Below are 228,754 nucleotides of genomic sequence, written 5' to 3' on the forward strand. Positions count from 1 at the left end.
TTATGACCGATGCGTTTGAGTGAGCGCTGAATCGCCGCTTCGGTTTCGTTGTCCACCGCACTGGTGGCCTCATCAAGAACCAGAATGGGCGGATTCTTCAGCAGTGCCCGGGCCAGAGACAAGCGCTGACGCTGGCCGCCGGAGAGGCGGATGCCGCGCTCGCCCACGGCGGTATCCAGCCCCTCGGGCAGCGCCTCGATGAAGGACCAGGCCTCGGCGGTTTTTGCCGCCTCAATAATGTCGGCGTCGGAGGCGTCCGGCTTTCCGTAGGCCAGATTCTCGCGGATGCTGCCCTCAAACAGGTACACGTCCTGACTGACCAGGCCGATGGCGTTGCGCAGGGATTTGAGGCTGATGCCCTGAATGGGCTGACCATCAATGCGAATGTCGCCGTGGCTGGGATCGTAAAACCGCAGCAGCAGCTTGATCAGCGTTGATTTACCGGAGCCGGTCGCGCCTACCAGGGCCAGCGTATTGCCAGCTGGCACATGCAGGTTGATGTTGTCGATGCCGGCGCCACTGGTGGGGTAGTGGAAACTGACGTTGGTCAGCGCCACCTCGCCTTTCACCGGTTCCTGCAATGCCGTACCGGCCTGATCGCGGACGTACACCGGCTCCGACAGCAGGTCGAGGATGCGCCGGGTGCTGGCCATGGCGCGCTCAAACAGGTCGATGACTTCCGCCAGACCGGTCAGTGGCCACAGCAGGCGCTGGGTCAGGAACACCAGTACGCCATAGGCACCCACGTTCAGGGTGCCGTTCAGCGCCATCATTCCGCCCACCGTGAAGGTGGCGAGAAAGCCGGCCAGGATGGCCATGCGGATGATGGGAATGAACGCAGAACTGATGCGAATGGCCCGGCGATTCGCTTCCACATAGGCTTCGCTGCTTTCTTTCAGGCGCTGGGCCTCGCGGGTTTCGGCGGTAAAGCTCTTGATGGTGGCAATGCCGCCAAGGTTGTTGGCAAGACGGCTGGACAGGTCGCCCACTTTCTCTCGCACATCCGCGTACAGCGGTCCGGCCTTGCGCTGGAAATAGAAGGCACCCCAGATAATCAGGGGGATCGGCGTGAACGCCAGCAACGCAATTAACGGGGAAAGCACGAAGAAGACAGCGCCGACGGCAACGACGGTAACCAGAACCTGGATCATGGCGTTGGCACCGCCGTCGAGGAAACGTTCGAGCTGGTTCACATCATCGTTCATCGTGGCCACCAACTGGCCCGAACTGCGAGCTTCGAAAAAGCTCATGTCCAGACGCTGGGCGTGTTCGTAAGCGTCCTGCCGCAAATCCGATTGCAGTCGCTGGGCCAGATTGCGCCAGAGAATCTGGAAAAGGTACTCAAACAGGGATTCGCCAGCCCAGATGAAAAAGGTAAGAACGGCCAGGATCGTGATCTGCTCCTGGGCGGTCTCAAATCCCAGGCCGGCCACAAAGCTTTCTTCTTTGTTGACCACCACATCAATGGCCACGCCGATGAGAATCTCCGGCGCTATGTCAAACAGCTTGTTGATGACGGAGCAGGTGGCGGCTGCAATGATCTGCCGGCGATAGCCCCGGGCGTACCTCAGCAAGCGGGCAAGGGCGGCAAAGCTGCTGGTGGTGTTGTGGCTGTGTGAGGACATACTCCGCGTTACTCCCTAAAAACATGCAGGTACGGCGGGCAGGGACAAACAGTGACCTGCGACCATAAAGCCGGCAAGGGTAGCGGATTCGTCGACAATTTAAAACAGAATCATTATCACTTGCGTGTATGGCGTTGCAGCCAGCGATCCAGTTTGTCTGCAAATTCCTTGCGGTCGGTCTGGGAGAATGGCGCCGGCCCCCCGGTCACCTGGCCAGCGTTGCGCATTTCTTCCATGAAGTTGCGCATTGCCAGGCGCTGGCGGATGTTCTCCCGGGTGAAGGCCTGCCCGCGGGGGTTGAACACATCCGCACCCTTGTCGATGGCTTCGGCGGCCAGGGGAATGTCCTGGGTAATCACCAGATCCCCTTCGCTGAGCTGGTCCATGATTTCGTTGTCGGCCACGTCGAAACCCTGCATGACCTGCCGCGCCTTGATGAAGGGACTCGGCGGCAGCTTGATAACGTGATTGGCAATGAACGTGGTCGGTATCTGCCAGCGAGTGGCGGCACGGCAGAGTATCTCCCGGATGGGCACGGGGCAGGCGTCGGCGTCGACCCAGATCGGCATGATGTCAGATCCTCGCAAATAAAAGGGTGTATCGTAGCGCCAGGTCGTCAGCCATCCTGGCGCTGTCGCCGGTAGCGCATGAAAGCCGCAATGGCCGCGAGAATCAGCCACAGGTAAAGATTCGCCACCAGATCATCGAGCACGATTCCAACGCCACCGGCGACTCCCTCCAGCTGGGCTGCGGGGGGCGGTTTCAATCCATCCAGCACCCGGCTCGCGGCAAACGCACCGATCAGGATCGCCGGGTGCTTCGCAATGCCTTGGGCGACCACTGCGGCCGGAAACACCAGGAACTCATCTGCCACGATGCGGCTGTCGTCCTTGCCCCCCAGTGTGTCGGAGGCGATGTCGCAGATGGGCACGGCAACGATGATCAGGGCCAGCACCAGAATGCACTGAATCCCTCGCCTTTGCTGCACCACCAGCCAGGCAAGGGCGATTCCTGGTAGCGCACCCGCCGTACCCGGTAACCAGGTTGCATTGCCAAGACCGAAACCGGTGGCAAATGCTGTGATGTAGTGCTCCATAGGCTCCTGCATCCGTATAGGATAAAAGGGCGATAAATCTCTGGTGCTGAGGGCCGATTCCATGAGCGATCGCAAAGCACAACTTTACGATATTATCCGGGTCTGTGCGATCTGGCTGTTGATGTTGCTACCGGCCATGACCGCTTACGCCGATGACGACGCAAGGGCATGGAGTGCCCTTCGGGACGGCAGCGCGGTGCTGATGCTTCGCCATGCCCTGGCGCCGGGCACCGGGGATCCGGCGAATTTCACGCTGGGCGACTGCAGCACCCAGCGCAATCTGAACGAGCAGGGCCGTGAGCAGGCCCGGGCGTGGCGGTCCTATCTGGCAGGTCACGGCATTACCCGGGCCCGGGTCTACAGCAGCCAGTGGTGCCGGTGTATGGAGACGGCGAAGGGCATGGACGTGGGACCGGTGACGCCGTGGCCGGCGCTGAATTCGTTCTTCCGCAACCGCAGCGAAGGCGGTATGGCCACCAGAACGACCATCTCGCTGGTGAACGAACTGGATGCCGGAGCGCCGGTCATTCTGGTGTCCCATCAGGTCAATATCACCGCGCTGACCGGCGTGTATCCGGCGTCAAATGAGGGCGTCATCATTGCGCTGCCGTTGTCCGATAATCCCACGGTGCTGGCGCGGGTGACGCCGGGGAGCTGACCGGGCTGGCGCGCGAGGTGGCGTAACTCTGCTAAAATGCGGCAATCTTCAGCACCATCACAGGAACGTCGCCATGTCTCAGCTCCCACCTTGCCCCCAGTGCCAGTCCGGATACGCCTATGAAGACGGCGCTCAACTGGTGTGCCCGGAATGTGGTCACGAATGGAGCGAGGCTGAGGCGGCCGCTGCGGACGCCGGGAAAGTCATCCGCGACGCCAATGGGAATGAGCTGCAGGACGGTGACACCGTCTCCGTCATCAAGGACCTGAAGATCAAGGGCTCCAGTGCGGTGGTCAAGGTGGGCACCAAGGTGAAGAACATCCGTCTGGTGGACGGCGATCACGACATCGACTGTAAGATCGATGGTATTGGTGCCATGAAGCTGAAGTCGGAGTTTGTAAAAAAGGTGTGATGGGCGCCGTTATCAAGCGGCGCCCTGAACCTGCTGATCAAGCTGTCGGGTCATTGCTGGCTCCAGTTTCAGAGCGTTTGCCAATTGGTCGAGCCACGCTCGCTCCATCGGATTCTGGTCGTCAATCATGATGGCGCTGACCAGATAAATTTCACGGCTAGCCTGGGGTGAATCCGCGCTTTGCGCCAATACAGAGGCGTCCAGCGGGGCATCAAATTGCTGTTGTATCCACGCGTGCAGTTCGTCATCCGGACCCAGCTTCTCGATTTCCTGCGTCAAGACAGCCCGTTCCTGGGCATCAACATGGCCATCCGCACGGGCTGCCATGATCATGGCTTGCAGGATCTCCAGTCCGCGCCGTTCCTGGGCCTGTCCCTGCAGCTGTTCAATCGGTTGACCCTGGCCTGCGTTCGCAGGTTGCTCACCGGTACCGCTCTGATAATTCTGATAGGCTTTCCATGCCAGCACGCCCACACCGGCGAGCGCACCGTATTTGAGCGCTTTGCCGCCCATCTTGCGGCCGCGTTTGGATCCCAGCATCATCCCCAGCGCGCCACCGCCAAGCAGGCTTTTCACATCCACACCACTGCCGCCGCTCTGGCCTCCGCCGAGTTGGGAGCTGACGCCCTGGACCATCTTGTTAAGATCCATCCCGCCGGTTGAACCCGAGCCCTGCTGGCCGCTGCCAGAGGCCTGTTGCATGATCTGATTCAGTACGTTCATCACGTTCATGGTGGTGCTCCTTTAAAAGAGGTGACCAACCCATTCTAGACGTCTCGATCCGTGAGTTTCATTAAGCCGCTGTTAGCCGGGACCAGGCGTTGTGTTTCCGGCCCGGGACCATCATCATAACCAACCAGATGCCGAATGAAGCGAGAACCCATGACACTGGCCAGAACCCTTGCCGCAAGCCTGTTGATGGCCTGCAGCGCCCTGAACATTGCCCCAGCCATCGCCCACGACCATGCCGGGGGCAGCGTTACGATCGATCACCCCTGGAGCCGACCCACGCCGCCGGGCTCACCCATGGGCGTGGGCTATCTGACGATCAGCAACAGCGGAGACAGTGACATCACCCTGACCAGCGCCGAGACGCCGAGAGCGGCCCAGGTGTCGATCCACCAGAGCACCATGAACAACGGCGTGATGAGCATGCGTCCCTTGAAGAATGGGTTGCTGATTCCGGCTGGCAACACCGTGGAGCTCAAGCCCCATGGCTATCATCTTATGCTGGAGAAGCTCGAAGAGCCGCTGAAAGAGGGGGAACGCATTCCGTTGACATTGCGCTTCGATGGCGCGAAATCAATAAAAGTGGAGTTACAGGTTGAATCCCTTGATGGCGCCTCCCCGACGGAGCACTCGGACACGAAGATGCAGAAGCATGGTCATCACTGACCAGCTCAACGCTCCTTGTCTTCGGCGCTTTCCTCGGCTTCCAGCTCCGCTTTGCGTTCCTGGATTTTCTTCATCTTCTCGTCAGAGATGCGGAACTTGCCGGCACTGTCTCGCAGCATGAACAGGCTGCCGAGCACCAGGCCGATGGCCAGTAAAATGAATACCCATCCGATTAACGGCATGTGTGTCTCCCTGATCCATCGGGTTTCTTTCATATTGGACCACGACCGTAAGACATCACAACCAGATTCCGGTAAATCACGTTATGTCCTTCTCCCGTATTTATGATCAGGCCAGTGCCCGAAAGGGCGGTGAGGCGACCCTGCGAGCCATGCTGCCCCGGGTAGCTGAACCCGGTGAACTGGCATCACTGGGGGACGATCGTTATCTGTCCGAGCTAACCCGCTGCATCTTCAAGGCGGGGTTCGTGTGGCGGGTGATTGAGCGGAAATGGCCGGATTTCGAAGCGGCGTTCAAGGGTTTTGTGCCGCTCTACTGGCAGCAGGTGCCGCCGGAAGTGCTTGAGGAACTGGCGCGGGACGAGCGGATTGTTCGCAACATGCAGAAGATCCGCACCGTGCCGGAGAATGCCAGGATGATAGTCGATACAGCCCGGGAGCACGGCGGCTTTGGCACCTTTCTGGCGAGCTGGCCCTCAGAGGATCAGGTGGGCCTGCTGCTCTGGCTCAAGCGCAACGGCGCCCGTCTGGGTGGCAATTCCGCGCAGTATTTCCTGCGTCGGGTGGGCTGGGACGGATTTATTCTCTCCGGGGATGTGGTTGCCGCGTTGCGGCGGGAGGAGTTGCTGGATGCCTCGCCCGGCAGCAAGAAAGCGCTGCTCCAGGCGCAACAGGCCTTTACCCGCTGGCACCAGGAAACCGGGCTGCCCTACAGCCACCTGTCCCGCATACTGTCTTATACCGTTGGGGACTGACGTCACCGCGATTCCACACGGGTAACCTTGCCGTTTCGGAGGGTTACCACCTGTCGGAACTGGTTACTGGAGAAATCGTAAAGCCACTCCTGCACAAGCACCGGCTGCGCGGTTTGCCAATGGTTGGAATACTGGCGCTGCGGCGGGAAGCGCCATTCCACATTTTTCGACACCGGGCTGCCGCAGCGGGCAATCAGTTCGTACTCGTTGGTGGTCTGCCTGAGCGTCCGCGGGTTGCACTGGCCGTCTTGTGGCGGGTGGAAACCGTAGCCCAGACTTTCAACGCCCGCCAACTTTCCGTTGCGAAATACCAGTCGCTGAATGAACCGATGGGGGCCGCGGTTGTAGTACCAGTGCTCTTCGGTTTGTACCACGCCCAGCCCCGGAATGGTCGCGGTTGGGTATTCCGCGACATAGTCCGGCGTGCCGCAACGCTCTTCTACCTCAATCGGCCAGTCGCCCTCGCTCACCAGCGAGGACCCGCAGCGCAGGGCTCCCTGTGTGCTCTGGGCAGCAACGCCGAGGGTCAGCAGTACTATGAAAAGCCGGTATCTGATCATAGGGTTGGGCCAATGTTTGTTTCCCGATACTGATACTTTACTCCCGGAGGCGATCGACGGCTTCCGTTTACACGATTTTTACCGTGCCCGGCCCGGGTGGGTATCGGGCTGCAGCGGATCAAATTGGTAAAAGGCGAACAGTGCCCGGTAGACCTCGGGTTGCGCCTCCTGCAGATGCTGCGGCTGCTGAAAGTAGGCTTCGGTGAGCACGGCAAAGAACTCGGCCGGTGCGCTGGCACCGTAGGGATCGAGCCAGGCCGGCTGGTGGTGTTGCAGTGTTTCCTGCAGTTGCTGATAGGCTTCGCTCATGGTGCGTTGCCAATGCCGGGCCTGATCACCGCTCAGGGGTGGCGCGCCATCGGCGCTGCCGTCCAGGTAATCCAGCTGATGGGCAAACTCGTGGAGGATAACGTTGTGCTCACCCTGCGGGTTGACTGCCCCGGACTCACATTCGGACCATGCAAGTACGACCTGGCCGTGGCCTGAAGCCTCACCGGCACGGATCTCATGATTCACGCTGACCACCGTACCGTCGTCTTCCTCCTGTTCCACCCGGTAGCTGCTCGGGTACACCAGGATGCTGCGCACATCGTCAAAGTCGGAGTAGGGGCGGGCGAGAACCAGCAGGCACGCATGGCCGGCGATGGTCACCCGAACGGTGTCGTCCACCTCAAACCCGTCACAGCCATAAAAGGGCTTCTCGGAGAGAAACAGCTGGACCCGTTGTTCCAGCTGTTTCCGCCCTCGCTCGGGCAATCTGGAATAGAGGGGAACCTGCCGGGAAAGCAGAGAGCGCCAGGCATCCGGGAAGGCTTTATTCAGCTCGCGGTCACGGCGCCACTGGCGGTAAAAGAACAGCCGGAAGACCGCCAGTGCGATGAGGGCCAGGGCAAAAACAGCGTAAATGACGGCGGACGACATGGCTCAAACCGCTTGCCGGAGCGTGTCGAACAACTCTCTGGCACTCCAGCTGCGCGGCTCTTGCTCACAGTGGTGGACAAGCTCCACCAGTTTCCGGTTGACCGGTGCTTGCTGCCCCAGCTTTTCAGCCAGTTTCATCACTTCTCCGTTGATCCAGTCGATTTCCGTGGGCCGTCCGGCCTGCAGGTCTTCCCACATCGAGGAACGGGCGACCGGGTCTATGGTGAGCATCTTCCGGGCGAGCCGCGAGAACAACCAGTCCGGCGAGGCCATCAACGGCGGAATCAGGGCCATCGGCAAGCCGGTCAGTTTCACCGTCGGGATGCCGGCCGTTTTCAGCAGTCGCAGGGTTTCGCGTTGGGCCATCGCCAGGCAGCGGCGGTAATCGCGTTGTGACAGCTCTTCCAGCAACGGTACGCAGGAAAGGGCGTTAATGGGGTTGTTCAGATTCAGTAGCAGCTTGGACCACATGACCGATTCGATATCGTCCCGTGGCTCCAGGGGGATGCCGGCTTTTTCGAACCAGGGCAGGGCGGCTTCAAGGGCCGGGTGCCGTTGGGCCATCAGGTGGCCCTCGGTGCCCTGGTGAAAATGTCCGGGCTGCTGTTGCAGCACATTGAACGGCACCATGCCGGCGAGCACAGTGGCGCCGGGCATCGCTGACTGAAGCTGTGCCGCATTGGAAATGCCATTTTGCAGGCTCACCACCGGCGTGCCTTTGGCCACCCAGGGAGCCAGCTGTTCTCCCGCCTCGCGGGTGGCGGCAGATTTGACGGTAACGAGGATCAGGTCGGCGCCAGCGGCGACGTCCGCCGAGGTGACGTAGCGATGCTCAGCAAGTTGGCAGCCTGCGCGAAACCCCAGGTAATCGGTCACCACTAACGGAGTGTGCTGGAGTACCGCCTGCAGTCTCGGCCGGCCGACCATCACCACATCCGCGCCGGCAGACAGCAGCCGGCCACCGAGGTAACAGCCGACGCTGCCGGCTCCAAATATAACGATTCGTAATGGATCTGTGGTCACAGGTTGGGCCTTATTCCGGTGTCATTTGTTATTCTGTATGTCGCCGTTGGCAGCAGTGCAAGGCCATTCTGGCCCGGCTGCCTCGGGGATGCCATACTTCCGACCCTTTTTTGACGAACAGGATGACAACTCCTATGGCCCGTTTTGAACTGCTGGGTACGGCGACCATTCCGGGCAAAGGCACGCAGCTGCGGTTGCTTCAGCGCAATGATGAGTTCGCCATCAAGATTGCCGGCACCACCGGTGAGCTGATGAATAGTCGCCTCCACGGTTCCGAGGATGCGCTGGCCACACTGGCCTGCGAGCGCATTGCGGATCATCCTGCACCGAGGGTGCTGATTGGTGGCCTGGGTATGGGGTTTACGCTCGCCGCGGCGCTTCAGGCACTGGGGGACACCGCCGAGGTGACGGTTGCCGAGCTGGTTCCGGAGGTGGAAAGCTGGAATCGCGGGCCGCTGGGGGCTGCCGCCGGCTATCCCTTGCTGGATCCACGGGCGCGGGTGCATCTGGGGGATGTAGTGCAGCTGATCAGAGACTCCGCCAACACCTACGATGCCATTCTCCTGGACATTGATAATGGCCCCGAGGGGCTGACCCGCAAGGAGAATGACTGGCTCTACACCACTGCGGGCGTGGAAGCGGCACAGGCCGCACTCAGGCCGGATGGCATTCTGGCGTACTGGTCCGCCGGTCAGGATCCGTCGTTCACCGAGCGGCTCAAGCGGGCGGGGTTGTCAGTGGATCCGGTCACGGTACGGGCGCATCGTCCCGGCAAGGGCGCACGCCATGTGATCTGGCTGGCGTGGTGAGCAGGAACGCCCTCGGTGTCAGCCAGCCGAGACGAAAGCCGAGAGTTCCGACTACTATTTATGGAAGAGGTACAGAAAAGGCTAAAGCTCAGAGTTCTTGATCGTGTACCCAGGGCAAAGGGACAACTCCATGGAAAACCAGGATAGCGAAGCGCCATCACGGAAAAAGGTCTGGCAAGGTCACGTCAATGTCAGGGACGCTGCGTTGGTCGTGCTGGCCACTGTGGCCACCATCTATTTTATCGACTGGGCCGCCGCTATTTTATTGCCATTGGTCGTGGCGGTGCTGGTGTCGTACGCGCTTGATCCTCTGGTGTCGGCGCTTGAAAAGCTGCACATTCCCCGCGCAATCGGTGCCGGGCTGGTGCTGCTCTCGCTTCTGGCGATGATGGCTGCCGCCAGCATTCCGTTGCAGCGCGAAGCCATGGCAATGCTCGACAAGATTCCGTTGGCGGCGCAAAAAATCGAACAGATCCGTTCCCGCTCTCCGGTCGCCGATGAAGAGGACATGCTTGAAAAGGCGGAAAAGGCGGTCAAGGAAATCGAGTCAACCACCAAAAGCGAAGAAGATGAGGATGAATCCAGGCCTGGCGTAACCCCGGTGCGCGTCGTGGAGGATTCGTTCAGCCTGAGGGATTATTTGATGCAGGGGGCCTCGGCCTTACTGCTGCTGGTCTCGCAACTGTTTTCGGTGCTGTTCCTGGTGTACTTTCTGCTCGCCATTGGCAAGCTCTACCGTCGCAAGGTCATACGACTTTCCGGCCCCTCGTTTCAGCGGATGCGCAATGCGGCAAGGCTGATGAATGATTTCCACTACCAGGTTCGCCAGTTTCTGTTTGTCATGCTGGTCGGTGCCTTGTTCGTCGGTCTGGTGACCTGGCTGGCGTTCCTCGCCCTGGGGGTAGAGGAGGCCGGTTTGTGGGGGGTTGCGGCGGGAGTGGCCAGCGGCATTCCCTACCTGGGTCCCTTCCTGGTCTTTATCGGCGTTGGCCTTGCGGCCTTTCTGCAATTTGGAACGGTGGACATGGCACTCATTGTTGCACTGATTTCGCTGGTCATTACCAGTATTCAGGGCTATCTGATGACCCCGTGGATGACCAGCCATGTGTCCAGTCTGAACACGGTCTCCATTTTCATCGGGCTGCTGTTCTGGGGCTGGATCTGGGGACCGGTTGGTCTGATTATCGCCACGCCGATTTTGATGATCATCAAATCGCTGTGTGATCACGTTGGCGACCTGAGGCCGGTGGGGGAGCTTCTGGGCAAGTAAAAACGAAAAAAGGCAGCCGAAGCTGCCTTTTTCTATGCATTGCCTGTTATTTACAGAGCAACAACATTTTCCGCCTGAGGACCTTTCTGGCCCTGAGTCACGGTGAAATCAACCTGCTGGCCTTCTGCCAGAGTCTTGAAGCCGCCGCCCTGAATGGCGCTGTAGTGAACAAAAACGTCCGGGCCGCCTTCACGAGTGATAAAGCCAAAACCTTTCGATTCGTTGAAGAACTTAACAGTACCGGTAACAGTAGACATAGTTTAACTATCCTGAATTCAAATATTTTATGTGCCGTCTGGTCATCAGCGTGATGACAGATCAGCGGTTTGCGGGAAACAAAAAACTTGCGTGGTCAAAAACAGGACGTTGCACTACGAATAAACTACAGAGAAGCGTCTTATTGATGAAATGCTTTGCTAAATCTTTCCAACGACCGCCACTGTACTCCTGCCCGACGGGAATGCAAAGCTATTTCTTATAGGCAATAACCAGCACGTCCGGGTAGGGGGGGGCAAAGGAGGCTCGATGAAGTTCATTTTCGAAGTGCGCATCCGCGAGGGCCATACCGCCGAGGAGTACGCCGACGCCTGGGTGCGCGCCAGTGAGTTGATACAGCAGGCTCCCGGCGCCCGGGGAACGGAGCTGCACCGCAAGATAGGGGATCCGCAGGCACTGATCGCTATCGCCACCTGGGACAGCAAGGCCGCCCGGGACGCGATGGAGAAAGATAAAGACCCACGGATCGGCGAGATTATCCGCAGTGCGGCGCCCTTTGTGGACATCCGCCCGCTGGGTGAGTTTGAGGAGCCGGAGTGGGTGGTGCTTCCGCCTGGCACCACCCAAAACCCGAGCTAGGATTCGTGGAACTGCTTCTCGATCCGTGAGCCAATCTCGGGGTCGATGTTTTTCCAGTACTCGAACGCACGCTGCAGAACCGGCTTTGATACGCCGTCCTTCAGGTGGCCCACCACGTTGGATACCAGTCGCTCCCGCGCCTGATCGTCCATGACGTCGTTGATCAGTGCCCTGGGCTGGCTGAAATCGTCGTCATCCCGGCGCAGGGTGTAGGCGGAACGCACCATGTCACCGCTGGTGTGCCAGGTGGAATCGGTGGGGTAGCGATCACCGTCGGCACTGGGGCCGCCCTTGGAGTTGGGCGCATACACCGGGTCAGCCACCTTCTGCACCCGCATGGCGCCGTCCTTGGTGTAGCTGTGAACCGGGGCGACGGGGGAGTTGACCGGAATCTGCTTGTAGTTCACCCCCAGGCGGGCGCGGTGAGCGTCCGCATAGGAGAACACGCGGGCCAGCAGCATCTTGTCGGGGCTGATGCCGATACCCGGCACCAGGTTGTTCGGTTCAAAGGCCGCCTGCTCGATCTCGGTGTGGTGATCGGTCGGGTTGCGATTCAGCGTGAGCCTGCCGACCTTGATCAGCGGATAATCCCCGTGGGGCCACACCTTGGTCAGGTCGAAGGGGTTGTAGCGGTAGGTCTCCGCGTCGTCGAACGGCATGATCTGCATGTACAGCGTCCAGCTCGGGCAATCGCCCTTGCTGATGGCGTCGAACAGGTCGCGGGTGTGGTAGTCCGCATCGGCACCGGCCAGGTGATCGGCTTCGTCCTGGGTCAGAAAGTCGATGCCCTGGTCGGTCTTGAAATGGTACTTCACCCAGAATTTCTCGCCCTGGGCGTTCACCCACATGTACGTGTGGCTGGAATAGCCGTTCATATGGCGCCAGGTTTTCGGAATGCCCCGGTCGCCCATCAGCCAGGTGACCTGGTGGGCGGATTCCGGCGACAGCGTCCAGAAATCCCACTGCATGTCGTGGTCGCGCAGGTTCGAATCGGCCCGGCGCTTCTGTGAGCGGATGAAGTGCTGGAATTTCATCGGGTCTCGCACGAAGAACACCGGGGTGTTGTTCCCCACCATGTCGTAGTTGCCTTCGGGGGTGTAGAACTTGATGGAAAAGCCGCGGGGATCCCGCCAGGTATCGGGGCTGCCGCGCTCGCCGGCGACGGTGGAAAATCGCATGACCACATCGGTTTTGGTGCCGGGCTGGAATACCGCGGCCCTGGTGTATTTTCTGACGTCATCGGTCACTTCGAAGTAACCGAAGGCACCGCTGCCCTTGGCGTGGGGCTGACGCTCGGGAATACGTTCGCGGTTGAAATTGGCCATCTGCTCAATGAGGTAGTGGTCGTGCAGCAGCAATGGGCCGTCGGGGCCAACGGAAAGGGAATGTTCGTCGCTGGCAACCGGAATACCCGCATCGTTGGTGGTCGGCTTTTGGTCCTTGTTCGCCATTTTGCATCTCCTCGTTCGTGATCAGGTACGATCGGGATACTGCGTGTCGGTCACTTCCCACCTGTGTTGGGTCAAACCACTTAATGCTCGCCCCCAACGCCTGGTTCGTCAAGGTGGGCGACGGCAGCGTGAACATGGTTTAATCTGCCCCCTGAGCTGAACCCGAATCGCAGAAAATAAAGGAGCGCCGCGTGGCAGATCTTGCGACTTACCAGAGCTTTTCCGTTGAAGTCTCCAATCACATCGCCCATGTGCAATTCAGCCGCCCGGAAGCGCTGAACACCATGAACAAGGCGTTCTGGCTGGAGCTGCCCCGCTGCATGCAGGATATTGAGGCCAACACCGACGCGCGGGTGATCGTGATTTCCTCCACCGGAAAGCATTTTTCCGCCGGGATGGACCTGGGCGTGTTCAGCGATTCCAAGGCGGTTCCCATGAGCGGGGATCCCGGACGTATGGCGGAGAACCTGCGCCGGGTTGTTTTGCAGTTACAGGACACCCTGACATCGCTGGAAAAGATTCGCCTGCCGGTTCTGGCCGCCATCCATGGTGGCTGCATCGGCGGTGCCCTGGATCTGGTTTGCGCGGCGGATAGCCGTTACTGCACCGAAGACGCCTATTTCACCATCAAGGAAACCGAGCTGGGCATGACCGCGGACGTCGGCACCCTTCAGCGTCTGCCCAAACTGATGCCGGAAGGCGTGGTTCGCGAGTTGGCCTACACCGGGCGTAAATTCTCTGCCGAAGAGGCCCGTAGCCTCGGCTTCGTGAATTCCGTCTACGCCGATCAGGACGCCATGCTGGCTGCGGTCATGGAGATAGCGGGCCAGATTGCCGCCAATTCACCCCTGGCGGTCACCGGCTGCAAGGAAATGCTCAACTACAGCCGTGATCACAGCGTAGAGGACAGCCTGAGGTACATGGCAACCTGGCAAGCCGGTATGTTCCGCCCCACCGATATGATGAAAACCTTCCAGGCCAAGGCCCAGAAGCAGGCGCCGCAGTACGATGCGCTGTTTCCGGTGAAGCCACTGTTTGATCAGTAAATGGCACTGAGGAATCGGCGAGGATCGGGTATTTCCCCAACGGCCGCCCTGATGTTCCAGGGCGGCATTGGCGTGCTCGGCCTGGTTGCCATTCTGGTTTTAGGGATTCCCGTATTACTCCACGGACCGGGCCTTTGGCCGAGCATTCTCTACGGGGTGTTCGGCGCGGCTGCCACCTACGCCGTATTGCTGGTGCTGACGCGGGTGCCGGGCCTGTTTCCGGAAAACCTCGAGCGTCAGATGCAGGGCTTGTATGAATTTGCCGCCGGCTATTCGCCGGCGGTGCTGATCCTGTTGTCCCTGTTGGCGGGTATTGGCGAGGAACTGTTGTTCCGCGGCGCATTGCAGGGCTGGCTGATGGCGCACACCGATGCGGTGACAGCGGTGATGGTGGCATCGGTGCTGTTCGGACTGGTGCACTATGTGTCCTTCACCTATTTTCTGGTCGCCACCGGCCTTGGTGTCATACTCGGGACGGCTTATGTGTTGTCCGAAAGCCTGGCGATGGTGATGATCTGGCACGCCGTCTACGACATGATCGCCCTTTACTGCCTGCTCCGGTTTCCGCGGTGGTTTGGTGTCAGGGGCTGAACGTGGCAGCCGAGCGTATGGCGTTGGTCAGGCGGTCCATGACGCCGCCGCCGTGACGCCAGAAATGCCAATATAGCTGCACTTCCAGGGTTTGGGAGGGCGCGATGCTCACCAACCTCTCGGCCTCAAGTTCCGGGCCTGCCTGAATCGCCGGAATCATGCCGTACCCCATGCCGGCCAGTGCCAGTTTTACGAACCCTTCCGAGGAAGGGCAGAGGTGGTGGGGAAAAGTACCATGGTACCCGCACTGGGCCAGAAATCTGTGTTGCAGCTGGTCATTCGGCCCAAAGACAATTGCGGGGGCGTGTTGCAGGCGGGTTTCGGACAGGCCGTCTGCAAAAAAACGCTGAACGTACTCCGGAGTTGCCAGTGGCATATAGGTCATGGTGCCGATCGGAACACAGCGGGCACCCGCAACCGGTTGGGAACTGCTGCAGAGGCAGGCGGCCACGTCTCCTTCACGCATCCGGCGCAGACCGATGTCCTGATCCTCTATAACCAGATCCAGCAACAGGCCCTCAGCCGTACAGAAGTCGCCAACGGCTGCTGCCCACCAGGTCGCAAGGCTATCCGCGTTCAGGGCAATGCGCAGCCGCGCGGCGGGTTCTGAGAGCGCCGGAATGGATCTGGCCAGGTCCCGCTCCAGCAGCTGTACCTGTTGAACGTGATTGAGCAGGCGTTGCCCGGCCGGCGTCGCTCGCGGTACCGGATTACGAACCAGCACTGGCTGGCCCAGCCGGATCTCCAGCGTGCGGATCCGTTGGGAAATGGCGGACTGGCTCAGGCCCAGCAACGCGCCGGCACGCTCGAACCCGCCAGTCTCAATGACAGTCGCCAGCGCCTCCAGAAGTTTATAGTCAATCATAAGCAAAAGTGATGCAGCATTAACAAGATGAATTTTAAGTATAGCGTTTGCCGGATATGCTTGCGCTATTGAATAAGGAGTTTGCAACGTGCTGGAGAGTTACCTGACCGGTCTGATCGTGTGTGGCGGCATCATCATCGCCATCGGCGCCCAGAATGCCTACGTGCTGAGCCAGGCAATCCGCCGCGAACACCATTGGTGGTCGGCGGGGTTGTGCATGGTGGCGGATGTCACCCTGTTCACCCTGGGCATGTTTGGTGTCAGCGCCGCCCTGATGGCCATGCCCGAGGCTCTGGAGATCCTGCGCTGGCTGGGCGTTGTTTTCCTCGGCTGGCTGGCCCTTCAGGCCTTCGTTCGCGCCGGCCGTGGCAGGGCGGCACTGGAAGCCGGTGAAGTCACGAAGCGGAGCCTGAAAGGGGTGCTGTTTACCACCCTCGCGGTTACTTTGCTGAACCCCCAGGTGTATCTCGACACCCTGCTGCTGATACCGGCGGTGGGGGCTCAGCAGGAAGACGCCACCACCTTTGTCGCTGGCGCCAGCAGCGCTTCCGTCCTCTGGTTCGGGATGCTGGCGTGGGGCGGCTCTGCGCTAGCGCCGGTGCTGTCACGCCCGGTGGCCTGGCGGCTCATTGATGGCGTGATCGGTCTGATGATGGCCGCCATCGCCATTCACCTTGCCGTCGGGGGCGGGATCTAGAATTCAAACGATCGTATGAATTCTCTTGCAAAAAGGGCACTCCGGCTGGAACATAGCTTGCTATCCGGGGATTGACCCATCGTTCTGTGATCCGAGGAGCACCCATGAATTCCACCATCCGCCGCTGGTTTGCCAGTGCCGGCGCCATGCGCCGCTTCCTGTCCACCTTTGCTCCTTACCTCGGTGCCGGGGTCAAAGTGACCCACATCGCCGAGGATTTCAGTTCCGCCACCGTCGAACTGAGACAGCATTGGTATAACACCAACTACGTGGGCACCCACTTCGGCGGCTCGCTGTACAGCATGGCGGACCCCATGTACATGTTGCTGCTGATGCGGCAGCTGGGTAATGACTACATCGTGTGGGACAAGTCGGCGAGTATCGATTTCATCCGCCCCGGTAAAGGCACGGTATCGGCTCACTTCGAGCTGCCTCCGGAGCGTGTTGAGGAAATCCGCGCGGCCACCGCGGATGGCGACAAGATGCTGCCGGAATGGAACGTGGATGTTGTTGACGAAACCGGGGAACTGGTCGCGCGGGTGCACAAGGTGTTGTACGTACGCCGCAAGCGGAGTTGATTAACGCCGCTGCAGAGGCTTGTCAGAAACGCACGGCCAGCCCGGCGGCGGCCTCCACCTGAAAATACCCGTTGCTCTCGAAGCGAATGTCACAGCCGCCGGAGCAGAACACCGAACCGCCGCTGTCCAGTACCGTGTAGATGCCTCGCAGGTCCAGTCGCAGGCGGAGGTGCTCGTTAACCGCAAACTTGTATCCGCCGCCAATGGACAGGGAAGCCCGGTGGTCGGCATCCAGGCCAGATGGTTTCGGGTCGAGCCGGGTAACCCCGGCGACACCTGATACAAACCCGCCGGTCATCTGGCCTCCCGGGAAATACAGCCCGCCGAACTGCAGCTGGGTAATGGTGACATCCACACGGTCTCTGGCGGGGGTCAGCAGGCCATCGGAAAGTTCCGCCGTTGTGTCCTGCCGGCCCAGGTAAAGCTCAAGCTGCTTGCCGGGCTCCGCCAGATCCACGTTCAGAACGATGCCATAACTCTCCGTGTCTTTCAGATCCACCTGACCCTCGGAATCGTCAGAGCGGTCGCTGGTGTCAAACTCGCCGCCCATGCGAAAGCCGGCAAAAGGCATGAGTTCCGTATCCGCGGCTGCGGGCAGGCTCAGGGGCAGGGCGATGATCACACCGCAGAGAAACCGCAGATATCCCATGGTGGCAGTGCTCCGCAATCAGTCAAAGCGTCGGGCCTGAGTGAAGCGGCCTTTCCAGTAGTAACCGGTCATGGATGACTGGGTCACGCCCACAGACGTGGAGGCGTGGATGAACCGGTCACCGCCCATGTAAATACCGGCGTGCTGTTCTTTGCCGCCGATACGGAAGAAAACCACATCTCCGGGCTGGATGTTGCCCGGATGCACCTTGTCGCCGTAAGCGAGCATTTGCGAGGTGGTGCGGGGCAGTTGCCGCCCCAGTCCTTCCCGGTAGGCGGTGAGAATAAAACCGGAGCAGTCGAAACCGTTGGCCGTGGTTCCACCGTACTGATAAGGCGCGCCCTGGTAGCGCTCGAACACTTGCCAGAGCTTTTGGGCCTTGACGGATTCCTGAGTCTCCTGGGCGGGCAGATACACCGGCTCGCTGGCCTGGCCACTTTTCAGGCGCTGGTTACTGGCACAGCCGGCCAGCGTCAGAGCTGAAAGGCACAGAATGAGGATGTATCGGAACGGCGTACGCATGTTAAGACCCTGACGGTTTGTTCTTGCTTATCACTGTATTATTCATTCGGTGGCATGTCAGGTTACGGTTTATACGCGGCGAATCAGCTCGGCGGAGTCGTGCCTGGGGTTATTCACCTGATCAGACACCACATAGGCCTGCAGGTGGGTGGCGTCGAGGCGGTGGGTGGCCGCCCGTATACCGGGGCGCTCCGTGAGCGCTGGGTTCAGCCAGTCCCGCAGGCAATCAGGTTCAAGGACCACCGGCTGACGATCGTGGATGTGCTTCAGGGGCTCGCTTGCCGGTTCGGTAATGATGGCGCAGGCGGTGGTGTCATCGCCTTCCCGCGGGGTCCACAGACCGGCAAAGAACAAGGTTGAGTGCCGGGTGCTGTTGGCGGATGTGATGTAGTAAGGCGTCTTGGCGCCTTCGCTTTGTTTCCACTCATACCAGCCGTTGGCGGGAATCAGGCAGCGGTGCTCAGCAAAAGCGTCGCGGAAGTAAGCGGAGGTGGCTACGGTTTCTGCCCGGGCATTGATCGGCGTCGGGGCTTTTTTGCCCTCGGCCCACACCGGGCGAAACCCCCAGTGGGAGTGGGCCATGACCAGGGTGCCGTTCATCGTGCTGCGGATCATCGGAATACCAACGCCCGGGGGAATGTTGTAGCTGGGCCCGAACTTGCCATCCACCTCCATGCCTTCCGGAAAAAACTCAAGAATCAGGGTGTCTGGCGGGGTGTAGAAGGTGAAGCGTCCGCACATGGTCGTTGTCGCCTGTTGTGTTGGCTGTCGTGGTGTGAGGAGGGCAGTATTTTTCGACTATGCTTCAGATAATAGCCTTTCGGTGTGGCGAATTCCTCGGCGAACACGTACATAAGGAGCAGGGTGGTGCAAATAGCCTATCGGGCCCGGGATATCACCGAGGCTCACATCGTGGCCGGCCTGCTGGAGGCCAATGGCATAGAAACCTACGTGGGTGGTCACTATCTGCAAGGGGCCATGGGCGAAATCGGCACTGCAGGGTTCAGTAATGTTCACGTCGCGGACGAGGATCTGTACCGTGCGCGGCAACTGGTCTCGGAATACGAATCGTCCGGCTACGGCCGGGTGGTGACCGGTGATGGGGAAGACCGGCCGGATGACTACGCCCGCTGGTTTTTGCTGGTGCTGGCAGTCATCGGGCTGATTCTTCTTAATTTTTAGTGATTGAACCGCAAGGAGAACACTGCAATGGCAAGCCAACCCGTTCTGCTGATCACCGGCGCCTCGTCAGGCATTGGCGCTGCAACTGCCCGAGCCGCGTCTGAGCAAGGTTACCGGCTGGTACTGGCGGCCCGCTCGGAAGACCGTCTGCGGGGGCTGCAACAGGAACTCGGCGGTGACACCCAGGTACTCACCGTTCACTGCGACGTTCAGAGTGGTGAAGACCAGCAACACATGGTGGAGCAGGCCCTGGAGCGCTTCGGCCGTATCGATGCGGTGTTTGCCAATGCTGGCCGGGGTGGCGAGCCCGGGGGCTTCAGCAAGGCCGACCCGGAGGTCTGGAAAGATATGATCCTGACCAATATTTACGGTGTTGGCCTGACCGTTCAACACTGTCTCCCGGCGCTTCGCGAGAGCAAGGGTCATTTGCTACTGACCGGCTCGGCGGCGGGGCGTGTCACCATTCCCGGCTCCATGTACAGCGCGACCAAATGGGCGGTATCCGCCATCGGCTACGGTGTGCGGGAAGAGCTTCGCGGTTCCGGTATCCGGGTAACGCTTATCGAGCCCGGTATGGTGGATACGCCATTTTTCGACGAACCGCCGGCCCATGCCCTGAAACCGGAGGATATCGCCAATGCGGTGATGTACGCCGTGGCGCAACCGGCCCATGTCGATGTCAACGAAATCCTGGTCAGGCCCACGCCCTCAGCGGAGTAGGAGCGACTGTGTCCCGGCTATTCTTCGGGCTGGAAGTGCCAGACGAGATCAAACAGAAATTGCTGCAGTTACAAGCTCCGGTGTCCGGCGCCCGCTGGCAGACCGGTGCGCAGCTGCACATTACGCTGTTGTTCCTGGGAAGCGTGGAGCAAAGCAACGCGGCTGAGGTGTGTGCGGCGGCAAGGGACCTGCCGATGTGCGGGTTCGAACTGGAGATTGCCGGCCTTGGCTGTTTCGGCCAGCCACACCAGCCGCGACACCTTTGGGCCGGCGTACAGCCACTGGCAGCCATTTCGGAACTGAGGGAAGCGCTGACGGTTCGCATGGCTGCTCTGGGCTTTACCCCCGATGCCAGGCCATTCTGCCCCCATGTTACCGTGTCCCGGTTCGGTAAACGGCCCGGCTCCGTGGAAGCGTTGCTGGCCAATCACCATGACGCCGTGTTCGGTCACTATACGGTCACCGAGTTTGTGCTTTTCGAGAGTAGCCCCGGAGAACACGGTTCTGCCTATGGCGTGGTCGAACGCTTCCGCTTGACGAATCCGTCTCCGGCTACCAAAGATTAGAAACTCTCAACGCCTTTTTCGAGGTGTCTATGTGCCCGCCGTTTTCCGACCCCGATCAACGTCTGTATGTTCGCAACGCCACTCTGCCGACATTCCCGGTATTATTCTGCTCAGCCGGCGGGTGTACGAAGGCACCGGTATGTATGGCTACACCAAGGGGCCGCTGACCGGTCAGAGTAACACGTTCCCGGAGGGGCAGTTTGTCGCCATGCTGGGGGATGAGGTGGTGGGTTATTGCGCAACCTTTCGGATTGCCGAGGATGTGGCGCTGGTGCCCCACGACTGGACTTCCATTACCGGCAACGGCTATGCCTCACGGCACGATGCAGATGGTGACTGGCTTTACGGCATGGAAGTCTGTGTTGACCCCGAGTGCCGCGGTTATCGCATTGGAGAGCGGCTGTATAACGAACGCAAGCAGCTGTGCCAGGCGCTGGATCTGCAGGGGGTGGTGTTCGTTGGGCGCCTGCCGAGCCTGCGGCAGCGGCTGAAAAAGTTCGGCGGTGTTGACGAGTATGTGGAGGCCATCAAACGTAAGGAACAGAAAGATCCGGTGCTGTCGTTCCAGCTTAATCAGGGCTTCGAGATTCATGGCGTTATCCCCCATTACCTCGATGCCGACCACGACTCCATGGGCTATGGCATTCATCTTGTCTGGCGTAATCCGAAAGTGCCCCGCATCGAGAAGAACGAGCGGCGCAAACGCTATGGTCAGCGGATGCGGGATACGGTTCGCATCGGCACGGTACAGTATCAGCAACGGCCGGTGGGGTCATTCGACGAGTTCAGCGAAATCGTCCGCTACTTCGTGGATGTTGTCTCCACCTACAAGGGTGATTTCGTCGTATTTCCGGAGCTCTTCACGCTCCAGTTGCTATCCATCGAGGCGCGCAAGGGCAGCCCGGCAGAAACCTTTGCCGCGGTCACCCACTATGCCGAACGATACCGGCAACTGATGCGCGACCTGGCGCTACGCTACAACATCAATATCGTTGCCGGCTCGACCCCGATCCGCGAAGACGACGGCACTATCCGCAACATGGCGTTTGTGTTCCTCCGCGATGGTCAGGTTTTCACTCAGCCCAAGATTCATCCGACGCCGAATGAGGCGTTCTGGTGGGGGGTGCAGGGAGGTAACCGCGTCAGTGCCATTGAGACCGACTGCGGAACGATCGGGGTGCTGATCTGCTACGATGCGGAATTTCCGGAACTGACCCGCCACCTGGTGGATCAGGGCGCGCATATTATCTTCGTGCCGTTCTGTACCGATGAGCGCCAGAGTTATCTGCGGGTGCGTTATTGCTGTCAGGCCAGAGCGGTGGAGAACCAGGTGTATGTGGTGATGTCCGGCAACGTGGGCAACCTGCCAAAGGTGCCAAACATGGAAATCCAGTACGGCCAGAGCTGTATACTCACGCCCTGTGATTTCCCGTTTGCCCGGGATGGTATAGCTGCTGATACCGAACCCAACGTGGAAACGGTGGCCTTTGCGGATCTGCGACCGGAAGTGCTGATCACCGCTCGCAACAGTGGTACCGTGAAAAACCTTCAGGATCGTCGTCACGATCTTTACAGCGTGACCTGGCGTGGGGAATAGCCCCGGATCCGGACTCAATCCCAAGCATCACCGATAGGAGCGTCGTCTTGCCATTAAATGGGCCCCTGCGATGGAAGCGATGGAGCCTTCTTGCTGTTCTGGTGATGATCGCTCTGTACGCGCAGCCCGCCCTTGCCGCCAATTGGTCATTCCTCCTCCAGCAGGGCAAGATCGAGCTGGCGTTGCCAGATATCAATGCCGAGGGCTGGTCGTTAAGCGGTCTGCGGGCGGATGTGAGAACTGCGGTTGAAGCGGACAATCGGGTTGCCACGGTTTACTTTCGGCCAGGGTCCCGACTGTACGCAAAGCAGATTGTCCAGACCGCATCGGAATCCCCTCTGCACCTGAGCGGTGTTCAGGTCGATCTCAGCGGCGTCAAACTGAGCGTGAAGCTAAAAGGCGCTGGCCCTCTTTCTGAGCGAGTTACCGTTTCCGGTGACGTGGTAATCACTCTTGATACTCTGGGTCACCCCCTCCTCCAGCCCCAAGGCTGGCAGTTCGCGGGCGCTTTGAATGGCTCACCGTCGGATTTGCGCGTTTGGGGGCAGGCGCAGTCGGAAGCCGGGCTGGTGGCCGATCTGGAGGTCCGGCGCGTTGCCAGTGAATTTATCGCCGCCCGGATCGACGCGACAGCGAAGGGGCAAAAAGGCGGTGACGCCCTCGCGGGTACGCTTTCCGGCTGGCCGAAGTCAGTGATACTGAGTTCGGGCCGGATAATTGCCGGACTGACCCTCAGGAAGCAGGGCGATCGGCCCGTAGAGATGGACGGTCAGCTCCACTTTGAGCGGGTCGCCGGGGTCGTCGACCGTACCGCGGTCTCGGGCCTGAACGGCTTTCTGAAGGTCAGTCTCGAGGAGCAGATGCTGGTTGCCCGCGCCCGTGACGTGACCATCGACCAGATCAATCCCGGCATTGCCATCGGCCCTGCGCAAGTGCTGGCGGAATACAGGGCGCCCCGGGCCAACCCTCTCGCTGGCAAGCTCGACATCCAACAGGCTACGGCCGGGTTTCTCGGCGGCCGAATGAGGGTGGCGCCCGGCACCCTGGATTTCGCCGCAAACGACTTGCTGATTCCCATCGGGCTTTATGACATCTCATTGTCGGAACTGTTGCAGGTCTATCCCACCGAGGGCCTTGAGGGAATCGGTCAGCTCACCGGGCGTATTCCGGTCAGGATCAGCGACCAGGGGATAGAAGTCAGGGGCGGGGAACTCTCCGCTCGCGCACCCGGCGGACTGCTCAAGCTTCCCGCCGATCGGCTGCAGGGAATGCTTGGTGGCAACCAGGCCATGGATCTGGTGGTGCGGGCTTTGCAGAATTTTCACTATTCGGTGCTGGATAGCACGATAGACTACGATAACAGGGGCACGCTGACGCTTGATCTCCGGCTGGAGGGTGAGAATCCCGATGTCCGGGGAGGGCAGCCGGTGGTGCTCAATGTCAATCTGGAAGAGGATATTCCCGCCCTGTTAACCAGCCTTCAGTTGAGTGGCAGGGTCAATGAGGCCGTGACCGAACGTGTTCGGGAACGACTGCAACAATCCGGGCAGGAGGCAGTGCCATGATGAATGTAGTGCGGTCGCAGCGTTCGCGTGCGGCTCGAGTGCTGATGTTGCTCACGGTGCCGCTGGCGTTCTACGCCTGCACGCCGACGGTGCAGATGGCGGCACCGAAGGAGCCGATTACGGTCAACCTGAACGTCAAGATCGAGCATGAGATCTACGTCAAGGTGGATAAGGAAGTGGATGAACTGTTCAGTGAACAGGGCCTGTTCTGAGTTAGGCCGGACATATTAAGGAGTTGATGATGAAACGACTGCTACAACTGGGCGCCTTCATTCTTGCATTGGGCATGACAACGTCTGCATTGGCCATGGGGCTGGATGAAGCCAAGCAGAAGCTGGACGCAGTGAAACAGCAGGGGCTGGTCGGCGAGACGCCAACGGGTTATCTCGACGTGGTGCGGCCTGAAGCGGAAGCTCGGGAGGTGGTGGAAGCCATCAACACGGCGCGCCGGGACGAATATACCCGCATTGCCGAAAAGCATGGCATCCCGGTCACCCAGGTGGAGACCGTCGCGGGACAAAAAGCCGTTGAGAAGACGCCCTCCGGTCAGTTTGTGCTGGTCGACGGGCAGTGGGTGAAAAAATAACGGGTGGCGCTGGGGACACCATTATTTCCTGTTAATGAATCTGGAAAAAACCCGGGCGCGGTACCATGGTAGTGGATAGCACGTTGAGGAATGTGTTGGAGACCTGACCTTACTCTCTGCAAGGGAGGTGTACCATGAAACCAGCGGTTGCGGTAACCGGAGAATCCGCCGATCACAAGGTGGCAGCGGTGTTCTCCAACGAAACAGAGGCTCACCGGGCGGTCAAGGCCCTGTCGGGCACGGCCGGCCTTGAAGGCGCCCAGATAAAGCTGCTGTCACCTGAGGATGCCCATCAGGAGCGACAGATCGAACCGGAGGCCGGCGGTATCTGGCGTACTCTGGTTCGTGCCCACATTGGCCTCGGCCTGCTGGGCGCGGTTGCCGGTGCGCTGCTTTTCTTTGTGCTGTTTGCCTCGGGCATCGAGTTCATCCGCCAGAGTGCGGTGATGGCCGCTATTGTATTGACGGCGATCGGTGGTGCTATCGGCCTGATGGCAGGCGGACTGGTAACGCTGCGGCCTGACCATGCCCGTTACGCCCAGGCGGCACAGTCCGCCTTGAAAAAAGGCGAGTATGTACTGACCGTCCATGCCCGTAGCGGTGACCAGCTGAAAGCCGCGGTTGCGGAGCTAGAGCATCATCACGCGAAGATTGTCCGTACGCTCTGATCACCGAGCCGGGGCCGGCTAGCGCTTGGTGCTTCGCTGCCGGGGTTTGCCAAGTTTGCCAGGTTTGCGGCGCTTCGCCGTCGGCTTCGCACCCGCTCCGGCCGGTTTGTGCCGGGAGGGGTGTCCGTTGCGGCCAGCAGGCTTGCCCGAGGTAATCCCGGCGGTGCCAGACTTTGCCTTGCGCGGTGGCTTTTTTCCCGGTTGTTTCTTGCCGGTTTCGGGCGCTTCCGACGAAGAGTCCCGTATGGCGTCGAACAGTTTGGTCAATTCCTGTTGTGTCAGGTCGCGCCACTGTCCGACGGGCAGGTCTTTCAGGCTGACATTCATGATGCGGACCCGTTCCAGTCGGGTGACCTCGTAGCCGAAATGCTCACACATGCGGCGGATCTGCCGGTTCAGGCCCTGCACCAGCGTAATGCGGAAGACAAAGCGGGATTCCTGGCTGACCTTGCATCGTTTGGTGACCGTGCCCAGAATCGGCACGCCACTGGCCATGCCCTTGATAAACGCCGCGGTGACAGGCTTGTCGACGGTGACCAGATATTCCTTTTCGTGATTGTTGCCGGCCCGAAGAATCTTGTTGACCAGATCACCATTGCTGGTCATGAAGATCAGCCCCTGGGAATCCTTGTCGAGCCGGCCAATCGGGAAAATCCTCTCACTGTGGCCCACAAATCGCTGAATGTTGTGCTTCTCCGCGCTGTCGGTGGTGCTGACAATGCCTACCGGTTTGTTGAGCGCGATGAACACCAGTTCGTCCTCGGAGCGAGGCTCGATCACCTGGCCATTCACCTTGACGGTATCGCCGGGCAGCACCTGATCGCCAACGCTGGCGCGCTTGCCATTGATATGGACGTTGCCCTGCTCGATATAACGATCCGCTTCCCGCCGCGAGCACATGCCGCTCTCGCTGATGTATTTATTGAGACGGGTGGAGTTTCCGGAGGTCATAGAGGCCCTGTGATGAGTAAACGTTGTGCTGTGGAGTGTGCGGTGGCGTGTGTATTGGTGAATGCATGATAACAGGGTCGCGGGAAAGCGTCAGTGAACGCTCAAGCCCTACCTGAGCGCAATTGTGTTATGGCCCGTGATTCTTTAACTTACGTTCTATGCTAAAAATCTCCAATGCAGTAGAGCTTGCCGACTGGGAAATCGACATCACCCAGATTCGTGCCCAGGGTGCCGGTGGCCAGAATGTGAACAAGGTGGCGTCGGCGGTGCATCTCCGTTTTGACATTCTTCACTCCAGCCTGCCGCCATTCTACAAAGAGCGGCTGATGGCAATGTCGGACCAGCGCATCAGCAAAGATGGCATCGTGATCATCAAGGCCCAGTCGTTCCGGACTCTGGAGCTCAATAAGGAAGATGCGCTGGAGCGCCTGCGGGAGCTGATTCAGCAGGCGGTCAAACTGCAGAAAGCGCGCCGTCCCACGCGACCGACGAAATCTTCCCAGCGTAAACGCGTTGACCGTAAAACCCAGAAGGGCAAAACCAAGGCGCTGCGGGGCAAGGTAAAAATCTGACCGCGATCTCTCCCAGGTCAAAAGGGCATGATGCTATGGCGGAGCTGCGGCTCGAGCATTTGTCAGTTGGCGCAGTGAAAAGCGCGAGCATAACCATTGCCAGCGCAGAGATCCTGTGTCTGTCCGGCCGCTCTGGCAGTGGTAAGAGCCGGTTGTTGAGGGCGGTTGCCGATCTGGAGCCCCACGGCGGCCGCATCTGGCTTGGCGGTACCGAACAGACCACGGTGCCAGGTCATATCTGGCGGCGGCAGGTGATGATGGTGCCTGCCGACAGCCAGTGGTGGGCGGATCGGGTTGGGGAGCATTTCACCGTAACGGACCTGTCAGCCGCCACGCTGAACGCTGGCCTGGATCAGTTGGGGCTTGATCGTGATGTTATGCACTGGCCGGTCAGCCGGCTTTCCTCCGGAGAAAAACAGCGGCTGGCTCTGCTACGGGCTGTGGCGAGGAAACCCTCCGCCTTGCTGCTGGATGAACCGACCGCCAATCTGGATAGCGAAGCGGTAGCGCGCGTTGAAGCCTGGCTTCAAAGGGAAATCGTGGCGCGCCAGCTGCCGGTGATCTGGGTGGCCCATGATCGACAACAGATCACCCGTGTGGGCGATCGCCACCTTGCCATCCGCGGCAGCGCAGTGGAGGTGGTCGATGGAAGTCATTGACCTGCAGTGGTGGAAGTTGGCGCTGGCTGCCGTGATGATTCTGCTGCTGGCGGTTTTTTCGCATCTCGCCCGGTTGGGTATAACCCGGAGCCTTCTCGTCAGCGCCCTGCGCACGGTGGTCCAGCTTTCCCTGATTGGTCTGGTGCTGGAGGCATTGTTTGCCTCCGCAGGTTTGTTCTGGGTGGGGCTGATGGCCCTGATCATGTTGCTGGTGGCGGGCCGGGAAGTGATGGCGCGGCAACAGCGTCGCCTGACCGGGGGCTGGACGTGGGGGATCGGAACCGGCGCCATGTTCCTGTCGTCGTTCACGGTGACGGTGCTGACGCTGACCGTGGTGATTGGTCCTGCCCCCTGGTATGCGCCGCAATACGCCATTCCCCTGCTGGGGATGATGCTGGGCAACACCATGACCGGTGTTGCTCTCAGTCTGGATCGGTTGACCGAATCGTTCTGGCGCCAGCGTGCGGTTATCGAGAATCGTCTGATGCTGGGGGAGACCTGGCACCAGGCGGTGGCGGATATCCGCAAGGACGCCATGCGCGGTGGTATGATGCCGTCCATCAACGCAATGGCGGCCGCGGGTATCGTCAGTCTGCCGGGAATGATGACCGGTCAGATTCTGGCCGGGAGCCCGCCCTCGGTTGCCGTCAAGTACCAGATCCTGATTATGTTGACGATCACCGTAGGGACCGGCTTTGGCGCTTTGATGGCGGTGGCCTGGGGCAGCCGTCGCCTGTTCGATGATCGCGAGCGCCTGCGTCTTGACCGGCTTTCCGGTTCCTGAAGCCATTCCGGTTGCTAATGCCAGATGTTATAGTATAACAAGTTAAATCTGCCCACCTGTGTGAGTCCACCCATGATCAAACCCATCAAGACCAACCTTATTCTTGGCTTTCTAGGCGTGGGCAAAACCACGGCAATACTGGATTTGCTCAAACAGCGTCCTGAGGGGGAAGTCTGGGCGGTGCTGGTTAACGAATTTGGCGAGGTGGGCATTGATGGCGCCCTGCTGGAAACCGAGGGCGCCTTCGTGCGGGAGATTCCCGGAGGCTGCATGTGCTGCGTGGCTGGCCTGCCGATGCAGATTGGCCTCAATCAGCTGATTCACAAAGCGAAGCCGGATCGCCTGCTGATTGAGCCGACCGGGCTGGGGCACCCTTCGCAGATTATCGAGACCCTGACCGGTGAGCACTATCAGGACGTTCTGGATCTTGGCCCGGTAATCTGCCTGGTGGATCCGCGCCGGCTGGCGGATGCGCGGGTGCGCGACAATGTGCAGTTTCGCGATCAGGTTGCTGCCAGTGACATTCTGGTGGCGAACAAGACCGATGCCTGCACGGCGGAGCAGATCGACGCTTTTGATGGGTGGGCGGCAGCACTGAATCCTGGCAAGCGTGCCGTTGCTCATACCAGTTTCGGACAGATGTCGCTGCAGTGGCTGGACGGCAACGCTAGTCTGCCGCCGGTAACGGCGCCCCATGCCCACCATGACCATGCCCGGCGTGCACCGGCGGACACCGGCGCAGACATCCAGGAGGAGCCCTGGCAACTGGTGACGAATCAGGGGCAGGGACATTTCAGTGTGGGCTGGAAAATTCATCCGGAACTGAAACTGGACGAGAACGCACTGCTTGCGCTGGCGATGGACGAAACACTGGCACGTTTCAAGGCGGTGGTGCATTGCCTGGATGGCTGGCGGGCGGTGAACGTTGCCGACGGAGCCATGTCGGTGGTCGCGACAGAAGCAAGGGAACTCTCCCGTATCGAGGTTATCGCACCCCAGGCACTGGATGCGCATGCGCTGGATCGGCAGGTGCGGGCAGCCGCCGGTCTTGTCGATTAATCCTGAAGCTCTTCGGAAATTTCCTGAAGCACAGGGTCCATCAGCCGGTAGACCCAGACGGTTTCGCCCTCCCGCAACTCGAGCTTCACGCGTTCGTAGCGTACGCCGAGCCTTTCATAGCGATCCAGCGACCGCAGTTCACCCGCACTGACCCGGATAATCTCTCCTTCGGTGACCGCTCCGTCGGCGGGCCGGATATCCAGATGCTCTCTGCGGAAGCCGGGCAGCCACGCAGGTTCACCTTCACCGGCCCGTCCCATCACCAGCCAGCGCACCCAGGGGTGGGTGAGGGTGCCATAGACAAACACAGAGTGGGTGGTGCCATCCTCAATAATGGGCAGATCCTCTGGAGGGTTGTAGCCGTAGGGGCTGGCAAAGGTCAGCCACAAGTAGCCGATGCCCAGGGCGAACAGCGCTGTGATGGCGGCCAGGGTGCGCTGCAGGATTCGCCGGCGCGGGCGAACGGGGATTTGCTGATCGGGCATGAGGTGCCAGCTGCTCCGGTTGTCATGGCTGAGAGAAGGTAGGGTACCATCCGGAGCATTTCTGGCAAGGAGGGAGCTGTCTCCGGAGCTGAGTCCGGAGACAGCGGGGTCAGTGGCCGTAAACCCGCAGCGCGGTGTCCTGAACAGAGAGGTTGTCCAGAGCAATCGAACCGATGGACGTACCGCCCACCAGCACCTGGCCAATCTGCATGTCTGCCTCAAAGGTATTGAGATCAATGGCCAGCGATGAGTCCCCGGCGGCGTTGGTGCCGTTGTAGACGTCCATATCGACCTTGGCGCCAAGCTGGGTGATCAGTGGGTTAGCCGGGTCGTAATTGGCGCCTGTCAGGCGCAGGTCGCGGATACCGAGGGCCAGAAACGGCATGTCCATGTCCATATCATCAATGGCAAACAGGGTTTGCAGATTGAGCACGTCGGTTTCGGTATCGATATTGATTTTCAGTTCGGTGAAAACGCCATCAATCGACAGATTGTCCGCGATCAGCGTACTGTCGGTATGGCCCTCGAGGGTCCAGCTTCCCGTGCGAATGCCAAAATCAATGGGAGCGGCCACCAGCGGAAACACGTTGATCTGTGCATCGCCGTCATCGAGGACATCGATGTCAATCTTGATGTTATCGATCAGATCGCTGGTCTCACCGAACAGGAAGGGGCGAATGGCCGGGTCGTCAAATTCGGCGAACAGGTCGGTGCGGTTGGCGCCGCCGATCTCGATGTCCTTTACGGACAATGAGCCCTCGTCGGTATAACGGAATTCATCCATCGTGACTCGGGTTTCCAGCTCAATCGTTACGCCGGCCTGACCGGTGATGTTGCCCATGTGAGCATCTTCAAGGGGTTTGAGGTCAGCGTAGCCGGCCAGCGGTAGTGTCGCGATGGCCAATGCCAGTGTCGTCTTCTTCAGGCTTTTCATTGTTATCGTCCTTTACTGTTTTTGTAAGGTGGCCAGCCGGCTGGTACCGCGTCCGGCTGGCCTGGAGAACGTCATTGTCTCCGTTGCTTCCTTACTGCTCCGGGGTCAGTGACAGGTCAATGGTGTTGCCGGAGCCGGTGAGGAACTGGTTGAGTACATCGGTCAGCAGGCCGCACTTCTCAAGCGGAGGCAGGTCATACACGCCGCTGACGGTACCGCCGGTTGCCGGCGAGAAGTTGGTGCCATCGGGAGAGGTCAGCTGGATGTTGACCGGTTCAATCGTGCGGCAGTCGGCGCCGCCACCCACGCGAATCGGCAGGCCAAACAGTTTCAGTTCCACTTTCGGCACTTTCACGTACAGGCGGGAGTTGGCGGTCAAGCGGCCGTTGATCAGTGTGCCGGTGGTGGGCTCCGCCTGCTCGAACTCAACATCGGCGTTGGCCTTGAGACGGCTGAACAACAGTTTGATCTCGAATTGCCCGCTAGTGGGCTCCACCTGCAAATCTGCCTCGAAGGTGCCGCTGGACAGCTCCAGCAGGGTGGCAATGCTGCCATTCAACGGCAGGGTGCTGTCAGAGGACTTGATGTACGTGGACCCCTTTAAGCCAAGCAGCAGTTCCAGTACGTCGCTGGCGCCACTGTCTCCGCTGGCACTGAGTGCAACGGTGATCTCCGGACGCTCCGGATCGTCTGACCGGATCGTCAGCTCGGCGGTGCGGCTGCCTTCTGCGGCTGCGGTGAAGCTCAGCTCGACGGTGCAGCTCTGCTCGGGGGCAACCGTGGTGCAATCGTTGGTCTGCTGGAACTCACTCAATTCATCGCCGGCCAGGGTGATGCCGCTGATCAGCAGCGACTGGTTGCCAGCATTGCTGATGACCACCTGCTCGGTGGCGGATTCGCCAATCAAGACGGTGCCAAGGTCGACGTTCTCGGCACTGACGGCGATTTCCGGTACCGGTGCCAGTACACTGCGGCCGCTCAGGGCCACGTCAACCTGCGGGTTGTCGGCGTCACTGGATTCAATGGTCAGTGTCGCACTCTGCTCACCTTCACCGCTGGGTACGTAGGTGACGGTCACGTCGCAACTTTGTTCCGGCGCCAGCGTGGTACAGCTACTGGTTTGCAGGAAGGCACTACTGTCTGGGCCGCTCAGGGAAATGTTGTTGATGCCGAGTGCGGCGTTACCGGTATTGGCAATCGTCACGGTCTGCTCTTCGGTGAGACCGGCTTGCACATTACCGAAGGCAATCTCTTCCCGGTTCACGCTGATGCGTGGGGTTTCGACCTCGTCTTCAATCACCTGAATGGCTTGCAGCACGTTGTTCTGACCCGGGTTCTGGGTACAGTCCGAGGTGAACTGGCCGATCGGTGCGGGGGCGATGTCGCCATTGGCGGTGCGCGCAATCATGTCGAGTGTCAGTCCACCGACGGTGATCAGGGCTTCCCCCACATCGTCGTTGTTGAAGGTGATGGCCGGCGAAACCCCTTCGGCGGGCACAGTGAATTCGCCTGCGACCGAGGGAATGGGGGAGGGTGGAATGGTCAGTGGCACCGTCAGGTCGATCTCGCGGTTGGGCGTGATCACTATGGTCTGGTTGGTTGCCGTGCCCTCAATGGTTTCCGAACCCACCAGCTTGAGGCCGGTGCGGGAATCCTCGTTGACCACGGTCAGGGCCTCGATGGTGAATTCTGGCGTCGGGTCACCGACGGTTTGCTGGGTTGGAATGTCTGCACTGATCTCGGCACGAATGGGCTGGTCGCCGATCAGGGGAAACGGGCAGGTGAATTCCAGTTCGAGGGATACGGGTGCCGCCATGGCCTGGCTGCCGCCCGCCATCAACGCGGCAGCGGCGATCGCCGGGCCGAGCCTGCGGACTGTTGTATCAAGCTTCCTGAGTTTCATGAGTTCGTCCTCTGTATGACTTAAGGCATTGTTGTTGTGGGTTGCAGAAAACACCGATGAGGACTGCTGTATCGGTCTTGCAAAAAAGTCCCTGGCCCACACGGGTTAAGAGAGTGCGGGTGGACTCTATTTGGCAGGGGATGGAGCAAGTGGGTCATTGCCGTCAGCGGCAAGGTTTTTGTTCAAAGCGGAAATCCGCTGTAAAGAATTCTGATTTCGTGACGTTCTTCAAACCAGGTGTGTCACCGCAGGCGGTGTATTATTCGGAGGTGCGGCTTTGTCGGCGAACATCGCCAGGGGTCTGGCCGGTCCAGGCCCGGTAGGCCCGGGTAAACGCCGCCTGATCACTGAAGCCGAGTTTTTCGGCGATGGATTCCAGTGGCACGCTGGTGTCGGTCAGGTACAGCGTTGCAAAGTGTTCGCGAATGCGGTTTCGCAGTTGCCGGAACGAGGTGCCGGCAGACGACAGGTGCTGGCGCAATGAACGTGGGCTGATGTCGAGGCGTCGGGCGATGTTTTCGGTAGTGCAGGGTCGCCCGGGCTGGCTCATGATCATCTCCCGGACCTGCATCACCGTTTCATCCTGATGCTCCTTGTCTGGTCGGTGCTGGATACGGCTGCGGGCAAGCAGAAATTCGAGGCCAGAGTCATCGCTGCGAATGGGAGAACCGGACAGGGGCATAATGATTTCACAGCAGGGGGCATCGAACTGGAAGTCGCAATGCTCGGCCAGCAGATCCCACTGCTCCGCCCCGAGCTGTGACGAAAAGTCGAAATGAATGCTGAAGTGGCTGCATACCTGTGCGGATATGCGCTGGATGCTACCCATGTAAATTTTGGTCAGGCAGGGGCGCAGCTGTCCCAGTCCCCAGGTGTCTATCAGGCGGATACGGAAGGTGGATCCGGTGGAGCTGAGTTCCATATCCATCAACGGCAATCCCACCCGCAGGTACTGTACAATCATGCCGATCAGGCGCCGCGGGTTCTCCTGGCCAAGTACCGCGAAGCCCAGCAGGCCGTGGGCGGGCAGATCCAGTTGCTGGCCAAACTGGAACGCAGCGCGTTCGTCTCCCATCAGCCACTCGGCCTTTCCCAACAGGTCCATGACCTGTTTCATGGATAAACTGGTATCAGGGTGGCCAAGCTGCTCCTCGGAGATGTCGGTGTCCTGTAGAACAGCCTGACGCTTGACGCCCTTGGCTTCCATGAAACGGACGAAGCGGCGTGCGTAGCGCGCCGACATGATGGGAACTTCAAGCGCAATCGGACTGGAGGTTTCCATGGATCTGTCCCTGAAAAAGGGGCCAGTATAGACAGCTGCCCGAGCGTTGGATTTTTGACTCGGTCACGGTTCATGGGCGTTGGCCGGATATGACAATGAAACTTTGTTCAGGTGTTGGGAGTGTTCGTGACGGCATCGTCAGATCCTGCTGAGGGTCAATCACTGCTATGCCCGGTCTGTCAGTCCGGCCTGCTGCAGTTTTTTCAGGAAGTGCGGGGTACGGTGTACCACCGGTGTTCTCTGTGTGAGGCCACGGTTATGGATTCCCGGCACTGGCTGACGGAGGCGCAGGAGCGTGACGTCTACGCCCTGCATGACAATCATCCGGATGATCCGGGCTACCGTCGCTTTCTGTCGAAAGTGACCGCGCCCCTGTTGCGTCGTCTTGAGGCGGGTTCGTACGGGCTGGATTTCGGTTGTGGCCCGGGGCCGGCGCTGGCCGCTATGTTGGAAGATTCCGGGATGCACGTCAGTCTCTACGATCCGTTTTTCCATCCCGACCAGGCAACCCTGGCGCGCCGTTACGACTTTGTGACCTGCACCGAAGTAGTGGAGCACCTGCATCGCCCGGCAGACGTTTTCCGACAGTTGGACAGGCTGCTGAAACCCGGTGGCTGGCTGGCGGTGATGACGTGTTTCCAGACCGACGACAGCCGGTTTGCCAACTGGCATTACCGTCGGGATCCGACCCACGTGGTGTTCTACCGGGAAACCACGTTGGCCTGGCTGGCGTCAGCGTATGGCTGGGATCTGGAAGTGCCGGCGAAAGATGTCGCGTTGTTTCGCAAGCTCTGAGCGGGTATCACTGAGGCGATTGCGGGCACTGGACGGGCGGGCACTGGTTGTTTGTCTGCGCAGATCCGACGGGCGTTTTCTCGGCAACTGGCTCGAAACGCTCCGGAGCGAGCTCGGCAGCACAGGAGGCGGCCTCGCTGGCTGCAACGGGGCAGCCCGCCTTGACGAGAGCCTGGGACAGATTGTGCCAACCCGGTGCCAGCGCTGGGAAGCGTTCCGTCAGTCTCCGGTAATGGGTCACGGCCTCGTCCCAGTCAGAGCGACCATAGGCAATATTGCCCTGGCCCAGGATGGCGGCTGGTTGCCCGGGCCAGGCGGCTTCCGCGGTCTGATAGGCCGTCATGGCGGTGAGGGTGCGCCCGGTGCTTTCCAGGTCGTTCGCCGCCATCAGGTAGTTGATGGCTTCCGCCGTTGCGGGTAGCTGGTCGGGTTTGACCATGATCGCAGCCCAGTTGTCGGCGCGGTTCCAGGTGGCCATGAACACTTCCAGACTTTCTTCGTGGCGTTCACGGGTGTCCGTATGAAGAATGATGTTTCGCTGTGCCTGATCAAAGCCGATCACCACCGCAAAATGCCATTGTGGCCACCAGCTTAAACCCAGGTTCTGCATCACCAGCACGGGGTTGCCGGCGGCCACTTCCGACAACAGCGCGGTCAGCGTGCCATCGAGCTCATAAACCAGAACGCCGTGGCTGCGGGCGCCGGCCACCAGTTCCACTCGCAGGCTGCCTTCGCGACCGGGCAAGTAGACCAGTTCCCTGAGCACGTCAGGGTCGGTATTGAATCCCCGGGTGTTAAGCATCATGGCCAGCGACGCCGGGCCGCACTGGTATTCTTCCTGAGGGTAGAAAGGTACGGAATCCAGCACGAGGCGCCGATGGATATCAGCCTGACTGCCGTTCACCGACTCTTCCGGCCACTGGGGCCGGCTTGCGCAGCCGGCCAGAACCGCCATCAGCACAAGGCTGATAACGGCTCTGGACAGGTTGGAGCGTTGCTGAGTATTCACAGGTTTTCGGCGTTAAAGCTAGCCGTGGGCTCAGCGAATACAGTTGATGAAGGGGAAGATGTTGGTCGCACAGAGCATGTCCGTGATGATGAAGACCAGCAGGAACAGCACGATGATGCCAACGACACCTTCGCCGACTTCGGCCTGTGCCAGCTGCTGTTCGAATTCTGCCAGCTCCGCCGGCGTCAGGTTCTGGATGCGTTCCTCAACCACGTCCTGACTTACGCCCATGTCCGCCAGTTTGTCTTTGACCTCTTGCTGCTCAAGCATATTGAGAAGCGATTCGCGGTCAATGTCGGCGCGTTGTTCCGTCAGCAGTTCTCCGGTGCCAATCACGTCCGCAGTCGCAGCGGAGGACCAAACGGTGGTCATGGCCATGAGGATGGCGAGAAAGAACGACACATGTCTCAGGTTTTTGCGAATTGTCTGCATCCCTAACTCCTGTTCTTTTTTGGTTATTGACCGCTTTCTAAGATAGAGCAGTTCGCTCTTTGAAGGCAACTTATTGAGTATACAGGCACTTAGCTGATCTGGCCTGGACGCAGTGGCGTCGGGGACTGCCGCCTGCGTTACCATTTGTTCAGCAAGCTGCCTCCCCCATTCAGGTATGGGATCAGAACGTGGACATTCCGCTGGCCTCCATCAGGCGGTATTGCCAGTACTTGAGTCGGGATTCGTCTGCCCAGGCCTCATAGGGAAGACTCATGACCGGAACGGAGCCGGGGCCCTGTTGCCAGTGTGTCTCGAAAAAATCGATCGCCTGGCGCGCCACGACCGAAACCGCCGACGTCCGCAAGTGCACGTTGGTTTCCAGGTTCAGGTTGTCCAGATTGCGGCGGGTGAAATTGGCCGAGCCCAGCAGGACGTCTGCAGCGCCCGCGCTGCTTTGCCTGATCAGTAGTTTGCTGTGACATTGTTCGCCACGGGTGTTACACCAGCGCACCGGAATGCCGGCGCCGTTGAGTTCCATGGCAACCTGACGGTTGGGGATGCCGTTCTTGTCCCGGCCAAAGGCATCGTTGTTGGCATCCAGCAGCATGCGGATGAGCGCGCCGCGGTTGTGGGCGTCGACCAGCGCCCGGACAATCCGGCGGTGAGACAGATAGAAGACAGCCAGATCAATGCGGTCGCCGCTGCTGGCGGACTCGATAATGCCCAGTGCGCTTGCCAGAATGGCCGCTTCCGTGACCACCTGAATGGTTCCCGCCGGCGCTGGCATGGCACCGTTAGCAGCCTCGCGGCGGATCTCGGCAATGATGCCGTCGAGGTAGGGCAGGCCAGCTCCGGACAGCGCGAGCACCGCCTGCTCACTTTCGAGCAGGTCCGCCACCGCCAGGCCGCTGAAACTCAGGCCGATGTTGCTGTGGCGGCTGCTGCCGTCGTGGGGGTTGGCAGAGGTGACCAGTCCGCGAATGTCATCGCCGGCATCGCTCACCAGCAGTTTGCGGTGATTGGCTTTGAAGTTGGGAAGCGCAAGGTAGCTTCGGAGGGTTACCGGGTTGCCTTGCAGGGCGTTCGGCAGCCAGCCGGAATCCGCTGAATTGCCGAGCCAACGGCAGCAAACCCGCCATAGTGCGGACCAGGTAGGGTTGCTGTCCCGCAGCTTGCTCAGATTGGTTTCCACCACCGTTATACCGGCCTCTTTCAAAGCCTCGAACCAGGGTGAGCGGGTACCTCCGTAGAAAGTGTTGATGGGGTCGGAGATGACGACGATGCGTATGTCCGGAACCGTCTGCCGGCGCTGAATCAATGCCTCGGTGAGCTGCCGGGCCAGGGGGCGGTAACCGGTGGCGCCTTCGGGCTTGCTGTCGTTGAACAGGAACATGTCCACCAGAATAAAGCGCTCGGCGTTGGCGATCTGGCGAAGAACTTCATCGAAAATAGCGTGATCAAGCCGGGTGCTGCCATCACCGTTGTGCACTGTGACGTCCGTCAGCAGCCTTGCATCCCTGAGCGGTACTTCAGAGCCTCGATAGCCGATGCCCTCGGGCAACGGTTTCCATACGTGATAAAGGCCGGTTCCGGCCACAAGCAGGATCAAGGCGGCAATCACAAACTTCACTGTCATGGGCAGGCTTCCTGGCTGCTGAGTCAAATCCCCGCCGACTATACTGCACCGGGCGGCTGTTCGTCTTTCTCCCGTCGCAGGCGCGGGCTCCGTGGCGCGTGATGCCGGTCCCAGGTAAACAAACACTTACAAAAAACTGCCCTTTGGCCTCTATCGCGGGCCGTGCGGTGTTTCTACACTTGGTGGATCAATCAGTTACGAAAATAATGCCCGTGAACGCAATTGCTTACCTAGGTTCCCGCTGTTTCAGTCTCCGTGTGTTGTTGGTGTTGCTGGCCCTGACATTCGCCGTGGCGGGCGATCATCTGCCGTTGCTTGGCTGGGCCGATCGGGTGCTGTTTGGCTTGCTTGGCAACTCACCCGCCACGGATTTGGGCCTGATGCAGGATCTGCGACCCGAAGCTTTCGATCTTGCCCTGGCGCAGCGGGGTCTGGTGGAGCCTCACTGGACAGCGCTGGCGGTGCGCGCGGGCTTAATGGCTGCGGCGCTGTATCTGGTGCTGGCCGTTCCGGCCATGGGTGCTGCCGTGGCGCTTCCGGTAACGCTGCTGATTGCCGGCACCCTGGTGGTGATGCAGGCCGCGTTCATGTTTTACCGCAGTGCCTGGCTGCCGCTGGGCGAAGTGGTTCTGCTCCTGCTGGGCGGATTTGTGATCATGCTTTTCTGGCTGCAGCCTCACCGGGAACTGCGGGCACTGACGGACAATGTCCGGGCGGCCCGCGTCCGGCTGGGCACTGTCCTGCTTCAGCAGGGCAATACCGATGAGGCGCTGACGGCGCTGGAGGGCTGTCCGCTCTCGGCGGAACGGCTGGAACTGCAGTACGAGATTGCGCTGCAGCAGGAACGCAAACGGCATTACGACAAGGCCGCAGAGTCGTACAGGGGCATACTGCAGCACCGCAAGGCGTTCCGGGATGCAAGGGAGCGTCTGGCAGCGCTGGATAGCCTGCAGGTTGGAGGCGGTGGCAGCGGCGCGGGCCAATTCGACAGTACCCGCACCCTGGTCATGCCCGAGAGCGCGGTCAGCCGTCCGACCCTCGGCCGATACGAAGTGGAGCGGGAGATCGGCCGTGGTGCCATGGGCGTGGTGTATCTCGGGCAGGATCCCCGCATTGCCCGCACGGTCGCCATCAAGACCCTCAGTTATCAGGCGTTCGAAGACACGGAACTGGAGGATCTCAAAGCGCGGTTTTTCCGGGAGGCGGAAGCCGCGGGGCGACTGAATCATCCCGCTATTGTGACCGTGTATGACGTGGGCGAGGAAGCCGACCTGGCTTACATTGCCATGGATTATGCGCGGGGCCGTCCATTGAGCGAATTTGGCCGCGCCGGGCGGTTGCTGCCGCTGCCCACGGTGTTGGATATCGTGGCTCAGGTGGCCGAGGCGCTGGAGTATGCCCATAGACAGAAGATCGTCCACCGGGATATCAAGCCCGGCAACATTATCTTTAATCCCGACAGCGGTGAGGTGAAGATTACCGATTTCGGTATCGCCAAGATCGCTGACGATTCACGCACCCGAACCGGCAGCGTGATGGGCAGCCCCCTGTATATGTCGCCCGAGCAGTTGAAAGGGCAGAAGGTGACGGGTGCCTCGGATATCTACAGTCTCGGTGTGACGCTGTATCGTCTGGTCAGCGGCGAAACACCCTATCAGGGCGACACCCTCGCCAATCTGACCTACCAGATTCTCAACAAGCGTCCGCGCAGTGTGCGGGAATTCAGCCCTGATCTGCCCAACGGTGTTGTGCGGTTGATCAACAAGGCAATTCAGCGCGAGCCGGACAAGCGTTTCACCAGCGCCGGCACTATGGCCGAAGCCGTGCGCAGGCTGGCGCTGCGGGAAGTTGGGGAGGGCGTGTCGTGACCCGCTACGATATTTCCGGCCTCACCGACGTCGGGGCCGTACGCCGCTCTAACCAGGATGTGGTGGCCTGGCGCGTGAGCGATGATGGCCGCCAGGCGTTACTGCTGGTTGCCGATGGCATGGGGGGGTATCAGGGGGGCGAGGTCGCCAGCAGCCTGGCGGTGGAGTCGGTGCTGGAGGCGATGGTTCCGCGCCTTGACGAACCCGCGTGGGGGCAGTCGGACGAAGAGGTCGTTCAGGCCGTGTTGCAGAACGCCATCTCTCAGGCCAATGCCCGCATTGTTGCCGGACGCGGCGATAATGCCGCCCTCGACAAGATGGGCACCACCCTGGTGATGGCCTGGGTGATCGACGGCTATGCCTACATTGCGCACGTCGGAGATTCCCGGTGCTACCTGCTCCGTGATGACGATGCGGTGTGTCTGACCCGTGATGACACGGTGGTTCAGAACATGCTGGAAGATGGCAGCATCACCGCCGCGGATGTTCTCAACGTACCTTTCCGGAATGTACTGACCAAGGCGCTCGGAGCGACGGAAAGGGTGGAAACCAGCCACTGCTCGGTGGCACTGGGCAAGGGCGACCGCTTGTTGCTGTGCAGCGATGGGCTGACCAACGCTGTGCCGGACGATCAATGGCAGGCGGTTCTGGCAAGCACCCCGTGCATGGAGAGCGCAGCCGAGGCACTGATAGACGCGAGCCTGGACCGACAGGCCGCGGACAACGTGTCGGTGGTGATCATGGCTTTGTTTTAAAAACCTGTTTTAGTCGAGGAGCCGGATATGGCATCGCTTTCGCAGCTGGTTGATAACGTGGTGGTGAATACGTTTGAACTCACCCAGCCTGAAATACGCATTGGTCGCAAGGCCGACAACGACCTCCGCATTGATGAAATCTCGGTCAGCGGCTATCACGCTGTTATCGAGGCTGTCCCCAATGCTTACCTGGACGGTACCGTGGATTACTTCATCACCGACCGTGACAGCACCAACGGTACTTTCGTCAATGAGATCCGCATTGACGGTCGCCAGCGTCTCAACAGCCAGGACATGGTGCGGGTGGGCTGGAACGAGTTTCGTTTTATCGACGAGGATGAAAACGCGCTGGAAAAGACCGCCTACATCCTCGACTAGCCGTCAGCTCTGGCGGACCAGTTCCGCGAAACGCCTGAGCAGGCTACCCGCCTCCGGCGCGGCGGTCACGCCAGCCTGCAGGGCATTAACGTCCAGTTGCTCTTTTTCCAGGTCGGGCGCCTGTACGTCGAGGTAGGCAGCCATAACGTCATCGGTGAATTCCGGGTGGAATTGCACGCCCCAGGCGCACTGGCCAACCCGGAACGCCTGATGCGGCTCGAAATCGTTGCGTGCCAGCAGAGTGGCCGACGAGGGAAGTCGCAGCACGGATTGCCGGTGAGTTAGCTGGGCCTTGAAGCTCTGGGGCAGATGACCCAGCAACGGGTCGCCTTCCGCAGTTTCGAGGCGCTCCACGGTAAAAGTGCCACTTTCGCGACCGTTGGGGTGATATCCCACTTCCCCACCCAGGGCATGGGCCAACAGCTGGTGGCCGTAGCAGACGCCAAGCACTGGAATCTGCTGCTCCACCGCCTGGGCTAACCAGGTGCCGGTGCGCTCACTCCACTCAGCCCGGTCGGTCACCATGGCGGGCGACCCGGTTACCACAATGCCATCCCACTGTTCCGGATGCCCCGGGGATTCCCCGGCGGCAACGTTCACCACGGTGATGTTCAGCTCGTCACCGAGGCCGCGGACAAACCAGCGATCAAAGTCTCCGAAGCGGGCTTTGATGGACGGATAGGTGGAACCTGTCTTGAGAATGATCAGCTTCGGTATCCGGGGTGTTTCAGGGGTACTGCTCATACTCGCGGCTCCTCGCTTGGCGCAGAAATGCACAATCATACTGGACAACACCGGAGCGCAACACCGGTTCGCGCGCGGGCACTTGTCCGAAAGTGCCATGTGTAAGCGCCGTGAGAGCGAGTATGTCGCTGCGGTAAGTCTTTGTAATGTCTTGTAGTTTCAGTGCATTTGTCACACATGGCCGGCATTTTTCACCGTACAATAGTCGCTAAATTGGCGCCTAATTCGGTGAATTATGAACAGATATTTGACGTTATCAGCTCTTGCCATCTCTGCCCTGTTGCTGGCCGGTTGCGGCGGGGGAGGGGGTGGCAGCAGTAGCTCTGCCAGTGGCACTGATAGTGGTCGCTCCTCGGCTGTGGCTGACAGTTCCGAATCCGCGTCGACGGCCAAACCTGCCGATAATGACACTGTGGTTATTGGCGGATGTGAGGTGGACCGGTATCAGGCAGCCATGCTTGAGCGCGTTAACGCGGCCAGGGCAACCGCGCGTAGCTGTGGCGCGGAGGCATTCGCCGCGGCGCAACCGCTGAGCTATAACTGCCCCATTGAAGGTGCTGCGGTTTCGCACAGCAACGATATGGCCACCCACAACTTCTTTAGCCACATCGGTTCCGATGGCCTGAGAGTCGGCGCCCGCGTCACCGCAACGGCATACAACTGGTCGGTCGTGGGCGAGAACATCGCGGGGGGATACGATGACGTTGAGACAGTGATGGCGGCATGGCTCGAAAGCCCGGGCCACTGTCGGAACATCATGGATCCGCGGTTTACTGAGTTTGCGGTTTACCGGGTCGATGCCACCAACGCCGACTATGCCAATTACTGGACTCAGGTGTTTGCCACGCCCCAGTAAAACTGGCGGCCACAAAAAAGCCCCGACGTTCTCGCGAGCGCCGGGGCTTTTTTGTTGAAGCGATTGCCTTATTCGGGCAGTTCGGCGTTGTGGAACACGTTCTGAACGTCGTCCAGTTCGTTGAGCATGTCGAGAAACTTCTCGAACATCGGGATATCATCCCCTTCCACCGGCGTCGACGTCTTGGGCAGGAACTGGATCTCGTCCACCTCGAAATCAATGCCTTCAAACGTATCGACCAGCGCCTGCCTGGTCTTCGCGTATTCGGTATTGGGCGTGAACACGGTGATCAGCCCGTTTTCATTCTCGATGTCCGTGACGTCCACATCGGCGTCCATCAGAGCTTCGAGCACGGATTCCTCGTCGTCGCCCTTGAACGCGAATATGGCGCAGTGGTCGAACATGTGGGCAACGGCGCCGGGCGTACCGATTTTGCATTTGGTTTTGGTGAAGGCCAGACGGACATCTCCGAAGGTGCGGTTCGGGTTGTCGGTCAGGCAGTCCACGATCACCATGCAGTTGCCTGGCCCGTAGCCCTCATAGCGGGCCGGGGAGTAATCTTCGCCGGCGCCACCCTTCGCCTTGTCGATGGCCTTCTCGATGACGTGAGAGGGCACCTGGTCTTTCTTGGCGCGCTCGATCAGGCCACGGAGGGAGAGGTTGCCGTCCGGGTCGGTACCACCGGATTTGGCAGCCATGTAAATCTCGCGGCCGTACTTGCTGTATACCTTGGTCTTTGCCGCAGCCGTTTTGGCCATGGATTCTTTACGGTTCTGATAGGCTCTGCCCATTGCGATGCCTCTTCAATCGTTCTCAAAGGGCCGGATTTTACTGAACAAAGCGTCCGGGTTACAGGCTTTATTGGCGGTTATTTGTTGATGAAAATTGATCCATGAGCGTTTTGTCGGCATTGTCCGGGCGTATGCTTTAACGAACTGCCGACAAAATCAGGGAGCTTTCAATATGAAAACGGGATCGTTACTTGCTTTATCCCTCGCTGTTTCGCTTGCCACGACTGCTGGAGCGGCGCTCGCCCAGCAAGGCCAGCCGAATCCGAAATCCGGGCAGATGCAGTCTCAGATGGGTGAGCATGATCAGTCCCGGATGCATGATCAGGACGGACGCCCCATGGTGGGCTACCATCTGATGACGCCGGAGGAGCGTCAACAGTATCGTCATCGGATGAATGCGCTGGACTCAGCGGAGGATCGCCAGGCCTTTCGCGACCAGCACCACCAGCGCATGGTTGATCGCGCCCGGGCTCAGGGTCTTGATCCGGACACCGTGAGCGATCTGTCGGGCGCTGATGAGCAGCGGGGAGACATGTCGGGCCGCAAGGGTATGGGCTCTGAGGGGCAGTCGGTGCTGAATGGAAGCCTTGGCAGTGACGAGGACGTCGGCCCTGACATCAACAGCCAGAGAACGGGCGATGGTATGCCCCGTGCCAACCCTCCCGGCGGCGTTCATCAGTAAACGGCAGAGAACAGCGGCGGGCTGCCGCTGTTCTTCCTGTTCTTTCTGTTAGCCCGGTTCAGGCCATCGCCCTGGCATCTGAGCCGATGCTGGTAACGCCCCGGGTAGTCAGCTCGGCCTCGATGGCCCCCGCAAGCGCCTCGCTGTCCACCAGAAACCGGGGGTCGTCGGTCAGGCCCAGCACCCGGCGAATCCAGGGTGTTTCGGTGACGTTGACCCGGAATTCAAGCCGCGGGACAAACTGATAGGCGACGCCCTTGCGGGTCCAGGTGACCACCGGTGCCCGGTGAGTGTGCCCTGACGGGTCCTTCTGTTGCTGCTGCTCGTATTCCCGCTGCCAGCCAATGTGCAGGTCAGCGACGCCGGTTTTTTCTTCCATTGCCCGTTCCTGGGTCAGACCAATCAAGCGATTCGCATTGATGCTCATATCAGAGCCTCCTTTAGAGAGAAAGAAACAAAAACAAAACCCTGCGGCTGCTTTTTGTTACGGGTCATCCTGACCGCGCTCTATTGTGTGTACAACTGTACACATAGTCGGTGCACAAAGAACAGCGCAGGGCTAATCGCAGGCCTGATATGACAATGGGGAATCTACCTACGGCCGCCGGTTCAGGCCAGTTTCGGTACCCGCTGGATGCCCTTGCGGATGCCCTGCTCCAGCGCCGCTTTGACCACCTTGCCGGTTAACGGCACGACGTCGTCGAAGGTGATTGTGTAATTCAAGCGGGTTTTGCCTTCGCCAACCTCGTCGAAACGGATGCGCCCCAGGTGGTTACGAATCGGACTCATGCTGGTGATGGTGTACTCGATCAGGCTGTCCGGTTCGAAGGCGACGATGGTCTCCTCCAGGCCGATGGGGCCGATGCCGATTCTGCGGATGGACCCCAGGCCATTGGGGGCTGCCTGATCGCTGTCACGGATACGCTTCACCGGCGCGCCGAGCAGCTTGCCGAAGCGTCCGTGGTCGGCGAACAGGGCGAAGACCCGGCTCCGTGGTACGTTGAAGGTCTGGTCAATTTCTATGGTGTACGTGGCCATGTTGTTGCTCTTGTGGTGTTGGTGAATCCGGTATCCGGAATGCGGTCCGCACTGACCAGAGTAACGTCACGGCCAGTGCAACGAAAGCCGGGGAGGGCGGCGGCCCGAACCTTGGCCCGAACCGCACGGCTCGCCGACGGCGCCTGTCAATGACGGCTGGTGTGCCGGTAGTCGGTCGGGGACTGCCCCATTACTTTCTTGAACAGTCGTGAAAAATAATAGGCATCGTCGTACCCCAGGCGCCGACTGATGTCGGCGAAGCTCAGGCCCGAGGTGTCCAGCATCTGACAGGCCCTTTCCACTTTCAGATGGAGAAAATGCTGGATGGGCGAGGTGCCGGTCTGCGCCCGGTAGCGGGTGGCAAAGTGCGCCGGCGACAGGCCCGCAAGATCCGCCAGTTGTTCCAGCGATACCCGCTCATCCAGGTGTTCACGCATGTAGTTGTGAATGGTGTCCAGTTCGGCCTGGCGCTCATGGCTCGTTTCATCGGCATTCAGTGGTACCGCTGCCAGCAGTTGCCGCAGGCGGTTGGCAGCGTGGATCAGGCCGCGGGTTCGAAAGCCGGTCTGCCGCACCGAGAGCAGGCCATTGAAGTCCACCAGTAACCTTGGCTGGCGCCCGAGATGGCGAATCCAGGTATTGTCGAAGCCCATGTAGTGGCGGAAATCGTCCGCCAGTGGTCCGGTGTAGTGCACCCAGTGAATGGTCCATGGGTTGTCCGGATCTGCGGTATAACGATGCGCGGCGCCGGCAGGCAGCAGTAACAGGTCCCCCGCTTCCACGGTAAGGGGGTCGCCCTCGACATTGAGAAAGGCTTTGCCCTCTGTGCAATAAATCAAAAGATAATCGTGGTGGTGCTCCCGGTGCATGTGATGACCGGTAGCGCGACGGTAGTGGCCGAACGCCAGTGGGTACAGTTCCCGGGTGAGGGGGTAGGTCGACATTAGTCGTATGATTGGCGCGGGCACCACATAGCGGATACTGTCAGGCGGCACCGGCCACTGGGAAGTCTGGGTCATGGGAGCGTCGGTTATTTGCTTGGTGATCGAAAGATAGTCCATCACGAACGAAATTTAGTCAATCGGTGCGTGGTGATTTCCTGTGCTAGCATCAATTCAATCACGGTTGCCCGGGCGTTTATCGGGCGGCTCCCCGCACAACAACAAACAGGGAACACACGATGAAGAACGTACCACTGTATCTAGCAGGCGAATTTGTTCAGAGCCAGGCCAGCGAATGGATTGATGTGACGGATCCCGCCACCAACGAGGTGATTGCCAAAGCGCCCTGCACCACAGACGCGGAGATGCGCAAGGCCATCGATAGCGCCGGTGAAATGTTCAAGACCTGGAAAGAAGTGCCGGTGTCTGAGCGCGCCCGGGTGATGCTGCGTTATCAGGCACTGTTGAAAGAGCACCACGATGAGATCGCGGAAATCCTGTCACAGGAAACCGGTAAGACCTTTGACGATGCCAAGGGCGATGTCTGGCGAGGCATTGAAGTTGTAGAGCACGCCGCCAACGTCGCCTCCATGATGATGGGCGAGACCGTCGAGAACGTGGCAAGAGAAGTGGACACTCACTCCTGGATCCAGCCGCTGGGCGTGTGCGCCGGTATTACCCCGTTCAACTTCCCGGCGATGATTCCGTTGTGGATGTTCCCCATGGCCATCGCCTGCGGTAACACCTTTATTCTGAAACCGTCCGAACAGGACCCGCTGACGCCGATGCGTCTGGCTGAACTGTTTGAAGAAGCCGGCGCACCCAAGGGCGTTCTGCAGGTGGTCCACGGTGGCAAGGAGCAGGTGGATGTGCTGCTGACCGATCCGGCCATCCGGGCCGTGTCGTTCGTCGGCTCGGTGCCGGTGGGCCGTTACATCTACGAGACCGGTACCCGTAACATGAAGCGGGTGCAAAGCTTTGCCGGCGCCAAGAACCACATGGTGATCCTGCCGGACGCCGACAAGCAGCAGGTCATCAATGCCCTGGTGGGTGCGTCCGTTGGCGCGGCCGGCCAGCGGTGCATGGCGATTTCCGTTGCGGTGTTCGTGGGCGAGGCGCAGAACTGGATTCCGGAACTGAAGGAAGCCATGGCGAAGGTCCGCCCGGGCGCCTGGAACGATTCTGGCGCCAGTTACGGCCCGGTGATCAGCGCCAAGGCGAAGGATCGGATCGAATCGCTGATCGCCACCGGCGAAGCCCAGGGCGCGAAGCTGCAGTTGGATGGCCGTGGTTGCTCCGTTGACGGCCTGCCCGATGGTAACTGGGTTGGTCCGACGCTGTTCTCCGGCGTGACGCCGGACATGGATATCTACAACGAGGAGATCTTTGGCCCGGTATTGTCCTGCGTGGAACTGGACAGCCTGGGTGAAGCAATCGAACTGATCAACAACAGCCCGTACGGCAACGGTGTTTCCCTCTTTACCAGCTCAGGCGGTTGTGCACGTCGCTTCCAGCATGAGATTGATGTGGGTCAGGTGGGTATCAATATTCCTATCCCGGTGCCCCTGCCGTTCTTCTCCTTCACCGGCTGGAAAGGTTCTTTTTACGGTGACCAGCATGCCTACGGCAAGCAGGCGGTGCGTTTCTATACCGAAACCAAGACGGTGACCTCGCGCTGGTTCTCCAGTGAGGCGACCACGTCTGAAGCGAACTTCTCAATCCAGCTGCGCTAATCGCGGTGACGTTGAGCAAGTACGCTTCCCGGACTGGAGCCTGACGATGGATTTTAACCTGACAGAAGACCAGCTGGCGTTTCGTGAGGCAGCCCGGGCGTTCGCGGAGAAATCCATGGCGCCCCACGCTGCCCGGTGGGACGACGAGCACATCTTCCCGAAAGATGTATTGAAAGAAGCCGGCGACATGGGCTTTATGGGGATGTACACCCCGGAAGCCCTGGGTGGCATGGGCCTTTCACGACTCGATACCTCGGTCATTGTGGAGGAGCTGGCCGCGGCCTGCCCCTCCACGGCCGCCTTTATCACCATTCACAATATGGCGACCTGGATGGTCGCCAGCTTCGCCTCCGACGACCTCAAGCAGGAAATCGTGCCGAAACTCGCCAGCGGCGAATGGCTGGCCTCCTATTGCCTGACCGAACCCGGCGCCGGCTCCGATGCCGCGAGCCTGCGGACCAGGGCAGTGAGGGAGGGTGACAGTTATGTGATCAATGGCAGCAAGGTGTTTATCTCCGGCGCCGGCGACACCGACATCCTTGTGCTGATGGCGCGCACCGGCGGGCCGGATTCCGGCTCGAAAGGCATATCCACCTTCGTGATTCCGGCCGACGCCGACGGTGTCTCCTATGGCAAGAACGAAGAGAAAATGGGCTGGCACAGTCAGCCAACCCGCATGATCAACCTGGAGAACGTTCGTATTCCCGCCAGTAACCGGGTCGGGAACGAGGGGGATGGTTTCGCCATCGCCATGAAAGGCCTCGACGGCGGTCGCCTGAATATCGCCACCTGCTCGCTGGGCGGCGCCCAGGCGGCTTTGCTGCGGGCCCGCAACTACATGCATGAGCGTGAGCAGTTCGGTAAACCGCTGGCGGCTTTCCAGGCCCTGCAGTTCAAACTGGCCGACATGGCCACCAATCTGGTGGCGGCCCGGCAGATGGTTCGGCTCGGGGCTTTCAAACTCGACAGTGGCGATCCGGAGGCCACCCTGCACTGTGCCATGGCCAAGCGATTTGCCACCGATGCCTGCTTTGAGGTGGTAAACGACGCCCTGCAGTTGCACGGCGGCTACGGTTATATCCGGGAATACCCGTTGGAGCGGTATCTGCGCGACCTGCGTGTCCATCAGATTCTGGAAGGCACTAACGAAATCATGCGACTGATCGTCGCCCGCCGATTGCTGGATGACAGGGTTGCCGAGGCGATCCAGTAAACCTCGCGGAGGCCATCCAACACGGCGCGGAGCCCGTCTAACAAGGAGAATTCAATGAGCGATATGATTCAGCTCGAGAAACGCGACCACATTGCGGTACTGACCATCAACAACCCGCCGGCCAACACCTGGACCAAAGAGTCGCTGGCAGCATTGACGGCGACGGTCCGTGAACTGAACGAAGACCGTGACATATTTGCCCTGGTGGTGACCGGGCAGGGGGAGAAGTTCTTCTCCGCAGGCGCCGATCTGAAAACCTTTGCCGACGGTGACAAGGCCCGCGCTAATGAGATGGGGCAGGCTTTCGGCGAAGCCTTTGCAGCCTTGACCGGCTTCCGCGGGGTGTCCATTGCCGCCGTGAATGGTTACGCCATGGGTGGCGGCCTGGAATGCGCCATGGCCTGTGACATCCGCATCGCCGAAGAACATGCGCAGATGGCATTGCCGGAAGCCGGTGTTGGCCTTCTGCCTTGTGCCGGCGGCACCCAGAACCTGCCCTGGCTGGTGGGCGAGGGTTGGGCCAAGCGGATGATCCTGTGTGGCGAACGGGTCAAGGCCGACAAGGCCCTGCAGATCGGTCTGGTGGAAGAGGTGGTTCCCAGCGGACAGGGGCTGGACAAGGCTCTGGAACTGGCGGAAATGGCCTGCAAGCAGAGCCCGTCGGCTGTTGCCCGTTGCAAGACCCTGGTTATGAGTGCCCGGGATGGACGCAGTCATGACGATGGCTGGCGCATGGAGCGGGAACTGTTCATTGAGCTGTTCTCCACCGAAGACCAGAAAGAAGGCGTGAACGCTTTTCTGGACAAGCGCAAACCACAATGGAAGAACCGTTGATATGACTGATCAACCGATGGTTTTCGAAGAGTGGCCCACCGCCGATGGCAGTCACATTGCGGTGGCCCGACTGAGCATGCCGAAGGCGCTCAACTCGCTGTCGCTGGAAATGATCCGGTTGCTGACCCCGCAACTCAAGCGTTGGGCCGACGACAGCAGCATCTGCGCGGTATGGCTGGAAGCTGAAGGTGACAAGGCCTTCTGTGCCGGCGGTGATATCGTGGCGCTGTATCGGAGCATGACCGAGCCACACGCCGCGGGCGAGGGCGCTACGTTCTTCGAAGAAGAATACGAGATGGACTACCTCATCCATACCTTTCCCAAGCCCATCGTGTGCTGGGGCCATGGCATCGTGATGGGCGGCGGCATGGGCATCATGTCGGGTGCCTCTCATCGGGTCGTCACCGAGGGCTCGAAACTGGCGATGCCCGAAAGCAGCATTGGCCTGTATCCGGATGTGGCGGCCGGTTGGTTCCTTAACCGCACGCCGGGACGCACCGGGTTGTTCCTGGGCCTTACCGGCGCCCGGATGAATGGGGCGGATGCCCTGTTCGTGGGTCTGGCGGACCGGTTTATCAGACACGACCTGAAAGCCGATGTGACCGCGGCGCTGAAGCAGCGCAACTGGCAGGGACAGGACTGTTACGCCGTCGTCAGCAGTGTGCTGCGGCAGTTCGAGCAACAGAGCACCGAGGCACGGCCGGAATCGCCGGTGCGAAACCACTTTGATGACATCAACCGGGTGATGGATGCCGATTCGCTCGAAGAGGTGGTCGCGCAACTGAACGAACTGGCGGGTGGCGATGGCTGGCTGGCCAAAGCCGTCAAACCGCTGGCAGCGGCCTCGCCCACGTCTCTGGCCCTGTGCTGGCACCACCTGAATAACGTGCGCCACGACAGTCTGGAACAGGTGCTGGATAAAGAGCTGACACTGTCCCGCAACTGCCTGAGCAAAGGCGAGTTCGCCGAGGGCATTCGTGCCCTGCTGATCGACAAGGATCAGCAGCCTCGCTGGCGCTATGCCTCACTGGCGGAAATGGACAGTGCCTGGATTGATGACTTTTTCACGCAATTACAACAATAAGGGGAAAGGATATGGCAACGATTACATTTATCGGGCTGGGTAACATGGGTGGCCCCATGGCCAGCAATCTGGTCAAGGCCGGGCACGACGTTACTGTGTTCGACCTGTCGAAAGAGGCCGTCGAGGCCCTGGTCGCCGAAGGTGCGAAATCCGCGAATACAGCCCATGACGCGGCCAAGGGCGCAGAGTGTGTGATCACCATGCTTCCTGCCGGGCAGCATGTAGAGGCGGTATACCTGGGTGAGGATGGATTGCTGGCCAATCTGCCGGCTGGCACCCTGGTCATTGATTCATCCACCATTGCGCCGGAAACGGCCCGTGGTGTGGCCAATGCCGCCAGAAAAATGGACATTCCGTTTCTGGATGCCCCGGTATCTGGCGGGGTGGGCGGTGCCAAAGCAGGTACCCTGACCTTCATCTGCGGTGGCTCGGAAGAGACCTTCAACAAGGCAAAGCCGATTCTGGAGGGCATGGGCAAAAACATCTTCCACGCTGGCGATCATGGCTCCGGGCAGGTGGCGAAAATCTGCAACAACATGATGCTGGCGATCCTGATGGCGGGCACCAGTGAAGCGCTGGCGCTGGGCGTCAAGAACGGCCTTGATCCGGCGGTGCTGTCTGAAATCATGAAGCAAAGTTCCGGCGGTAACTGGGCACTGAACGTGTACAACCCCTGGCCGGGTGTCATGGAAGGCGTTCCTGCTTCCCGTGGTTACGAAGGCGGTTTCCTGGTAAATCTGATGAACAAGGACCTGGGGCTGGCCTTCGACAACGCTGTCAAGAACCACGCTGCCATTCCCATGGGGTCGCTGGCCCGTAACCTGTTCGAGCTGCACGCGGGGCAGGGCAATGGCGGGCTGGATTTTTCCAGCATCCAGCGTTTGTACAAACCGGAATAAGCATTGGTACGGCGAGGGCACTGTCCTCAAATCCGGCACTGGTCACTGGATTTTCCGGGTCAGTGCTGGTAATTTCCGCCCATCGAAATCGGGCAGGTTAACCACGGAACGGGTTAGCTGAGCACTGTCCGGATCAGCATCTCAACATACCTTCAAGGATTGAAGATATGCCTCAGGCAAGCGGACTGCAGTTTACCGCCGTTGTTGGCGGATTCCCCTCGGATGTATTCGTCGTCGTTGGCTTTGAACTGACGGAAGGTCTCTCAGAACAGTTTACCGGCAACCTTGAGCTGGCCAGCACCGATCCTTCGGTGTCTGCCGCGGATGTGCTGGAGCAACCCGTGGATCTGGTGGTGTGGCAGGACGGCGCACCGCTGCGCCGCTTCACCGGCGTAGCCAGCGAATTCGCCCGCGGCGACAGCGGTCACCGCCGCACCCGCTACAAGATCGTCTTCCAGCCCGCCCTGTGGCGACTGGGCCTTATGCACAACAGCCGCATTTTCCAGACCCAGACCACCGACGCCATCGTGCGCACCCTGCTGGAAGAGCGCGGCATCGTCGATACCGTGTTTGATCTGAAACGTAGCCCAGAAGAGCGGGAATACTGCGTCCAGCACCGGGAAAGCGACCTGGCCTTTGTCGAGCGCATGGCCGCCGAGGAAGGCTGGCACTATCGCTACCAGCACGGCTCGGTGGACGGCAGCGAACAACCCGCCCTGGTCATCGCCGATCACCACGGTGACGCCCCGAAACTTGACGCCGTGGAATACAATGCCAAAGCCGGCGGCAGCGCCAAAACTCCCTGTGTGTTCCGCTTCGCCTACCAGGAACGGGTGCGCACCAGCTCCGTCGCCATGAAGGACTACACCTTCAAGAACCCCGCCTACGCGCTGATGCATGAAAGCGCCGGTGCCGACCTCAACCACCGCGACGATTACCAGAACTACCAGTACCCCGGCCGCTTCAAGGCCGACGCCAGCGGCCAGCCCTTCGCCGACGCCCGGCTGGAGGCTCTGCGTAACGACGCCAGCACCGCCAGCGGAGAAAGCAACCGCGCCGACTTCACCCCCGGCGCCAAAGTGGCCCTCATCGACCACGACAGCGAGCCCCTGAACCGGGAATGGCTGCTCACCGGCATCGTCCACACCGGCAAACAGCCTCAAGCCCTGGAAGAAGAGGGCGGTTCCGACCCCACCAGTTACAGCAACCGGTTCAACGCCGTGCCTGCCGACCGCCCCTGGCGCCCGCAGATCGAGCATCGCCCGCTCATGGACGGCCCACAGATGGCCATCGTCACCGGCCCCGAAGGCGAGGAGATCCACTGCGACAAACACGGCCGGGTGAAAGTACGGTTCCCGTGGGATCGCTACTCAAAGAACGACGAACACTCCAGCGCCTGGCTCAGAGTCAGCCAGGACTGGGCCGGTGGTCAATACGGCTTTATGGCGCTGCCGAGAATCGGCCACGAAGTCATCGTGTCCTTCCTCGACGGTGACCCTGACCAGCCCATCATCACCGGCCGTACCTATCACGCCACCAACACGCCGCCGTACGCGCTGCCGGAACACAAGACAAGAACCACATTAAAAACCCAGACCCACAAGGGCGAGGGCAGCAACGAACTGCGGTTTGAAGATGAAGCCGACAAAGAACAGATCTACCTCCACGCCCAGAAAGACCTGGACCTGCTGACCGAACACAACCGCACGGAAGTCATCAGGAACGATAGCCACCGCACCGTCGACAACAACCGCTTTGCTCAGGTCAAAGGAAATGACCATGCCACCGTCGACGGCGAACGCCGGGACCACATCGGTGGTGATTACAGCCTCACGGCAAATGGCAGCCACCACAGTAAGCAGGGTAAAAACCAGCTCGTTGAAGCCGGTAGCGAAATCCACCACAAAGCCGGGATGAAGATCGTCATTGAAGCGGGTGCGGAAGTGACGCTGAAGGCTGGTGGAAGTTTTGTGAAGGTGGACCCGAGTGGGGTGACGGTTTCAGGGCCGCTGGTGCGGATGAATTCTGGTGGTGGGCCGGGGAGTGGTACCGCCGCGTCCGCTCAGGTACCGGAGGTGCCGACGATATTAGATGAGGGACAAATGCCGGAGAGTTCGTCCACACACCTTGAGGGAACGGAGGCCCGGAAGGATGGGGCGCCAGATCAGGTTACCCCATCCGCTCTACAGGCAGTCGGCGTGAGCGCGATAACCCGAGCCGCCAAAGGTGGGCAAACGTTCGTTTCGGGATGTGAATTTGATAGCAGCGGTAGGTGCGTCATACATGACCACGGCTGAAACGGATATTAAACAGATAACAACAGAGCCCGGAGGGAACTTCGCCCTCCTTGATTTAGCCCAGAGGGACGACAAGAGCCTGCTGTCCTGGCTCTACAGCTACTTTGGCAACACACAAATCGAGTGGGAGCCGCTCTACAATGGCTCGGAACTGCAGGAAATCTGGAACGCGGGGCCAATTCTGATCGCACTCGAACAGCAAAATGAATTCCGGAGTGCCTTCATCGAGCGTTGCGAAAAGGAACCCCTGGGTATTCTACTTAATGCTCCAGGTACGGAACTGGCTGTTTTGGCAAAGCATCTGAAGAGCCATGTGACGGCGGAGCTCGACGGGAAGTCATCGCTTTTCCGCTTTTACGATCCACGTAGCCTCGGCCCCCTGCTAAAGGTTCTGCAACCAAACCAGAGTTATCAACTAATGGGCGCTTCCCAGTGGTGCTGGTGCCACGATGGCCAATGGTGGGCGACCACGGAATCACAATCCGCCGACTGGCCGGAACCGGAACAGCCGCTTGTGATCGGCAAGGCGCAGTTGGATGCATTGGGTGAGGCCCGACTTGCCCAGTTCGCCGCTTCGCTGACGGACTATTACCGGCCCCATATTCCCGCCCCGGACCCGGAACAATTTGTTCTGGCGGAAATTAGATCTGCGGATGAATCAGGGGTGACCCTGCTTGCCGACCAGGAGCGCTGGGTAAGGCTGGCGATCCAGGCAGGCGTGTCACTAACGGAATCCACAAACTGGAAACATCTGGCGAATGATCAGGGACTATCACCAAGCCAGATTCTGACTCATCTGGAAAGCGAACAAAGGACTGTAGCTCATGTCGACTGATGCCCCGGTGCAACTTCCTCCTTCCAAGGTCTCCGAATCAGACCAGACTTCAAGCCAATCCGAGGCGAAAGACTGCCAGCAATGCAAAAACGCCACGGTCGTTTATGTGACTGGGCATCGCAGTTTCTGGGTGCTCCCGCAGAATGTTCTCGACAAGATGGAAACCAGCGCCGCCCGCCTCAAGGCGGCTGCTTCAAGGGAGACCCTGGACGAGCGGCTAACCGAAATGGAAAAGGCAGGTTTGACCGATCTGTTCCTGCCCGCCACGGCCAAAAGTTTCCTGCCACCAGCCGAGCAAAACGAGTGGGATGACTTGTACAGTCAGAATGAGGATGCCGACCGGGAGTTACATAGGCTGGACGGAGAGCTGAATAATAAAGAAGAGGCTTACCGTCAGCAGGTGCAGGCGCTCGCCACGAACGAAGCGTATTACCGCAATCGCACGGAAGCCAAGGTGCAATGGCATCAATCCCGGCAGGAGTTGGAAAATCGCAAGAAGGATATCCGGGCGGCGAAAGAGAATCGAACCGACCGATTGTTAGACCTCCAGGATCAAGGGCTGGGCGCAGCCCGGGAAGCTGGGTTCCATGTGGTGGAGCAGGAGCTGTTCTCTCCTGAGCAGCGGAACATCAAAGAGCTGCTATCGGCCTACCTGGAAGCTCGAAAAGACTTTGAAGAGGACGAATTGTCCAACGAAACAGTGGCTGCCGTCTTCGTTCACACCTGCCGCCTAAACCGGGAGTTGATGGCGTATGAATGGCAAAATGAGGCACCTGATATCCAGAAGGTTGAACAGTACCTGACGGAGCTGAACAAGTTGGAAGGCAAGATGAGGGACTATGCCGATGCGGTGCTGGATCTTGCCAATATCGGTATCGCCTCACCTGAATATGCGCTGGCGAATGGGCATCGCCAGGTGAAGGATGGCATTCTGGATATGACCGACCTTCGGTTGCTGGATTGGGAAATCGAGCAGCTTACCAAGGATATGAAAGAGCATGGCTGGGCCTGGCTTAGCGTGATTGGCCTGAATGGCCCCGCGCCGGCCCCGGAAATTCTGCAATACCAGCACAAAATTGAGACCTGTCAGAAAAAGCAGAAGGCATTGCAGTGCCGGGCCGAAGAGCAGGCCAATGAAATGTCGCCCCCAAAGCTGTTCATTTGGAATCCGGCCGACTACAGCACGCCTCCCTATAAAGCCTTGGTACGTCCCGGGGTTCCGCTGCGGGAATTCTCCCGGCCAGGAGGCGACTCCGAACTGCAGCATTTCTCGCTCTTGGACTTGCCTGGTGGCCAGGAAAGATTGGGCACCCCGGAGACCCCTAAGTCACCCTTCGATATCGCCCTATCTCTCAAAGCGGCTCAGAAACCGGGTCAGGATGAAGCCCTTGAGAAACTGTTAACGGATCAAGGAGCGAAAAAATATCCTCTACAGGAACACTGGTTCGACGATCAGGGGCTATTTCAGCCGGACCGGTTCTTCGGGGTCATCGCAGATGAAGGCGTTTTGGAGCAGTACAATGCCGAGGAGCTTGCTGCCTGGGGCGCCCACCTCCGGGTGTTTCTGTTTGAGTCCGAGGCAAAGCGTCATCTTATGAGCTTCGATGACAGCTACACCGGACAGTTCGTCAGGCTGCTATCCAGTGGTATTGCTGGCGAACTGGGCCGTGAACTGCAAAACCAGATAAAAGTGGAAGTGCTGTCGGGCGTTAGTGGCCCTGCCAATGAGCCCTCCATCAGTATGAAGAACGGGGAGTCCAAGATAGGGTATACCCTGGGTGAGGCCAAAATTGGCGCGAACCTGACATACAGGCAGGGGCAACTGGATCTGTTCTCTCTGAAACTGCCGGAACCGGAAGAGGCGGAACCAATCCGCATACCCTACCGGAGCGAAGGGGGGAGCGGAGAACTGGATCTGGGTCGGTTCTACTGTGAGGTTGACGCCAAGTGCTGGGGATTCGTGGGCGCCCGCATTCTGATGAGTCGCTCGATAGGCGTTGAAGCGGTGAAGGGAAAGGGCATTCAGCTCACAGGTGTGGACCGGGAGAAACGGGAGGTTAGCGGAGCTGAATTCGATGCCTTTGCTGGGGCCCAAGCGGGTAAGATGACGCGCACCGAAATGAAATGGTCCATTCCTCAACACCTCCGGCAATCAGAGAAATGGCGCCGACTGGGGGAGGATGTCCCCGAGTGGATCACCCTGGGGGTGCTCCGTAATGAGTTGGTTGGCGCGGTTGGCCTTGGCGCGACGGGAGAAATCAAGGTTGGGTTGAACAACGGCCGGCTGGTCTTCTATGCCAAAGGCCGCGCAGTGGCTGGCCTGGGTGGCGGCATGGCCATTGGCTTCGAGTTGGATTTTGATACTCTCCCCATCTTAATGCGCGTCTTGCAGCAGGAACTGCACGACAACGGATACCGCCGCATCTACTGGATTGAAGACGGTGCGTTTGAGTATCTGAGCATGCTGATGAACCTGCGGCTCTCGGCGGCACTGAACATCTCGTTTCTTGCGGCGCAGTCCTATGACTTCGTTCAACGGGTCTACCGGGACTTCCACAGTAGTGAAAATGCTGGGATTGTGGCAGTGAGGATTACCGAAGCCATTGATATCGCGGAAGGTAGAACCGTGCCGACTGATGATGTACCCCGAGTAACACTGGATGAATACCGGTCGTGGTTCCTGGGGTTGCAGCCCGAAGCCATCGGCCCAATGCTGCACCATCTTGTTGCAGAGCCCGTTGAGTTTGAGGGCCAAGATGGAGAGCGGAGGTCTCCAGAGGAAATGCTGAAACTCCAACAGACCTCGATCTTGCAATGCTGTGAATGGATAGGAGAATCTGAACGGGTTAAACCAGAATCGTATCGGGGAGAGACACCCAACCGTATCCAGCGGCAGTTTGAGGAATCTGTGACCCGTATGAATGCCCAGGGCACCAAGCCAACAGAGGATTCCCTGCAAGTGGCCAGGGATAATTTGGCCAGACTTGATGAGTTTATGGGGCGCGGCTTGTTTCAGCCAGGTGATAGCGAACGTTTCCATGATTATAAAAAACTTCGTAGAAAATTTAGCTTACATCTGTTGGGGCAGGCTTGAATTATGTTGAAAATCTTGTTGGCTCGGACTTTCGGGCTGTTGTTATTACTTTTATCGGCGTCTATGGCTCAGGCCAAACCCGATCAAGAGCGGGCGGAAGCCTTGTTTCAGGAAGGATATACCCTCTACCAGCAACGCTACAGCCCGAATGCCTTCACCAAGTTCAAGGAAGCGGCCCGGCTGGGCCATGCTGAGGCGGCCTACTACGCAGCAAATATTCTTCGTCGGAATTCGACTTACATTACACCTGAGGCCGAAGAGTTTTACCGGCAAGCAGCTGAAGGGGGCGATGTCTACGCCATGCTGCGGTTTGCCCAGAAGGGGAAAATGTGCGGTACGCTCAGGAACTGCGATTATGACCGTGAAGAGTGGCTGGACCGGGCAAAGGAGATTGCGCTTCCGAAGGCAGAAGCTGGCGACACTCAGGCCATGATGGCTTTATCCTCAGCTTACGCCATTGGCGGAGACTCGGATAAGGACTTTGAGTGGGTAGAGCGCGCAGCTGAAAACGGTCATGCCTTTGCCCAGTATTGGATGGCAGTCATGCTGGATGAGCAGGGCAGAGGCTTTTACTGGACCGAGGAGGGGCGCAGGGAAGATGTCCTCAAGTGGCTCAGGGCGTCAGCAGAGCAGGGGTTTCCCAAGGCGATCCTCAAATTGGCAGGGGAGTACAAGGAAGACGGTCGGTTCGAGGAGTCCCACGAGTGGGTCGAGCGCATGGCAAAGACAGATTATTTTGATGCCCTCTATAACTACGGCCTGATTCTTCTGGACGGACCAGAAGGGATGTATCGCTATCCCGAGACTAAACCAATTGAAGGTATGGCTGTACTGTTGGCGATCTACAGACAGCGCGGTAGCTCGGCAGTAAAACGAAGTATCGATAGGAGAGCGCCTAGCCTGTCTTCCGAAGTCATTGCAGAAGCAGAGAAACGATCCGAAGAAATTTTGGTCGATACGCCGATTATTTACTACCTGCCGAAATTCGGTATGTAAGGATGTTTTTGAGACGGTCTCTTAGGAGGATTGCTATAGATATGATCCCTATGATGACCCGCGCGGGGTGGTCGATCCGTGGATTCTGCAGGTATCGATTTCCGCTGCTCCGCTGCGTCGTTAATAACTCCAAACCCATCAATTAATCGCTAGGCACAGTGTTTTCAAGGAGGAAACCATGAACACTATAAATGTGAACTCACCGAACCAGAAAAATCGACTGATCGCGATGATTCTGGCCATGTTTCTGGGAATTTTCGGAATCGATCGCTTTTATCTGGGCAAATGGAAGTCCGGTGTCGCCAAGGGCCTTACGCTCGGCGGACTTGGTCTCTGGTGGTTCATTGACGGAGCGTTATTACTGCTTGACGCCTTTCTGCATTCTTTAGGGAAAGACTCCGGTATCGTGAAAGACGCTCGAGGACAGGATCTTCGGTTGGGACTGTCAATGTACCGATTGAAGGACGGTCGTTTTCATCGTGACTGGTTTTCAAACTGAGGCGTGCACGTCTCACTCGCTAACCCGGAGTTCAGGCTGAGCAGTCTCAACCTCTTTCGTGACCGCAAAAACTAAAGCCCCCCTTGTGAATTCCACGTAACTCGCCCCATTATGCAGCCCGGGCCGGAGCAGGGTAGACTGTTTGTTTGCGATACCGGCCTGGAGTTTCCCCGGCCGGACTTCTGATAACAAACACAGGGCTCATAATGGACGGCGACTCCAAGCAGAACGAACTGGCAGAAGAAAGCAAACGTCCCCTGGTTTCCTCCGACCTTTCCACTCCCATTCACGGTCTGTTTGCGCTTGGGGTGCTCTACACCCTTTACCTGGCCCATCAGATCGTACTACCGATCATTCTTGCAGTGTTGACCAGCCTGTTACTGGCGCCACTGGTAAAGAAGGCATACATCAAATGGCGCGTACCGCGGATGGTCAGTTCACTGCTGCTGGTGCTGATGGTGCTCGCGGGTATTGTTGGTGTGGGGGTTGCCGTCGCCATGCCGGCTCTGGAGTGGGCTGAGAAGGCGCCGCAGGGTATCTCGCGTTTATTGGTGGGCCAGAGCAGCTTCCAGCAGCAGATCGAACGGGTCACCGAATCGGCTGAAAAAGTCGAGAAGTCGGTAGAAGGGCTGTCAAAAGAAGACGAAGCTGAGAAGCCAACAACCGTGGTGCTGCAAACGGAATCCTGGCGCAGCCAGTTGATGAGTAAAGCGCGTAATGGCGTGGCAGGCCTCGCATTGGCGCTAGCACTGACGTACTTCCTGCTGGTCGGCGGTGATCGCCTGATCCGCAATCTGGTCAAGCAGTTACCGCGGCACCAGCGCAAGACGGCGCTGCGGATCACCCATGACTCCCAGAGCGAAATTGCACAGTACCTGGGGGTTCTCGGGCTGAGTAACACGGCGGTGGGCGTGACCACCGGCTTGATGTGCTGGGCCGTGGGGCTTCCGGATCCGGCGGTGTGGGGCATTGTCGCCGCGCTTGCCCGTTTCATTCCCTATCTGGGGGTTATTCTCACCATCGCGTTGCTGGCCGTGGTATCCGCCATCAGCCTGGATGCCGTCTGGATGATGGCCATCGCGCCACTGGGTTACCTGGCACTGACCACGTTGGTCGGCTTTTTCATCGAACCCTGGATTCACGGCTTTCGCATGGCGATCAATCCGGTCGTGATCTTCGTCTCCATCTTCTTCTGGGGCTGGCTCTGGGGGCCGGTGGGTGTGCTGCTTGCGGTGCCGCTGATGACAGTGATTCAGGTGGTGCTGAAACAGATTCCCCGCCTACGGCCGGTCTATCGGGTGATTGCCCGCTGACGCATTGTGGATACCCGCAACCGGCGCTGACAGTGGCGGTATTCTCTCCTATGCTGATCTGATACTGCCCATTCAGCGTTCACGGAGAGTCACCGCCCATGATCCCTGCCACCATGAAAGCCATGGTTCTCACCGGCTATGGCGATATCGACAAACTGGACTACCGCGATGTAACCACGCCATCACCCGGCCCCGGGGAGGTTCTGGTGCAGGTGACGGCCACTGCCAAGAACAACACCGATCGCAAGGCCCGGGAAGGGCTTTACCCCACCAAAAAAGGCGAAATGCAGTCCTTCCAGATGGGGGGAGAGCCCACCTTGCAGTTCCCCAGAATCCAGGGCGCGGATATCGCCGGCCGGATTGTAGCCGTGGGCGAGGGGGTCAGCGACAGCCGGGTCGGTGAACGGGGGCTGCTCGATTTCAACATCTACGCCAATGACCGCCGCGATATCAATCTAACCCCGGATTACTTCGGTCACGGCGCCGACGGTGGCTACGCCGAATACGTGTCGCTGCCGTCCGACCAGTTCCATCACATCCCCAACCCGGAACTGACGGATGCCGAAGTGGCGTCGATGGGGATGTGCTCTTACCAGACCGCCATGCACATGATGACTTCCGCCAACATCCGCGCCGGTGAACGTGTGCTGGTTTCCGGTGCCAGCGGGGGTGTCGGTACCGCGCTGATCCAGCTCTGCCGCATCATGGGCGCCGTTCCCTATGCCCTCAGTCAGCAGGACAAGGCCGACGCCCTGCTCAGGCTGGGCGCCGAAGCGGTGCTGGACCGCTCAGACATGGCGTCGTTCGTCGACAGGGTCAAGGCTGAAACCGGCGGCAGGCCCATCGACGCGGTGATGGATCTGGTGGGCGGCGAGATGACCGATATCTTTATCGACACCATGATTTTCGACATGAATGCCCGCGATACCTATCCCAGGTTGAGCATTGCCGGAGCCAGCGGCGGCAACATCAGCGAGATTCTCTGGACGCGAATCTACCTGTATCAGGTGCAGATCTTCGGGGTCTCCCACGGCACCCGCGAGGAGGCCGAGCAATTGATGGCGTGGATTCGCGGTGGGCAGTTGAAGCCGGTACTGCATGGGGCGTTTCCGTTGTCGGAGCTGCATCGGGCGGAACGGTATTTTGTCAGCCGGGGCAGCAATTATCTCGGCAAGATCGTGATCGTTCCCGACAGCCAGTGGAACGAGCACGGCAAACCCTATGCCCTGGAAACAGCCTGAGGAGACTGCCCGATGAAGCCTGAACTGACCATCCAGTTGATGGATACCCATGCCGGTGGCGACGTCAGTCGCATCGTCACCGGAGGCATCGATGCCTTACCGGGCGACACGGTGCGCGCCCAGATGGAGTATCTGCGGGACGACGCCGACGGGTTGCGCCAACTGTTGCTGGAAGAGCCCTACGGCATTCCGGAAATGTCCGTGGATCTGCTGGTTCCCCCCACGGATCCGCAGGCGGCAGCCGGTTACATCATCATGGAGGTCATGGGTTATCCGATCTATTCTGGGTCCAACACCATCTGTACCGCAACCGCGGTATTGGAGGCGGGCATTGTGCCCAAACAGGAGGGCCATCAGCGTTTTATGCTGGAGTCGCCGGCCGGGCTGGTGCAGATCGAGGCAACCGTGCACAACGGCGTGGTGGAGGCGGTGACCTGTGAAGGACTGCCCAGCTATATCCATACCCACAATGCCACCATCGACGTACCTTCGTGGGGCCGCGTCACCTACAGTGTGGCCTACAGTGGTGGTTTCTACGCGCTGGTGGATGCGACCAGTCTTGGTTTCGATCTCACCCTGGATGAAGAGCGCAGGCTGGGGGGCGCCGCCAAGGCTATTGTAGAAGCTATTCAGGCGGAACGGGGCTTTTCACACTACACGCTCGGAGACGTCGGGCCACTGCCCTTCCTGCATTTCATGGGGCCAGTCCGGCATGTGGCAGAGGGCTACTACCGTTCCCGTTCTGCCACCTATGTGCATCCCGGCGTGATCTGCCGCAGTACAACCGGTACCGGGACCTCGGCGCGGCTGGCGCTGATGAGCTATGAAGGCAAAATCAAGCCGGGCGACAAGCTGGAAACGGTGTCGCTGCGGGAAACCGGTTTCATCGGCGAACTGACCTCGATGGCGAAGGAGGGCGAGTACCAGGTGGTGAATAACAATATCACCGGGAAAGCCTATGTCCTCGCGCGTTCGGAGATCGTCGTCAATTGCGATGACCCGTTGGTCGATTGCGGCTCTCTTCACCACGTCCTTTCCGACAGTCACGACTGAACCCTTCCCGGGGCCCGGGTAGGGCGGGCCCTCATAAGCCTTCTTTCAAACCTGCTTTATTGGTCTAAAGTTTACCTTTACGTAAACAAGACCCTGTGCTAAACCTAAAAGCCAGTCTTGAACGATAAAAACAACAGGAGTGGATAATGAGCCTCCCGGAATACGCAACGGTCTATAACAATTTCGACGCCGCCGCTCTGGAAGCGGAAATCCTGGATGGAAGCCTGGAGTCCGGGATCAATGTCTGCCATGAAATTTGCGACAAGTGGGCCGAAGATCCCCAGCGCGTCGCGCTTTACTATGAGAAGGACGACGGGGGCGACGGCGTTCTTACCTTCGCCGAGCTTAAAGAGCAGTCCGCACGATTCGCCAACTACCTCAAGTCGCGGGGAATCGGCAAAGGCGATCGCGTGGCCGGCCTGTTACCGCGAAGCCCTGAGTTGCTGGTGGTCATTGCCGGCGCATTGCGGGCGGGAGCGGTGTACCAGCCGCTGTTTACCGCTTTTGGCTCCGGCGCCATCGAGTACCGGCTCGAGCGCGCGGCCACCAAGCTGGTGGTCACCGACCCGGTGAATTATCCGAAAATGACCGAAGTGAACAGCTGCCCACCGGTGGTCTGCGTGAACGCGGCAGAGGCGGGCGACGGAATCCCCGATTTTGAAAGCACGCTGGCTGCACAGGAGCCGACATTCGAACCGGTCATGATCAAGGGGACCGACCCCTTCTTCCAGATGTTCACCTCAGGCACCGTGGGTAAGGCCAAAGGGGTCGCCGTGCCCGCACGGGCGCTGATGGCGTTCTACGTTTACATGAAGTACGCCATCGACCTGCGGGACGACGATCGGTACTGGAACGTCGCGGATCCGGGATGGGCCTATGGCCTGTATTACGCCGTGGTCGGACCGCTGATGATGGGGCACGCCACCCATTTCAACCCGGGCGCGTTCACCCCGGAATCCACCTACGACATGATCCGCAAATACAAGATCACCAACCTGGCGGCGGCGCCGACCGCGTATCGGTTGCTCAAGGCCAATGACCATGTGCTGCCCGAGGGAGAGAACCTGGGCCTCAGGGTGGCCAGCAGTGCCGGCGAGCCGCTGAATCCGGAGGTGGTCAACTGGATCAAGAACCGTCACTTCTGCCCGGTCAAGGACCATTACGGGCAGACCGAAACGGGCATGACCTGCTGCAATTTCCACGGGCTTGAGCACCCGGTGCGTCAGGGTTCCATGGGGTATTCGTCACCGGGTCACAAGGTGGTGGCGCTGAATGAGAAAAACGATGAGGTCGGCGAAGGCGAAATCGGTCAGCTGGCGGTCGACGTCAAGGCGTCGCCGCTGTTCCACTTTGATGGTTATACCTGGGGTGAGAAGGACCCGTTTGTGAAGGGCTATTACCTCACCGGCGACATGGTGATCTGCCATGGTGACGGCAGCTTCTCGTTCAGTGGTCGCGACGATGACATCATTACCACCGCGGGTTATCGCGTGGGCCCGGCGGACGTGGAAAGCACACTGCTGGAGCACGCGGCAGTGGCGGAATCCGGTGTGGTGGCCAAGCCCGATGAAAAGCGCGGGTCCATCATCAAGGCTTACGTGGTGATCAAAGGCGGCCAGGAACCGGCAGACGATCAATCGCTGAAAGACGAACTGCAGGATCTGGTGCGGCGCCGGCTGTCCACCCACGCTTACCCCCGTGAAATCGAGTTTGTGGATGAGCTGCCCAAGACTCCCAGTGGCAAGATCCAGCGTTTCGTTCTGCGCAACCGCGCCAAGGATGAAACCGACGCATGAGGATTACGTTTGACGAACTGAAGGGCTTTCTGGACGAGCAGTTCCCCCAGGGGGCCGCCTACGGCACCCTGCAGAAGCTCGGGGATGGCTGGGCCGAAATGAAGCTGGAGGTGGATGAGGCACATCTTCGCCCTGGAGGTACGGTCGCCGGGCCGGCGATGATGGGGCTGGCGGACGTCACGCTTTATGCCGCGCTGTTAAGCCGGATCGGCCTGGTGCCGCTGGCGGTAACCACCAACCTCAACATCAATTTCCTGCGCAAGCCGGTGGCCCACAGCCCGATCTGGGCGCGGGCCACCATGCTGAAAGTGGGGCGCACCATGGGCGTGGGTGAGGTGTTCGTCTATTCCGAAGGCATCGAGGAGCCGGTGGCCCACTCCACCATGACGTACTCCATTCCCCCGGAGCGCTAGCCCGATGCACATCCGTGATCACTCTGTCCCCGTGGGTGACGGCGTCGTGCTGCAGGCACGCCGTATCCAGCATGATGAAAGCCGTGGCCCTACGGTGGTCTTTCTCCACGACTCGGTAGGCAACATTGCCCTGTGGCGGAAGTTTCCGGAGCGGGTCGCCAAGGCCTCCGGCCTGGATGTGCTGGTTTATGAGCGCCGCGGGTACGGGCAGTCCAGTGACGAGGTGCTGCCGCGCCCCTATGACTATCAAGAGCAGGAGGGGGCGGTGTGGCTGCCTCGTCTGCTGGATGCGCTTGGCATTGGCGACGTTGTGCTGCTGGGCCACAGTGACGGCGCGTCCATCGCCCTGATTGGTGCTGGCACCATGGGCAGGCGCATCCGGGGATTGATCACCATGGCGGCGCACGTCTGGGCCGATCACCTGACCATTGCCGGCATTGAAGAGGCCGTGAGGCAGTTTCGGGAAGAGGATCTGCGTGACAAGCTGCTCCGGCATCACGGCCACCGAACCGATGATCTGTTCTGGGCCTGGCCCACCGTCTGGCTGGACAAGGGGTTTCAGGAGTCCATGGATTTCTCACGCTGGCTGGACGCCATCGAATGCCCGTCTATGATCATTCAGGGGGAGAACGACGAATACGGCGTCCCGGAACAGGTCACGGTGATTGTCGAAGGTATCGGCGATAACGCGACTCCCGTGTTTCTGCCCGAAACCGGCCACTCGCCACACCTTGAACGTCCGGACGAAACACTGTCACTGGTCTGTGGTTTCCTGGCGAAAATGGATGACTGGAAAAACCGAAGATTATTATTGACGTTTACGTATACGTTAACTTAGTCTGAAAGTGCTTCAATTTAGTTTCGATGTACAACAATAACAAAGGTGGGATGGCACGATGAGTGACCAGTTCGTTCTCGAAACCCGCGGCCTTGTCAAAGAATTCAAAGGCTTTGTCGCCGTGGACGACGTTAACCTCAAGGTTCAGCGCGGCCACATTCATGCCCTCATCGGGCCGAACGGCGCAGGCAAGACCACCGTCTTCAATCTGCTGACCAAGTTTCTCCAGCCGACCCACGGCAAGATTCTCTTCAACGGCAAAGACATCACTGCGCTCAAGTCTGCCGCCATTGCCCGCAAAGGGGTGGTGCGTTCTTTCCAGATTTCCGCCGTGTTCCCCCACATGACCGCATTGGAAAATATCCGCGTTGCGCTGCAGAGCTTTCAGGGCAACAGCTTCCAGTTCTGGAAATCCGGTGCCAGCCTCAACAAGCTGAACGAGCGCTGCATGGAATTGCTGGATGCGGTTGGGCTGACCGAGTTTGCCAACACCACCACCGTGGAACTGGCCTATGGCCGCAAACGCGCGCTGGAACTGGCGACCACGCTGGCCATGGAGCCGGAGCTGCTGTTGCTTGACGAGCCCACGCAAGGTATGGGCCGGGAAGACGTGGACCGGGTCGTTCACTTGGTTCGCAAGGCAGCTGAAGGCCGCACCGTGCTGATGGTGGAGCACAACCTCAGCGTTGTCAGCACGTTGTGTGATCGCATTACCGTGCTGGCGCAAGGGGCGGTGCTAACCGAGGGGGGCTACCAGGAGGTATCGGAAGATCCCCGGGTGCGGGAGGTCTACATGGGCAGCGCCAAGACCACTCAGGAGGCAGTCGAATGAGTCAGGGGCCGGAGAAGGACTATGAACAGCTTCGGGTTGCCGGGCTGCACGCGTTTTACGGTGAATCCCACATTCTTCACGGTATTGATCTGGTGGTGCACCGGGGCGAGCTGGTCACGCTCCTGGGTCGCAACGGCGCCGGGCGCAGTACCACCCTGAAAGCCATCATGAATATGGTGGGGCGACGCACCGGTTCCATCATGATCAACGGCAACGAAACCATGTCTTGCCAGCCACACCATATTGCCAGGTTGGGTGTTGGGTATTGCCCCGAACACAGGGGCATTTTTTCCGCACTCAATGTTCATGAAAACCTGACCCTGCCGCCGGTGGTGCGCAGTGGCGGCATGAGCCTGGAAGAAATCTACAACATGTTCCCCAATCTGTACGAGCGCCGCTTCAGCCAGGGCACCAAGCTGTCCGGTGGCGAACAGCAGATGCTGGCCATGGCACGCATACTCAGAACCGGGGCCAACATGCTCCTGCTGGACGAGATTACCGAGGGCCTGGCGCCGGTGATCGTCGAGAAGCTGGCCGAGGTCCTGGTCAAGCTCAAGAACAAGGGCCTGACCATCGTACTGGTCGAGCAGAATTTTCATTTCGCCGCACCACTGGCGGACCGTCATTACGTGATGGAACACGGCCAGATTGTGGAGGAAATCAGCGCCGCGGAGCTTGAGTCCAAGCAGGCGGTGCTGGACAACTACCTGGGCGTGTAACGCCCGCCAACCCGATAGCATTAACCCAACAACAGTAGCGGAGATACAACAATGACAATTATGAAGAAGCTCCTTACAACCGCGGTTGCCTCAGCCATGATGGTGGGCAGCGCGCAGGCCGAGATCTCGAACGATACCGTCAAGATCGGCTACCTGGCAGACATGTCGGGAACCTATCGTGATCTGGCGGGCCCCAACGGTCTCAAAGCCCTGGAGATGGCGATTGCCGACTTTGGCGGCACGGTAAACGGCGCCAAAATCGAAGTCGTCAGCGCCGACGATCGCAACAACCCGGACTCATCCTCCAGCACCGTGCGCCGTTGGCTCGAGAACGAGGACGTCGACATGGTCGCCGGCCTGGTGGCGTCGTCGGTCACCATCGCAGTGACCAAACTGCTGCAGGAAAATGACAGCCTGGGCATTGTCTCCGGCTCGGCGGCTTCCAGCATTACCAACGAGCACTGCACACCGAACCACATCCACTACGTGTACGACACCTATCCGCTGGCGAACGGCACAGCGAAAGCCGTGGTTCAGGAAGGCGGCAAGGAGTGGTTTATCCTGACCGCGGACTATGCGTTTGGCCACGCGCTGGAAGGTGACGTGACCAAGGTGGTCGAAGAGAATGGCGGCAAGGTCATCAAGACCGCGCGTCATCCGTTCCCGACCTCGGATTTCTCGTCCTATATTCTTCAGGCTCAGTCCTCGGGCGCCGATGTGGTTGCGCTGGCGAACGCCGGTTCGGACACCACCAACGCCATCACCACGGCGGGCGAATTCGGCCTGACCCAGTCCGGGCAGACACTTGCGGCCCTGTTGCTGTTCCTCACCGATGTCCACGCACTGGGCGTGAACTCTGCCCAGGGTATCCAGCTCACCACAGGTTGGTACTGGGATCTGAACGAGGAAACCCGCGCGTGGTCTGACCGTTTCATGGAAGCCACTGGTGTACGCCCGACCATGGTTCACGCGGGCATCTACTCCAGCACCATGCAGTACCTCAATGCCGTCAAGGCAACCGGATCGGATGATGCCCAGACGGTTCGCAAGCAGATGATGGATACACCGATCAACGACATGTTTGCCACCAACGGCAAGATCCGCGAAGACGGCCGCATGGTACACGACATGTATCTGGCGGAAGTGAAAACTCCTGAAGAGTCAGAGAACGAGTGGGATCTGTACAAGATCGTGCGCACTATCCCGGCGGACGAGGCCTATCGCCCGCTGTCCGAGAGCAAGTGTTCGCTCGTTTCCAGTAACTGATCCTGAGCCATTAAACCGGTGCCGGCCCTGCCAGTGGCAGGGCGGCCACCGGAACCTGCAGATGGACAAACCGGATACCGGGTTTGCACTGCTTTTGGAGTTTGCTACATGACCATGATTCTGGGAGTTCCCGTTGCCGTGCTGTTCGGTCAGCTCTTGCTCGGGATAATCAACGGCGCTTTCTACGCTCTGTTGAGCCTTGGGCTGGCGGTAATCTTCGGCCTGCTCAAAATCATCAATTTTGCCCACGGTGCCATGTATATGATGGGCGCCATGGCGACCGTGATCATGTTCGACGCCCTGGGTATCAATTACTGGGTGGCGTTGTTTGTGGCTCCGGTCATCGTCGGCTGCTTCGGTATGCTGATCGAGTATTTTCTGCTGCGCCGGATCGCCGGTCAGGATCACATCTACAGCCTGTTGCTGACATTCGGCGTGGCGCTGATGATTCAGGGAATCCTCACCAATATTTATGGGGTGTCCGGTATGCGGTACTCCATGCCGGATCTGTTCCAGGGCGGGTTCAAGCTCGATTTCATGTACCTGCCTTACTACCGTGCCTGGGTTATTTTCATGGCGCTGGTGGTCTGTTTCGGCACCTGGTTCATGATCGAGAAAACCAAACTGGGCGCGTACCTGCGGGCCGGTACTGAAGACGCCCAGCTGATGCAGGGCTTCGGCATCAACGTGCCGTTGCTGATCAGCCTCACGTATGGCTTTGGCGTTATGCTGGCCGCATTTGCCGGTGTGCTGGCGGCTCCCATCTATTCCGTCAATCCGGTGATGGGGTCGAATATTCTGATTGTGGTGTTCGCGGTTGTGGTTATCGGCGGTATGGGCTCCATTGCCGGCGCCATTATCACCGGTTTGCTGATGGGCGTGATTGAGGGGCTCACCAAGACGTTCTACCCGGAATTCTCGTCGGCGGTTATCTTCCTGGTGATGGTGATCGTGTTGTTGATTCGCCCGTCGGGCCTGTTTGGTAAGGAGGCGTAATCATGGGCAATCCTGTCGATCCTGGCGATATCCAGAAGAGCATGATCAAAGACGAAAAAGCCGACAAGCGTCGCAAGAATATCCTGAACCTGGTGCTGCTGGCGCTGTTGCTGGTTGCTCCGGCGGTGATCTACCCGGTCTTCCTGATGAAGATCCTGTGTTTCGCGCTGTTTGCGGTGGCCTTCAACCTGCTGCTGGGCTTCACCGGCCTGCTGTCTTTCGGGCATGCTGCCTTCCTGGCGGCTGGTGGTTACACCACCGGCTATCTGCTCTCGACCTATTCCGGGTTAACCACGGAAATGGGCATCATTGCCGGCACGCTGGCGGCCACGGTACTGGGCGCCTTATTTGCGGTGGTTGCCATCCGGCGTCAGGGCATCTACTTCGCGATGATCACGCTGGCCTTGGCCCAACTGGTTTACTTCGGCTTCGTGCAGGCGCCGTTCACCGGCGGTGAAGACGGCATGCACGGCGTTCCCCGTGGACACCTGTTCGGCATCATCGATCTGGAGAATAACCTGGCGATGTACTATTTCGTGCTCGCTGTGTTCCTTGGCGGTTACCTGCTGGTGCAGCGCGTGGTGGGCTCTCCGTACGGCCAAGTGCTCAAGGCGATCAAGCAGAACGAACCGAGAGCAGTCTCTCTGGGTTACAACGTCAACCAGTACAAGGTGCTGGCATTCGTGATGTCCGCCGGTCTGGCGGGGCTGGCCGGCTCGGTGAAGACCGTGGTGTTCCAGCTGGCGTCCCTCAACGATGCCCACTGGCACATGTCCGGTGAGGTAATTCTGATGACACTGCTGGGCGGAACCGGCACCTTGCTCGGGCCGGTCTTCGGTGCCACCTTTGTGGTCAACCTGGAGTACCAGCTGTCCCAGGGCCCGCTGGGAGATTGGGTGGATCCGATCCTCGGTGGCATTTTTGTGCTCACGGTTATCGCGTTTCAGTCTGGTATTGTTGGCGAGGTTCAGAAGTTCGTTAAGAAGAATCTTGGCTGAGAATCCCATTAGCGCATTGATCCAGAAAGAAGGGCTGCCCAAGGGCAGCCTTCTTTCGGCTCGGCAATTGGCCGGCTGAACACCAGTCTAGTTATTGGAGAAACGGCAGCGCTGTGTAAGGGGTGGAAGTAACTCGTTCTCCGGGGTCTCTGAAAATACCAAATAGGTCTGACCAGCCATTTCTACTTCGAACTGTAGGTTTTTTCGCCCGCCGCCGATATGCTTTCCTGCCCAACTCGGCCAGAATTTGTACACATTGCCTGTGAAATTTAGAACGCCATCATCGGCCAGCGGCAGGGCATCCGCCACAATGTCGTATTCGACGACGAAGCCCATTACACCACTATCCACCAACTCAGCCGCCTGGGTATTCGAGCGACGGAGCGGCCAAATGTGTGGTGAAGGAGCATCGAAATACTCAGTGGCTTCGATCGAAAACGGGTCGAAACAGTTAGTTTCAATCGCGTATTTTTTATAGCAGCCGGTCAGGAACAGCAGGCCCGTAACCAGAAGTGTGGCCGTGAAAAATCTCAAACCAGATCCTCGCATCCGTGCGTTGGTGGTCAGTGATAACGGGTCTTGATCAGGCGGCCTTGTGGCCTTTTACCAACAATCCCTCCGAGGTGCGCTCGGATATTATCTTGGCCGGCATTCCCCCTATGGTTGCATTCCCCTGGGGGAAGCTTTTGTTTACAACGGAATTCGCGCCAATTGCCATGTTCGGGCCGAGGGTTATTTTGCCAAACATCTTTACGCCGGGTCCGATATAACAGTTGTCACCAATGACAGGAGCGTCGGCACGCTTGCCCGCTTCAGTTCCTATGTTTACGCACACATGCAACCGACAGTTGGCCCCAACTTTCGCGCCACCATTCACCACGATCGTTCCATGGTGAGCGATGGATAGGCCGGGCCCGAAAACGTTGATGGGAATTGAGAAGCCGAGTTTCGATCCCAGCCTCTGATACCGATAGGAGACGATCCCTCGTAGGATGCGGTTCCTCTTGCAGTTTGTGAGGTACTCAAGCCGCCTCATGAGCCGTTGAAACCGCCAGACATCATTGAACAGAAGGGCTTTCTTGGTTCGTTTCCGACCTAAAGCAATCCGGTCTGCTTCAAGATAACTCCGATAATCTTCGTACGATGCAATCACACTCCTGTCTCCCTGGAAGGTGGGGCCGTCATCCTTACTTGGCCTGCATATTAAATTTGGTTTCTAAACTAGGCAAAAAGCAGGATGAGGTCAAAAGCTTCTTCGTGCATGTTATCCCAGCCCAATGGTATCTGTGCGCCGGAGTGCTATGATCAGCGCCTGCATTTATCTGGCTGAACGGGTTTTATGAAAGTACCTAAGCGATTACAGCCCCTTGTCGATGACGGCATGGTGGACGAAGTGCTTTACCAGTTGATGAGCGGCAAGGAAGCGCAGGTTTATGTGGTGCGCTGCGGCGATCAGATACGGTGTGCCAAGGTGTTCAAGGAAGCTCAGAAGCGAAGTTTCAAGCAGGCCGTGGAGTATCAGGAAGGCCGTAAAGTCCGGAACAGCCGGCGAGCGCGGGCCATGGGCAAGAAAACCCGTTACGGCCAGAAGGAGCAGGAGAGTGCCTGGCTGAATGCCGAAGTGGACGCGCTGTATCGCCTTGCTGGCGCGGGCGTTCGGGTGCCGGAGCCGCTGGGGTTTGTGGACGGGGTTCTGCTGATGGAACTGGTGGCGGATGAAGACGGTAAGGCGGCGCCCCGGCTGGATGACGTGACCCTGTCGCCGGAACAGGCTCTGGAGTACCACGCCCACGTGATAGCCGAGGTGGTGCGCATGCTCTGCGCCGGCCTGATTCACGGCGATCTGTCCGAATTCAATGTGCTGGTGGACGGCAACGGACCGGTCATTATCGACCTGCCGCAGGCGGTGGACGCATCCGGCAACAATAACGCCGAGCGTATGCTGGAGCGCGATGTGGACAACATGCGTCGCTACTTTGGTCGTTTCGCGCCGGAGCTTCTTAAAACTGACTATGGCAAGGAAATCTGGGCTCTGTATGAGAGCGGTAAGCTGCACCCGGGCAGCAAACTCACGGGGTGCTTCGAGCACAACGAAACGGCCGCCAACGTGGATGAGCTGATGGAAGTGATCGACGCTGCCAAAGAGGAAGAATGGGAGCGCCAGGAGCGACTGCGGGACGCCGAAGAGGACTGACGGCCGGTGCTGCGTTTAGGTGGCTTGGACGCTCGCCTTTCGGTGGACTAATCTTTAAAGCGACACCGCAAACCATCGCGGCCCCACAATGGTGCAACACCATGGAAGGAAGCCGATGTCCAGTTCCTGCATTCTGCACAGGCAAATCCGGCGCGTTGTTCTGTTCGCTCTTGCGGTAGGTCTTACTGCGGGTTGCTCCGATTCAGCAGAACCGGAGCAAGCAGCCCCGGTGGCCGTCTCGGTGGTGGTTGTGGAGGATACCGAAGTGCGGCCGTCGCGCGAGTTCGTTGCCAGAACCGCGGCGTCCGCCAAGGCCGATATCACAGCGCGTATAGAAGCGGAAATTCGCGAAATCCTGTTTGAGGAGGGCGCCCGGGTCAGCCAGGGGCAGGTTCTGTTCAGGCTCGAAGACACCACCGCCAGGGCCAGTCTTAGACAGGCGGAAGCGGACCTGGCGGCGGCCAGGGCAGAAGTAGACTCGGCATCCAGAAACCTTCGTCGCGGCGAGGAAGTTGCCAGCAAAGGCTTTCTCTCAGACACGGATCTGGACAAGCTGAAAGACCGCTTCAACGCGGCGGAAAGCCAGCTGCAATCGGCAGAGGCGGCCCTCGACAAGGCCAGGACCAACCTCGACTATGCGGAAATCCGGGCGCCTTTCGATGGCTGGGTCGGCAAGCTGAACTTTGATGTCGGGTCAGTGGTGAATCCTTCCAGCGGGCCGATCACCGAAGTGCTGGTGGTTGATCCCATCTACGTGCAGTTTGAGGTTAACGAAGCGGACTACATCTCGTTCCGCCGTGCTAATTCCGGCTCCACCCGGGACTTCACCAATCAGCTATCGTTGTCGCTGACCCTCCCAGATGGCGAGAGCTATCCGCAAAGCGGGGTTCTGGATTTTGCAGACGTGCGAACGGAATCCAGCACTGGCACCGTGCCCATTAGAGCCGTCTTCCCCAACCCCGACTCCATCCTTCTGCCGGGGCTTTACGTAACCCTGATGATCGAGGGGCAGTCCGGAGAACAGCAGCCTCTGGTTCCCCAGATGGCCATTCAGGAAACCATCGAAGGCAAGTTCGTACTGCTGGTGAATGACCAGCAGGAAGTTGCGCAACGTTTCGTGCAGACCGGCGCCCGCCGTGGCGCGATGATGGTCGTGCAGAGCGGCCTGGAACCCGGTGACCGGGTGATCGTTGAAGGGCTTCAGAAGGTGCGGTCGGGAACAGTGGTGAACCCGGTCGAGAAGCGAATCGATCCGCAGACCGGCGCACTTTCGGCGACGGAAGAGGCGGTGCAATGATCAGCCGCGTTTTCATCCAGCGCCCGAAATTTGCCTTTGTCATTTCCATTCTGATTACCCTGGCCGGCCTGCTGGCGTTGCGGCTTCTGCCCGTCAATATGTATCCGGACATGGCACCGCCGCAGGTGCAGGTGACCGCCACGCTGCCGGGGGCCAGTGCCCAGGTGGTGGAGGAGGCGGTAACCCGCCCCATCGAGCAACAGCTCAATGGGGTGGAAGACATGATCTATATCGAATCCACGGCCTCCAGCGAGGGCACCGCAACCATCACGCTCACGTTTGAGAGTGGCACCGACACCGATATTGCTCAGGTGAACGTGCAGAACCGGGTGGCGCTGGCCGAGCCCTTCCTGCCTGACGAGGTCCGACGCCAGGGGGTGGTGGTCAGCAAGCAGTCCGGCAACATGCTGTTGGGCATCAACCTGACATCTGAGCGGCCGGATCTGGATGGCATCTTTCTGAGCAACTACGCCTCCAACAACCTGGTGGAAGCTCTGGGGCGGGTTCCGGGCGTGGCCTCGGCAGAGGTCATGGGGGCCAAAGACTACAGCATGCGGATCTGGCTCGATCCACGGCGAATGGCCTCGGTAGACGTCACCGTCACCGAGGTTGCCGCCGCCATACAGGAGCAGAACCAGATCGTGGCGGCGGGCAAGCTGGGGCAGGCGCCGGTGCCTGAGGGGCAGCAGTTCGTCTACACCATCCAGAGCAAAGAGCGGCTGTCCGACCCGGAAGAATTCGGTCAGATGATCATCCGGGCACGCCCTGGAGGTGGGTTCCTGCGCCTTGCCGATATCGGGCGTATCGAGCTGGGGTCCCGCTCGTATACCTCGACCGCGAAGCTAAACAATCAGGACACGGCGTTTGTGGTGATCTACCAGCTACCGGATGCCAATGCCCTGGATGTTGCAGAGCGCGTGAAACAGGTGGTGAACGAAGCCGCCACTTCCTTTCCGGACGGTGTCTCCCATTCCATCCTTTACGACACAACCGAGTTCATCACCCGGTCCATCGACGAGGTGATCGTCACGCTCTATCAGGCGATCGGTCTGGTCATCCTGGTGGTGTTTCTGTTCCTGCAGAACTGGCGGGCCACGCTCATTCCGTCCGTGGCGATTCCGGTTTCACTGATTGGTACCTTCGCGGTGATGGCGGCGCTGGGATATTCCATCAACACCATCACCCTGTTCGGCCTGGTGCTGGCGATCGGCATTGTGGTCGACGACGCCATCGTGGTCATCGAGAACGTTGAGCGGATTTTGCAGGAAGAGAAGCTGCCGATCGGCGAGGCGGTCACCAAGGCCATGGAAGAGGTCACCGGGCCAGTGATTGCCACCACGTTGGTGCTACTGGCGGTGTTCGTGCCGGTGGGCTTTATGCCGGGGATAACCGGCGAACTGTACAAGCAGTTTTCCGTGACCATTTCGGTGGCCGTGATCATCTCCTCCATCAATGCCCTGACCCTGAGCCCCGCGCTCTGTGTCTCGCTACTCGGCAGTGGCAGTCAGTCGATCCGATGGCTCAGTTTCTTTGAGCGGGCCATCACTGCAGGAACCCGGGGCTACTCCGGCCTGGTGCGGAGGCTGCTTCGCAAGAGCGCCCTGGTGGCCATTGCGCTGGTGGTTCTCCTGCTGGGGACGGCCGGGCTGTTCAGATCCGTGCCAACGGCATTTGTGCCCCCGGAGGATCAGGGCTACTTGTTCGTGGACGTGCAGCTTCCGGATGCGGCGGCGCTGGAGCGTACCGATGCGGTGCTGGCCAAGGTCACTGGCATGGTGCTGGAGGACCCCGCGGTGACCGATTTTATTTCTGTGTCCGGGTTCTCCCTGCTCGGAGGCAGCGGGTCCAATAACGGCCTGGGCATCGTGATGCTGAAAGACTGGGAAGAGCGGGAAGAACCTGGCCTGGGGTTGAGGGAGGTCGTGCCGCGGCTGTACTCCGGCCTCTGGGCGGTCTCCGAAGCCCAGATCATGGTGTTCAATCCACCTCCGATTCCGGGCCTGGGTACTTCGTCGGGTTTTGATTACCGATTGCAGGACAACCTTGGGCGGGACGTTGCCGAACTGGCGCAGGTGATGAATGGCCTGATCTTCGAGGCCAATCAGCAGGCCTCGCTCTCCAGGGTATACAGTACCTATCGCGCCAATATTCCCCAGTATCTCCTTGAGGTGGACCGCAACAAGGCCAAGGCGCTGGGCATCCAGTTGTCCGATATCTTCTCCACACTGCAGACCCAGCTGGGGTCGCTGTACGTGAACGACTTTACCCGCTTTGGCAAAAACTACCGGGTGTTGCTGCAGGCGGAGGGTGAGTTCCGGCAACGGCCGGAAGATCTGTCGTTTTATTACGTTCGCAACCAAGACGGCGCCATGGTGCCGCTGACCACACTGGCTTCGCTGCGGCCGGTGCTTGGACCTTCCAGCATCCAGCATTTCAACCTCAAACGGTCGGTGACGATATCCGGCGAAGCCGCCACCGGCTTTGCCAGTGGCGATGCCATAAGCACCATGGAAGCGCTGTCGGAGAATCTGCCGCAGGGGTATGAATTCAGTTGGGCCGGGCAGAGCCTGCAGGAAATTCAGGCGGGGAACCTCGCCATCGTCATCTTCCTGCTGGCAATCGTCTTCGTGTACCTGTTTCTGGTGGCCCAGTACGAAAGCTGGAGCCTTCCGTTCGCGGTTATCGGCGCCGTGCCCCTGGCCATCTTCGGCGCGCTGGCGGGCCTCTGGCTGGTAGGGCTTGCCAACAATATCTACGCGCAGGTCGGGCTGGTGCTATTGGTGGGGCTGTCCACCAAAACGGCCATCCTGATTGTGGAATTTGCCATGCAGCTGAGGCAGTCAGGGCTCAGTGCGGAAGAGGCCGCCAACAAGGCGGCCGTGCTGCGTTTCCGCGCGGTGCTGATGACCGCACTGTCGTTCGTACTTGGCGTGCTGCCGCTGGTGCTCGCCAGCGGAGCAGGAGCGGCCAGCCGCATCAGCCTGGGTATCACGGTGCTGAGCGGGATGCTGGCGGCGACCATTTTTGGCACCCTGCTGGTGCCGATTTTCTACAAATGGATTCAGTCACTGAGAGACCGGCGGGCGCGCCGGCCACACGCGTCCTAACCCACAAACATCTTCTTCGCCAATGGCAGCCCCTTAAGGCCACTGACCGCAACGGTGGCCAGCAGACCGCCGATCATGGCCCCGGCCACGCCGCAGGTCATCACATCCTGACCGGTCAGGTACAGGCCGGGAATGCGGGTTTTCGGTTTCAGCCAGTCCTGCTCGAAACGGCTGGGCGTGTGGTTCAGGCCATAGATCTCGCCCTTGCTGTAGCGGCAGAAATAGTCGGTGGACAGCGGCGTGGACAACTCGTAGTAATCCACCTTGCCCTCAAGATGCGGGAATTTTTCGTACAGCTTGGCCAGCAATCGCTGGGCATAGGCTTCCTTTTTCGCCTCGTACTCGTCGCCGCGCTTGCCCCAGGTTTCATCGGCCCAGTCTGCGTACCAGTCGTAAGGCCCCGGTGCGACAATCTCGATGGTGGCCCGCCCGGGGTAACGCTCTGCGAAACTCGGGTCCTTGGCGGAGGGGAACGAGATGTACGTCAGGGGTATGTCGTTCTGCTCCGGTGAGGCGATGAAGTCGCTGACCTGTTTCTCGTAGTGGGTGCCGGGGTAGATCCAGTAGTTGGTTTTCGGCAGTTCGAGATTCTCGGCGGTATCCTGAAGGCCGATGTACAGGCAGTTGCTGGCCATGGAGCGTTCCACGGTTTTCAGTTTCTGTTGATAATACTCCCGGTGTGGCGCGGACTCCGGAAGCAGCCTGTCGAAGGTGTTGAACACGCCCGCGTTGCTGATCACCAGCGGGGCACGTACCTCGGCGCCGTCCGCCATGCGCACACCGACCGCCTTGCCGTTTTCAATCAGGATTTCCTTTACGTCGGCGTAGGTGAATACCTCGCCGCCGCTTTGCTGGATAACCGGAATGATGGTCTTGGCCATTTCCGATGCGCCACCCACGGGGTAATAGCCACCGTAAAGATAATGGCGGGCAATCAGCGCGTGGATGATGAAGCTGGATTCTGCCGGCGGCAGGCCGTTATCCCCCCATTGGCCGGTCAGCACCGCAATCAGCTCCTGGTTGCTGGTCAGGCTTTCCAGCACCTCGCGGGTGGGACGATTCAGGAATGAAGGCGCGGCACGGTTGACCAGCTTGCGCAGGGGGCCGGCAGCCAGGTCAGGCAGCACCTTGCCAATCACCAGTCCCGGCATGGCCTTGGCCACTTTGCGGAGGTAATCGAGGTAGGTGTCGATGGCCTGCGCTTCAGCGGGGAAGGCTTTCAGCAGTTCGGCTTTGAAATTGGCTGGCCCGGCCACCAGGTCCACATGGCGGTCGCCGATGAAGATGCGGTCAAAATGGGCATCCATGGGGGCCCACTTGAGCTGGCCGTCGGTGATGTGATCGAACAGCCGCTTGGTCAGGGTGTGGTCCGCGCCCACGTCACCAATATAGTGCACGCCCACGTCCCACTCGTAGCCGTTACGGTCATAGCTGTGGGTGAATCCGCCGGCGGTGTAGTGCTGCTCGAAGACGACCACTTTCCTGCCAAGCTTGCTCATGCAGGCGGAGGTGGTCAGTCCGCCGATACCGGACCCGATGACAATGGCGTCGTAGGGCCCTTCCAGCCGGTTGGCCCGATAGCGACGGCCGACACGAATAGTACTGGGTTTTGGGGTGCTCATGCTGTGGTGTCCTTGTGAGGTTGTTCTTGTTCAGAGAGGGAGCCGTCCAGCAGCAGGGTGAGAACGCCCTGGGCCAGTTGTGGTTCCGCATCCGCGCCGGGTAGGTGGCCATCAATGGTCAGTTGCGAAAGCCCATGCACCAGCGACCAGGCGGCAGCGGTCATCAGCGCCAGCGGCATGGGTTTGAGGTAACCCGCCTGCCGGGCCCGGGCAATGGTGTCTTCCAGTACCTGGAATGCGCCCTTGCCGGCGGCATCCAGGCGCGGGTGAATACCCCGGGGGAGCACCCGCCCGCCAAACATCAGTCGGTACAGGTTGGGATCGTCCTGGGCAAAGGCGACGTACACCAGCCCGATGTCAATCAGTGCCCGTCGCGGTTCGGACTGGTCAACCGCCAGAAGGCGTTCCCGCAGGGCTTTGAATCCGGATACGGCCAGGTCCGCAAGCAGGCTTTCGCGATCGGAAAAATGGCGGTAAAGGGCCGGCGCGCTGACGCCAATCTGTTTCGCCAGTGCCCTGAGGCTGATCGCGGTGTCGCCGTGTTCCCGCAAGGTGTCGAGGGCGAGCTGGTGTGCCTGTTGAGGCAGGTCGCCGTGGTGGTAGTTGAGGCGTGCTTTTGTGGTCATGAGTTATCACCGATAACATTGTTAATGGTGATAACATCACAGGCGTGCTCAGGCTGTCAAATGAATTTTTGGGGTCAGGGAATACGCGGCTTAGTGAGGGGTATAAAAGCAGGAAGGACGGTTTGAAAGGGAGGGCAGGCCGACCGGCCTGCCCCGGGCCCAACAAATCTCTACTGTGCGGTAATGACCTTCATAACCAGATTGCCGTCCTGGCGGATCGGACCGTCTTCCTTGGCGCCGAGGGTGTACTCGAAGATACCGGTTTTCATGCCGCCGTCCTCGCTATGAACCATCAGCATCAACATCTCGCCGGATTCCACTTCCTCGGTCAGAATGGCAGCGACGTCCATATTCTTGCCCTTCTTGATGGGAGCGTGGCCAACCACCGGTCCGGGTTTCATGGCTTCGTCGGTGCGGTGAACCACCAGCCAACCGTTCTTCTCGGCCATGATTTTTTTGGCGGTTACAGTGCCATCGGAGACGGACTGGTCATCCCCCCAAACGCCCACTTTGGCATCACTCATGGCCATGGCCGCGCCAGAGGTCAGGGCAGTGGAAACCAGGGCCGCTGTCAGAAATGCGTTCTTCTTGAAATGCTTGTTCATTACGCTCTCCTTGTTTTCGGTTGGCCCATCCTTTCGGTGTTTTTCAGATGGGTGTGCCGGGAGTTACGCATGTGCAGCCAAAAAGTTGCAGGTGAACGCATTTTTTCAGAGTTGATGGCCTGATTTACCTTCTCCGGTGGGATAGAGATAGCCATGAATTGCCGGCCCTGTTGGCTGTCCCGTCGGTGAGCCACCTTCGGGTTCAACGCTGATGCCAAACGTCGCTGCTTTCAGAAGCTCCGGATCGTATTGGCGAAGTGCCGATTCGTCGATGGTCATGTTGTTGGTAAGAACGCCCACAGAACGGGGGTTAGGGCCAAGTTCGTCGGCCTTGATCCACAGCTGGTAGGACCTTCCCTGAACCGGTTCAGCGGTCACCGGGCGAATGTTCAGTTGCCGGTTTTCAAGGTCCACGGAAAGCAGAAAGGCCGGCTGCTGGTCGTCATGCTGGAACACCGCGACAAACGATTGCGGCTCTTCGGCCGGTTGGAAGGCCAGAATGGCCACCAGCATCAGGGCCGCGGCGGACGCCACGGCGGTGCTCCATTGCCAGCGTCGCAGGCGGCGCGTCAGTTCGGTTACGGTTGCACCTTGCGTCACCGGGTTGGAGCTAACGGCCGAGGACTCCAGCTCATCCAGCCGCTTCTCGATACGGGCAAGGAGGTCGGGCCCGGGCTGGATGGGTTCCACTTCGTCCAGCAGCGGCGCCAATCGCGCCTCCCAGGCCAGAATCAATGCCTCGAGTTCGGGATCTTCATTGCGGCGTGTGGCAACAACACTGCGCTCCTCAGCTGGCAGCGTTCCCAGAACGAACTCCGCCGCCAGCGTGTCGAGATCGTTGTGGTCGGTCATGGTGCCAGACACCTTTTCAGTTGTTTCAGTGCGCGGTACAGCCAGGTCTTTACGGTATTCACCGGCTGATCGAAGTGGGCGGCCAGCTGGTCGCGGGACCAGCCATTCAGATACGCCAGGCGAACCATGTCCTGCCGGTCCTTTTCCAGTTCATCGAGGCACCGGTTCAGGCTCGCTACCGCCTGCTGGCCCTCGAGCTGTGCCTGTGCAGTCGGTTGCACGCTGGCAATCTGCTCAATGTCATCATCGCTCACGGTACGTCGTGCAGGATGCTTGCGCAGCTCGTCGATGGCGCTGTTGCGGGCGATGGACGCCATCCAGGCAATGGCAGACGCTCTGCCGGCATCGAACTGCGTCGCTTTCTGCCAGATCTTGATGTAAACGTCCTGAATAACATCATCTGCCCAGGCCCTGTCTCTCAGAATACGCAACACCGTGCCCAGAAGTTTCGGGGCGGTGGCTTCGTATAGACGGGCGAAGGCGGCGCGGTCGCGCTGAGCGACTTTGGCAATCAGCTTGCCAATGTCCTTTGACGTGAGGAGAAGCGCACCCTCCGGGTGGTCCGAAGGAGTGCGCTGTGCCTCGAAAGGCTTGGGTGATTCAGATTCCATACTTCGCCTGGGTTGTCGCTGGCGCTTCGGCCTGGAATCTGAAGATTGCCGGTTAAGAGTTGCTCAGGTCAAGGCGCTTTTCCGGAGCGCGGCGGCCAACCGCCAGCGCGGCATCCACGAGCAGGAACGCCAGAAGGCTCACACCCATCACCGGTGCAAACAGGCCCAGGCCAATCGCGGTGCCCGCCATGACCACCAGCGCCAGAGGCGGTGCTTTGGTCAGTTGGGTCCACACTCTGCGGGCAGTTGGCCTGTTTTGACCTGCCTGGGTGGGCCGTCGCAGCCACCACATGCGGTATCCCAGTACGATGATCACGCACAACGCCAGGGCGCAGGCGGCCACGAACAGCTGATTGGGCAGGCCGAACAGAATGCCCATGTGGGCGTCAATGCCCCAGCGGGTCAGTTTGGCGGCCATGGGAAAGGTCTCGAAATCCACCCGGTCGGTGACCGTCATGGAGTGGGGGGCGATCGCCACCATATCCACCTGGGTCGGCCAGCTGCCGTCAATTTCACGCACAACCCAGGCGCGGGTGGCATCCGCCGCGGGTTTGATCTCCAGCAGCCCGGCGTCAATGCCTGCCGCCCGGGCACGTTCCAGTACGTCGTCATAGGTGGTGGCGTTCTCACCGATGTGATCTCGCGCCGCCACAATCTGATTGGCTAGGGGTTGTGCCGTCGTGTTGTCACATTCCACCTGTTCGCCCGGGCGCTAGGACGTTCATTCTAGCCACTTTTTCACCTGATCGATAACAGTGTTCACCCGGTTTGGTACCGGCTGGTTACTTCGCACGCCCAGATACAGTGTCTCACTGACCGGGGTTGGCAACTCGTGAATCCGGATCCGGTGAGGTTTCTGGAATGCCGCTACCGCATGGGCCGGCAATACCGTAAAGCCCAGCCCCATGCTGACCGGCTCGAGTATCAGGCTGATCTGGTTGGAGAACCCTTTCAGCGTGAACTGCCCGATATGCTGAAATTCCTGGAAATTGGCACCGAGCAGCAGGGCTGCATGGTGAGCCCCGTCGGGGTGATCGATAAAACCGAGCGTCATCAGTTGGTCCCACCCGGGGGCAGAGACGCCGGCCGGAGTTACCAGCCGCAGCGGTTCGCTGGCGATGGCGCTGCAGCTTACCGCTGGGCGCGCAGCATGGCTGGTCATAAAGCCGACATCCACGCGGTGTTCTGCAATGGCGAGCGCAATGTCTGCGTTTGGCGCGAAGCGGTAGTCAATGACCAGGGCGGGATGTTGCCTCTGCAACTCAAGAAGATGAGGGTACAGCTTAAGCCCCACGCTGCCAGGCGACATGACCCGCACCAGACCTTCGTGTGGCGGGTCTTCGGTCACCCGTTGTTCGAGGCCGGAAAGCGCCAGCAGGATGGGTTGCGCCTCGTGGTACAGCCGCTGGCCTGCGTCGGTGAGAGAGAAACGTTTGCCCTCACGCACCAGCAAGGATTGCCCCAGCTGCGCTTCCAGCTTGCGAACATGCTGGCTGACGCCGGACTGTGTCATATGCAAGCGCTCTGCGGTGCGGGTGAAGTGACCCACGTCCACCAGCGTGCAGAAGCTGCGGAGCCAGGTGGTATTAATCATTACAAAGAATACTCGAAACCATGATAAATGATAATTTTACGTAATCTAATGTCGGTTGTAACCTGATTTCATCATCACTCAGGAGGACAGGTTATGAGTAACAACGTTTACCCCCGAAACTTTTCCCACATTGGCATTTCGGTGCCGGATCTTGAGAAGGCAGTGGAATTCTACACAGGCGTTATGGGTTGGTACCTGATCATGGAACCCACCGAGATCGTTGAAGACGACAGCGCTATTGGCGAGATGTGCACCGACGTGTTCGGGGCCGGGTGGGGCAGTTTCCGTATCGCACACCTTTCCACGGGCGACCGGATCGGGGTTGAGCTGTTCCAGTTCAGCAACCAGACCAACCCGGACAACAATTTCGAATACTGGAAAACCGGCGTTTTTCACTTTTGCGTCCAGGACCCGGACGTTGAAGGGCTGGCGGACCGGATTGTGGCGGCCGGTGGCAAGAAGCGAATGGCAAAACCCCGCTATTACTATCCGGGCCAGAAGCCGTATCGCATGATCTATATGGAAGACCCGTTCGGCAACATCGTGGAAATCTACAGCCACAGTTACGAGCTGATCTACAGTGAGGGCGCCTATTAGGGTGAGATCCTCAAAGGCAGTTGCTATTGTAGTGGGCGGTTTCCGGAAAATAAGGAGGTTTGTATGCCTGATCGCAAACCCGCGGTCATCACCGGTGCCTTGCCGATAACGATTCCGGCGGTCGATACGGTTATCGTGCGTCCAAGGCGGCATTGAATGCATTTGGCAAATCCCTGGCGATGGACCTACAGTCTAAAGGCATAGCCGTAGCACAGCTTCACCCCGGCTATGTGCAGACCCGCATGGTGAATTTTGGCGGTCTGATAACGCCGGAGGAGTCGGCAAAAGGTCTGGCAGAGCGTATAAGCGCCCTGAACCTGGAGAACACCGGCTCGTTCTGGCACAGCAATGGGGAAGAGCTGCCCTGGTAGTCGACACCGCCCGAAAGGGCGTCTGGGCAGTCCCTATACCTTCAAGCGGAGGCTTTCATGGAGCCGAAAGACATCGTGGCGCAGTTCATCGCTGATATTAACGACCAGCGCTTTGATGAGGCAAAGGCCTCACTGGAGACGGAAGGCTTTGAATACGTAGGTCCGAATATGCGCTTTCTGCGCCCGGATGACATGCTCGCCTACCAGTTCGGCATGGCGGCCATTCAGAAGGACCTGATTGTTCGGCAGCTCAGCGCCGACGGAGAGCACGTGTTCGCCATTCTGGACTACCGCACCCACTTTGAACCCATCGGAGACGTGCGGCTTGCGGTCTGGTTCCGTGTCCGGAACGATAAGATCCAGACGGTGGAAACCTTCTACAACGCCGCCGTGGTGGAGAACATGCTGGGTGGGAACCTGCCTTCCGCCGGCTGATGCCCGGGTTTTTCCGCTATTCCTCCACAATGACCGAGAAGCCGCCGTAGATCAGACGTTTGCCATCAAACGGCATGGGGTTCACGTCCGGCTTCAGGCGCGGGTCCTCCATAAGCCGGGGCATGGCCTCGTTACGTACCTCGCGGGAAGGCCACACCAGCCAGGAGAACACCACGGTTTCCTCCGGTTGGCACTGCACGGCCAAGGGAAAAGACGTCACCTTGCCTTCTGGTACATCGTCACCCCAGCATTCGACCATATTGATTACGCCGTACTCCTTGAACACCGCGGCGGCATCGGTGGCGTGCTTGATGTACTGGTCCTTGTTGGCAGTGGGTACAGCGGCTACAAATCCATCGACATAGCTCATGATTGTGCTCCTTGTTCAGTCTATCGGGGGCAGTTCCCGCACCGGCCGTACCTCGATGCTGCCGAAGCGCGCCGGCGGAATCCGGCTGGCCAGGTGCAGGGCTTCGTTCAGCTGGCGGGCTTCCAGCAGGTAGAAACCCGCCAGCTGTTCCTTGGTCTCCGCGAAGGGCCCATCTGAGATCAGCACTTCCTCGTCCCGTACCCGCACCGTGGTGGCAGTCTCCACCGGCTGCAACGGCTGTCCGGTCACGTAGTGTCCCTGGCTGGTCAGCCGTTCCACCCCTGCGACGCACTCCTGGTTGAGGTCGTGCCACTCCTGCTCGGTCATGGCGTTGATGATGCTTTCCTGGTAATAGACCAAGGCGACGTATTTCACGGGTTTTCCTCCCTGGGTTGTTTGTTGTGTTCACTGGTAAGTCGCGCAGCAAGGGTTCATATCGACACGCTGAATAAATTTCAGTTGGAATGTGCCAGCTCCGCAAGGCGGCGCTCCAGAAAACGCTGCTCCGGACCCTGAGACACCAGGGGCAGGGCCCGCTGGTAACACTGCCGGGCCTCATCAACATTGCCGGCCCTGCGGTGCAGGTCGGCGCGGGCCGCGTGGAACAGGTGGTAACCCACGACTACTTTTTCGCTGGCCAGTTCGTCCAGCAACTGCAGCCCCTGGGCCGGGCTGCCGTGCATGGCGACCGCAACGGCTCGATTCAGCGCGATTATCGGAGAGGGCTGTTGCCGGTAGAGGGCGTCGTACAGGCGAACGACGCGGCCCCAGTCCGTTGCCTGGGCGCTGTCGGCTTGCGCATGCGCCGCAGCGATGCTCGCCTGTAATGTGTAAGGCCCCATGGGTGTGCGAGCCAGCGCTGCTTCCAGCCATTGAAGGCCAGAGTGGATGTCCTCCCGCTTCCATAGCGTACGGTCCTGATCTTCCAGGATAATCAGCTCGCCAGCGGAATCCTGCCGGGCGTGCCGCCGCGAATGGTGCAGCAGCATCAGTGCCAGCAGGCCGAACACTTCACCCTCCGGCAGCAGCCGGGCCATCTCCTGCGCCAAACGGATGGCCTCGGCGGCCAGGCTGATATCCACCACCTGCTCGCCGTCACTGCGGGAGTAGCCTTCATTGAAGACCAGATAGATCACCCGCAGCACGCCAGGAAGCCGTTCGGGCAGTTCCTTCGGTTCAGGAACTTCATAGGGGATACCGGCCAGAAGGATCTTTTTCTTCGCCCTTACGATGCGTTGTGCGAGGGTTGCCGGTTTTTGCAGAAGGGCCCTGGCCACCTGTTCAGTGGTGAGCCCGCACATTTCACGGAGTGTCAGGGCGACCCGCGCCTCCAGTGGCAACGCAGGGTGGCAACAGGTAAACAGCAATCTTAGCTGATCATCCTGAAAGGTCTGCTCGCCGGGCTCGGGCAGGGCATCTTCGTCATCAGCGAGTAGATGGGCGTGTTGACGCGCGGTCTGCTTGCGGCGAATCTGGTCGATGCCACGGCGGTGCCCGGTGCGGATAAGCCAGGCAGTCGGGTTCTCCGGCGTGCCCTCGTCAGGCCACTGTCGCACCGCTGCGGTAAACGCCTCCTGCATGGCTTCCTCAGCCAGCGCAAAGTCCCCCAGCAGGCGAATCAGTGTCGCCAGCACCCGGCGCGATTGCTGGCGATAAAGCTGGCCTATCCATGCGTCATCCCTGATCATGCGGGCTGTCCCTGTTCTGGCTTACTGACACTGCTCAAGCTGGGCGCTGATAAAAACCCCGGCCCGGGTCATTCGGTCATTGTAGTCTGCCATCGGCTGAGGTTTTCAGCTGCCGACCTGACCCCGAATGTGGTCGATCACCAGACCGTGCTCGTGCTCGGGGCTGAACATCACAATGTCGGTGTCTTTCTCGGCGCGAACACTGTGCCCGGGCGGCCAGTAGAACAGATCACCGCTGCGGGAGGTTTCCTCGCTGCCATCCAGGTAAAGAGCCGTGATTTCGCCGTCCACCACGTAACCCCAATGAGGGCTCTGGCAGCGGTCGCCCTCCAGCCCGTGCAAAAGCTCGGTGATATCGGTGCCGGCACCAAAGGAGAAGTATTCCGCACCCATCGTGTTGTAACCGGATATATCACCAAAACCGGTTTGCTGCCGCGCCTTTGCTCCGGGTACGTCTATCCGAACGGGAATGTCGTCTTTTGCGATGTGCATGGTGACTACCTCCGTGTCGATTCGGGTGTGAATGAACCCAATGGGTGTGACTGTTCTGTGGGTTGAAAGTTCGTAAGGGGTTTGCCCCGGTCCTGACTGTGATCAGGTGGCGCGGGAAGACGAAGTTCGCGAAGGTGCAGGCGTTGCCTACGAAGTGTCACAGCAAACGGATGTAAGCGCTCAAGAGGGCACGACCGTGGTCCAGAAGAAGGTCTAGACTATGCAGTGAGGATGGGGGTTGAAAGAACCCTGCACTGACCTAAAGTGGTATTCGTAGGGAAACGAAAACTCATCATGCGCAGTCAGGCATATATCAGCTGGAGACAAACCATGGTAAATGCGCGCGAATGGAAAACAGAGCGAGAACAATACGAAGCGGCCTGGGCCAGGTATCAGGACGTGGCGGAGCGGATCGATGCCGCCTATGAAGATCTAGACAGCGGTACCCAGGATCAGGCACCGGCAGAAGAAGACCTGGCCGAACTGCAGGAAGCCTGGAAGGAGCTCGAGTCTGCTCGCCAGCGTGTTGGTGAGTACATGAATCAGTTCCACGAGCACCAGATGACGCAGGGTAAGACGGTGCGAGGTTAGCTTTGTGCCATGATCCCGGCCTGCAGTTTCTGGCCGGGAGCTTGGCGAATTCTCTCTGCACACCACCACTGGTCCACATGACCTGAGTCGACCGTGGGTCATGGCTAACGTTAACGCGAGCATCGCGGTGGCTTGTGACCATTAACGTGTCCCGCACTCTCCCCTTGGCCCAAAAATTCTCCCCGACCCTCGTTTAGGACAACGGACGTACGCTTCAAACACTTTATTCTGTGCGCAGCACCTGATGACAAGAATTCGAGGGATGTGCGCATGAAGAAGTGGGCTTTATTGCTGTCAGCGATGGCGTTGGCCGGTTGTGGTGGTTCGGACTCGTCCACGGCGGAGGAGCCGAGCCCCTCGCAAGCAGTGTTGGGAGATGATGCGGTTGCGCCGGACGAACCCTCCACATCTCAGCGCCTGGTGCCGACCCAGCCTGAGAATCTCGACACCCGTTGTGATGACGCGCAGGCTGTTAGCCCAGTGTGGGCCAATTGTGAAGCAACGAACTACGCGAGAACCCTGGATGCGTTAACGGAGCAGGTGTCCATACCGTTCCAGCGCCGTTATCTTGAGCAAACGCTGGCCAATGTTGAGGAACTGGTGCTGCGCTCCATTCTCGACCCGTCGTGGTTGCTGTCTCTATCACTGAATACTCCGCTTACACCACTGTGTGCGACTTATGGTCTCCCCTGTACCGGTGATCCTTATCGTTACCCAGAGGCAAACGGGCCGGATGGGAAAGGCTTTTACGAGAATGAAGCGGATGTCACCGAGGTCGTGTTCTATGACCAGGGTTGCGCCCGGCTGTCGGGAACCCTTTGGGTGCCAAAACACGCCGCTGCGGAAAACCCTGTGCCGACCATAGTGATCACCAACGGGTCGGTGCAGGCGCCGCAAACCGCATACAGCTGGGCCACGCAGGCGCTGGTACGGGCCGGGTATGCCGTGTTCACCTATGACCCAAGGGGACAGGGACGCTCAGACTTTCAGACACCGCTGTTGGAGCAAGGCAGCAATCTGAACCCCAGAGTATTTTGGGAAGGGCAGGTGGACGCTATCGATTTCTTCAGGTCCACGCCACGTCGTCGTTACCCCCATTCGCTAACTTGCGGTGGTTCATCACCTACCGAGGTCTATCACCATAATCCGGAATGGTCTCGCCTGGATCACTCGCGCCTTGGTATTGCCGGGCATTCCCTTGGGGCCATTGGCGTGTCGGTGGTTCAGGGCTACGGTGCGCCTGGCGCGGAGCGCTGGCCTGGGCTGATGGATGATAACAACCCGGTGGAGGCGGTAGTCGCCTGGGATAGTTTGATAACGCCTACGGGTGAGGGCCTCACAACGGCTTCGAACCTGCAGCTACCTGCCCCGTTATACGACGTGATATTGCTGGCTATCACTCAGGGCGTTCTTCCGGGATTCAAGCCCAGAGTGCCTGCCATGTCGTTCTTTGCCGATTATGGATTTGCGCCGGTTCCCTACCTGGCGCCACCGGATCCTGGTGGCGGCAAGGTCGCATTCGAGGCGTGGAAAAGCGCCGGCGTTCCCGTCTATACGCTTGGTTTCCAGGGCACGACACATTTTGATTTCTCCCTGTTGCCGCAATTTCCCGCCACGTCCTGGTGCCCGGATGTATCCGGGAATGCCTGCTCAGGCGGGTGGGGAAGACCCTCTATTACGTACTATACCGTGGCATGGTTTGATCGCTGGCTAAAGGAGCCGGGTGAGCCGGGTTACGACGATGCGGATGAGCGGTTGATTGACGACGCGCGAACAGGCGGGGCTGACAGGATGAGCTTTCATTACCACTCGGCGCGCGCCTACACCGATCGCAACGGCGGTCGCCAGCATTGCGAAAGTATCCGCAGCGGGTGTGGTGATTAGCCCGAAAACTCGAATACCATTGCTAACGGCTTTCCGGCTCCAGGATTCACTGCATAGGCCCTACGCCGTAATTCCACTACCGGTATCCGTGATTCCCCATTATGCTGGGGGAAAGACATCCGCCGAAGATGTAAGTGGCCTTGCCGATGCCTGTTGACCTGAAAACGATATTCCCCAAATTGATCAACCTGCTGCTCGATACCGTGTTCGTGGTGGATGAGCACGGTACGATCGTCTACGTCAGTGATGCCTGTGAAGAACTTTTGGGCTACGCCGCGCGGGAGATGATCGGGACAACCATCTTCGATTACGTTTTGCCCGAGGACCTTGACGCTACTCTGGAGGAAGCGGCCAGGGTGACCAGTGGTAAACGTCAATTGAACTTCGAAAACCGTTACCGGCACCGCGATGGCAGAGCCGTCCATATTCTGTGGTCTACCAGCTGGTATGAACAGGATCGGCTTAGAATTGGGTTGGCTCGGGATGTCACCGCGCTGAAACAGGCCGAGCTGCACCTGCGTTTCTTGGCCCACCACGACCCGCTTACCGGCCTGACCAACCGATCCCTGTTTTCCGACCGCCTGGAAACCGCTCTTCACACCGCCGACCGACACAACACCGGTCTGGCCCTATTGTTTCTCGATCTGGATGACTTCAAGCCGATTAACGACCAGTTCGGACATGAGATGGGCGACCAGTTGCTGGTTCAGATGGCTCGGCGGCTGGAGCAATGCACGCGCGATACCGATACGGTAGCGCGCATGGGTGGCGATGAGTTCACGGTGCTGCTGACGGGCATCGACAACCACGTCAGCCTGGCCACAGCAGTCGACAAGATCCGCGCTACGCTCGCCGAGCCATTCAGACTGGGCGACCGGTCGGTGTCCGTTTCCTGCAGCATCGGGACCGCCCTCTACCCTGAGGACGGCCGAACAGCCAGCGCGCTGCTCAGTTGCGCGGACGGGCGTATGTACGATCACAAGCGAAGGCAGAGTACCGCGACCACACTCTGAGCAAAGCTCTCAGAGGGTCTGCAGCTATGCTACGGTAATCAGGAAAATAGATCTTTGGCTACCAGCTGCCCTACTTGTTCAGTTGCATCGAGCCGTGCCTATCCGGCGGGGGCAGGTTGGGTAACATGGACTCCACGTCAATAATGTGGTTAGCGAAAAAAGCTTCCGCTGCCTCAATCAGAGCCGTCTCGGTTTTGAGGATGCCAAGATAGACCGGCCATTCGGCGTCGATCAGTTCCGTGCTGTAACGGTCCGGATCGACGTCCACCAGCAGTGCCAGAAACCGGAACTCCATGTCGTTCATGACGATGTAATCGCACCGTTTGTGCAGAAACATGTCCAGCATCTGCTCGGCATTGTACCCGTTATAGCGGACCAGTTCGGTACCGATCCTCCGCTCGAGTCGATCACTGTAAACAAACCATTTGCGCAGGCAGATGCTGCCCTGAAGGTCATCGAAGGAGTCCGGTTGTCGGCCAGGTTGCGCGAACACACGGTCGCGCCAGGTTAATACCGGCCCGACGGTGTGAATCCGGTCCGGCAGCGGCATCCATCGCGGGCTGGCGAAAACCGCGTTGGCCAGTTCTGCTTCCAGGGCCCAAGCCTGTCGTTTGCGTGGCGTTGGATGGAAGTCGGCTGCGATACCGGTCTGCAGGGTGAACTCATCCATCACCTCGACCAGAATGCCCTTGTTAAGGCTGTTACCGTAATAAAACGGTAGAAAGCCTTCATCTGACCCCATAATCTTGAGCGATTGCGACGAAACTGGAAGACACCAGAATGCTGCGATGAGCAGCAGGGCTAATCTCATTGGGTGCTGCTCCCATTAATTAATCCGGGTAGACAGGCGCTTGTACGACGTTGTCGTGGCGCGTTAGCACGCCCGCCTGACTTGTTTGGGATAGCATGCTTGGATCGCCACTCGCGGAGGCACCATGACTACCAAAACATTAAACCACCTATGCTCCCAGATTTCGACTCGCTCCAAGTCGGAACGTGCAGCGCTGGCTCGGGAGCTCAAATCTTCTCCGATCGTTATGGCCCAGCCACCTCGTACTTGCATGAGTTTGCTATAGTGTATTTTTTTACCGCTTCAAGGAAGAACGACTGGTGAAAACAGCGATACCGCAAGATCAACGTTATTCAGGTAAATCCTCCCGCCTACCTGAGCCCGCAGAGCCCGAAGAGATTGTTGTGTATCATTGGGGGCGCATCTTTGCTGCGCTTTTCGTATTGATTCTGGTAGTGGGAGGCATAATCTGGGGCGCTTTAGAGATCTTTGGCACCGGCGAGCAAAAGGAAGCGCTGGCAGAGAATCAGGAAGTGGAGTCGCCTTCTCTCCCGTCGGTATTTGTCGACCAGCCCGCGTCCGCCCAGCCTGCATCTATCGAGTTACCAAAGACCGCATCAAGTGATTCCAGTGTAGAACCTGCCTCCCCTCAGTTGGCCAGTGAAGTGAGCGAACCGGTGTCATCAGTAGGCCCCGCCTCCCTTCCGGCGCCGGCTGCAGGAGTATCCGAACCGTCCCGGGAAGATGCTGCCTCCATCAAACTACTTTCTGATCACCTGCTCCGGGCGCAACTGAGTACCGGCCTGGAGGGAAAAGAGCCAATTGACGACATCCCGAACGTTTTGACGATGGACAGTGACGGACTGATTCGAATTTACCTTTTTACCGAAATCCAGGGCATGGAAGGTCAGTTGCACTTCCACGACTGGTACCTGGAGGATGAACGGGTTGCGCGGGTGGAAATTAGCCCGTCGGTTGACCTCATGCGCGCATCCTCAGCCAAGTATATCGACCGACACATGGTGGGAGACTGGCGAGTTGAGGTGGTCACTGAGGAAGGCGAGCTTTTGGCCAAAGGGGAGTTCTCTGTTCTGCCTCTCTAACCGTCGTTGGAAGCAGAACGGGCGCAAGGTAGAAGGTGAAGCACTATGGGGCCGGAATGGGATTCACCCCAAAGTAAAGCCGGTTGCTAACCCAATACTATTCCGGGATTGTTTCTTCGGACGGAGGAGGCAACGAGCTTTAACGCCATGCCCAGCGGCCGGTTTTTGGAGGGCAGCGTAACAAACCGGTCCGACTGACGCTACTTGTTAGTTTCTATATGATGTTGCACATACTTTTCTGTCACCTCTAAAAACTCTTTTACATGGGGAGAGAAAGAGATAAGAGCCCGTATTTCATCATGGCTAACAGGCGTATAAGCTTCATGACATATACGGTGCCTTAGCTCAAACAGGGTGCTCAGGTTATTAAAAAGCCATGAATCTTTTTCATTGTCACTAAGTGGGAACAGCTCCACCCTTATATCCAAATCTTTTCGCCATTTCTTAAAGCTCTTAAAGAAGTCCTCCCCCAATATTTGGGTCATATTAGAGCCGATATCTTCAATATTATTTACTTTTAGAAGATGAGATATGAACTCACCTATCGTTAACCGGTTTGCTTCGAGATCAACAGCGGTTCTAAGGCTGTATTTTATATCAAACTTAGCCGCATTATCTTTATATATGGTATCCACATCTATAAGCTTTGCAAACAAAATCCTGAAGAAACTCTCAATGCAAGCAACAAGACCAACTGGCACATATTTTATGCCTTCGAGAAAGGCTGGGGCAAACACCTCCAACTCTGACTCTATCTCTTCGTTATCAGAAAATCCGCCAACCAAAGCTTCTTCGTAAAAATTCTCTAGCAAGCTAATATTATATATTCTGTCATAGATTCTATTAAAGCCATCCAATGGTGACTTTAAATGCCTTTTCTTTTCGAGAATTTCAAGAACGTAGTCTCTTTTTTTCATCGTCTTATAGTCAACTTATAAAAACTAACGCTGGGCGCAGCGGCCGATTTGTTGCGCGCAGTGCGACAAATCGGTCCGACTGGCGCCACTTATTAGGGCTTGTAGATAGACTCGTTATGGTAGTCAATGAATTGATCTGATATCTGATGTTCCTGCTTCGTGCGAATATCATCGGCACGAAGCTTAATCGCCCCATAATCTAATTGAGCATGGTGGTTTGGGCAGACACAAATCATATTTTCAATCACATCCGGCCCATCATGGGGCTGCCCCAATGGTTTAATGTGGTGAACCTCGGCGTACTTTTTCCCAGCAGGCATGCTCAATGCAATACCACAAAGCTGACACTCATACCCATGGATTAGCTTCACTCTGTAGGATAAAGCGGTATCTCTTATTATTCTCGATATAGAAATGTCTTCCCTATCGGGAGCTTCCAAATCGGATGGAACCAAATCAAACTTTTCTGCGAGATAAGGGGACCAGTCAAAGCTCTTAGCGCTTCTTATCTGTTCCGCCCACCAATCGTAATCTCCCTCTTCTTTACCAAACAAATGAAAATATCCTTTGCCTGGTTCAAGGGTAGAGAGACTGATAATCAATCCAGTTATGCCAGGAAATCCGTTGGCCTCTGTCCAATCTGCTAAAGCTGATAGTCCTTGCGGCTTTAGACTTTCTCCCCACTTTTCCCTTTGCTGATCAAGCCCCAGCAGATCATGACATTTCTTATAGCCAATGTATGTCTCAGGTCTTCCGGGTACAGCCTTATCAAGTCTTGCTACTAGCAATGAAAGTAAGTTTCTTCCTTGGACATCCAGCTCCATGAAGCTGTCTCCTTATTGTTTGCCCTAACAGCAGTTAGATAGCGGTCACATCGGCGACAAAACTTTGACCGCTTCATTATCCCGCTTTAGTTCGTAAGCTAACCACTAAAATGGCCATTAAATCATGTCTCTGCAAAGGTAGGGGGCAGCAATTCTGTACTATCGTACCGCAATAACGAAGCGCGCTTCATGTTCCCTTTTCTCTAGAAGCGTATACGCCGAGTACACAAAGCACAAACCCCGACGTATAGCCGGGGTCTGAAGGTAGAGTTAATGAAGGGGAAGGGGCTTACTTCCTCAACCCCATCTCCTCAATAGAAATCTCCCGCATCTTGAACTTCTGAATCTTCCCGGTGACCGTCATCGGGAAGGCATCCACAAACTTGTAGTTTCTGGGGATCTTGAAGTGGGCGATTTTGCCTTTGCAGAATTCCCGCAGTTCGTCGCCGGTGACCGGGTCAGCGTCCGGGGCCAGTTTTACCCAGGCGATCAGTTCTTCACCGTACTTGTCATCGGGGATGCCGGTTACCTGCACTTCCTCGATGGCGGGGTGGGTGTAGAGGAACTCTTCGATTTCTTTCGGGTAGATGTTCTCGCCGCCGCGGATGACCATGTCTTTGATGCGGCCGACGATCTGGATGTAGCCGTCTTCGTCCATGGTGGCCAGGTCGCCGGTGTGCATCCAGCCGGCGTCGTCGATGGCTTCGCGGGTTTTCTCGTCGTTATTCCAGTACTTCAGCATCACGCTGTAGCCACGGGTGCAGAGCTCGCCGATTTCGCCGCGGGGCACCACATTGCCGGTGCCGGGGTCGACGATCTTGGTTTCCAGGTGGGGCTGGGTGCGGCCCACGGTGGTGACCTGTTTCTCGAACGGGTCGAGGGAGCTGGTCTGGGTGGACACCGGGCTGGTTTCGGTCATGCCGTAGGCGATCTGAACTTCTTTCATGTTCATTTTGCCGTTGACCTTTTTCATCACTTCCGCCGGGCAGATGGAGCCGGCCATGATGCCGGTGCGCAGGCTGGAGAGGTCGTAGGTCTCGAAATCCGGCTCCGCCAGTTCGGCGATGAACATGGTGGGCACGCCGTACAGGGCGGTGGCTTTTTCCTGGTGCACGGCCTGCAGCACGGACTTGGGCTCGAAGCCTTCACCCGGGTAGATCATGGTGGAGCCGTGGGTAATGCAGCCCAGGTTGGCCATGACCATGCCGAAGCAGTGGTACAGGGGCACGGGAATCACTAGCCGGTCTTTTTCGGTGAAGCGCTGGCTCTCGGCCACAAAGTATCCGTTGTTGAGGATGTTGTGGTGGGTGAGGGTGGCGCCCTTGGGGTTGCCGGTGGTGCCGGAGGTGAACTGGATGTTGATGGGGTCATCGAACTGCAGCTGGCTCTGTACCTTGTCCAGGTCCGCCTGGGTGACGTCGCCGGCGAAGCCGAGGAATTCGGCCCAGGTCCACATGCCGTCGTGTTTGTCTTTGTCCAGGTTAATCACGGCGCGCAGCTCGGGTACTTTCTGGGCCTTGAGCTTACCGGGGGTGGCGGCTTTCAGCTCCGGTGCCAGCTCATAGACCATCTTGCGATAGTCGGAGGCCTTGAAGCTGTCTGCGGTAACCAGCACCGATACACCGGACAGGTTCAGGGCGTAATCCAGTTCGTGCACGCCGTAGGCCGGGTTGATGTTGACCAGGATGGCGCCCACTTTGGCAGTGGCGAACTGGGTAACGGTCCACTCATAGCGGTTGGGGGACCAGATGCCCACGCGGTCGCCCCGTTTCACGCCGATAGCGAGGAAGGCGCGGGCGGCTTCGTTGACCTTGTCCACGAACTCTTTATAGGTCCAGCGGATGTCCTGGTGCAGGGCGACCAGGGCTTCGGTGTTTGGATATTTCTCGGCGGTGCGGTCGAGCATTTCGCCGATGGTCATGCCCAGCAGCGGGGTTTCTGAGGTGCCGCTCGTATAACTTGGATAGTAGCTCGGTAGAGTGTTGCTCATGTTCTCTGCCTCCGTTGTTTTTGTAATTTGAAACGTTGTCGTCGAGGGCGAGCAGTGTGTGCCTGCTAGCGGCTCTGGCTGTGATACTCCGGGTTCGGTTGCATATCGCTGGCGATGGCCACGCGATTGGTCATGTTGTAGAAGCCGATCAGATTGCTGAGGTCCCAGATGGCGGTATCGCTGAGACCGGCGTCCCGGAGGGCCTGAATGTGTTCTTCGCTGGTGGTGGCCGGCGAGCGGGTCAGGTGCGAGGCGAAATCCAGCATCGCCCGCTGGCGCTGGTCGAGTTTCGCGGTGCGATAGTTCATCACCATGTGTTCGCCCAGCTGCGGGTCGCCGCTCAGCACCCGAACGGCGGCACCGTGGGCCACCAGGCAGTAGAAGCATTTGTTCTCGGAGGAAACCACCACGGCCACCATTTCCCGCTCCAGCTTGGTCAGTTCGCCTTCGCCGAGCATCAGCTCGTTGTAAAGCCGGGTGAAGCCTTCCAGTTGTTTCAGGTTTTGGCTGTAGGCGGTGAGTACGTTCGGGATCATGCCGAGTTTTTCCTGGCAGATCTGGAAGTACTTCTGGGTGTCTTCCGGCAAGTCGGTGATTTCGGGGATCGGCAGATCCAGGGCCACTACGTTCTTGTTCTTGTTCATTAACACTGTCCTTCGAGCGCCTGCCCGACTTTTGAGCCGTTGTGCCGCTTCAGTTGGCTGCTGATCCAGTCGCCGGTGGCAACCAGCTTGTTCAGGTCCACGCCGGTTTCAATGCCCAGTCCGTTCAGAAGGTATAGCACGTCTTCGGTGGCTACGTTGCCGGAGGCGCCTTTGGCGTAGGGGCAGCCGCCGAGGCCGGCGACGGAAGCATCGATGACGAAAACGCCTTCTTCCAGCACGGCGTAAAGGTTGGCCAGGGCCTGTCCGTAGGTGTCGTGGAAGTGCGCGGCCAGTTTCTCAATGGGCACCTCGGCCGCGACGGCTGCCAGCATGCGTTTGGCTTTTAGCGGGGTGCCTACACCGATGGTGTCGCCCAGGGAGATCTCGTAGCAGCCCATGTCCGCCAGGGCTTTGGCCACTTTGGCCACCTGTTCCGGGGCGATGTCACCCTCGTAGGGGCAGCCCAGCACGGTGGATACATAACCCCGCACCGGAATGCCGGCTTTGCCCGCGGCTTCCATCACCGGCGCGAAGCGGTCGAGGCTTTCGGCAATGGAGCAGTTGATGTTCTTCTGGCTGAACGATTCCGAGGCCGCCCCGAACACGGCGACTTCGTCCACGCCGGCCGCCAGGGCGTTTTCGAAGCCCTTGAGGTTGGGGGTGAGCACGGAGTAGCGCACACCGGATTTACGGTTGATGCCGGCCATTACCTCGGCAGCGTCGCCCATTTGCGGCACCCATTTCGGGGAGACAAAGCTGGCAGATTCGATGTGGGTGAGGCCGCAGTCGGCCAGGCGGTCGATCAGCCCGGTTTTGATCGCGGTGGCGATAACGTCACCGGGCTCATTCTGCAGGCCGTCCCGGGGGCTCATTTCCACCAGCCGTACCTGTTTGGGAAAGGCCATGTTACGCCGCCTCCTCGTCGCTGGTTTCGATGGCGATCAGCTCCGCACCTTCGGACACCTGGTCGCCCTCGGCGTAGAAGATGTCGGTCACCACGCCGTCGGCCGGGGCCTTGATGGCGTGCTCCATTTTCATGGCTTCCATGATCACCAGGGTCTGGCCGGCGGTGACCTTGTCGCCCACCTTTGCCTGGATGGCGACCACCGCGCCGTTCATCGGTGCGGCCAGGCTGCCGTCGCTGCCCATTTCCTCGGCGCCAAAGGTTTCCCGGAACACGTCACACTGGAAGGTGTCGCCCTCGTAGAACAGCACCAGCCGGTGATTGTGCAGGTTGCCGTGCACGCTGATGCGGTGGCCGTTGATGACGGCCTGCAGGTAGTCGTCGTCCAGCCGGCAATTGAGGTGGTAGATGCTGCCGCCCACCATCACCTGATAACGGTCGTCCCGTTCCAGAATCTTGAGTTCGTGCACCTCTTCGCCCACCAGCAGGTGCATGGGTTGGGCGTACTCGGAATTCATGCGCCAGCCGTTCTGGCGGCCGAACGGCGACCAGGGATCGGTGCTGACCACTTCACGGGATTTACGCTGTTCCAGCAGGAAACCAGCCGCCAGTACCAGCCCTTTGTGCAGGTCGAGGCGGGATTTGGGGAACAGCAGGTCCCGGTGGTCTTCAATGAAGCCGGTGGTCAGGTCCGCTTCCCGGAACGGCTGGGCGTCGGCCAGCGCGTGCAGGAAGCGGATGTTGGTTTTCACCCCAGCGATGCGGTAATGCTCCAGCGCCTGCACCATGCGGTTGATGGCCTGGTCGCGGGTTTCGTCCCACACGATGAGCTTGGCGATCATCGGGTCGTAGTGGATGCTGATGTCGTCGCCTTCGGTGACGCCAGTATCCACCCGTACATGGGCGCTCTCATCCGGCGTGCTCAGGTAACGCAGGTTGCCGGTGGCGGGCAGGAAGTCCTGATCCGGGTCTTCGGCGTAGATGCGGGCTTCCAAGGCGTGGCCGCGGGTTTTCACCTGAGACTGTTCCAGCGGCAGCGGGTCGCCCCAGGCCACTTTCAGCTGCCATTCCACCAGGTCCTGGCCGGTGACCATCTCGGTGACCGGGTGCTCTACCTGCAGGCGGGTGTTCATTTCCATAAAGAAGAAGGAGCCGTCCACGTCATAGAGGAATTCCACGGTGCCGGCGCCCACGTAGTTGATGGCCTGGGCGGCTTTGACGGCGGCTTCGCCCATGGCCTTGCGGGTGTCGTCACTCAGACCCGGGGCGGGAGCTTCTTCCAGAACTTTCTGGTGGCGGCGCTGCACGGAGCAGTCGCGTTCGGCCAGGTACACACCTTTGCCGCTCTTGTCGCAGAACACCTGGATTTCCACGTGGCGTGGCTGGGTCAGGTAGCGTTCGATGAGCATGTCGGGGTTGCCGAAGGCGTTCTTCGATTCCCGCTTGGCGGCGGCCAGGGCGTCGTCGAAGTCTTCCATGCGATCAACCACGCGCATGCCTTTGCCACCACCACCGGCGACGGCTTTGAGCAGCAGCGGGAAGCCGCACTTTTCGGCTTCCTTGCGCAGGGTGTCCGGAGACTGGTCGTCGCCGTGGTAACCCGGCACCAGCGGCACGCCAGCCTTTTCCATAATCGCCTTGGCGGCGGATTTGGAGCCCATGGCCGCGATGGCGGAAGAGGGCGGGCCGATGAACACAATGTTGTTGGCTTCACAGGCTTCGGCGAACTGGGTGTTCTCGGACAGGAAGCCGTAACCCGGGTGAATGGCCTGGGCGCCGCTTTCTTTGGCCACCTCGATGATCTTATCGGCTTTCAGGTAGCTCTCGGAGCTGGCGGCGGGGCCGATGTGAAAGGCTTCATCGGCCATGGCGACATGGCGTGCGTTGGCGTCGGCGTCGGAATAGACAGCCACCACACGTATCCCCATGCGATGGGCAGTCTGGATGATCCGGCAGGCGATTTCGCCGCGGTTGGCGATCAGGATTTTGCTAAACATTGTTGTTATTCCTCCGGAACCCAGTTGGCTTTGCGTTTGTTCAGGAAGGCGCTGAGCCCTTCCTGCCCCTCGGCACCCACCCGGATGTCCGCGATGCGTTGTGCGGTGTCGTCGATGACATCGTCACCGATCACCTTCTGGCTGACGGCGAACACCAGGTCCTTGGCGGCTTTCATGGCTTCGGGGCCGTTCAGGGCAAGCTGCAGCAGCAGTTCGTCGCAGCGGCGCTCCATGGCGGCCACGTCGTCACACACTTCGTGCACCAGTCCGAAGTGTTCGGCCTGGTGGGCGGTGAACACCTCGGCAGAGATGAAATAGCGGCGGGCCTGGCGCTCACCGATGGCGCGCACCACGTAGGGGCTGATCACCGCTGGTATCAGGCCGAGTTTCACTTCGCTCAGGCAGAAGCTGGCTTTCTCGGTGGCCAGCACGATGTCGCAGCAGGCGGCCAGGCCCACGGCGCCACCGAAGGCCGCGCCCTGGATCAGGCCGATCACCGGCTTGGACAGGTGGTTGAGCACGTTCATCAGCCGCGCCAGTTCCCGCGAGTCGTCCAGGTTTTCCTGGCGGGTGTTGTCCGCCATGCGGCGCATCCAGCCCAGGTCCGCCCCGGCGGAGAAGTGTTTGCCCTCGGAGCGCAGGATGACAACGCTGGTGTTGTCATCGGCGTTCACGGTTTCCAGCGCCTGAATCAGTTGCTGGATGATCACGTCGTCGAAGGCGTTGCGTTTGTCCGGGCGGTTGAGTACCACCTCGGCAACCCCGTCGCTGCGGCGTCTGAGCAGAACTGCGGATTCCTGTTCGGTCATGGCGTTTCCTCCGTCACATGCGGAACACGCCGAAGCGTGTTGGCTTGGCCGGGCGGTTCAGGGTGGCGGACAGGCTTAGGGCGACCACTTCCCGGGTCTGGGCCGGGTCGATCACGCCGTCGTCCCACAAGCGGGCGCTAGCGTAGTAGGGGTGGCCCTGGTGCTCGTAGGAGTCGATGATCGGCTTTTTGAACTCCGCCTCTTCCTCGCTGCTCCACTCCTGGCCCTTGCGCTCCATGCCTTCGCGCTTGACGGTGGCGAGCACGCCGGCGGCTTGCTCACCGCCCATCACCGAGATGCGGGCGTTGGGCCACATCCACAGGAAGTCCGGGCTGTAGGCGCGGCCGCACATGCCGTAGTTGCCGGCCCCGAAGCTGCCGCCGATCAGCACGGTGATCTTGGGCACATTGGCGCAGGCCACGGCCATAACCATTTTGGCGCCGTGTTTGGCGATGCCTTCGGCCTCGTGCTTCTGGCCCACCATGAAGCCGGTGATGTTCTGCAGGAACAGCAGCGGAATGTTGCGCTGGCAGCACAGTTCAATAAAGTGCGCGCCTTTCTGGGCGGACTCGCTGAACAGAATGCCGTTGTTGGCAATGATGCCCACGGGGTAGCCGTGGATGTGGGCGAAGCCGGTGACGAGGGTCTGGCCGTAGTAGCGTTTGAATTCATCGAACTCGGAGCCGTCCACGGTGCGCGCGATTACGTCCCGCACGTCGAACTGCTTGCGCAGATCGGTGCCGACGATGCCGTAGATCTCCTCGGCGTCATACAGCGGCGCACGGGGTTTCTGGATCTGCACGTCGGCCGGCTTGCGGCGGTTGAGGTTGGACACGCAGCGCCGGGCAATGTCCAGGGCGTGGGCATCGTTTTCGGCGTAGTGGTCGGCCACCCCGGAAATCTTGCAGTGTACGTCCGCGCCGCCGAGATCCTCGGCGCTGACCACTTCCCCGGTGGCGGCTTTCACCAGCGGCGGGCCGGCCAGGAAGATGGTTCCCTGTTCCTTTACGATGATGGATTCGTCGGCCATTGCAGGCACGTAGGCGCCACCGGCGGTGCACAGGCCCATGACGACGGCGATCTGCGGAATGTCGTCGGCAGACATGCGCGCCTGGTTGTAGAAGATGCGGCCGAAGTGATCGCGGTCCGGGAAGACGTCGTCCTGCCGGGGCAGGTTGGCGCCGCCGGAGTCGACCAGATAAATGCACGGCAGGCGGTTCTGCAGGGCGATTTCCTGGGCGCGCAGGTGTTTTTTCACGGTCAGCGGGTAGTAGCTGCCGCCTTTGACGGTGGCGTCGTTGGCGATGATCATGCATTCGGTGCCGGAGACGCGGCCCACACCGGCGATGACGCCGGCGGCGGGGACTTCTTCGTCGTAGACGTTGTAGGCGGCGAACTGGCCGATTTCGAGGAAGGGGGAGCCTTCATCGAGGAGGCGGTTGATGCGCTCTCTGGGCAGCAGTTTGCCGCGTGCCAGATGGCGTTCCTGGTAGGTGGGGCCGCCGCCTTGCTGGATGGTGGCGACTTTGTCCCGCAGGTCGGCCACGGCTTTGGCCATGGATTCCTGGTTGGCCTGGAACTCTTCGGACCTTGGGTTGATTTTGCTTTGTAGCACGGTCATGTTTTTTATTCCCTCAAGATTGGGGGCGTCCGGTGCTGACGGGCTGTCTTTCCGGGAACCGCTACGAGCACCCCTTGCGGGGTCCGGCCAGCAATCGCAGATTGCTGTCGTTCGGCTGCGCATGAAGCTCCGCTTCATAAACGCTTGCCTCACCCATGTGCGCTTCTCTCCGGCCATCCATGGCCTCCGAAATTCCCGAATCACTCTGCCCGCAGCCCCTCGTCAAACTTGGGTGCGAGCATTCGCACCGAATAAACGAAAGAACTCGTCGTTTATTTATTCAGATACAGCTCTCGGCCGATCAGCATGCGGCGGATCTCGGACGTGCCGGCACCGATTTCGTAGAGCTTGGCGTCGCGCAGCAGGCGGCCGGTCGGGTATTCGTTGATGTAGCCGTTGCCGCCCAGCAGCTGGATGGCGTCCAGGGCCAGTTTGGTGGCCATTTCGGCGGAGTAGAGGATGGCGCCGGCGGCGTCTTTGCGGGTGGTTTCACCGCGGTCGGCAGACATGGCGACCATGTAGACGTAGGACTTGGCGGTGTTCATCCAGGTGTACATGTCGGCGACTTTGCCCTGGACCAGTTCGAACTCGCCGATGGCCTGGCCGAACTGTTTGCGCTCGCGGATGTAGGGAACCACCACGTCCAGTGCGGCCTGCATGATGCCCAGCGGGCCGCCGGAGAGTACCAGGCGCTCGTAATCGAGACCGCTCATCAGTACTTTGGCGCCGTTGCCTTCACCACCCAGGATGTTTTCACGGGGCACTTTGCAGTCTCCAAACACCAGTTCACAGGTGTTGGAGCCGCGCATGCCGAGTTTGTCGAGTTTCTGGTGGCGGCTGAAGCCGGGGGCGTCGCGTTCTACGATGAAGGCGGTGACGCCGCGGGAGCCGGCCTGGGTGTCGGTTTTGGCGTAGATGACGTAGGTGTGCGCGTCGGGGCCGTTGGTGATCCACATTTTGCTGCCGTTGAGCACGAAGTGGTCGCCTTCGTCCCGGGCGGACAGTTTCATGGAGATAACGTCGGAGCCGGCGTTGGGTTCAGACATGGCCAGTGCGCCGATGTGTTCGCCGCTGACCAGTTTCGGCAGGTATTTCTGTTTCTGTTCTTCGGTGCCGTTGCGGTGAATCTGGTTCACGCACAGGTTGGAGTGGGCACCGTAGGACAGGCCAACGGAGGCGGAAGCGCGGCTGATTTCTTCCATGGCGATCACGTGCGCCAGGTAGCCCATGTCGGAGCCGCCGTATTCTTCGCTCACAGTAATACCCAGCAGGCCCATGTCACCCATTTTACGCCACAGATCCATGGGGAACTCGTTGTTGCGGTCGATCTCTTCCGCACGGGGGGCAATTTCCGCAGCGGCGAAGCCGTTGATCTGCTCGCGCAGCATGTCCAGGGTTTCGCCGAGGCCGAAGTTAAGCTCTGAGTATTGTGATTTCATTGTTGGCTACCTTGGTCTTCCGAATTGGTTGATGCCGGGGCTCAGGCCCCCGCCTGTTCTGATGTCTGTTGTTTTTCTTTCCGCTCTTGCAGATCGGCCAGAGCTTCGCGACAGCGGGCTTCTGCCGTGTCCATTTCCATCTCCGCCTGGGCGATGTCGTTTTTCTGCTGTTCCAGCTGGGCGCGTTTGTTGTCCAGAATGGTCAGCATCTTCAGCAACTGCTTTTCGTTACCGGTGAGGGTTTCGTCCCACAGGTCGAACAGTTCCTTGGTTTCCGCCAGGGAAAAACCCATGCGCTTGCCCCGCAGGATCAGCTTCAGACGCACGCGATCCTTGGAGCTGAAAATTCGTGTCTGCCCTCTGCGGGCGGGCTTCAGCAGGCCCTGGTCCTCGTAGAAGCGGACGCTCCGGGTGGTAACGTCAAACTCCTTGGCGAGTTCACTAATGCTGTATGTGGTTTTTTCTGCCATGACGATTTCCTTTTTAGACTAAGGTTAGATAAAGTTTACGTAAACGTAAAGTAAATTTTGGGCGTAAAAACCCACTTCCTGATTGGAAACACAAGGAGCAGGTTATGGAATTTCAGAATGTAGCGGCCATTGTAACCGGTGGCGCGTCCGGTTTGGGGGAAGGGGCTGCCCGTGCACTGGCGGCGGCTGGCTGCAAGGTGGCCATCCTTGATCTTCAGAAAGAGCAGGGCGAGGCGGTTGCAAAGGAGATCGGCGGGGTGTTTGTGCACTGCGATGTCAGCTCCGCCGACAGCGCCGAGGCGGCGCTGGCCAAAGCGCGGGAAGCCCATGGCCCTTGTGGTATTGCGGTCAACTGCGCCGGTATCGCGCCGGCGGCCAAGATTTTGGGCAGGGAAGGGGTGATGCCGCTGGAGAACTTCAGCAAGGTGGTTCAGGTCAACCTGGTAGGCACCTTCAATATTCTGCGTCTTGCGGCAGCGGATATGGCTCAGCGTGAGCCCAACGCCGACGGGGAGCGGGGCGTGATCATCAATACCGCGTCGGTGGCCGCCTACGAAGGCCAGATTGGCCAGGCGGCCTACAGTGCCTCCAAGGGCGGCGTGGTATCGCTGACTCTGCAATCGGCCCGTGAGCTGGCTCGGGAAGGCATCCGTGTAAATACGATTGCACCGGGCCTGTTCATGACGCCCATGATGGCGGGTATGCCCGAAGAAGTTCAGGACAGCCTGGCGGCCACGCTGCCGTTCCCGAAGCGCCTCGGCAAGCCGGAGGAGTTCGGCATGATGGTGGACCAGATGGTGCGCAACCCAATTCTCAATGGCGAAGTGATTCGTCTGGACTGCGCGCTTCGCATGGCGCCCAGGTAACGCATTCATTAGCAGGAGACAGTCATGACCGTGTCTGTTGATAAAGAAGAACTGGCAATGTTCCGGGAGTCCGTTATCAAGGTCCTGGAAAAAGAAGTCACGCCGCATTACGAGGCCTGGGAGAAGTCTGGGCTGGTGCCCCGCGAGCTCTGGAACACCCTGGGCAACGCCGGGATGCTGTGTGTGGATGTGCCCGAAGAGTGGGGCGGCATCGGTGCGCCCTTCCAGTTCTCCGTAGTGGTGGGCGAAGAGCTCGCGCGGTTAGGCTTCGGGGCGCTCTCTACCAACGTGATGGTGCACTCGGACATTGTCGCTCCCTATCTGAGCCACATGGGCAATGAAGAGCAGCGGCAGCAGTGGCTTCCCAAGCTGGTTTCCGGCGAAGCTGTTGGCGCAATTGCCATGACGGAGCCCGGCGCCGGTAGTGACCTGCAGGCGATCCGCACCAGTGCGGTGAAGGATGGTGATGAGTACACCCTGAACGGTTCCAAAACCTTCATCACCAACGGCCAGCATGCGGACATGGTCATCGTCGCCGCCAAAACCGACCCGAAAGCCGGCGCCCGCGGCATCAGCCTGTTCCTGGTGGACACCTCGCTGCCGGGCTACAGCAAGGGACGCAACCTGGACAAGATCGGCCAGCACTCCGGGGATACCTCCGAGATGTTTTTCTCCGACATGCGTATACCGGCTTCCGCGCTTCTTGGCGAAGAAGGCCAGGGCTTTGTGTATCTGATGCGCGAGCTGCCCCGGGAACGTCTGGTGATCGGTGCCCTGGGTGTGGCCGCCGCCCGTGGCTCCCTGGACCTGACCATCGCCTACGCCCAGGAACGGGAACTGTTCGGCCAGAAACTGGCCCAACTGCAGAACACCCGCTTTGAAATCGCCCGCATGGAAACCGACTACCGGGTGAACAAGGCATTCGTGGACCAGTGCATCGACCAGTACGACCGCGGCGAGCTGGATGCGCCAACTGCTTCTATGGCCAAGTACAGCGCCACCGAAATGCAGTGCCGCGTGGCCGATGGCTGCCTGCAGCTGTTTGGCGGTTACGGCTACACCACCGAATACCCGATTTCCCGGAACTTCATCGACGCAAGGGTGCAGCGAATTTATGGCGGCACCTCGGAGGTGATGAAAGAAATTATCGCCCGGTCTGTGCTGGGCAAAGCCTGATTAAGGCAGACGAACTCACAAGCTGAAGGGCCGAGTGCCAGACGCCTTTCCGGGACTGTCTGCAGCATGGATGCTGCAGTCAAGCGTACAGGGACGTATTCACAGCGTGTCCCGGAAAGGCGTCTGGCACTTGGCCCAGCACCAAATTAGAGGGCATTGAACATGAATGGTAACGACGTAGTAATAGCAGGCTCAGCAAGAACCCCCATGGGCGGCATGATGGGCTCCCTCAGCTCGGTGCGCTCCCCGGATCTGGGCGCGATCTCCATCAAGGCCGCCATTGAACGCTCCGGCCTGCAACCGGCGGATGTCCAGGAAGTGATCATGGGCTGCGTACTGCCCGCCGGCCTGGGCCAGGCCCCGGCGCGCCAGGCGTCCCGTGCTTCCGGCATTCCCGACAGCTCCGGCTGCACCACCATCAACAAGATGTGTGGCTCCGGCATGCAGGCGGTGATCATGGCCCACGACCAGATCAAGGCCGGCACCAACAACATCATGATCGCCGGCGGCATGGAAAACATGAGCCAGGCGCCGTACCTGCTGCCCAAGGCCCGCGGTGGCATGCGCATGGGCCACGGCCAGGTAATGGACAGCATGTTTCTGGACGGCCTGGAAGACGCCTACGAAGGCGGCCTGATGGGCGTCTTCGCCCAGCGCACCGCTGATAAATACGACATCAGCCGTCAGGCGATGGATGAGTTCGCCATCGGTTCCCTGCAGAAATCCTTGGCCGCCATCGAGAATGGCTGGTTCCGTGACGAGATTGTGCCGGTGACCGTATCCGGTCGTGGCGGCGACACCGAAGTCGACACCGACGAGCAGCCGGGAAACGCCAAGCCGGAGAAAATCCCGCACCTGAAGCCGGCATTCGCCAAAGACGGTTCTGTAACTGCGGCCAACTCCAGCTCCATCAGCGACGGCGCCTCCGCCCTGGTACTGGCCTCTGCCGCAGAAGCTGACGCCCGCGGCCTGACACCCCAGGCCCGCATTGTCGCCCACGCCACCCACGCCCGCTTGCCGGCCGAATTCACCCTGGCGCCCATCGGTGCGATTGAGAAGGTGCTGAAGAAAGCGGGCTGGTCCGTGGACGACGTGGACCTTTTCGAGATCAACGAAGCCTTCGCCGTGGTTACCCTGGCGGCCATCAACGAACTCAAGCTTCCGGCGGAGAAGGTCAACGTTCACGGCGGCGCCTGCGCGCTGGGCCACCCGATCGGCTCTTCAGGTTCGCGGATCATCGTTACCCTGATGAATGCCCTGAAGCAGCGTGGCCTCAGGCGTGGGGTTGCTTCGCTGTGTATTGGTGGTGGCGAGGGGACGGCTGTGGCTCTTGAGTTGATCTGACTTGACTTGGGAGATTGCGGTCCTTTGTAGCCTGCCGGTTGAGGGGCGGGCTTGCGGGGTGGCAGGTGGAGTTTTTCTTGGAAAAAGAACTCGCTTCGCTCAGACACCTTTTTCCGGCGAAAAATCCACCTGCCACCCCGCGCCGATGTGCAACACGGGTTCACCAAGTTAAAGACTTTTTGGTGTCTTGTTCTTTGGACCTATCGTTGTTGCCCGTCGGTAGGGGGTGGGGGTATCTTTTCTGACAGGGAAAAGATGTCTGAGCGAAGCGAGTTGTTTTCCCCGAAGAAAAGATACCCCCACCCCCGTACCTGCCCGCCAAACCTCAGGCTACGAAAGACCATGCCCGCCAAACCTCAGGCCGAACGAGACCGGGCCACAGAGTTTGAACCAAGAGCAACTTCGGCAACCGTGTGAAGCTTCTCCAGTTGCGACTGCAACATGGCAATCGGCCGCGTGCCTTCCAGGGTGAGGGCGATGTTCAGATGCTCGCCGGCGGTTTCAACCGCCATGGTGGCAATCCGGAACCCGCGGATGCGGACCACCTGGCACAAGCGCTCCAGGGCTGCGGCTTCCTGGATCATTCGGCAGTTGATGGTATAGCTGGGTGTTGATGACTGGCTCTGCGGGTTCATGCAACTTGCTCCTTGTTGGCTTTGGAAGTGCGTCGGGTTTCGTCAATCATGTCGGTGTTGCTGGCGCCGGGTTTTACGATGGGCCATACGTTGTCCTCGCGGCTGATGGCCACGTGCAGAAGCATCGGGCCGTCGTAGGCGAGGATGGTTTCGATGCCGCGGCGGATCTGGTCGGTGCGTTCGATGTGCAGGGCCGGGATGTCGAAGGCGCGGGCCATGGCGACGAAATCCGGATTGTCGTCCAGGTTGATCTGGCTTTCCCGGTTGGCGTAGAACAGCTCCTGCTGCTGGCGCACCATGCCCAGACACTGGTTGTCCATGATGATCAGTTTCACCGGAAGCCTGTAGCGGCGGATGGTGGCCAGCTCCTGGGCGTTCATCATGAACGAGCCATCGCCGGTGACGTTGATGACGGTGCTGTCGCGATCCGCAAACTGGGCGCCGATGGCCGCAGGCAGGCCGAAGCCCATGGTGCCAAGGCCGCCACTGGTGAGGTGGTGGCGCGGATGATCGAACTCGTAGTGCTGGGCCACCCACATCTGGTGCTGGCCCACGTCGCAGGCAACGATGGTGTCGTCCGGAGCGATGCGGGAAAGCTGGCGGATGAACGCCGGGCCGGTAATGGGGGCCAGGGGTTCTTCGTTGTCTGCAGCACTGAAGCCGCCGGTGGTGTGCCAGGTGCGGCATTGTCTCTGCCAGTCAGCGATGGTCAGCGGTTTGCTCGTCAACGCGCCGGTCAGGTTCTCGAGAATGGCGTTCAGCTCACCTCTTATCGCCAGGTCCGCCGGGCGCAGTTTGTTGATCTCCGCGGCGTCGGCGTCGATGTGGATCATCTTTGCGTTGGGGGCGAAGCCGTCCAGTTTGCCGGTGGCGCGGTCGTCCAGGCGGGCACCGATTACCAGCAACAGGTCGCATTCATCCACCGCCTTGTTGGCAGCCCGGGACCCGTGCATGCCCAGCATACCCAGGTTGTAAGGGTTGTGTTTGCCCGGGTTGCCGATGCCTTTCAGGGTGACGACCGCCGGCAGGGCAGATGACTCGGCAAAGGCGCGAAAGCGGTCCTCGGCATGGGCCAGGCTGATTCCGCCGCCGCTGTAGAGCAGAGGTTTGCGGGCGGCACGCAGCAGGGCGATGGCGTCGGTCAGGTCCGGGCAGCTCGCCGTTGGTTGTGCCGGAGTTGGGGCGGGTGCCGCGGCAACCTCGGTCAACAATATGTCCTTGGGAATATCAATCCAAACCGGCCCCGGCCGGCCGCTCTGGGCCAGTGTCATGGCCTCTTCCATGACGGCGGGCAGGCTGTCGGCGTCGTCGACAAGGTAGCTGTGTTTGACGATGCCCAGGGTCATGCCCAGCACGTCGGTTTCCTGGAAGGCGTCGGTGCCGATCAGCCCGGAAGGCACCTGGCCGGTGATGACCAGCATGGGGATGGAGTCCCGGTGGGCGTTGGCGACGCCGGTGATCAGGTTGGTGGCACCGGGGCCGGAGGTGGCAATGCACACGCCCAGCTTGCCGCTGGCGCGGGCGTAACCATCGGCGGCCAGGGCGCAGGCCTGTTCGTGGCGGCACAGCACGTGTTCCACACCCACATCGTCCACCAAGGCATCGTATAGCGGCATGATGCAGCCACCCGGATAGCCGAAAACCGTGCTGATGTTGTGGCGATGGAACGCGTCAAGAATGTGCTGTGCGCCGTTCATGGTCGTTTTTCCCTTTTTCTTGCTGCAAAAAAAAGCCCCCGGGACCTTTTGGTGCCGGGGGCTTTTGGTGTCTTGTCAGGTTTGTCGCTATCTCACCCGCTTGTCCACGCAAAAGCCCCCGGTCGGTACCATGACCACCAGGACAAGCTTCACAAGGATAATGACGGCGTTCAGATTCATGAGATAAGTGCGTCTGTTCAAACTCTGTTAACGATGATCAAAAGTTAACCCAGCGGCTGTCGCCAGCGCAACCCCTCACCTTACTTTTTTGTGATAACGTTTCATTCCTTTTTCATACAACGCATGCGCAATAGAACGAGAACAACATGAGTAAAAGCAGGTGGGGCTCCCTGGGTTTGGCATTCCTGATCGTCGTTGGGCTGATTCTGTGGATGGTCAGTGGCGAGGTCAAAGTGGCGCAGCAGGACGCGCCTGAAATGCAGGAGCCACCGGCACCGGAGCGCCCGCGGGTAGAGGTGGAAACCCTTCAGGCCCGTTTGTACGAGCCGGGCCTGATGCTTCAGGGGCAATTGGAACCCTGGCGTTCCGTGACCATCAGCGCCGGAGTCAGCGGCACGGTAGAAGAACTGATGGTGCGGCAGGGCGAACGGGTGGAGCAAGGGCAACCGCTGCTTCGGCTGTCCGACGATGGACGCCGGTCGGATGTGGAGCGCTGGCAGGCGCGAATTCGTAAACTGGAAGCGGATCTGACTGCCGCCCAGCGTCTGGGCTCCAGCAATCTGGTGAGTCAATCGGAGATTCTGGGACTGGAAAGCGAGTTGGCCGGCGCGCGGGCGGAACTGGCCCAGGCACGCACTGCCATCAGGGATCTGAGTCCCGAAGCGCCCTTTGATGGGGTGGTGAACCATCGCCATGTGGATCTGGGCAATCTGGTGCAGCCCGGTACCGGCATGCTGGACCTGGTCCAGGTCGACCGGCTCAAGGCCACCGGGCAAATTCCCCAGCAGTCGGTCAGTCAGGTTGGGGTGGGGCAGGCTGTCTCGATCCGCCTGCTGGACGGCGCATCGCTGGAAGGTGAGGTCAGTTTTGTGGCCAGTGCTGCCGATCCCGAGACCCGCAGTTTCGCCGTCGAAGTCACGGTGGAGAATCCCGACCTCAAGCGCCTAGCCGGGGGCAGCGCCACGCTGCGCATTGCCCTGCCGGAAACCCGTGCCACCTTCGTTTCGCCGGCGTACCTGTCTCTCGGTGACGATGGCCGCCCCGGCGTACGCTACGTCAACGATAACGACGAAGTGGTGTTTCGCAGCGTGCGGCTGTTCAACGTCACCACCGATGGCGCCTGGGTCGGTGGGTTGCCGGATGAGATCCGTCTGATCACCCGCGGCGGCGGATTTGTGGCGATCGGCCAGCGGGTCGAGCCGGTTGACCGCGACAGTAACCGGGGCTGATCAGCATGCGCGCTTTGATTCATGCGGCGCTTGACCGCAGCCGGACCACCCTGCTGACCCTGAGCTTCCTGATTCTGGGCGGGATTGCCGCCTTCTATACCATCCCCAAAGAAGCCAATCCCGATATCACCATCCCGATGATCTACGTCTCGATGACGCTGGAGGGCGTCAGCCCGGAGGATGGCGAGCGCTTGCTGGTGCGACCGATGGAGCAGGAGCTGCGGTCGCTGGAGGGGGTCAAGGAGATGCGAGGCACCGCATCTGAGGGGCACGCCTCGGTGATGCTGGAGTTCGATGCCGGGTTCGATCCCGACAAGGCGCTGCAGGATGTGCGTGAGAAAGTTGACACTGCACGCGCCAAAATTCCCCAGGAGGCCGACGAGCCGCGGGTGAACGAGATCAACGTCTCGCTGTTCCCGGTGCTGTCTGTCGGGCTTTCCGGTCCGTTGTCCGAGCGTGAACTGATCACGGTGGCTCGGCGCCTGCAGGATGCCATTGAGGGCATACCCGAGGTATTGGAAGTGGAGATCGGCGGAGACCGTGAGGACTTGCTGGAAGTGGTGGTTGATCCTCAGGTGCTGGAAAGCTATGGCGTCGATTTCGACCAGCTCGCGTCCCTGGTGACCCGCAACAATCAGCTGGTGGCAGCCGGCAGTCTCGACACAGGCGCAGGACGGATGGCCATCAAGGTGCCGGGCATTATCGAGAATATCGAAGATGTGATGACCATGCCGATCAAGGTTAGCGACGATACGGTGGTCACCTTCGGCGATGTCGCCATGCTGCAGCGCACGTTCAAGGATCCTACCGGCTTTGCCCGCATCAATGGCGAACCGGCGCTGGTGCTGGAGGTGTCCAAGCGGGCCGGCGCCAACATCATAGAGACCATTGCCAAGGTTCGTGGGCTGATTGAAGGTGCGCACTCGGAGTTACCGGAAGAGCTGGAAGTCCGCTACATCATGGATCAGTCAACGGAAGTGCGGGACATACTCAGCGACCTGCTGAACAACGTGCTGACCGCGATCGTTCTGGTGATTATCGTGGTCATCGCGGCCATGGGGCCGCGGTCGGCGGTACTGGTCGGACTGACCATTCCCGGTGCGTTCCTCACGGGTATTCTGGTGATCTGGGGCATGGGTCTGACCCTGAACATTGTGGTGCTGTTCAGTCTCATTCTGGTGGCGGGAATGCTGGTGGACGGCGCCATTGTGGTCTCCGAGCTGGCGGACCGGAACCTGTCCGAAGGCCAGACGGTACGCTCCGCCTGGGCCGATGCCGCCAGCCGCATGGCGTGGCCGATCATCGCCTCCACCGCCACCACGCTGGCGGTGTTCGCCCCGCTGCTGTTCTGGCCGGGGGTGGTTGGCGAATTCATGAAGTTCCTGCCGATTACGGTGATCATCTGCCTGGCCGCCTCGTTGCTGATGGCGTTGGTGTTCCTGCCGGTGCTGGGTGGTGTCAGCGGTGGGCGCCGGGTTCGCCACAGCACGGGTGGCGGAGCGATGACGGCCGGCTACCGCAAGGTGCTGGGCAAGCTGCTGGGCTATCCCGGCTTTACACTGCTCGGGGTGCTGGCCGTTATTGTTGTGATCTACGCCGGCTATGCGCGTTTCAACCACGGTGTGGAGTTCTTTCCGAGCGTCGAGCCGGATTCCGCCCAGGTTCAGGTGAGGGCGCGGGGGGATCTGTCGGTCTGGGAGAGGGACACCATCGTGCGGGAGGTCGAGCAGCGGCTGCAGGATATGCCCGAGGTCAAGGCGCTGTACGCCCGCTCCATGGTCGCGCCGGACAGCCAGCTTGCGCCGGATGTGATCGGGGTACTGCAGTTCCAGTTCAATGACTGGTTTACCCGGCGACCGGCAAACGAGATTCTTGAGGATTTCCGTCAGCGCACTGCGGACATTCCCGGCATTGAGCTGGAATTCCGCAAGCAGGAGGGCGGCCCGGCGGATGGCAAACCGGTTGAACTGAAAGTCAGCAGTGTGGAAGCCGGCAGGCTCGATGCCTACGTCGACCGGTTGAGAGCCCGTATGGAGGCGATGGGTGGCTTTGTGGATATTGAAGACGACCGCAGCCTGCCCGGGATTGAATGGCAATTGAAGGTGGACCGGGAGTCGGCGGCCCGGTTCGGTACTGACGTGCTGAGCGTGGGCAGTGCCGTGCGGCTGATCACCAATGGCCTGGTGCTGGCAACGTACCGTCCGGAAGATGTGCGGGATGAAGTGGACATTGCGGTGCGGGTGCCCAATGACTGGCGGGAACTGGATCAGTTCCAGCGCCAGACCATCAACACCAATCGCGGGCAGGCACCGTTGTCGGAATTTGTGTCCCTTGAGCCGGGCCAGAAAACCGGCAGCATCGTGCGTGTGGATGGGCAACGCACCATCACCATCAAATCCGATCTGGAGCCGGGACGACGGGTAGACGAATTGCTGCGCAGTCTTCAGGCGGATATGCCGGAACCGCCGCCCGGTATCATTGTGCAGGTGGCGGGTGAAAACGAAGACCAGCAGCAGGCTGCGAATTTTCTGGCCACCGCTTTCGTGGTAGCCATCGCGATGATGCTGCTGATTCTGGTGACCCAGTTCAACTCCCTGTACCAGACCTTCCTGATCCTGTCGGCCATTGTGTTGTCCACCGCCGGCGTGCTGCTTGGCCTGCTGCTCAATGGTCAGTCGTTCGGCATCGTCATGGTGGGGATGGGGATCATCGCCCTGGCGGGGATCGTGGTGAACAACAACATCATTCTGATCGACACCTACAACCAGATGCGCCGGAGCGGCATGGCCGCCTACGAAGCAGCGCTGGAAACCGGTTGCCTGCGTTTGCGGCCAGTGCTGCTGACGGCAGTAACCACGGTCCTCGGTCTGATGCCGATGGTGCTCGGTATCAACGTGGATCTGCTGACGCCCTCATTGGGAATCGGCGCGCCATCCACCCAGTGGTGGACCCAGCTCTCCAGTGCCATCGCCGGTGGCCTGACCTTTGCCACCGTGCTGACCCTACTGCTGACCCCGGCACTGCTGGTGTTGGGGGATAAGGCCGGGTACCGCATCCGAGGATTGTTCAGGCGATGAACGGTCGAACGAACCCGTTGACCGAACTGTTCCGCGACGACGCACTGCTGGTGGTCCATAAGCCGGCGGGGTTGCTGGTGCACCGCAGCCCCATCGACCGCCATGAAACGGAATTTGCCCTGCAACACGCGCGCGCGCTGAACGGCGGTGAGCATGTGTATCCGGTACACCGGCTGGATCGGCCAACTTCCGGGGTGCTGGTGTTTGGTCGCAATGCCGAGGTCGCCCGGGATCTGGGCCAGCAATTGATGGCCGGCACAGTCGCCAAAACCTATGTGGCGCTGGTTCGCGGCTGGCCAGCAGAACAGGGCGTGATCGATCATCCGTTGCGGGAGGAGCCGGAAGACCGGCGCCTGAAGGGCATGGAGCAACCGGTGCGTGAGGCGCTGACCCGGTATCGCCGGCTGGCAACGACGGAGCTTCCGGTACGGGTCGAAGGTTACCCGACCAGCCGTTACGCTGTGGTGGAACTGGCGCCAGCAACCGGGCGGAAGCACCAGTTGCGACGGCACATGAAGCACATCAGCCACCCGATTATCGGCGATGCCAACCATGGGCGGGGGCGCCACAATCGCTATTTTGCCGAGCGGTTTGGTGAAGGCCGGCTGATGCTGGCAGCGACCAGTATCGAATTCCGGCATCCGCTGACAAAGGCGCCGACCCGCATCGAGAGTTTCCTCGAGCAGAGCTTTGTCCGGGTGCTGAGTATCTTCCCCGGGTTTCAATGGCACTAGGCGACCAGGCAGGCCGCACTATTTCGGGCTGAGGTCTGGCACCGGATGGTGGTGAAAGAAGCGGTCAATCAGTTCGGGGAAAGGCAGTGGCCGGCTGTACAGGTAACCTTGCAGGAAATCGCAGCCCTGTTCCACCAGCCATTGTTCGTGCGCCGGGGTCTCCACACCTTCGGCGACCACCATCAGCCCCAGGCCACGGGCGAGACCCAGAATGGAAAGGGTGATAGCGCAATCGTCTTCGTCCCCGGGCAGCTGGTTGATGAACGACCGGTCGATCTTGATGCGTGAGAACGGCAGGCTTTTCAGTCGCGCGAGGGACGAATAACCGGTGCCGAAGTCATCGATGGCGAGTTCTGCGCCGGCTGCCACCAGCCGTTCAAGCACACAGGCGAGCGTATTAAAATCGCCCTGGATGGAGTCTTCCGTGACCTCGAACTGCAGAGCGCTGACCGGCATCTGGTGTTCGGCGCACAGGTCTATGATCCGGTCGGGAAGTTCCGCAGCCAGTACCTGTTCCGCTGAAAGGTTGACGGAAATAACCGGCAGCTCCAGGCCAGCGGCGTCAGCCTGCTGCCAATCTTCGCACACGCGCCGCAGCACGCACTCCCCGAGGGCGTACATCAGGCTGCCGCCGCGGGCAATATCGAGGAATTCAATCGGCGACAACCATCCCCGGGAGGGATGGTTCCATCGCACCAGCGCCTCCATGCTGACCATCCGGTCTCCGCTGCGATCAAGAATCGGTTGATAAAACACATCGAGTTCGCGGTTGTTGATCGCAGCGCGCAATTCCCGCTCCAGGGCGAAGCGGGACTGGGCGCTGATCTGTATCGCAGAGTCAAACACGGTGGCCTGGGCGCGACCCAGATGCTTGGCGTGGTACATGGCCGCTTCAGCGCCGCGCAGCAGTTCCTGGGGTTGCTCGCAGTCTTCCGGCAAGTGGCATATGCCCAGGCTGGCACTGACGCTCAGTGACTGTCCGGCAACGCGGATGGGTTGCCGGATTGCGTCCTGAATATGCAGGGCCGCATCTTCCAGCGACGCCGCCCGGGGGCGGTTGCGAATCAGCAGGGCGAACTCGTCGCCGCCGATTCGCGCCAGCACGTCTTTACCTTCCAGGCGAAGGTTCTTCAGCCGGTTGCCGATTTCGGCAATCACCGAATCCCCGGCCTGGGGGCCGAGGCCATCATTGATCGCCTTGAGCCGGTCGACATCTATCCAGATGAGCGCGAGGCTGCCACTTCGCCGTCGCTTAATTTTGTCAGCCAGATGTGCGACGCGGTCCCGGAGTGAATCCATGTTTGCCAGCCCGGTCAGGGTGTCGTAACGGGTGATGTAGTCCAGCGCTCGCTTTGAGTTCATCCACCCTTCGTGGGTGTTGATCAGGCTCACGGTGTCGGCAATGGCCACGGCAAATGACAGCTCGGGCAACGACCATGTGCGCGGATGGCAGGCTTCCAGACACACCACGCCACTGAGCCGGGAGCCCTCGAATACGGGGGTGTCCAGCATCGAGTGCACGCCAACAGCAGACAGGTAGTCGGCCTTGAAGCTGGCGGTTCGCGGGTCGGTCCGGGCGTCGTTCACGGCGATAACCCGTTCGGTCACGATGGCTTCGAAATAGTTGGGATGATCTGACTTAAACAGGCTGACCGGGCTGAGATCTCCGTTGCGGGGTGACGAAGTGCAGGTGCCATGCTGGTTGCTAAGTCCCCGGCGATCGTAAAGGGTTTCACAGGTGATACGGTCCCGTTCCGGCGGAAACGCCCAGACGCTTACCCGCTCCACCTCGAGGAGGCGACCGCACAGGGCAGTCAGCGCTTCCAGTTTCAGGTGTCGCCGCTGCCCGACAAAGCCCGTGTCGTGGCTGAGCTCCATCAGAGCCTTGTGGTAGGTCACAAAGGTGTCGGTGTCTCGCATGCTGATGCTGTCCAGTCCTTCTGGTCAATTCTGAGCTACGGATACGTTGTATCACCCGGGCCGGGTCGCGCCTCGCGACGGGCTTTGCCAGTTTCATAGTGGCAGTCCGGTCAGGGCGTGTCCAATTTTGAGTGGCGGTACAAAGATCGCATTTTTGTTGGCTTTTGTAGCCTTTTTTGTCGATTTGCAGCAAATGTTTGGCCAGTAAGGCGCACTGGCGGTTCCTGCCACATACTCCATGGCAACAATTTAATAAAAAACGACATCGCCAGACTCTTCGAGGTTAACTGTGCCGGGACTGCTCAAACGGGTGTTGATCTTACTATTGGTACTGCTGCCGGTGGCCGCCGCGGCAGAGCCGGCGTCATGGGGCAGCCAGGGTAACCGTCTGGAACTCTCACGCTTCGTGGATTACTGGGCCGAGCCGGACGGTCCGGTATCGCTTGAAAGGGTACGGCAACTGTCCGATGACCAGTGGACCGACAACGGTCGTGACAGTGTCAGCCTGGGGTATGGGGATGAGGTGTACTGGTTCCGGATGAGTATCGACAATCCGTCGGGACGCTATGCTCAGACCTTCCTTGAAATCGGCTATCCGGTACTCGACCGCGTCGAGGTGTACGTGTTGCGGGACGGAGAGGTCGCGCAGCAGCTCGTCCTGGGTGACAAACAACCGTTCTATGACCGCCCGATACACCACCGGCATTTCCTGGTGCCGTTGGATCTGGAACCGGGCGCAGCGCTGGACATCTATCTGCGGGTCGATACCACCAGCTCCATGCAGGTTCCCCTCACGCTATGGGATCAGGATGCGTTCTACGCTGCGGAGCAGTCGCGCAGCATGTTCGAAGGTCTGTACTACGGCATTATCCTGGTGATGATTCTGTATAACCTGTTTGTGTTCATGGCGGTGGGTGAGCGCAGTTTCCTGCACTACGTCGGTTACATTGCCGCCATGCCGCTGTTCCTGGCCAGCCTGCACGGCGTGGCGTTCCAGTACCTGTGGCCGGAAGCCACCTGGTGGAACGATCAGGCCATCATCGTGTTCCTGAATCTGGTGGTACTGTTTGGCGGCACCTTCAGTATCCGTTTCATAAGCGTTACCCGCGAGAACCACCGCCTGCTCAACAGCTGGACCGTTGGTGTGGTGATGGCGGCGGCAATGCTCGCCACAGCCGGGCTGTTTGTGCCGTACCGTCTGATGATCCTGCCGACCATCCTGCTGGGGGCGATCGGTTGCACCACCATGCTGATCCTGAGCGTGGTGCGCTGGATCGAGAAAGATGCGGCGGCGCGTTATTACACGCTGGCGTGGGTGTTCATGCTGTTCGGCGGCATCGTGCTGGCACTGAGCAAGTTCACCATGCTGCCCCGCAACCTGTTGACCGAAAACGCGACTCAGGTGGGCTCGGCCCTGGGGGTTATTCTGCTGTCGGTAGCGCTTGCAGATCGGCTGAACCGCGAGAAGAAACGGTCGTTCGAGGCCCAGCAGCAATTGTTGAAACAGGAGCGTAAAGCGCGGCTGGCCCAGGAGAAATCCCTGCGTGTCCAGCAGGAGGCGAACACCTTACTGGAGCAGAGAGTGCACGAGCGCACCCGTGATCTGGAGGCGCTGAATGAGCAGTTGCTGGAACTCAGCGCGCGGGATGCCCTGACCGGGCTGAAGAACCGGGGGTTCTTCGATCGGGCGTTCCAGTCTGCGGTGGTCAAGGCGTACCGGTTCGAACAGCCGTTGTCGCTGCTGGTTCTCGATATTGATCACTTCAAAAAATTCAACGACACCTACGGCCATCTGGTGGGCGATGACTGCCTGCAGATGGTGGCGCAGTGTATCCGCCAGTTTGTGACCCGTCCCCAGGATCTTGCCGCCCGATACGGCGGCGAGGAATTTGTGGTGCTGCTGCCGGATACACCGGAAGAGGGCGCGCTGAGGGTGGCGGAGAAAATTCGCCAGGAGATCGGGAATACCGCCTTCCGGGTGTCTGACAAGATGCTACACCTTACCGTCAGTATCGGTGTCTGCAGCACTTGCCCAGAGGAGGCGGACGCCACCAAGCAACTGTTCTGCCGCGCCGATGAAGCACTCTACGAGGCCAAAGGTCAGGGCCGGAACCAGGTGGTGATCTGGCGGCCTGACCGCTACTCCACTGCGACAGCCGGGGCCTGAACCATGTGCCGGGCCAGTGACGGCCAGGGTTGTGCCTCCTCCAGGGCGTAGGCCAGTTCCAGCAGCGTTCTCTCGCCACCGTGGCAACCCATCAGATGCACCGCAACGGGCAGGTTGTCCCGGGACTGACCCATGGGCAGCGCAATGGCTGGCGCACCGGTTGCGTTGGCCAGCGGGGTAAAACTGACGTAGCGCGTGAGCCGGTCAAACAGTTGGTCAAAGTCCTGTTCCGGGCTGAGGTAGCCAATTTCGGGGGTGGTGTGTCCCAGGACAGGGGTCAGCACTGCATCGAACCCTTCCATGGCGCGGGCGTATTCATGGAATGAGCGGCGTAGGCGCCACAGGGTTGCCGGCAACTTGTAGAACTGTTTGCGGAACATCCGGTCCAGCCCGTTGGTCAGGCCATCCACCCGGGTCTTGTCAAAACCGGGGTGCATCAGTTTGCGGCCGTTGGCCTTCACGCCGAACGCCAGCATGCCCCAGTAGCGGGCGAAGTCCTCGGGGAAGCTGGTGGCAATGGGCACGTCCATCGGTACGATACGGTGCCCCATACTCTCCAGCAATCGCGCGGTGTGTTCGACGGTTTCCCGGGTGGCCTGATCGGTGGGGTGGCCATTGATGGAATCGAGTACCAGGCCGATGGTCTTGGGTTTTGCAGACGGGCCCTTCACCATGCCCAGTTCCGGCAGCTTGCGGTTGCGGAAGTGGCGTTCGGCTTCGGCATAAAAACGGGCGGTATCGCGTACGCTGCGGGTGACCACCCCGTCACAGACAATGTTGATCGGCAGGGCTTTTGCCGCTTCGTTGTCCACCAGTCGGCCGCGACTGGGTTTCAGCCCCACCAGACCGCAGCAGGCCGCCGGAATACGGATGGAGCCGCCGCCATCATTGGCGTGGGCGATCGGCACCACGCCGGCCGCGACCAGGGCGGCGGAGCCGCCCGAGGAGGCGCCGGTTGAAAAGGCCAGGTTCCAGGGGTTGCGTGAGGGTGGGGCGCCGGCGTGCTCGGTGCTGGCGTTGAAGCCGAATTCCGGTAAAGCGCTCTTGCCCAGGCAGAGATAGCCCTGCGCCAGTATTTGTTCGGCGACGGCACCGGTTTTTGCGGCCGCCTGGGGTGGTACGGCGGCCGAGCCGTGACGGGTTGGCATGCCGGCCACATCCATATTGTCTTTGATAAACGTGGGCACGCCGCGAAAGAAACCATCGGCGGGCTGCGGCTCGCTGTGGACGGCCTGTTCGAAGGCTTCAAATACGATGCCCTGAATGAACGGCTCAACCTGACGTGCGCGATCTATGGCGGCGACCGCCACCTCGCGCACGGAGACATCACCACGCCGGATCCGATCGGCCAGGGCGGTGGCATCGTGATCGCCCAGCGCGTCATCCTGGAAGGCGTGAATGGTGTCCGGCTGTTCCCGCATGGTCATGGCAAGGCTCCTTTAAGGTTTCCGTACACTCTAGCCCATTGATAAACGTGACGATATGTCATTTAAGGAAAGATGAGGAGGAATAGGCAGAATAAATGTCGCCCGTTCAACATTCAGTCTTTTCTTGCGGCTTTTCAAGTAATAAGCTTGCCAGACTCACACATCGGCAAGCGATTTCAATGGACGTTGCAGAACCTCTGGTCCGGTATTTCCTGGGCGTTTTTTTCCTCATGATCGGGCTCCAGTTTACCGGCCGCACCCTGGGTCTTTATGACCGCATGAAGTTTTCGTTCATTCACTACGGCCGCAAGGGCAGCGCGCCCTGGTGGCACCGCCACACCTTCAATATATTCCGTACGCTGATACTCGGCGTATGTCTGCTGCGAGTGGTGTCTGATATCGACCCCTGGCTGGGGGTGGTGGAGGCGTTGTACGTGGCGCCGGTTCTGCTGCTGGGCATGCTATGCCTGCTGGCGTCTTTCACGTTGGTGAATTACCTGCAGGGCTACATGCACGAGGACTGGCGTTCCGGCATCGATCCGGATCAGCGAAAACATCTGCTGACAGAAGGGCCCTATGCCCGCAGCCGCAATCCGCTGTTCCTGGCCATCATGCTGGGGCAGCTTGGCTTCTTTCTGGCGCTGCCGAGTGTGTTCTCGGCGGTGTGCCTGACAACGGGCGTTCTGGTGATTACCCGCCAGGCGCGGGTGGAGGAAAAGGCGCTGGCGGAGATGTTCGGTGAGGCCTACGAGGCATACCGGCAACGGGCGCCCCGCTGGCTCTGACGCTTCAGGCTCAGGCCTTCTTCCTGGCGTCCTTGATGACATCGTAGGCGTGGCTGATTTCGCGGGTGCGCTCCTCGGCAAGCTCCCGCATGCTTTCCGGCAAACCACGACCGGCGAGCTTGTCCGGGTGATTTTCACTCATCAGCTTGCGATAGACCCGCTTGATTTCCGTGTCGCTGGCGGAAGGAGAAACCCCCAGTGCCTTGTAGGCGTCGTCCACCTGTTGCGCGGACGACGGCCGTGCGCCACCGGACTGGCCGGCACGGGAACCCCGCAGCATGGCCTCCAGCTGATCGACCTGGCTTTCGGGCAGGCCCAGGCCGCGGGCGATCCGCACCAGCATCTCATGTTCCGCCGGGTGCACGACGCCGTCGGCGGCGACTGCAGACACCTGAACCTGCAGAAACATCTGTAACAGCGCCGGCTGGCCGCCGGTCACCTTGAGGAAATGGTTCAGCTCGGCTTCCAGATCGAACCCCGGTTCCTTGCCGCGATTGAATGCGGCTTTTGCGGACGCTTTCTGTTGTTCGTTCAGGCGGAAGCGGACGAAGAGGGATTCGGCCATCTGGATCTCGTCGCGACTGACCACGCCGTCAGCCTTGCAAAGGGCGCCCATGACCGCGAACACTGAGTCCACAAACCCGGACTGAATACTCTGTAACTTGCCCAGCAGGCGGCGTTTGAGCCGGTTGACCAGAAACGCCCCGATGGCCGCGCCGATCAGGAAGCCGGGAAATTTACCAATTGAGTATCCGATCAGACCACCAAGGATGATTGCAAACAGCATGGATTTCCCTTTGAAGACAGACTGTAAACCGCCGAGTATAGCCTGTACCGGGCTGTATTGACGAGGAGGCGCCATGACCGACGATCTGTTTGCTGACGAACCGCCCCAGCCAAGGGAAGAGGTCTTGTGCCGGGGAGCTGTGGTGCTGCGCCACTTCGCCCTGGAGCAGGAAGCCGAGCTACTGGAGGCGATTGCGGAAGTGACCGCCAGCGCCCCGTTTCGCCAGATGCAAACCCCGGGCGGGTACATCATGTCGGTGGCCATGAGTTGCTGCGGGCAATGGGGATGGGTGACCGACAGGTCCGGTTACCGCTACCAGTCGACGGACCCCGAGACCGGTCAGCCCTGGCCGACAATGCCGGATATATTCCGCAAGCTGGCCCGTGACGCGGCTGAAACCGCGGGCTTCCGGGGATTCGAGCCCGATGCCTGCCTGATCAACCGCTACGAGCCCGGGGCGAAAATGGGGCTTCATCAGGACAAGGACGAAGACGATTTCACCCGGCCCATCGTGTCGGTGTCCCTGGGCGTGCCGGCCACCTTTCAGTTTGGTGGTTCGCGACGTAGCGACCGACCGCTGAACGTGATGCTGGCCAGCGGTGATGTGGTGGTCTGGGGCGCAGAGGCACGCCGGTTCTACCATGGCGTGCTGCGACTGAAACAGGCGCGGCACGGGCTCACCGGCGAGCTGCGCTACAACCTGACGTTCCGACGTGCACGCTAGAGCAGCCAGGCCACGCCCAGTCCCGCGAGCAGAGAGACCGCCATTGGCGCGCCGACTAGAAGGCCGAGCTGCCGCGAACCGACACCACCGGCAATACCGGCCTTGACCAGGTTGTTGGTGGCGGCGGCGATGACAATCGCAACGACCGCCGTGGTCATCGGAATCGCGTCCTGGGACATGCGGGTGAGGGACAGCGTAATGGCATCAACATCGGCGATGCCGGAGGTAACGGCCAGCATGTAGATGCCGAGGTTGCCGAGCCAGTCCCGCAGCACTTCACCCAGCACCAGGATAATCGTCAGCAGAATGCCGAACGCCACCGCGGATTTAAGGTCCAGTGGGTTCTGGGATAACGCGGGCTGCGAAACGTGCAGATTGTCCTCGTGGCGTTTCCAGATGATCAGTGCCGGTACATAGAGCAGGGCCGACATAACCACCACCGGCCAGATCAGCCTTGGTAACAGCAAGGGATTGATCAATGCGCAATACACCAGAATACGGGGGAACATGGTGCCGCAGGCAATCAGGATGCCACTGGCGAACTGCGGACTGAGATCCGGCGCCCGCCCCGCCTGACGGGCGAAATGAAGGGTAAGCGCGGTGGACGAGCTCAGGCCGGCAAACAGGCTGGTGAACAGAATCCCTCTCTTCATGCCGGCAAACCGTATGGCGAAATAGCCGACAAAGGAGATGGAGGCAATCAGCACCACCAGCCACCAGATTTCATAGGGGTTCAGTACGCCGCCGGGGCCCATCGCCTCATTCGGCAACAGCGGCAGCATGACCACCGAGATCAGCAGAAGTTTCAGTGCCGCGTCCAGCTCGTGGGCCTGCAGGCGGTTAACAAACCCGTGGATCTCCTGCTTGCTGTCAAGGATCACCGCGGTCACCACCGCCGCGGCGATGGCAATGACCGGGTCCACGGCTACGGCGATAGCGCCATAACAGAAGGTAAGCACCATACCCACGGTACCGGTGATGCTGAAATTGCGAATGTGGGAGAGCCGTTGGCTGTAGGCCACCAGTGCCATCGCCACCACGCTGAGTAACAGTACCGGAAAGGCCCACTGGGTGATTTCGGTGCTCAGCACCGCCGATATGCCGCCGAGCAGGCCGATCAGTGAGAAGGTACGGATGCCGGCGATGCGCTCGCCGGCTTTCTGCTCCCGCGCGCCCCAGCCCCGCTCAAGGCCGATCACGGCCCCGAGCAACAGGGCGAGGGCAAGCCGGAGAAGCGTTTCGTGGGACCCGAGGAAATGTTGGGTCAGTTCGTCCATCCGGCATCAGTCCCTGCGATCACGCTGAGGTCTCAGAGCAGATAAATCCGCATGGGCATCCACAGCCCCATGGCGATCATGATCAGATTCTCCGTGAGGGAGACAAAGCCAAGGGGGACGTTACTGTTGCCGCCGACACAGGCGCACTTGAGCTCCCGGCGGTCAATGTACACCGCTTTGAAAACCGACACGGCGCCCACCGTGCCGATGAACAGCGCCACCGGAGCGGCCAGCCATATCATCGCCCCCGCCAGCATCAAAATGCCTGCCAAAGTTTCGCCGAATGGGTAGAGGTAACCGTAACCCACCTGGCGCTGGGCGAGCAGATCGTAGTTGAGGAACATGGTACTGAAGCTTTCCACGTCCTGTAACTTCTGAAGACCCAGCAGGATCATGGCAATGGCCACGAACTTTTCGATGGTCATCAATGAGAACACGGCACTGTTGAAAAGCCACATGATCGCCACGGCCATCAGCAACGCAGTGCCGAAGAGGGCAATCACGGGCTGGTAACTGGTGTCGTCGTCCGGATCGTCGAGCCCGAAATGTTCGCGCAGCTCATCGTAACCGCCGATGCGCTGGCCCTCGATAAACGTCTGGGGCGTGGTATCCACATTGTGCTTTGCCTGAAAGGCGTCGGTCTCGTCCCGGGTCGTCAAATGATGATCCTCTACCCGGTACCCCTTGCGCTCGAGCAGGAACTTGCTCTTCAGCCCAAACGGGCACAAATGCTCAGACATGACCATGCGATAAAGCTGGGCGGTCTTGCCTTCTGTGTTGTCTGCCATGGCGTTACGCTCCTTGTTTCGGGATGGGTTCTGCTGAAATGCCAGCCTCAGGCATCGCCCCCGGCCGCCACCCCCGACGCCCAGGCCCATTGAAAGTTGTGGCCGCCGAGATGCCCGGTGACGTCCACCACCTCGCCAATGAAATACAGGTCCGGGCGCGCCAGTGTTGCCATGGTTTTCGACGACAGCTGGCGGGTGTCGACACCGCCGAGGGTCACTTCGGCGGTGCGATAGCCTTCGGTGCCGGCGGGTTTGATGGCCCATTGATTCAGTGTAGCCGCCACCTGCTCAATGTCGCTGTTCTTGTAGCCCTGTAATGGGCCGGTCCAGCCGTGCAGGTCGTTGAAAGCCGCGGCGAAACGCTTGGGCAGGTGCTGCGCCAGATAGTGGGCCACGGTCGACTGGGGTTTGTTGCTGCGCAGGGCCAGCAGGTCCTCCCGGGCGGAACACGTGGGCAGCAGGTTGATCGCGAGGGGATCTCCCGGCTGCCAGAAACTGGAAATCTGCAGCATCGAAGGCCCACTGAGGCCGCGATGGGTCACCAGCATGGGCTCGCGGAAATGCTCTTTGCGGCAGCTCACATCGACCGGGCAGCTGATGCCGGACAGTGGGGCGAGCTGCTCTTTCAGTTCCGGGTGCAGGGTGAACGGCACCAGCCCGGCGCGGGTCGGTAACACTGTCAGGCCAAACTGCCGCGCAATGTCGTAGCCGAAACCGCTGGCGCCCATGGTGGGGATGGACAGCCCGCCACAGGCAACGACGAGGGAATCACAGCTGATCGATCCGGAGCCTGTGGTCAGACGGTACCCGGGCTCTGTGGCTGCGATGTTGCGAATGTGTGTTTTCAGGCGGATCTCGGCACCGGCCCATTCGCATTCGGTCAGTAGCACGTTGAGAATGTCTTTTGCGCTGTGCTTGCCGAATAGCTGGCCCGGGGCCTTTTCCTCGTATTCCACACCGTGGCGATCTACCAAGTCGAGAAAATGCTGGGGTGTATAACGCTTCAGTGCGGAGATGCAGAAATGGGGATTGTCCGAAAGGAAATTCGCCGGCGTGCTGTTGAGGTTGGTGAAGTTGCAGCGCCCACCGCCGGACATCAGGATTTTCTTGCCTGGCTTGTTGGCGTGGTCGATCACCAGGACCCGGCGGCCCCGGTAACCGGCCGTTGCCGCACACATCAGACCGGCAGCGCCTGCCCCGATCACGATGACATCGTAGTGTGCGGCCATGAAAACTCCTTAAAAAACGGTATTATCCGTTTTTCAGGGTCTTCATATCAATGACGAAGCGGTATTTCACGTCGCCTTTCTTCATGCGCTCGTAGGCGTCGTTGATGTTGTGGATGTCCAGCATTTCCACGTCGCAGCTGATGTCGTGCTCGGCGCAGAAATCCAGCACTTCCTGGGTCTCCGGCATGCCGCCAATCAGCGAGCCGGCCAGCACCCGCCGTTTGAACACCAGCGCACCGGCTTCCAGGGGCGGTTCGACCGGTTCCAGCAGACCCACCAGGATGTGGGTGCCGTCATACTTCAGGCAGTTCAGGTACGGGTTCAGGTCGTGCTGCACCGGAACCGTGTCGAGCATGAAGTCATAGGTTTCTGCGGCAGCCTCCATCTGGGCTTCGTCGGTGGAAATGACCACGTGATCGGCTCCCTGCTTTTTCGCCTCGGACACCTTGCTCTCGGAGCGGGTGAAAATGGTGACCTCCGCACCCAGTGCCTTGGCGAATTTCACGCCCATGTGACCCAGACCTCCCATGCCGATTACGCCGACCTTGTGACCCGCCTTCACCCCGTAATGGCGTAACGGCGAATAGGTGGTGATGCCGGCGCAGAGCAGGGGAGCGGCGGATTTGATGTCCAGTTTCTCCGGCACTTTGACCACAAACCGTTCGCTTACAACGACTCGCTCGGAATAGCCGCCGTAGGTGATGGACTGATCGTGACGGTCTTCACCGTTGTAGGTGCCGGTCATGCCTTCGGCGCAGTACTGCTCCAGCCCGGCTTCGCAGGCAGAACAGGTGCGACAGGAGTCGACCATGCAGCCGACGCCAACCACGTCGCCCTCCTTGAACGCTTTCACGTCGGAACCGACCGCCGTGACCCGGCCAACAATCTCATGACCCGGCACAACCGGATACTCGGTCACGCCCCAATCGTTCTGCGCAAAGTGGATGTCGGTATGGCAGACACCGCAATAATCGATTTCGATGGATACGTCGTCGGGGCGCGGTGCCCGGCGGCTGATGTTATGGGGTGCGAGGCCAGACGTGGGGGACTGGGCTGCGAACGCTTTCGTCTGTGTCATGTTCGGGCTCCTTTTCCTGGGGGGATCTTCCTGAGGTCCGAAACCAAGGGACCACTCCCGTTATACTCCGGTCCGCCCTGAAAATATCACCCGGTACCATGTCCGTTCTGTAATAGAGAACGCTACAGGTGCACGTGGCCTTCCAGGTAAAACGCCGCCTTGCCCGCAATATCCACCCGATCCCCTTTGAGTTCGCAGCGCAACTCGCCGCCGCGGGCCGATACCTGTCGCGCCAGAAAGCGCGTACCGCCCAGTTTTGCGGCCCACCAGGGCACCAGCACACTGTGGATGGAACCGGTGACCGGGTCTTCGTCAATGCCGACGCCGGGGGCAAAGTAACGGCTGACGAAATCGCAGTTCTCACCGCGGGCGGTGACAATCACGCCCTGATTGCCCAGCTGTTTCAGCATTCGGAAATCCGGCGCTGCTTCTCGAACCGCTTGTTCAGAATCCAGCTCGATCAGGTAATTGGTGTCATTGGGGACGAACAGCGCGGTATCCGGCACACCCGCCAGCGCCTGTCGGAGCAGATCCGGCGTGGGTACTTCCTGCCAGTCGAGCCGCGGGAAGTCGAGCGTCAGCCATCCGTCCTCGCTCTGGCCCACGCCCAGAATCCCGCTTTTGGAGCGCAGCCGGATGGTTGGTTGCTGCCAGTCGAGTCGGTTGAAGATGACCCAGGCGCTGGCGAGGGTGGCGTGGCCGCACAGCGGGACCTCGGCGCCGGGGGTGAACCAGCGGATGTGAAAGTCCGCATCGGCGCTTTCGCTGTCGCGCACGAAAAAGGCGGTTTCGGACAGGTTGTTTTCCGCCGCCAGCGCCTGCAGTGTGTGGTCGTCCAGCCAGCTATCCAGCGGCATGACGGCGGCGGGGTTGCCGCCGAAAAGCTCACTGGTGAAAGCATCAACCTGGTAGATCGGATAACTCATGGTTTGTCTCCTTCAGAATACGTTTGGCGTAAGCAGGCGCCCGGGCGCTGGCGAACCGGTCAAGCTCATCATCGCTGTAGAAGTGCAGTTGAGGCAATGGTCGTGAGTGGGTCAGGATCCAGTGATCCGGGCGCTTTTGCTCGATACGGAAGCCCAGGTCCTCAAGCCACTGCACCGTTGCTCCGAAGCCTGTGGCCAGGCGCAGGGGGTAAGGTTCGGCGTCCAGTCCCAGTAGATCCTTCCGGCTGTTTTTCAATGGTGCTTCGTGTTGGTGGGCCAGTGCCCGATTCGGTGCGTTCATGGCGAAAGTCCTTCTTCCGTTTCCGTTTTTGACCCTGACATTGTGAGCGCCTGCTGACACCCATAACAGATTCAGATAATCTATATTTGAACCGGTACAGATGGTTGGATAAGCAGGCTGTACCGGTCGTAATCCGGGGTAACTGTACTGCCCGTGGCGGGCACGGCTCTGGCAGGATAGCGGTATGGGTATTCTCTATAATCAGGTGGCAGATCAGCTTCAGGCCTTGATTCGCGATGGCGTCTATCGGGAAGGGGAGCGTTTGCCCGGCGTACGGGTATTGAGCCGGCAGTTCGGTGTCAGTATTTCGACGATTCTCCAGGCTCACCAGACACTGGAAGGCCGGGGGTATCTGCAGGCGCGGGAGCGTAGTGGTTATTTTGTGCGCCTGCCGGCCCGGGATGCGCCCGAACCGGTGATGCAGAAATACCGGGCTCGCCCCATGCCGGTCAGTGCCCGGGATATGGCACTGGAATTGTGTGTGGACGAGCAAAAGCGCATGGTGCCATTGGCCGCTGCCGTGCCACACCCGGACTTCCTGCCCGTGCGACAGATCCAGCAATCGATCCTGTGGGCGGCGCGGAGGGGGCTGGACTATCAGGATTACGCCTTCCCGGGCAAGGAATCCTATCGGCGCCAGCTTGCCCAGCGCATGGCGACGCTGGGCGTACCGGTGACCGCAGACGACATTCTGGCCACCAACGGAGCCCAGGAAGCGATCATTCTGGCGCTACGGGCGGTCACGGTGCCCGGCGACATCGTGGTGGTGGAATCGCCCTCGTTCCCGGGCATTCTTCACGCACTGGAGGTGGTCGGGCTGCGGGTCATTGAAGTGCCCACGCATCCGGCGGACGGTCTCAGCCTTGAAGGACTGCAACTGGCGCTGGAACAATGGCCGGTCAAAGCCTGTGTGGCTGTAACCAACCACAGTAACCCCCTTGGTGCCTGTATGCCGGATGACCGTAAGCGGCAACTGGTGACCATGCTGGAGGATGCGCGGGTGCCGCTGATAGAGGACGACATCTACGGCGATCTTTTCCACACCGGCGAACGCCCGCGACCGGCCAAAGCCTTCGATCGTACCGGCAACGTGATTTATTGCAGCTCGTTCTCCAAAACCATATCCCCGGGCTTGCGGCTGGGGTGGATGGTGCCGGGCCGTTATATGGCTGAGGCCCGGCAGCACAAGTATTTCGTTAACCTCGCCACCGCCAGCATTCCGCAACTGGCGGTGGGGCATTTTCTGGAGCAGGGCGGCTACGACCGATACCTGCGTTCTGCGCGGCAGAACTACCGGCAAAGTACCGAGCGCATGCGCGACGCGGTCGCCCGCTGGTTTCCGGAGGGCACGGCCATCAGCCGGCCCCAGGGCGGGTTCGTTATCTGGGCGCAGTTGCCGGGCAGGAATACTGGCATGGAGGTCTATCGCCGCGCGCGGGAAGAGAACATTAACGTAGCGCCGGGGCTGATGTTCTCTACCGCCGACAAGTACAGCAACTGCCTGCGCCTGAACAGCGCCAACCCCTGGTCAGAGCGCATCGAGAGTGCCGTGCGGCGCTTGGGGGAGCTGGCAGCGCAGGCGCTAGACCGCTGACCCCCGCAGATCCAGCGGGTGAAGCAGCCCCGCCGCAATGGCGATGCCGGTGACGTCCGGCATTCGCTCAGCCCCCAGACGTTTCATGACCCGGGAACGATACAGGTCGATGGTCTTGATGCTCACGCCCAGCATATCCGCGATCTCGCGACTGGTGTAACCCTGGGCCATTGGCAGAAACACGTCGCGCTCCCGCCGGGTCAGGCTGGCAATCAACGCTTCGATATTGTCGCCGCCACGGTGCGGGAGGCCGGTTTGCGGATGTTCCTGCAGGGCCTGTTGCACGCTGTCCAGCAGCAGTTGCTCGTTGAAGGGCTTTTCAATGAAATCAAAGGCGCCGGATTTAAAGGCGCGCACCACGATCGGAACGTCGGCATGGCCCGACACGAAGATGATGGGCAGATTCGAACTCCGTTTCTGCAGTTCCTCCTGAACGTTGAGTCCTCCCAGCCCGGGCATCCGCACGTCGAGAATCACACAGCCGCTTGAGTTGGCGCTCAGGGCGTCCAGAAACTGCCGGCCATCGCGGTAAGGCTTCACGTGCAGTCCAACGGATTCAAGCAGCCACTGGGTGGACTCGAGCATGCCGGCATCGTCATCGACCACGTAGACGGTGGTGGGGGTGTCAGTCATTTGCACGGGGCTCCGGGTTGGCGTCAGGCCGCTTGCGCGCGGTCAGGGTTTGGGGGAATCGACAGATGAGTGTCAGGCCGCCTTTATCGGCACGGCTGGCGTCCAGAAAGCCGCCAAACCCTTCGATGATAGAGCGGCTCATGGAAAGCCCCAGGCCAAGGCCCTGGGGCTTACGGGTGTAGAAGGGCGTGAACATGTTGCGCAGGCCCTCGTCGTCCAGGCCGCTGCCTTCATCGGTGACCTGGATCAGGCTCTCCTGCTGGTTGTTCACGCAGCTGGCAATGGTGATCTGTGCCGGCGTCTCGCGGTTGGCGGGATCGGCTTCCAGAGTGGCGTCAATGCCGTTCCGGATCAGGTTGATCAGGACCTGCTCCAGCAACACCGGGTCGGCGGCGATGACCGGGCTGGAGTCCGCCAGGCACTCGCGGATCACAATGCCATGCCTGTCGGCATCCCACTGGCACAGGCGCACCACGTTGCGGATGACGTCATTGATGGCGACAGGCGCGGTGCGTTTCTGGCCCTTGTGCAGGAATGCCCGCAGGCGCTTGATCACTTCCGAGGCCCGGTTAGCATGGTGGGTGATCCGCTGCAGGCCGTCGTCCACACGGTCGAGGCAGTCCGGGTTGGCGCGGGCCTGTTTCAGATAGCGCTGGCTGGCACTGGCGTAATTCACAATCGTTGCCAGCGGTTGGTTCATTTCGTGGGCAATGCTGGACGCCAGTTCCCCCAGCGTCGCCAACCGCGCCGTGTGGGCCAGTTCGTCCGCCAGGCGGCGGTTGTTTTCCTCGGATTCCACGCGGGCGGTGATGTCCCGGGAAATGCTCACCACTTCAATGACCGCTCCGGTGTAGGTCTCGCGGATGGCGCGACCGGCAATCTCGAACCAGCGCTTGCTGCCGTCCCGGTGGGTAATCTGCAGGGTCATGGTGGCATAGCCGTCGTCCCTGAGAATGCGTCGGGTTTCCTGAATCTGCTCGCTGACCGAGGCGCCGCGAAACACCTCCTCCAGGGGTTTGCCCCGCAACTCCTCCGGCCAGTAGCCGAGCAAACGCCAGGACGCCGGGGTGGCGTCGATGAAACGACCGTCCGGTGCGTGGCGGGAGATCAGATCCGTGGTGTTTTCGGTGATCAGCCGGTACAGACGACTGGCGCGGGTAGCCTCATCCCGGGCGCGGATCTCATTGGTGGCATTGCGGCCGCGGGCCAGCACCTGGCCCGCGTCTGCCACGGGCACAAAAGTCCACAGCAGAATGCAATTGCCCGTGCGACTCTCCACCGCTTCAATGGCCCGCGCCTGGTCGAGGCAGGCGGTGACCAGGGCCGGCGCGTTCACCGGCAGCAGGGCGGCGGCATCGCAGCGCAGGCATTGCTGGCTCAGGTGGTCGGCTGCGCGGTTGCGTTGCAGAATCCGGCCATCACGGTCGAGGACCAGGGTGGCTTCCGGGTCAAGATCCTGAAGTGCGCTAGGATTAATCAGGGTAGGTTCGCTCATGCCAAGATTCAGTATGGTATTTATTCTATAATACGTTGGTGTAATTTATAGTGATTACCCTATCAAATACTATTTTCGCCAATCTGAAGTATAGCGGTTATAGCGTACTCCCTGAATACACCACAAGAACAAGCAGCTCACAGAGGACCACAACCATGACCTCGATTTTTGACCAGGGCCTTGCCCCCGTCGATGCCAACTATGCTGTTCAGTCCCCGATTGATTTCATTGAGCGCACCGCCAGCGTGTACCCGGACTACCCGGCTGTGATTCACGGTGCGCTGCGTTACACCTGGCAGCAGACCTACGACCGCAGCCGTCGTCTTGCCTCGGCCCTGGCCGGCCGTGGCATCGGGCGGGGGGATACCGTGGCGGTGATGCTGCCGAACATCCCTGCGATGGTGGAAAGCCATTTCGGCGTGCCGATGATTGGCGCCGTACTCAATACCCTGAACGTGCGGCTGGACGCCGAGGCCATCGCCTTTATGCTGGGCCACGGCGAGGCCAAGGTGGTGATCGCTGACCGTGAGTTCGGCGAGGTCATCCGCGATGCCGTCAGCCGTCTGGATTCCAAGCCGCTGGTGATCGACGTGGACGATCCCGAGTATGGTGAAGGCACCCAGGTCAGTGATCTCGATTACGAAGCCTTCCTGCAGGAAGGGGATCCGAACTACGCCTGGCGTTTCCCCGAGAACGAGTGGGACGCCATCTCCCTGAACTACACCTCCGGTACCACCGGCAACCCGAAAGGGGTGGTCTACCACCATCGCGGCGCTTACATCAACGCGTTGGGCAACCAGGCGGTGTGGTCCATGGATATGCACCCCGTGTACCTGTGGACGCTGCCGATGTTCCATTGCAACGGCTGGTGTTTCCCCTGGACCATCACCGCCATGGCCGGCACCCACGTCTGTCTGCGTCGGGTGGACCCGGAAAAGATCCTGCAGCTGATCCGCGATCATCAGGTGACCCACATGTGTGGCGCGCCGATTGTGCTGAATGCGCTGGTGAACGTGCCGGAGTCGGCCAAGACCGGTATTGATCACGAAGTGAAGTCGATGACCGCAGGCGCCGCGCCCCCCGCGCAGGTGATCGGTGCCATCGAGGAGATGGGCATTGCGGTGACCCACGTCTACGGCCTGACTGAGGTGTATGGCCCGGTGACGGTCTGCGCCTGGAAATCCGAGTGGGATTCACTGCCGCTGCATGATCGCGCCAGAAAGAAAGCGCGCCAGGGCGTTCGTTACCACACCCTGGCCGGCACCATGGTGGGCGATCCCAACACCATGGAGGCGGTGCCGAAGGACGGTAAGACCATTGGCGAGATCTTCCTGCGTGGTAACACCGTGATGAAGGGTTACCTCAAGAATCCGCAAGCCACGGAAGAGGCGTTCCGCGGTGGCTGGTTCCACACCGGGGACCTGGCTGTGTGGCACGAAGACGGCTACCTGGAAATCAAGGATCGCCTGAAAGACATTATTATCTCCGGCGGCGAGAACATCTCCACCATCGAAGTGGAAGATACGCTCTACCGTCATCCGGCGGTGCTGGAAGCGGCGGTCGTGGCCCGTCCGGATGAGAAATGGGGCGAAACGCCCTGTGCGTTTGTCACCCTCAAGCCGGAAGCGGGCGAGGTCAGCGAGGATGACATCATCAGCTTCTGCCGTGAGCACCTGGCCCGCTTCAAGGTGCCCACGACCGTCGTGTTCTCGGAACTGCCGAAGACCTCCACCGGCAAGATCCAGAAGTTTGTGCTGCGTGATCAGGCCAAAGAGCTCGAATAACCGGGCTAGCCACTGATCTGGCGCGCAGCGCCTCTGAAAACACCCCCACAAAAACAACATCAGGTGCACGCATGGGCGTGCACCCGGAGACCTTATTATGCAAATGTTTCATCGCAACAACGGGGAAGAGCAGCCGTTCTGGCCGGCCGGCCCCTTCAAGATTCGCCTGCCGTTTGTCCATTACCGCTGGGAGTTTGCGGAGATGGTGCAGGCGCTGATCATGTTCGTGGTCAGCCTGGCCATGATACCGCTGCTGGAAACCTACCTCGGCGTGCCCTATGACGTGGCGCTGGCCTACGTGGTCATCTGTGGTATCGACTTCATGTTGCCGGCGCTACTCGGGGTGCCGCTGGTACCGGGTTGGATCACCCCGGGCATTCCCGTGGTGCTGCTGTTCCTGGGCGACTACGAACCCGGCCCCGAGGCCATTCAGGCGCTGTTCGCGCTGCAGTTCCTGGTGTTCATCATTTTCCTGGTGCTGGGTGTGACCCGCCTGGGCAGCAAGCTGGTGGAACTGATTCCCCGTTCCATGAAGGGCGGCATCATCATCGGCGCCGGCATTGCCGCGCTGATGGGCGAGATCGAGGCCGGCGGCCGCCTGGCGGAAACGCCCATCTCACTGATCGTGGGTGGCCTGGTGTGCCTGTACCTGATGTTCTCGGTGTCGTTCAAGGGCTTTGTGGATACCAATGGCTTTGCCCGCAAAATCGCCAACTATGGCATGGTGCCGGGCATGGTGGTGGCTATCCTGGTGGGTTTCGCCACCGGCGAGTATGCCGTGCCCAACGTGGAGTGGGGCATCACCCGGCCGGCCTTTGGCGAGTTGTGGAACTACCTGCCGTTCAGTGTCGGCTTCCCGGATGCCAGCGTGTTCATGTACGCCATTCCGACCGCCGTCATTGCCTACGTCATTGCCTTCGGCGACATCGTGGTGGGCCAGTCACTGATGAATCGGGTGGATCACCTGCGCAAGGACGAAGACATCGACAACAGCATCGACCGGGTCCATCTGGTGACAGCCATCCGTAACGGCGGCCATGCCTTTTTCGCGCCGTATCCCGGCCTGGCGGGTCCGATCTGGACCGCGGTTACTGCCACCATGGCCGAGCGTTACAAGTACGGTCGCAACGCCATGGACTCGATTTACAGCGGTGGCGGCACCTTCTGGATTACCGGCTTTATTGCGCTGTTTGTGCTGCCGCTGGTGAGCTTTTTCCAGCCAGTGCTGCCGATTGCACTGTCACTGACCCTGTTGCTGACCGGTTACATCTGCCTGATGGTGGGTCTGGAACAACTGGAGAACAACACCGAGCGTGGTATTGCCGGCACCATGGGCGTGGTGTTGGCTGTGTATGGCGCGGGCTGGGGGCTTGCCACCGGCGCGGTGCTGTATTTCCTCATTGAACGCACGCGATTACTCGGTTTCACCGCCGATCCGGAAGCGCCCGGAGCGGAAACCGCAAACGAGCACTAAACCGGTTGCCCCCGGTGCTTTACCGGGGGTGAACCACACCACTGTGTGTCCTTGGGGGTGTCGGCCAGTCCGCGCCCCTTTTTTTATCCATTTCTGCACTTTTGACGATCTGTCATTTCATGACAAATTGTCCAATTTCTGTCTCCCGCCACTTCCGTCTTCAATGTTTTCAGGTTTACACTGGCGGTGCTGATCACTATTTGTCCGCTGTTCCATAACCATAAAAAGCAGGAGGCAGTCATGACCATCAGCTCCACCCCTGACGACGTGTCCGTGGCCCCGCGGCACATCCGCTTCGATGTGAGCAACGACCTCAAGACCCTGTGGCACGGCAACGATGCGTTCCGTACGGCGTTTTTCAATGCGCTGTCCCTGCAGTTTCCCGACGGTGAGCAACAGTTCATCAATGCGGTGCGACTGTACCGCGACAAGATCGATGACCCGAAGCTGAAGGAAGAAATTCGCGGGTTCATCGGTCAGGAAGCGTTACACAGCCGTGAACACAAGAGCTACAACGAAGCCCTGAAGGCCCGTGGCTACGACATCGACCGGCTGGACCAGCGGTTCCGCAGGCATATGGCCTGGGTAAGCAATCTGCCCCCGAGCCGCCAGTTGGCGGGAACCTGTGGTGCCGAGCACTACACCGCTGTGCTGGCCAACGCCATCCTGCGCCACCCGGAGTGGATGGAAGGCGCAACGCCAGCCATGGCAAAGCTCTGGCGCTGGCACGCCATTGAGGAAACCGAACACAAGTCCGTCGCCTTTGATGTGTATCGCCATTGCGTGGGCAACGAACGGTTGCGCCGGATCGTGTTCCTGTTCGTCACCTGGAATTTCTTCAAGTACACCTTTCTCAACACCTGCAGTCTGCTGAAAACCGACGGCAAGCTGTGGAGTGTGAAAACCTGGTTGGGCGGGTTCAACTTCCTGTGGGGCAAGCCGGGGGTGTTGCGGCACTGTCTGCCGGAGTTCCTGGCTTATTTCCGCGACGGCTTCCACCCCTGGCAGCAGGACAACCGGGAAGTGCTGAAGGCGAATCTCCGGGAGCTGGAAAGCGCCGTTCCCAACCCGTAGTGGGCGGTTGCTGAAATTTCGACCACTTTGTGCAAGACTGTCCGCTGCTAACAACAACGACAAGAATGGGAGTTTCCACTTCGTCCGGAGAAAGGGAACATCCCGAAGCTGGAGGCGCCCCCCATGCGAGTTGGTCTTATCGTGGATTCTGCGTGCGATCTGCCTTACGAGTTCAGCCGCAAGCACGACCTGTTTATTCTTCCGGTCACGGCGGTGATTGACGGCCAGACCTACATAGACGAACACGATCCTGTCCGTACCCAGGAGTTCTATCAGAGCGGCCTGCTGCAGAAAGGCCACCAGGCCGAGACCCGGGCCTTTACCCCCGAGCAGATTCACGATCTGTTTATGGAAAAGATCGTGACCCAGTTCGATGTGGCGATTTGCGAGACGGTAACCCGTAGCCGCAGCCTGATTTTCCAGAACGCCACCGAAGCAATGAACAGCGTGATGTCGCGCTACGACGACGCGCGCAAGACCGCGGGCCGCGACGGCAAGTTCTCCATGCGGGTCATCGACAGCAAGCAGATCTTCGCGGGCCAGGGCCTGCTGGCGGCGCACACCTTGAAGCTGATCGCTCAGAAGGTATCCAAGAACGCCCTGCGCCATGAAGTGGAAACCTTTACCGACCGGATTTACACCTGTGTGATTCCCCGGGATCTGCACTACATCCGTGAGCGCGCTCGCCGTCGTGGCGACAAGAGCGTCTCGGCCCTGGTGGCCTTTCTGGGCAAGGCACTGAATATCACCCCGGTGATTTTCGGCCAGGGCGCCGAAGGTCAGCCGGCGGCGAAAACCCGCAGCTTCGACGTGGCGGTTGAGAAAGTAATGAATTATGCCGCTGCCCGTGTGGATGCCGGACTGCTGACGCCGTATGTCAGCCTGTCCTGTGGGCTGACCTGGACCGAGATTGAAGATCTGCCCGGGCTGAACCGCCTGCGGGACGCCTGCGAGCGCAACGGTGTGGAGCTGCTGCTGTCCCAGATGGGCATTACCAGCAGCATTTACGTGGGTCCCGGCAGCCTGTGCCTGGCCCTGGCAGCGGAGCCGCACAGCTTTAACGACTATCAATAAACCCTCCGGTTTCCTCCTGCATGCAAGGCGCTGCCGGCGACTGGCCGGCCCGCAGTTGGTTGCCCGTATTTAGGGCGAATCCGCCGGGTGAGCCCCCCGTGCTAGGCTTTGCCCACGGATTCACTAATGAACAGGATCGCAGACACCATGACACAAGCCACGACCAAGGGCGCGGGCGAGCTGGCCAGCGCGCTGCTGGAACAGCATGTAAAGCACGAGATGGCCGCTCTGAAGGGCGCCAAGCTGCGAAAGTTTCTGGAGACCGAAGTCGCGGAGCTGCTCAACCATGCCGGCGATATTACCCTGAGCCGCCTCACCTCAGAGGCGCAAATTATGGGAGTGATCCAGCGTATCGTGGTAGACATGGAGCTGGACGCCGGTATCCCGGAGCTGGCAGCGGAAATGGCCACAGAAGTGCTGAATGCGGACGTTCAGAAAACCACCACGCTGGGTGACATTATCTCGCGGGAGCAGGCTACCGGCTTCCTGGAAGAGGCTCTGGAGTTACGGCATCAACGTGAGCGGGTGATCAGTGAGATCATGGCGCATCCGGTGTATCAGGAGCTGGTGTCCAATGTGGTGTACCACGGCCTGGTGAACTACCTCTACGAGGATAATCTGATCACCAAGTCGGTGCCGGGTGTGGGCTCGATGATGAAGTTCGGCAAGCGCATGGCGAACCGGGCGGTGCCGGGTCTGGACGAGACCTTTGAGCGGCGCCTGAAGGCCTGGTTGTCCGATAGTCTGCCAGGACTGATCAGCCGCAGTGAGCAGTTCCTGCATCGCGCGCTGTCGGATGACGAGCTCAGGGACAGCGTGATGGCAGCCTGGGTGTCGGTAGAGGATCGCACCATCGCCGAGCTTCAGGAGGGCCTGGGCGATGTTCAGCTGCAGGAATTCGTGGTGCTCGGCTACGAGTTCTGGCTGCGGTTTCGCAAGACCGATTATTTTCTCGGCTGCGCCCGTGCGGTGGTCTCCCACTTGTTTGAGAAATATGGCGACCGTCCGATCATCGACCTGCTCAACGACGTTGGCGTGACCCGCGAGGTGATTCTCGCGGAAATCGATGCGTTTGCGCTTCCGATCGTGGACGTTCTGCGGGAAGAGGGTTATGTTGAAGCCCTGTTGCGCCGGCGGCTTTCCTCATTCTACAAGTCCGCGGCGGCGAAAAAGATCCTGTCTCAGGAGGCCTGAATTCAAGCGGGGCCTCCGCGGCTGAACCGACGGAGGCAACCCGTGTTTTCCGAGCTTTTCTGGGCCTATCTGGTCGCCATCACGCTACTGACCATTACACCGGGGGTGGATACCCTGCTGGTAATGCGGAACACTGGCCGCGGTGGCTTGGCCGATGGCTGCGTAACCAGCAGCGGCATCTGCACGGGCCTGTTTCTCCACGCCACCCTGTCTGCACTGGGCATTTCGATGCTGCTGGTGGAAACCGCGTGGGCCTTTTCAGCGCTCAAGTGGGCTGGAGCGTGCTATCTGATATGGCTGGGCATCTCGTCTCTGCGTCAGGCGGTGGCGCGGGGCGGTGAACCCCGGGCCAGACAGATGCCAGCCAACCGGCAAGTGGTCTCCGTTAGCCAGTCGTTCCGGGAAGGGCTGCTGTCTAACGTTCTGAACCCGAAAACCGCGCTGTTCTATATGGCTCTGTTGCCACAGTTTATTGATCCCTCTGGGAACGCCTTCTTGCAGTCACTGGTGTTGGCGGGGGTTCACTTTCTGTTGGCGATGATCTGGCAATGCGGCCTCGCCTGGGCAGTAGTGCGCTTCCGCGGCATGGGCGCCAGTGCCGGGATTCGGCGTGGGCTCAATGCGCTGACGGGTGGTTTCTTTGTCGCGATGGGGGCGAAGCTGGCAGCAAACTGACCTGCCGTCGGCGGGCAGAAAAAAAGGGAAGCCGAGGCTTCCCTTTTTTATTGCGATTTTTGATTGCGATCGCATGCGCGCGTTGGCGCGCGACGCCCTTACTTCTCCAGGTACTGGAGCTTGTCGGGCTTGCCGTCCCATTCTTCGGCATCCGGCAGCGGATCTTTTTTCTCGGTGATGTTCGGCCATTTGCCCGCCAGATCGGCGTTGATCTCAACGAACTGTTCCTGCCCGGCAGGCAGTTCGTCTTCAGAGAAAATGGCTTCAGCCGGGCACTCCGGCTCGCACAGTGCGCAGTCGATACACTCGTCCGGATCAATCACCAGAAAATTCGGGCCTTCGTAAAAGCAGTCCACGGGACATACCTCTACGCAGTCGGTGTATTTACACTTGATGCAGTTATCAGTAACGATAAAGGCCATAGTCAGATCCCTGGTCCAGTGGTCGGTCAATCTCATCAGGAGCGCCGTCACGGCGCAACCGTTATATTTTAGTGCGCGATATTGTAGGGAGAGGCCCCGGCTCCCGCAAGCGTCAGCCCGCTATAACCTTATTACATAGATCAATCTGGCCGAATTTACCGCTCAGACTTGCAGCAATTCCTTCATCTGGTAAAGGCGCTCCAGGGCTTCCCGCGGGGTCAGGCCATCCAGGTCGAGCTCTTTCAGGGCGGTTTCCACCGCGCTTGGCTCGGCAGTGGCGAACATGTCGCCCTGCCAAACGGGTCCATTCGCCTCATGTTCCCGCACCGCCGGTGCGGGAACATGAACAGGCGCAGCAGTCGCACTGGCTCCCTCGAGGTGGGTGAGCTGAGCCCTGGCGTTGCGAATCACGTCCTGGGGCACACCGGCCAGTTTGGCGACCTGAAGGCCGTAACTCTGGCTGGCGGGGCCATCGTGAACATTGTGCAGGAACACGATGCTGTCGTCGTGTTCGGTGGCGGTCAGGTGCACGTTTACGGCGTGCCGCAGGTCGTCCGCCAGTTGTGTGAGCTCGAAATAATGAGTGGCAAACAGGGTGTAGCAGCGAATTTCCTTCGCCAGATGCTCCGCCGTGGCCCAGGCCAGTGACAGGCCGTCAAACGTGCTGGTGCCGCGACCCACTTCGTCCATCAATACCAGGCTGTATTCGGTGGCGTTGTGGAGAATGTTGGCGGTTTCAGTCATCTCCACCATGAAGGTGGAGCGGCCGCCGGCGATGTCGTCGGAGGAGCCCATGCGAGTGAATATGCGGTCCACCGGCCCCAGGATCGCGCGGTTGGCCGGTACGAAGCTGCCGGTGTAGGCGAGCAGGGCAATCAGTGCGGCCTGGCGCATGTAGGTGGACTTACCGCCCATGTTGGGGCCGGTGATCACCAGCATGCGGCGCTGGGTGTCCATCAGCAGGTCGTTGGGCACGTACGGCTCGCTGAGCAGCTGCTCCACCACCGGGTGCCGCCCCTCTTCAATGTCAAAGCCCGGCATCTCGCTGAATTCCGGTGCGGAGAAGCGAAGGCTGGTGGCTCGCTCGGCGAAGTTGCTGAGCACGTCCAGTTCCGCCAGTGCCTGCGCCGCATCCTGCAGCGGCGCCAGTTCGGCCGCCACGGTTTCCAGTACCTCATCGTACAGGGACTTCTCCCGGGCCAGGGCACGGCTCTTGGCGCTCAGAGCCTTGTCTTCGAATTCCTTGAGCTCGGGGGTGATGAACCGTTCGGCGTTTTTCAGGGTCTGGCGGCGGATGTAGTCCACCGGCGCCTGGTCAGACTGGGCGCGGCTGATCTCGATGTAGTAACCGTGAACGCGGTTGTAACCCACTTTCAGTGTGCTGATGCCGGTGCGTTCTTTTTCCCGGGTTTCAACGTCCAGCAGATACTGGCCCGCGTTCTCGCTGATATTGCGCAGTTCGTCCAGCTCCTCGTCAAAGCCCTCGCGGATCACTCCGCCGTCCCGGATCACCACCGGCGGGTTGTCGATGATGGCGCGTTCCAGCAGGTCCGCCAGCTCCGGGTACTCGCTGATCACCGTGGCCAGCCTGACGATATGATGGGAGTTGACCGGCTTCAGGGTTTCCTGCAACTCCGGCAAGGCCGCGAAGGCGTCCCGCAGCCGTGCCAGATCCCGCGGACGAGCGGAGCGCAGGGCAACTCGCGCCAGTACCCGCTCGATATCCCCCACGGTTTTCAGCAGGTCGTGTACCGGCTCGTAATGGAAGCCCTCCAACAGTGCCGATACTGCTTGCTGGCGTTGCTGCACCACGTCCACATCCCGCAACGGGCGGTTCAGCCAGCGCCGCAGCTCGCGGCCACCCATGGCGGTGGCGGTGCGATCCATCACCCAGGCCAGGGTGTGCTGGTGACCGCCCACCAGATTGGTGTCAATTTCCAGGTTGCGGCGGCTGGTAGCGTCCAGAATCACCGCTTCTTCGCGGCGCTCACGGGTCAGCTTGCGAATGTGGGGCAGGGCCGTGCGCTGGGTTTCCTTGGCGTACTGAAGCAGGCAGCCGGCGGCACAGACGGCCAGGGTGAGCTCCTCACAGCCGAAACCGGTGAGATCCCGTACCTGCAACTGCTGGGTAATCACCCGGCGCGCGGTGTCTGACTCAAACAGCCAGGGACCCTGGCGGCGAACACCGGTGAAACCCTCCAGCAACTCCTGATACGGGAAGTCTTCGCTGATCAGGATTTCCGCAGGGCGCAGACGCTGTAATTCACCCTGCAGCGCTTCCAGGTCGTCCAGTTCGGACACCGCGAAGCGCCCGCTTGAAATATCCAGGGAGGCGAAACCAAAGCGTTCCCGCTGATTGAAAATGGACACCAGCAGGTTGTCGCGCCGGTCTTCCAGAAAGGCGTCATCGCTCAGTGTGCCCGGGGTGACGATCCTGACGACTTTCCGCTCGACCGGGCCTTTGCTGGTGGCCGGATCGCCAATCTGCTCGCAAATGGCGATGGATTGACCCGCCCGCACCAGCCGTGCAATGTAACCTTCAGCGGAGTGATAGGGAATGCCGGCCATGGGAATGGGGTTGCCCCCGGACTGCCCGCGGGCGGTGAGCGTAATGTCCATCAGCTCGGCGGCTTTTTTGGCGTCGTCGTAAAACAGCTCGTAGAAGTCCCCCATGCGGTAGAACACCAGTTCGTTGGGGTGTTCGCCCTTGATTTTGAGGTACTGCCTCATCATCGGGGTATGCTGTGAAAGGTCGGTCTGAGCTGCTGACATGAAGGCGTCCGGATCCACTGGCTTTAAACGGAGCCCCGGATTGTAAGAAAATAATGCCCCGGATGAAACGAAGGAGAGCAATATGTCGGTCACGGATCAGGATCTTGAAGAGGCAGGCGCGCAACTGGGCGATCTGCTGATGCGTCAGGGTTGGACCATTGCGACGGCCGAAAGCTGCACCGGCGGCTGGGTTGCCAAGGTGCTGACCGACCGGGCCGGCTCGTCCACTTACGTACATGGCGGATTGGTAACCTACAGCAACGAGGCCAAGCATGATCTGCTGGGGGTATCTGAAGATTATCTCGCGCAATTCGGCGCTGTCAGCGAACCGGTGGTGCGTCAGATGGTCTCCGGGACGCTGGCGGTAACCGGCGCGGACCTGGCTGTTGCCATCAGCGGCGTCGCCGGCCCCGGGGGCGGCAGTGTGGAAAAGCCCTTAGGCACGGTGTGGTTTGCCTGGGGGGGCAGCGGAGACACCACAGAGGCCAGGGTAGAGCGCTTTGAAGGCGACCGCGACGCCGTTCGCCGACAGGCCGTGCTCTATGCTTTGCGGGGTGTGAGCGAGTATGTGAAGCGATCGTGAAAACAGGGGTTGGTCTCGCCAACCGGTTATGTTTTAATACTGTTCAAATATACAGGCATGAGGTTTTGCACCGATGGAAGACAACCGCAAGAAAGCATTGAGCGCAGCACTGGGTCAGATCGAACGGCAGTTCGGCAAGGGCGCCGTGATGAAAATGGGCGACCAGCCCCGTGAAGCCATTCCTGCGGTGTCCACCGGCTCCCTTGGACTTGACGTGGCGCTGGGCATAGGTGGTCTGCCGTACGGCCGGATTGTGGAAATCTACGGTCCGGAAAGCTCCGGTAAAACCACGCTGACCCTGCAGGTGATTGCCGAAGCCCAGAAGCAGGGCAAAACCTGTGCCTTCGTTGATGCCGAGCATGCCCTTGATCCTGTATACGCCGAGAAGCTGGGTGTGAATGTCGACGAGCTGCTGGTGTCTCAGCCGGATACCGGTGAGCAGGCGCTGGAAATCGCCGACATGCTGGTGCGCTCCAACGCGGTGGACGTGATCATTGTCGATTCCGTCGCTGCGCTGACGCCGAAAGCGGAAATTGAAGGCGAGATGGGCGACAGCCACGTCGGCCTGCAGGCCCGCCTGATGTCCCAGGCCCTGCGGAAGCTGACGGGCAACGTCAAACACGCCAACTGTCTGATGGTGTTCATCAACCAGATCCGTATGAAGATCGGCGTGATGTTCGGCAGCCCGGAAACCACCACCGGTGGTAACGCCCTCAAGTTCTATTCCTCTGTGCGTCTCGACATCCGCCGGATCGGTGCGGTGAAGGACGGTGACGAAGTGGTGGGTAACGAAACCCGCGTGAAAGTGGTGAAGAACAAGGTTTCTCCGCCGTTCCGTCAGGCGGAGTTCCAGATCATGTACGGCAAAGGCATTTATCACATGGCCGAAGTGCTGGACATGGGGGTGAAGGAAGGCTTCGTGGACAAGTCCGGTGCGTGGTACGCCTACAACGGCGACAAGATTGGCCAGGGCAAGGCCAACGCCTGCAAATATCTGGAAGAGAACCTCGACATCGCCCAGGAGATTGAGGCCAAGGTTCGCGACAAGCTGATGCCGAAGCCGGTTTCCAAGAAGGAGGCAGCGGCAGCAGCGGAGGCTGAGACCGCCGAGGCGAACGGCGAGCTGCTCTAAGCAGTGTCGTCTTTAACGGTGGAGTAAAGGGCATGGGCAACAAAAAAAGACTTCTGATCGTTGCCCACGCTCCTTCTCCGAACACCCTCAAGTTGCGCGAAGCCGCAGAGCATGGCGCCAGAGACCAGGACATCGAGAACGTCGACGTTACCGTGCTGTCGCCGTTTGACGCGGGACCGGATGACGTCCTCGCCTGCGACGCCATCATTCTCGGCACCACCGAAAACCTCGGTTACATGAGCGGCGCCCTCAAAGACTTCTTTGACCGCAGTTATTACCCATGTCTTGAGCAGACCCAGGGTCTTCCTTTCGCCTACTACATCCGTGCCGGCCACGACGGCACCGGCACCCACCGAGCCATCGAAACCATCACTACCGGCCTGCGCTGGAAACGGATCCAGGAGCCGCTGATCTGCCGTGGCGACTATAAAGACGAGTTCAGGGAGCAATGCCGGGAGCTGGGGTTGTACGTTGCCGCCAGCCTGGATGCGGGCGTGTTGTAAGCGGACTGCTGGCAGGCCAGTGAATCAACTGGCAAAACGGTTGTAAAAGCCCTCGATCCTCGACAGTGCGTTGTCCACCGTTCGCGAATAACCCTTCTTGTCACAGCAGTAACTGAATCGCAGGCTGACCCGATAACCGGTCTGGAACGCCTGGCAATTCACCACCTGCGCGGCCACCCGCGACTCTGAAATGTACTTGCCGTCGAAATCCAGATACAGGCGGGCGCCGGGTTCCACCGGGCGTGGGCACAGTACCGCCATGCCGTAGCGATTCATATCCAGGCAGGTCACCGGTGTCGGTTTCTTTCCCCGCCCGAAGAAGCCACGCTCACGCAGCCTGACCTTCAGGCACATGGCAGGGTAGCGGTCCTTGATTCTGCGGTCTGCGGAATCATTCATTATCAATAGGCATCCATTGCATATCTTATGATTGTTTTTTCCGGACATCCGCCGGGAGATGAAGTTTAGTTCTGGAACAGTTGTCTGAAAAATGACCAAGGCGGAAATTGTGAGCTGGTTAACAAAAACAGGATTGTCTGACCGTCATCGATAAATCTTGGGCCGGAACGCGACATAGCGGACGGCAGATTCTACAATGACCGGCCATAAACAAAACCAGAGGCGGCTCGCCCACGTGGGGGCGAGCGCCAAGCATTCTGACCGTTACAGGACCGAACCTTGAAGTCACTGTCCCTGCACCAGCTCTACAAAGCCTGTGTTCTAAAAGATCTGCCGTTCAAGACTACCCGGCAACTGGAGCCGCTGGCGGAAATCGTCGGCCAGAACCGTGCCCAGGAAGCCGTTCGCTTTGCCCTGGCGATGCCCCACAGCGGTTACAACGTCTATGCCGTTGGCCGCAACGGCCTGGGCAAGCGCACCATGATGCTGCGCTACCTGGAGCACCATGTGGATACCGAACACAGCAGCCACGACTGGTGTTATGTGGCGGATTTTGAAGAGCCGCGAGTGCCCCGGGTGCTGCGTTTGCCGGCGGGCAAGGGCACCACGCTGAAGCAGGACATGGAAAAGCTGATGGGGCGGCTGATGAAAATCATCCCCCAGACCTTCGACAGTGACAGTTTTCTGGAGCGTTCCGAGCAGCTGAAGAACGAATACGGCAAGAAACAGGAAGACGAACTGGAGCGGGTCGCCGCCCAGGCCAGGCGCAAGAAAGTGAGTCTCACGGTGTCCACGCCGGGCGGATACCGCCTGGTTGCGATGAACGGCGACGAGCCCCACACCGCGGAATCGTTCAAGGAGCTGACCGATCAGCAACGGGACAAGTTTGAAGAGGACATCAACCGCCTTGAGAAAAAGCTGCGTCAGGCGCTGCGTAAACTGGCGGACTGGGAGCAGGAGTATGCCGAGAAACAGCAGGCGCTCAATCAGGAGACGCTGGAAGGTATTTCCGGCCACCAGCTTGATGAACTGGTGGAGAAATACAAGGACCTGCCGGAGGTCGTCAGATACATAGAGTCCGTTCGCGAGGATATGGCGGAAAGCCTGGATATTTTTCTCGAGGATAACGACGAGCAGGCGGCGATTGCCTACGCTTCCCTCGACAAGAAGATGCCCCGGCGTTATCTGGTGAACGTGCTGGTGCACCAGAAGAACGACGAGGTGCCGGTGGTGGTGGAAGACAACCCGACCTACCATAACCTGTTCGGTTACGTGGAGAATGTCACCTACAAGGGCACCGTGTTCACCGATTTCTCGTTGATCCGGCCCGGCAGCATCCATCGCGCCAATGGCGGCTATCTGCTGATGGATGCCATCAAGGTGCTTGAGCAGCCGTTTGTCTGGGACGCGCTCAAGCGGGCGTTGCGCTCAAAATCCCTCCAGATCAATTCCCTCGAGCGTGAACTGACGCTCTCTGGAACCATCTCCATCGAGCCGGAGGCGATTCCACTGGACGTCAAACTCGTGCTGTTCGGTGACCGGGAAACCTGGTTGCTGCTGCAGGACTACGATCCGGAGTTCAGTGAGCTGTTCCGGGTGACGGCGGATTTCGAGAACGAGATGTACCGCTCCGATGACAGTCAGATCCTCTACGCCAAATTTATTGCCAGCCTGGTCAGTGAAAAGAAGCTGTTGCACTGTTCCAACAAGGCCGTGGCGCGGATCATTGAGTACAGCGCGCGCATGGCAGAGCACCAGGACCGGCTGTCGCTGCACGCGGCGGATATCGCCAACCTGCTGCGGGAGTCCGATTTCTGGGCACGCCAGGCCGGTGCGAAGCTGATTCAGGATCTGCATGTGGAGCGGGCCCTGGAAAGCGCCAAATACCGCAGCAGCCGAATCCGGGACCAGTTCTACGATTCCATTCGGGATGGGTCGACGCTGGTCACCACCAGCGGGACCTGCGTGGGGCAGGTCAACGCGTTGTCCGTGCTCTCTACCGGTGGCTTCGAATTCGGTTTGTCCAATCGCATCACCGCCACCTGCTATTATGGAGATGGCGCGGTGATGGATATCGAGCGCGACGTCAAACTCGGCGGCAACATCCATTCAAAGGGTGTGATGATTCTGAGTAGCTGGCTGGCGGCTCACTTCGCCGTGAACGACCCCATGCACCTGTCGGCAAGCCTGACCTTCGAGCAGAACTACGGCGAAGTGGACGGTGACAGCGCCTCCCTTGCCGAGCTGTGCGCGCTGGTGTCTGCACTCTCGGAGTTGCCGGTGCGTCAGGATCTGGCGATTACCGGTTCGGTCAACCAGTTCGGTGAAGTGCAGCCGATCGGTGGCGTAAACGAGAAAGTTGAGGGTTTTTTCAATACCTGTCAGCTTAAAGGCGGTCTGACCGGGAGCCAGGGTGTCATTGTGCCTGTCACCAACGTCCAGAACCTGATGCTCGACAGCGAGGTGGTTCAGGCGGTGCGCAAAGGCAAGTTTGCGGTGTACGCGGTGTCCCGTGCCGAGGAAGCTATAACGTTGCTGCTGGGTAAGCCAGCCGGCAAGGCCGATGACAAGGGCCGGTACCCGAAGCAGAGTGTTTTTGGCATTATCCAGCAACGGCTTGAGAAAATGCGTGAACATGAACGCCAGGAGCACGCCCGGGACGAGCATAAAGACCCGTCGATCCACTGACCGGCAACGATAATAAAGGACAGGAGAGTTAGATCACATGACTGATATCCAGCAAACCGTTTACGTGGTAGAGGATGATGAGGCGGTACGGGATTCACTGGAACTGCTGCTGAAGTCCGATGATAAATCGGTAAAGACCTATGAAAACGCCATGGCCTTTCTGCGGGACTACTCCGAGAACATGGCCGGCTGTATCGTGCTGGATATCCGCATGCCGGGCATGGACGGCATGGAACTGCAGAAGAAGCTGAACGAAAAGCACTCCATCCTGCCGATCATCTTTGTGACCGGCCACGGCGACGTTCCCATGGCGGTAGACGCCATGAAGGAAGGCGCGGTGGACTTCATCCAGAAGCCTTATCGCGAAGAAGCGTTGCTGGAAAAAATTGAAGCGGCCCTGGCCCAGGACCGTGAGCAGCGCAAGTCGCTCGACGAGAAGCAGGAAATCATCAAGCGCATCCGCAGCCTTACCCCCCGTGAGCATGAAATCATGGATCGGATGATTGCCGGTCAGGCCAACAAGGTGATTGCCATCGAACTGGAGATCAGTCAGCGCACGGTGGAGATTCACCGGTCCCGGGTCATGCATAAAATGGGAACCCACTCGCTGGCGCACCTGGTTCGTATGGTCCTGTCCGTAAAGGACCTTATCGACGCCCGATGATTCGGCCGGCATGATACCGGTAACTTCTTAACCGGCCCTGTTTATATGACTGCAGTTGTCAGTGAGTCCGATGAGACCACGGTTCTGCTGGTGGACGACAATCCCCAGAACCTGAAAGTGCTCTATGAAACCCTGAAGGACAAAGGTTACCGCCTGCTGATCGCCAACGACGGCGAGAAGGCCCTGGATCTGGCGCACCGCCATCAACCAGAGGTCATTCTGCTGGATATCATGATGCCGGAACTGGACGGTTACCAGGTCTGTCAGCGGCTCAAGGCAGATCCCGTAACCTCCGACAGCGCCGTGGTGTTCCTGTCTGCGCTCGACGACGTGCAGGCAAAGGTCAAGGGGTTCTCCCTTGGCGGTGCCGACTATATCTCCAAGCCGTTCCAGGCGCAGGAAGTGATTGCGCGGGTAAAGACTCACGCCCGTGTCATCCGTCTTGAGCGCGAACTCCAGGCCCGCAACCGCCAGTTGGAAAACGATCAGGCCCGCATCCTGAATTCCATCAGCGAGGGTATTTACGGCCTGGACGCCGACGGCACCATCGTGTTTGCCAACCCGGCGGCGGCGCTGATCATGCGTAGCCCGGCGGAAGAACTGATCGGTCGCAACTTCTTTGAGCTGCATGTGCCCGCCCAGCAAGGCACCTCCGCGTATAAGCCCGTACAGGCCACCTGCCAGCAGGGCGTTGCCGAAAACCAGCGCGATATAGCCCTGCAACGGGTCGACGGCAGTTCGTTTCCGGCGGAGTATCGGTCAACGCCAAAGCTTGATGGTGAAACCCTCCATGGCGCTGTCGTGGTGTTCCGGGATATTACCGTGGAGCTGGAAGGTGAGCAGGAGCTGGAAGACGCACGGGCGCTTGTCCAGGAGCAGCGGGACCAGCTCGCCCATGCTTCGCGCCTGTCGACGATGGGGGAAATGGCCGCGGGCTTTGCGCACGAGGTGAACCAGCCACTGACGGCGATTACCAATTACGCCCGGGTTGCCAAGCGCATGATGGCAAAAGACACGCTGGACCGGGACCTGTTGCAGGAAACCCTCGACAAGATTGAAGCCCAGTCTCATCGCGCCAGCGAGATCATCCGCCGGATCCGTCGTTTTATGAAGAAGCCCGCGACCGGTAAGGAAGTGTTGTCGGTCCCGGCGCTGCTGGATGATACCCGTCAGTTTGCGGAAGTGGACATGCGAAATAATGAAGGCGGTATCGATCTGACGGTTGAAGACGGCGTGCAGGAGGTTCTGGCCGATCCGATCCAGGTTCAGCAGGTGGCGCTCAATCTGATTCGCAATGCGCTGGAGGCAACGCGCAGCGCCGGGTCGTCCACGCCTGTAAAGGTTGCTGCGGCGATGTGCGGGTCCGGCTGTGTGCGGATCGAGGTGCGCGATCACGGCACCGGTTTGCCCGAGGACGCGGAAGAAAAGCTGTTCCTGCCGTTTTACACCACCAAGGACGATGGCATGGGTATCGGGTTATCCATGTGCCGTTCGCTGATTCAGGCCCAGGGCGGTGATATCGGCTTTGAGCGCCCCGAGGATGGCGGCGCCTGCTTCTACTTCACCCTGCCGGTTGCCGGCGCCCCTGACAACGCCTGCGAAGCCGGTTAGCCCCAGGTCACCTCGCCGGTCAGGTGAGGTGCATCGCCTTTCGCGTTGAGCAATTGATAATCCCACCTTCCTGATCCTGTCTGCCAGTTCAGTTGTGCCGTGCCCGGTAAAAACAGCGGTTTTTTGAACTGGCATGAGACAGTGACGTTCTGTCCGCTCCAGCCCGCCTGTTGCTCAAGCTGAGCCAAGGCTTGGGCTTTACTCCACATGCCGTGGGCAATGGCCCTTGGAAAACCGAACGCCTTGGCGCTCAGGGCGTGCATGTGAATCGGATTGCGATCTCCGGAAACGCTCGCATACTGCCGGCCGATCGACTCCGGCGCGTGGATGCTCTGTGTGTTGGGAAAACGCTGCAGTTGCGGTCGCTCGGCGGAAGCGGCGGAGGCATCCGGGCGGGCCTGACGAAAGAGATTGGTGCTGGTTTCTTCCCACACCAGCGTGCCGGCGGAGCGGGCCTCGGTCACCAGATCAAACTCCAGTCCTTTCGGGCCCTCGTTCTGACCCTGCAGGCGTACCTCGATATCGACGGTCTCACCAACCCCGATGGGGCGGTGCTGGGTGATGGTGTTGCGAAGGTGTACCAACCCAAGCAAGGGCAGGGGAAACGCCTTCTCGGTCAGCAGTTTGAGGTGCAGAGGGAATGCCAGAATATGGGGCCAGGTGATGGGGACGCTGGTTTGAGGGGCAAAGCCGCATACCTTTTGATAACGTTTCAGGTTATCGTTGGCCGTACTGACGCCCACCAGGCGCGCCCCGAGATCGGGAATGACAATCCCGGTCCCGGTTTTCCGTCCCCGTGCGAACAGCGCTTTACCGTACAGTGACCAGAGGGAAGGTGGGGTGTTGTGGTACAGGGAAGGCTCCGGCATGATTTTGAAACTCCAACACATTGAAACAGTTATAGGTACTTTGGTCACCAAAAGACGGGTCGCTTACACAATCTGGTACAACTGTGCGCTTGTGGCCTGATATGCTCTAATATAAGACCATTGTCTGAAAGTCTGGCAAACCCGGCCAGGTTCAACATTGACTTGGTTCGCAGCGGCGAATGTCCGAACGGCCAAGGCGGTTTCCAAACACAACTATAAGCGGGATGTTATGCAGGAACTTCGTGACGCAGGAGTAATGTTACGTCTGATTTATGAGGCGATGAAGAAGAAGGGTATCGACACCAATGCAATATTCAGCCGTCTCGGCGTTGACGAAAATTACGTATACACCGACCAGCTGAGAACCCCCCACAGCGCCCAGCTGTATTTCTGGCAAGCGGTTGAAGATGTGTCCGGTGATCCTGATGTTGGCTTGCATCTTGGTCAGTTGCTCCCCGCCTACAAGGGCCAGGTCCTGGAATACCTGTTTCTTAGCAGTCCCACCTTCGGCGAAGGCCTCCGCCGCGCGCAGAATTATCAACGCCTGCTCAGCGACGCCGCCAACACCGATTTCTTCATTGAGGGCGATGACGCCTGCATGGTGCTCGACGCCGCCTCGGAAGAGATCAGCCGCCTCAGACATTTCAACGAGTGCTTTGTTCAGGGTCTGATCATTTTCTTCAAGTCCATCACCGACGGGCAGTTTGGTCCTTCCCGCATCGAGTTCGAGCACAACCGGGAGCATGGTCACGAACGTGTGGAAGAGGTGATGGGCTGCAAGGTGATTTTCGGCGCCGAACAGAACCGTCTGTATTTCCCCGCCAGTATGCTTGCCCACGCGTCACCCCACGCCGAGCCGGAGCTGCTCGACCTGCACGAGCGTTTCGCCAGTGAGCAGGTTGCCCGGCTTGAGAAAAAGGACATCGTGGGCCAGGTGGAGCGCATTGTCGCGGAGCTGCTCGACAGTGGCGAGGTCACCCTGGACGCGGTTGCCGAGAGACTGGGAATCAAGCCCCGTACTTTGCGCACCCGCCTGACCGAAGCGGAAACCAGCTTCAACCAGGTGCTGGCGGACTTCCGCTATCGACTGGCCCGGCAGCTGCTGGCCACCACGGACGAATCCATCGATGAAATTGTCTACCTGACCGGTTTCTCGGAACCCAGCACCTTCTATCGCGCGTTCAAACGCTGGTCGGGAATGACGCCCATCGAGTACCGCAAAACCGCACAGGGCAAGGACGCGATGGTCGATGCCATGTGAGGTGGTTGGTCATTGCGAAGATTTTTTGCGGAAAAGCGTTGACATAAACGGGGGCCTCTTTATAATGCGCCCTCGTTGTCACCAAGCAGTCAGGCCCCTGACTGTGGTGGATGGAACAGCCTGATCTTAAACGAGAAAGCAGTTCCAGTTCCTGAAGGTGGCGGCCTACGCGGAGCGGTAGTTCAGCTGGTTAGAATACCGGCCTGTCACGCCGGGGGTCGCGGGTTCGAGTCCCGTCCGCTCCGCCATTTTTTCCCCTGTTTTATTTCCCGCTTAATCTGTATTTAGTCTGCGTCAGCGGATGCCTTTGCGTGCCTGTTCTTCGTAAAACTGCTTCCTGTGCTCTCCCGGACTGATTGCGAACCATCGTCGGTATGCCTTGTGAAAAGCCGCCGGATTGGCGAAGCCCAGCAGCCAGGCAATCTCCGCCAGTGAGGTTCTGGTTTCGCGAATGTAGTCCGCTGCCAGGTCTTGTCGTGTTTGATCCACCAGCTCGCGAAACCCCGTGTTTTCCTCCGCCAGTTGACGTTGCAGGGTCCAGGGCGCCGTGCCCAGGCGGGTTGCAACGGTTTCCAGTGTCGGTGTCGCCCCCTGCAGCAACGGCGTTAGCAGATCCCTGACCCGATCGCCCGTGGTCCATCCCTGTCGAATTCTCTGCAGCGACTCTTCACACTGTCGGGTCAGGGCCGCGTACATGGCGTTCTGCGCCTGAAGCGATGGCAAGGCCCCTGCGCCCGCTGCCAGCGTGAGGCCATTGCCGCGGGCGCCGAACTGCACCGGGCAGCCAAACCAGTCCTCGAACACGTGGTCCAGGCCGATGGAGGGGTATTCAATGCTGACTTTCTCAAGCACATCGTGGCGACCGCTGATCAAGCGCAGGAAGCTGGTCCAGGCGGCGAGCACCGAGTCCACCACGAAATAATTGAAGACGTTGTAGGGACGAATGGAATAGAAGTGCGCCTGTCGGCCCTGCTCCGAAGTGCTGGCCGCTCCCCGGCTGTTGCGACTGGTCAGCAGGCTGTAACGGATCAGGGTGGCTAGCGCTTCGGCCGTTGTCGGCGCACATTGGGCGGCCAACCCGGCGATGCCGGCATCGACGGGGCGTGTCAGTTCGCCCATGCGCAGACCAATAGCCCGGTCGCCGGTAAGCTCAATGGCGGCATGCCCCAGCCGCATGAACCGGGGGATGCTGATGCGCGCATCCGGCGATGTCAGGGTTTCCCGGGTCAGTCCGAATCGCTCCATCAAGGGTGAGGGATCATGACCTGCCGCGCTCACTGCCCTCATCAGCACGGTTATGTAGAGCACGCTGATATCGCCAAGGGAGTTGCGCTGCCTGCCCGGGCGCGGTTCGACTGAAGCTTCCATCAAATGCCTTTGTCTTACATGTTGTTCAGGGATAATAAAATGTAGTTCACGGATATTGTTCAATGCAAGCAGCATGGGTACTTTAGAGCCATCAAAAAGACCGGTGTTCATTAAATGACCGGCCCGTGAGTTCCCTGAGGAGAGAGACAATGACCGCAGCACCGACACCCGGCGTAAGCAAGTACCCCAATCTTCTGGAGCCCCTTGATCTTGGCTTCACCCGCCTGCGCAACCGGACCCTGATGGGTTCCATGCACACCGGTCTGGAAGAGGCCAAGAATGGTTTTGACCGGCTGGCGGCGTTCTACGCCGAGCGCGCCCGTGGCGGCGCCGGACTGATTGTGACCGGTGGTATCGCGCCTAACGAAGAAGGCGGCGTTTTTCAGCATGCGGCGAAAATGACCACCGAGGAGGAGTCCGATCGTCATAAGGTGATCACTCAGGCGGTGCACGAGGCCGATGGCAAGATCTGCATGCAGATCCTGCACGCCGGTCGCTACGCTTATTCGCCGGCCCTGGTGGCGCCGTCCGCGATCCAGGCACCGATCAACCCGTTCAAACCGAACGAGCTGGATGAGGCGGGTATCGAGAAGCAGATTCAGGCCTATGTCGATTGTGCAGCGCTGGCCCAGCGGGCCGGCTATGACGGCGTGGAAATCATGGGCTCCGAAGGTTATTTCATTAACCAGTTCATTGTTTCCCACACCAACCATCGCACCGACCGTTGGGGCGGCAGTTACGAAAACCGCATCCGGCTGCCCCTCGAGATTGTGCGTCGCGTCCGTGAGCGGGTCGGTGAAAACTTTATTCTGGTCTACCGCTTGTCCATGCTGGATCTCATCGAGGATGGCAGCACCTGGGACGAGGTCGTGCACCTGGCCAAAGAAATCGAGAAAGCCGGCGCCACCATTATCAATACCGGTATCGGCTGGCACGAGGCCCGGGTGCCCACCATTGCCACCTCCGTGCCTCGCGGCGCCTTCAGCAAGGTGACGGCGCGGCTCAAGGGCGAGGTGTCGATTCCTCTGGTTACCACCAACCGCATCAACATGCCGGATGTGGCTGAAAAAATTCTGGCGGATGGCGATGCCGACATGGTGTCCATGGCGCGCCCGTTCCTCGCCGATGCTGACCTGGTCAACAAGGCCGCGGAAGACCGCGCTGATGAAATCAACACCTGCATTGGCTGCAATCAGGCCTGCCTGGATCACACCTTCAGCGGCAAGTTGACGTCCTGCCTGGTGAACCCTCGTGCCTGTCACGAAACCGAGCTGACCTACGTTAAAACCGCCTCGCCCAAGGCCATTGCGGTGGTGGGTGCCGGTCCGGCGGGCCTGGCCTTTGCGACCGTCGCCGCCGAGCGCGGTCACAAGGTGACGGTGTTTGACGCCGGGTCTGAAATCGGTGGCCAGTTCAACGTTGCCAAACGGATCCCGGGCAAGGAAGAATTCTACGAAACCCTGCGCTATTTCCGGGTAATGCTCGACAAGCACGGCGTGGATGTTCGTCTTAACACCCGGGTGGATGTCGAGGCACTGAAGAGTGGCGGCTTTGACGAGGTTGTGCTGGCGACCGGCGTGGAGCCGCGCATTCCGGACATCGGGGGCGTGGATCATCCCAAGGTGATCGGGTATCTCGACGCGCTGCTCGAGCGCAAGCCGGTGGGTCAGCGTGTGGCGGTGATCGGGGCCGGCGGCATCGGCTTCGACGTGTCCGAATTCATCGTGCATAAGGGCACGTCCGCCGCGCTGGACGCCGAGCATTTCATGAGGGAGTGGGGCGTTGATCTCAGCGTTGAACACCGTGGCGGCATTCAGGGTGTGACGCCGGAAGTGCCGGAGCCTGCCCGTGAAGTGTATCTGCTGCAGCGCAAGGCCTCGAAGGTGGGCAAGAACCTGGGTAAGACCACGGGCTGGATTCACCGTACCTCGCTGAAGAACCGACAGGTACAGATGGTTCCGGGCGTCACCTATCGCAAGATCGACGATCAGGGCCTGCACATCACGGTGACGCCGAAGGGGGCGGAGCAGGGTGAAGACAAGCTGCTGCCGGTGGATACCATCATTCTTTGTGCTGGCCAGGAGCCGTTACGGGAACTGCAGCAGGGGCTGGAGTCGGCCGGGCTTGCGGTGCATCTGATCGGCGGTGCCGACGTGGCGGCCGAACTGGATGCCAAGCGTGCCATCGACCAGGGTTGCCGTCTCGCTGCAGAGATCTAATCACAAAACGTTTCAGTTTTTCGCTGTTCCCCGCCGCCAGTCTGGCTAGACTATGATGGATGAGTCAGTCAGAACGGCGCCTTGCCCCGGCTAGAAGTCAGTCGGGGCAAGGCGTCGCTCAACATTCAATGGAATACCCAGGGGTGTTTGAGGTGTTGATGTCAGGTTTGAACAAGCGGGGAGTCAACAATGGTGTCTGCCGACCAGGCAAGTGATGGTTATGCGGCGGTGTTCTTCATGGATGGCGGCAATGTATCGCGGCAGATGCGTGCGACCGAGTTTGGCGCCTTTCTGGACGGTTACGTAGGCCTCTCCGACCTTGCCGAGACCGACGTCCGCGCCGCGCTGGTAGAGCTGGGCGATGATCTTCTGGTGCGGGCGCTGGTGTTCTTCCGCATTTATTTTGATGAGGAAGGGCGGGCCGACAGCCACTGGAACATTCCCATTGAAAAGCTTGCCCGGCAGGGAGCCAAGGGGCCGGACATGGGGGCCGGCCCTATTCGCCTGGTGTGTCGCAGCCAATGTCCGGACCCTGCCATTGCGCAAGAGCTCTGGGACCCGGATATGACCCCCGGAAGCAATACCTTTCAATCGATCCGCAAGGCCGTCGACGGCAACAGCCTCAAGTTTCGCAAGATCGAGCCCGCGCAGGACGAAAACATTCCCACACTGGCGGCCGAGCCGGTTCAGACCGAGAATGCGGCGGCGTCCGCGGACCGCGTCCGGCTGGCTCAGCTCATACGCGAGCAGCGGCTTCGTATCAAAACCCTGCAGAGTGTTCATCGCGATTCCCTGTCCGATATCCAGCGAGAACACCGGCTGGAGATGCAGACCCTTCGCAACGAGTTGTCGGCGCTCGAACAGAAGTTCGAGCGTCAGCGCCTGAGTAACGAGCAGCTGAAGAGTCGGCTGGCCGAGCGGAACGAGCAGTACCTCACCATGCAGGAGCAGATTGCCCGCAACGGCGAGCAGGACGTCCGCCAGGATGCCCATTCCGATGCGGAAATGGTGCTGGTTCGCGAGCAGCTGGAACGCAAGCAGCGGGAGTTGGAGTTGCGGGATGACAAGATCGTCGCCCTGGAGCAGGAGAATTACGATCTGCGCCACCAGGAGCCGGTGGAAAATTCCGTGATGGAGCATCTCAAGCAGCAATCGGTGTTTCTGGTGGCCTACCACGCCGGGGTGGGACACCTGACCTTGCCCTACGATGATATCGAAGACTACTTTCGCAACCCGGTGGCCTACGCAGCGGAGCGTTGCGGCCTGAATGAGCCGGCCTATCTGGAGTGGCTTGAGCATTACGAGAATCCTGTTTGCCTCCATCAGGACGGCAATGGCGACCCTTGCGGCGAACCCGTCATGCGGGTCAGTCAGCCGGGGGATTTCCAGGCGGGCACCGATGACCGGTGTGAAAAACATCGGGAACCGGCTACCGCGTGAGTTGTTCCTGATCCTCAACGGCTTCTTTTTTCAGATTCCGGGTAACTTTCGTTAAACTGTGCGGGAAGGTCGCCGCCGCCCTGCCGGCCCGGCTCCATTCCCGACACCACAGGAAGTTACATGGACCAATTCAGGAATATCGGCGTTATTGGCCGTATGGGCAGCGTCAAGGTGGTCGAATCCCTGCGCCAGCTCAAGCAGTATCTGGTCAATCATCACTACCATGTGATCATCGAGGAAGACACGGCCAGCATGCTCCCTGGTCACGGTTTGCAGGTGGCCAGCAAGAAGTTGCTGGGCGAGATCTGTGACCTGGTGATCGTAGTGGGGGGCGACGGCAGCTTGCTGGGGGCGGCGCGGGAACTGGCCAAATCCAAGATTCCGCTGTTGGGTGTTAACCGTGGCCGGCTGGGTTTTCTGACGGACATTTCCCCGTCTGATCTGGAAGAGCGTCTGGGCAAGGTGCTGCAGGGTGAGTATATCGAGGAGACCCGTTTCCTGCTCGATGGCAATGTCGAACGTAATGGTCAGCCCCTGGGCTTTGGCACGGCCCTCAACGACGTGGTGCTGCACCCCGGTAAATCCACCCGAATGATCGGCTTTGACCTGTTTATTGATGGTCATTTTGTATACAGTCAGCGCTCGGATGGTCTGATCGTGTCCACACCCACTGGCTCCACCGCCTACTCGTTGTCGGCGGGCGGGCCGATCATGCACCCCAAGCTGGACGCCGTTGTGTTGGTGCCAATGTTTCCCCACACCCTCAGTAGCCGGCCGATTGTTGTGGATGGCAAGAGTGAAATCAAACTGGTGATTGGCGAAACCAACGAAACCTATCCCCAGATCAGTTTTGACGGGCAGATGAACATTGCCTGCGCCCCCGGTGACATCATTCGCATCACCAAGAAGCCGTTCAAGATTCGCCTTATTCACCCGGTGGATCACAATTTTTACGCCACATGCCGCGATAAGCTGGGCTGGGCCAGTGAGATCGCAGCGAGTTGAGCATGTCAGGACACGTAAGCACCGCAAGTCGCGGTTATGACATTATTGGTGATATCCATGGGTGCGCCCACACACTGACCCGCTTGCTGGATCAGATGGGGTATCGAAAGATTAACGGTGTTTACCAGCACCCCAGCCGCCAGGCTATTTTCATTGGCGATATCATCGATCGCGGCCCGCGAATCCGTGAGGCCCTGCACCTGGTGCGCGACATGGTTGAGCATGGCGCAGCGCGCATTGTCATGGGCAACCATGAGTACAACGCTCTGGGTTACTGCACCCGGGCCCGCCCCGGCAGTGGCAGGAAGTGGCTGCGGGAGCACAACGCCCGCCACGACCGGCTGATCCGCGAAACCCTGGAGCAATTCGAACGCTATCCCCACGAGTGGAATGACTTCCTCGAATGGTTTTACACCATTCCTCTGTTTATTGAAGACGACGGATTCCGGGTGGTACACGCGTGCTGGGACGGTGATCTGATCGAAAAATTCAGACAGTCCCAGGGCGGCGCCTGCATTGATGAAGACTTCCTGCATGCATCCTCGGCTATTGAGTCATTCGCCGGTCAGGTCATGGACACGCTGTTGCGGGGCACCGACCTGCGCCTGCCGGAAGGGGTGAAGATCACCGGCAAGGACGGCTATGTACGTGAGTTTTTCCGTACCAAGTTCTGGGCCGACAATCCGCAGACCTATGCCGATGTGGTGTTTCAGCCGGACCCGTTGCCGCCAGAGGTGGCGTGCCGGGAATTGACCGACGCCGAGCGTCGGCAGCTGATTACCTACCCCTTGAGTGAACCGCCGGTTTTCGTGGGCCATTACTGGATGGACAGCAGCCCGGCGCCGCTCAAGCCCAACGTCGCCTGTATTGATTACAGTGCCGTTAAATATGGCAGGCTGGTGGCCTATCGCATGGATGGCGAGCGTACCTTGTCCAAAGACAAATTTGTGTGGGTGGATGTGGAGCGTCCGGAGCAGCCGGATTATCCAACCAGCGAAGACAGCGTGGCGAGGTAGCCGGTGTATCGAGTCAAACAGCTTGACGTCAGCGTGGATCTGGCGGGCTTCAGCCGCTGGCTGCGGGAACAGAATGTGGGGCACCGGATTACCGAAGAAGGTGGGTTCCAGGTGTTGTGGCTGGAAAATCCCGATCACGCCGGGCCTGTGCTGGAGGCGCTGGAGCGCTTCCTTACCGAGCCTGACGTGCAGCAAGCGGTGAATACCACCAGCCGGTCACCGGTGTTCGTGGGCGGGCGCTGGCAACCCTCGCCCCGCCACGCGCCCTTGGTGCTCGCCATCATCCTGCTGGCGGCGCTGGTGGCCTGGGTGACCGGTATGGGCACGAATCAGGCCTCCACTGTGATGATGATGGTGGACCCACAGAACTTTACCTGGAATACCCTGTCAGCCAGAGTGGAAGCCCTGCGTGACACGCTGGCGGCTGGCCAGGTCTGGCGTCTGATCACACCGGATTTCCTGCATTTCAGCTGGACCCATATCATTTTTAACTCGGTCATGCTCTGGTTTCTGGGTAGCCAGGTCGAATGGTTTGACGGCAAGCCGCGACTGGTCGGGCTGTTTCTGTTTACCAGTCTGGTGTCCAATGGCTTGCAGTATTTTGTCTCCGGGCCCTTGTTCGGCGGTCTGTCGGGAGTAGTGTACGGTATCCTCGGCTATTGCTGGCTGAGCCAGCGGCGAGTGCCGAGATTTCAGTTTCCGCCGGCGCTGGTGACGTTCGCGGTGGTCTGGATGGTGATCGGCTTTACCCCGCTGCCGGAGATGCTCGGGCTCGGCCGGATGGCCAATGAGGCGCACCTGGGCGGTTTTATCGCCGGGCTGGCGCTGGCGGTGGCGCTCCCGGCCCGCCGGGTGGAGCGATCGTAGCGGCAAAAAAAAACCCCGCCAAACGGCGGGGCATTAAAAGAGCTTATAGCTCCTGATGAGAGAGACCAAATGAATACGACCTTCGTCATTTGGTGAGTGAATGATAATCGTTATCATTTTTATCTGTCAACCCTTTGCAGGTGATTTTTCGCGACTATGCGCAGGAGACCACGATGACGTACGAAGAGCTGATCGAGCGGTTGGATCCCACGGTGTATGCCAACCTGCGGCGGTCCATTGAGCTGGGAAAATGGCCCGACGGCCGCCGCCTGTCGCCAGAGCAGCGGGAGATCTGCCTGGAGGCGGTGATTTATTACGAGAATCGGCACAACATTCCCGAAACAGAACGGGTAGGCTACCTGGATCGCGGCAGTAAGGCCGGCACCGCCTGCGACCCGTCGGTTAAGCAGTCCGCCGGGCAGAACGTCGACCCCTCCCAGTTTGTCGAGGTCAAGTCTTGAGCTCACTGGTTGATGTCAGTGGCCGGCTGCGCAAGATGCCAGCGGAAGCCGGCACGCCGGTTGAATATGTGATTCGCGTCGGTGATACCCGCATACCGCTCAATGATATGATCGGTCATCCGATACAGATTGATTACGACGGGGTTATCCGCTGTATTCACTGCGACCGGACGACCAAGAAAAGTTTCAGTCAGGGCTACTGCTATCCGTGCTTCCGAAAACTGGCGGCGTGTGACAGTTGCATCATGAGCCCGGAGAAATGCCATTACCATGAGGGTACCTGCCGCGAACCGGAGTGGGGGGAAACCCACTGCATGGTCGAGCATGTGGTCTATCTGGCCAATTCGTCGGGGCTGAAAGTGGGTATTACCCGCGGCTCCCAGGTGCCAACCCGCTGGATTGATCAGGGCGCAGTCGAGGCGATTCCGATGATGCGGGTGTCCACCCGACAGCTGGCCGGATTCGTCGAAGTTGCCTGCAAACAGCACGTGTCGGATCGCACCAACTGGCGGGCGATGCTGAAGGGCGATGTGCCGGCGATGGATCTGGTGGCCGAGCGTGAGCGCCTGCTGGTGCTGATCGCCGACGATCTGGCGGAACTGCGGGCGGCCCACGGGGCGGATGCCCTTCGGGTCGTTGACGAGCAGGGCCTTGGGCTCAGTTACCCGGTGCAGGTCTGGCCGCAAAAGGTCAAAACCCATAATCTGGACAAGTCGCCCTCGGCGGAGGGCGTGCTCGAGGGAATTAAGGGGCAGTATCTTATGCTCGATACCGGGGTGATCAATATCCGGAAGTACACCGGGTATGATGTCCGCTTCCGGGTCTTCCCCAAACCCTGAGGCCCTCCCTGACAGACAGGGGGTGAGCACCGTTCATCCGTGCCGCCTTACAACGAATTTCTGGAGACAACTCATGCGCACCAGCCAGCCACAGACCATTTATCTCAAAGACTACCGTGTTCCCGCGTTTCTGGTCGATCACGTGGACCTGCGGTTCGAGTTGTTTGAAGACGGTGCGCGCGTCCACAGTGTGTTGTCGATGCGGCGCAATCCGGATTCGGCTGACCGGCAGGGTGCCCTGGAACTGGATGGCGACAGTCTGAAGCTGGAGGCGGTGTCGCTGGACGGCGCCGATCTGCGCGGTGGGCAATACCAGGATCTTGGCGATCGGCTGGTTGTGGCCGAAGTGCCCGACAGCTTTGAGCTGAAGGTGGTGACCTGGATTGAGCCGCAGAACAACACCCGCCTCGAGGGGTTGTACAAGTCCTCCGGCATGTTCTGCACCCAGTGCGAGGCGGAGGGCTTCCGTTGCATTACCTTCTTCCCGGACCGGCCGGACGTTATGGCCCGTTTCCGCACCCGGGTGGAGGCAGATAAAGCCGCCTATCCGATCCTGCTGTCCAACGGCAACGATGTCGAGCGCGGCGACCTGGCTGATGGCCGGCATTTCGTAACCTGGGAGGATCCGTTCCCGAAACCCTGTTACCTGTTCGCGCTGGTGGCCGGCGATCTTGTGGAAAAGCGGGATAGCTTCACGACCGTGTCCGGCCGTGAGATTGACCTGCGCATGTACGTCGAGCCGCGCAACGCTGAAAAATGCGACTACGCCCTGGATTCTCTCAAGCGTTCGATGCGCTGGGATGAAGAGGTCTATGGCCGCGAATACGATCTGGATATCTTCATGATCGTTGCCGTGGATGACTTCAACATGGGGGCCATGGAGAACAAGGGGCTGAACATTTTCAACTCCTCGTGCGTGCTGGCGAGCCAGGATACCGCCACCGATCTTGCCTTCCAGCGTATCGAGGCGATCGTCGCCCACGAGTATTTCCACAACTGGTCCGGTAACCGGGTGACCTGCCGCGACTGGTTCCAGCTGAGCCTGAAGGAAGGGTTCACCGTGTTCCGGGACGCCCAGTTCTCCTCGGACATGGGGTCGCCCACGGTCAAGCGCATTGAGGACGTCACCCTCTTGCGGACCGCGCAGTTTGCGGAAGACGGAGGCCCCATGGCGCATCCGGTACGCCCGGCCTCTTACATGGAAATTTCCAACTTCTACACCCTGACGATCTACGAGAAAGGGGAAGAAGTGGTGCGAATGATCCACACCCTGCTGGGGCCGGATCTGTTCCGCCAGGGCTGCGACCTGTATTTCGAACGGCACGACGGTCAGGCGGTTACCACGGATGATTTTGTCACCGCGATGGAAGACGCCAGCGGCCGTGACCTCTCCCAGTTCAGGCTCTGGTATGAACAGGCAGGTACTCCGGTGCTCAGTGTGAGTGACCATTACGATGACCAGGCCGGTACCTACCGTCTGACCATTGAGCAGAGCATCCCGGATACGCCCGGGCAGCGTGACAAGAAGCCGCAGCATATCCCGTTTGCCATCGGCTTGCTCGACAGCCGTGGTCAGGATCTGCCGCTGACATTGGCCGGTGAGAACGGGGCTCCCACCGAGCGGGTGCTGGAATTGACCGAAGCCAGTCACACCTTCGAATTCAGCGGACTTGCGGAGCGCCCGGTGCCTTCACTGTTGCGGGACTTCTCTGCGCCGGTGCGAGTCGTGTATCCGTGGACTCGTGAGCAGTTATTGTTCCTGATGAACCACGATGCCGATGGCTTTAACCGCTGGGATGCCGGGCAGCGGTTGGCCATCGATGTGATTCAGTCGCTCGTGGGTGCCGGTGAGGAGGTGGGTATTGAGCCTCGTCTGGTGTCTGCCTATCGTCAGCTGTTGTCGGATCAGTCGCTGGATCAGGCCCTGGTGGCCAAAATGATGCAGCTGCCTTCAGAGGCCTATCTGATTGAGCTGGCAGACAGCCCCGATGTACCGGCTATCCATAAGGCGCGCGAGCGGGTGCTCGCCCATCTGGCGGGCGAACTGCGCGAGGAATTGCTGAGCTGTTATCAGCGTCATGCCGCGGATGGCTCTTACGGCCTGTCACCGGCGGAGGTTGCCGGCCGCAGTCTGCGCAATACAGCGCTTGCCTGGCTCCTGCATATCAATGACGAGCAGGGCCGTGATCTTGCGGTGACGCAGTTCCGCGAGGCGGATAATATGACCGACCGGCTCGGAGCGCTGCGCGCGCTGGTGAACTCCGGATTCGTGCGCGATCGTGAGCAGGCGCTGGAGAGCTTCTATCAGCGGTTTTCCTCCGACCCGCAGGTGGTCGAGCAATGGTTCTCGGTGCAGGCTTCAAGCCCTGCCACCGGTAGCCTGGAGCAGATTCGGGCGTTGATGGACCACGACGCCTTCGACTGGAAGAATCCCAACAAGATTCGCTCGGTCATTGGCGTGTTCGCCGGTCAGAACCTGGCGGCTTTTCACGCCGCGGACGGGTCCGGTTATCGCTTCCTGGCGGAGCAGGTTTCCCGCCTGGATGACAGCAACCCGCAGATTGCTGCCCGGCTTGTTACGCCGTTAACCCGCTGGAAGAAATTCGCGACGGTCCACGGCGACCCGATGAAGAAAGCCCTGGAGCAGATTCGGGACAAGAAAGGCCTGTCGCGGGACGTCTACGAGGTTGTTCACAAGAGCCTGGCGGGCTGACAGACACGTTCAGATACAAAATCGCACTTTCGGTCGATAGACAATATCGGCCATTCGGCTAACCTGTGGCTTAGTCGGTAAACCATGAAACGACAATAAAAAAGCCCTCCAAAGGGCCTCCAGACGGAATTAAGGTTTCATAATGAGATACAACAAGAACTTCATTCTGGGCAGTTTGTTTGCATTTTCTGTGGCGTCAGCGCCCGCCATGGCGGCGGTGTCCTCCAGCGAAGCCGCGCGACTGGGGCAGGATCTGACCCCTTTCGGCTCCGTTAAAGCGGGTAATGACGCGGGAACCATTCCGGCCTGGGACGGCGGTCTGACAACCCCGCCGGCGGGGTATGAGGGCAGTGGCCAGCACCACATCAATCCGTTCCCGGACGATGAAGTTCTGTTTACCATCAGCGCCTCCAACATGGAGCAGTACAGCGAGTACCTCACCGATGGTGTGAAGGCGATGATGGAAACCTATCCCACCACCTTCCGTATTCCTGTTTATAAGACCCGTCGTACCCACGCGGTGCCGGACTGGGTCGCGGAGAATACCCGCGAAAACGCGGTGAGCGCCGAGATCGTTGGCCAGGGCGAGGGCCTTGACGGGGCCTTCGGCGGCTATCCGTTCCCGATCCTGCACGGTAACAACGAAGAGAAGGCGTGGCAGGTGATCTGGAACCATCTCACCCGCTGGCGTGGTGTGAGTGTGACCCGTCGCTCCAGTGAAGTGGCGGTTCAGACCAACGGTGACTATTCGCTGGTCACCTCGCAACAGGAAGCGTTCTTCAACTTCTACAACCCGGAAGGTGGTGAGAGCGAACTGGATAACGTCATTTTCTACTACCTGTCGTTTACCCAGTCTCCGCCCCGTCTCGCCGGTGGCGCGATCCTGATCCACGAAACCCTCAACCAGATCATCAACCCGCGTAACGGCTGGGGCTACAACGCCGGTCAGCGCCGGGTGCGCCGGGCGCCGAACCTCGGTTACGATTCGCCCATTGCGGCAGCGGAAAACCTGCGTACCGCCGACGATACTGATATCTTCAACGGGGCGCTGGATCGCTACAACTGGAACTATGAGGGTATGCGGGAGATCTACATCCCGTACAACAACTACCGGATCGGCGAAAAAGGCACCCCTTACTCCGAAATTCTCGGTATTTCCCATATCAACCCGGATCTGACCCGTTGGGAGCTGCATCGGGTGCACGTGGTGGAAGCAACCCTGAAGGACGGTGAGCGCCATATTTATGGTAAGCGCCGCTTCTATGTGGATGCCGACAGCTGGAACACGGTGCTGCTTGATCAGTACGACGGCCGTGGCGAGCTGTGGCGCGTTACCATGGGGCTGCCAAAGAACTATTATGAACTGCCGGGCGTGTGGACGGTGCTTGATGTCTATCACGACCTGCAGGCGCGCCGTTATCACGTACTGGGTCTGGACACTGAAGAGCAGAACACCAGAACCTTTACCAACGACGTACCCAACAAGCGCTACTTCTCGCCGGCCTCCCTGCGCCGTCGGAGTGTCCGCTAAAGCACCGTTGCTTTACGGATAACGTCCTCGCCCAGAGGAAGTGGCGAACCAACATACCGGTAACCGAGAGGTTACCGGTATGTTTATGAAACTGGCCGGTTTTCCGGCACCACAGAGACACAGTTCCAAACAACATATAGGCAATCTGAATGGCTACAAGGTTGATGTGCAAGACTGTGGGTGCGGCTTGTCTTGGAGTATCCATGGCACTGTCCGCCCCTTCGGTGTTTGCGCTTGCAGATATCATCGAAACTCCTTCCCGGCCGACGCAACTGGCGCCGCAGTCACTGCTGAACGATGTGACCCGCGCCGGTGACCGGATTGTGGCAACCGGCGAGCGTGGACACATCATCTATTCCGAGGATGACGGGCAAACCTGGACACAGGCAGAGGTGCCTGTGTCAGTCACCATGACCGGTATCGACTTCGGCACCGATCAGCATGGCTGGGCGGTCGGGCATAGCGGTGTGGTTCTGCATTCCTCGGATGCCGGGGAAAGCTGGGAGCTGCAACTGACCGGTGTTCAGGCGGCCGAACTTGCCATTGAAAGCAAGCAGGAACAGATTGCCGAAATGGAAGAGCGGATCGAGGAAGCGCCGGAAGAAGAGAAGGGCGACCTCGAGTGGGCGCTGGATGATCTGTTCTTTGCCGTCGAGAACATGCAGGCGGATCTGGAAATCGGGCCGGTCAACCCGCTGCTTGACGTCTGGTTCGAGAACGAAAGCCATGGCCTGGTAGTGGGCGCCTACGGCATGGTGCTGCGCACCACGGACGGCGGTGATAGCTGGAAGGACATGTCTGTCGAATTCGACAACCCGCAGAACTTCCACCTCAACGGCATTACCCGCATTACCGGCGGTGCGCTGGTGATTGTGGGCGAGGCGGGTCAGATCTACGTTTCCATCGACGGCGGTGAGAGCTGGGAGCGCCGTGAGAGCCCCTACGCCGGTTCTCTGTTCGGCGTTATCGGCACCGGTCAGGTCAACGAAATCATTGCCTTCGGACTGCGTGGCAACATGATGATGTCGACGGACCTGGGCCGGTCCTGGAATATGATTCCCAACGAAGGCGGTGCAACGCTGATGAGCGGAACGGTTGCCGATGACGGTCGGATTACTCTGGTGGGTAACGGCGGCGCCGTGCTGCTGAGCACCAACGGCGGCGAATCCTTCCGGCCGTATTTCCGCAATGATCGCGAAGGCGTAATGGGTGTGGTCCCGGTTTCCGGTACCGACCTGCTTCTGGTCGGCGAAGGTGGCGTCAAGCGCACCGATGCCCGTGGCAAGAACCTTCAATAACGCCCTGATGCGGCAACAACAGAACGGATAATAGAGGGGCTTTTGAATGTCGAACCCGAAGCACGACAAGGGCGAACATTACCTGACGACACCGAAGGCAGAGCCGTTCCTGGAACGTCTGATCTTCAACAATCGGGCCATCATCCTGATTGCATTCTTTTTCCTGACGCTGTTTCTGGGCTACAACGCCATCAAGATTCAGCCGGATGCCAGTTTCGAGCGGATGATTCCGCTGGAGCATCCATACATTGTAAACATGCTCGAGCACAGGAATGACCTGGAGAATCTGGGTAACTTTGTGCGAATCGCCGTGGAAGTCAAAGAAGGCGATATCTTCACCAAAGAGTACATGGAGACCTTGAAGGAGATCACCGATGAGGTCTTCTACCTCAGTGGGGTGGATCGTTCCGGCCTGAAATCCCTGTGGACCGCCAACGTTCGCTGGGTAGAGGTGACCGAGCAGGGGTTCCAGGGCGGCACCGTGATTCCGGACGGCTACGACGGTTCCCGGGAGAGCCTTGAGGCCCTGCGCCAGAACGTGTTGCGCTCCAACGAAGTCGGCCGGCTGATTTCCGACAACTTCCAGTCGACCATTGTTTACGCTCCGCTGTACGAGAAAAATCCGGATACCGGGGAGCCCCTGGACTACGGCAACTTTTCCCAGCAGCTGGAAGAGAAGATCCGCCAGAAGTACGGCGCGAATAACCCGAACATCGAGATTCACATTGTCGGTTTCGCCAAGAAGGTGGGTGACCTGATCGAAGGTATCGGTTCGATCGCCTATTTCGCCGGTATCACCATTCTGCTGACCACGCTGCTACTGTTCTGGTACTCACGCTGCATCGCCGGCACCCTGGTGCCCGTGTTCTCGTCGATTGTTGCGGTATTCTGGCAGCTGGGTGCACTGAAGTTGCTGGGCTATGGTCTGGACCCATACTCGGTTCTGGTGCCCTTCCTGGTGTTCGCCATCGGTATCAGTCACGGTGTTCAGGTGGTCAATGCCATGGCCGCCGAGGCCGCCAAGGGCTTTGACCCGATTACCGCTGCCCGTCTGGCTTTCCGCGCACTGTACATTCCGGGCATGCTGGCGCTGATTTCGGACGCCTTCGGTTTCCTCACGCTGCTGTATATCGAAATCGATGTCATCAAGGATCTGGCGGTTGCTGCTGGCCTGGGCGTCGCCATTGTTATCGTCACCAACCTGGTACTGCATCCGCTGATCATGTCGTACATCGGGATCACCAAGGGTGGTATCCGCAATGTGCAGAATCGCGGTGAGAAGCAGGATCGTAAATGGCGGGTCATGTCCTACTTTGCTCACCCGGGTGTGGCGCCGATCTCCCTGCTGATTGCGGTGATCGGTCTTGGCCTGGGGCTGTATTACAAGCAGGGCCTGAAGGTCGGTGACCTCGACCAGGGCGCGCCGGAGCTGCGGGCAGACTCCCGTTACAACCTCGATAATGCGTACATCATCGACAACTACTCCACCAGTGCCGACGTGCTCGTGGTCATGGTGCAGACGCCGGAAGAGCAGTGTACCCAGTACAACGTTCTGAGAGCGATGGACCGCCTGCAGTGGGAGCTGCAGAACACCCCGGGGGTTCAGTCAACCGCGTCCCTGGCGGATGTGTCCAAGATCGTGACCAAGGCGCTTAACGAGGGCAGCTGGAAGTGGTACGAGATCTCCCGCAACCAGACCATCATCAACGCGTCTATCCGTGAGGCCCCGGCCGGACTGATCAACACCAACTGCGATCTGACCCCGGTACTGGTGTTCCTGGAGGATCATAAGGCCGAAACGCTGCAGACGGTTGTTGAGCGTGTTGAAGAGTTCGCCGAGGCCAACAGCAATGAGGAGCATACCTTCAAGCTGGCGGCCGGCAACGCGGGCGTCGAGGCCGCAACGAACGAAGTTATTTCCAGCGCCAAGAACATGATGCTGATCTTCGTTTACAGCGTGGTGAGTTTGCTGTGCTTCCTGACCTTCCGCTCCATTCGCGCGGTGCTGTGTATCGTTGTGCCACTGGGCCTGACCTCCATTCTGTGTGAGGCGATCATGGCGGTGTCCGGTATCGGCATCAAGGTGGCAACGCTGCCGGTGATTGCACTGGGCGTGGGTATCGGTGTCGACTACGGCATCTATATCTACAGCAAACTGGAGAAGTTCCTGCTGGAAGGCAAGACGCTTCAGGACGCCTATTTCGAGACCCTGCGCTCTACTGGTAAGGCCGTTATCTTTACCGGTGTGACCCTGGGCCTTGGCGTAGTGACCTGGATCTTCTCTCCCATCAAGTTCCAGGCCGATATGGGCTTCCTGCTGTTCTTCATGTTCCTGTGGAACATGATCGGGGCCATCTGGCTGCTGCCGGCTCTGGCGCGCTTCCTGTTGCGCCCGGACCGCATGCTTGCCAAGGCGCGCGCTTCGAAATAAGCGCCGCCAGCACCAACAAAAAAGCCCGCTTTGCGGGCTTTTTTGTTTCCTGCTCAACCGTTTAGCCAGCTAATCCAAGCTTTATTTATGGCCTGAAGTGGTCTATGTTTCAAAACGAACCGGAAGTTTGTCCGTGTACACGCGCGGGCAGCAAATGATAACGATGAGAAAAAAGGAAGATCCCATGACACTAAGAATCAAAGGTTCCGTTCTCGCCCTGGCCGCCGCTGTCAGCCTCGGTGCCGCTTCTTCAGCGGTTTCCGCTCAGGAGCAGCGCTTTGTCACCATTGGTACCGGTGGTGTAACCGGCGTTTACTACCCGGCCGGTGGTGCGATCTGTCGTCTGGTTAACATGGACCGTAAGGAGCACGGTATCCGCTGCTCGGTTGAGAGCACCGGCGGTTCCGTATACAACCTGAACGCCATCCGCGAAGGTGAGCTGGACCTGGCCGTCGCCCAGTCGGACTGGCAGTACCACGCCTACAACGGCACCAGCGAGTTCGAAGACGCTGGTAAAGACGAGAAGCTGCGCGCGGTTTTCTCACTGCACCCTGAGCCGTTCACGGTTGTTGCAAGCAAAGGTTCCGGTATCAAGACCTTTGAAGATCTGGAAGGCAAGCGCGTGTCCATCGGTAACCCGGGCTCAGGTCAGCGCGCCACCGCGGAAGTGCTGATGAAGGAAATGGGTTGGGATGAGAGTAAATTCTCCCTGGCGGCTGAAATCAAAGCGGCTGAGCAATCACAGGCCCTGTGTGATGGCAATATCGATGCCTTCTTCTACACCGTTGGACACCCCTCCGGTGCAATCAAGGAAGCCACCACGTCCTGTGACAGTGTTCTGGTGAACGTTGATAACGACGCCACCAAGAAGCTGATCGACGAGAACCCATACTACCGCAAAGCCGTCATCCCCGGCGGCATGTACCGTGGCAGTGACGACGACGTCACCACCTTCGGTGTGGCGGCAACCTTCGTTTCCTCCACCGACGTACCGGATGATGTGGTGTATGCGGTCGTGAAAGCGGTCTTCGAGAACTTCGACAGCTTCAAGCGTCTGCATCCGGCCTTCGCCAACCTCGACAAGAAAGAGATGGTCACCGATGCCAACAGCGCACCCCTGCACCCGGGTGCTGAGAAGTACTTCAAGGAAGCCGGCCTGATCGACTGATCTGTCTGCGTCTCAGCACAGCGGGCCACGTGCCCGCTGTGCTGTCTCTCCGGGATTAATCTTTCACGTTACAGGAATCTTTTATGGCGACGAGCGACCCGGCTAGCGGGGCTGGTGTGGATGGCGGAAACGTAGAGCAGATTCTGCAGACAGAGACCGGGGGCAGGGCAACCAGCGGCAATGCCGCCATCGTTCTTTTCATTGTTCCTCTGGTATGGTCTCTGTTCCAACTCTGGATCGCATCACCTCTGCCGTACATTGTCGATTTCGGCCTGTTCAATTCCACCGAGGCCCGCTCCATACACCTGGGCTTTGCGGTATTTCTGGCTTTCTCTGCTTTCCCGATGATCAAGGGGGTGCACACCAATTATGTGCCTTTCTACGATTGGGTTCTGGCCGTTGTTGCGGCGTTTTGCGCATCCTATCTGTATGTGTTTTATGAAGAATTAGCGAGCCGCCCGGGGTTACCTACCACCCGGGATCTCTGGGTTTCCATGATCGGTCTGGTGCTTCTGCTGGAAGCCACCCGTCGTTCTCTCGGCCTGCCGCTGACCATCGTGGCCGCCGTGTTTATTACCTACTCCCTGGCCGGTCCCTACATGCCGGATGTTATTGCCCACAAGGGCGTCAGTCTCAGCAAACTGGCTTCCCACCAGTGGCTCGGCACTGAGGGGGTGTTCGGTGTGGCGCTGGGTGTGTCCACCAGTTTCGTTTTCCTGTTCGTGCTGTTCGGCGCGCTGCTTGAGCGGGCTGGAGCGGGTAACTATTTCATCAAGGTGGCCTATGCCGGGCTTGGCCACATGCGTGGCGGCCCGGCCAAGGCCGCGGTGGTTTCCAGTGGTCTGAGTGGGGTGATTTCAGGGTCATCCATTGCCAACGTGGTGACCACCGGTACATTCACTATTCCGCTGATGAAGCGTGTGGGCTTCCCGGCCACCAAGGCCGGTGCAGTCGAAGTGGCTGCCTCTACCAACGGCCAGCTGACGCCACCTATCATGGGTGCCGCTGCCTTCCTGATGGTCGAATATGTTGGTATTTCCTACCTTGAGGTTATCAAGCACGCGATCCTGCCGGCGCTGATTTCCTATGTGGCACTGATCTACATCGTTCACCTGGAAGCCTGCAAGCTCAAGATGCAGGGCATGGAACGTCCGAATAAACCGACGTTGGCCCAGCGGCTGCTGAATTGGGTCGTCCTGCTGATCGGCCTCAGTGTGTTGACGTTAGCGGTCTACTACGGTGTCGGTTGGCTGAAAACCCTGATGGGCGAAGCCGCCGTTTGGGTTCTTGGGCCCTTGCTGTTACTGGCGTACATCGCACTTGTGGCCTATGCCACCCGCTTCCCACAACTGGAGGCGGATGACCCGGAAGCCGAAATGGGCGAGCTGCCCGAGATGGGACCGACGGTCAAAACCGGTCTGTATTACCTGTTGCCAGTGGTAGTACTGATCTGGTGCCTGACGGTAGAGCGCTTTTCGCCCCAGCTGTCCGCATTCTGGGCCACGCTGTTCATGATCTTTATCGTGATTACGCAGCGACCGCTGCTTGCGTTTTTCCGCAAGCAGGGCGCCTTGATGGAAAGCGCTAAAACCGGTTTCTTTGATCTGGCACATTCGCTGGCAACCGGTGCCCGCAACATGGTGGGTATCGGGGTGGCCACCGCTACTGCCGGTATTGTCGTAGGTACCGTGACGCTGACCGGCATTGGCCTGGTGATGACCGAGTTCGTGGAATTCCTCTCCGGCGGCAACCTGCTGCTGATGCTGATTTTCACGGCCGTCATCAGCCTGATCCTTGGGATGGGCTTGCCAACCACCGCCAATTACATCGTGGTGTCGACCCTGATGGCGCCGGTCATCGTGACCTTGGGCGCCCAGAACGGCTTGCTGGTGCCGCTGATTGCGGTGCATCTGTTCGTGTTCTATTTCGGCATTCTGGCCGACGATACGCCACCGGTGGGGCTCGCGGCCTACGCCGCTGCCGCCATATCCGGGGCAGACCCGATCCGCACGGGTATTCAGGGCTTTACCTACGATATCCGTACCGCCATTCTGCCGTTTATGTTCATCTTCAACACCCAGCTGCTGCTGATCGGGCTGAGCGGGTGGTTCGATCTCCTCGTGACCATCTTTGGCGCGGTCACCGCCATGCTGGTGTTCTCCGCCGCGACCCAGGGCTTCTGGTTTACCAAGAGCTATAAATGGGAATCCCTGCTGTTGTTGTTGATCACCTTCACCATGTTCCGGCCCGGGTTCTGGTGGGATATGGTCTACCCGGCCACAGAGGAGCGGCCCGGGTCCGAGATCATGGAGTACGTGGAGAATGTGCCGGCGGACAAGGGGATCGTGCTGAAAGCGTCGGGCATGTCACTGGATGGCAGTGAGGTGACCACTTACCTCAAGCTCGAGATTCCCGCAGGCGATACGCCCGAGGAGCGTCTGATGGGCGCCGGCATCGAGTTGCGGCCGGATGGCGATCGTATGGCCGTCGACTTCGTGGAGTTCGGCAGCCCGGCAGAAGATGCCGGTATCAGTTTCGGCTGGACCATTGATGCGGTTCAGGTCGAGCTGGAACGCCCGCCGAAAGAGCTGATGTTCATTCCGGCCCTGATCCTTCTGGGCCTGGTGGCGTTCGGCCAGTTGCGCCGCAAAGCCAGGGAGGACGCTGCGGCAGCGCCGGCCTGACAGGTGCGCTGTATCGGAAAACCCGGCGTTAACCCGCCGGGTTTTTTTCTGGTAAACTCCGCTGCGAATGCGGCCCGTGGTTTGTATCACGGAAGGCCGCCAACATGTGATCTTTGGTACGGATCACCGCTGAGACCTTTTCAAGTCAGGAGAGCACCATGCCCGTAATTACCCTGCCGGATGGCAGTCACCGCAGTTTTGCCGAATCCGTAACGGTTCACGATGTCGCCGCCGATATTGGCGCCGGGCTTGCCAAGGCCGCTCTTGCCGGCCGGGTCAACGGTAAGCTGGTGGACACCAGCCATTCGATCGATGACGACGTTGAACTGGCCATCATCACCGAGCGCGATGAAGAGGGCGTCGACATTGTTCGCCATTCGACCGCTCATTTGCTGGCTATGGCGGTCAAGGAGCTGTTTCCGGCTGCCCAGGTCACCATCGGTCCGGTGATTGACAACGGCTTTTACTACGATTTCAAATTCGATCGCCCGTTTACCAACGAAGATCTTCAGCGCATCGAAAAGCGTATGGAAGAACTCGCCAAGCAGGACATTCCCGTGTCCCGCTCCGTGATGTCACGGGACGAGGCGGTCAAGCTGTTTGACGAGATGGGCGAGGAATACAAGGTGCGCATCATCGAGGACATTCCCGGTGATGAGGATCTGTCTTTTTACCGTCAGGGTGATTTCATCGATTTGTGCCGCGGGCCTCACGTGCCCAGCACCGGCAAGCTGAAAGCCTTCAAGCTGACCAAGGTGGCCGGTGCCTACTGGCGCGGTGATACCGGCAACGAGCAGTTGCAGCGGGTCTACGGCACCGCCTGGGGCAACAAGAAAGACCTGAAAGCCTACCTGCATCGTCTTGAAGAAGCGGAGAAGCGGGATCATCGCAAAATTGGCAAGAAGCTGAACCTGTTTCACATGCAGGAAGAAGCGCCGGGCATGGTGTTCTGGCATCCGGATGGCTGGTCGCTGTACCAGGAAATCGAACAGTACATGCGCGATATCCTGCACCGCCATGGCTACAAGGAAATCAAGACGCCGCAGGTGGTTTCCCGGGCGCTGTGGGAGAAGTCCGGTCACTGGGACAAGTTCCACGATGACATGTTCACCACCGAGTCCGAAAAGCACGACTTTGCCATCAAGCCGATGAACTGCCCGTGCCATATCCAGGTGTTCAACCAGGGTCTGAAAAGCTACAAAGACCTGCCGCTGCGTCTGGCGGAATTCGGCTCTTGCCACCGCAATGAGGCGTCTGGCGCCCTGCACGGGCTGATGCGGGTTCGTGGCTTTACCCAGGATGACGCCCACATCTTCTGTGAGGAAGACGCGATCCAGGAAGAGGTTTCACGGTTCATTGACTTGCTCCATGAAGTCTACAAGGATTTCGGATTCGACAAGATTCTCTACAAGCTCTCGACCCGTCCGGAAAAACGCGTCGGATCCGATGAGGTGTGGGATAAATCGGAAGCCGCATTGGAAGAAGCCCTTAATCGGGAAGGCGTGGATTGGGAATTGTTGCCGGGTGAGGGCGCCTTCTACGGCCCCAAAATCGAATTCTCCCTGAAAGACTGTATCGGCCGGGTATGGCAATGCGGTACCATTCAGGTCGATTTTTCCATGCCGGGCCGCCTTGGCGCCCAGTATGTGGCCGATAATTCCGAGCGGAAAACACCGGTTATGCTGCACCGCGCAGTACTCGGTTCGTTCGAGCGCTTCATCGGTATTCTCATTGAAGAATACGAAGGTGCCTTCCCCACCTGGCTGGCACCCACTCAGGTAGCGGTCCTCAATATCACCGATAATCAGCGTGATTATTGTCAGAAACTGGCGAAAAAGTGGGATTCTTTGGGCTATAGGGTTAATGCTGACTTGAGAAACGAGAAGATCGGCTTTAAAATCCGCGAGCACACTATTAATAAAGTTCCCTTTTTGGTTGTTGTCGGAGACAAAGAAATCGAGAACAACGCCGTAGCGGTGAGAACCCGCAGAGGTGAAGATCTGGGAACTATGTCGCTCGAAGCGTTTGAACAGCTGCTGGCTGACGACATTCAACGCAAGGGCAGAACCAAAACGGAGAGTTGATTATTAAACAGCGAGCGAATCGGGGTGGGCGCACACCAAAGGCGCCGATCAATGAGAACATTGACGCAACTGAAGTCCGACTGATCGATGCCGAAGGCAATCAGGTCGGGATTGTCCCGATCGAAGAGGCTTTGAAGTTGGCGGAAGAAGCCACTCTTGATCTGGTGCAGGTTACGGATTCCGATCCGATTGTCTGTAAGATAATGGACTACGGCAAGAAAATCTTCGAAGAGAAGAAGGCCAAAGCGGCTGCCAAGAAAAAGCAGAAGCAGACGCAGGTCAAAGAGCTTAAGTTCCGTCCAGGAACTGAAGAAGGGGATTATCAGGTCAAACTACGCAACCTGGTACGTTTCCTTGAAAACGGGGACCGCGGCAAGATCACGATCCGTTTCCGTGGCCGTGAGATGGCACACCAGGAAATTGGTATGAAGCTCATGGGCCGGATTGAAGCGGATATCGAAGAGATTGCAACGGTTGAGATGCGGCCGAAAATGGAAGGCCGGCAGATGACCATGATTGTGGCTCCCCGCAAGAAGAAGTGAACCTGATCGGGTGATGATCCCCCGCGCCTGCGGGGGATTTGTCGTTCAGGGGCACATTTTGTTTGTTTAAAAAATAGAATGCGGAGTTTTAAAAATGCCTAAGATGAAAACCAAAAGCGGAGCCACCAAGCGGTTCAAGAAAACCGCCACCGGCTTCAAGCACAAGCAGTCCTTCACCAGTCATATCTTGACCAAAAAGAGCCCCAAGCGTAAGCGTCAGCTCCGTGGTACCAAGCTGATTGCCAAGTCTGATGTGGCTTCCATCAAGCGTATGACGGCGTGCTGATTCAGCCGCTAATCATTCCTGCAAAGGTTTAAAGGTAGAAGGATTAAAGTATGGCTCGTGTAAAGCGTGGCGTGGTCGCACGTCGTCGTCACAAGAAGATTCTCAATCAGGCCAAAGGTTATTACGGAGCGCGTAGCCGCGTCTATCGTGTAGCCAAGCAGGCGGTTATCAAAGCCGGTCAGTACGCATACCGTGACCGTCGTAACCGTAAGCGCGCATTCCGCGCTCTGTGGATTGCCCGTATCAACGCGGGTGCCCGCGCTAACGGTCTGTCTTACAGCCGTCTGATCGCTGGTCTGAAAAAGGCTAACGTTGAGATCGATCGCAAGGTTCTGGCCGATCTGGCCATGAACGAGCAGCAGGCATTTGCTGCTGTCGTTGAGAAGGCCAAAGCGTCCCTGTGATCGCTTAAGCTCTTTCATCGATTACCGATCGATCCGGGCGTCTCCATACGTTTATGGCGGCGTTCTCTAATAGGGGAAGGGCGCGCTCTTCCCCTATTTTTGTTTGTAGAAACGTGTTTTAGCACGCCCAATTTCTGGTTTGGAGCAGGGTCAATGGAAAACCTGAAGCAACTGGTTCAGGACGGATTGGCTGCGGTAGAAAGCGCCGACAGCCTGCAGGCACTTGATCAAATTCGTGTCGAATATCTCGGCAAAAAGGGTGTGATCACCCAGCAGGCAAAAACGCTGGGCAAACTGTCCGCGGAAGAACGTCCCGCTGCCGGCCAGAAAATCAACGAGGCCAAGGGCCAGGTAGAGCAGGCCATCAATGCGCGCCGGTCCGATCTGGAGCGCGCCGCCATCGAGCAGAAGCTGGCCAGCGAATCCATTGATGTGACCCTGCCCGGGCGTGGTCAGGATCTCGGAGGCCTGCACCCGGTAACCCGCACTCTGCAGCGTATCGAGCAGTTCTTTTCCCGTGCCGGTTACACCGTGGAGCAAGGGCCGGAAATCGAAGACGATTACCATAACTTCGAGGCTCTCAACATCCCCGGTCATCACCCGGCCCGTGCCATGCACGATACCTTTTATTTTAACCCCGGCACCCTGCTGCGAACCCACACCTCGCCGGTGCAGATTCGCACCATGGAGGCGGGAAAGCCGCCGTTTCGAATGATCTGTCCGGGGCGGGTCTACCGTTGCGACTCTGATATGACCCATACCCCGATGTTTCATCAGGTCGAGGGACTGCTGGTCGAGAAGGATGTCAGTTTCGCCGACCTCAAAAGTACGGTGGAAGAATTCCTGCGGGTATTTTTCGAGCGCGATCTAAAGGTCCGTTTCCGGCCGTCCTATTTCCCGTTTACCGAGCCGTCTGCGGAAGTGGATATCGAGTGGGGACAGGAAGCAGACGGCAGCATCAAGTGGCTGGAAGTCATGGGCTGCGGCATGGTGCATCCGAAAGTATTTGAACATTGCGGTATAGATGCCGAGGAGTACCGTGGCTTTGCGTTTGGTCTGGGCGTAGAGCGTCTGGCCATGCTTCGCTACGGCGTCAACGACCTGCGCATGTTTTTCGAGAACGATCTGCGCTTCCTGCGCCAGTTCCGTTAAAGCGCGACACACGGCAATCGAATCATCAGGCAAAACCGCATCAGGACAAGGCAAAAACCATGAAATTCAGTGAACAGTGGCTGCGCGAGTGGGTTAATCCGGATCTCAACACCCAGGAATTGATGGACCAGATCACCATGGCGGGTCTGGAAGTGGACGGATTCGAGCCGGTGGCCGGGAAGTTCCAGGGCGTTGTCGTTGGCGAGGTTGTGGCGGTGGAGCCACACCCCGATGCCGACAAGCTGCGTGTATGCCAGGTAAGCAATGGCACAGGCTCTGTGCAAGTCGTCTGCGGAGCACCCAACGTTCGGGCGGGGCTCAAGGTGCCCTTTGCCGAGGTCGGTGCGGTTCTGCCCGGGGATTTCCGCATCAAAAAGGCCAAGCTTCGTGGCCAGCCCTCTGAGGGCATGCTGTGTTCCGCGTCGGAGCTGGAGTTGTCCGAGGATCACGCCGGGCTGATGGAGCTGCCTGCCGATGCGCCCGTCGGTGCTTCACTGACGGATTATCTGAAGCTCAATGATGTCACTATCGATGTGGATCTCACGCCCAACCGGGCCGATTGCCTGTCCATCAAGGGCATCGCACGGGAAGTCGGTGTGCTGAACAGCCTGCTGGTGGAGGCGCCGGAGATTGAAGCGGTTCAAGCGGTGCATTCCGACGTGCCGCAAATTGCCGTACAGGCCCCGGCGGGTTGCCCGCGCTACCTCGGGCGCATCCTCCGCAACGTCAATCTCAATGCGCCGACACCGCTGTGGATGCAGGAGAAACTGCGTCGCTCCGGCATTCGGTCTATCGATGCGGCCGTGGACGTAACCAACTACGTCCTGCTCGAGCTGGGTCAGCCGATGCACGCGTTCGACAGGAACAGAATCCAGGGCGGCATTGTGGTACGCATGGCCAAGCAGGGTGAAAAGCTGGTTCTGCTTGACGGTCAGGAAGTCGAACTGACAGCGGAGACGCTGGTCATTGCTGATCACGACAAGCCGGTGGCGATCGCAGGTGTCATGGGTGGCGAGGATTCCGGGGTAGGCCCCGAGACGCGGGATCTGGTGCTGGAATCCGCCTATTTCGACCCCATCACCCTCGCCGGCAAGGCCCGCCATTACGGTTTGCACACGGACGCTTCCCATCGTTTTGAACGCGGGGTGGATTACCAGCTGGCGCGGGATGCCATGGAACGTTGCACGGCGTTGCTGATGAGCATCGTGGGCGGCGAGCCGGGGGAGATCGTCGAGGTGGCCAGCGAATCGCATCTGCCGAAAAGCAGGGTGATTGACCTTCGTGAGCGCCGTCTGGCCGATGTGCTCGGCCTGGCGATTGACCGCACCACGGTTGAAGAAATCCTCAGCAGGCTGGGTCTTCATATCGACAAACTGCTCAGGGACGGCTGGCAGGTGAGTGTACCGTCATTCCGCCCGGATATTTCCATTGAGGAAGACCTGATCGAGGAGGTCGGCCGGATCTATGGCTACAACAACCTGCCGGTGACCGAGCCAGTGGGTTCGCTTGGTCTGCGGGTCGAGGAAGAAGCCGTGCGCCCGGTCTCTGCGATTCAGAATTATTTCGTGGCCTGCGGCTACCAGGAAGCGGTCACTTACAGCTTTGTCGATCCGCGGGTTCAGCAGATGATCGACCCCGAGCGGGAGGGCATTGCGCTGGCAAATCCCATCTCGTCTGATCTTTCCGTGATGAGGACGAGCCTCTGGAGCGGGTTGTTGAAAACCGTTGCTTACAACCAGAACCGCCAGCAGCCCCGCATCCGGCTGTTTGAAACCGGTCTGCGATTTGTAAAGGATGGCGACGGTATCGATCAGCAGCCGATGCTCGCGGGTGTGGTGGTTGGCGACCAACTGCCTGCAAACTGGGCGAACGGTCGCAGAACGGCGGACTTCTTTGATGTAAAAGGAGAATTGGAGAGCCTGTTCCGCCTGCTGGGTATCGACGTGCAGTTTATCGCCAGTCAGCATCCGGCACTGCATCCGGGGCAGACCGCGGAATTGGTTCGGGATGGCGAACACGTTGGATGGATCGGCACGCTGCACCCACAAGTGCAGAAAAATCTTGAACTTAATGGCACGATCCTGATGTTTGAGCTATTCTTGAATTCGATCGTTTCCGGATATGTGCCTAATTTCAAAGAAATTTCAAAATTCCCTGAAGTTCGGCGAGATTTGGCTATCATTATCGGGAACCATGTGGCGTTTGCCGATGTTGAGCGTGTGGCCAAAAAGCACGCCGGGGAACGCCTGACGGCGTTGCGCGCGTTTGATGTCTATGAGGGTGAAAGTCTGGGGGAAGGTAACCGCAGCCTGGCCCTGAGCCTGTTCTGGCAGCATCCTGAACGCACGCTCAATGAAGAAGAGGTGCACTCGCTCTTCACCGGTGTGATTGATGCACTGCAGGAGGAGCTGGGCGCAACATTAAGGAGTTAACAGATGGCGGCTTTGACGAAAGCGGAAATGGCGGAACGCTTGTATGACGAGTTGGGGCTGAACAAGCGTGAAGCCAAGGAAATGGTAGAAGCTTTTTTCGATGAAATCAGAGGCGCTCTCAGCCACAACGAGCAAGTGAAGTTGTCCGGTTTCGGTAATTTTGACCTGCGTGACAAAAAGCAGCGGCCGGGACGGAACCCGAAAACTGGTGAAGAGATTCCCATCAGCGCGCGGCGTGTCGTAACATTTCGACCAGGTCAAAAACTAAAACAGAAAGTAGAAACGTATGCTGGAACCGAGTCATAACAACGAACTGCCCACGATCCCGGGCAAGCGCTACTTCACCATTGGGGAAGTGGCGGAACTGTGTGCGGTGAAAGCCCACGTGCTGCGATATTGGGAGCAGGAATTTCCGCAGCTGTCGCCGGTCAAGCGGCGGGGCAACCGTCGTTACTACCAGCGTGCCGATGTTATTACCATCCGGCAAATACGTAGCCTGCTATATGACCAGGGCTACACCATTGGTGGCGCCAAGCAGAAGCTGAGCAGTCACGAGGTCAAAGACGACACCTCTCAGTACAAGCAACTGATACGCCAGATGATTACCGAGCTGGAAGAGGTGCTGGACGTGCTCAACTCGCCCGTGCGGTGATTCCGAAAAGCTGCTCCAGAAAGAACCGAAGGTACGCCTTCGGTTTTTTTATGCGTTGTGAATATTCATTAATAAGACTTGCTCACATTAACGGATTGGACGAAAGTAAGTTTCTGTAACAGACTGACGTAGAAAGAGGCAGTTCTGTGATTTGTTAGCGATCAGGGTGGTAGCCCGTGGCTTAAGCGCGGCTTGATGATTCGCTGGGAATTTCTTTGGCAAAAGAACACGGATAGGTGCTATGACCGCCGAGACTACCCCGGATCCACTGGTTGTCGGAATTGCCGCATCCGCTGGCGGCCTTGATGCGCTCAAACAGTTACTGAAGCAACTGGATGCGACTGCGGCGCTGTCTATCGTTATCGCCCAGCACCTGTCACCAGATCACGAGAGCATGCTGACCAAGCTTTTGTCGCGGGAGACAAAGCTGAAGGTGTTGAACGCCACCGACGGGGCACCCATTGAGGTTGGCACCGCCTATGTGATCCCGCCTGGCCATAATGCCTCGATTCAGAACCATCAGGTCAGGCTGACCGTCACCGAACAGCATGGTGTGCCCAAGCCGTCCGCAAACGAGTTGTTCGTATCTCTTGCCGAAGCCTATACCACCCGCGCGGTCGGCGTGGTGCTCTCGGGAACCGGCAGCGATGGCGCGCAGGGTTGCCGTGTCATAAAGGCCTACGAAGGATTTACCTTCGCCCAGGATCCCTCGGAAGCTAAGTACGACGGAATGCCGCGATCGGCAATTGAGACCGCCTGTGTCGACAAGGTGTTGACGGTAAAGGACATTGCCAGGCAACTGGTGAGGTTGGCCACGCAAACGGATTTGCCCGCAGAGGAATCGGAACGCAGTGGCAAAAACGAGGCCCTGGCGGGCATTCTGGACATGCTCTCCAAAGAAACCGGCGTTGATTTTACCGAGTACAAGGAAAATACCCTTCAGCGGAGGGTACAGCGTCGCATGGTCGCGACGGATACGTCGAGCTGGATTGAGTACGAGACTTTCGTCAGGGAACACCCGGCTGAGCTGCAACATCTCTATCAGGATTTGCTGATATCGGTCACGGCTTTTTTCCGGGATGGCGGAGCGTTCGAAAAGCTGGGCCAGACGCTCAAGAATATTGTTGAGCATAAACGGCCGGGCGATGAAATCCGCATCTGGGTGGCGGGATGCGCGACCGGAGAGGAGGCATACTCCATTGCCATGCTCCTGCATGAGACCCTGGGAACGGATATTTACGATTACAATGTTCAGATCTTTGCCACCGATATCGATATACCGGCTCTCACTATAGCCCGCCGGGGGCGTTATGAATCCGTGTCGGTCAAGGATCTGTCCAAGGAGCGGCTCGAAAAGTACTTTACCCCGGCCAGTGATGGCTGCCAGGTCAAGAAACACATTCGTGAGATGGTGACCTTCGCGCGTCAGAATCTGGTCGGCGACCCGGCGTTTCTGCGGCTCGATCTGGTGAGTTGCAGAAACGTTCTGATTTACATGAAAGCGGAACTCCAGAAGCAGATTCAGGCGACGTTCCACTATGCGCTGCGACCCGGTGGCTATCTGTTTCTGGGCAAATCCGAATCCCTGCCAGGTAGTGAGCTCTTCGAAGCATCCTCCACGGATAGCCGGGTGCTGATTCGTAACGATGCCGTAGGCAACGAAATCTACCGTCGTTACAAACTGAGTAACCGGTCAATGCAGACCCGACCTCCCATCGCCGAGGAGAACGCCGGCAACACCTATGAGACCTTGGGCGACAAGGTGAATCGTGCCATCTCCCGCCACGTCATGAAGAATGCGTTCGTGGTCGATGAAGCCATGGACATCAAGTTCATCTACGGCGACCTGCGTGAAATCACCAAGATAGGCAAAGGCAAGGCCAGCCTCAACCTGCAGAATATCGTGCATGGCAATCTCCAGCTCGAGTTGAAGAGCCTGCTTTTCAAGGCTCGGAAAGACGGTTCGGTACAGAAATCGCGTCCGATCGCCCACGAGGGGCACCTTTTCTATTTTGAAGTGATCCCTCTGTCAGAGCAGGGCGAGCAGGAATTTCTTTATCTGGTTCGCTACGACATTACAACCATCAAGGGCGATATCACACCGATCCCGGTGGACAAGTCCGACGATCAGGTAGAAAAACTGCAGCTTGAACTGACCGGCATGCGAGAGCACCTTCAAACCGTGATCGAGGAGCTCGAAACCTCCAATGAGGAATTGCAGGCGGTAAACGAAGAGCTGCAGTCCGCCAATGAGGAATTGCAATCCACCAATGAAGAGCTGGAAACCTCCAACGAAGAGCTGCAGTCGACCAACCAGGAACTGACCACGGTTAACGAGGAAATCCAGGTCAAGGCGAGCGAAATCGAGGCACTGCACGCGGACCTGAGCAACCTCCAGCGGAGCTTGCCCCATCCGCTGCTGGCGCTGGACGCCGACCTCAAGGTGCTGCATTTCAACCCGGCGGCAACGGAGATCTTTGCGTTTGATGACGATAGCGCGGGTCAGCCGGTGGATCAGCTGGAGCCGAAGCTGGACTTGCCCAACCTGAAGTTGTTGATTGAGCAGGCCTTCAAAAGCCAGCGTGCGGCATTTGTGCAGATCAAAGGCAACGAACGCAGCTTCGAGCTTTCTGTAAACAGTTATCGCGACGAGAACGGCGAGCTCAGCGGGGTCATCCTGTTGTTCTGGGACAACACCGAACTGCTGAGGATTTACGACTCCCTGCAGCAGGCCTTGCGTGATAACTCCCTGCAGGCCCGCGCCATGGAGGCAGCGGATCAGGGCATTATCATCGTCGATGCCCAGTCTGAAGATATGCCCATTATGTACGTTAATCGGGCGTTCACGGAAATGACGGGCTATGAGCGGGAAGAAGCGCTCGGGCGCAACTGCCGCTTTCTCCAGGGGCCAGACACCGATCCCCGCACCGTGGATGCGATCCGCTCCTGTATCGAAGCCCAGGGGGCCAGCAAGGAATTAATCCTGAACTACAAAAAGGACGGCACTCCGTTCTGGAACCGCCTCAGTGTGTCGCCGGTGGCCAGCGAGGGCAAGCTGACTCACTATCTCGGCATCCAGAGCGATGTCTCTGACATGGTGTACCGACAGAAACAAATGGCTCTGGCCGAAGCGGTTTTCAACAATACCCACGAGAAAATCGCGGTGTTTGACGATAAAAAGCAGCTGGTCTTCCTCAACCGGGCATTTTCCGACTCCCTGATGCCGGCGTCAGATTCCGAACTCTTCGACATCGAAAGCTTTTTCCGCCCTACCGACAAGGACCTTTCGCTGGATACCATCTGGCAAATGGCAGAGCGCGATGGCAAATGGCGGGGCGAGTTGCTGTTCGTGAATGCCGGTGCCATCGAACCTCACTATGTCTCGGTGAGCCCGCTTTATGATGATCTGGACCGGTCGGTCCGTTGGGTGTTTGTCTGTAACGACATTGCTGAACTCAAGGTTCGGGAAGAAGAGCTGCATGAGATGGCGATGTTCGATGAGCTCACTGGGCTTCCCAATCGTTTGCACCTTAATGACCATTTGACCGATACCGTGCTCCGGCACACCCGCGCCGGTACCCGTTTTGCGCTGCTGTTCCTCGATATCGACAAGTTCAAGCGGATCAATGATTCCCTGGGGCATGCCGTCGGTGACTCGATCCTCAAACATTTCGCAGAAACCCTGCACTCGCTGATTCGCGATTGCGACTTTTTCGCGCGGATCAGCGGCGACGAATTCGTCGTGATTATGGACGAGCTGGATGAGATGGAGTGCGCACAGGCCTTTGCCACCCGCATCCTCGAAAGCCTGAAGAGCCCGATCGAGATCGCCGGCGAGAAGCTGTTCATATCCTCAAGCATCGGCATTGCCATTTTCCCGGAGGATGGCGAACGGCAGGATATTCTGCTTCGTAACGCCGACATTGCCATGTACAGAGCAAAGCAGACCGGGCGCGCGAAGTTCAGTTTTGTCGATCCCAAGCGCAGCGATGAAATGCTGGAGCAGTTGCGTGTCGAATACGAGCTGAAAACCACGCTGCAGCAGGGCATCGACAACGGATTGCATCTGGTGTTTCAACCCTATTTCCGCAACGGGGGAGCAGGGCAGTTACTCGGCGTGGAGGCGTTGATCCGCTGGAATCATCCGGAGCTCGGTGCGCTGGGTCCGGTGCCGATTCTCAAGGCAGCGGAGATTGCCCATCTCCAGGAGCGTCTGGACTGCTGGGTTCTGAGCCGGGCAATCGAACAGAGAGAAGCCTGGATCAAGGCGGATGCACGCATGAAGAACCTGCAGATCTCTATCAATATTCATCCGAAGAACCTGTGCAAACTTCATGACCCGCAATACGCCATGCACAAGATTCTCGATGAGACCAACAATCTCGACTGGTTGACACTGGAAGTGACGGAAGAGGCCCTGTTGGTGCGCACCGAGGAACTGGATGAATCGCTGGCGTACCTTGCCACCAAGTCCGTCAAGCTGGCGATTGACGACTTTGGTGCGGGTTACTCGAATTTCAGCTACCTGACCGAAATCGGATACGTTTCCAAGGTGAAACTCGATGGCAAGCTGTTCCGCGAGGTGGAGCATAACGCGGATAAACAGGAAAAAATGTCTGCTCTGATTCAGATGCTGAAATCAATGGGCTTTGAAACCGTCGCGGAAGGGATAGAAACCGAGGAAGCGCACCGGATTCTCAACAAGATGGCCTGTAGCACGCTGCAGGGCTTTTATCTGAGCCGGCCAGTGCAGGAGTCGGCAATTCGGGAAATGACGGCGGCCCGTTACTCCGGCGCCGCTGTCTGAAAACAACAAAGCCCGGACCTTGCGGTGCCGGGCTCTGTTCGGAGATTTGGTCGGGACGGTAGGATTTGAACCTACGACCCCTTGCACCCCATGCAAGTGCGCTACCAAGCTGCGCTACGCCCCGAAACGCTATAACCCACTGTGACTGGCTCGAAGATGAGAGTTATCTCAGTGGCTTAGCGGGAGCGAAGTCTACACCAGCCCCCAACAAAAATAAACAGGGTTTTCCCATTAACCGCAAATTTTAGCGCAGTTTGGTTTCCCGCAACTGAAGCACGAATTCGGGTGGGCCGAAGGTATTGGCATCGGCTTCCGGCCAGTACTTGTCGAAGACCGTCAGGCCGGTTTTTCCCTCCAGCAAGGCGCCGGGTGAGAGGAACGGGAGCATGTCCATGTAGGACTGAACTTCGGTTTTCGACGTGCGCTGGATGATGTGTTCCGGGCCAAGCTCCGAAGGGTGGCGCAGGCCGGATGCTTGCAACAGATTTTGCAGGGCATCCAGGGTGTTCTTGTGGAAGTTGTATACGCGCTCGCTTTTATCCGGAACATCGAGTTTGTTGCCGCGCCGTGGGTCCTGGGTAGCCACACCGCTGGGGCAGCGGCCAGTGTGGCAGTTGAGCGCCTGGATGCAGCCAAGAGCAAACATATAGCCACGGGCGGAATTGCACCAGTCGGCGCCGAGTGCCAGTGTGCGTGCGATATTAAAGGCTGATGTGATCTTGCCCGCCGCGCCGATGGCGATGTCTTCCCTCAAATGGGTGCCGACCAGCGTGTTGTGAACCAGTAGCAGGGCTTCCTTCATTGGCATGCCGAGCCGGTTGATGAATTCCAGTGGGGCCGCACCGGTGCCCCCTTCGCCGCCATCCACTACGATAAAGTCCGGTTTCATGCCGGTTTTCAGCATGGCTTTGACGATAGCAAACCACTCCCAGGGGTGGCCGATTGCGAGCTTGAAACCCACGGGCTTGCCGCCAGAAAGTTCCCGCAGGCGCTCAATAAACTCCAGTAGTTCGATGGGTGTATCGAACGCGGAGTGCCGGGCCGGAGAAACCACGTCCTCACCCACTGCGACACCCCGGGCTTCGGCGATTTCCGGGGTAACTTTCGCCCCGGGCAGAATGCCTCCATGCCCCGGTTTGGCCCCCTGAGATAGTTTGAGCTCTATCATTTTTACCTGGTCCAGGGTGGCGTTTTTCTCGAACATCTCCTCGTTAAAGGTGCCGTCCGGGTGACGGCATCCGAAATAGCCCGAGCCGATTTCCCACACCAGATCTCCGCCGGGTTGGCGATGGTAGCGGGAAATGGAGCCCTCACCGGTGTCGTGGTAGAAGTTGCCCTTCTCCGCACCGGCATTCAGGCTGAGGATCGCATTGGCGGAGAGCGACCCAAAGCTCATGGCGGAAATGTTGAACACGCTGGCGCTGTAGGGTTTCGCGCACTGCCTGCCGATGAGAATCCGAAAATCGCTGCTGTCCAGACGGGTGGGATTGAGGGAATGGCTCATCCATTCATAGCCTTCATCGTACGTGCTTAGTTGTGAACCGAATGGCCGCTTATCCAGCACGTTCTTGGCACGTTGGTAGACAATGGTTCGCTGTTCGCGGGAGAAGGGCCGCTCTTCGGTGTCAGACTGGATAAAGTACTGGCGAATCTCCGGTCCGATGGATTCCAGAAAGTAGCGGAAATTGGCAAGAATCGGGTAGTTGCGGCTGAGGGTGCGCTTGCGTTGCAGAAGATCCCAGATACCCACCGCGGTCAGGGTCCCGAAGATGACCGGCAGAAGATACCACCCCCGGAGGTAGTAGCTCAGCGGCGCTGTAACCAGCAACCCCGCAACACTGAGGGCAAAGGTGGTGTACCTGATCGGGAAAGTTGTGGTCTTCTCCATCGTGTCCTCTATTTTGCAATGACCGATCAATCCAGTGTACAGAAATACGGTACAAACCGTTGAAGCGATTGCCGCGGCCGGTGCGGGTCTGACGGCGGCGGGAGGACCATAACTGGTCTATGCTTTGTCGGGCTTGCCCGGAAAGTAACAACTGATCGCATTTTGATGTTTTGAGTTCAAAATATTAGACTTGCGTTTTCTGAACCCATGAATCTTAATTTTCAGTAATCCCAACACAACAGGAGGCTCCAAACGTGGGCGACGTTGTAAAAGACGAGTACCAGACGGATTACGTCGCGGGCCAGGATAATATAAATCCCCTGGGCCTCGACCTACATGCACCTGTATTCCCGATCACGGCGATACTGGTGATTCTTTTTGTCGTCGGAACGCTGATGTTTCCGGGAGAGGCGAAGACCCTCCTCGACGGTGCCAAGCTGAGCATTATTGAAACCTTTGACTGGTTTTTCCTGCTGAGCGCCAACGTGTTCGTGGTGGTCTGCCTGGCGCTGATCTTTATGCCCGTTGGTAAGATTCGTATCGGTGGTATGGATGCCAAGCCGGAATTTTCCACTCTGTCGTGGTTTGCCATGCTGTTCGCGGCAGGCATGGGCATCGGCCTGATGTTCTGGGCGGTTGCTGAACCAACGGCCTATTACACCGGGTGGTATGGCACGCCGTTCAACGTTGATCCGAACACCCCAGAGGCGCTCGATCTGGCCATGGGCGGCACCATGTACCACTGGGGCCTTCACCCCTGGGCAATCTACGCCATTGTGGCCCTGTCGCTGGCATTCTTTGCCTACAACAAGGGCATGCCGCTGACCATCCGCTCTGCCTTCTTCCCGCTCCTGCGTGACCGGGTCTGGGGCTGGCCGGGTCATATCATTGACGTGCTGGCGGTGGTTGCGACCATCTTCGGTCTTGCGACGTCCCTCGGGTTCGGTGCCCAGCAGGCGGCGTCCGGTCTCGATTACCTTTTCGGGGTTTCCTCTGGCATTAACACCCAGATGGCTATCATCACCGGCGTCACCGCGGTGGCCCTCATATCGGTACTGCGCGGCCTTGACGGCGGCGTAAAGATTCTCAGTAACTTCAATATGATTCTGGCAGCGATTCTGCTGTTCTTCGTTATCTTTGCCGGTCCCACGATGGCGATCATCGAGACCTTGTGGACGACCTCCTCGACCTACGTGGCTAATCTGATCCCGTTGAGCAACCCGTTTGGACGTGAAGACCAGACCTGGTTCCACGGCTGGACTGTGTTCTACTGGGCATGGTGGATTTCCTGGTCACCGTTCGTAGGTATGTTTATCGCCCGTGTTTCCAAGGGTCGTACGGTACGTGAGTTCGTAACTGCGGTGCTGATCATCCCGACCGTCATTACCGTGGTGTGGATGAGTACCTTCGGTGGCTCTGCGCTTGAGCAAATCACACAGGGTATCGGTGAGCTGGCCGAGAATGGTCTGACCGATGTGTCACTGGCCATGTTCCAGATGTTCGCAAACCTGCCTCTGACCGGCATTCTGTCTTTCGTGGGCATTATTCTGGTGCTGGTGTTCTTTGTGACCTCTTCGGATTCCGGTTCATTGGTAATCGACAGCATCACCGCCGGTGGTAAAACCGACGCGCCGACCGCTCAGCGTGTGTTCTGGGTGGTAATGGAAGGTGCGATTGCTGCCGCGCTGATTTTTGGTGGCGGTGCAGACGCTCTGGGCGCCATTCAGGCAACTGCGATCTCGGCTGGCCTTCCCTTTACGCTAATCCTGCTGATCATGACTTGGGGCCTGCTCAAGGGCCTGACTCATGAGCGCAAACTGCTGATTGCGGAAGGTAAGCTGTAAGCCTGGCAAACAGGCATGAAAAAACCGGAGCCATGGCTCCGGTTTTTTTATGTCTGTTGGATGGAAGTCCGCTGATTCAGTGCCGGGCCGCAAACATTTCCATGGCGTAACGGGCCCGCGCTTCGGGAGTGAAGTGATGCCTCTTCAGGTTCTCAATGGCGTTCAGTCGCGGCAGCAGGCCGCGCCCATTGGCCATCTGAATGGCCAGCCCCGGTCGCGCATTGAGCTCCAGCAACAGCGGTCCGTCATTGACGTCCACCACCAGATCCACGCCCATATAGCCCAAGCCAGTGGCCTCATAGCACCGGGACGCCATAATCAGCATCTCTTCCCAGTCGGTAATGTGGATGTTGTCGAGGGCGAGCCCGGTATCCGGGTGAAGGGTGATGGGGCGATTGAACTGAACCGAGTTCAGGCTGTGGCCACTGCCAATATCCAGCCCCACACCAACGGCGCCCTGGTGGAGGTTGGCCTTGCCATCGGAGGCCTTGGTCGCCAGGCGCAGCATGGCCATGACCGGGTAGCCCTGGAAAATCACAATGCGGATATCCGGCACACCCTGAAACGAGTATTTCGCCAGTTCCGGCACCGATTGCACCAGGTTCTCGACGATGGCGACGTCGGGGGTGCCCGCCAGTGAGTACAGGCCGGCCAGAATGTTGGACAGATGTCGCTCAAGGTAAGCGGCCTGAACGCGAGCGCCGGACGCCTTGATGAATTCCTCCTCGTCGCGACCGGTAATCACGGTAATGCCCTTACCGCCAGAGCCCTTGGCTGGTTTGATGGCGAAGCCGCTCAAGTCTTCGGCCATCTCGCGGAAGCCGGAAATCTCATGTTGCTGGCGCACCACCTGCAGCAGCTTAGGGGTCTTCACCCCGTATTCGGCCACCACAAGCTTGGTTTTCAGCTTGTTGTCCACCAGCGGGTAGGAGGTCCGGTCATTGTACCGGGAAATGTAATCCACATTTCGCCGGTTCATGTTCAGCATGCCCAGGCGGTTCAGGGCGCGGGGTGAAATCCAGCCCATCAGTCGTAAGCCTTCATCGGCGTGAAGCGGCGCAACTCACTCAGTTTGTAGCCGGTGTACTGTCCCATCAGCAGGATCAGGCCGAGCACCGCAAAGTGAAGCTCCGGGAAATTGAAGGTCAGGTGGCGCGACAAAGGTGCGTCCATCAACAGAAACGCGCAGATAGCCACAAACAGGCTGCCGGCACCCTGAACCATGACTTCGTGGGCGCCTTCTTCCTCCCACAGGATCGACATGCGCTCGATGGTCCAAGCGATGATCACCATCGGGAAGAAGGTGACCGTCATTCCGGTGTTAAAGCCCATGTGGTAACCGGCGATACTCAGCCCGGCGGTGATGAAAATCACCAGGATGATCAGCGCGGAAATCCGCGACACCAGCAGCAGGTTCAGGCTGGACAGATAGCCCCGCATCAGCAGGCCGATGGCGACCACCGAGGTGAATGCAATAAGCCCCGGAATCAGCGTAGTCTGAACAAATGCTACGGCAATCAGCACCGGCATGAAGGTGCCGGATGTGCGAATGCCGATCACGATCCGCATGAACGCCACCATCAGGGCGCCCAGGGGCAGTAGCAGAAGCATGCGGAACATACCCTGTTCTTCGATCGGCAGCTGGTAGAGGCTCAGAAAGCCAAAGCCGTTTTCGTCGGACTGCATGACGGCCAGTTGCAGCGCCGGAATGGTCTGCCTGAGCATCGAAAAACTGACGTCTGACCCTTCACCGCCGACCACGTCGAGCAGGGATTCCGCTCCCTGTCGCCATAGCAGCACGTTTTCAGGCAGGCCCTGTTCCGCGGTTCTGGGGTCGTAGGTGAGCCATTCTTCGCCGTTGAATATCTGCAGGTACGGGTTGAGGGCCTGACGACGTCGTGCGTCTTCCAGGTTGAGGCCGTCAGCGGTTCTGGCGGGAATACCGGCGTGGTTGAGCATGCGCACCAGCAGGTCCAGGTAGTTGGCGCCTGTCACCAGCAGCGTGGTGTTCTGGGCCTGGTCGTCTTCGGGTTGCAACAGGCGTATCAGCTCCCGGGTCAGGCTTTCCGGTGTGCTTGAGCGCTGCTCAGCCTGTTGCAGTATTTCCCGAACCGCCGTGGCCTGGGGCTCCTCCCAGAACACAGCGATGGGCTTGGGCGCTTTGCTCGGGCGATCCCGGTTGGCGTTGGGGTCGGGAATGAACTGGGTCTTGAAGTACAGGGTTTGCTCGCCGAGCACGTCGCGCTTGCTCCACTCGGCGCGCCGGCTGCCATCCTTCTCCACCACCGAGAAGCCGTACCCGGGAGAGGCGGCCTGTTCGGACAGAATGCGGAAACCCGGGGACTGTTCCGGAATGTTGAGGCTGGCGAGCACCGGCTCGCCAGTGGCCTCGAAATCAATGCGGGCTTCCACCATCCACACCGGCTGCTGTTCGCCGGTCAGCCAGGGAATGCCCAGCTCCAGATGCCTCCAGGTGGCGATGGAAATGCCAGCAACAATCAGCAGGACGATGGCGGCGAAAAACGGAATGCGCGAGCGTGCTGTCACGAGTCGTCCTTGTCAGAATTGGTGATCGATTCCGGAAGTTTGGTTGCGAATTCCTTGCCGACGTCGATCAGCATCACATCCCGCAGTATGTTGCGACCAATCAGCACGGTATGGCTGAGGTGGCCACGATCCGTCAGGGTAAATTCCGCGACCTGCTGATGGTCGCCAATGGCGAATTGCAACTCGACCACCACACGACGATCGGCCTCGTCGGCGCTACTCTGAATAACCTTTACCCGGCGGGAGATTTCCTTTTCCATGGTGACGAATTCGTCGGTTTTCGGCACCGGCACGTCGAAACGCACCCAGTTACTGCCGTCCCGTTCGAAGCGGGTAATGTTACGGGCATCCAGCGAGGAGGTTTCAGCGCCGCTGTCGATGCGCGCGTCGTAGACCAGCCCGGGGCCGGCCAGATAGAATTTTTCCAGTTCGCCGACAATCACCTTGCCCTTGAGACGGTCAGCACGACCCCGGTCCTCCTGGGTGGCGCGGGAGGGCGGTGGGCAGGCCTGAGCAGCCACAACCGGGCACTTGGGTTTCTCGACTTTTTGTTCGATTGCGTCAAGGATGCTCTGGGTAGACTCGCTGTTCGCCCGAAGGGCCCTTTCATGGCGGGCATGGGCATTGTCTTCCATGGTGACCAGAGTGGCCCGCTGGATCTGCATAGAGCCCTTGAGTTCACCAAGGTCATCCTTGGGAACCATCAGGTAACGATCCGTAGAGCAGCCAGACACCGTGAACAGGAAAGCGAGGACAGCCAGTGGCTTTCCGTAACCGAAACGCGTTGAGAACATGTAAAACCCCTGAACCTGCGGACCTCTCAATCTACTAGCTTAGGCCCGCCATGAAGACCTGCAAGCAAATGCAGTAAGATACTTGCAGCGGGAGTATACAACAAGCGATGTGTGTGTTCGCTTTACAGTTGATTAAGGGTAGGAAAATTTTACAATTTTGCGCAGTTTTTCAGGCTTTGCTGATGAAATGCTGGTGCCCCAGCACTTCTTCCGAGCGCAGGTACTCCTGAATCACCGGGGAACAGTTGAGATAGAAGAGCAGCAGTTCCCGCTGAACATCCTGATCCTGTATCCGTGACGCGAAATGAATCAGTTCACGAATGGCCTCATCACCGGCCGTACCTGAATCTTCAAAGCCCATGCTGTAGCGTTTCTTGAGCAGTGCAGTCAGTCTTTCCAGGTGAAATTCACCGGTATGGGTAATGTGCGGCAGCAGCTTGAAGCCGTCAGCACCACCGACGCCCACCAACGAATCCTGGGCGCCAACGCAACCGGATTGCGAGAATTCGGATTCCAGTTTTCTCCAGAGCTCTTTCAACATGTTGACCACCTGGACGGAACACTCTTTCCTTTTAGTTTATATTACGGTCTGAGTCCATAAGTGGATGCAACGCACAGGAGGATAATGTGCCCGAGGCTATCGCAGAAACGATCCGGAACCAGCCCGGCTTTGTTACCGTTGTCGCCGCGCTGGTGGTGTTGGTCGGATTGCTGATGATCCTGTTGCTGCGCAACAGCCGCGGGCAGATTGCCCGACTGATGGCGGAAAATGCAGAGCAGGCACAGCGGCTGGACGACCTGGTGGGTGAGCTGGGCGATGCCCGGGTAATGATGCGGGAGTACGAAGTGACCCTGGCCGCCGAACGCAGGGCCACTTCCGAAAAGGTGTCGCTGCTGGAACGCAATCGCGACGCATTGAAGCAGGAGTTCGAAAACCTCGCCAACCGCATTTTTGACCAGAAGAGCGAGCGTTTCGCCCAACAGAACCGCACCAGTCTTGACTCTTTGCTCAATCCGTTTCGCGACCAGCTGCAGGATTTCCGCAAGCGGGTGGAGGACGTGTACACCTCCGAAACCCGCGATCGTCAGGCATTGCGAAGTGAAATCAAATCCTTACAGGACCTTAACCGACAGATCACCGAAGAGGCTGCTAATCTTGCGCGCGCTCTGAAAGGTGACAAGAAGATCCAGGGCAACTGGGGGGAGCTGATTCTGGAGCGGGTTCTGGAGCGCTCAGGCCTGCGCAAAGGGGTAGAGTACGACACCCAGGGCAGCTATCGCGACAGTGACAACCAGCTGCTGCGTCCCGATGTGGTGGTACACCTGCCGGATAACCGCCATCTGGTGGTGGATTCCAAGGTGTCGCTGGTGGCCTACCAGCAGTGGGTCAATGAAGAAGACGATGCCGTCCGCGCAGAGCGGCTGCGAGAGCACGTGGAAGCGGTGCGAGCTCACATTCGCACCCTCAGCGAAAAAGACTACAGCCAGCTGAACGGCCTGCATTCGCCGGACTTTGTGTTGCTGTTCATGCCCATCGAGCCGGCGTTTGTGGCAGCGTTTCAGCAAGACGAGAACCTCTTCGCAGAAGCCTTCGAGCGAAAGATTATTGTGGTAACACCCACCACGTTGCTGGCCACGCTGAGAACCATTGAAAACATCTGGCGCTATGAGCGCCAGAGCCAGAACGCGAGGCGCATTGCCGACCGGGCAGGTGCGGTCTATGACAAGCTGAGGGTGTTTGTGGAATCCATGGAAAAGCTCGGCGCCCAGCTGCACACCGCCCAGGGCAGCTACGAAGCAGCCATGAACACGCTGACCCGGGGTCGCGGTAATCTGGTGTCGCAGGCCAACCGCTTTGTGGAGCTGGGGGTTCGTGTTAAAAAAGAACTGCCCCGGGGCATCCTCGAGCAGGCGGAAGTGGATCCGGATGACGAGAGCGAACCCCAGGAGCCGGCGCAGGAAACGGCCCGCATGAATGAATTTGCGGGCAATCATCAGGAGTAGTGGTCATGTTGAATGTATTCCGAACCGGGCGTTCAGCCCTTCGAAGCCTGGTGCTGGCCTCGGTGCTGGTGAGTGTGAACGCCCAGGGTACTGCCCTGGCGCCGGAACACGAGGTGCGGCGGCTGATGCTGGCTACCGAAGAGGCGGTGGCCGGCGGTAACTGGGGGCAGGCCGGAGAGTATCTGAATCGTCTGCAGCGCCTGGAAGGTGAAAAGCCGGTGGATTACTACTATTACCGCGGACGGGTCATGCAGGAATCTGCGCACCTGAACGAGGCGCAGTCGGCGCTGGAGTCCTATGTGGCCAGGGCCGGAGTGGAAGGCTCCCATTACCAGGATGCGCTGAAACGTATTACTGCCATTGAAAGGGCGCGCACGGATCGTTCGCGGCAGGCTCAGGCGCAGCCAGATCAGAGCCAGCCGGTGGCCGTTATCGAGCCGGCTGGTCAGCAGGCGCTGGCCGATCTGAAAAGTCTCTATCTGGTGGATTCCGACCGTGAGGCGCTGACCCTGCACCTCAACAGCCTGCTGGATCTCGCCGGTTGGCGGGCAGATCAACGCGTGGTCCGGATTGATGTGCCGGCCGACATCAGTTACCGGGTTGCCGCCGGTGCCAGTTTGATCGAGATTCAGGAGTCCAACCGGGAAGGCAACAACCGGATCAGCAAAAACACCCAGACCATCGAAGTCTATGGTGTCAGCCCACAGGTTGAATGGGATTGTCAGGGGGCGACCTGCTGGATTTACGACCCGCGTGACGGCTCGCGCCTGATGAAACTGGGGCCAGCTCAGGACCGCGCTGCGGAAATTGCCAGTACGCTGGGGCGGTTGATCAAGGCGCTGCAGAGCCCGGGCTGACGGCCCGCCAACCAATCACTCGGTGCCGCGCCGCTCTCCTTCGCGGTAGGCACCGGGCGTTACTCCGGTCCACTTCTTGAAGGCCCGATGGAAGGTGGATGGCTCCGTGAACCCCACCTTACTGGCAATGTCGTTGATGGGCAGATCCTGTCGCCCCAGGTAGTAGATTGCCATGTCCCGCCGCAGCAGATCCTTGATCTCCTGAAACGAGGTGTTTTCCTGCTTGAGCCGCCGGCGCAGGGTTTGCGGGCTGGTGTGCAGTTCCGCCGCAATCCACTCGAAATCCGGCAGGGGTTTCGAGAAATCCCGGCCAATCAACGCACGAATGCGGCCAGTGAAGGTATTGCTCTCGTCAGGGCGTGACAGCAGGTCTGCCGGGGAGGTTTTCAGGAACTGGCGCATCTCCGGTCGGTCGCGGATCACCGGGGCCGAGAGGAACCGTTTGTCGAAGGTCAGCGCGGTGCGGCTGGCCTCGAATTCCAGCGGGCAGTGGAAGATGTGGCGGTATTCATCGCCATGAACCGGGCGGGGGTAGTCAAATTCCGCTTTCTGCAGTTCCACCGGCTGACCGATCAACCAGCTTCCCAACCGGTGCCAGATCACCAGAAGGCTCTCGCGCATGAAATACTGGGGGTCGTTGATCTCGCCCTCGATCACGGTCACCAGCCGCGCTACTTTGTCGTCCACCTCGAGTTCCATGGTGACCATGGGTTCGAACAGGCGCGAGAACTGAAACGCCTGGCGGTAAACCGATTCGAGTGTCGGGCAGTCAATCACCAGCGCGCACATGGTGGCAAAGGTACCGGCCCGGCATTTCCGAGGCCCCAACCCCATAAACTCGTCGTCCATGCGGTTCCAGAGCACCTGCATCAAGCGGCTGAACTGGTCGCTGTTTACGCGTGCCATTTCAATTTTCAGCAGGTCAGGCGAAATACCAGCTGCCCGCAGCATGTCGCGGGTGTCGAAACCGGCTCGCTCTGCGCCAATCAGGGCAGCCTCTACAAAATGTCGTGAAACCGTCAGGTTAGACATGCCACTCGAAATTCCTGGAAAAACGAAGTCCATCATAAAACCCCCCGGCGACAATGCAACCGGCAGGTGCCCGAAAAACTGGCAGAAATGGCCAACCGGAATGACGGAACACGCAGTTGGCCTCTCTGGAAAAAACGGTCAGGATAGAATCCATAACCAACAAGGAGAACACCATGGCAGGCCCATTAACCTCATTGAAAGTACTCGATTTCAGCACTCTGTTGCCCGGCCCCTACGCCACCATGCTGCTGGCGGACATGGGCGCGGATGTACTGCGCGTGGAAGCGCCGGACCGTATGGACCTGACCCGAGTAATGCCTCCCCACGATGGCGGCGTGAGCACGGCCCACGGCTTCCTGAATCGCGGCAAGCGATCGCTGGGGCTGGATCTGAAGAAAGAGGGCAGTACCGATGTCATCAAGGATCTGGTCAAAGAGTACGATGTGGTCATTGAGCAGTTCCGGCCGGGGGTTATGGACCGTCTGGGGATCGGCTATGAAACCCTCAAAGCCATCAACCCCGGGCTGATTTACTGCGCCATCACCGGCTACGGCCAGACCGGCCCGTATCGGCACCGCGCAGGGCATGACATCAACTACCTTTCACTGGCCGGCGTCTCCAGCCACTGTGGGCGCGCTGACAGCGGTCCGCCACCGATGGGTATCCAGGTTGCCGACGTGGCCGGTGGTTCCCACCACGCGGTGATGGGCATACTGGCGGCGGTGGTTCACCGGCAGCAGACCGGGGAAGGGCAGTTCGTGGATGTGAGCATGACGGACGCGGCGTTTGCCCTGAATGCCATGTCTGGCGCCGCCAGCCTCGCTGGTGGTCAAGAGCAGAAACCGGAAGGCGGCATGCTCAATGGCGGCAGCTTCTACGACTACTATCAGACCGCGGACGGTCGTTGGCTGTCGATCGGCAGCCTGGAGCCCCAGTTCTCCGCGCGCCTGTGCGATACCCTGGGCCTGCCTGACATGAAGAGCTTTGCCCAAAGCCAGAACCCGGAGCTCCAGCAGAAACTCAAAGGGGCCCTGAAAGCTGCAATCGCGAAGAAAACCCTGGCGGAGTGGCAGCAAACCTTCGCGGAGCAGGACGCCTGCGTGGAGCCGGTGCTGACCATAACCGAGGCCGCCGAGCACCCCCAGCTGGTTGCCCGGGACATGGTGATCGAGGTTCCCAGGGAGGACGGATCCAGCCAGCGCCAGATTGGTTTTCCCATCAAGTTTGGCGTGACGGCCTGCTCGGCCTCTCATGTGGGTCGAAAGTTGGGTGCCGATAACAGCGACATTCTTTAAAGAAATAAGGGAAGGGCGGAAGTTAATAAAGCGTCATTGGCAATTCAGGTCACCCCGGTCTTTAATGACATAGCAGTCAACCATAGATCAAAAAATGATCAAGGAGGTGCCTGATGTATTTTAAAACCCTTAGCCTTTCCGCCCTGATGTCTCTCGCCTTGGCTGTGCCAGCTGCATACGCTGATGATGCGAGCGAGATGGGAGAAGAAGCTGCCGGCGGCAGCGCCAGTGATGTCATGGAAGAGCAAACCACGGGCTCTGCCGGTATGGGCATGCGCTCTGGTTCATTTGAGGAGATGGATGCGAACCAGGACGGTGTGCTGACCGAAGACGAGCTGAACATGTATGGCAGTACAGCCGCTGGCAATCCCGACCAGGAGCGCATGTCCGGGCAGGAAACCCGAGACATGATGATGGAGCTGGATCAGGACAGTGATGGCCAGCTTACTCAGGATGAGTATGAGAGTATGGAGTAAGTCACGCGTGTGACTGGACCCTCATTGATAATGTTCTATCCCCCGGCATCGTGCCGGGGGCTCTTATTTCACTTCTTCCTACCACTCTACTCACCGGCTTTTCCGACTGAAAACAAAAAGTGAACCGCCAGTCAGTTTTTTAGCGGCTTTCAGGGTTGTCTGCTAATTTGTGATTACGAGTCAGGTTTTGGCTCGGTCATAACAATCACAATGGATGCAGGACTATGAAAACGTTATTACCCAATCTGATGAGTCTGGGGACTGGCGCTGTGCGGCCAATCTGCCTGGCACTTGCTGGAAGCTTTGTTCTCTCGGGGTGTTTTGATGGAGGAAGTTCATCGTCGTCTGGAGATTCCGTCAACGAACAGCTGTTTCCGGCCGATGGTAAATTCGCTGCAGATATTCGCAGGACAACCAACGGCATACCCCATGTGAAGGCCGATAATCTTGCTTCGGCGGCGTTTGGGCATGGCTACGCCCAGGCCCAGGATAATGTGTGTGTGCTGGCTGAGGCGATTGTTAAAGCCAGGAGCGAGAGAGCCAAATATTTCGGCTCTGGACCTGATACAGCATTTGGTGTCGGACTAAATATAGTCAATGACTTCAGCTATAAAGCACAGAAGATATACAGTGGGGCCGAAGTTGAGTTTCCCACACTGACTGAAGAGAGCCGCGCGCTGATCGAGGGCTTCACGGCTGGCTACAACCTTTACGTGACCGAAACCGCTCCGGGTGACCTGCCCGAAGAGTGCAGGGATCAGGAATGGGTAAAAACAATCACTCCGGTTGATCTTTTGGCCCATTACAGAATAGTTGGTCAGTACGCCAGTGGCGCCCAGTTTGCGACGGGAGCGGTTTTCCTGGCCGTGCCTCCGGGTGAAAGCCCTGCTCCATTAGCGGTTTCTGCGGTTTCCAATACAGAGCAGGTTGAGAATCTACGTAAAGCCGTTATCGCGACGGCTGAAGCCAACGCCAGGGCCGTTCAGGATTTTACGGATACCGGACTCGCCAGTAACGCTTGGGGTATCGGCGGAACGATGACCGAGCAGGGGCGCGGGGCCCTCTTGGCGAACCCGCACTTCCCCTACACTGGACACCGGCGTCTTTACGAAGTGCAGATGACCGTCCCGGGGTATTTGAATGTCCATGGTGCTGGTTTGCTTGGCACGGCAATACCACTGATCAATTTCAATGAAAACCTGGCTTGGTCACACACTGTGACGACAAGCCGACGGTTTACATGGTATGAGCTGACCCTCAAAACGGGAGATGACCTTACCTATATAAAAGATGGTGTCGAAAAGCCCATCGAAGTTGAGACTTACCAAATCGAAGTAAAAATGCCTGGTATGTCAGAGCCGCTGGTGCTGGAGCGGGACTTCTACTTTTCTGAGTATGGTCCGATGATTGCCGCCAACGCGGTTAATGATCAGTTGCCGGCCTGGGGTGGTAATGGAGCACTGAATCCAACCGGATCGGTGGCGATGACGTATCGCGATGCCAACGCCAATACAGGCGGCTTGTTGGATACCTGGCTGCAAATGAGTCGGGCGACCAACCTATCTGAGTTCCAGGATGTGTTCAGGAACTGCGGCTCCACACTCTGGACGAATACCACATACGCGGATGACCAGGGCAACGCGTTCTATATCGACAGCAGCTCTGTGCCAAACCTGTCTGAAAAGGCGATTGCGCTTGTCAATTTCAGGCGATTCGGCAGCGCTTCCTACGCCGGATTGTTCGATCAGGGCGTCACGCTTCTTGACGGCAGCCAATCCATAGAAGACTGGGTTGAAACCTCTTGTGGCCCGCTGGTGCCGTACAGTGATAAACCCAAACTGGTTCGTACCGACTGGGTTCAAAATTCTAACAGCAGTCACTGGGCGACCAACCCCGATGCGTTTCTGACTGGCTACTCCCCGTTGTTTGGAGAGGAAAAAGCTCCGATCAATGCCCGTACCCGGCTGGGTATCAAGATGCTTCAGAACCCGCTTGAGCCTGGTGTTCCTGCTGCGCCACTTCCCGCTGGTCAGGATGGTAAATTCAACGCAGAAGAGCTTCTGGGAGTCATCTGGAATAACCGTGCGTGGTACGCGGAACAGTTTCTTCCTGAATTGTTAGAGCGTTGCGACGCAATTGGCGCTACCGCTGTGAATGGTCAGGATCTCTCATCCTGGTGTCAGTCACTGCAAAATTGGGATGGCCTGTACAACCTCGATAGTGTGGGTGCCCACATTTTCAGGGTGTTCATGGCGAATTATCTGGATGACGTGGATACAGACCTGACCCAGCCGTTCAATCCGTCTGACCCGGTAGGTACCCCGGCCAGTCCCTCCGCAGAAAATGGCGGCACGCCCGACGACACAATGCTGCTTGCACTGGCTGCGGGTGTTGAGTCGCTTGTTTCGCAGGGAATTACGCCTACAGCCGCTCTGGGAGATCTACAGTACTACCGCGCCTCAGGTGGAGTAGTGCCGGGCTCTGAAGATGCCCCGGTATTCCAGACCGCTGAAATCCCCTGGCATGGAGGAGATGGTTCAATCGACGGCGCATTCAACGCAATTGGCGTCGTGAATGACCAGTTTGCTGAGGACACTCGCTTCCCACGAATTGCTCCTTCAACCATAGACAATACCGCTGGGCTCTCCGATGGTAGCAACAGTATCGACGGTTGGTTAATGGCGAGGGGCACTAGCTGGCATTTCGGACTGGAGTTCACTGATAACGGGCCAGAAGCTTATGGTCTGGTCAGTTACTCACAATCGACGGACGCGATGTCTCCCTATTTCAGCGACCAGAGCGAGGCTTATTCTAACAAGGTGATCCGTAAGCTTCTGTTCACTGAAGAAGAGATCGAAGCGAATCTCCTTCCTCAAGGGAGAACGGTGATAACTCAATAGTCATGAGGCTCAGATTAAATAGCAATACGTTATACAGTGAAGCAAGGCTGGCGATACCATATCGCCGGCCTTTTTAGTTTTTGCTTTGCGGCTGATGGGACTTCGCGATTAGACAAAACTAGACTATTAAATTATGTCAAAAACGCAGGCATCAGAACAAGATTTCGTGCCACCGGAGAGGCTCGCAGCCCGCATTGCGCCGCCTATCGGGGTGTCGGTGTCTACGATGTCACGACCTTCATCAGCCTCCGACAACAAGTTATCGCCGGTATCAAGGTCTATCTGAGATATAAGAGGCTCTGTGCACCTTAGCGGGAACGATAACGCATCGCCCAGCAGGTTGGCGTTGGCTTCTTTCGGCACGGTTGTGTCTCCGGCTGTTTCCATAGTCAGGATTGTGTGGGGAAACGACGCAGCGGGCAGTGATGGTGCCGAGCCGATGTAGCAAGAAGCCGGCGGGCAGGGTAAAGCTATGGCGCCTTCGATGAGATCGGTACGAACTAAGATGGTGTGACCACTGAAGACGACGTAAGTATATACGGAACAGTTGCGGCGGCATCCGCGATGCAGGCAGGATCTGCTCGGTACAACCGAGACATGATAATGGAGCAGGATTGGGACAGCGATGGCTGGCTTACTCAGGATGAGTTTGAGCGTTGTAGTAAGTGAAGTTGGGGTTGAATGACGAAATTTATTGAGAACGGTTCAAGAAAAAGCCCCGAATTCTGAATTGCCCTCCAAAGGTTGGATAATGAATCCAGACTGGTGGGCTTTTCAATATATCGGGGCTTGCTTGTTAAAAAGAGGGGTGAATGTCACCCCCCTTCCTGTTTAACTCTCAGTTATTCAGCTTCGTCCTGATCCAGAGCGTTCACTAATGTGTCGCTTGAACCCAATACTGTCAAATCCGCATTCGTGTCAGTTGTCGCCAGAACCGGAGCTCCGTTGATTGCCAGTATGGTCTGACGAACCATCTCTGAGAAAGCCGAGATGGTGTTGGTCCCACCTGGGCACTGAAGATCTTCAGGGTTAGCCGGTGTGGCTGGTCCCACAAACGTGCCATGGTTAGCATCTGCGCACGGGTTGGCACCTTCGAAGAAGGAAGCTGCCGGCAATACACCCTGATTAGCCGCCGATCCTGTTTGTACTAGACTCAGGCCAGAGCCATCAGCCAGAGTTCCACCATCAGCGCCGAGATCGATCAAGGCCATTAATGGCTCAGTTGATGCCAGAGGGGCAGAGAAGGCATCTCCCAAAGGATTGACGTTTGCTTCGTTTGGCACAGTCGTATCTCCAACAACTTCACTGATCAGTATATTGGTCGTGGAGCCGCCGAGAGCTTCAGCGAAGTTAACCGGGTCGGTCGCGTCAACAACAGATTGGAACACGTAAAAGAAACTCTCGAAGTTTGCAGAGCCTTGGCTCACGTCTGCCTCTTCCAAACCACCAAGTATCGGGGTTGAAAACGCTGGTGAGTTTTCGATGAGTCGAGTTACCTGTCCCCCAGTGTTATGCAACACTACGGTCGAAAGCGTTGGAAAAGTAAATGGAAGTCCAGCCGCAGAGTAGGTACCGTTGAGCGTAGCATTCAATGTTGGGTCATTGGCTAGTGAAGCAAAGGTCGTTCCTGAAATGCCTCCCAGTGAGTGGCCCACGAAGTGCACCGGCAGGGTGGCAAGTCCGCCAGTGCTGGCCGGCCCTGAAATCCCCATCGTTTGCACGGAAGCGGCTACGTTCAATAGATCGACAACGCCTTGGCGCAGATTGTCACGATTGTTGAGCATATTCGCTGGGTTAATAAACAAGCTGCCTGATGCTACATCGGCCAGATCCGCTGAAACCGGTTGCTGTTGGGCATTAGCCGTGTAGTTGAAGTGACGCTCACCAATGTAATCTGCATTGATTAGTGCTTCAAGTTGGGCATCAAGATTGGGGTTTCCGGTGCCGCCGCCGTCAAGAATCGCATTAATCTCAGCTGAAAGCGCGGCTTCTGACAGAGGTGTTAAGCCTGGAACTCTCCCTGCCGTTTCGCCTGCTAAACCGTGCAGAGGCTGGTCGATTGCAATTACTACTTGGCAAGCTTGAGCCGCAAGTAATATACCAGGGAGCATCGCTACACTGCGATCAACGGTAATACCATGCTGGAAGATTGTTACGCCTGTGGGTCCGCCAGCGCATAAGGGATTGCCTGCTGTAGGTTGGAACGCCACTACTGGAACTGTAGTGGTGGCTTTCTGCTCCGGGAATGGAAAATAACCATTCACGTTCAGTGTCCCGTCGATGTCTCTCAGGAAGCGGAAGGTATCAACGCCTGGCTCAAGCGACTCACTCAAATCTGCTTCAAGGCTAGTGCTACCCTCGAAGCTGCCAGTTGAAATGCCAGTGCCGTCTGAGCCAGGGAGCGATTGAAAATAGGGTAATGCGATAGCTCCCTGTGAAACCTCAACCAGACCCGCGGCACCAACTATTGGATTGCTAGGATTCTGTGCTGCGAGCCCTTGAATCGTTGCCAAGTCACTTGCCGAGGTAGGAGTTCTGAAATATGAGGGCCGCGGCACCGGCAGGTGCAAAGAGTCACCGACTTCAGCGGTAATCGCAGCTTCGATATTTGCAGGTGTTGTAATTGCCTGGAGCTCACCAAGTCTGGTGATAGCGGCGATTTCGGCTGCGGGCAAGGTAGTTATGTCGAGGTCGCCACTTCCGACAGCAGCAGCTTTTTCGCCAAGTTCTGACAGTTTGGCCGTCAATTGAGAAAAGTTCAGAGCAGGGAAATTATCCCTGACGGCCTTCAACTGGGCTGTAAAGCCGACTTTTTGGCCAAGAGCCGTACCGAATGCGGCTGGTGCCATCATGGCTTCCAGAACATCGGTATCTGAATTCGTCGTGAACGAGTAGGACAGAGCAGATTCAGACCCCGTTCCCATTGCCGTCAGGAAGCCATTACCAAGAGCGTCTAGACTCTGGAGCAGAGTTTTCACGTTACCTAAAGCAGGGTTGCCTAAGGTGCCATCGGCCAGAGCAACATCCTGCACTGCACGGTCAATAGGTTTGCCATTGGCGCCGCTTACATCGTCACTAACAACAACGAGGTATTTCTGGCCTTCCAATAAGGGTTCAAGGGGTACAACACGGATAGCGTTGTTGGTGCCACCATCGAGGCTGACAACATCGGCCCTGAAGTTGGGCTGCAAATTCGGGTCAAGCTCGAATGGGTCTGCAGGGTCAATGCCGCTGGGATTGGTATTGGGCAACGCTTCAGGTGCCGACTCAATTGCCGGAGGAACCTTAAGCGGTACCAGAAAAACGGTAGCGTTTGCCATCACCGACTCAGGATTCAGCTCACCGTCAAACTTGAGACTGAATGCACCAGAGGTGGAAAAGCCCGACAGCCGGTTTACGGCATCATCAGCTGGCGTGTCGCCGGTTGAGAGGCCGGTGAAGTCATAGTTAGCACTCTGGGTGGCACCGAGTAGCAGGATCAGGTCCGAATTGATTGGGAACTGTGGTTCTGCAGCGAGGGGGTTCGGGTTATAAATAGGGCGAACCAAGCTTGTATCGATCGTGGTATCGGTGATCTTATAATCCGGATTCGCATTCTTCCCTGAACTAGCGCTATCAAAGCACCCCGTCAGCCCAAGGGAAGACGCCACGGCAAGACTTATTAGAGTTTTCTTGAACATGGGTGTGGAACCTTTTCCTGTTGTTGTGTCGTTATGGTCGGCCAGTGACGGGGCCGGTCTGGTCCGGTAAACCCTGTGTCAGAGGCCTGTGTTGCTAATTCTGTTGTCTGAAATTGTAGCCAGCGCTTCTGTGCCAATTTCTGTAACTCTGACTATAGCGACAGTATGGCAACAGTTGATCAGCCGAAAGTGTGATTCTGGCGTTTCGTAGCCTTCCCGCACGGTTGGAGATTGGCCTGAATGAAAAATAGTTGCCGCTTAGGCGTTTGTCGAGTTTCCCCTGGGCGCTCAATGGAACTTTGAGAAGTCCGGTTGGCGCTTCTCCATGAAGGCCCGGAACGCTTCGGCGGCTTCCGGGGATTTCAGGCGTTCCGCGAACCGTTCGCCTTCGGCCAGCATGGTGTTCTTCAGCTCGTCCAGGGTGGGGCGGTTTAGCAGTTCCTTGGTGGCGCGAAGCGCAGCCGGTGCCTGGGCGTTCAGTTGGTTGCAGGCGTCGAGAGCGGCCATTTCGGTGTTGGCCGGTTCGCAGACCCGATTGATCAGCCCCAGCCGGTGGGCATCGTCTGCGGTGAAGGCTCCGCCAAGCATCAGCAGCTCGGCGGCACGCACCCGCCCGAGCCACGACGGCAGCAGCAGGCTGGAGCCACCTTCCGGGCACAGGCCCAGGTTGGCGAAAGGCATCTGGAAGCGGGTGTTGTTGCCGGCAAACACCAGATCACAGTGCAACAGCATGGTGGTGCCGATGCCGACCGCGGGGCCGTTGACGGCCGCGACCACCGGTTTGCTGGCGGAGGCCAGCAGAAACAGGAAGCGCCCGACCGGGGTTTCCTGGAAGTCGCCGGGCAGCCCGGCGGCAAAATCGCCAAGGTCGTTGCCAGCGGTGAAGCAGTCTTCGCTGCCGGTAAACAGGACGCAACGGATGTCAGCATCCTCGTGCGCCTGATCAACCGCATCACCCAGAGCGGTGTACATGGCGTGGGTGAGGGCGTTTTTGCGTTCCGGCCGGTTAATGCGCACAAGCAGAATGTGGTCCTGCTTTTCGGTGAGGATGTGAGCGGTCATGGCGTCTCCCGTTTTTGTTGTTCATTTGATTAGGATGATACCTTTTTCCAATCTTCGTCGCATGCCCCGCTCGGGTGGTTTCTGGTAAACTCCGTCTTCTTTTATATTCCAGCTAAAAATCAACACTGATGAGATGCCTATGACCACCGTAATCCGCCAGGACGACCTGATCGAGAGCGTAGCGGACGCGCTGCAGTTCATTTCCTACTACCACCCGAAAGATTTCATTCAGGCTGTGTATGAGGCCTATCAGAAGGAAGAGTCCCAGGCGGCCAAGGATGCCATGGCGCAGATCCTGATCAACTCGCGCATGTGTGCCCAGGGCAAGCGGCCGATCTGTCAGGATACCGGTATCGTCACCGTGTTCGTGACCATCGGCATGGACGTGCAGTGGGATGCAGACATGGCGCTGGACGACATCATTAATGAAGGCGTTCGCCGTGCATACACCCACGCAGACAACGTGCTCCGTGCGTCGGTGCTGGCCGATCCGGACGGCAAGCGGGCCAACACCAAGGACAACACCCCGGCAGTGATCCACTACAAGATGGTGCCGGGGAACACCGTGGACGTCCACGTGGCGGCCAAGGGCGGCGGTTCTGAAGCCAAATCCAAGTTCGCCATGCTGAACCCGTCCGACTCGGTGGTCGACTGGGTGCTGAAAATGGTGCCGCAGATGGGTGCCGGCTGGTGTCCGCCTGGCATGCTGGGCATTGGTATTGGCGGCACCGCCGAAAAGGCAATGGAGCTGGCCAAGGAATCCCTGCTCGACCCGATCGATATTCACGACCTGCAGGCCCGTGGTGCGTCCAACCGCTCCGAGGAGCTGCGTCTTGAGCTGTTCGAGAAGGTCAACGAGCTGGGTATTGGCGCTCAGGGCCTCGGCGGTCTGACCACCGTGCTGGATGTGAAAGTGAAAGATTACCCCACCCACGCGGCCAACAAGCCGGTGGCGATCATCCCCAACTGCGCCGCCACCCGCCACGCACACTTTGTACTGGATGGCTCCGGCCCCTCACTGCAAACCCCGCCGAGCCTGGAAGACTGGCCGGAAATCACCTGGGAAGTGGGTGACAGTGTGCGTCGTGTAAACCTGGATACGGTCACTCCAGAAGACGTCAAAGACTGGAAGCCCGGCGAAACCGTACTGCTGTCCGGCAAGATGCTGACCGGCCGTGACGCCGCCCACAAGAAGATGGTGGACATGATCGAGCGCGGCGAAGAGCTGCCGGTGGATCTGAAAGGCCGCTTCATTTATTACGTGGGCCCGGTGGACCCGGTGCGTGAGGAAGTGGTTGGTCCCGCAGGCCCCACTACCGCCACCCGCATGGACAAGTTCACCCGCACCATGCTCGAGAAAACCGGCCTGACCGGCATGATCGGCAAGGCGGAGCGTGGTCAGGTCGCGATTGACGCCATTCGAGAATTCGGCGCGGTGTACCTGATGGCCGTCGGCGGCTCAGCCTATCTGGTGTCCAAGGCCATCAAGCACGCGGAAGTGGTCGCGTTCGAAGAGCTGGGAATGGAAGCCATCTACGAGTTCGAGGTGGAAGACATGCCGGTGACCGTGGCGGTGGACTCCAAAGGCTCCTCCGTTCACCAGACCGGCCCGGCGGAATGGCACGACAAGATCATTGCCGCCAAGGCCGTTTAAGGCTGACCGGTTGTTCTTGCTGAGCCTCAGGAAGAACAGCTGATGCTGAGGTGCTTCCCCCAGTCCGGGGGAAGCGCCGCATACCCCTCGAATTCCGGCTGTTCGTCGAACGGCTTCTGCAACACCGTCAGTAATTCCTTCAGCGGTTCATAATCCCCATTCTGTGCGTCCTGAAACACCCGCTGGGCCAGGTAGTTACGAAGGATGTATTTGGGGTTCACCTTGCGCATGGTAAATTCACGCTCATCATGGGCACGGGTTTCTGTCTGCAGGCGCTGTTGGTAACGCTCTAGCCATTGGTCCGCCACGCTGCGATCCACGAACAGGTCCCGGATCGGTGCTGTGCCGTGGCTGTGCAGGTTGGAGAGCCCGCGGAAGAATCGGGTGTAATCCACGTGGTGCTCGTGCAGCATGCTGAAGGTGTCCATGATCAACGACAGATCGGATTCGTCCTCCTGTACCAGTCCAAGCTTGTCCCTCATGTTCTGCAGGAAGCGGCCGTTGTAGGCGGTTTCGTAACGGCGCATGCCCCGGCGCACGTCGTCTTCGTTCATGATCGGCAACAGCGCGTTGGCCAGATACTGGCAGTTCACGAAGCCGACGTTGGGCTGGCGGTTGTAGGCGTAACGGCCGCCCTGGTCGGTGTGGTTGCAGATGTAGCCGGCGTCGAAATCGTCCAGAAAGGCGTAGGGACCATAATCAAAGGTGTCCCCGATGATCGACATATTGTCGCTGTTCATCACCCCGTGGCAGAAGCCGACCGCCTGCCAGTCGGCGATCAGCCTTGCGGTGCGCTCGACCACTTCCTCAAACCAGCGGGCGTAGCGTTCCTGCTGGGGTAATTCGATCAGGTGAGGGAAGTGCAGGGCGATGACGTGCTCGGTGAGGGTCCGCAATGCGGCCTCACCCTCATGGTGGGCGGCAAACTCGAAATGGCCGAAGCGGATGTGGCTCTCGGCCACCCGCACCAGCGCGGCAGCCGTTTCAATCGACTCCCGGCGCACCGGGTCGCGGGCGCTGACCATGAACAGGGCGCGGGTGGAGGGAATGCCAAGGCCCGCCATGGCTTCGCTACACAGGTATTCGCGGATGGTGGAACGCAGCACGGCGCGGCCATCCCCGAAGCGGGAGTAAGGTGTGGTGCCGGCGCCTTTCAGGTGCCAGTCCCAGCGGCGGCCATCCGGCCCGACCGTCTCCCACAGCAGCAGGCCGCGACCATCGCCCAGGTCCGGGTTGTACATGCCAAACTGGTGGCCGGTGTACTTCATCGCCAACGGGTCCATACCCTCCAGCAATTCGGTGCCTGCACCAACGCCGGTCCATTCCTCCGGCTTCTCGCTGTGAAAACCCATTTCGCTGGCCAGCGCGTGGTTGAAACACACCATGCGGGCGTCCTTCAGGGGCGTTGGCTGCACCCGGGTGTAGAAGCTGTCCGGAAGTTCCAGGTAGCGATGTTCTACGGTGAAACCGTTATGACTCATGTAACGCCTATACTCCCATTGGTACAAAACATGCTGTTTTCTTGATACCACTTTGTGCGCAGGATTCCATACGTGATTGACCAACCACTTCTGAAAACCGTGCAGGCACTCATTGCTCAGGAGGCTTTACCTCAATCCTACGTGAACACCGTGGAGCAGACCATTTTGCCGCTGGCGGAATACGTGATCGACTTGCGACGCAACCGGCAGGGCCCGGTGATTGTCGGGCTCCACGGCGCCCAGGGAACAGGAAAGTCTACGCTGGTGCTGTTCCTGAAACGCCTGCTGCAGGAACACTTCCATTGCCGCACTGCCAGTTTGTCGCTGGATGATCTCTACCTCACCCGGGCGGAGCGGGAGCAGTTGGCTGACCGCGTTCACCCGCTGTTGGTCACCCGTGGCGTGCCGGGAACCCACGATGTGGATCTGGGGCAGCAGGTGGTGGACCGACTGCTGGTCGCCAAAAAAGACGAGTGTGTGTCGTTACCGGCGTTTGATAAAGCCACCGATGACCGGCAGCCGGAGGACCGGTGGCCGGTGTTCGACGGCCCTGCCGATGTGGTGCTGCTGGAGGGATGGTGCCTGGGCGCAGTGCCGGTGGAGGACGCCGGTGAACTGGCAAATCCGGTTAACGCGCTGGAGTTGGCTGAAGACCCGGACGGAGTATGGCGGGAGTACGTCAACGAGTGTCTGCGCAGCCGCTATCGGGTGTTTTTTGACCGAATAGACGTGCTGATCATGTTGAAAGCACCATCCATGGAGTGCGTGCTCGAGTGGCGCACACTTCAGGAGCACAAGTTGGCAGCTCGTCATGGGGGTGCACCAAAAGAGGGCGAAGCGGCGAAGCCGGTACGGATCATGTCGGACGATGAGGTGGCCCGCTTCATCATGCATTACGAGCGCATCACCCGCCGCTGCCTGGCAGAGATGCCGTCGCGGGCGGATGCAGTGATCGACGTTGCCGAGGATCACTGCCTCGGCCGGCCGGTGTTCAAAAAACGGTGAGCCCGATGAGCCGAGGAGACTGCAACGCCATGGATAAGCCCCGCCTGCTGTTGTTCACCGATCTTGACGGTACTCTGCTGGACCATGACACCTATGACTGGCGTGCCGCTGAGCCAGCGCTGGAGCGGCTTCAACAGGCCGGGATTCCGGTAATTCTCAATTCCAGCAAAACGGCTCCGGAGATCAGAGCCGTGCGAACCAGCATGAACAATGGTGACCCTTTCATTGTCGAAAACGGTGCAGCGGTGGTCCTCCCGGCGAACTGTTTTGGCCCGGGTGATGAGCGGGTGGTGAATTTTGGGGCACCCCGCGCCCGGGTACTGGACGTCCTGAACGGCCTCCGGGAGAGTGGTTTCCGCTTTCTGGGCTTTGCGGACATGACCGCCACGGAACTGGCGGCGGAGACGGGCCTGCCCGTGGCGTCTGCCGAGCTGGCAAAGGAACGGGCCGGAACGGAGCCGCTGCTCTGGCGGGGCAGTGATGATGAGCTGACGGCTTTCACGGAGCATCTGGCGGCTGAAGACCTGCGCCTGGTGCAGGGCGGACGGTTCTTTCACGCCATGGGCCGCTTCGACAAGGCCGATGGGGTCCGTTTCTTGCTGGGTAAATACCGGGAGCAGGCGGGGGATCGGCCTTTGGTAACCATCGGTCTTGGCGACAGCCCCAACGATCAGCGAATGCTGGAATCCGTGAACATTCCGGTGATTATCCGCGGCGCTCAGTCTGATCAGGTGCAACTGACCTCCGATCGCCACGCCATGCGCTCCCTCAAGCCCGGCCCGGCAGGCTGGAACGATTGCGTACTCAACATCCTCCTTGAGTACGGTTACTGAACCTTCCATTCAGGACCAGAGGAACTGCGCCATGGGCGATTTTTACCAGAACGGCATTATCACGACCCTCCACAATCTGACCCGGCGCCCGGTGGAGGACCTGGAACAGGAGCTGATGAGCTTCCGCAAGGCGCGGCCCATGTCGCTGGTGTTGCCGTCGCTGTACTCCGAGCTGGAAGGCCCGGCGTTGAAGCACATTGTCAGCGAGCTGGCGAAGGTGCCCTACCTGGAGCAGGTGGTGATCGGGCTGGACCGCGCTGACGAAGCGCAGTACCGCCATGCGCTGGAATACTTCTCCGAGCTGCCACAGAACTTCAAGGTGTTGTGGAACGACGGCCCACGGCTGCGGGGCATTGATATGCAGTTGCGGGAACAGAATCTGGCGCCGACGGAGATGGGCAAGGGGCGCAACGTCTGGTACTGCTTTGGCTACGTGTTGGCGTCGGGGCTCAGCAAATCGGTGGCGCTGCACGACTGCGACATTCTCACCTATTCCCGGGATCTGGTGGCCCGGCTGATTTATCCGGTTGCCAATCCAGCCTTCAATTACATGTTCTGCAAAGGCTATTACGCCCGCGTTGCTGACAGCAAGATGAACGGGCGGGTCAGCCGCCTGCTGGTGACGCCGCTGATCCGTGCGCTGAAGAAAGTCTGTGGCCCCAATGATTTTCTGGATTACCTGGACAGTTACCGCTACCCGCTGGCCGGCGAGTTCTCCTTCCGTACCGACGTGATCAACGATCTGCGCATTCCCAGCGACTGGGGGCTGGAAGTGGGTGTGCTGTCGGAGATGAAGCGCAACTACGCCACCAACCGGCTGTGCCAGGTGGACATTGCCGACACCTATGACCACAAGCATCAGGAGCTGTCGCCGGAGGACGCCAGCCGTGGCCTGTCGAAAATGAGCACGGACATCGCCAAGGCGCTGTTCCGCAAACTGGCCACCAACGGCGAAATTTTTTCCAACGAGAAGTTCCGGACTATCAAGGCCACGTATTTCCGTCTCGCGCTGGATTTTGTCGAAACCTACCAGAACGATGCCATCATCAACGGCCTGACGTTTGATCGCCACAAAGAGGAGAAAGCGGTGGAACTGTTTGCGCAGAATGTAATGCGCGCCGGGGCCTATTTCCTCGATAATCCTATGGATACACCGTTTATTCCCAGCTGGAACCGGGTAGCCAGCGCGATCCCCGACATCAAGGAACAACTGATGGAGGCGGTGGATCTGGATAACGAGGAATTCCGCCCATGAGCGAGCCACTGAAATCCAAACTGACGGGCATGCTGGAGGTGGTATACCCCGATCTAGATTGTGGGTTTCTGTCTGAAAAACTGCTCAAGACCATGGGGCTGGCGCCGAACCAGGAGGCGCCGCCGGCGCACCAGAACCATTGGGATGAGTCGGATGTGGTGCTGATTACCTATGCCGACACCATCCGGCGGGCGGATGAAAAGCCCCTGGTGACCCTCCACGAGTTTCTGACCGATTGCCTGGCAGACACGGTGTCGGCGGTGCACATCTTGCCGTTTTTTCCCTACAGCTCCGATGACGGCTTTTCGGTGATGGACTACCTGGCGGTGAATGAATCCCACGGCACCTGGGAGGACATTGAGCGCATTGCCGGTGATTTCAAGTTAATGGCAGACTTGGTGATCAATCACATGTCGGCCCGCAGCCGCTGGTTCGAAAACTTCCGCAAGCGAGTTGACCCGGGCAAGGATTATTTCTTTGAAGCAAGCCTGCAGGACGATCTGAGTGCCGTGGTGCGGCCCCGCACCTCTCCGCTGCTTAACCCGGTGATGACCGAAGACGGTGAGCGCTATGTGTGGTGCACCTTCAGCGAGGACCAGGTGGACCTGAACTTTGCCAATCCGAAGGTGCTGATCGAGTTTATTGCCATTATTCGTCGCTATCTGGAGCGCGGGGTAATCCTGTTCCGGCTGGATGCGGTGGCGTTTCTGTGGAAAGAGCCGGGCACGCCGTCTATCCATCTGCAGCAGACCCACGAATTGATCAAGATTCTCCGGCTGCTGATTGAACATCACAGCCCGCAAGCGGTAGTGATCACCGAAACCAACGTCCCCAATCGCGAAAACCTGACTTACTTTGGCAACGCCAACGAAGCCCATGCGATCTACAATTTCTCGTTGCCGCCGTTGTTGATCCACACTCTGGTCACCGGCAACTGTCGTCACCTGAAAACGTGGCTGATGAGCATGCCGCCGGCCCAGATGGGCACCACCTATCTGAATTTCATTGCCTCCCACGACGGCGTGGGGCTGCGCCCGACCGATGGCCTGCTGAGCCAGGATGAACGCCAGGGGCTGATCAATACCATGGAGTCGTTCGGTGGCAAGGTGTCCTATCGCCGCACTGAAGACGGCCGCGACCAGCCCTACGAGATGAACATTGCGCTGTACGATGCACTGAAAGGCACCGTCCGGGGCGGCGCCGATCACTGGCAACTGCAGCGCTTTTTGTGCGCTCACACGGTGATGCTGGCGTTGGAGGGCATTCCGGCCTTTTACATTCACAGCCTGCTGGCCACCGAGAACGATTACGAGCGGGCCGAGCACACCGGCCGCCTGCGTTCCATTAACCGTGGCCAGTGGAATCTGGACGCCATTGAAAGTGAACTGGCCAACCCCTTGAGTCATCACAGTCAGGCTTTCAAGGAGCTGAAGCGGCTGATCGCCATTCGTCGACGGCAGCCGGCCTTCCATCCCAACGCCACGCAATTTACGCTGCATCTGGGCCTGCAGCTGTTTGGCTTCTGGCGCCAGAGCATGCGGCGCGACCAGTCGATCTTCTGCATCCACAACATCAGTGATGAGGTGCAGCAGATTGCCCTCAGCGACATCAATCTGATCGGAACGGAGGAGTGGGTCGACCTGATTTCGGGCCTGCGCGTCGATGACCTGAGTGGCGACATTACCCTCAAACCCTACCAGAGCGTGTGGTTGTCCAACCGGGGGTGAGGGATGGCGTTTCGTTTTGCCGGTTGCCGCCTTACTGAACTGAAAGGAAATTTCGCCCCGTTGTATCTGTAACCATCGCCGATGACGCGGTATGCTCTCTCGGTAACGAATGATCCACCGGAGCGTACGCATATGATGAAAGCGATCAAAGTTGTCGGTGACGAATTGCAGTGGGAGCCTGCTGAGGCCCCGGCAGAGTTGCCAGAAGGCCATGTCCGGATTGACGTGGCGTGGACCGCTATCAATCGTGCCGATCTGATGCAAAGAGCCGGGGCTTACCCGCCACCACCGGGCGCCTCTGACATTCTCGGCCTGGAAGTCAGCGGCACCGTTGCCGCGGTGGGTGAGGGCGTCCGTGAGTTCAACGCGGGGGATGAGGTGTGCGCCCTGCTGACCGGCGGTGGATACGCCACCAGCGTGGTGGTGCCAGCGGTTCAGGTATTGCCGATCCCCAAAGGCCTGTCGCTTAAAGAAGCTGCGGCAGTGCCGGAAGTGTTCGCCACGGCCTGGCTGAACCTGTACCGGGAAGCCGAACTGCAGCCAGGGGAGCGGGTATTGCTCCACGCCGCGGCCAGCGGTCTTGGGACGGCGGTTATTCAGCTGGCAACGGCGTTCGGCAACCCGGTGTTTGCGACCGCAGGCGACGATGAGAAGCTGGCGGTGTGTCAGAAACTGGGAGCAACCGGCATCTGGAACCGACGCAATGGCTCTTTCGTGGAGGCCGTTCGCAAGTGGGGTGGCATCGACATGGTGCTGGATCCGGTTGGTGGCGGCTACATCGGCGAGGATCAGAAAGTGCTTAACGTGGATGGCCGGATTGTTCTGATCGGGCTGATGGGTGGTCGGGCTGCGGAAGTGGATCTGGGCATGATGCTGGTCAAGCGCCATCGCCTGATCGGGTCGACGTTGAGGTCACGACCAGTGGCTGTTAAAGGGGAGGTCATGCAGGCTTTGCATCGGCATGTCTGGCCACTTCTGAGTTCGGGGCAGATAGTGCCGATGATCGATAGCGACTGGCCTATCGAGAAAGCCGCCGAGGCGATGGCTTACGTGGCTGCCAACAAAAACACCGGTAAAGTGTTGCTGAGCGTTTCTGCCTGAGCACATCAGGTTTGCTCCGATCCATCAGCCTGTTAACGAGCGACTCCGTTAACAGGCTGGTGAAGCGTCTGGCCCTTAATCAGCAATATGCACCAGCTGCTTGCCAAAGTTCTTGCCTTTCAGCATGCCTTTGAATGCGTCAACCGCGTTCTCCAGTCCTTCAGCCACTGTCTCCTGATATTTCAGTTCGCCGCTGGCAATGCGGTCCGTCAGGATGCTGGTGATTTCCTGATGCTTGTCCTGCCATTCGGTCACCAGGAAGAAGCGATGCTCCGGAACCGGGTCCAGGGCTTTCAGCACGTGGAATGGGGTTTCCACTTCGGCCATATCGGTGGCGTTGTAGGCTGACACATAACCACAGATGGGCACGCGCGCGCCCGGATTAAGGAATGGGGCCACCGCGCGGGTCACTGCGCCGCCCACGTTCTCGAAATAGATATCAATGCCATCGGGGCAGGCCGCTTTAAGATCACTTTCCAGATTGCCCGCTTTGTAATCCACACAGGCATCAAACCCCAGTTCTTCGACCACAAACCGGCATTTTTCCGGCCCACCGGCCACGCCTACAGCGTGGCAGCCTTCCTTTTTTGCTGTCTGGCCCACAACGGTGCCAACCGGGCCGGATGCCGCAGACACCACCACGGTTTCACCGGCTTTGGGCTTGCCCACATACATCAGGCCGCAATACCCGGTTCGACCCGGCATGCCGGCCACGCCAAGGTAGGTCTGCAGCGGGACATTCTCTTTCTGCTCGATCCTGTAGACCATCGGCGCATCCGCCGGGAACGTCACATATTCCTGCCAGCCGGAATAACAGGTCACCAGATCGCCGACCTTAAGTTTATCGGAGCGGGATTCCACGATCCGCGCGACAATCTCGCCCACGATCACTTCATCAATGGCGATCGGATCCATGTAACCCTTGGCGTCGTTCATGCGCGGGCGCATGTAGGGGTCCAGGGACAGCCAAAGAACCTGGGCGACCACTTCGCCTTCCCCCGGAGTGCGAACGGGGCGCTCTTCCATCACTAGGTCGCCGTCCTGAATTTCCCCCTGGGGGCGTTGCTTAAGCACCACTGCGTGATTTGTATAGTCGCTCACTGACACTCTCCGTTGCACTGTAGGTGATTATCGGTTGCGTAATGAAACCAGATTCGAGTGGTTTGAGAATGCAGCAGATTGGGTTTGGGGTCAACCTCTCATCTCGGGTTCGTCGGGGTTACATTCCTGGGCGTGGCCGTTATAATCTGCCACGCTCAGGATGAGCATGGAACCACATACCTATCTTCAGGGACCGAAGACATGCCCCAGGCAAGCGGACTGCAGTTCACCGCCACCATTGGCGAATTTTCCTCTGACCATTTTTCCGTTGTCGGCTTCGAGCTGACCGAACGCCTTTCCGGACTGTTTCACGGCGCACTGGCGCTGGCCAGCACCGACCCGTCGGTGTCTGCCGCGGATGTACTGGAGCAACCCGTGGATCTGGTGGTGTGGCAGGACAGCGCGCCCCTGCGCCGCTTCACCGGCGTAGCCAACGAATTCGCCCGCGGCGACAGCGGCCACCGCCGCACCCGCTACGAGATCATCTTCCAGCCAGCCCTGTGGCGACTGGGCATGATGCACAACAGCCGCATCTTTCAGACCCAGACCACCGACGCCATCGTGCGCACCCTGCTGGAAGAGCGCGGCATCGTCGATACCGTGTTTGATCTGAAACGTAGCCCAGAAGAGCGGGAATACTGCGTCCAGCACCGGGAAAGCGACCTGGCCTTTGTCGAGCGCATGGCCGCCGAGGAAGGCTGGCACTATCGCTACCAGCACGGCTCGGTGGACGGCAGCGAACAACCCGCCCTGGTCATCGCCGATCACCACGGTGACGCCCCGAAACTTGACGTCGTGGAATACAATGCCAAAGCCGGCGGCAGCGCCAAAACTCCCTGTGTGTTCCGCTTCGCCTACCAGGAACGGGTGTGCACCAGCTCCGTCGCCATGAAGGACTACACCTTCAAGAACCCCGCCTACGCGCTGATGCACGAAAGCGCCGGTGCCGACCTCAACCACCGCGACGATTACCAGAATTACCAGTACCCCGGCCGCTTCAAGGCCGACGCCAGCGGTCAGCCCTTCACCGATGCCAGGCTGGAGGCTCTGCGCAACGACGCCAGCACCGCCAGTGGCGAAAGCAACCGCGCCGACTTCACCCCCGGTGCCAAAGTGGCCCTCACCGACCACGACAGCGATCCCCTGAACCGGGAATGGCTGCTCACCGGCATCGTCCACACCGGCAAACAGCCTCAAGCCCTGGAAGAAGAGGGCGGTTCCGACCCCACCAGTTACAGCAACCGGTTCAGCGCCGTGCCCGCCGACCGCCCCTGGCGCCCGCAGATCGAGCATCGCCCGCTGATGGACGGCCCACAGATGGCCATCGTCACCGGCCCCGAAGGCGAAGAAATCCACTGCGACGAACACGGAAGAGTCAAAGTAAGATTCCCGTGGGATCGCTACTCAAAGAACGACGAACACTCTAGTGCCTGGTTAAGAGTCAGCCAGGGCTGGGCCGGAGGCCAATATGGCTTTATGGCACTGCCCAGAATCGGCCACGAAGTCATCGTCAGCTTCCTGGACGGAGACCCGGACCAGCCGATCATTACCGGCCGTACCTATCACGCCACCAACACGCCGCCGTACGCGCTGCCGCAACACAAGACAAGAACCACCCTGAAAACCCAGACCCACAAGGGTGAGGGCAGCAACGAACTACGGTTTGAAGACGAAGCGGACCAGGAACAGATCTACCTCCACGCCCAGAAAGACCTGGACTTGCTGACAGAACACAACCGCACGGAAGTCATCAGTAACGACAGCCACTGCACCGTCGAAAAGAACGCCTTCAGCCATATCAAAAGCAATGACCACTGCACCGTAGATGGCGAAAAGAGAGAGTCTGTCGGCGCCGACTGCAGCCAAAGCATTGCCGGCACCTTCCACCAGAAATCCGGCAAAGGCACCCTTAGTGAAGCGGGCACAGAAGTGCACCACAAAGCCGGCGCCAAAGTGGTTCTGGATGCTGGCGCTGAGCTAACCATTTCGGCGGGTGGCAGCCTGCTGAAGCTGGACCCAAGTGGCGTGACGCTGGCGGGGCCGGGGATCAAGATTAATTCGGGTGGTTCACCGGGCAGTGGTTCGGGGCAGGGTGTAGTGATGGCGGAAATGCCGCAGATAATTGAGGGTGACCAGCCCGCCAAACCCGAGCAGGAGGCGCTGGCGGAGGTCGAACAGCGGGAAAACGCCCCGGTCATCAATGTGGAGTCCCAGCTTGCTGCGCTCAGGAAGGGGAATGCAACTTGCCCGGTTTGTGAGGAGCAGAACTTATGAATCGGAACAGTTGGCCCCTGTCGGAGTCACCGTTTTCCCATGTTGACTGGCCTGGCCGGGGCCCTGTCGGGCTTGTCCTTGATGGCGTCGCTATCCCGGAGCTCGGTGAACAGATATACCAGTGGGCCAGTGGTCGGTCTGTTGACGCGGAGTGCCTCTACGTTGCCACCCGTTGGGAGGCGGTTTCGGACCTGTCGCCTTGGCTTGTATGGCTCAGTGGGCCGGAAGACCCGGTGCTGAAGGGGTTCCTGGAACAGGGGGCTATGCAAGAGCAGGGCTACTTGCTTATCTCAGCCACAGACCGTGCTAGCTGCACCCTCTGGATGCGATCCCACCTGCAAGTAGAAATGGCACCGGGCTGCGATGAACTGGTGCGTATTGCCCATCCGGCGCTGGCCAAGACGGTGATCGGGGGCAACCTGCCTTGTTTTCCCACCAAAGCGGTAGATCGGTTGATTATTCCGGATCGTGTCAGCGAACAGTGGCATCTTGTCGAGCCCCCAACTGTTCAGCATGGCAGCGCCGGTGACCAGCCCGGAAAATTGATAGTCTCGCCGGACCTGAAGAGTGCTTTCGAAGCTTTCAATCGGCGCAAAGGCGCACTGCAGATATGGAACAACCTGGATGAGTCGGTGCGCAACCAGTTGGGTGGCCCTGATTTGAGGGATGTCTACCCGGTACTGGAGAGAGTGCTGGAAAACGCACTTGGCAACGGGTGCGACAACTTGCGGGAGGTGATGCAATTCCTGTTCGCAACATTGTCACGACCAGCCGATAGCAATGCCGTGATGGAAACGGCACTCCCATTGGATCAAGGATGAACAATGACACGCATTCAACGCCCCACTGACGACCGGACGAGCAACGATCTTTTGTGCTGGGAACAGCCAGGCACCCCTATTGATGAACCCGCTTCATGCCCACTACTGCAAACCGTTCACCTGCTGCCCATTCGGTATGGCCGAGTGGAGGTTGCACCCGCTGATACAGACCCCGGGTACCCTTACTCGCTGACCTCCCGCCCCCTCGGCTACCGCCTCCTGAGGCATGGCTACCTTTATGTACTGGACGCCGATACCGGGGAACTCCACGAGTACCTGCATGAAAACGGTGAACTGACGGGCCACAACGACGGCAAGCTGGAGTACCCGGTATCCCATACGCTGTACATTGCCTTCTCGGAACTGGCATGGACTGCCCGCAAGAAAGCACAAGTACTGGACGACCCACAAGAGCGTGATGCGCTGCTGCAGAGAGTCGATCTGGCCAGTGCCTCGCCACTGAGCGGCGGTGAATACCTGCTGACCCCCGATCAGGCCAGGGAATGGGTGGCCGAGTTTTCCGAAGACGGTATCCCGGAGTCCCCCGAAGGCGCCCACCCGCAGGAAGGTGAATCCTATTACTGGGAGAATCAGCCCTATTACCACAAGAGCCGGTTCGGCAAGCTGATCAAACAGCAGTCCATCGACGATGTGTCCAATTGCCTCTGCCTTGTGGTGAGGGACGACTTGGGCGTGATGCTGGACCTGGCCCAGCACCAGGATGATGTGGTTGGCTGGATCGAAGGGTGGACAAGCGAGGGAGACGACGAGCGAGACTATTTTCTTGGCACACTGGTTGAATCCATGACCCTGCTGGACGAACAGGGGCTGGATTCCATGGTGGCCAATTCAGATCACCCCGACATTGTCTCCATGCGGCAGGACCTGGAAGCCATGCCGGAAAGCGACCGTTCAAACACCCAGTCGGCATTGCTGGCAGCATTGAGGCAACTCGAGGATGAAGCGAGACCCGGCCCCAATGATGCGTCGCTGCCCCCTGACGTTAAATCAAGGGTTGAAGAGATCCGGAGTACAGCCAACCAGACCAACGCCTACGGCATCCTTCCCAAGATGCAGAGAGCGGTCGACGAGTGGTACCTGCGACAAGCCATGGAAGGGGCCAGGCCGGATTTCGTGGACTCCCACATTGAGGGCATTGTCGCCTTGGAGAAGGAGCACCGTGATAGATTGAAAGCGGCTCTGGAAGGGCGCGGTTTTGGACACCGCGGAATTAATGACCTGATCGACCGTGAGACCATGGACCAGTTCATGGCCAGCCAGCGGGAGAAGCTGGCCCGCTGGCAGTCACTGCTGACGGATATAACCAGTGATCGTATTCTACTGCTGACAGACAACCGCTATCACCAGGCCGCGTGGTATTTTGACCCGGAAGACGAAGTGCAGATCGAGGCAGCCCTGGACCTGGAATACGCCTGCCGGAAAGACATCTGCCGTTCGGACGAGGCGAGTGATGGGGTGTTGCAGTGGCTGGAACAAAACCCCCAATACAGCCTCCCTCTGTTCCAGACCCTACCAAAGAATGACCGCTCCGAAGACGGTGAACTGGCCAAAACCTATGTAGCGGTTGGTTCCGCTGGCTACGCCGTGGTTACCAAGGCGGCGGAGTGGATCCAGCGGGTGAAAGCGGCGGAGCAGGGCAAGCTTCCGGATTATTCCCAGTACTCTCGGCAGATCCAACAAAAAGCAGAGGGGGTGGGGGACACTCTAGCCCCGGCTATTGCGCGGGCAAAGGGGCGTGCTGTTGGAGAACTCTACAAGGCCATCAACAGCCAGACCCTGCCGGAGCTGGATGATCTGTTCCGGGACCTGCCGTATTTTTTCAAGCGGCGCATGCTGGACGCCATAGACCAGGGCAAGGCGGAATTCCGCTTTGCTTCTGCAAGTGAGTTGGCGACCTTCCGGGACAACCTCAGACAGATGCTGCAGCTGGATCAACAGATGAAGCAGCTTCAGAACGACCATGAGGTTGCTAAATCCACTCATGGCCATCGTTCCGAAAGGGCTCAGGAGTTGGTGACTGAATTCAAGGCCACCCGCGAAGAACACCGTGAAATCGGTAAACGCGTGGCCGCCGCCCTCAGCCCGGTCGAGGAAACCGACACCGGCCTGAAACTGGAACCGGCCGTCACCGGCCGTGCTGGAATAACGTTGGTTCCGCCGCCACTGGCCCAGCAGGAAGTTGGACGATTGGTTGGGCATTTCCGGCAGGGCTTGGACTCGGCTCCCCGGGTGAGTTTGATGGGTGATGGGCTTGGGGTGATGGTGTTCCTTGCGCAGTTGGTTAATCTTGTCCGCGCCGTTAGTGAGGGCAAAGAGCAAAGCTCTACTGATCGAAGTTATGTCCAGTTTGCTGAAAGTGCCCTTGCTACCTCTGCTGCAGGCTTTCTGGCGGCTCAGGGAATCATTGACACTGCCTATGGTGCCAGAGCAAGAGCCCTGGCCGATGCTTGGCAGCGCACCGCTATGACTGGTGTGAATATCCGAATGGGTAAGCTGCATGTGGGGCTGGGCATTCCTGCCTATCTGTTTGGAGCCTTTAGTGCCGGCATTAGTGCCTATAAACACCGTGAAAACTGGTTGAGAGCGGTCCAGTCCGGCAATGTCGAAGCTCAGACTGGTGCAGTGCTGGGCATGGTTGGCAGTGGTGGTCTGGCGGGTACTAATACCTACGGGCTGTACCGGACTGGTCAATCGTTTATTCAGGCAGTTGCCGCACGAGGGGCTGAAAACAAGGCCGTGGCGTGGGCTACTGCCGGCCGGACCTTGTCCGGCCTGTTTGCCCGCCTGAACGTGGCGGGGCTGGTGTTCACGGTTTTTGAATTGGGGGGTACCTGGTTGTATAACCGCTACAACCTGAGCGAGCGGGATAAATGGCTGCAAACCACGCCCTGGTCACGGGAGGCCGAGCAGGTCCACAATGGCTCGCTTGACGACTATGTAGAGGCCTTTGCCCGGATTGGCAACAGTGTCACACTTGACGAAGTGCCCGGCGAGGATGAAGAACCTTCCAGGTTACGGTTAAACTGCCACGGTTTGGCGGCGGACAGCTTGGTGGAGCCCCTGGAAGGCAAGGCGCCCCACCAGCTATCCATCGCCGCATGGCGCATCCAGCCTGGGCGAAGGGGAATGTTCTCCCTCCAGCCGGAAACCTGGGTACCCTGTACCGGTGCCATCTTGGGTAGCCTGGAGCAGTCGGCCGATACCGGTCACCTGCAATTGGCTTTCAGGCCTCCGGCCCATGAGAAGACCCAGCATGGCATCCGCACCAGGGACCTGGGCTTGATGGTTAAGCTTGAAACATTGCAGGAAGATGGAGCCTATACCGGTGCCGTTTATATGCTGAAGGTGACTCCGGATAGTCAGTATCCCCTGACACCCGTGCAGGAGGCTCCGAAAGCAGAGATTTCCTGGTGGCGACTCCGCCAGCCACTCCTAGTGACGGATGGACTTTAATGGACCCCAAGAATGCCCAGCCCGAACAGCCGCCCCGCGCGGGTCTTTCCGAGCCTTTTCCGAGCGGACGGTTAACCTTTCTGGCACCCAGGCCCCTGCCAACCGGGGTGCCGCCGGTGGATCATGGCCATGCGGTGGGGGAAGTGAATGACTGCTACCTGGATTTTGGAACGGGGGCGACATCAGTGTTCGGTTGGCAAATGACACTGGGCGGCCCATTTTTTTGTTTTTTGTTTACTGCCTTTTTTGTCCCTTTGATGGCTTTTCTGATGTTTTATTGGCTAGGAAACGGTTGGCCCGACGGGATTCATGCTCTCCAGGGTGTGTTTGACATTACTTTCTGGCTCGGTTTCTGGGGAGGGCTCTTTGGCTTCTTCATACTCTCCCTACCTCGCTGGCAGGCTTATGCCAAACTAAAAAACGTAATCCCCACCCGCTTCAACCGCCAACGCCGAGAAGTGTGTTTCGTGCCGGAGGGGCAGAAAGAACCGATCTTTGTCCCTTGGGAAGAGCTGGTCGCCTGGGTGACGGAAGCCCAGGGCGTTACCGAATATGGCGTGCAACGCCAATACGGCTTCGGCATTGGCTTCTATCACCCGGAAACGGGCGAGAAATACACCCTGGAGTTTGAAACCTACGGCCAGCCCCAGGCTATCAGTACCTGGGAGGCCATCCGGGCGTACATGGAGTACGAAGTCCATACCCTGAAAGAAATCCAGGATCCATTTGAACTCCAGGGCCCGGGTGATCCGCCCTGGGAGGGTGTCCATGTTTTCCGCAATTCCCGGAAACGTCTTCATGAAGAATTCCGGGAAGGCAAGCGGGGGATGTTCTACCTGACCGGCTGGTACCTGTACCACCTGATCACTTTCTGGACCATCCCGAACCGGCTGGTGGAGTGGGAGGTCAGGAAGATCAAGCGCATGAGTCGGAAAACACTGCCCAAGGCCATGTTGGAGTGGTCTGAATCGCTACCGGAAGACCAGTGGTCCAAACCCAGCGAGGAACTAAAGCGCCAAAGTAAGCGAGTACTGGAGCTGCGAAAAGCGGATCCACAGAGGCCGGTTACCGAGATCTTTGCCCAGGTTGATGAGGAGTTCTCAGGTGTAGCATCGATGTCGGCCTAACCGAGCGTTAATCGTGCGGCTGGACACAACCCAGTATGCAAAATATCCCTATGCAAGCTGACACCGCAACTGGGCAAGATCTCTATGGAAGAATACCGAAAGCAGCGGCCGGCCGAGGCTTGGCCGATTTGATACTACAAGGAGGGTAAACTATGGATCGCCAAATAGAAGATCTGATGAAGCAGGGACTAAGCCGATATGAGATCTTCGAGCAGCTCAAAAAGCAGTCGGGCAATCAAATGCGTCTGGCTCAGAAGATTGCAACGTGCGAGCCTGATTCGTCCTCAGCAGGAACCCTCCTGATTAACCGAGTCCTCCTGGCGCTCTGCCTGCTTCAGGCGAGTTTCGGGATCTGGGTGCTCTACTCCAATGTGGTCCCGATAGATGAGGAGTTCGGGTGGCAAGGAATTGTCGCAACGTTCATTTTGACGATTTTCTATTTTGGCGGTCTGTTCAGGATGTCCTTTACTGGATACGCCTCATTTATCTTACTGTGCGCTAGCGTTCTCGCCGGCTATGTCTATTTCTTCAACCGTTTCCCGGTTGTCTCGATTGTGGGTGTCTCGTTGGCCGCCGCCGGGGGCGTTCTGGCATATTTGGTCAAGACTCGTCTATTTCCTCACATGGGTTTTATGGATGTGAAGAAGGATGAATGCGGAACGTACATCTTCGAGTAACAGCTTCGATGAGTTCTGCAATAGTGATAGTGGTCGAGAGTGCGAGAAATCAATGTAGTGAATGTGCCCAAGGCAGGTGAGGTAATAGTGCAACGATGTCTGTCTGGGCTCTGTGTTGCAGAATGCAACAGTTGTGGTAACCTGAAACTCATTGAGTAGAATTCTGAGGAGGCCACCATGACAACCGCCGTTCGTCTTGACGATATTCTGGTTCGTTACGCCGCAGCCGAGGGTGCGGTGAACCGGCGCTCAACCCCCAAACAGATTGAGTACTGGGCGGAAATAGGGCGCGCCGTGGCTGGTGAAGTAAGTGCCGAGGATCTGATCGCGATTCTTCAGGGAATTCGCCAGGTGAAAGTGGAGCCAGTGGTGGCGGAGTCTTTGACCAGTGATGACCTCTGGGCCGAGGTGGATCAGGCGCGTGAGAGCGGTGATTTGGGCCGCGCGATTGGCCGGGGGCGGACGGTGTATCAGGCGTCTGGTGATAAGCCCGGCTATCTGGAGGCAATCTACGCGGATGGCTCGCGGGAAGTGGGGGAGTTCCGCAACGGGCGGTTTGAGGCGCTGAGTGACCGTGACAACGCAGCCTGAGCTCTGGCTGCTGGTCGGGGGTAATGGGGCTGGAAAAACAACGTTCTATGAGCGATTCCTGGCACGCCGCAGGATTCCTCTGGTCAATGCCGACAACATTGCTCGTAGCGTGTGGCCGGATGCGCCCGAAAAACACAGCTATGAAGCGGCCCTGATCGCCGAACGGGAACGGTTCCGGCTGTTGGAGGAAGGCCGGAGCTTCTGTTTCGAAACCGTTTTTTCCCATCCTTCTAAAGTCGATTTTGTCGGCGCGGCGAAAGCGGCCGGTTTCCGCATCCGCATCTTCTATTTCCACCTGGAATTGGCGTCCTTGAACAAGGCCCGTGTGGCGTCCCGCGTAAAATCCGGGGGGCACAGTGTTCCGGAGGTCAAGATTGAGGCAAGAATACCCCGGTCGCTGGCCAATCTGCGTCTCTGCGTAGGCCTGGCGGATGAGCTGCATCTTGTCGATAACAGCAGCCTTGAAAAGCCCTACGTGCGGGTTGCGGCATGGCAAGACGGCCAGTGGCAATCGTTTCAGGAGGCGCTGCCGCAGTGGGCAAGGGACCTGATTGATGCCTGATCGCCGGTTATGGCCAGCTGTCTGGCACCACGAACAACCGGTCGGTTTCTTGCCAGAGTCCGCTGGCGGAGTTTTGTTCCAGTTTCGCGAACAGCAGCGGAACGTTGTGCACGCGGATGGTCTCCAGCGCCGCCGCTACCTGTGAGGCGACCGGCGGTTCAGGCTGACTCCAGGGGCCGATCCAGTGGGGTTTGTTCAGGACCACCCAGTTGCCAGTATCCGCTGAGCTCACCTGTGAGAGATAACGCCAATGCCCACGGAGGTGATTGGCGGGTACCGTGTCGGGAACGACAATGCTCGTTTCAACGGGGTAGAACAGGTATCCGGGCATGAAGATTCGAGGTGTGACCGGGGTCACGATGCCGGCCTCCGCAAGCACTGCCTGTGCCTCAGGCAGTCCGGTTCGCTGGCTTTGCCGGTTCAGCATCTGGTCGGTTTTCAGGTCAAGGCGGTCCTTGGAATTTGGGCCGTACCAAAGGGTTTTCCCGCCAGCGTCCCGAAACCCGAGATAGTATTTTATGGCAATCTCGTGATGTTCTATTCGATCCTCAGACCGGTTGTGCACCACAAAGTCCAGCTCACCGACGGTTCGCCCTTGCGACTGGATTTGCTGATTCTGCAAAAGAATGTTCCAGCCCAGCAAGTCCTCCAGTAACACTTGATAAAGCCGCTCGAAATAGAACCCGAGTCGCCTGGGAGGCGTTTCCCTCAACCGTGCGGGAGCTGTTTCGGGATTGCGATCCCAGGCCTGGAGCAGATTGAAGGCATCGCCAGAGAGGTATCGCCCCGGCTCAAAGCTCAGTGGGGATTTCAATAACTGCGGGGCCTGGCACAGCCAGGCAAGATGCCGGATGGCCGGCTTGGTCAGTTCTGATCTCAGGTCTTGTGCTGTTTTTGCATCCATCCGGCAAGAATACCGTAAACTGTCTTCAGGGTAAGACCCTCAAACCGTCATTAAGGCTGTCCCGAAGGAGGTTACATGCAATATCTTCACACCATGATTCGGGTGAGCAACCTGGACGAGACCCTGCACTTTTTCTGCGACCTGTTGGGAATGGTTGAGATCAGCCGTAAAAGCAGCGAGAGGGGGCGTTTCACTCTGGTGTTCCTTGCTACGCCGGATGATGAGGCGCGCGCCCGTGAGGACAGAGCGCCGATGATTGAGCTCACCTACAACTGGGATCCGGAGGAGTACACCGGCGGTCGTAATTTCGGTCACCTTGCCTATCGTGTGGACGACATCTATGGGCTGTGTGAGCATCTACAGGCGAACGGGGTGACGATCAACCGCCCGCCACGGGATGGCCATATGGCGTTTGTGCGGTCACCGGACGGGATTTCCATCGAGCTGCTGCAAAAAGGTGAGGCCCTCGAGCCGAGAGAACCCTGGGCCAGTATGGCGAACACCGGTACCTGGTAGCGGTGTTGCGCCACCGCCATGAAATGCCCGCAATGGGAAACACCGTAGCTTTCAGCTAAAATTCGCAAAAACGTTCAACCAAGGATGACCCATGCTTGCAGTGATTCTGTCTGGCGGTTCAGGCACCCGCCTGTGGCCGCTCTCCCGAGAGGCTTACCCAAAACAGTTCTTGCCGGTTGTGTCCGACGATTCCCTGCTTGCAGAGACCATTGAGCGGGGTTTGGCGCTGGACAGCAGCGCCCGCGTGATGGCGATCACCAATGAGGAGCACCGTTTTGTGGTTGCGGCACAGCTTCAGGCGCAGGCTCCGGAGCGCACTGCAGGCATTATTCTGGAACCGGTGGGGCGTAACACGGCCCCGGCCATTGCACTGGCCGCGCTCGCCGCAGCGGAAGAGCAACCCGATGAACTGCTGTTGGTGATGCCCTCGGATCACGTGCTGAAAAATCTTCCGGCGTTTCGCGACGCGGTGACCAAAGGTGCGGATGCGGCCCGTTCCGGCAAGCTGGTGACCTTCGGCATCGTGCCCTCGGCACCCCACACCGGCTATGGCTACATCAAGGCGGGCACCGATCACGGCGGTTACCAGGACGTTGCCGCGTTTGTGGAAAAACCCGACGAAGCCACCGCGGAGCGCTATCTGGCTGAAGGCGATTACCTGTGGAACAGCGGTATGTTCCTGTTCCGTGCCGACCGGTACCTGCAGGAACTGGAGAAACACAATCCGGCAATGCTGAAGGCCTGCCGCGAAGCCTGGAGTGGCAAGCAGGCTGACCTGGACTTTACCCGGGTGGGCAAAGCGGCCTTTGAGAGCTGCCCGGACGACTCCATCGATTATGCCGTCATGGAGAAAACCCGTGATGCGGTGGTGGTGCCTCTGGATGCGGGGTGGTCCGACGTTGGCTCCTGGTCCGCGCTCTGGGAGATCCAGCCGCAGGATGACAACGGCAACGTGTGTCGGGGCGACGTGATTACCGAGGATGTGTCGGGCTCCTATATCCACTCCGAAGGCCGACTGATTGCCGCCCTTGGCGTCACGGATCATGTGATTGTGGAAACCGACGACGTGGTCCTGGTGGCCGACCGCAGCCGTGTTCAGGACGTCAAGAAACTGGTGGCTCAAGTGAAAGCTCAGGGCCGCCTTGAGCACCGCTTCCACAAAAAGGTTCATCGCCCCTGGGGTACCTACGAAGGCATTGCCATGGGCGAGCGCTTTCAGGTCAAGCGGATTACCGTGAAACAGGGCGCGTCCCTGTCGTTGCAAAAACATCATCATCGGGCGGAGCACTGGGTGGTGGTGAAAGGAACAGCCACCGTAAACAGGGGTGAGGAAACCCTGCTGCTGACCGAGGACCAGTCCACCTATATCCCGCTTGGGGTCACACACCGGTTGACCAATCCCGGCGTGATTCCGCTGGAACTGATCGAAGTGCAGACCGGGAGCTACCTGGGCGAGGACGACATCGTTCGCTTCGAGGACACCTACAACCGCGTTTGAGCGGAGTTCGCCGGCCCAGGACGGGCAGGCACACAAGCAAAGGAGATGCTGAATGGATGACTGGCAGGGATGCCTGAGCCCCTTATGCCAAACCGCACTGCAACGCGCTAGGGACAGCGTTGCCCACCGCGGCGGTTTCGCAATCACCGCAGAAGATTTCTTGTTGGAACTGGTCGAGGACGAGCCGGTCGTGGCGGCTTTTCTCAAAGCCCGGGGCGTCGACCTCGACGAACTGGTGCGTACCATCCAGTGTGAACAGCCCATTGTGACCGAGGTTGGGGGAGAGGGGCAGCTCTCCTCGCAACTGCTCTATTGGTTTGCCTGTG

The 228,754-nt window shown here is 59.0% G+C and carries 206 protein-coding genes, 2 tRNA genes and 1 pseudogene (2 of these 209 only partly in view); 128 read left to right on the forward strand and 81 right to left on the reverse strand.

Annotated features, from left to right (window positions below; all coding sequences use genetic code 11):
* The 3 genes from DYI22_RS03180 to DYI22_RS03190 all read right to left on the reverse strand — a co-directional run.
* Positions 1-1,625: the 5' portion of an ABC transporter ATP-binding protein gene (locus DYI22_RS03180; RefSeq protein WP_213476593.1), read on the reverse strand. The gene continues 166 nt to the left of window position 1, outside the view; 1,625 of the gene's 1,791 nt are visible here — the first part of the coding sequence; it begins with the start codon at positions 1,623-1,625; the stop codon falls past the left edge of the window.
* A gap of 116 nt (positions 1,626-1,741) precedes the next feature.
* Positions 1,742-2,194, reverse strand: a complete 453-nt coding sequence (locus DYI22_RS03185) for a YaiI/YqxD family protein (RefSeq protein WP_213476594.1) — start codon at positions 2,192-2,194, stop codon at positions 1,742-1,744.
* Between the two features lie 47 nt (positions 2,195-2,241).
* On the reverse strand, positions 2,242-2,721 hold the full coding sequence (locus DYI22_RS03190; protein WP_213476595.1) for a phosphatidylglycerophosphatase A: 480 nt from the start codon (positions 2,719-2,721) through the stop codon (positions 2,242-2,244).
* A gap of 121 nt (positions 2,722-2,842) precedes the next feature.
* Between DYI22_RS03190 and DYI22_RS03195 the strand changes: the two genes are divergently transcribed.
* The gene (locus DYI22_RS03195) at positions 2,843-3,379 is read left to right on the forward strand and encodes a histidine phosphatase family protein (RefSeq protein ID WP_228300793.1); all 537 of its coding nucleotides are present in this window, start codon (positions 2,843-2,845) and stop codon (positions 3,377-3,379) included.
* 73 nt (positions 3,380-3,452) lie between these two features.
* Entirely contained in the window at positions 3,453-3,791 is a 339-nt protein-coding gene (locus tag DYI22_RS03200) for a zinc ribbon domain-containing protein YjdM (RefSeq protein ID WP_213476596.1), read from the forward strand.
* 12 nt (positions 3,792-3,803) lie between these two features.
* Here the strand turns inward: DYI22_RS03200 and DYI22_RS03205 are convergent, their stop codons facing one another.
* Positions 3,804-4,523 carry a tellurite resistance TerB family protein gene (locus tag DYI22_RS03205; RefSeq protein WP_213476597.1) on the reverse strand — a complete coding sequence of 240 codons (720 nt, stop codon included), beginning with the start codon at positions 4,521-4,523 and terminating at the stop codon, positions 3,804-3,806.
* A gap of 135 nt (positions 4,524-4,658) precedes the next feature.
* Here DYI22_RS03205 and DYI22_RS03210 point away from each other — a divergent pair, with 135 nt between their 5' ends.
* Entirely contained in the window at positions 4,659-5,186 is a 528-nt protein-coding gene (locus tag DYI22_RS03210) for a copper chaperone PCu(A)C (protein ID WP_213476598.1), read from the forward strand.
* Positions 5,187-5,191: 5 nt separating this feature from the next.
* Here the strand turns inward: DYI22_RS03210 and DYI22_RS03215 are convergent, their stop codons facing one another.
* Entirely contained in the window at positions 5,192-5,368 is a 177-nt protein-coding gene (locus DYI22_RS03215; protein WP_213476599.1) for a DUF2897 family protein, read from the reverse strand.
* Between the two features lie 83 nt (positions 5,369-5,451).
* Between DYI22_RS03215 and DYI22_RS03220 the strand changes: the two genes are divergently transcribed.
* Positions 5,452-6,120 carry a DNA-3-methyladenine glycosylase I gene (locus DYI22_RS03220; protein WP_213476600.1) on the forward strand — a complete coding sequence of 223 codons (669 nt, stop codon included), beginning with the start codon at positions 5,452-5,454 and terminating at the stop codon, positions 6,118-6,120.
* 2 nt (positions 6,121-6,122) lie between these two features.
* Here the strand turns inward: DYI22_RS03220 and DYI22_RS03225 are convergent, their stop codons facing one another.
* The 3 genes from DYI22_RS03225 to DYI22_RS03235 form a co-directional block, all read right to left on the reverse strand.
* Positions 6,123-6,680 (reverse strand): DUF2845 domain-containing protein, encoded by a 558-nt coding sequence (locus DYI22_RS03225; protein ID WP_213476601.1) that lies wholly within the window; start codon positions 6,678-6,680, stop codon positions 6,123-6,125.
* Between the two features lie 78 nt (positions 6,681-6,758).
* On the reverse strand, positions 6,759-7,601 hold the full coding sequence (locus tag DYI22_RS03230) for a zinc-dependent peptidase (RefSeq protein WP_213476602.1): 843 nt from the start codon (positions 7,599-7,601) through the stop codon (positions 6,759-6,761).
* Between the two features lie 3 nt (positions 7,602-7,604).
* On the reverse strand, positions 7,605-8,624 hold the full coding sequence (locus tag DYI22_RS03235) for a 2-dehydropantoate 2-reductase (RefSeq protein ID WP_213476603.1): 1,020 nt from the start codon (positions 8,622-8,624) through the stop codon (positions 7,605-7,607).
* Between the two features lie 134 nt (positions 8,625-8,758).
* Between DYI22_RS03235 and DYI22_RS03240 the strand changes: the two genes are divergently transcribed.
* Together DYI22_RS03240 and DYI22_RS03245 are read left to right on the forward strand one after the other, a co-directional pair.
* The gene (locus DYI22_RS03240; protein ID WP_213476604.1) at positions 8,759-9,433 is read left to right on the forward strand and encodes a spermidine synthase; all 675 of its coding nucleotides are present in this window, start codon (positions 8,759-8,761) and stop codon (positions 9,431-9,433) included.
* A 130-nt stretch (positions 9,434-9,563) separates the two neighbouring features.
* Positions 9,564-10,703: an AI-2E family transporter gene (locus DYI22_RS03245; protein WP_213476605.1), complete on the forward strand. Its 1,140-nt coding sequence runs from the start codon at positions 9,564-9,566 to the stop codon at positions 10,701-10,703.
* A gap of 50 nt (positions 10,704-10,753) precedes the next feature.
* On the opposite strand, the gene DYI22_RS03250 is transcribed toward DYI22_RS03245, so the two are convergent.
* The gene (locus DYI22_RS03250; RefSeq protein WP_213476606.1) at positions 10,754-10,960 is read right to left on the reverse strand and encodes a cold-shock protein; all 207 of its coding nucleotides are present in this window, start codon (positions 10,958-10,960) and stop codon (positions 10,754-10,756) included.
* A 268-nt stretch (positions 10,961-11,228) separates the two neighbouring features.
* Here DYI22_RS03250 and DYI22_RS03255 point away from each other — a divergent pair, with 268 nt between their 5' ends.
* Positions 11,229-11,558 carry an antibiotic biosynthesis monooxygenase family protein gene (locus tag DYI22_RS03255; protein ID WP_213476607.1) on the forward strand — a complete coding sequence of 110 codons (330 nt, stop codon included), beginning with the start codon at positions 11,229-11,231 and terminating at the stop codon, positions 11,556-11,558.
* On the opposite strand, the gene DYI22_RS03260 is transcribed toward DYI22_RS03255, so the two are convergent.
* Entirely contained in the window at positions 11,555-13,009 is a 1,455-nt protein-coding gene (locus tag DYI22_RS03260; protein WP_213476608.1) for a catalase, read from the reverse strand. The two genes, DYI22_RS03255 and DYI22_RS03260, sit on opposite strands and share 4 nt — an antisense overlap.
* A 191-nt stretch (positions 13,010-13,200) precedes the next feature.
* Here DYI22_RS03260 and DYI22_RS03265 point away from each other — a divergent pair, with 191 nt between their 5' ends.
* Positions 13,201-14,055 carry a crotonase/enoyl-CoA hydratase family protein gene (locus tag DYI22_RS03265; protein WP_213476609.1) on the forward strand — a complete coding sequence of 285 codons (855 nt, stop codon included), beginning with the start codon at positions 13,201-13,203 and terminating at the stop codon, positions 14,053-14,055.
* Entirely contained in the window at positions 14,056-14,646 is a 591-nt protein-coding gene (locus tag DYI22_RS03270; protein WP_213476610.1) for a CPBP family intramembrane glutamic endopeptidase, read from the forward strand.
* On the opposite strand, the gene DYI22_RS03275 is transcribed toward DYI22_RS03270, so the two are convergent.
* A complete protein-coding gene (locus DYI22_RS03275) occupies positions 14,636-15,511 on the reverse strand; it encodes a LysR family transcriptional regulator ArgP (RefSeq protein WP_213476611.1) in 876 nt (291 codons plus the stop codon). The two genes, DYI22_RS03270 and DYI22_RS03275, sit on opposite strands and share 11 nt — an antisense overlap.
* An 88-nt stretch (positions 15,512-15,599) precedes the next feature.
* On the opposite strand from DYI22_RS03275, the gene DYI22_RS03280 reads away from it, so the two are divergent.
* Positions 15,600-16,208, forward strand: a complete 609-nt coding sequence (locus DYI22_RS03280; RefSeq protein WP_213476612.1) for a LysE/ArgO family amino acid transporter — start codon at positions 15,600-15,602, stop codon at positions 16,206-16,208.
* A gap of 104 nt (positions 16,209-16,312) precedes the next feature.
* A complete protein-coding gene (locus DYI22_RS03285) occupies positions 16,313-16,786 on the forward strand; it encodes a DUF4442 domain-containing protein (protein WP_213476613.1) in 474 nt (157 codons plus the stop codon).
* Between the two features lie 22 nt (positions 16,787-16,808).
* Here DYI22_RS03285 and DYI22_RS03290 read toward each other — a convergent pair whose 3' ends face one another.
* The 3 genes from DYI22_RS03290 to DYI22_RS03300 all read right to left on the reverse strand — a co-directional run bounded on the left by DYI22_RS03290 (position 16,809) and on the right by DYI22_RS03300 (position 18,698).
* Entirely contained in the window at positions 16,809-17,435 is a 627-nt protein-coding gene (locus DYI22_RS03290) for a hypothetical protein (protein WP_213476614.1), read from the reverse strand.
* A gap of 18 nt (positions 17,436-17,453) precedes the next feature.
* A complete protein-coding gene (locus DYI22_RS03295; RefSeq protein WP_213476615.1) occupies positions 17,454-17,957 on the reverse strand; it encodes a C40 family peptidase in 504 nt (167 codons plus the stop codon).
* Between the two features lie 69 nt (positions 17,958-18,026).
* A complete protein-coding gene (locus tag DYI22_RS03300; protein WP_213476616.1) occupies positions 18,027-18,698 on the reverse strand; it encodes an SOS response-associated peptidase in 672 nt (223 codons plus the stop codon).
* A gap of 126 nt (positions 18,699-18,824) precedes the next feature.
* Between DYI22_RS03300 and DYI22_RS03305 the strand changes: the two genes are divergently transcribed.
* From DYI22_RS03305 to DYI22_RS03340, 8 genes are all read left to right on the forward strand, one after another.
* The gene (locus DYI22_RS03305) at positions 18,825-19,139 is read left to right on the forward strand and encodes a DUF2007 domain-containing protein (protein WP_213476617.1); all 315 of its coding nucleotides are present in this window, start codon (positions 18,825-18,827) and stop codon (positions 19,137-19,139) included.
* Between the two features lie 27 nt (positions 19,140-19,166).
* The gene (locus tag DYI22_RS03310) at positions 19,167-19,859 is read left to right on the forward strand and encodes an SDR family oxidoreductase (protein ID WP_213476618.1); all 693 of its coding nucleotides are present in this window, start codon (positions 19,167-19,169) and stop codon (positions 19,857-19,859) included.
* 8 nt (positions 19,860-19,867) lie between these two features.
* Positions 19,868-20,425, forward strand: coding sequence for an RNA 2',3'-cyclic phosphodiesterase (gene thpR, locus DYI22_RS03315; protein ID WP_213476619.1), 558 nt, complete (start codon positions 19,868-19,870; stop codon positions 20,423-20,425).
* 31 nt (positions 20,426-20,456) lie between these two features.
* Positions 20,457-22,022: a bifunctional GNAT family N-acetyltransferase/carbon-nitrogen hydrolase family protein gene (locus tag DYI22_RS03320; RefSeq protein ID WP_323132860.1), complete on the forward strand. Its 1,566-nt coding sequence runs from the start codon at positions 20,457-20,459 to the stop codon at positions 22,020-22,022.
* Positions 22,023-22,069: 47 nt separating this feature from the next.
* On the forward strand, positions 22,070-23,587 hold the full coding sequence (locus tag DYI22_RS03325) for a YdbH domain-containing protein (RefSeq protein WP_213476620.1): 1,518 nt from the start codon (positions 22,070-22,072) through the stop codon (positions 23,585-23,587).
* On the forward strand, positions 23,584-23,799 hold the full coding sequence (locus tag DYI22_RS03330; RefSeq protein ID WP_213476621.1) for a YnbE family lipoprotein: 216 nt from the start codon (positions 23,584-23,586) through the stop codon (positions 23,797-23,799). Before DYI22_RS03325 ends, DYI22_RS03330 begins: the two co-directional genes overlap by 4 nt.
* A 29-nt stretch (positions 23,800-23,828) precedes the next feature.
* Positions 23,829-24,173 (forward strand): YdbL family protein, encoded by a 345-nt coding sequence (locus DYI22_RS03335; RefSeq protein ID WP_213476878.1) that lies wholly within the window; start codon positions 23,829-23,831, stop codon positions 24,171-24,173.
* 134 nt (positions 24,174-24,307) lie between these two features.
* Entirely contained in the window at positions 24,308-24,841 is a 534-nt protein-coding gene (locus DYI22_RS03340) for a hypothetical protein (protein ID WP_213476622.1), read from the forward strand.
* Positions 24,842-24,859: 18 nt separating this feature from the next.
* On the opposite strand, the gene rluF is transcribed toward DYI22_RS03340, so the two are convergent.
* Entirely contained in the window at positions 24,860-25,792 is a 933-nt protein-coding gene (rluF, locus tag DYI22_RS03345) for a 23S rRNA pseudouridine(2604) synthase RluF (RefSeq protein WP_213476623.1), read from the reverse strand.
* Between the two features lie 158 nt (positions 25,793-25,950).
* Between rluF and arfB the strand changes: the two genes are divergently transcribed.
* From arfB to DYI22_RS03365, 4 genes are all read left to right on the forward strand, one after another.
* Positions 25,951-26,364, forward strand: coding sequence for an alternative ribosome rescue aminoacyl-tRNA hydrolase ArfB (arfB, locus tag DYI22_RS03350; protein WP_213476624.1), 414 nt, complete (start codon positions 25,951-25,953; stop codon positions 26,362-26,364).
* Positions 26,365-26,399: 35 nt separating this feature from the next.
* Positions 26,400-27,023 (forward strand): ABC transporter ATP-binding protein, encoded by a 624-nt coding sequence (locus DYI22_RS03355; RefSeq protein WP_213476625.1) that lies wholly within the window; start codon positions 26,400-26,402, stop codon positions 27,021-27,023.
* Entirely contained in the window at positions 27,010-27,807 is a 798-nt protein-coding gene (locus DYI22_RS03360; RefSeq protein WP_213476626.1) for an ABC transporter permease, read from the forward strand. Before DYI22_RS03355 ends, DYI22_RS03360 begins: the two co-directional genes overlap by 14 nt.
* A gap of 72 nt (positions 27,808-27,879) precedes the next feature.
* Positions 27,880-28,866: a CobW family GTP-binding protein gene (locus DYI22_RS03365; RefSeq protein WP_213476627.1), complete on the forward strand. Its 987-nt coding sequence runs from the start codon at positions 27,880-27,882 to the stop codon at positions 28,864-28,866.
* On the opposite strand, the gene DYI22_RS03370 is transcribed toward DYI22_RS03365, so the two are convergent.
* From DYI22_RS03370 to DYI22_RS03385, 4 genes are all read right to left on the reverse strand, one after another.
* Entirely contained in the window at positions 28,863-29,351 is a 489-nt protein-coding gene (locus DYI22_RS03370; RefSeq protein ID WP_213476628.1) for a gamma-glutamylcyclotransferase family protein, read from the reverse strand. The two genes, DYI22_RS03365 and DYI22_RS03370, sit on opposite strands and share 4 nt — an antisense overlap.
* Positions 29,352-29,460: 109 nt before the next feature.
* Positions 29,461-30,285: a DUF6160 family protein gene (locus DYI22_RS03375; RefSeq protein ID WP_213476629.1), complete on the reverse strand. Its 825-nt coding sequence runs from the start codon at positions 30,283-30,285 to the stop codon at positions 29,461-29,463.
* A gap of 91 nt (positions 30,286-30,376) precedes the next feature.
* Positions 30,377-32,188: a choice-of-anchor D domain-containing protein gene (locus DYI22_RS03380; RefSeq protein ID WP_213476630.1), complete on the reverse strand. Its 1,812-nt coding sequence runs from the start codon at positions 32,186-32,188 to the stop codon at positions 30,377-30,379.
* A gap of 259 nt (positions 32,189-32,447) precedes the next feature.
* Positions 32,448-33,470 carry an AraC family transcriptional regulator gene (locus DYI22_RS03385; protein ID WP_213476631.1) on the reverse strand — a complete coding sequence of 341 codons (1,023 nt, stop codon included), beginning with the start codon at positions 33,468-33,470 and terminating at the stop codon, positions 32,448-32,450.
* Between the two features lie 126 nt (positions 33,471-33,596).
* Here DYI22_RS03385 and DYI22_RS03390 point away from each other — a divergent pair, with 126 nt between their 5' ends.
* Positions 33,597-34,265, forward strand: a complete 669-nt coding sequence (locus DYI22_RS03390) for a class I SAM-dependent methyltransferase (RefSeq protein WP_323132861.1) — start codon at positions 33,597-33,599, stop codon at positions 34,263-34,265.
* Between the two features lie 7 nt (positions 34,266-34,272).
* On the opposite strand, the gene DYI22_RS03395 is transcribed toward DYI22_RS03390, so the two are convergent.
* The 3 genes from DYI22_RS03395 to DYI22_RS03405 all read right to left on the reverse strand — a co-directional run bounded on the left by DYI22_RS03395 (position 34,273) and on the right by DYI22_RS03405 (position 37,342).
* Positions 34,273-35,274: a PA2778 family cysteine peptidase gene (locus DYI22_RS03395; protein ID WP_213476632.1), complete on the reverse strand. Its 1,002-nt coding sequence runs from the start codon at positions 35,272-35,274 to the stop codon at positions 34,273-34,275.
* Positions 35,275-35,304: 30 nt separating this feature from the next.
* Positions 35,305-35,706 (reverse strand): PA2779 family protein, encoded by a 402-nt coding sequence (locus DYI22_RS03400; RefSeq protein WP_213476633.1) that lies wholly within the window; start codon positions 35,704-35,706, stop codon positions 35,305-35,307.
* 181 nt (positions 35,707-35,887) lie between these two features.
* On the reverse strand, positions 35,888-37,342 hold the full coding sequence (locus tag DYI22_RS03405) for a phospholipase D-like domain-containing protein (protein WP_213476634.1): 1,455 nt from the start codon (positions 37,340-37,342) through the stop codon (positions 35,888-35,890).
* Positions 37,343-37,548: 206 nt separating this feature from the next.
* On the opposite strand from DYI22_RS03405, the gene DYI22_RS03410 reads away from it, so the two are divergent.
* From DYI22_RS03410 to DYI22_RS03420, 3 genes are read left to right on the forward strand one after another with little or no spacing between them, the layout of a single operon-like run.
* Positions 37,549-39,210: a serine/threonine-protein kinase gene (locus DYI22_RS03410; protein WP_213476635.1), complete on the forward strand. Its 1,662-nt coding sequence runs from the start codon at positions 37,549-37,551 to the stop codon at positions 39,208-39,210.
* Positions 39,207-39,965: a Stp1/IreP family PP2C-type Ser/Thr phosphatase gene (locus tag DYI22_RS03415; RefSeq protein ID WP_213476636.1), complete on the forward strand. Its 759-nt coding sequence runs from the start codon at positions 39,207-39,209 to the stop codon at positions 39,963-39,965. The genes DYI22_RS03410 and DYI22_RS03415 overlap by 4 nt, the downstream gene beginning before the upstream one ends.
* 27 nt (positions 39,966-39,992) lie before the next feature.
* Positions 39,993-40,343 carry an FHA domain-containing protein gene (locus DYI22_RS03420; RefSeq protein WP_213476637.1) on the forward strand — a complete coding sequence of 117 codons (351 nt, stop codon included), beginning with the start codon at positions 39,993-39,995 and terminating at the stop codon, positions 40,341-40,343.
* A 3-nt stretch (positions 40,344-40,346) separates the two neighbouring features.
* Here the strand turns inward: DYI22_RS03420 and DYI22_RS03425 are convergent, their stop codons facing one another.
* Complete coding sequence (locus DYI22_RS03425; RefSeq protein WP_213476638.1) at positions 40,347-41,087, reverse strand: glutamine amidotransferase; 741 nt, start codon at positions 41,085-41,087, stop codon at positions 40,347-40,349.
* A gap of 358 nt (positions 41,088-41,445) precedes the next feature.
* On the opposite strand from DYI22_RS03425, the gene DYI22_RS03430 reads away from it, so the two are divergent.
* A complete protein-coding gene (locus DYI22_RS03430; RefSeq protein WP_323132863.1) occupies positions 41,446-41,943 on the forward strand; it encodes a CAP domain-containing protein in 498 nt (165 codons plus the stop codon).
* A gap of 68 nt (positions 41,944-42,011) precedes the next feature.
* Here DYI22_RS03430 and DYI22_RS03435 read toward each other — a convergent pair whose 3' ends face one another.
* Complete coding sequence (locus tag DYI22_RS03435) at positions 42,012-42,734, reverse strand: YebC/PmpR family DNA-binding transcriptional regulator (protein WP_213476640.1); 723 nt, start codon at positions 42,732-42,734, stop codon at positions 42,012-42,014.
* A gap of 172 nt (positions 42,735-42,906) precedes the next feature.
* Between DYI22_RS03435 and DYI22_RS03440 the strand changes: the two genes are divergently transcribed.
* On the forward strand, positions 42,907-43,416 hold the full coding sequence (locus DYI22_RS03440) for a hypothetical protein (RefSeq protein WP_213476641.1): 510 nt from the start codon (positions 42,907-42,909) through the stop codon (positions 43,414-43,416).
* 58 nt (positions 43,417-43,474) lie between these two features.
* Here DYI22_RS03440 and DYI22_RS03445 read toward each other — a convergent pair whose 3' ends face one another.
* The 3 genes from DYI22_RS03445 to DYI22_RS03455 all read right to left on the reverse strand — a co-directional run bounded on the left by DYI22_RS03445 (position 43,475) and on the right by DYI22_RS03455 (position 45,473).
* Positions 43,475-43,843, reverse strand: a complete 369-nt coding sequence (locus DYI22_RS03445) for a hypothetical protein (protein ID WP_213476642.1) — start codon at positions 43,841-43,843, stop codon at positions 43,475-43,477.
* Between the two features lie 182 nt (positions 43,844-44,025).
* The gene (locus DYI22_RS03450; RefSeq protein WP_213476643.1) at positions 44,026-44,454 is read right to left on the reverse strand and encodes an SRPBCC family protein; all 429 of its coding nucleotides are present in this window, start codon (positions 44,452-44,454) and stop codon (positions 44,026-44,028) included.
* A gap of 146 nt (positions 44,455-44,600) precedes the next feature.
* Positions 44,601-45,473, reverse strand: a complete 873-nt coding sequence (locus tag DYI22_RS03455) for an AraC family transcriptional regulator (protein WP_323132864.1) — start codon at positions 45,471-45,473, stop codon at positions 44,601-44,603.
* 161 nt (positions 45,474-45,634) lie between these two features.
* Between DYI22_RS03455 and DYI22_RS03460 the strand changes: the two genes are divergently transcribed.
* From DYI22_RS03460 to DYI22_RS03560, 21 genes are all read left to right on the forward strand, one after another.
* A complete protein-coding gene (locus tag DYI22_RS03460) occupies positions 45,635-47,128 on the forward strand; it encodes a CoA-acylating methylmalonate-semialdehyde dehydrogenase (protein WP_213476644.1) in 1,494 nt (497 codons plus the stop codon).
* Between the two features lie 46 nt (positions 47,129-47,174).
* A complete protein-coding gene (locus DYI22_RS03465; protein ID WP_213476645.1) occupies positions 47,175-48,341 on the forward strand; it encodes an acyl-CoA dehydrogenase family protein in 1,167 nt (388 codons plus the stop codon).
* 54 nt (positions 48,342-48,395) lie between these two features.
* Positions 48,396-49,175, forward strand: a complete 780-nt coding sequence (locus DYI22_RS03470) for an enoyl-CoA hydratase (RefSeq protein ID WP_213476646.1) — start codon at positions 48,396-48,398, stop codon at positions 49,173-49,175.
* A gap of 1 nt (position 49,176) precedes the next feature.
* Positions 49,177-50,259: an enoyl-CoA hydratase/isomerase family protein gene (locus DYI22_RS03475; protein WP_213476647.1), complete on the forward strand. Its 1,083-nt coding sequence runs from the start codon at positions 49,177-49,179 to the stop codon at positions 50,257-50,259.
* Positions 50,260-50,270: 11 nt separating this feature from the next.
* Positions 50,271-51,158: a 3-hydroxyisobutyrate dehydrogenase gene (gene mmsB, locus DYI22_RS03480; protein ID WP_213476648.1), complete on the forward strand. Its 888-nt coding sequence runs from the start codon at positions 50,271-50,273 to the stop codon at positions 51,156-51,158.
* A 167-nt stretch (positions 51,159-51,325) separates the two neighbouring features.
* Complete coding sequence (locus tag DYI22_RS03485) at positions 51,326-53,455, forward strand: type VI secretion system Vgr family protein (RefSeq protein ID WP_213476649.1); 2,130 nt, start codon at positions 51,326-51,328, stop codon at positions 53,453-53,455.
* Positions 53,442-54,290, forward strand: a complete 849-nt coding sequence (locus tag DYI22_RS03490; protein ID WP_213476650.1) for a DUF4123 domain-containing protein — start codon at positions 53,442-53,444, stop codon at positions 54,288-54,290. The genes DYI22_RS03485 and DYI22_RS03490 overlap by 14 nt, the downstream gene beginning before the upstream one ends.
* Entirely contained in the window at positions 54,280-57,384 is a 3,105-nt protein-coding gene (locus DYI22_RS03495; protein ID WP_213476651.1) for a hypothetical protein, read from the forward strand. Before DYI22_RS03490 ends, DYI22_RS03495 begins: the two co-directional genes overlap by 11 nt.
* Positions 57,385-57,387: 3 nt before the next feature.
* A complete protein-coding gene (locus DYI22_RS03500) occupies positions 57,388-58,380 on the forward strand; it encodes a tetratricopeptide repeat protein (protein ID WP_213476652.1) in 993 nt (330 codons plus the stop codon).
* Positions 58,381-58,558: 178 nt separating this feature from the next.
* On the forward strand, positions 58,559-58,879 hold the full coding sequence (locus tag DYI22_RS03505) for a TM2 domain-containing protein (RefSeq protein WP_213476653.1): 321 nt from the start codon (positions 58,559-58,561) through the stop codon (positions 58,877-58,879).
* A 206-nt stretch (positions 58,880-59,085) separates the two neighbouring features.
* Positions 59,086-60,192, forward strand: a complete 1,107-nt coding sequence (locus DYI22_RS03510) for an AI-2E family transporter (protein WP_213476654.1) — start codon at positions 59,086-59,088, stop codon at positions 60,190-60,192.
* A gap of 98 nt (positions 60,193-60,290) precedes the next feature.
* On the forward strand, positions 60,291-61,433 hold the full coding sequence (locus tag DYI22_RS03515) for a zinc-binding dehydrogenase (protein WP_213476655.1): 1,143 nt from the start codon (positions 60,291-60,293) through the stop codon (positions 61,431-61,433).
* Between the two features lie 12 nt (positions 61,434-61,445).
* Positions 61,446-62,486 carry a proline racemase family protein gene (locus tag DYI22_RS03520; protein ID WP_213476656.1) on the forward strand — a complete coding sequence of 347 codons (1,041 nt, stop codon included), beginning with the start codon at positions 61,446-61,448 and terminating at the stop codon, positions 62,484-62,486.
* 146 nt (positions 62,487-62,632) lie between these two features.
* Positions 62,633-64,282, forward strand: coding sequence for an AMP-binding protein (locus DYI22_RS03525; protein ID WP_213476657.1), 1,650 nt, complete (start codon positions 62,633-62,635; stop codon positions 64,280-64,282).
* The gene (locus tag DYI22_RS03530) at positions 64,279-64,695 is read left to right on the forward strand and encodes a PaaI family thioesterase (protein WP_213476658.1); all 417 of its coding nucleotides are present in this window, start codon (positions 64,279-64,281) and stop codon (positions 64,693-64,695) included. Before DYI22_RS03525 ends, DYI22_RS03530 begins: the two co-directional genes overlap by 4 nt.
* A 4-nt stretch (positions 64,696-64,699) precedes the next feature.
* Entirely contained in the window at positions 64,700-65,533 is an 834-nt protein-coding gene (locus DYI22_RS03535; protein ID WP_213476659.1) for an alpha/beta fold hydrolase, read from the forward strand.
* A 58-nt stretch (positions 65,534-65,591) separates the two neighbouring features.
* Positions 65,592-66,365 (forward strand): ABC transporter ATP-binding protein, encoded by a 774-nt coding sequence (locus DYI22_RS03540; protein ID WP_213476660.1) that lies wholly within the window; start codon positions 65,592-65,594, stop codon positions 66,363-66,365.
* Positions 66,362-67,084: an ABC transporter ATP-binding protein gene (locus DYI22_RS03545; RefSeq protein ID WP_213476661.1), complete on the forward strand. Its 723-nt coding sequence runs from the start codon at positions 66,362-66,364 to the stop codon at positions 67,082-67,084. The genes DYI22_RS03540 and DYI22_RS03545 overlap by 4 nt, the downstream gene beginning before the upstream one ends.
* Before the next feature lie 51 nt (positions 67,085-67,135).
* Positions 67,136-68,350, forward strand: coding sequence for an ABC transporter substrate-binding protein (locus tag DYI22_RS03550; RefSeq protein ID WP_213476662.1), 1,215 nt, complete (start codon positions 67,136-67,138; stop codon positions 68,348-68,350).
* Between the two features lie 108 nt (positions 68,351-68,458).
* Positions 68,459-69,346 (forward strand): branched-chain amino acid ABC transporter permease, encoded by an 888-nt coding sequence (locus DYI22_RS03555; protein ID WP_213476663.1) that lies wholly within the window; start codon positions 68,459-68,461, stop codon positions 69,344-69,346.
* Positions 69,347-69,348: 2 nt separating this feature from the next.
* Complete coding sequence (locus DYI22_RS03560; RefSeq protein ID WP_213476664.1) at positions 69,349-70,344, forward strand: branched-chain amino acid ABC transporter permease; 996 nt, start codon at positions 69,349-69,351, stop codon at positions 70,342-70,344.
* A gap of 87 nt (positions 70,345-70,431) precedes the next feature.
* On the opposite strand, the gene DYI22_RS03565 is transcribed toward DYI22_RS03560, so the two are convergent.
* Positions 70,432-70,878 carry a YgdI/YgdR family lipoprotein gene (locus tag DYI22_RS03565; protein ID WP_213476665.1) on the reverse strand — a complete coding sequence of 149 codons (447 nt, stop codon included), beginning with the start codon at positions 70,876-70,878 and terminating at the stop codon, positions 70,432-70,434.
* Between the two features lie 49 nt (positions 70,879-70,927).
* The gene (locus tag DYI22_RS03570; RefSeq protein WP_213476666.1) at positions 70,928-71,497 is read right to left on the reverse strand and encodes a serine O-acetyltransferase; all 570 of its coding nucleotides are present in this window, start codon (positions 71,495-71,497) and stop codon (positions 70,928-70,930) included.
* A gap of 186 nt (positions 71,498-71,683) precedes the next feature.
* Between DYI22_RS03570 and DYI22_RS03575 the strand changes: the two genes are divergently transcribed.
* The 3 genes from DYI22_RS03575 (at position 71,684) to DYI22_RS03585 (ending at position 76,942) form a co-directional block, all read left to right on the forward strand.
* Positions 71,684-72,538 (forward strand): PA4780 family RIO1-like protein kinase, encoded by an 855-nt coding sequence (locus DYI22_RS03575; protein WP_213476667.1) that lies wholly within the window; start codon positions 71,684-71,686, stop codon positions 72,536-72,538.
* Positions 72,539-72,653: 115 nt separating this feature from the next.
* Complete coding sequence (locus DYI22_RS03580) at positions 72,654-73,835, forward strand: efflux RND transporter periplasmic adaptor subunit (RefSeq protein ID WP_213476668.1); 1,182 nt, start codon at positions 72,654-72,656, stop codon at positions 73,833-73,835.
* Positions 73,832-76,942 carry an efflux RND transporter permease subunit gene (locus tag DYI22_RS03585; RefSeq protein ID WP_213476669.1) on the forward strand — a complete coding sequence of 1,037 codons (3,111 nt, stop codon included), beginning with the start codon at positions 73,832-73,834 and terminating at the stop codon, positions 76,940-76,942. Before DYI22_RS03580 ends, DYI22_RS03585 begins: the two co-directional genes overlap by 4 nt.
* Here DYI22_RS03585 and DYI22_RS03590 read toward each other — a convergent pair.
* The 7 genes from DYI22_RS03590 to DYI22_RS03620 all read right to left on the reverse strand — a co-directional run bounded on the left by DYI22_RS03590 (position 76,939) and on the right by DYI22_RS03620 (position 82,852).
* Entirely contained in the window at positions 76,939-78,564 is a 1,626-nt protein-coding gene (locus tag DYI22_RS03590; protein ID WP_213476670.1) for a phytoene desaturase family protein, read from the reverse strand. The genes DYI22_RS03585 and DYI22_RS03590 overlap by 4 nt on opposite strands.
* Positions 78,561-79,190, reverse strand: a complete 630-nt coding sequence (locus tag DYI22_RS03595) for a TetR/AcrR family transcriptional regulator (RefSeq protein WP_213476671.1) — start codon at positions 79,188-79,190, stop codon at positions 78,561-78,563. Before DYI22_RS03595 ends, DYI22_RS03590 begins: the two co-directional genes overlap by 4 nt.
* A gap of 170 nt (positions 79,191-79,360) precedes the next feature.
* Entirely contained in the window at positions 79,361-79,795 is a 435-nt protein-coding gene (locus tag DYI22_RS03600; protein ID WP_213476672.1) for a hypothetical protein, read from the reverse strand.
* A gap of 105 nt (positions 79,796-79,900) precedes the next feature.
* Positions 79,901-80,647, reverse strand: coding sequence for an anti-sigma factor domain-containing protein (locus DYI22_RS03605; protein WP_213476673.1), 747 nt, complete (start codon positions 80,645-80,647; stop codon positions 79,901-79,903).
* Complete coding sequence (locus DYI22_RS03610) at positions 80,644-81,258, reverse strand: sigma-70 family RNA polymerase sigma factor (protein ID WP_213476674.1); 615 nt, start codon at positions 81,256-81,258, stop codon at positions 80,644-80,646. The genes DYI22_RS03605 and DYI22_RS03610 overlap by 4 nt, the downstream gene beginning before the upstream one ends.
* Before the next feature lie 52 nt (positions 81,259-81,310).
* Positions 81,311-81,955, reverse strand: a complete 645-nt coding sequence (locus tag DYI22_RS03615; protein WP_213476675.1) for a PepSY domain-containing protein — start codon at positions 81,953-81,955, stop codon at positions 81,311-81,313.
* A 24-nt stretch (positions 81,956-81,979) separates the two neighbouring features.
* Positions 81,980-82,852, reverse strand: coding sequence for a LysR family transcriptional regulator (locus DYI22_RS03620; RefSeq protein ID WP_213476676.1), 873 nt, complete (start codon positions 82,850-82,852; stop codon positions 81,980-81,982).
* A 93-nt stretch (positions 82,853-82,945) separates the two neighbouring features.
* Between DYI22_RS03620 and DYI22_RS03625 the strand changes: the two genes are divergently transcribed.
* From DYI22_RS03625 to DYI22_RS03635, 3 genes and pseudogenes are all read left to right on the forward strand, one after another.
* The gene (locus DYI22_RS03625; RefSeq protein ID WP_213476677.1) at positions 82,946-83,449 is read left to right on the forward strand and encodes a lactoylglutathione lyase family protein; all 504 of its coding nucleotides are present in this window, start codon (positions 82,946-82,948) and stop codon (positions 83,447-83,449) included.
* A gap of 98 nt (positions 83,450-83,547) precedes the next feature.
* Positions 83,548-83,820: pseudogene (locus DYI22_RS03630) on the forward strand (SDR family NAD(P)-dependent oxidoreductase); the annotation flags it as partial.
* 57 nt (positions 83,821-83,877) lie between these two features.
* Positions 83,878-84,255 (forward strand): nuclear transport factor 2 family protein, encoded by a 378-nt coding sequence (locus DYI22_RS03635; protein WP_213476678.1) that lies wholly within the window; start codon positions 83,878-83,880, stop codon positions 84,253-84,255.
* A gap of 16 nt (positions 84,256-84,271) precedes the next feature.
* Here the strand turns inward: DYI22_RS03635 and DYI22_RS03640 are convergent, their stop codons facing one another.
* The 4 genes from DYI22_RS03640 to DYI22_RS03655 all read right to left on the reverse strand — a co-directional run bounded on the left by DYI22_RS03640 (position 84,272) and on the right by DYI22_RS03655 (position 86,805).
* Positions 84,272-84,625 (reverse strand): DUF1428 domain-containing protein, encoded by a 354-nt coding sequence (locus tag DYI22_RS03640; RefSeq protein WP_213476679.1) that lies wholly within the window; start codon positions 84,623-84,625, stop codon positions 84,272-84,274.
* A 15-nt stretch (positions 84,626-84,640) separates the two neighbouring features.
* The gene (locus tag DYI22_RS03645) at positions 84,641-85,000 is read right to left on the reverse strand and encodes a YciI family protein (RefSeq protein WP_213476680.1); all 360 of its coding nucleotides are present in this window, start codon (positions 84,998-85,000) and stop codon (positions 84,641-84,643) included.
* Positions 85,001-85,080: 80 nt separating this feature from the next.
* Positions 85,081-86,313 carry an RNA polymerase sigma factor gene (locus tag DYI22_RS03650; RefSeq protein WP_213476681.1) on the reverse strand — a complete coding sequence of 411 codons (1,233 nt, stop codon included), beginning with the start codon at positions 86,311-86,313 and terminating at the stop codon, positions 85,081-85,083.
* Positions 86,314-86,418: 105 nt separating this feature from the next.
* On the reverse strand, positions 86,419-86,805 hold the full coding sequence (locus tag DYI22_RS03655; protein WP_213476682.1) for a hypothetical protein: 387 nt from the start codon (positions 86,803-86,805) through the stop codon (positions 86,419-86,421).
* A 330-nt stretch (positions 86,806-87,135) separates the two neighbouring features.
* Between DYI22_RS03655 and DYI22_RS03660 the strand changes: the two genes are divergently transcribed.
* The 3 genes from DYI22_RS03660 to DYI22_RS03670 all read left to right on the forward strand — a co-directional run bounded on the left by DYI22_RS03660 (position 87,136) and on the right by DYI22_RS03670 (position 90,293).
* Positions 87,136-87,396 carry a hypothetical protein gene (locus DYI22_RS03660; protein WP_213476683.1) on the forward strand — a complete coding sequence of 87 codons (261 nt, stop codon included), beginning with the start codon at positions 87,136-87,138 and terminating at the stop codon, positions 87,394-87,396.
* Between the two features lie 270 nt (positions 87,397-87,666).
* Positions 87,667-89,280, forward strand: coding sequence for an alpha/beta hydrolase family protein (locus DYI22_RS03665; protein ID WP_213476684.1), 1,614 nt, complete (start codon positions 87,667-87,669; stop codon positions 89,278-89,280).
* A 146-nt stretch (positions 89,281-89,426) separates the two neighbouring features.
* Entirely contained in the window at positions 89,427-90,293 is an 867-nt protein-coding gene (locus DYI22_RS03670) for a sensor domain-containing diguanylate cyclase (protein WP_213476881.1), read from the forward strand.
* A gap of 70 nt (positions 90,294-90,363) precedes the next feature.
* Here the strand turns inward: DYI22_RS03670 and DYI22_RS03675 are convergent, their stop codons facing one another.
* Positions 90,364-91,104: a substrate-binding periplasmic protein gene (locus DYI22_RS03675; RefSeq protein ID WP_213476685.1), complete on the reverse strand. Its 741-nt coding sequence runs from the start codon at positions 91,102-91,104 to the stop codon at positions 90,364-90,366.
* Between the two features lie 299 nt (positions 91,105-91,403).
* On the opposite strand from DYI22_RS03675, the gene DYI22_RS17610 reads away from it, so the two are divergent.
* Entirely contained in the window at positions 91,404-92,186 is a 783-nt protein-coding gene (locus DYI22_RS17610) for a DUF2914 domain-containing protein (protein WP_213476686.1), read from the forward strand.
* A 200-nt stretch (positions 92,187-92,386) separates the two neighbouring features.
* On the opposite strand, the gene DYI22_RS03685 is transcribed toward DYI22_RS17610, so the two are convergent.
* The 10 genes from DYI22_RS03685 to DYI22_RS03730 form a co-directional block, all read right to left on the reverse strand.
* Positions 92,387-93,103, reverse strand: coding sequence for a HEPN domain-containing protein (locus DYI22_RS03685; RefSeq protein ID WP_213476687.1), 717 nt, complete (start codon positions 93,101-93,103; stop codon positions 92,387-92,389).
* A gap of 92 nt (positions 93,104-93,195) precedes the next feature.
* A complete protein-coding gene (locus DYI22_RS03690) occupies positions 93,196-93,927 on the reverse strand; it encodes an HNH endonuclease (RefSeq protein ID WP_213476688.1) in 732 nt (243 codons plus the stop codon).
* 289 nt (positions 93,928-94,216) lie between these two features.
* On the reverse strand, positions 94,217-95,917 hold the full coding sequence (locus tag DYI22_RS03695) for an AMP-binding protein (RefSeq protein WP_213476689.1): 1,701 nt from the start codon (positions 95,915-95,917) through the stop codon (positions 94,217-94,219).
* Between the two features lie 65 nt (positions 95,918-95,982).
* Positions 95,983-96,561 (reverse strand): peroxidase-related enzyme, encoded by a 579-nt coding sequence (locus tag DYI22_RS03700; RefSeq protein WP_213476690.1) that lies wholly within the window; start codon positions 96,559-96,561, stop codon positions 95,983-95,985.
* Positions 96,561-97,466: a hydroxymethylglutaryl-CoA lyase gene (locus DYI22_RS03705; protein ID WP_213476691.1), complete on the reverse strand. Its 906-nt coding sequence runs from the start codon at positions 97,464-97,466 to the stop codon at positions 96,561-96,563. The genes DYI22_RS03700 and DYI22_RS03705 overlap by 1 nt, the downstream gene beginning before the upstream one ends.
* A gap of 1 nt (position 97,467) precedes the next feature.
* A complete protein-coding gene (locus tag DYI22_RS03710) occupies positions 97,468-99,462 on the reverse strand; it encodes an acetyl/propionyl/methylcrotonyl-CoA carboxylase subunit alpha (protein WP_213476692.1) in 1,995 nt (664 codons plus the stop codon).
* Positions 99,463-99,467: 5 nt separating this feature from the next.
* A complete protein-coding gene (locus DYI22_RS03715; protein WP_213476693.1) occupies positions 99,468-100,271 on the reverse strand; it encodes an enoyl-CoA hydratase-related protein in 804 nt (267 codons plus the stop codon).
* Positions 100,272-100,284: 13 nt separating this feature from the next.
* Complete coding sequence (locus DYI22_RS03720; RefSeq protein ID WP_213476694.1) at positions 100,285-101,892, reverse strand: carboxyl transferase domain-containing protein; 1,608 nt, start codon at positions 101,890-101,892, stop codon at positions 100,285-100,287.
* Between the two features lie 272 nt (positions 101,893-102,164).
* A complete protein-coding gene (locus tag DYI22_RS03725) occupies positions 102,165-103,331 on the reverse strand; it encodes an isovaleryl-CoA dehydrogenase (protein WP_213476695.1) in 1,167 nt (388 codons plus the stop codon).
* 41 nt (positions 103,332-103,372) lie between these two features.
* A complete protein-coding gene (locus DYI22_RS03730) occupies positions 103,373-103,801 on the reverse strand; it encodes a MerR family transcriptional regulator (RefSeq protein ID WP_213476696.1) in 429 nt (142 codons plus the stop codon).
* A 104-nt stretch (positions 103,802-103,905) separates the two neighbouring features.
* On the opposite strand from DYI22_RS03730, the gene DYI22_RS03735 reads away from it, so the two are divergent.
* The 3 genes from DYI22_RS03735 (at position 103,906) to DYI22_RS03745 (ending at position 107,187) form a co-directional block, all read left to right on the forward strand.
* Positions 103,906-104,667: a 3-hydroxyacyl-CoA dehydrogenase gene (locus tag DYI22_RS03735; RefSeq protein ID WP_213476697.1), complete on the forward strand. Its 762-nt coding sequence runs from the start codon at positions 103,906-103,908 to the stop codon at positions 104,665-104,667.
* Positions 104,668-104,691: 24 nt separating this feature from the next.
* Positions 104,692-105,843: an acyl-CoA dehydrogenase family protein gene (locus DYI22_RS03740; protein WP_213476698.1), complete on the forward strand. Its 1,152-nt coding sequence runs from the start codon at positions 104,692-104,694 to the stop codon at positions 105,841-105,843.
* Between the two features lie 162 nt (positions 105,844-106,005).
* Positions 106,006-107,187 (forward strand): thiolase family protein, encoded by a 1,182-nt coding sequence (locus DYI22_RS03745; protein ID WP_213476699.1) that lies wholly within the window; start codon positions 106,006-106,008, stop codon positions 107,185-107,187.
* Positions 107,188-107,543: 356 nt separating this feature from the next.
* On the opposite strand, the gene DYI22_RS03750 is transcribed toward DYI22_RS03745, so the two are convergent.
* Both DYI22_RS03750 and ilvG read right to left on the reverse strand, forming a co-directional pair.
* Positions 107,544-107,822: an ACT domain-containing protein gene (locus DYI22_RS03750; protein ID WP_213476700.1), complete on the reverse strand. Its 279-nt coding sequence runs from the start codon at positions 107,820-107,822 to the stop codon at positions 107,544-107,546.
* Positions 107,819-109,519 carry an acetolactate synthase 2 catalytic subunit gene (gene ilvG, locus DYI22_RS03755; protein ID WP_213476701.1) on the reverse strand — a complete coding sequence of 567 codons (1,701 nt, stop codon included), beginning with the start codon at positions 109,517-109,519 and terminating at the stop codon, positions 107,819-107,821. The genes DYI22_RS03750 and ilvG overlap by 4 nt, the downstream gene beginning before the upstream one ends.
* A gap of 326 nt (positions 109,520-109,845) precedes the next feature.
* Between ilvG and DYI22_RS03760 the strand changes: the two genes are divergently transcribed.
* From DYI22_RS03760 to DYI22_RS03770, 3 genes are read left to right on the forward strand one after another with little or no spacing between them, the layout of a single operon-like run.
* Complete coding sequence (locus tag DYI22_RS03760) at positions 109,846-110,928, forward strand: efflux RND transporter periplasmic adaptor subunit (RefSeq protein WP_213476702.1); 1,083 nt, start codon at positions 109,846-109,848, stop codon at positions 110,926-110,928.
* Positions 110,929-110,933: 5 nt separating this feature from the next.
* Entirely contained in the window at positions 110,934-114,005 is a 3,072-nt protein-coding gene (locus DYI22_RS03765) for an efflux RND transporter permease subunit (protein WP_213476703.1), read from the forward strand.
* A complete protein-coding gene (locus DYI22_RS03770) occupies positions 114,002-114,739 on the forward strand; it encodes a pseudouridine synthase (protein WP_213476704.1) in 738 nt (245 codons plus the stop codon). The genes DYI22_RS03765 and DYI22_RS03770 overlap by 4 nt, the downstream gene beginning before the upstream one ends.
* A gap of 18 nt (positions 114,740-114,757) precedes the next feature.
* On the opposite strand, the gene DYI22_RS03775 is transcribed toward DYI22_RS03770, so the two are convergent.
* Entirely contained in the window at positions 114,758-116,659 is a 1,902-nt protein-coding gene (locus tag DYI22_RS03775; protein WP_213476705.1) for a sensor domain-containing phosphodiesterase, read from the reverse strand.
* Between the two features lie 310 nt (positions 116,660-116,969).
* Here DYI22_RS03775 and DYI22_RS03780 point away from each other — a divergent pair, with 310 nt between their 5' ends.
* Positions 116,970-118,826: a diguanylate cyclase gene (locus DYI22_RS03780; protein ID WP_323132865.1), complete on the forward strand. Its 1,857-nt coding sequence runs from the start codon at positions 116,970-116,972 to the stop codon at positions 118,824-118,826.
* On the opposite strand, the gene DYI22_RS03785 is transcribed toward DYI22_RS03780, so the two are convergent.
* Complete coding sequence (locus tag DYI22_RS03785) at positions 118,799-120,253, reverse strand: amidase (RefSeq protein ID WP_323132866.1); 1,455 nt, start codon at positions 120,251-120,253, stop codon at positions 118,799-118,801. The two genes, DYI22_RS03780 and DYI22_RS03785, sit on opposite strands and share 28 nt — an antisense overlap.
* A 179-nt stretch (positions 120,254-120,432) precedes the next feature.
* On the opposite strand from DYI22_RS03785, the gene DYI22_RS03790 reads away from it, so the two are divergent.
* Positions 120,433-121,038, forward strand: a complete 606-nt coding sequence (locus DYI22_RS03790; RefSeq protein WP_213476706.1) for a methyltransferase family protein — start codon at positions 120,433-120,435, stop codon at positions 121,036-121,038.
* Between the two features lie 10 nt (positions 121,039-121,048).
* Here DYI22_RS03790 and djlA read toward each other — a convergent pair whose 3' ends face one another.
* On the reverse strand, positions 121,049-121,825 hold the full coding sequence (gene djlA / locus DYI22_RS03795; RefSeq protein WP_213476707.1) for a co-chaperone DjlA: 777 nt from the start codon (positions 121,823-121,825) through the stop codon (positions 121,049-121,051).
* Positions 121,826-121,898: 73 nt separating this feature from the next.
* On the opposite strand from djlA, the gene alkB reads away from it, so the two are divergent.
* Entirely contained in the window at positions 121,899-122,549 is a 651-nt protein-coding gene (gene alkB, locus DYI22_RS03800; RefSeq protein WP_213476708.1) for a DNA oxidative demethylase AlkB, read from the forward strand.
* Here the strand turns inward: alkB and DYI22_RS03805 are convergent.
* The 6 genes from DYI22_RS03805 to DYI22_RS03830 all read right to left on the reverse strand — a co-directional run bounded on the left by DYI22_RS03805 (position 122,546) and on the right by DYI22_RS03830 (position 128,148).
* Positions 122,546-123,826 carry an MgtC/SapB family protein gene (locus DYI22_RS03805; RefSeq protein WP_213476709.1) on the reverse strand — a complete coding sequence of 427 codons (1,281 nt, stop codon included), beginning with the start codon at positions 123,824-123,826 and terminating at the stop codon, positions 122,546-122,548. The genes alkB and DYI22_RS03805 overlap by 4 nt on opposite strands.
* 32 nt (positions 123,827-123,858) lie before the next feature.
* On the reverse strand, positions 123,859-124,614 hold the full coding sequence (locus tag DYI22_RS03810; protein WP_213476710.1) for a MauE/DoxX family redox-associated membrane protein: 756 nt from the start codon (positions 124,612-124,614) through the stop codon (positions 123,859-123,861).
* A 47-nt stretch (positions 124,615-124,661) separates the two neighbouring features.
* A complete protein-coding gene (locus DYI22_RS03815; protein WP_213476711.1) occupies positions 124,662-125,843 on the reverse strand; it encodes an NAD(P)/FAD-dependent oxidoreductase in 1,182 nt (393 codons plus the stop codon).
* A gap of 22 nt (positions 125,844-125,865) precedes the next feature.
* A complete protein-coding gene (locus DYI22_RS03820) occupies positions 125,866-126,921 on the reverse strand; it encodes an NAD(P)-dependent alcohol dehydrogenase (RefSeq protein ID WP_213476712.1) in 1,056 nt (351 codons plus the stop codon).
* Positions 126,922-127,043: 122 nt separating this feature from the next.
* Positions 127,044-127,847 (reverse strand): PhzF family phenazine biosynthesis protein, encoded by an 804-nt coding sequence (locus DYI22_RS03825; protein ID WP_213476713.1) that lies wholly within the window; start codon positions 127,845-127,847, stop codon positions 127,044-127,046.
* Complete coding sequence (locus DYI22_RS03830; protein ID WP_213476714.1) at positions 127,822-128,148, reverse strand: hypothetical protein; 327 nt, start codon at positions 128,146-128,148, stop codon at positions 127,822-127,824. The genes DYI22_RS03825 and DYI22_RS03830 overlap by 26 nt, the downstream gene beginning before the upstream one ends.
* A gap of 184 nt (positions 128,149-128,332) precedes the next feature.
* On the opposite strand from DYI22_RS03830, the gene DYI22_RS03835 reads away from it, so the two are divergent.
* On the forward strand, positions 128,333-129,742 hold the full coding sequence (locus tag DYI22_RS03835) for a PLP-dependent aminotransferase family protein (protein ID WP_213476715.1): 1,410 nt from the start codon (positions 128,333-128,335) through the stop codon (positions 129,740-129,742).
* Here DYI22_RS03835 and DYI22_RS03840 read toward each other — a convergent pair.
* Together DYI22_RS03840 and DYI22_RS03845 are read right to left on the reverse strand one after the other, a co-directional pair.
* On the reverse strand, positions 129,731-130,375 hold the full coding sequence (locus DYI22_RS03840) for a response regulator transcription factor (protein ID WP_213476716.1): 645 nt from the start codon (positions 130,373-130,375) through the stop codon (positions 129,731-129,733). The two genes, DYI22_RS03835 and DYI22_RS03840, sit on opposite strands and share 12 nt — an antisense overlap.
* Positions 130,368-131,870, reverse strand: a complete 1,503-nt coding sequence (locus DYI22_RS03845) for a sensor histidine kinase (protein ID WP_213476717.1) — start codon at positions 131,868-131,870, stop codon at positions 130,368-130,370. Before DYI22_RS03845 ends, DYI22_RS03840 begins: the two co-directional genes overlap by 8 nt.
* 155 nt (positions 131,871-132,025) lie before the next feature.
* Between DYI22_RS03845 and DYI22_RS03850 the strand changes: the two genes are divergently transcribed.
* From DYI22_RS03850 to DYI22_RS03875, 6 genes are all read left to right on the forward strand, one after another.
* Positions 132,026-133,654, forward strand: coding sequence for an acyl-CoA synthetase (locus DYI22_RS03850; RefSeq protein WP_213476718.1), 1,629 nt, complete (start codon positions 132,026-132,028; stop codon positions 133,652-133,654).
* A gap of 97 nt (positions 133,655-133,751) precedes the next feature.
* Positions 133,752-135,128, forward strand: a complete 1,377-nt coding sequence (locus DYI22_RS03855) for a solute carrier family 23 protein (protein ID WP_213476719.1) — start codon at positions 133,752-133,754, stop codon at positions 135,126-135,128.
* Positions 135,129-135,368: 240 nt separating this feature from the next.
* Complete coding sequence (locus DYI22_RS03860) at positions 135,369-136,202, forward strand: metal-dependent hydrolase (protein ID WP_213476720.1); 834 nt, start codon at positions 135,369-135,371, stop codon at positions 136,200-136,202.
* Positions 136,203-136,325: 123 nt separating this feature from the next.
* Positions 136,326-137,276 (forward strand): DegV family protein, encoded by a 951-nt coding sequence (locus DYI22_RS03865; protein WP_213476721.1) that lies wholly within the window; start codon positions 136,326-136,328, stop codon positions 137,274-137,276.
* 147 nt (positions 137,277-137,423) lie between these two features.
* Complete coding sequence (locus tag DYI22_RS03870) at positions 137,424-138,470, forward strand: hypothetical protein (RefSeq protein ID WP_213476722.1); 1,047 nt, start codon at positions 137,424-137,426, stop codon at positions 138,468-138,470.
* A gap of 42 nt (positions 138,471-138,512) precedes the next feature.
* Positions 138,513-139,145, forward strand: coding sequence for a LysE family translocator (locus tag DYI22_RS03875; protein WP_323132867.1), 633 nt, complete (start codon positions 138,513-138,515; stop codon positions 139,143-139,145).
* Between the two features lie 98 nt (positions 139,146-139,243).
* Here DYI22_RS03875 and fdxA read toward each other — a convergent pair whose 3' ends face one another.
* The gene (gene fdxA / locus DYI22_RS03880; RefSeq protein ID WP_036127980.1) at positions 139,244-139,567 is read right to left on the reverse strand and encodes a ferredoxin FdxA; all 324 of its coding nucleotides are present in this window, start codon (positions 139,565-139,567) and stop codon (positions 139,244-139,246) included.
* A 162-nt stretch (positions 139,568-139,729) separates the two neighbouring features.
* Complete coding sequence (gene mutS / locus DYI22_RS03885) at positions 139,730-142,339, reverse strand: DNA mismatch repair protein MutS (protein ID WP_213476723.1); 2,610 nt, start codon at positions 142,337-142,339, stop codon at positions 139,730-139,732.
* Between the two features lie 82 nt (positions 142,340-142,421).
* On the opposite strand from mutS, the gene DYI22_RS03890 reads away from it, so the two are divergent.
* The 3 genes from DYI22_RS03890 (at position 142,422) to DYI22_RS03900 (ending at position 144,557) form a co-directional block, all read left to right on the forward strand.
* On the forward strand, positions 142,422-142,922 hold the full coding sequence (locus DYI22_RS03890; protein WP_213476724.1) for a CinA family protein: 501 nt from the start codon (positions 142,422-142,424) through the stop codon (positions 142,920-142,922).
* Positions 142,923-142,995: 73 nt separating this feature from the next.
* A complete protein-coding gene (gene recA / locus DYI22_RS03895) occupies positions 142,996-144,054 on the forward strand; it encodes a recombinase RecA (RefSeq protein ID WP_213476725.1) in 1,059 nt (352 codons plus the stop codon).
* A 32-nt stretch (positions 144,055-144,086) separates the two neighbouring features.
* A complete protein-coding gene (locus DYI22_RS03900; protein WP_213476726.1) occupies positions 144,087-144,557 on the forward strand; it encodes a flavodoxin family protein in 471 nt (156 codons plus the stop codon).
* Between the two features lie 24 nt (positions 144,558-144,581).
* On the opposite strand, the gene DYI22_RS03905 is transcribed toward DYI22_RS03900, so the two are convergent.
* Positions 144,582-144,956 (reverse strand): PilZ domain-containing protein, encoded by a 375-nt coding sequence (locus DYI22_RS03905; protein WP_228300771.1) that lies wholly within the window; start codon positions 144,954-144,956, stop codon positions 144,582-144,584.
* Between the two features lie 279 nt (positions 144,957-145,235).
* On the opposite strand from DYI22_RS03905, the gene DYI22_RS03910 reads away from it, so the two are divergent.
* The 3 genes from DYI22_RS03910 to DYI22_RS03920 are packed head-to-tail and all read left to right on the forward strand — an operon-like array spanning position 145,236 to position 149,919.
* A complete protein-coding gene (locus tag DYI22_RS03910) occupies positions 145,236-147,644 on the forward strand; it encodes a Lon protease family protein (RefSeq protein WP_213476727.1) in 2,409 nt (802 codons plus the stop codon).
* 37 nt (positions 147,645-147,681) lie between these two features.
* Complete coding sequence (fixJ, locus tag DYI22_RS03915; protein WP_213476728.1) at positions 147,682-148,308, forward strand: response regulator FixJ; 627 nt, start codon at positions 147,682-147,684, stop codon at positions 148,306-148,308.
* Positions 148,309-148,353: 45 nt separating this feature from the next.
* Positions 148,354-149,919, forward strand: a complete 1,566-nt coding sequence (locus DYI22_RS03920) for a response regulator (RefSeq protein ID WP_213476729.1) — start codon at positions 148,354-148,356, stop codon at positions 149,917-149,919.
* Here the strand turns inward: DYI22_RS03920 and DYI22_RS03925 are convergent.
* A complete protein-coding gene (locus DYI22_RS03925; protein WP_213476730.1) occupies positions 149,916-150,788 on the reverse strand; it encodes a MaoC family dehydratase in 873 nt (290 codons plus the stop codon). The two genes, DYI22_RS03920 and DYI22_RS03925, sit on opposite strands and share 4 nt — an antisense overlap.
* A 256-nt stretch (positions 150,789-151,044) precedes the next feature.
* On the opposite strand from DYI22_RS03925, the gene DYI22_RS03930 reads away from it, so the two are divergent.
* Both DYI22_RS03930 and DYI22_RS03935 read left to right on the forward strand, forming a co-directional pair.
* Positions 151,045-152,049: an AraC family transcriptional regulator gene (locus DYI22_RS03930; RefSeq protein ID WP_266099162.1), complete on the forward strand. Its 1,005-nt coding sequence runs from the start codon at positions 151,045-151,047 to the stop codon at positions 152,047-152,049.
* Between the two features lie 171 nt (positions 152,050-152,220).
* Positions 152,221-152,297 (forward strand) — tRNA-Asp (locus DYI22_RS03935).
* Positions 152,298-152,343: 46 nt separating this feature from the next.
* On the opposite strand, the gene DYI22_RS03940 is transcribed toward DYI22_RS03935, so the two are convergent.
* Positions 152,344-153,417: an AraC family transcriptional regulator gene (locus tag DYI22_RS03940; RefSeq protein ID WP_213476732.1), complete on the reverse strand. Its 1,074-nt coding sequence runs from the start codon at positions 153,415-153,417 to the stop codon at positions 152,344-152,346.
* Between the two features lie 149 nt (positions 153,418-153,566).
* On the opposite strand from DYI22_RS03940, the gene DYI22_RS03945 reads away from it, so the two are divergent.
* From DYI22_RS03945 to DYI22_RS04050, 22 genes are all read left to right on the forward strand, one after another.
* Positions 153,567-155,636, forward strand: coding sequence for an FAD-dependent oxidoreductase (locus DYI22_RS03945; RefSeq protein WP_213476733.1), 2,070 nt, complete (start codon positions 153,567-153,569; stop codon positions 155,634-155,636).
* 189 nt (positions 155,637-155,825) lie between these two features.
* Positions 155,826-157,076: a DNA repair protein gene (locus DYI22_RS03950; protein WP_213476734.1), complete on the forward strand. Its 1,251-nt coding sequence runs from the start codon at positions 155,826-155,828 to the stop codon at positions 157,074-157,076.
* Positions 157,077-157,196: 120 nt separating this feature from the next.
* On the forward strand, positions 157,197-158,081 hold the full coding sequence (locus DYI22_RS03955) for an NAD(+) kinase (RefSeq protein WP_213476735.1): 885 nt from the start codon (positions 157,197-157,199) through the stop codon (positions 158,079-158,081).
* 2 nt (positions 158,082-158,083) lie between these two features.
* Positions 158,084-159,097 carry a metallophosphoesterase gene (locus tag DYI22_RS03960; protein WP_213476736.1) on the forward strand — a complete coding sequence of 338 codons (1,014 nt, stop codon included), beginning with the start codon at positions 158,084-158,086 and terminating at the stop codon, positions 159,095-159,097.
* A gap of 3 nt (positions 159,098-159,100) precedes the next feature.
* Complete coding sequence (locus DYI22_RS03965; RefSeq protein ID WP_213476737.1) at positions 159,101-159,964, forward strand: rhomboid family intramembrane serine protease; 864 nt, start codon at positions 159,101-159,103, stop codon at positions 159,962-159,964.
* A 173-nt stretch (positions 159,965-160,137) separates the two neighbouring features.
* A complete protein-coding gene (locus tag DYI22_RS03970; RefSeq protein WP_213476738.1) occupies positions 160,138-160,425 on the forward strand; it encodes a YeaC family protein in 288 nt (95 codons plus the stop codon).
* On the forward strand, positions 160,422-161,264 hold the full coding sequence (locus tag DYI22_RS03975) for a DUF2797 domain-containing protein (protein ID WP_213476739.1): 843 nt from the start codon (positions 160,422-160,424) through the stop codon (positions 161,262-161,264). Before DYI22_RS03970 ends, DYI22_RS03975 begins: the two co-directional genes overlap by 4 nt.
* 73 nt (positions 161,265-161,337) lie before the next feature.
* A complete protein-coding gene (gene pepN, locus DYI22_RS03980; protein ID WP_213476740.1) occupies positions 161,338-163,977 on the forward strand; it encodes an aminopeptidase N in 2,640 nt (879 codons plus the stop codon).
* A gap of 142 nt (positions 163,978-164,119) precedes the next feature.
* Positions 164,120-165,508, forward strand: a complete 1,389-nt coding sequence (locus DYI22_RS03985; RefSeq protein ID WP_213476741.1) for a DUF1329 domain-containing protein — start codon at positions 164,120-164,122, stop codon at positions 165,506-165,508.
* A 203-nt stretch (positions 165,509-165,711) separates the two neighbouring features.
* Positions 165,712-166,806, forward strand: a complete 1,095-nt coding sequence (locus DYI22_RS03990; RefSeq protein WP_228300772.1) for a YCF48-related protein — start codon at positions 165,712-165,714, stop codon at positions 166,804-166,806.
* A gap of 46 nt (positions 166,807-166,852) precedes the next feature.
* Positions 166,853-169,237, forward strand: coding sequence for an efflux RND transporter permease subunit (locus tag DYI22_RS03995; protein WP_213476742.1), 2,385 nt, complete (start codon positions 166,853-166,855; stop codon positions 169,235-169,237).
* 184 nt (positions 169,238-169,421) lie between these two features.
* Positions 169,422-170,405, forward strand: coding sequence for a TAXI family TRAP transporter solute-binding subunit (locus DYI22_RS04000; protein ID WP_213476743.1), 984 nt, complete (start codon positions 169,422-169,424; stop codon positions 170,403-170,405).
* 83 nt (positions 170,406-170,488) lie between these two features.
* On the forward strand, positions 170,489-173,089 hold the full coding sequence (locus DYI22_RS04005; RefSeq protein ID WP_213476744.1) for a TRAP transporter permease: 2,601 nt from the start codon (positions 170,489-170,491) through the stop codon (positions 173,087-173,089).
* Between the two features lie 158 nt (positions 173,090-173,247).
* Positions 173,248-175,173 carry a threonine--tRNA ligase gene (gene thrS / locus DYI22_RS04010; protein WP_213476745.1) on the forward strand — a complete coding sequence of 642 codons (1,926 nt, stop codon included), beginning with the start codon at positions 173,248-173,250 and terminating at the stop codon, positions 175,171-175,173.
* Positions 175,170-175,715, forward strand: a complete 546-nt coding sequence (gene infC / locus DYI22_RS04015; protein WP_213476746.1) for a translation initiation factor IF-3 — start codon at positions 175,170-175,172, stop codon at positions 175,713-175,715. The genes thrS and infC overlap by 4 nt, the downstream gene beginning before the upstream one ends.
* Positions 175,716-175,809: 94 nt before the next feature.
* A complete protein-coding gene (rpmI, locus tag DYI22_RS04020) occupies positions 175,810-176,001 on the forward strand; it encodes a 50S ribosomal protein L35 (RefSeq protein WP_007151842.1) in 192 nt (63 codons plus the stop codon).
* A 50-nt stretch (positions 176,002-176,051) separates the two neighbouring features.
* A complete protein-coding gene (rplT, locus tag DYI22_RS04025) occupies positions 176,052-176,405 on the forward strand; it encodes a 50S ribosomal protein L20 (RefSeq protein WP_011785532.1) in 354 nt (117 codons plus the stop codon).
* A 153-nt stretch (positions 176,406-176,558) separates the two neighbouring features.
* Complete coding sequence (gene pheS, locus DYI22_RS04030; protein ID WP_213476747.1) at positions 176,559-177,557, forward strand: phenylalanine--tRNA ligase subunit alpha; 999 nt, start codon at positions 176,559-176,561, stop codon at positions 177,555-177,557.
* Between the two features lie 59 nt (positions 177,558-177,616).
* The gene (pheT, locus tag DYI22_RS04035; RefSeq protein WP_213476748.1) at positions 177,617-179,989 is read left to right on the forward strand and encodes a phenylalanine--tRNA ligase subunit beta; all 2,373 of its coding nucleotides are present in this window, start codon (positions 177,617-177,619) and stop codon (positions 179,987-179,989) included.
* A gap of 3 nt (positions 179,990-179,992) precedes the next feature.
* Complete coding sequence (ihfA, locus tag DYI22_RS04040) at positions 179,993-180,295, forward strand: integration host factor subunit alpha (RefSeq protein ID WP_213476749.1); 303 nt, start codon at positions 179,993-179,995, stop codon at positions 180,293-180,295.
* Positions 180,276-180,641, forward strand: coding sequence for a MerR family transcriptional regulator (locus DYI22_RS04045; protein WP_213476750.1), 366 nt, complete (start codon positions 180,276-180,278; stop codon positions 180,639-180,641). The genes ihfA and DYI22_RS04045 overlap by 20 nt, the downstream gene beginning before the upstream one ends.
* A 241-nt stretch (positions 180,642-180,882) precedes the next feature.
* The gene (locus DYI22_RS04050) at positions 180,883-185,448 is read left to right on the forward strand and encodes a chemotaxis protein CheB (protein ID WP_213476751.1); all 4,566 of its coding nucleotides are present in this window, start codon (positions 180,883-180,885) and stop codon (positions 185,446-185,448) included.
* Positions 185,449-185,495: 47 nt separating this feature from the next.
* Here the strand turns inward: DYI22_RS04050 and DYI22_RS04055 are convergent.
* Positions 185,496-185,572 (reverse strand) — tRNA-Pro (locus DYI22_RS04055).
* Positions 185,573-185,692: 120 nt separating this feature from the next.
* Complete coding sequence (locus tag DYI22_RS04060; RefSeq protein WP_213476752.1) at positions 185,693-187,336, reverse strand: FMN-binding glutamate synthase family protein; 1,644 nt, start codon at positions 187,334-187,336, stop codon at positions 185,693-185,695.
* A 254-nt stretch (positions 187,337-187,590) separates the two neighbouring features.
* Here DYI22_RS04060 and DYI22_RS04065 point away from each other — a divergent pair, with 254 nt between their 5' ends.
* Complete coding sequence (locus tag DYI22_RS04065) at positions 187,591-189,180, forward strand: BCCT family transporter (RefSeq protein WP_213476753.1); 1,590 nt, start codon at positions 187,591-187,593, stop codon at positions 189,178-189,180.
* Positions 189,181-189,256: 76 nt separating this feature from the next.
* Here the strand turns inward: DYI22_RS04065 and DYI22_RS04070 are convergent, their stop codons facing one another.
* The 4 genes from DYI22_RS04070 to DYI22_RS04085 all read right to left on the reverse strand — a co-directional run bounded on the left by DYI22_RS04070 (position 189,257) and on the right by DYI22_RS04085 (position 193,062).
* Entirely contained in the window at positions 189,257-190,207 is a 951-nt protein-coding gene (locus DYI22_RS04070) for an alpha-L-glutamate ligase-like protein (RefSeq protein WP_213476754.1), read from the reverse strand.
* Positions 190,207-191,727: an inactive transglutaminase family protein gene (locus DYI22_RS04075; RefSeq protein WP_213476755.1), complete on the reverse strand. Its 1,521-nt coding sequence runs from the start codon at positions 191,725-191,727 to the stop codon at positions 190,207-190,209. Before DYI22_RS04075 ends, DYI22_RS04070 begins: the two co-directional genes overlap by 1 nt.
* On the reverse strand, positions 191,724-192,521 hold the full coding sequence (locus tag DYI22_RS04080; protein WP_228300773.1) for an ATP-dependent zinc protease: 798 nt from the start codon (positions 192,519-192,521) through the stop codon (positions 191,724-191,726). The genes DYI22_RS04075 and DYI22_RS04080 overlap by 4 nt, the downstream gene beginning before the upstream one ends.
* Positions 192,522-192,690: 169 nt before the next feature.
* Positions 192,691-193,062, reverse strand: a complete 372-nt coding sequence (locus DYI22_RS04085) for a hypothetical protein (protein ID WP_213476756.1) — start codon at positions 193,060-193,062, stop codon at positions 192,691-192,693.
* Between the two features lie 173 nt (positions 193,063-193,235).
* Here DYI22_RS04085 and DYI22_RS04090 point away from each other — a divergent pair, with 173 nt between their 5' ends.
* A complete protein-coding gene (locus tag DYI22_RS04090; protein WP_213476888.1) occupies positions 193,236-194,525 on the forward strand; it encodes a DNA recombination protein RmuC in 1,290 nt (429 codons plus the stop codon).
* Between the two features lie 5 nt (positions 194,526-194,530).
* Positions 194,531-195,382: a hypothetical protein gene (locus DYI22_RS04095; RefSeq protein WP_213476757.1), complete on the forward strand. Its 852-nt coding sequence runs from the start codon at positions 194,531-194,533 to the stop codon at positions 195,380-195,382.
* A 15-nt stretch (positions 195,383-195,397) separates the two neighbouring features.
* On the opposite strand, the gene DYI22_RS04100 is transcribed toward DYI22_RS04095, so the two are convergent.
* Positions 195,398-196,414 (reverse strand): AraC family transcriptional regulator, encoded by a 1,017-nt coding sequence (locus tag DYI22_RS04100; RefSeq protein ID WP_213476758.1) that lies wholly within the window; start codon positions 196,412-196,414, stop codon positions 195,398-195,400.
* A gap of 173 nt (positions 196,415-196,587) precedes the next feature.
* Here DYI22_RS04100 and DYI22_RS04105 point away from each other — a divergent pair, with 173 nt between their 5' ends.
* The 3 genes from DYI22_RS04105 (at position 196,588) to DYI22_RS04115 (ending at position 201,085) form a co-directional block, all read left to right on the forward strand.
* Entirely contained in the window at positions 196,588-197,709 is a 1,122-nt protein-coding gene (locus DYI22_RS04105) for a CaiB/BaiF CoA transferase family protein (protein ID WP_213476759.1), read from the forward strand.
* Between the two features lie 113 nt (positions 197,710-197,822).
* Positions 197,823-198,185, forward strand: a complete 363-nt coding sequence (locus DYI22_RS04110) for an EF-hand domain-containing protein (protein WP_213476760.1) — start codon at positions 197,823-197,825, stop codon at positions 198,183-198,185.
* Positions 198,186-198,409: 224 nt separating this feature from the next.
* On the forward strand, positions 198,410-201,085 hold the full coding sequence (locus DYI22_RS04115; RefSeq protein WP_213476761.1) for a penicillin acylase family protein: 2,676 nt from the start codon (positions 198,410-198,412) through the stop codon (positions 201,083-201,085).
* A gap of 842 nt (positions 201,086-201,927) precedes the next feature.
* Here the strand turns inward: DYI22_RS04115 and DYI22_RS04120 are convergent.
* The gene (locus DYI22_RS04120) at positions 201,928-204,765 is read right to left on the reverse strand and encodes an MECDP-synthase (RefSeq protein WP_213476762.1); all 2,838 of its coding nucleotides are present in this window, start codon (positions 204,763-204,765) and stop codon (positions 201,928-201,930) included.
* Positions 204,766-205,053: 288 nt separating this feature from the next.
* On the reverse strand, positions 205,054-205,827 hold the full coding sequence (locus tag DYI22_RS04125) for an enoyl-CoA hydratase (protein WP_213476763.1): 774 nt from the start codon (positions 205,825-205,827) through the stop codon (positions 205,054-205,056).
* A gap of 139 nt (positions 205,828-205,966) precedes the next feature.
* On the opposite strand from DYI22_RS04125, the gene DYI22_RS04130 reads away from it, so the two are divergent.
* Complete coding sequence (locus DYI22_RS04130) at positions 205,967-207,481, forward strand: fumarate hydratase (RefSeq protein WP_213476764.1); 1,515 nt, start codon at positions 205,967-205,969, stop codon at positions 207,479-207,481.
* Between the two features lie 26 nt (positions 207,482-207,507).
* Here the strand turns inward: DYI22_RS04130 and DYI22_RS04135 are convergent, their stop codons facing one another.
* On the reverse strand, positions 207,508-208,962 hold the full coding sequence (locus DYI22_RS04135) for a protein adenylyltransferase SelO (protein WP_213476765.1): 1,455 nt from the start codon (positions 208,960-208,962) through the stop codon (positions 207,508-207,510).
* Positions 208,963-209,034: 72 nt separating this feature from the next.
* On the opposite strand from DYI22_RS04135, the gene DYI22_RS04140 reads away from it, so the two are divergent.
* The 5 genes from DYI22_RS04140 (at position 209,035) to DYI22_RS04160 (ending at position 214,883) form a co-directional block, all read left to right on the forward strand.
* Positions 209,035-209,967 (forward strand): hypothetical protein, encoded by a 933-nt coding sequence (locus DYI22_RS04140; protein WP_323132869.1) that lies wholly within the window; start codon positions 209,035-209,037, stop codon positions 209,965-209,967.
* Between the two features lie 29 nt (positions 209,968-209,996).
* Positions 209,997-210,800, forward strand: coding sequence for an HAD-IIB family hydrolase (locus tag DYI22_RS04145; RefSeq protein ID WP_213476767.1), 804 nt, complete (start codon positions 209,997-209,999; stop codon positions 210,798-210,800).
* A 31-nt stretch (positions 210,801-210,831) separates the two neighbouring features.
* Complete coding sequence (locus tag DYI22_RS04150) at positions 210,832-212,055, forward strand: glycosyl transferase (protein ID WP_213476768.1); 1,224 nt, start codon at positions 210,832-210,834, stop codon at positions 212,053-212,055.
* The gene (locus DYI22_RS04155; RefSeq protein WP_213476769.1) at positions 212,052-213,782 is read left to right on the forward strand and encodes a sugar phosphorylase; all 1,731 of its coding nucleotides are present in this window, start codon (positions 212,052-212,054) and stop codon (positions 213,780-213,782) included. The genes DYI22_RS04150 and DYI22_RS04155 overlap by 4 nt, the downstream gene beginning before the upstream one ends.
* 135 nt (positions 213,783-213,917) lie before the next feature.
* Positions 213,918-214,883, forward strand: a complete 966-nt coding sequence (locus tag DYI22_RS04160; protein ID WP_416234552.1) for an NAD(P)H-quinone oxidoreductase — start codon at positions 213,918-213,920, stop codon at positions 214,881-214,883.
* Between the two features lie 75 nt (positions 214,884-214,958).
* On the opposite strand, the gene DYI22_RS17615 is transcribed toward DYI22_RS04160, so the two are convergent.
* Positions 214,959-215,984: an NADP-dependent oxidoreductase gene (locus DYI22_RS17615; protein ID WP_213476771.1), complete on the reverse strand. Its 1,026-nt coding sequence runs from the start codon at positions 215,982-215,984 to the stop codon at positions 214,959-214,961.
* 201 nt (positions 215,985-216,185) lie between these two features.
* Between DYI22_RS17615 and DYI22_RS04170 the strand changes: the two genes are divergently transcribed.
* From DYI22_RS04170 to DYI22_RS04200, 7 genes are all read left to right on the forward strand, one after another.
* Entirely contained in the window at positions 216,186-218,258 is a 2,073-nt protein-coding gene (locus tag DYI22_RS04170) for a type VI secretion system Vgr family protein (RefSeq protein ID WP_213476772.1), read from the forward strand.
* On the forward strand, positions 218,255-219,079 hold the full coding sequence (locus tag DYI22_RS04175; protein WP_213476773.1) for a DUF4123 domain-containing protein: 825 nt from the start codon (positions 218,255-218,257) through the stop codon (positions 219,077-219,079). Before DYI22_RS04170 ends, DYI22_RS04175 begins: the two co-directional genes overlap by 4 nt.
* 3 nt (positions 219,080-219,082) lie before the next feature.
* Complete coding sequence (locus DYI22_RS17415; protein ID WP_228300774.1) at positions 219,083-222,553, forward strand: toxin VasX; 3,471 nt, start codon at positions 219,083-219,085, stop codon at positions 222,551-222,553.
* Complete coding sequence (locus DYI22_RS17420) at positions 222,553-223,680, forward strand: hypothetical protein (RefSeq protein WP_228300775.1); 1,128 nt, start codon at positions 222,553-222,555, stop codon at positions 223,678-223,680. Before DYI22_RS17415 ends, DYI22_RS17420 begins: the two co-directional genes overlap by 1 nt.
* 152 nt (positions 223,681-223,832) lie before the next feature.
* The gene (locus tag DYI22_RS04190) at positions 223,833-224,357 is read left to right on the forward strand and encodes a hypothetical protein (protein ID WP_213476774.1); all 525 of its coding nucleotides are present in this window, start codon (positions 223,833-223,835) and stop codon (positions 224,355-224,357) included.
* 177 nt (positions 224,358-224,534) lie between these two features.
* Positions 224,535-224,948 carry a ParD-like family protein gene (locus DYI22_RS04195; protein WP_213476775.1) on the forward strand — a complete coding sequence of 138 codons (414 nt, stop codon included), beginning with the start codon at positions 224,535-224,537 and terminating at the stop codon, positions 224,946-224,948.
* Complete coding sequence (locus DYI22_RS04200; protein ID WP_323132870.1) at positions 224,932-225,510, forward strand: AAA family ATPase; 579 nt, start codon at positions 224,932-224,934, stop codon at positions 225,508-225,510. Before DYI22_RS04195 ends, DYI22_RS04200 begins: the two co-directional genes overlap by 17 nt.
* Before the next feature lie 7 nt (positions 225,511-225,517).
* Here the strand turns inward: DYI22_RS04200 and DYI22_RS04205 are convergent, their stop codons facing one another.
* Positions 225,518-226,414, reverse strand: a complete 897-nt coding sequence (locus DYI22_RS04205; RefSeq protein WP_213476777.1) for a DUF1853 family protein — start codon at positions 226,412-226,414, stop codon at positions 225,518-225,520.
* Between the two features lie 75 nt (positions 226,415-226,489).
* On the opposite strand from DYI22_RS04205, the gene DYI22_RS04210 reads away from it, so the two are divergent.
* The 3 genes from DYI22_RS04210 to DYI22_RS04220 all read left to right on the forward strand — a co-directional run.
* Positions 226,490-226,930, forward strand: coding sequence for a VOC family protein (locus tag DYI22_RS04210; protein WP_213476778.1), 441 nt, complete (start codon positions 226,490-226,492; stop codon positions 226,928-226,930).
* 91 nt (positions 226,931-227,021) lie between these two features.
* Positions 227,022-228,428 carry a mannose-1-phosphate guanylyltransferase/mannose-6-phosphate isomerase gene (locus tag DYI22_RS04215; RefSeq protein WP_213476779.1) on the forward strand — a complete coding sequence of 469 codons (1,407 nt, stop codon included), beginning with the start codon at positions 227,022-227,024 and terminating at the stop codon, positions 228,426-228,428.
* Between the two features lie 52 nt (positions 228,429-228,480).
* On the forward strand, positions 228,481-228,754 hold the beginning of the coding sequence (locus DYI22_RS04220; protein ID WP_213476780.1) for a hypothetical protein. It continues 1,130 nt past the right edge of the window; only the first 274 of its 1,404 coding nucleotides appear in the window; its start codon is at positions 228,481-228,483; its stop codon lies beyond the right edge, outside the window.

The sequence above is a fragment of the Marinobacter lipolyticus genome (assembly GCF_018424605.1).
Lineage (GTDB): Bacteria > Pseudomonadota > Gammaproteobacteria > Pseudomonadales > Oleiphilaceae > Marinobacter > Marinobacter lipolyticus_B.

What these genes read in the sequence shown, in the direction of transcription:
- DYI22_RS03185 (WP_213476594.1), bottom strand. Translation starts at nt 2,194, where the DNA reads ATGCCGATCTGGGTCGACGCCGACGCCTGCCCCGTGCCCATCCGGGAG.
- DYI22_RS03190 (WP_213476595.1), bottom strand. Translation starts at nt 2,721, where the DNA reads ATGGAGCACTACATCACAGCATTTGCCACCGGTTTCGGTCTTGGCAAT.
- DYI22_RS03195 (WP_228300793.1), top strand. Translation starts at nt 2,843, where the DNA reads ATGTTGCTACCGGCCATGACCGCTTACGCCGATGACGACGCAAGGGCA.
- DYI22_RS03200 (WP_213476596.1), top strand. Translation starts at nt 3,453, where the DNA reads ATGTCTCAGCTCCCACCTTGCCCCCAGTGCCAGTCCGGATACGCCTAT.
- DYI22_RS03205 (WP_213476597.1), bottom strand. Translation starts at nt 4,523, where the DNA reads ATGAACGTGATGAACGTACTGAATCAGATCATGCAACAGGCCTCTGGC.
- DYI22_RS03210 (WP_213476598.1), top strand. Translation starts at nt 4,659, where the DNA reads ATGAAGCGAGAACCCATGACACTGGCCAGAACCCTTGCCGCAAGCCTG.
- DYI22_RS03215 (WP_213476599.1), bottom strand. Translation starts at nt 5,368, where the DNA reads ATGCCGTTAATCGGATGGGTATTCATTTTACTGGCCATCGGCCTGGTG.
- DYI22_RS03220 (WP_213476600.1), top strand. Translation starts at nt 5,452, where the DNA reads ATGTCCTTCTCCCGTATTTATGATCAGGCCAGTGCCCGAAAGGGCGGT.
- DYI22_RS03225 (WP_213476601.1), bottom strand. Translation starts at nt 6,680, where the DNA reads ATGATCAGATACCGGCTTTTCATAGTACTGCTGACCCTCGGCGTTGCT.
- DYI22_RS03230 (WP_213476602.1), bottom strand. Translation starts at nt 7,601, where the DNA reads ATGTCGTCCGCCGTCATTTACGCTGTTTTTGCCCTGGCCCTCATCGCA.
- DYI22_RS03240 (WP_213476604.1), top strand. Translation starts at nt 8,759, where the DNA reads ATGGCCCGTTTTGAACTGCTGGGTACGGCGACCATTCCGGGCAAAGGC.
- DYI22_RS03245 (WP_213476605.1), top strand. Translation starts at nt 9,564, where the DNA reads ATGGAAAACCAGGATAGCGAAGCGCCATCACGGAAAAAGGTCTGGCAA.
- DYI22_RS03250 (WP_213476606.1), bottom strand. Translation starts at nt 10,960, where the DNA reads ATGTCTACTGTTACCGGTACTGTTAAGTTCTTCAACGAATCGAAAGGT.
- DYI22_RS03255 (WP_213476607.1), top strand. Translation starts at nt 11,229, where the DNA reads ATGAAGTTCATTTTCGAAGTGCGCATCCGCGAGGGCCATACCGCCGAG.
- DYI22_RS03260 (WP_213476608.1), bottom strand. Translation starts at nt 13,009, where the DNA reads ATGGCGAACAAGGACCAAAAGCCGACCACCAACGATGCGGGTATTCCG.
- DYI22_RS03270 (WP_213476610.1), top strand. Translation starts at nt 14,056, where the DNA reads ATGGCACTGAGGAATCGGCGAGGATCGGGTATTTCCCCAACGGCCGCC.
- DYI22_RS03275 (WP_213476611.1), bottom strand. Translation starts at nt 15,511, where the DNA reads ATGATTGACTATAAACTTCTGGAGGCGCTGGCGACTGTCATTGAGACT.
- DYI22_RS03285 (WP_213476613.1), top strand. Translation starts at nt 16,313, where the DNA reads ATGAATTCCACCATCCGCCGCTGGTTTGCCAGTGCCGGCGCCATGCGC.
- DYI22_RS03290 (WP_213476614.1), bottom strand. Translation starts at nt 17,435, where the DNA reads ATGGGATATCTGCGGTTTCTCTGCGGTGTGATCATCGCCCTGCCCCTG.
- DYI22_RS03295 (WP_213476615.1), bottom strand. Translation starts at nt 17,957, where the DNA reads ATGCGTACGCCGTTCCGATACATCCTCATTCTGTGCCTTTCAGCTCTG.
- DYI22_RS03300 (WP_213476616.1), bottom strand. Translation starts at nt 18,698, where the DNA reads ATGTGCGGACGCTTCACCTTCTACACCCCGCCAGACACCCTGATTCTT.
- DYI22_RS03310 (WP_213476618.1), top strand. Translation starts at nt 19,167, where the DNA reads ATGGCAAGCCAACCCGTTCTGCTGATCACCGGCGCCTCGTCAGGCATT.
- DYI22_RS03330 (WP_213476621.1), top strand. Translation starts at nt 23,584, where the DNA reads ATGATGAATGTAGTGCGGTCGCAGCGTTCGCGTGCGGCTCGAGTGCTG.
- DYI22_RS03335 (WP_213476878.1), top strand. Translation starts at nt 23,829, where the DNA reads ATGAAACGACTGCTACAACTGGGCGCCTTCATTCTTGCATTGGGCATG.
- DYI22_RS03340 (WP_213476622.1), top strand. Translation starts at nt 24,308, where the DNA reads ATGAAACCAGCGGTTGCGGTAACCGGAGAATCCGCCGATCACAAGGTG.
- rluF (WP_213476623.1), bottom strand. Translation starts at nt 25,792, where the DNA reads ATGACCTCCGGAAACTCCACCCGTCTCAATAAATACATCAGCGAGAGC.
- arfB (WP_213476624.1), top strand. Translation starts at nt 25,951, where the DNA reads ATGCTAAAAATCTCCAATGCAGTAGAGCTTGCCGACTGGGAAATCGAC.
- DYI22_RS03355 (WP_213476625.1), top strand. Translation starts at nt 26,400, where the DNA reads ATGGCGGAGCTGCGGCTCGAGCATTTGTCAGTTGGCGCAGTGAAAAGC.
- DYI22_RS03360 (WP_213476626.1), top strand. Translation starts at nt 27,010, where the DNA reads ATGGAAGTCATTGACCTGCAGTGGTGGAAGTTGGCGCTGGCTGCCGTG.
- DYI22_RS03365 (WP_213476627.1), top strand. Translation starts at nt 27,880, where the DNA reads ATGATCAAACCCATCAAGACCAACCTTATTCTTGGCTTTCTAGGCGTG.
- DYI22_RS03370 (WP_213476628.1), bottom strand. Translation starts at nt 29,351, where the DNA reads ATGCCCGATCAGCAAATCCCCGTTCGCCCGCGCCGGCGAATCCTGCAG.
- DYI22_RS03375 (WP_213476629.1), bottom strand. Translation starts at nt 30,285, where the DNA reads ATGAAAAGCCTGAAGAAGACGACACTGGCATTGGCCATCGCGACACTA.
- DYI22_RS03380 (WP_213476630.1), bottom strand. Translation starts at nt 32,188, where the DNA reads ATGAAACTCAGGAAGCTTGATACAACAGTCCGCAGGCTCGGCCCGGCG.
- DYI22_RS03385 (WP_213476631.1), bottom strand. Translation starts at nt 33,470, where the DNA reads ATGGAAACCTCCAGTCCGATTGCGCTTGAAGTTCCCATCATGTCGGCG.
- DYI22_RS03400 (WP_213476633.1), bottom strand. Translation starts at nt 35,706, where the DNA reads ATGCAGACAATTCGCAAAAACCTGAGACATGTGTCGTTCTTTCTCGCC.
- DYI22_RS03405 (WP_213476634.1), bottom strand. Translation starts at nt 37,342, where the DNA reads ATGACAGTGAAGTTTGTGATTGCCGCCTTGATCCTGCTTGTGGCCGGA.
- DYI22_RS03410 (WP_213476635.1), top strand. Translation starts at nt 37,549, where the DNA reads ATGCCCGTGAACGCAATTGCTTACCTAGGTTCCCGCTGTTTCAGTCTC.
- DYI22_RS03420 (WP_213476637.1), top strand. Translation starts at nt 39,993, where the DNA reads ATGGCATCGCTTTCGCAGCTGGTTGATAACGTGGTGGTGAATACGTTT.
- DYI22_RS03425 (WP_213476638.1), bottom strand. Translation starts at nt 41,087, where the DNA reads ATGAGCAGTACCCCTGAAACACCCCGGATACCGAAGCTGATCATTCTC.
- DYI22_RS03435 (WP_213476640.1), bottom strand. Translation starts at nt 42,734, where the DNA reads ATGGGCAGAGCCTATCAGAACCGTAAAGAATCCATGGCCAAAACGGCT.
- DYI22_RS03440 (WP_213476641.1), top strand. Translation starts at nt 42,907, where the DNA reads ATGAAAACGGGATCGTTACTTGCTTTATCCCTCGCTGTTTCGCTTGCC.
- DYI22_RS03445 (WP_213476642.1), bottom strand. Translation starts at nt 43,843, where the DNA reads ATGAGCATCAATGCGAATCGCTTGATTGGTCTGACCCAGGAACGGGCA.
- DYI22_RS03450 (WP_213476643.1), bottom strand. Translation starts at nt 44,454, where the DNA reads ATGGCCACGTACACCATAGAAATTGACCAGACCTTCAACGTACCACGG.
- DYI22_RS03455 (WP_323132864.1), bottom strand. Translation starts at nt 45,473, where the DNA reads ATGACCCAGACTTCCCAGTGGCCGGTGCCGCCTGACAGTATCCGCTAT.
- DYI22_RS03460 (WP_213476644.1), top strand. Translation starts at nt 45,635, where the DNA reads ATGAAGAACGTACCACTGTATCTAGCAGGCGAATTTGTTCAGAGCCAG.
- DYI22_RS03465 (WP_213476645.1), top strand. Translation starts at nt 47,175, where the DNA reads ATGGATTTTAACCTGACAGAAGACCAGCTGGCGTTTCGTGAGGCAGCC.
- DYI22_RS03470 (WP_213476646.1), top strand. Translation starts at nt 48,396, where the DNA reads ATGAGCGATATGATTCAGCTCGAGAAACGCGACCACATTGCGGTACTG.
- DYI22_RS03475 (WP_213476647.1), top strand. Translation starts at nt 49,177, where the DNA reads ATGACTGATCAACCGATGGTTTTCGAAGAGTGGCCCACCGCCGATGGC.
- mmsB (WP_213476648.1), top strand. Translation starts at nt 50,271, where the DNA reads ATGGCAACGATTACATTTATCGGGCTGGGTAACATGGGTGGCCCCATG.
- DYI22_RS03485 (WP_213476649.1), top strand. Translation starts at nt 51,326, where the DNA reads ATGCCTCAGGCAAGCGGACTGCAGTTTACCGCCGTTGTTGGCGGATTC.
- DYI22_RS03490 (WP_213476650.1), top strand. Translation starts at nt 53,442, where the DNA reads ATGACCACGGCTGAAACGGATATTAAACAGATAACAACAGAGCCCGGA.
- DYI22_RS03495 (WP_213476651.1), top strand. Translation starts at nt 54,280, where the DNA reads ATGTCGACTGATGCCCCGGTGCAACTTCCTCCTTCCAAGGTCTCCGAA.
- DYI22_RS03500 (WP_213476652.1), top strand. Translation starts at nt 57,388, where the DNA reads ATGTTGAAAATCTTGTTGGCTCGGACTTTCGGGCTGTTGTTATTACTT.
- DYI22_RS03505 (WP_213476653.1), top strand. Translation starts at nt 58,559, where the DNA reads ATGAACACTATAAATGTGAACTCACCGAACCAGAAAAATCGACTGATC.
- DYI22_RS03510 (WP_213476654.1), top strand. Translation starts at nt 59,086, where the DNA reads ATGGACGGCGACTCCAAGCAGAACGAACTGGCAGAAGAAAGCAAACGT.
- DYI22_RS03515 (WP_213476655.1), top strand. Translation starts at nt 60,291, where the DNA reads ATGATCCCTGCCACCATGAAAGCCATGGTTCTCACCGGCTATGGCGAT.
- DYI22_RS03520 (WP_213476656.1), top strand. Translation starts at nt 61,446, where the DNA reads ATGAAGCCTGAACTGACCATCCAGTTGATGGATACCCATGCCGGTGGC.
- DYI22_RS03525 (WP_213476657.1), top strand. Translation starts at nt 62,633, where the DNA reads ATGAGCCTCCCGGAATACGCAACGGTCTATAACAATTTCGACGCCGCC.
- DYI22_RS03530 (WP_213476658.1), top strand. Translation starts at nt 64,279, where the DNA reads ATGAGGATTACGTTTGACGAACTGAAGGGCTTTCTGGACGAGCAGTTC.
- DYI22_RS03535 (WP_213476659.1), top strand. Translation starts at nt 64,700, where the DNA reads ATGCACATCCGTGATCACTCTGTCCCCGTGGGTGACGGCGTCGTGCTG.
- DYI22_RS03540 (WP_213476660.1), top strand. Translation starts at nt 65,592, where the DNA reads ATGAGTGACCAGTTCGTTCTCGAAACCCGCGGCCTTGTCAAAGAATTC.
- DYI22_RS03545 (WP_213476661.1), top strand. Translation starts at nt 66,362, where the DNA reads ATGAGTCAGGGGCCGGAGAAGGACTATGAACAGCTTCGGGTTGCCGGG.
- DYI22_RS03550 (WP_213476662.1), top strand. Translation starts at nt 67,136, where the DNA reads ATGACAATTATGAAGAAGCTCCTTACAACCGCGGTTGCCTCAGCCATG.
- DYI22_RS03555 (WP_213476663.1), top strand. Translation starts at nt 68,459, where the DNA reads ATGACCATGATTCTGGGAGTTCCCGTTGCCGTGCTGTTCGGTCAGCTC.
- DYI22_RS03560 (WP_213476664.1), top strand. Translation starts at nt 69,349, where the DNA reads ATGGGCAATCCTGTCGATCCTGGCGATATCCAGAAGAGCATGATCAAA.
- DYI22_RS03575 (WP_213476667.1), top strand. Translation starts at nt 71,684, where the DNA reads ATGAAAGTACCTAAGCGATTACAGCCCCTTGTCGATGACGGCATGGTG.
- DYI22_RS03580 (WP_213476668.1), top strand. Translation starts at nt 72,654, where the DNA reads ATGTCCAGTTCCTGCATTCTGCACAGGCAAATCCGGCGCGTTGTTCTG.
- DYI22_RS03585 (WP_213476669.1), top strand. Translation starts at nt 73,832, where the DNA reads ATGATCAGCCGCGTTTTCATCCAGCGCCCGAAATTTGCCTTTGTCATT.
- DYI22_RS03590 (WP_213476670.1), bottom strand. Translation starts at nt 78,564, where the DNA reads ATGAGCACCCCAAAACCCAGTACTATTCGTGTCGGCCGTCGCTATCGG.
- DYI22_RS03595 (WP_213476671.1), bottom strand. Translation starts at nt 79,190, where the DNA reads ATGACCACAAAAGCACGCCTCAACTACCACCACGGCGACCTGCCTCAA.
- DYI22_RS03600 (WP_213476672.1), bottom strand. Translation starts at nt 79,795, where the DNA reads ATGAACAAGCATTTCAAGAAGAACGCATTTCTGACAGCGGCCCTGGTT.
- DYI22_RS03605 (WP_213476673.1), bottom strand. Translation starts at nt 80,647, where the DNA reads ATGACCGACCACAACGATCTCGACACGCTGGCGGCGGAGTTCGTTCTG.
- DYI22_RS03610 (WP_213476674.1), bottom strand. Translation starts at nt 81,258, where the DNA reads ATGGAATCTGAATCACCCAAGCCTTTCGAGGCACAGCGCACTCCTTCG.
- DYI22_RS03620 (WP_213476676.1), bottom strand. Translation starts at nt 82,852, where the DNA reads ATGATTAATACCACCTGGCTCCGCAGCTTCTGCACGCTGGTGGACGTG.
- DYI22_RS03625 (WP_213476677.1), top strand. Translation starts at nt 82,946, where the DNA reads ATGAGTAACAACGTTTACCCCCGAAACTTTTCCCACATTGGCATTTCG.
- DYI22_RS03635 (WP_213476678.1), top strand. Translation starts at nt 83,878, where the DNA reads ATGGAGCCGAAAGACATCGTGGCGCAGTTCATCGCTGATATTAACGAC.
- DYI22_RS03640 (WP_213476679.1), bottom strand. Translation starts at nt 84,625, where the DNA reads ATGAGCTATGTCGATGGATTTGTAGCCGCTGTACCCACTGCCAACAAG.
- DYI22_RS03650 (WP_213476681.1), bottom strand. Translation starts at nt 86,313, where the DNA reads ATGATCAGGGATGACGCATGGATAGGCCAGCTTTATCGCCAGCAATCG.
- DYI22_RS03655 (WP_213476682.1), bottom strand. Translation starts at nt 86,805, where the DNA reads ATGCACATCGCAAAAGACGACATTCCCGTTCGGATAGACGTACCCGGA.
- DYI22_RS03660 (WP_213476683.1), top strand. Translation starts at nt 87,136, where the DNA reads ATGGTAAATGCGCGCGAATGGAAAACAGAGCGAGAACAATACGAAGCG.
- DYI22_RS03665 (WP_213476684.1), top strand. Translation starts at nt 87,667, where the DNA reads ATGAAGAAGTGGGCTTTATTGCTGTCAGCGATGGCGTTGGCCGGTTGT.
- DYI22_RS03670 (WP_213476881.1), top strand. Translation starts at nt 89,427, where the DNA reads ATGCCTGTTGACCTGAAAACGATATTCCCCAAATTGATCAACCTGCTG.
- DYI22_RS03675 (WP_213476685.1), bottom strand. Translation starts at nt 91,104, where the DNA reads ATGAGATTAGCCCTGCTGCTCATCGCAGCATTCTGGTGTCTTCCAGTT.
- DYI22_RS03685 (WP_213476687.1), bottom strand. Translation starts at nt 93,103, where the DNA reads ATGAAAAAAAGAGACTACGTTCTTGAAATTCTCGAAAAGAAAAGGCAT.
- DYI22_RS03690 (WP_213476688.1), bottom strand. Translation starts at nt 93,927, where the DNA reads ATGGAGCTGGATGTCCAAGGAAGAAACTTACTTTCATTGCTAGTAGCA.
- DYI22_RS03695 (WP_213476689.1), bottom strand. Translation starts at nt 95,917, where the DNA reads ATGAGCAACACTCTACCGAGCTACTATCCAAGTTATACGAGCGGCACC.
- DYI22_RS03700 (WP_213476690.1), bottom strand. Translation starts at nt 96,561, where the DNA reads ATGAACAAGAACAAGAACGTAGTGGCCCTGGATCTGCCGATCCCCGAA.
- DYI22_RS03705 (WP_213476691.1), bottom strand. Translation starts at nt 97,466, where the DNA reads ATGGCCTTTCCCAAACAGGTACGGCTGGTGGAAATGAGCCCCCGGGAC.
- DYI22_RS03710 (WP_213476692.1), bottom strand. Translation starts at nt 99,462, where the DNA reads ATGTTTAGCAAAATCCTGATCGCCAACCGCGGCGAAATCGCCTGCCGG.
- DYI22_RS03715 (WP_213476693.1), bottom strand. Translation starts at nt 100,271, where the DNA reads ATGACCGAACAGGAATCCGCAGTTCTGCTCAGACGCCGCAGCGACGGG.
- DYI22_RS03720 (WP_213476694.1), bottom strand. Translation starts at nt 101,892, where the DNA reads ATGACCGTGCTACAAAGCAAAATCAACCCAAGGTCCGAAGAGTTCCAG.
- DYI22_RS03725 (WP_213476695.1), bottom strand. Translation starts at nt 103,331, where the DNA reads ATGAAATCACAATACTCAGAGCTTAACTTCGGCCTCGGCGAAACCCTG.
- DYI22_RS03730 (WP_213476696.1), bottom strand. Translation starts at nt 103,801, where the DNA reads ATGGCAGAAAAAACCACATACAGCATTAGTGAACTCGCCAAGGAGTTT.
- DYI22_RS03735 (WP_213476697.1), top strand. Translation starts at nt 103,906, where the DNA reads ATGGAATTTCAGAATGTAGCGGCCATTGTAACCGGTGGCGCGTCCGGT.
- DYI22_RS03740 (WP_213476698.1), top strand. Translation starts at nt 104,692, where the DNA reads ATGACCGTGTCTGTTGATAAAGAAGAACTGGCAATGTTCCGGGAGTCC.
- DYI22_RS03745 (WP_213476699.1), top strand. Translation starts at nt 106,006, where the DNA reads ATGAATGGTAACGACGTAGTAATAGCAGGCTCAGCAAGAACCCCCATG.
- DYI22_RS03750 (WP_213476700.1), bottom strand. Translation starts at nt 107,822, where the DNA reads ATGAACCCGCAGAGCCAGTCATCAACACCCAGCTATACCATCAACTGC.
- ilvG (WP_213476701.1), bottom strand. Translation starts at nt 109,519, where the DNA reads ATGAACGGCGCACAGCACATTCTTGACGCGTTCCATCGCCACAACATC.
- DYI22_RS03760 (WP_213476702.1), top strand. Translation starts at nt 109,846, where the DNA reads ATGAGTAAAAGCAGGTGGGGCTCCCTGGGTTTGGCATTCCTGATCGTC.
- DYI22_RS03765 (WP_213476703.1), top strand. Translation starts at nt 110,934, where the DNA reads ATGCGCGCTTTGATTCATGCGGCGCTTGACCGCAGCCGGACCACCCTG.
- DYI22_RS03770 (WP_213476704.1), top strand. Translation starts at nt 114,002, where the DNA reads ATGAACGGTCGAACGAACCCGTTGACCGAACTGTTCCGCGACGACGCA.
- DYI22_RS03775 (WP_213476705.1), bottom strand. Translation starts at nt 116,659, where the DNA reads ATGCGAGACACCGACACCTTTGTGACCTACCACAAGGCTCTGATGGAG.
- DYI22_RS03785 (WP_323132866.1), bottom strand. Translation starts at nt 120,253, where the DNA reads ATGACCATGCGGGAACAGCCGGACACCATTCACGCCTTCCAGGATGAC.
- DYI22_RS03790 (WP_213476706.1), top strand. Translation starts at nt 120,433, where the DNA reads ATGGACGTTGCAGAACCTCTGGTCCGGTATTTCCTGGGCGTTTTTTTC.
- djlA (WP_213476707.1), bottom strand. Translation starts at nt 121,825, where the DNA reads ATGCTGTTTGCAATCATCCTTGGTGGTCTGATCGGATACTCAATTGGT.
- alkB (WP_213476708.1), top strand. Translation starts at nt 121,899, where the DNA reads ATGACCGACGATCTGTTTGCTGACGAACCGCCCCAGCCAAGGGAAGAG.
- DYI22_RS03805 (WP_213476709.1), bottom strand. Translation starts at nt 123,826, where the DNA reads ATGGACGAACTGACCCAACATTTCCTCGGGTCCCACGAAACGCTTCTC.
- DYI22_RS03810 (WP_213476710.1), bottom strand. Translation starts at nt 124,614, where the DNA reads ATGGCAGACAACACAGAAGGCAAGACCGCCCAGCTTTATCGCATGGTC.
- DYI22_RS03815 (WP_213476711.1), bottom strand. Translation starts at nt 125,843, where the DNA reads ATGGCCGCACACTACGATGTCATCGTGATCGGGGCAGGCGCTGCCGGT.
- DYI22_RS03820 (WP_213476712.1), bottom strand. Translation starts at nt 126,921, where the DNA reads ATGACACAGACGAAAGCGTTCGCAGCCCAGTCCCCCACGTCTGGCCTC.
- DYI22_RS03825 (WP_213476713.1), bottom strand. Translation starts at nt 127,847, where the DNA reads ATGAGTTATCCGATCTACCAGGTTGATGCTTTCACCAGTGAGCTTTTC.
- DYI22_RS03830 (WP_213476714.1), bottom strand. Translation starts at nt 128,148, where the DNA reads ATGAACGCACCGAATCGGGCACTGGCCCACCAACACGAAGCACCATTG.
- DYI22_RS03835 (WP_213476715.1), top strand. Translation starts at nt 128,333, where the DNA reads ATGGGTATTCTCTATAATCAGGTGGCAGATCAGCTTCAGGCCTTGATT.
- DYI22_RS03840 (WP_213476716.1), bottom strand. Translation starts at nt 130,375, where the DNA reads ATGACTGACACCCCCACCACCGTCTACGTGGTCGATGACGATGCCGGC.
- DYI22_RS03845 (WP_213476717.1), bottom strand. Translation starts at nt 131,870, where the DNA reads ATGAGCGAACCTACCCTGATTAATCCTAGCGCACTTCAGGATCTTGAC.
- DYI22_RS03850 (WP_213476718.1), top strand. Translation starts at nt 132,026, where the DNA reads ATGACCTCGATTTTTGACCAGGGCCTTGCCCCCGTCGATGCCAACTAT.
- DYI22_RS03855 (WP_213476719.1), top strand. Translation starts at nt 133,752, where the DNA reads ATGCAAATGTTTCATCGCAACAACGGGGAAGAGCAGCCGTTCTGGCCG.
- DYI22_RS03860 (WP_213476720.1), top strand. Translation starts at nt 135,369, where the DNA reads ATGACCATCAGCTCCACCCCTGACGACGTGTCCGTGGCCCCGCGGCAC.
- DYI22_RS03865 (WP_213476721.1), top strand. Translation starts at nt 136,326, where the DNA reads ATGCGAGTTGGTCTTATCGTGGATTCTGCGTGCGATCTGCCTTACGAG.
- DYI22_RS03870 (WP_213476722.1), top strand. Translation starts at nt 137,424, where the DNA reads ATGACACAAGCCACGACCAAGGGCGCGGGCGAGCTGGCCAGCGCGCTG.
- fdxA (WP_036127980.1), bottom strand. Translation starts at nt 139,567, where the DNA reads ATGGCCTTTATCGTTACTGATAACTGCATCAAGTGTAAATACACCGAC.
- mutS (WP_213476723.1), bottom strand. Translation starts at nt 142,339, where the DNA reads ATGTCAGCAGCTCAGACCGACCTTTCACAGCATACCCCGATGATGAGG.
- DYI22_RS03890 (WP_213476724.1), top strand. Translation starts at nt 142,422, where the DNA reads ATGTCGGTCACGGATCAGGATCTTGAAGAGGCAGGCGCGCAACTGGGC.
- recA (WP_213476725.1), top strand. Translation starts at nt 142,996, where the DNA reads ATGGAAGACAACCGCAAGAAAGCATTGAGCGCAGCACTGGGTCAGATC.
- DYI22_RS03900 (WP_213476726.1), top strand. Translation starts at nt 144,087, where the DNA reads ATGGGCAACAAAAAAAGACTTCTGATCGTTGCCCACGCTCCTTCTCCG.
- DYI22_RS03905 (WP_228300771.1), bottom strand. Translation starts at nt 144,956, where the DNA reads ATGAATGATTCCGCAGACCGCAGAATCAAGGACCGCTACCCTGCCATG.
- fixJ (WP_213476728.1), top strand. Translation starts at nt 147,682, where the DNA reads ATGACTGATATCCAGCAAACCGTTTACGTGGTAGAGGATGATGAGGCG.
- DYI22_RS03920 (WP_213476729.1), top strand. Translation starts at nt 148,354, where the DNA reads ATGACTGCAGTTGTCAGTGAGTCCGATGAGACCACGGTTCTGCTGGTG.
- DYI22_RS03925 (WP_213476730.1), bottom strand. Translation starts at nt 150,788, where the DNA reads ATGCCGGAGCCTTCCCTGTACCACAACACCCCACCTTCCCTCTGGTCA.
- DYI22_RS03930 (WP_266099162.1), top strand. Translation starts at nt 151,045, where the DNA reads ATGTTACGTCTGATTTATGAGGCGATGAAGAAGAAGGGTATCGACACC.
- DYI22_RS03940 (WP_213476732.1), bottom strand. Translation starts at nt 153,417, where the DNA reads ATGGAAGCTTCAGTCGAACCGCGCCCGGGCAGGCAGCGCAACTCCCTT.
- DYI22_RS03945 (WP_213476733.1), top strand. Translation starts at nt 153,567, where the DNA reads ATGACCGCAGCACCGACACCCGGCGTAAGCAAGTACCCCAATCTTCTG.
- DYI22_RS03950 (WP_213476734.1), top strand. Translation starts at nt 155,826, where the DNA reads ATGGTGTCTGCCGACCAGGCAAGTGATGGTTATGCGGCGGTGTTCTTC.
- DYI22_RS03955 (WP_213476735.1), top strand. Translation starts at nt 157,197, where the DNA reads ATGGACCAATTCAGGAATATCGGCGTTATTGGCCGTATGGGCAGCGTC.
- DYI22_RS03960 (WP_213476736.1), top strand. Translation starts at nt 158,084, where the DNA reads ATGTCAGGACACGTAAGCACCGCAAGTCGCGGTTATGACATTATTGGT.
- DYI22_RS03970 (WP_213476738.1), top strand. Translation starts at nt 160,138, where the DNA reads ATGACGTACGAAGAGCTGATCGAGCGGTTGGATCCCACGGTGTATGCC.
- pepN (WP_213476740.1), top strand. Translation starts at nt 161,338, where the DNA reads ATGCGCACCAGCCAGCCACAGACCATTTATCTCAAAGACTACCGTGTT.
- DYI22_RS03985 (WP_213476741.1), top strand. Translation starts at nt 164,120, where the DNA reads ATGAGATACAACAAGAACTTCATTCTGGGCAGTTTGTTTGCATTTTCT.
- DYI22_RS03990 (WP_228300772.1), top strand. Translation starts at nt 165,712, where the DNA reads ATGGCACTGTCCGCCCCTTCGGTGTTTGCGCTTGCAGATATCATCGAA.
- DYI22_RS03995 (WP_213476742.1), top strand. Translation starts at nt 166,853, where the DNA reads ATGTCGAACCCGAAGCACGACAAGGGCGAACATTACCTGACGACACCG.
- DYI22_RS04000 (WP_213476743.1), top strand. Translation starts at nt 169,422, where the DNA reads ATGACACTAAGAATCAAAGGTTCCGTTCTCGCCCTGGCCGCCGCTGTC.
- DYI22_RS04005 (WP_213476744.1), top strand. Translation starts at nt 170,489, where the DNA reads ATGGCGACGAGCGACCCGGCTAGCGGGGCTGGTGTGGATGGCGGAAAC.
- thrS (WP_213476745.1), top strand. Translation starts at nt 173,248, where the DNA reads ATGCCCGTAATTACCCTGCCGGATGGCAGTCACCGCAGTTTTGCCGAA.
- rpmI (WP_007151842.1), top strand. Translation starts at nt 175,810, where the DNA reads ATGCCTAAGATGAAAACCAAAAGCGGAGCCACCAAGCGGTTCAAGAAA.
- rplT (WP_011785532.1), top strand. Translation starts at nt 176,052, where the DNA reads ATGGCTCGTGTAAAGCGTGGCGTGGTCGCACGTCGTCGTCACAAGAAG.
- pheS (WP_213476747.1), top strand. Translation starts at nt 176,559, where the DNA reads ATGGAAAACCTGAAGCAACTGGTTCAGGACGGATTGGCTGCGGTAGAA.
- pheT (WP_213476748.1), top strand. Translation starts at nt 177,617, where the DNA reads ATGAAATTCAGTGAACAGTGGCTGCGCGAGTGGGTTAATCCGGATCTC.
- ihfA (WP_213476749.1), top strand. Translation starts at nt 179,993, where the DNA reads ATGGCGGCTTTGACGAAAGCGGAAATGGCGGAACGCTTGTATGACGAG.
- DYI22_RS04045 (WP_213476750.1), top strand. Translation starts at nt 180,276, where the DNA reads ATGCTGGAACCGAGTCATAACAACGAACTGCCCACGATCCCGGGCAAG.
- DYI22_RS04050 (WP_213476751.1), top strand. Translation starts at nt 180,883, where the DNA reads ATGACCGCCGAGACTACCCCGGATCCACTGGTTGTCGGAATTGCCGCA.
- DYI22_RS04060 (WP_213476752.1), bottom strand. Translation starts at nt 187,336, where the DNA reads ATGGAGAAGACCACAACTTTCCCGATCAGGTACACCACCTTTGCCCTC.
- DYI22_RS04070 (WP_213476754.1), bottom strand. Translation starts at nt 190,207, where the DNA reads ATGGGCTGGATTTCACCCCGCGCCCTGAACCGCCTGGGCATGCTGAAC.
- DYI22_RS04080 (WP_228300773.1), bottom strand. Translation starts at nt 192,521, where the DNA reads ATGTTCTCAACGCGTTTCGGTTACGGAAAGCCACTGGCTGTCCTCGCT.
- DYI22_RS04085 (WP_213476756.1), bottom strand. Translation starts at nt 193,062, where the DNA reads ATGTTGAAAGAGCTCTGGAGAAAACTGGAATCCGAATTCTCGCAATCC.
- DYI22_RS04090 (WP_213476888.1), top strand. Translation starts at nt 193,236, where the DNA reads ATGATCCTGTTGCTGCGCAACAGCCGCGGGCAGATTGCCCGACTGATG.
- DYI22_RS04095 (WP_213476757.1), top strand. Translation starts at nt 194,531, where the DNA reads ATGTTGAATGTATTCCGAACCGGGCGTTCAGCCCTTCGAAGCCTGGTG.
- DYI22_RS04100 (WP_213476758.1), bottom strand. Translation starts at nt 196,414, where the DNA reads ATGTCTAACCTGACGGTTTCACGACATTTTGTAGAGGCTGCCCTGATT.
- DYI22_RS04105 (WP_213476759.1), top strand. Translation starts at nt 196,588, where the DNA reads ATGGCAGGCCCATTAACCTCATTGAAAGTACTCGATTTCAGCACTCTG.
- DYI22_RS04110 (WP_213476760.1), top strand. Translation starts at nt 197,823, where the DNA reads ATGTATTTTAAAACCCTTAGCCTTTCCGCCCTGATGTCTCTCGCCTTG.
- DYI22_RS04115 (WP_213476761.1), top strand. Translation starts at nt 198,410, where the DNA reads ATGAAAACGTTATTACCCAATCTGATGAGTCTGGGGACTGGCGCTGTG.
- DYI22_RS04120 (WP_213476762.1), bottom strand. Translation starts at nt 204,765, where the DNA reads ATGTTCAAGAAAACTCTAATAAGTCTTGCCGTGGCGTCTTCCCTTGGG.
- DYI22_RS04125 (WP_213476763.1), bottom strand. Translation starts at nt 205,827, where the DNA reads ATGACCGCTCACATCCTCACCGAAAAGCAGGACCACATTCTGCTTGTG.
- DYI22_RS04130 (WP_213476764.1), top strand. Translation starts at nt 205,967, where the DNA reads ATGACCACCGTAATCCGCCAGGACGACCTGATCGAGAGCGTAGCGGAC.
- DYI22_RS04135 (WP_213476765.1), bottom strand. Translation starts at nt 208,962, where the DNA reads ATGAGTCATAACGGTTTCACCGTAGAACATCGCTACCTGGAACTTCCG.
- DYI22_RS04145 (WP_213476767.1), top strand. Translation starts at nt 209,997, where the DNA reads ATGGATAAGCCCCGCCTGCTGTTGTTCACCGATCTTGACGGTACTCTG.
- DYI22_RS04150 (WP_213476768.1), top strand. Translation starts at nt 210,832, where the DNA reads ATGGGCGATTTTTACCAGAACGGCATTATCACGACCCTCCACAATCTG.
- DYI22_RS04155 (WP_213476769.1), top strand. Translation starts at nt 212,052, where the DNA reads ATGAGCGAGCCACTGAAATCCAAACTGACGGGCATGCTGGAGGTGGTA.
- DYI22_RS04160 (WP_416234552.1), top strand. Translation starts at nt 213,918, where the DNA reads ATGAAAGCGATCAAAGTTGTCGGTGACGAATTGCAGTGGGAGCCTGCT.
- DYI22_RS04170 (WP_213476772.1), top strand. Translation starts at nt 216,186, where the DNA reads ATGCCCCAGGCAAGCGGACTGCAGTTCACCGCCACCATTGGCGAATTT.
- DYI22_RS04175 (WP_213476773.1), top strand. Translation starts at nt 218,255, where the DNA reads ATGAATCGGAACAGTTGGCCCCTGTCGGAGTCACCGTTTTCCCATGTT.
- DYI22_RS17415 (WP_228300774.1), top strand. Translation starts at nt 219,083, where the DNA reads ATGACACGCATTCAACGCCCCACTGACGACCGGACGAGCAACGATCTT.
- DYI22_RS17420 (WP_228300775.1), top strand. Translation starts at nt 222,553, where the DNA reads ATGGACCCCAAGAATGCCCAGCCCGAACAGCCGCCCCGCGCGGGTCTT.
- DYI22_RS04190 (WP_213476774.1), top strand. Translation starts at nt 223,833, where the DNA reads ATGGATCGCCAAATAGAAGATCTGATGAAGCAGGGACTAAGCCGATAT.
- DYI22_RS04195 (WP_213476775.1), top strand. Translation starts at nt 224,535, where the DNA reads ATGACAACCGCCGTTCGTCTTGACGATATTCTGGTTCGTTACGCCGCA.
- DYI22_RS04205 (WP_213476777.1), bottom strand. Translation starts at nt 226,414, where the DNA reads ATGGATGCAAAAACAGCACAAGACCTGAGATCAGAACTGACCAAGCCG.
- DYI22_RS04210 (WP_213476778.1), top strand. Translation starts at nt 226,490, where the DNA reads ATGCAATATCTTCACACCATGATTCGGGTGAGCAACCTGGACGAGACC.
- DYI22_RS04215 (WP_213476779.1), top strand. Translation starts at nt 227,022, where the DNA reads ATGCTTGCAGTGATTCTGTCTGGCGGTTCAGGCACCCGCCTGTGGCCG.